Here is a 230,686-nt window from a genome sequence, read left to right as displayed (position 1 = left end):
ACGGTCGGCTTGGTCGACGTCCCAGGCATCCCATTGGTGCGGCGTGTCCTGGTACACCGTCAAGACGCCAGCCGGTTCGTTCTCCGGCACTAACTCGCGACCCGTGTCACGATCCACGATCGACACAATCAGGCCGGCGTCGTCGATCGTTGTAGTGATCGATCCGGTATCGATTCTCCAACCGTCCGCAAAATTCACAGGCTCAACGTTCGGCGTTGCTGTCCCGATGCCGACTCCCATCGGTGGAATTCCGTCGGCGGTGACCGGCGCGGCATTGAATCGGATCATTGCGATATCGCCGGAGGGATAGACCGTCGAGCACTCCCCCACGTGCTCTCCGTTATCCGAGAGAATCGTCTCGCTGAGCGCGGTAGTCGATTCATGGACGAGCTGACGAAGCGTTGCGATGACGTCGGCGTAATTCTTCTCGGCGACCTCGTATACCCACGCGATCGATGAGCCCGGCAAGATGTCGTGGAACTGTTGCAGGAGGACGACCTCCCATGCCTTGCGGAGCTCGTCGTACGGGTACGGTTTGCCGAGCCGCACCGCTGCCATCGTCGCCCACAGTTCCGCTTCTCGCAGAAGGTGTTCGCAACGTCGATTTCCGCGCTTCGTCCGCGCCTGCGAGGTGTACGTGCCGCGGTGCAGTTCCAGGTACATCTCGCCACGCCAAACGGGCGGTTGCGGCAGCGTCGCCTCGATCTGTTCGAACGCGGCTTTCGGCGTTCCGAGTTCGACGCGGGGCGAGCCCTCGAGGTCGTGCGTTCTATGAGCAGCGGCGAGCATCTCGCGGGTTGGCCCTCCCCCGCCGTCCCCATAGCCGTACAGCAGCATCGATACGTCAGATACGCCGCTCTCCTTGTGCTGGCGCTCGGCGCGCGCGAGATCCGCGCCGGAAACGTCGGAGTTGTAGGTGTCTGCCGGCGGGAAATGCGTCAGCACACGGGTACCGTCGATCCCTTCCCACAGGAACGAGTTGTGCGGCATGACGTTGGTTTCGTTCCACGAGGGCTTCTGCGTCAAGAACCACTTGGATCCGCTCGCACGCACCAGCTGCGGCATGGCCGCGGTGTACCCGAACGAGTCCGGCAGCCACACTTCGGGCGTATCGCAACCGAATTCGTCAAGAAAAAACTGCTTGCCCATCAGTAACTGGCGGGCCAAGGCCTCGCCACCTGGAAGGTTCGTATCGGACTCGACCCACATTCCTCCGACCGGAATCCATCTACCTTCCGCCACACGAGACTTGATCCGTGCATACAGTTCGGGGTAGTAGTCGCGGATCCAAGCGTATTGCTGTGCGCTGGAGCAGGCGAAGACGAAGTCAGGATCGTCGTCCATGAGTTGAAGCACGTTGGTGAAGGTCCGTGCGCATTTGCGAATCGTCTCCCGGACGGGCCAAAGCCACGCGGAGTCGATGTGCGCATGACCGACTGCGATCATCCGGTGCGCAGACGCATGGGACGGGCGATCGAGCGCTTGCCGAAGGAGTGCGCGTGCTTGCGGGGCACTGCCGGCGACGTTGTCCGGGTCGACCGCGTCCAAAGCGCGTTCGAGATTGCGAAGCAAAGACGAAGAACGCGTCGAGTTCTCGGGCAGTTCGTCGCGGAGGCCCCGCAGCGTCCAAAGATCGCGCTGAAGCTCCCAGACAGTGTTGTCTCGTTCCGCGATGTCGATGTGACGAAGCACGTAAATCGGTTCATTGCCGGCGGTTGTCTTCGAGCCGACCCACGTCTCGTCGTAGTTGTAGTGTCCGCCGGCGTCGGGGTTGGCTGCCGCCTCGAGGTAATAGTCGAGACTCGCGCCCGGGCCGGCGGTAAGTGGCATGTAGTTGTTCAGCGGTTCGATCGCTTTGACGGTGTCGCCGTCCACCGACCAGACCAGGCCCTCGGCTTGGAAGCCCGGCTGGCGCGTGGAGAATCCCAGGTCGACAAGTAGTTCGACACTGGTTCCCGGCTGGGTGCCGTAGTCCGGCGGGATCTTGCCCGTGATGCGGAACCACGTGGTCCCCCATGGCTTCCCGCCCCAGGGTGAGCCGACCTGGAACGGCTCGTAGTGTTGCCGTCGCGCAGTCGCGAACGGCACCGGTTCGTCGGGGACCTGCCAGGCCGCGACCGTCGCGGGCGTGGAGCGCCGGTAGACGGCGGGGTCGATGTAGTCGTGGATGAGTCGGTCGATGCGGGCCTCGACAATTCGGTCGCCATCGTGCATCAGCGCTTTGCTCCCCGCTGCTTGTCGTGTCGTTCGCTCACGGCATCGATGCGGTGTTTCCAGTCGGCGATGCGCTCGCGGCCGTCGCGGAGTATCTCGGGTGCGGCATCCCGCAGGTTTTGGGTCTCGTGCGGGTCGGCCTCGAGGTCGAAAACGCCCTCGCGCACGGCGACGGGCGCCTTCATGCTCTCGGTAACGTCGAGGACGACTTTCCAGCGCCCGTGCCGCATGGCCGTCTGCCCCTCGTACTCCCAGAAGATCCGGCGGTCAGGGCCAGTCTCGCCGTCAATGAGACTGTTCAGCACGGATTGTCCGCTGAAGCCCTCCAGAATCTCCGACTCGTCGCCGTCCACAGCGTGGAGGATCGTGGGCAGCAAGTCCATCATCGAACCGACGACCGAGGAGTCTTGCCCGGCGGGGATTCGCGCGGGCCAGGAGAGCATCGCGGGCACGCGGATGCCGCCTTCGAACAGCGAGCCCTTGTGTCCGCGCAGCCCGCCAGCCGATCCGCCAGTGTATGAGACTTCTTCACCGTTCAGCCAGTTACGCTCTTCGATCGACGGTCCGTTGTCCGAGGACATGAAAACGAGGGTGTCGTCCCTGAGCCCGAGCCGTTCGAGGGTCTCGACGATTTGGCCGACGCCGTCGTCCATCGCGGCGATCATCGCAGCCATCATGCGTCGGCCTTCCGGCAGGTGCGCGAACCGTTCGACGTACTCGTCGGGCGCGTGCAGGGGGTAGTGCGGGGCATTGAACGGCACGTACGCGAAGAACGGTTTGGCAGCATGTTCCTCGATGTAGTCGCTGGCGCGGCGAGCGATCGCGCTCGTGAGGTACTCGCCATTCATCCAGACTTCGTCGTCGTCCTGCCACAAATCGTGCAGCGGATTTTCGTCGCCCCAGTAGTAGATGTGCGAGTAGTAGTCGACGCAGCCGGCGCGGAAGCCGAAATGGGTGTCGAAGCCGCGATGCGTCGGCGAATAGGACGGTTCCACGCCGAGGTGCCATTTGCCGAAAATAGCCGTCGACCAGCCTCGCCGCTTCAGTTCGCTGGCGATGGTCGGCTGATCCGGCAACCCCGCAGTCCGGCGTGACCCTCCCAGGATTGCTTCGACGCCGGCCTCCGCCGGGTAACGACCGGTGAGAAGCGCCGCGCGCGATGGTGAGCACACCGGTGAGTTTGCGTACCAGTTCGGCAGCCGCACTCCGGACGCGCTCAACGCGTCGAGGTGGGGGGTGTGCAGATCGTCCGCGCCGAAACATCCGAGATCACCCCACCCGAGATCGTCAGCATAAATGATGACGACGTTCGGTCGCCGGCGTTCATTAGTCACTCTTTAACGCTTCCCGCTGCCATTCCGGCAACCAGTCGTTTTTGGACGATGGAGAACAACAAGATCGTCGGAATCGCCGCGACCGTTGCCGCGGCCATGATGACGCCCCAGTCGGTCGAATACTCCCCGAAGTAGCCGGCGAGTCCGACTTGTACCGTTTTCACCTGGTCTTGTGTCAGCAATACTGTCGCGAACAGGAACTCTTCCCACGTCGCAATGAACGCCGTAACGGCCACGGTAACGATTCCGGGCAATGACAGCGGCACGATGATCCGAAAGATCACGCCGAGGGTCGTACAGCCGTCAATTCGGGCCGCCTCATCAACCACGCGCGGGATCGTGTCGAAATATCCGAGCGTGAGGAAAATCGACAATGGCAGTGTCATCGCGGTGTAGACGATGATAATTCCGACGTATGAGTTGAGGAGTCCGATCACCGAGAAAAACGTGTACACAGGCGTGATCAGGACGACGAACGGAAGCAGCTGCGTGCCCATGATGATGAAAAGCATGAATCCGCGCAGCCGGAACCGGAATCGGGACAGGCCGTAGCCCGCGATGCTCGCCAAGATGATCGTGCAGACTGTGCTGGCGCAGGAGATGACGACGCTGTTCAAGATGTACCGAGCGAACGTCGTCCCGTCGAACAATCGGCGGTAAGCGTCGAAACCGAGCCCGGAGAAGTACTGGCTCCACGGCACGTTGCCGGCGAGCGCGGTAGCCGGTCGTAGCGAGGTGAAGACCATCCACAGGACGGGGAAGACGATCACCAACAGCAGCACGAACGTCGGGATGATCACCAGCAGGTCTCGAGGGCGTCGGCTGTTGCTGAGCCGCCGCTTGGCCGGCCGGCGGTTGTTTTGTTTGGAGTCCGCCTCTTTGGGCTGCGTCGTCGAAGAGGTCGTGGTGGTCATACGTCACGCACCTCATCGCGGTTGGCAACGCGGAAGTAGACCAGAGCGAATATCGCCATGATGGCGGACATCACGATGCCGATTGCCGCCCCATGTCCGAGGTCGTTCTTGACGAATGCGGCGGAATAAAGCTGTGTGGCGAGCACCTGCGTGTAGGTGCCCGGTCCCCCACCGGTCGTCAGCCAGACGTAGACGAAATTGTTGAATGTTTGGATCACGGTCATGATGACGACGACGGTGATGACCGGCCGCAAACTCGGAACCGTGACGTGCAGGAACGATTTCCACGGCCCGGCGGAGTCCAGCGCGGCCGCCTCGTATTGTTCTTGCGGTATGGACTGAAGACCCGCCATCAACACGATGACGACGAACGGAAGTTCGCGCCACACGACGATGGCAACGATCGACCACCACACTGTGGAGGTGTCCGCGAGAAATGGGACTCCCCGTGGCACCAAGCCGAGGGAGACGAGCACCTGGTTCAACACGCCGGTGTTGGCGTCGAGGATCCACTTCCAGCACGCGACGGCCACTACCGGCGGTACCATCCACGGGATGAGGACCGCCGTGCGGCACACTCCGCGGAGCTTCCACCGTGCAAGCACTCTGCTTTGCAGCAAAAGCGCTATCGCCATGCCGACTACGAGGCGGATGGCGACGGTCAACGCGGTCAGCCAGAACGCCGTGTTCCAGGCGGACGACGCCGTCTCACCGTTGGTGAATATCTCTGTGAAATTCGACAGCCCCACCCAGATAGCGTCCCCGGGAGATTGGTACGGGCTGAGCTTTTGCAGCGAGAGGATGATGTTGTACACCATCGGGAATAGAAACAGGAGCGCAATGACAAGTAATGCAGGTCCTGTAAGCAGGGGGGGTTGACTCCTCCCCCGACGCGTGGCGGTACTCATCCTTTACCCTTGATTCCCGACTTCAGGTTCGCCAAGATCGCGGCTGCTGCTGCAGAACTACTCGACTGACCAGAGTAGACGGCGGAGAATTTTTGGTTGATCAGTTGTTGCATCGACGCGACCGACATGTCCGATCCGATGTATCGGGCGAACGAACGGGCGTGTGGCAGCTGCTTGATGAATCCCTGCTGGTTCTTGGGCACGTCGAGGCTCTTCAACGTCGACTTCGCCGCGGGGTATTGCTCGTACGTCTTGAATGTCTTCTTGCTTGCCAGGTATTTGATGAACTTCCATGCCTCGGCCGGATGCTCAGTGTTGCGGTTGATGCCAAGCGACCGCCCGCCGAGGTGCGTCGCTCCGTCCGTGAGTCCGCCGGGCATTGGTGCCGTCGTTACCGTGGCGTCCGCCGTCTTCTCGAGCGTCCGGAACGTCTGCGGCGGCGCGTAGGTCATCGCACACGACCCATTGGCCAAGCCGTTCGCGATCGCGGGGTCCGTGTAACTTTCAACCGACTGGAACGATTTCGGCGTCGCGCCGGACTTGAACAAGCCGTTGAAGTAGTTGATCGCCGACGTCAGCTGGGGCTTATCGATCCCCGTCGTCCACGCGTCGCCCGCGCCCTTTTTCACGAGGGAATGACCGTTTTTCCAAATGTAGTAGTTGATCGCGAACCACTGCGTTGCTGAGGCCGATCCCGTAGCGCCGAAGCAGAAGCCCGCGGTCTTGCCATTGGAATGGCGACTGATCTTCGCCGCGTCGCTGGCGAGTTCGTCCCATGTGGTCGGCGGAGATGAGATGCCCGCTGCTTTCAGCGAGGACGGCCGATAGACGAGCGCCATCGTGTCAGCGGTCCACGGCAAGGCCCACATTTTGCCGTCGAACTTGACCATGTCCTTGGCGAGCAGGTCGTCTGTGCCGTGCGCCATTGGCGCCTTCTTGATCAGCCCATCGAGCGGCTTGAGGATCTTCGGCTTGGCGAGGAACGCGACGTTGGCGTTCGCGAGCTGGACGACGTCCGGCCCCGACCCCGTATTTGCTTCGCGTGCCAGCTGCTGCGGATTGGCCGGGCTCTGCGTTTGCATCTTGACTTGGATCTTCGGGTGGGAATCGTTCCAATTGTCCACAGCGGTCTGAAGTCCTTTGACTTCGCCGGCTGGGTCGAACTGTTGGAATACGAGGTTCGTTGTTGCTGAATCACCGCTGCCCGAGCAGGCTGTGAGCCCACCCACCAGGGCTGCCACTGCAAGCACTGCTACGGCTGTGCGTATCTTTCGCATCGTCCTTCTCCCTTGAGGCGCTCAGTAAAGCTCGCGACCGTGATGTGCTCACAACGTATGCCAATCAAATTGTTTTGTCTATAGTTCGTGCATATAATTTAGGCTCAACCATGTGATCGAACAACGACATTGGCGGGAGTGAAGTTGAGAAACCGGGGATCGAATCTGCCGCGCGTCAGCGACTACAACCAGGTACTGATCGTCGATCTCATCCGCCGACAACCGGGCATTAGCCGGGTCGAACTCACCGATCAGACAGGTCTGGCTGGCCAGACCGTCACGAACATTTGCCGACGTCTCACGGCGGAAGGCCTCATCCGCGAATCCGGACGCGTGACGGGGGACCTCGGCAAGCGCAGGACCGTGTACGAGATCATCCCGAACAGCAAGTGCGCCATCGGTCTGCACATCGATCCGGCGCGCACCGTTCTCGCGCTTGTCGATCTCGGTGGGTGCATCGTCGATCGACTCTCCCTTGTCAATCCGATGACCAATGATCCCGCCGATGTCATCGACGCGCTCGTCGAGCACGTCCGCACGCTGATCGAACGCAACAACGTGTCATCGACCAGCCTGAGCGGGCTCGGGGTTGCCGCACCAGGGCCAATTGGGATGGCTGCCGGAGCTCTCATCGGACCGCCGAACCTCCGCGGATGGACGATAGTCCGGCTTCGCGACGAGCTGAGCGCACGGCTGAACATTCCTGTCGTTCTGGAAAAGGACACCGTCGCCGCCATCACTGGAGAGGTGTGGGCAGATTCCGACGCGTCGAACAATTTTGGATTCATTTATCTCGGTACGGGCGCCGGGGTCGGCGTCGTACTCGGCGGCGAGATCATGCACGGATCATCGGGAAATCTCGGCAACTTCGGACACCTGACCGGCGATCCGGACGGACCGCGCTGCTACTGCGGCGACCGTGGGTGTCTCGCCGTGACGGCGATGCCCCTCGATCTCGTCAAACAAGCTGAACGCGACGGTCTCATTGATTCCGTCGACCACGACGACGCTGCCGAGGTCGAGAAAGCGGTAGCGGAATTATGTCGTCGTGCGGATGATGGCCACGAGGGAGCGCGCATAATCGTCGAGCGGGCCGCTCGCGGCTTCGCACGGGCCGCCGCCAACCTCATTAACACACTCGATCTCGACACGGTCGTGTTCGGAGGGCCGAACTGGCAATCCTTTGCACCGATCTTCATGCGCGTGGTGCCGCCCATCGTGGAAAAGCTCCACATTTTCAGTGACGTCCACGGTGTCGAAATTCGCGGTACGACGCTGGGCGAAGACGTGGGCCCTATCGGAGCAGCTTCGCTGGTCCTCGCAAATGCCGTTTCCGCGCGCCCGTCACACCTGTTTTTGCCGGCGTGAGGGAGCAGCCTTGACGATATATCGGCGGTAAAAGTGGAGATGTTCAGCCCAGAGGCAAACACATTGGGACTTCCACGGCAATCAATTGATGCGACCGTCCCGAAGACCACATCGCTGTATCAGACATCTCCGCCGGCCCTACTCGGAACTATCGTATTCGGCCATCTGAGCTGCCCGCCAAGCCCGAATCTACGCGCTCGAACCTCTCAGACCCAACGACCCGATTTCCGCCCTAATTCAATTCAAGAACAGATTCGACCAGCGTACCGCCCCCGCGTGAAGCCACCCGTCCTAAGAGGCTCGGCTGTCCGGAGCCAATTGAACGTGTCGCGCGAGTGGTTTCCGAGACCGAAATGTCTTACACGAAACCGACTCAGTCCAGTTGGGAATATCGCTTACGAGATGCTTCAAACACGCCGAATAGCCTATATATCCACCAGCCGTCTGTGAGCCGTCTCCCGCATGAAGATCGTCGGAACCAGTGATATAAGCGCTGCGGTCATCAAGATATAAGCTGGCATGAGGTAATTCCCAGACGCCGACGTAAGCGATTCAGTGACGTATGGCGTGGTTCCGCCGAAAATCGCGGACAGCAATGCATACCCCACCCCGTACCCCGTGTACCGGATGGGCGACGAGAATCGCTCGAGCGACGTGACCAACAAAACCGCTTGGAAGCCCGAGGTCGGGATAGCGAGCAACAATCCTGCAACGACAGCAAGAACAACGTTTCCGGGCTTGAGCAACAAGATGGCAGGGTAGGCAAGTACGAAAAACCCTATACACGACGCAAGCGAAACGGGTTTCCTGCCGACTATGTCCGAAAGCAAGCCGGCCACAGGAATCGCGACCACGCTACCGACACAAAACGCCCCAACGACAAGGATGCCGAAATTCGAATTGTAATTAAGCGTGGTGCTCACAAATGTAGGCAAATATGTCAGGATAAAATAGAATCCAACAAACGTCGCCGCGCCATAGAATACGATAAATGTTAGATCTTTATAAGTTGCAGTATTTGTAAACGTGCTTTTTAGCGGTGCCCGAGTTCGCGACCCGGCGGCAACAATATTCTCAAATACAGGCGACTCCTCCAATCGTCGGCGCATGTATTGGCCGATGAATGCCAACGGGCCCGCCACGAGAAACGGGATTCGCCAACCCCAACTGTCCATCGCAGAGTCAGAGAGCACACTCTCGAGAATCGCGACGATTGCCAAGCCGGGAAGGAAAGCAACGGTATTCGCCACTTGTAACCAACTCGTCATCAGACCACGGCGGTTCTGCGGCGCGCTCTCGGCCACGTAGATAGAGGCTCCGGACAGCTCACCGCCTGCTGAAAGTCCTTGCACAAGTCTCGCGGCGACAAGCAAAATCGGCGCAAATATACCGGCCTGAGAATACGTCGGCAAGAAACCAATAATGAACGTGCCTAGCCCCATACATATTATGACAATGATCAGCGTTTTTTTTCGACCTAAGCGATCACCCATCGGACCGAATATGAATGCTCCGACCGGGCGAAGGACAAATGCTAGCCCGAACACTGCAAAGGTTGCGAGTAATCCCGCCGTGGGATCGCTAGAGGGAAAGAACAGCGACGCAATGATCGGTGCCACCGCACCGAAGACCGCATAATCATAATATTCGATGAATGTGCCGATAGACGACGCGAGTACTACCCGTGCAAGCGGGCGACGTCGTAGCTCGGCTGGCTGGTCTCGAGTATTACCCTTCATGATCGCTCCTTTGCGTCGTTGGAAGAAGGAAGGATTCGTAATTTGATAGCCATGCACGTCATTACCCGAAATTTGGGCCGCGCCAGTACCTTGACCGTGACAGCCCAGTCGCCGCTGAGCACACGCGCACTGGCGCGGCCGTAACTACTCATGCCAAACTCGTCTACTCATTCGATCGGACGTCTGCGGCCATTGCCCGAATGTCGGCCGTTGCCTGATGAGCAGCCATGCCTTCGTAGTGCGCGATGGCAGCCGTGTTCGGAGCCAGTGCGGCGATCGATTGTTGCGTTGCTCGTTGAAAAGTCAAAGGCTTCAGGAAACGCGCGACAGAAAGGCCGGCCGATGAGGCCGCACCGCGGCCAGTCGGTAGCGTGTGATTCGTACCCGACTGGCCCTTGTCAGAAAACGCCACCGTCGACCATGGCCCGATAAAAATTGATCCATAGTTGGTCAGACGCTCGTAGAACCAATTGTCATCCTCTGTTTGTAGCTCGAGATGTTCAGGAGCCAACAAGTTCATCAGTTCGACGGCCGCCTCGTTACCGTCGGCTACGTAGACGGTACCGAAGTCCCGCCACGCGGGACCAGCGATGTGAGCTGTCGTCAGCGTGTGCAGCTGCTTGTCGATATTTTCGATGACCGCTTCCCCAAACGCTTGTGAAGTTGTCACAAGCGAGGCTGGGGACTGCACCCCATGCTCGGCTTGCCCGAGCAAATCTGCTGCGACCCATGCCGGATCGGCACTGTCGTCGGCGATCACGGCGATTTCAGACGGCCCGGCAAGCAGGTCAATGCCCACCTTTCCGAAGAGCTGTCGCTTTGCTTCAGTGACGAACGCGTTCCCCGCGCCCACCATCATCGACGCGGGTGGTTGACCAAGGAGACCGTAGGCCATTCCTGCCAGCGCTTGGACTCCACCGAGGACGAATACATGATCGGCACCGGCAAGGTACGCTGCGTACAAAACGGCCGGATTGGCGCTTCCATCACTCGCTGGAGGCGTGCAGGCGATCGTATTCGAGACGCCAGCAACCTTTGCCACATTGATTGACATGAATGCACTTGAAAGGATCGGAAACTGACCGGCTGGGAGATACGCGCCCACACTTGCGACGGGAACATAACGATGACCGACCTGGAGCCCAGGCAACAATTCAAAATCGAGGTCGTTCAAATGCTCACGCTGCGCTCGGGCGAACGCCCTGGTCCGCTCGGCGCTAGCTCGCATCGCCTCACGCAACGTCGTGTCCAAGGCGTCGCCAGCGTGCGCCAGCTGTTCTCCCGAAACCTCAAAATCTGGTGATTCCCACTTGTCGAGAGACTTGGCGTAGCGCCGCACAGCTTCGATCCCGTTGGCTTCGATGTCGTCTAACATCGTCGTGACCGTTTCAACGACGCTCGATGAGCCGCCATCCCGAGCGTATTTCTCAGCGTAGTCCTTCAACGTCGTAAACCTGCCGGTTATCCGGTGCATATCGCTGTCTTGAATTCGCATGTGACGACCCTAAAACCAATAATGCCCATGCACAACCTTATGTATTACGATAGAATCTATAGGGATTCCTTGTATATTCGTGTTGGTCGCGGAGGAAGCGATGACTTTAACCCAGTTGCAGGCGTTCTTGTCGACCCTCGACGAGGGCACATTCACTGCTGCGTCGAGGACCTTGCGTACTTCTCAAGCGTCCGTATCTGAACTGGTCGCCCGGTTGGAAGCGGAACTCGGAACACGACTTTTCGTTCGCGGCGGCCGGCGATTAGTCGCCACGGAGGCCGCCAACGAACTTCGTCAACATGCGCGCCAGGCACTGACCGCCATGAGCAACGGAGTCGACGCCGTGCATGCATTAAATGCACTCGAGTCAGGAACATGCACGTTCGGTGTGCCACGTAACGCGGCATACTACGGGTTGTCGGACCTTGCAGAACGCTTCCATCAAAGCTACCCCGGCGTGCGCGTTCGACTGCTCGGCGTGAACTCAGCACTAGTCGCCCACTCGATTGCCGAAGGGGAATTCGAGGCCGGGTTGGTCGTTCTTCCTACTGACGATCAGCGCTTGGACATCAAGCCGCTTGCCAGAGACGAAGTCTTATACGCATCGGCCACGCGAGATCCGGGAAACGGACCGATCACGATGGAGGAGGCCGCGGCTTCCGTCCTGGTGCTCTACGACGCGTATACAGGGTGGGACGACCCCACTCGCAAGCAGTTGCTGAACCGCGCTGCGCTCCGCGGGCTCACGCTGGACCCGCACCTCGAAGTCGAGCACGTTGAAACAGCCATGCTGATTGCCGCTAGCGGACAAGCGGACACGATTGTCAACTCCGCGATCGAGCGTTCAGGCGCGATTCCGGAAAGCATGAACACGGTGCCATTCGCTGAACCTCTTTACGACACGCTCGCTCTCGTTTCACGCAAAGGAGAGAGCCTTTCCCCGGCAGCTCGCCGCATGGCCGAGCTCGCTGTACGAAGAGTACGCCAGACCGGAGGCACCTTAGATGAGCCGTGACCGCGGCCTGAGTCGTCCATACCGTCCACGTCCTGCTGGCTGGGACGGTAGCGGCAGAATTGAGGAATCACGACGAGCCGGAAAATTCGGCGGTATGAGCAACGAGTTCTACGCAATGCCCGGAGACACCGAGGCCGCCACGGACAAAGAACAAGTCGAGCAGGTTGTTCAACCGCATCTTAAATTTTCGGCACGTAGGTGGCCCAGCTTTGACCATCGCAAACAATAGTGCCACTCGCAATGCCTGACGGCGCTATCCAATTCAACCGGGCAAACCGTCGACCACGGCGCGGTACTCTGAAACGATCGAGCTCACGATTGTTGCAGCATCCTCGACAGACCCGATCAGACCGGCCGACTGGCCCGCCTCGACTTTCCCCTGCGCAACATCGCCGTCGGCCGCGGCCTGACGTAACACCGATGAACCGAATCGCAGCTTGCGCGCGTCTTTCGATGCCCCGCCGACCTCGAGCTCTTCCATCTCGGCAGTGAAATCATTGGCGATGGCGCGGATGACGCCGAGGTCACGGCCCACCGTCCTCGTGTCGTCGACGTCCGCGTCCAGCACCATCTGCTTGTACGCCGGGTGCACCGATGCCTCGGTCGATGCCAAGAAGCGCGTGCCGAACTGAGCCGCGCTTGCTCCCACGGCCAGCGCCGCGACCAACCCGGCGCCGTCAACGAAACCGCCCGACGCGATGATCGGCAGCTCCGGAACCGCCAGCGCGATCCGCCGCGCCAGCACCGTCGTCGACACCATCTCCTTAGGCGGGTGCCCTCCGGCCTCGCCACCAACAACTATCAAACCGTCAACTCCGGCTTCCGCGGCCTTCAGCGCATGCGTCACGCTCCCCACGACGTGCAAGCACTTGGTGCCGACATCGTGGAATTCGCTCAAGTACGCCTTGGGGCCGCCTTGCGAAGCCACCAGCACGGGCGGCGCCGCGTTGGCGATAACCTGCTTCGCCTCATCGACCCCCTTGCGGTACAACGGCAGATTCGCAGCCCACGGCCGATCCGTCCGTCCTTGAATCTCATCGATCGTCTGTTTGATGTCGGGGATCCGCATCGGCCCGGCCGCCAGAACGCCAAGTCCGCCCGCGTTGCTCACCGCAACCGGGAGTTCCCAGCATGACGATGCCCAGGACATTCCCGCTTGCACGATCGGGTATTTCACCCCGACCAACTCGGTAAATCGCGTGCTAATTGCGTCGTTCACTTCGCGCCTTCCAACAGTGACGACGCGTGCTCGCGCAGCTTGTTCTTCTGAATCTTCGAACTCGCGGTCATGCCGATATCCTCAAATCCATCGACGATCCGGAAATACCGGGGCAATTTAAACCCCGCGATCCGATCCTTCATCCACTGTTCCAATTCGGACTCGATGGCCGACGCCCCCTCGTTGAGGATGACGAACGCGAACGGGGTTTCGCCCAACCGTGCATCCGGCACGCCGACGACCACCGCTTGTTTCACCAACGGATGGCGATGCAACATGTTCTCGATTTCGGCCGGTGCGACGTTCTCGCCGCCGACCCGGATGAGGTCCTTCGTCCGTCCAACGAACGTGATCCGCCGGGTGTCATCCATGACGCCGATGTCGCCGGTTTTCAGCCACCCGTCTTCTGTAAATGCCTTCGCGGTCTGCTCTGGCTGGTTGAAGTAGCCTTGCATGACGCTCCAGCCGCGCACCTGGATCTCGCCGCGTTCACCCACACCGCATTCGCCGGCGCCGACGAGGCTCCAGATTCGGACTTCGACGCCGGGTTCGGGCAGCATGGCCGCGGAAATCCGCAATTCCCGGTCTTCGTGCCACGACGACTGCGCGACGTTCGGCGCGGCCTCCGACAACCCGTATCCGACGACGACTTCGGTGGCTCCCAGGTCATCAATCACCCTGCGGATCACCGCCGGCGCGGCGGCCACCCAACCGCCCCGCAGGCTCAGGTTCCGGCTGGCACGATCCGGGTGATTGAGCAGCATCAGCGCGATCGTGTCGTTGCCGGAAAAGTGCGTGCACCGTTCGCGCTCCATGATTTCCAACGCCGGGCCCGGCTCGAATCGCGGCATCGTGACGAGCGTGTTCACGCATTGGCCGCTCGTCAGCACGGACAACGTGCTCCCCGCCACGTGAAAGAACGGGCGAACGGAATGGAATCGATCCGCCAGCCGAAGGCCCATGCGAGTGCCGGAGAAATACGCGTCCATGCACATGCTTCGATGCGTCAACAGCACGCCTTTGGGTCGCGACGTCGTCCCCGACGTGTACTGGATCAATGCCACGTCGTCGGGGCTGGCCGTGTACCCGCCGGAAGCGTCGACCTCGTCCGCGGCCTTGAGAAACTCGGTCCAGCCGGTCGCGCCGTCCGGAACGTCGTCGTCGCAAGTGAAAACCACCTGTTCAAGGTCCGGAAGCGCCGGCCCCGGCAATGCCGTACCGATCTCCGGGCAGATGTCGCGGAGCATGCTCGCGAAATCGGAGCTCAGCACCCGTGGCTCCGTGACAAGGAATCGGGACTTCGACTGTTCGAGCGTGTAACGGACCTCGTCGGCCTTGAACCTCGTGTTGACTGGAACGACGACGGCGCCGATCGAGCTGATCGCATAAAATAGCTCGACCCAACGCGGACCGTTACCGGCGCACACCGCCACGTGATCGCGTGGCTCGACGCCGCTACTGCAAAGCGCTCGCGCGATCACCGCGACTCGGCGGCCCAATTCCGCGTAGGTCACTCGCTCGTCCCCGCACACGACAGCTTCCACGTCGGGAGCAATGAACGCCGCTCGCTGCAGCACGTCCACCGTCGTCACCGGGCATACTTCACTGGTCACTGGTGGTCGCTCTCCTGCCGTGACTCGTGAGCGGCGGCGAACCGGTCGACGCCGTCCTTCCAGCCGGGATCGGCCAGATTGCGTTCGATTGCGTTCATCTCTACCCGGATGCCTTGTTCCAATGTCAGTTCGGCGCCCAGGTCGATGGCTTGTTTCGTCAATTCGACCGACAGCGGCGGCGCGGCTGCCATCGTGCGAGCCGTTTCGATCCCCACCGTCTCCAGCTCGTCGGGGTCGATGACGCGCAGGACGAGTCCGAAGGCGAGCGCTTCACCGGCCGATAACGTGCCGTTGGTCAACAGTAGTTCTTTGGCCTTCCGTTTGCCGATGACGCGTTGCAGCCGTTGCGTGGCGCCGACGGTCCCCCAGTGCACCTCGGGAAATTTGAAGACCGTGTTGCTCGCGGCGTACACGAAGTCACCGGCCATCGCTATTTCGCCGCCCGACCCGACAACGCTCCCGTGTACCAAGGTCAGCACCGGCTTGCGGCAGCTCTCAATCGTCCGGTACGCCTCGAACGAGGCCTGTCGGCGACCCCGCACCCACGCGGCGTCCCGGCCCTTGCGTTCTTTCAGGTCAGCCCCGGCGCAAAACGACGGGCCGGCGCCTTGGACGACTACCGCCTTGACGCCGTCATCGGCGTTCAATGTGCGGAATGTGTCCGTCAACGCCAAGCACATCGGAAGGTTCAGCGCGTTCCGGGCACTCGGCCGGTTCAACGTGACGACCGCGACGCCGTCCGAGATCTCCGCCGTGACTTCACTGTGCAAATCTGCCGTGACATCACTGCGCGTGTCGGTCGTCATCAGCCGTCTCCTTCCAATGACGCCCGCGAACCGCGCCGCAGCACGTCGTCCGTGTCGGCGCCGAGTACCGGCGGAGCAACGATCTCCGGGTCGTCGTAGTTGTTGAATTTGATGGGGCTGCGCAAAGCGCGGAATGTCCCGGCCGAGGGGTGGTCGAATTGCCCCACCATTCCGCGGGCTCGGGTTTGTGGTGCGTCGAGCGCTTCACGAACGCTGCGGACCTCACCGACCGGGACGCCGACGCCTTGCAGGCTCGCTACGACGTCCGCGCGTTCCTGTCCGCGAATGGCTTCGCGAAGTGACTTCATGACGAGTTGCCGGTTCTGTAATCGCCCGGCATTTGTGTGGAGCTCGTCGTCACGCGCCAGCTCGAACAGCCCGAGCGATTCGCACAGCGGAATCCAGTGCTGGTCGCTTCCGCTGATATGGATCCAGCCGTCGAGGCATTCGAATGCCGCCGACGGGACACGGCCCGGGTGCTGAGTCCCCGTGCGGGTCGGGTCCTCGTCGAGTGCGAAGACGCGGGCGGCGGCGAGCGCCAGCAAACTGGTCTGTACGTCCATCATGGCCAGGTCGACGTAGGTGCCGATGCCGTGCCGGCCGCGTCCCACAAGCCCCGTCAAGATGCCAATGGCTATCCAGAGTCCGCTCGTCATGTCGGCGATCGGCACACCCACCTTCGCCGGGCCGGAGCCCGGATGGCCTGTGAGCGACATGACGCCGGAGAGCGCCTGAAAGATCGTGTCGTACCCTTTGCGCGTTCTCTCCGGCCCGGTCTGGCCGAATCCCGTGGCCGAGACGTACACGAGCTTGTCGTTGACGGCCGTCAGATCGTCGTAACCCAGCCCAAGCCGCTCCATTGCGCCGGGCAAGAAGTTCTCGACAACCACGTCGACGTCCCGGACCAGCGACAGCACCGCGTCGCGGCCCTCAGCGCTACGCAAGTCGAGCGTGACCGATTTTTTGCCGCGATTGAACGCGAAAAAGTATGCGCTTTCGCCGTCGCCTATTTGCGGTTCGAACGACCGCGTCTCGTCGCCGATGCCCGGCCGTTCGATCTTGATCACGGACGCGCCCAAATCGGCCAGGATCTGTGTGGCCATGGGCGCTGCGAGCACGCGAGAGAAATCCAGGACCGTCAGGCCCTCCAGTGGCTTCGTCACAATCTCAACTCCTAAAGGAACGCATCATCGCGTTCACGTCCTGACCGACGCGCATGGCAGCGTCGTAAGGCAGATCCGATACGCGGTAGAAAAGTGATTTGATCGCCTGCATGGCTTTCGGTGTTGCTTGCGCCCATCGGCTTGCCACGTCGTATGCGGCTGGCAGCAGATCCTCCCGCGGAACGACGCGATTGACGATGCCCAGGTCGAACAATTCGTGCGCCGTCAGCATGCGCCCGGTCGAGATCAGTTCGAACGCCATCTTGCGGCCGAAGTGGCGCTGCAATCCCGTCATGACCAGCGCCGGCACAATTGAGTGCCGGATCTCCGGATAGCCCAGTTTCACGTCGTCCGCCGCGAAGACCATGTCACTTCCCAACGCCAGGCCGGCGCCGCCGCCCACCGCGTGCCCGGCGACCGCAGCGATCACGGGAACTCGAATTTTCTGTTGCAGAGCTTGAGTTTCGCAGGTGAGCGCCGCGCGCGCGGCGACGCGGTCTTCGTGATCCGGCGTGAGGTCTTTGAATTCGGCCAAATCGGCGCCGGCGCAAAATCCTCGGCCATTGCCTGTCAAGACGACCGCTCGAACGTCGGGATTGGCATCGGCATCCAGTAGTGCATCGCGGATCGCGGTCGTCAGTTCGGTATTCAGCGCGTTGAGCTTGTCGGGCCGGTTCAGAGTCAGTGTTTGCACGCCGTCCGATAATTCGGCCAAAAGGTGATCACTCATGCAGCGGCACTTCCTTTCAATGAATCCACCGTCAGTCCGGCGCGGCTGACTTTGCTGGTGAGCCGTCGCGCCAAGGCGCGTTCGCAGGCCGCGGACATGCTCATCAGTTCGTCGAGGTCCAGGCCGGTGTCGACACCCATGGATTCAAAGAGGTTGACGGCGTCTTCCGTAGCAATATTGCCGGTTTCGCCGGATCCGTATTCGATTTGCGCCGGGTGCCCGCCGACACCGCCCATAGCGGTGTCGAATCGACGGCAGCCGGCCTCGTATGCCGCAAGTGCATTGGCCAGGCCGGCACCGCGGGTGTCGTGGAAATGGGCGACGATCGGAAAGTCGCCGTGTTCGGCGGAGAGGTTCACGAACAGCGACTTCGCGGACGCCGGGTCGGCGAGTCCCGTCGTGTCGCCGATCGTGACGATGTCGGCCCCGAACTCACGAAACCGGCGGACGTCGTCTAGCACGATGCGCTGGTCGATTTTCCCTTCGAACGGGCAGCCGAATGCGACGGACACAACGCCGACGATGCGGAATTTTCCTTGAGCTAGCTCGGCCATGGTGCGCGTCTTTTGCCATTGTTCATCGCGTGTGGCGCGCAGGTTTTTGAGCGAATGCGAGTTGCTGGCGGAGGTGAGCAGGCTGATCTCTTCGGCGCCGTATCCCGCGTCGTAATCGGCGAGTGCGCGCTCGACGCCCTTGACGTTCGGACAGGTGGCCTTGAAATAAACGCCCGGATGCCGCGTCAGCTGCCGGAGCAGCGCGCCGGCGTCACTGAAGGCCGGGACCTGGCGGGGATTGCTATAGCTCGTTGCCTCAATCCGGGCGAACCCTGTCCGGGCAAACCCGTCGAGGAGCGCGAGCTTGGTATCCGTGTCGATAAACGTTGATTCATGCTGCAGCCCGTCGCGTGCAAAGCATTCGTTGATGTCGACGTCAGCCATGTGAGCCCCCTTCGTGCGTTGGCTTCACACTACAGGTCACTGTTGACTTTATCAACAGTGCCTTATTTGGTGTCTTCTTCGGCTTCCATTTGCCGGGCAAAAACATCGAGGGCATCGAGGACCTCTTCGAAGACCCGCATCTTGGCCGGGGATGCCAGCGATTCAAGTCGCTGATCGCGTTGATTGGCCGCCCCGATCAAGCCGTCATACACGCCGAGGCCGGCCTCGGTAAGCGTCAACATGGTCGACCGACGGGCGCCGGCGCTGCGCGTGACATAGCCGCGCTCTTCGAGCCGGGCCACGACGCGGCTCATCTGCGACTTGTCAAGCGCCGCCCGGCGCGCCAGGCGATTGAGCGTCGTCCCCGGCTTTTCACCGAGCAGTGCGATCACCCGCCATTCGCCGAGACTCACGTCGAATTCGCGCCGGTATCGCACCGATGCACTGCGAGAGAGCGTTCCGGCGACCCTCGACAAACGGTATGAGAGCAGCTCGGAAATCGGCTTTTGGTGGATTCTCCCCATCGCTTCGCTGTCTCTCGGCTTTCTTCTGGTTACCCTGGGCATCGTTGTAGCCCAGGGTATCCGGGCGGTGATCCCTGTTCGTGCGCGAGGGCGAGGCCGGACAAGACTATTCAGCGGAGTCCCGGAGGGCCTGATTCGGCTTTTCCCGCAAGGACTTCGCCGAAATCCCGATGAGAACGACAAGGACGCCGAGGAAGATGATTGCGGCACTGAGCACGAGCCCGAGAGAAATGTTCCCGGTGACGTTATGGATCCAGCCGAGCATTGCCGGGGCGAGCGCGGCTGCCACCGAACCCATCGCCGTGACGAAGGCGATGCCCGTTGCCGCGGACTTCGCTCCGAGATAAATGGACGGAATCGAATAGTACACGGTGAGACCGGAATAGTGTGCGGCCGCCATGACGCACAGGAGCACGACCACCAAGTACGGGCTGTGCAGGAAGAACGACAGCACAACCATTGCGACAATTGCACAAAGCCAGCAAACGGCTGTGTGCCATCGGCGTTCGAGTCGCTTGTCCGAGCTACGGCCGACAAGTTGCATGGCAACAATTCCGAAGACGGGAGGAATGGCGGAGAGCAGGCCGAGCAACATTGGATCGTCGATACCTGCTTCATTGATGATTCGCGGCGTCCAGAAAGACACGGCGTTTGCGAGTGTGTACGCCGCGCAGGCACCCAAGCCGAGGATCCAAACGCGCGGATCACTTAAGGCTTGACGCAATCCGCCCTTGCGGGAGGGTTTCATTGCCTTACGGCGTTGGTCGTCGGCGAGGTCATTTTCAACTATCGCTTTTTCCCGGTCAGACAACCACGGGGCCTGCGCGGGCCGGTCCGAGAGCATGACGAAGACGACGAAGGCGAGCAGCACCGCCGGAATTCCTTCGAGCAGGAACAGCCACTGCCAGCTCGACAGGTCCCAGATGCCGCCGAATACAGACATAATCCATCCGGACACGAGGGAACCGATGATCCCGGAGACCGGTATGGACATAAAGAAGATGGCAGTCATCCGGGTCCGCCGGGATGACGGGAACCAGTAGGACAAGAGGAGAAGACAACCCGGGAAGAAGCCTGCTTCGGCAACGCCGAGCAGAAAACGGGCGACGTAGAACATCACCGCGTTGTGGACGAACATCGTCGCGATCGTGACGAGCCCCCACGCGATCATGATACGTAGCAGCGTTTTGCGGGCGCCGATGCGGGCCATCAAGGCGTTACTGGGCACCTCGAATAGGATGAACCCGACGAAATACAAGCTGACGCCGAACGCGTACACGCCCTCGCTGAACCCGAGGTCCTGATGAAGGCCGACCTGCGCGATGCCGATATTGGTGCGATCGATATAGCTGACCAGATAGCACACCACCAGCAAGGGCATGAGCCGGAAGGCGATCTTGCGGTAGAGCGCGTTCTTCTCGGTGGCCGATGCCGACGGCTCGGCGCGACCCTCGAGGCTTGTCTTCACTGGATCAGTCATTGCAGGTCTCCGTTGATCGTACGCAAAATCACAACGATGAGTTGTTACTGCAAGTGTTGGCTTCACTGTTGTATTTGTCAACAGTAAATTTGACCTGAGTAAATTGGTTGCAGGCTGTTCGACCTCGTGTAATACCAATCTTTGGTATTACTTCAGCATGGTCGCGGACACGCCGATCGGTCTCGATGATCAGTTTGCAGCGTTGCTCTCCGACCAGGTGAAGGTGGGACGATACAGGTCAGCAAGCGAAGTGATTCGCGCCGGCCTGAGACTGTTGGAGGAGCACGAACCCCAGTTAGCCGCACTTCGGCTGTGCCGGAAACTGGCGAGGCCAGCTGCGCAGCAGAGGAATTTGGCTACAACGCCTTCGTCGCCGGCTACAACGCCTTCGTCGCCGCAAAAAGGTCTGAGAAAGTATCGACTCACTCGCGCCGCGCAGCGGGATCTCTGTACAACCGGTCGCCCAGACATCAGCTCAGCACTCGGGTTCGGAGCTGCTGCTTGTCGTCGCTCGTGAGAAATGAGGCGTCGACGGAGTTTTCGAGAAGCCATTCTTCATGTCCGTCGCCCAGAATTTGCGCGGCGATGTCCATTTCTCGACGGACAGTGGTGGGGAAAAGTGCGGGGTCATCGGAATTGATGGAAACACGCAGTCCGGATTCGACCATCTTCATGATCGACTCCTTCCGCCACGGGATGAGTGCTCGCCGTGAGGTTGTGAAGGCGACGTTGAAGATCGTTCCGCGTTCGGCGCATCGCGCGACGATCTCGGGATCGCGGAGAATCTGATACCCGTGGTCGAGCCTGTCGCATCCGAGTACATCGAGCGCGGTAGCCACGGTCTCGGCCGTGGGCGCGTGCTCGCCGGCATGCGCCGTCCTGAACAATCCATTGTCTCCCGCGAGCTGAAAAGCGTCGGCGAACTTTTCCGGCATCCCAGCCAGCTCGTAGAAGTCGAGGCCAATACCGGGGATGGCCTCGGACGGGCAGTCGAGCACGGCGCGCACCATGTCGAGGGCCACGTCCGCAGTGTCTTCGCGGTTGATCGCGGCGATCGCGCGGGCCTCGACACCGAGTTCGCGGCGCGCACGGGCGACGCCGTTTTCGATTCCCGCGACGATGTCGGCGTATTTCACGCCCGCCTGCATATGCACCGAGGGGCTGAAGGCTAGTTCCGCATAGCAAAGGTTGCTACTTGTTTTGCCGTCCTCGAGTGCTTCGAAGGTGACCCGAGAAAAATCATCCTTCGTGCGAAGGCTTGCGGAGATGAGTTCGTAGATTCGCAGCAGCGGGAACCACGGTCCGCGCGGTTTTTCCTCTTCGGTGGGGTCGGAGTTGATTCGCGCGTAGAGCTCGTTTGCCGGCAGCGGCAGGTCGATGTCGTGGCCGGCAGCAAGCTCGGCGAACGTTTCGGCGCGAACCGTGCCCGGGAGGTGCAGGTGAAGGTCGATCAGCGGGCGCATGTGCAGTTCCTTTCTTGGAGCTCAGGCGGCGGCGATGAAGAAGTAGACGAGGAACGGCGTCATGACCCACATGCCGGGGTGAATGTCCTTCCACTTTCCGGCGCACACCTTGATGAGGACATAACCGAGAAGACCGGCAGCGATGCCGGTGCCGAAATTACCCCACAGCAGCGTGCAGACGAGGACGATGACGGCAGGCAAGAGTTCCGTGAGGTCGGAGCTGTCGATTCGGCGGAAGCCTGCCACGATGGTCAGTCCAACGACTATGACGACCGGCGCTGTTGCGGCCGACGGAATCGCCCCGGCTAATGGAGTTGCGATGAGGAGAATGGCGAAACATGCAGCAGCCCAGAGCGACGAGAGGCCGGTACGGCCGCCGGCCTCCGCTCCGGCGGCCGATTCGGCATAGGTTGTGACTGAGGGCGATCCGAACAGCGAACCAGCCATGATCGACGACGAATCGACCAGGAAGGGGCGTTTGGGATCGATTTGCGTCGTGGTGCCGGCGGACTGCCCGATATGGTCGGTCACGGTCATGACCACCCCCGTTGTCGAGAAGAATTCCGACGCGAAGAACGCAAAGAGGTACGGCAGATAGTGCGGCGAAAGCGAGCCGATGAGGTCGATGTGGAAAAGGAGACCACTCGGCGACGCCGGCAGGCCAAACGGTGCCCCGTCAAGCTTGGTCAACCCCAACGGAATTCCGATGATCGTGATGGCGACGATCACGATGATGAAGCTGCCCGGTACTTTTCGCGCGTTGAGCGCAATCAGAACGACGACGCCGAGGAGTGTCATGAGGGCGGCGGGGGACGCGAGGTCGCCAAGTTCGAGTGAGCTCTTTCCAGCGACGGTGAGCCCTGCCGAACGGAAACCGACGAACGCGATGAAGATTCCAATCGCGGGCCCAATCGCCATTCTGATGGATGCTGGGATGATGCGCGCCACGAGGCTGCGGATACCAAAGATCGTCAACAGCAGGAAAGCAAGTCCGGACCAGAAGACCATTCCCATCGCCGTCGGATAATCGACATTACCGTCGAGAACGAGGGTGTACGCGACAAGCGATACTCCACCTAGCCCCGGGGCCAAGACCATGGGGAGGTTACCGAATAGGCCCATCGCCGCGGTTCCAAGCGCAACAACGACGATGACGCACGTTGTCACTGCCGCGTGCGGAAGTCCTGCGTCGCTGAGCATCCCCGGGATGACGACGACCGTGTACGCCGTGGCGAGAAACATGCTCAGCCCGGCGGTGAGTTCGCGGCCGCGAGTCGACCCTCGTTCCGCAATCCCGAATCGCCCGATTCTTCGTAGCCGACTTGGTGTGACAGAGGGTCGATCGGTCTGCTCTGTGCGCACAGAGGCCTCCTTGGCTCTGAAAACGATGCTTGAGAAACGCGCAAAATGCAAGCGCTTGCAAACATAGTATTGTTGTCGTTTGGCGGGGCGGTCAAGTGAACGGATGAACGAGGAGGCTGTTGGTGGCGACGCTCGACGAAGTGGCGATACGGGCCGGCGTCTCAGCATCCACGGTGTCGCGTGTCTTCAGTCGGCCGGACAAGGTCAGCGAGAAAACGCGCGAACGTGTGAGGACCGCCGCCGCATCTGTTGGATTTGCCCGCAATTCGGCGGCCCGGGCTTTGGCAAGGGGGCGGACTGACTTGGTTGGCCTCCTCGTGCCGGATCTACGCAGTCCCTACTTTGCGCCGATTATCTCTGCCGCGCATGCCGAAGCCGAAAGGGCCGGTGGCGAACTCGTGATTGCCGACAGTCACGGCGATGCAAATCGCGAAGCTGAAATACTGTGGCGATTGCGGGGACGAGTCGACGGGATGATTCTCGTCAGCCCGCGCAGCGATGCAACGGTCATCTCCGATGCGGCGAAGATGATCCCCATCGTCACGGTGAATCGCGCGGTGGACATGGTGGACTCGGTCGTTATCGATGTCGAGAGAGGGACGCACGAGCTCGCCGCACATATCCTCGGCGCCGGGCACCGGACGATCGCCTACATTGGCGGGCCGCCCGGTTCACTCACTGACGAAACCAGATTTGCTGCGCTCATGACAAGCGCAGACGAACGACATGCCGAATGTCGGCGGTTGGGCGTCGTCGAGCCAACTATTGCCGCAGGTGCGTCACTGCATGAATCGGTAGTCCATTCCGGAGCGACAGCGGTCGTCGCGTACAACGGCCTCGTCGCGTACGGCCTTCTATCCGCGCTCGGAGCATCCGGCCACCAGGTGCCTGACGATATTGCAATCGCAAGCACGGATGATCTCCTCGACGTCGGATTCGGAATCCCCAATATCACCGGAATTCACCAACCACTCGCCCAAGCCGGGCGCGAAGCTACCGAACGCCTCGGCGCGCGCATCGCGGGGAACTTCCGCGACAGCTCCGCGGACGGCACGCTTCAATTCACTCACTGGACCATCTCCACAACGCTTGCTCACGGCAGCAGCGTCTGACTCACAATCCGAACCCGGGACGTCATCGCGAGAAACACCGTCGCGTGATCACGACGATCGAGTCAGGTTGCGACTTCTTCCAGCTCTTGGCCGGGCTTGATATGCGGCAGGAAACACGTACTGATTCCCTGACAAACGCCTATCCCGACCGCGATGACGATCCAGGTGATCACAAGATTGGTCGTCGACGTCATCAGGATCCAGACCGCACTGCCGAGCATCTGCCCACCGACGTTCATCGCACCCATCCAGCCGACGGCGGTTCCTCGGACACGAGTTGGGAACACTTCGGCTTGATAGGAGTACCCGGCGCCGGACCACGTACCGTTCGTCACTTGATAGATGAGGAAGAACACGATGGCCAGCCACACGTTGTTCGTCAGGAGCAGCAACACGAGATTGAGCGGTCCGACAAGCAGAGCAGAGACGATCATTACGTTCCGTCTGCCGAATTTTTCACCCAGTATTCCGCCGATGATGTAAAAGAAGAATCCGATACCGCCGCTGACCAGCAGCAGTGTTGCAACCCCGTCGGCCGACCACCCTTTCACTTTGGTCAGCCAGAACGCGATGTAGACGTTCGTCGCCACAAACGACATCGAGTAAAGCAACCAGGTAATCGTCAATTTGATGAGCACTGACCGCACACGTCCGGCAGTACCGAAGATCTCGCGGATGGAGCCTTGCTTCATCTCCTCGGCCTTCACCGGCCGTTCAGCTTGGAGCCTGGCGATTTCGGCGGTGTCGTCCCTCTTGACCGCTTCGTGCATTGCTTTCATGTGCGTAAAGCGATCGGATTCACGAACCCAGATCCGGCCGACGGCGACAAGGACTAGCGGGATGATGCCGAAGAGGTAGACGACACGCCATCCAAACTGACCGACAAGCAGATACAGCAGCGACGCAAGGAAGACACCGACCGGCCAGCCGCCCTGGACTATCGAGTACAGAAAGCCGCGCCGTTTCGCCGGCACTTGCTCATTGACCAGCGTGACCGACACGGCAAGTTCGGCGAACGCGAATGCCGACGCGATCATACGCACGATTGCCAGCTGCCAGAAGTCCTGGACAAAAAACGTCAACCCTGTGAAGATCCCCGCGATCCCCAGGCAGATCATCCACATCCGCTTGCGGCCGAGGTGATCCATCCCCCACCCCACGAACAGGCAGACGACAACTTCCGCGCCGGACACCAAGAAGCCCAGGATGCCGAGCACGGTCGCGGACAGGTGCAGGTCGTCGGCGATCGCGGGCATCGTCAGCGTGAGCAGGTTTGAATCGTACGATGCGAGTGACCACCCGAGAAGGGCGATGATAATGAGGTAGACCATGTAGCGGACGTCTTTGGATTCAGACGTCGCCAGAGATTTTTCAGACACTTCTCTACGTTCCTTTCCGAGCTGAATTCTTCGGTGAATCCGTGGTCATCGCTTCACGGCATCGATCCTCAGCATCCGGGCAATCACGTCGTCGAGTTGACTGTCGTCGAAGATCTCTTTCCACGTGGGCTTGATGATCTTGTCCCTGCCGTAGTCCATCGCGATATGGCAGGCGTCGGAGAACGGATTCGAGCCGCGTAGGCCGTTCGTCAGCGCGATCCATGTGTGGCCGTACAAAATTGCTCGAGCCGCTTCGCGTGGCACGCCGGCGGTGTTCACGGTCTCGTCAAGCGCCTCGTTCAGGAACTCCCCGATCATGCACGCGATAGTCTCCACCAGCGTCGGTTCAAGCACGGCGAGCTGACGGACGGTGACCCAGTGCACGGCGATGACCGGTGCGTAAATCGTGCTGATGACGGCTTCGGCACGCTCGCGGACGGCGTCGTCGGCCCCTTCGAGCGCGGCAACGACCTCTTGCGGCGCAGCCACGCCACCGAAGGTGTCCTGCCACTGCTCGGTGGTCGTCCGTTCGAGGAACACCGACGGGTGGCACGGATGGGCGACGGCGAAGTGGATGTCGGATCGTTCGGCCAGCTGACCGGCGTATGCTGCGGCGGGGTCGAGCGTGAGCAGGATGGACCCGGGCGTCATCTTCGGCACGACGTCCTCGGACACCGTGCCGAGCACCACGTCGGGGACGGCCAGAATGACGACGTCGGCGACGCGGACGGCGTCGTCGGACGGCGTGACGTCGAGCCCGGCTGACTCGAGGCGCTCTTGACCCGCCGTCGAATTCTCGCTGTAGAGGACCGAATAGTCCGAGGCGGCAAGATTGTTGGACACGCGGGTGCCCATCTTCCCGCCGGCTCCGATCACGGCGATGGTGGTTCCTTCAGGCACTGTGTTTGCTCCTCAAGTAGTCGATGGTCGTGGCGGCCCAGTCCGCCTCGGTGCGAGCAGTGGTCTCCGGGTCGCCTTGCCAGGGCAGCCAGAACTCGACGATTTCGTTAATGCCGAGCTGATCCGGGCTAAGCGCTTCGTGGATCGCGTCGTAGCGCAGTTTGCCCGTTCCGATCGGCACACCGGTGTAGTGGAATCCGACCCACCCCGGGGAGCGGATGAAGTCGAAGTCCTTCACATGCCAGTTCCGCACGTACGGAGCCGTGCGTGCGACGACGTCGTCGGGATGTTCAAGCGCGGCAACCGTGTTAGCCGGATCCAGACAGATCCCCAGATGCGGGTCGTCGAGTCTCCGGACGACGTCGAGGAGCCGCGTCGTCGGCACCTGTTCGTAGGTTTCCAGGGCAAGAGTCACGCCCGCGCCGCGGTACGCCGGCAGCGCGGACGCCAATCGGCGTTCGGTCTCGGCGTTGTCAGGCTGGTCGTCGCCCGATGTCCACATCGATCGCACGAGGCGCGCACCGACGGCGCGGGCGATATGCAGGTACCGCGCGAGATGAACGGGATCGGTACCGCGGGTGCCGACCTCGATCTCGAGCCCCAAAGCGGCGGCGAGCCCGCCCCACTCGTTGAGCCGTTCGTCGTCCGCGTCGTCAAGTGGGGCGTGGTCGCAGATCTGGAAGACGTCGACCCCAAGGCTGGCGGCGTCCCGCAGAGCGTCGTCCAACGCCATTTGCCGGGGACTCGACGCCGACATACGCCAGAAATAGGCGTATGTGGAAAGGCCAACGCTCATGGATCATCCTCCTTTCGATGGGTGCGCGACACGGCCGGCTGTGGCGCCAATCACGATGATCCGCCCGAGAGGTCAACCTGTCAACCGGTTTGGCTGATTGCGTGCCGGTTCACGATTTTTTCACGCGGCCGGGGTGCACCACTGCGGGCACGTGCGAAGCAGGGTGCCGCTACCCTGGCGATATGCCCGCATTCAGCAACGATGATCCATTGGGAGTCCGCCTCGAACTCGAACCGGTCACTCCGGGGTCGCCCGCATCGGAAGTTGCCCGTCAGCTCTTGCAACTGCTCACGGACGGCGAACTAGCGCCGGGATCGCGCCTTCCTCCCGAGCGCTCACTGGCCGAATCACTCGGTGTAGGGCGGTCGGCCGTGCGCGAAGCGCTCGCTGCCTTGGAGATCCTCGGGGTCGTACAGGTACGGGCCGGATCAGGCACGTACCTGCAAGGCAGCGCCTCGGATCTGCTTCCGCGGACGTTGAGCTGGGGGCTGATCCTGGCAGCTCCCCGCACCGAAGAGCTGCTGGAAATCCGCTCGAGCCTGGAGCGAACTGTCGCACGAACATGCGCCGAGAACGCATCCCGAACGGACGTCGACGAACTTCAGCACTACGTCGACGGGATGAGCGCGACGCTGGACACACCGCGCGAATTCATCGAGGCTGACGTGCGATTCCACGCCTCGATCGCCAAGACTGCGGGCAACGAGGTTCTCGGCGATTTGCTGCAGACCATCCGATCGCTGATCGGGGTGTGGGCGGCACGGGCAGTCAGCACGCGTGCTCAAGCCGCCGAAGCTTGTCGTCAACACCAGGCCGTACTCGATGCGATCGCTGCCCATGACCCCGACCGAGCGGAGCGAGCCATGCAGGCTCACATGACGACGGCGACCCGTCGTGTCGTCGCTGCCGGAAGCGGAAATGACTAGTGAAAGCGAGCCGTGCGTGAATGCATCTGACTGGAGTGACTTCGAACCGGACGACCGCCTAGTTCGACTCGGCGAGTGGTCGGTGAGCCTGCGCGGCTGCGAACTGGCCGACGTCGCGTTCGAGGGCCGGCGGCTGCTGCGAGGCATCCGATTCGTCGTCCGCGATCATGACTGGCGGACGGCTCGCAACATCGCTGAGCGAGTCGATGTCGATGCCGCGGCAGGCGTGCTCGAACTCGAAGCTCGCTCGATGTACGGCGACCGCGGCGTCGTGGAATGGCGCATACGGCTGACCGCCGATGGCGGTACGATCACCGCGGATGTATCGGCTAAAGTCACTGTAGCGTTTCGACGGAATCGGGTGGGCCTGATCGTGCTCCAGTCGCCGGAGCTCGCCGGAAAAAAGCTCACCGTCGTTCATTCCGACGATTCCGTCGACGAGACACAATTTCCCACGACCATTGCGCCGCACCAGCCGGCGCTCGACGTCAGCGGATATGACTGGGACACCAACGGCGTGTCGGCACATCTGCGTTTCGCCGGCGACATTTTCGAGATGGAGGATCAACGCAATTGGACGGATGCTTCCTACAAGACGTATTCGACTCCGCTGAGCGATCCGTTCCCGGTGGACATGACTCCGGGCGACGTCATCGAGCAATCACTGACGCTGACTGCTGACCTCACGTCGTCGCAGGCCCCGTCTGCGATCGAGGGCGCGGACTCACCCATCGAGCTCGATGACCCGTTCGATATCGCACCGATCACCGCCGAGCCCCCGACTATCCAGTTCGGCGCGAGCACGGCGCCCGACGAGCCCGCTGCCGACGCGCGAGGACCGTCCACCACCATCCTGGTCGAAATCCCTGCGGACGAACCGTGCTGGCCGGCGGTATTCGATCGCGCTCTTGCCGACGCCTCGGGCGGTTCGATCGATGTGCGGATCATCTTCCGGGATCCTCACGAATTGGCGCCTGTCGTCGCAGCGCTCAGGGGCTTACCCGTCGTCCGGGTTGGTATCTTCGACCGGCGCACCCACCTATCGTCACCGGAGTTGCTGCCCGAATTGCGTCGAATCGCCACCGAAATCGGGTGCGAAGCGGTGGCCGGCACACGCGCGCATTTCACGGAACTGAACAGGTCAATCGATCTGCTGGGCGCGTGGGAGGGCCCGCTGACGTTCAGCATCACCCCGCAGATGCACGACACGAGCAAGGCACAGCTCGTGGAATCACTGGCCATGCAGCGGGTCGTCGCGGAGAATGCTGTCCGACTTGCTGCCAGGCGACCGCTCCACATTGGGCCGGTGACCTTACGACCGCGATTCAACGCAGTTGCCACATCCCCGTTTTACCCGTCGACGGCCGGCGATGTCCGGGCCGGTTACGGCGCGGAATTCGTGACCGATTCGACGGATCCCCGGCAACATTCGCCGACGACGGCCCGATGGCGCCAGGCGAGTATCGCAGCTCTGTCGGTTCCCGGAGTTCAGTCGGTGACGTATTTCGAGGCGTGGGGCCCACGCGGTGTCGTTGCCGACCGGATGTCCTGGCAGAAATGGGCGGGCCTCACCCCCGCATGACGAACGGGTCCGCGACCGGCCCTTCGTCCGTGTTGATCCACACGCTTTTCACGCGGGTGTACTCCTTGATGGCTTCGACGCCGTGTTCGACGCCCATGCCGGAGCTCTTGAACCCCTCACGTGGCGACATCGGCGACATCGCCCGGTACGTGTTCACCCAGATCGTGCCGGCCTCGAGCCGGGACGCTACGCGGTGGGCCCGGGACAAGTTGTTCGTCCACACCCCGGCCGCGAGTCCGTATTGCGTGTCGTTCGCGAGGCCGACGAGCTCGTCCTCCGTCTCGAACGGCATGATCGCGGCGACCGGACCGAAAATCTCCTCTTGCGCCACACGCATCGAATTCGACACACCCGTGAGCACCGTCGGACTGTAGAAATACCCGGGCAGATCGACATCTGGCCGCCGGCCGCCGGTGAGTACGTCGGCACCCTCGTCGACGCCGACCTTGACATAGTCCTTGACCTTGTCGCGCTGCGCTTCGAACGCCAACGGCCCGAGCTCGGTGTCGTCATCGACCGGGTTGCCGATCACTATCGACTCGGCACGTTCTTTCACCCGTTCGAGCAGCTCGTCGTAGACCGCTTTGTGCGCGAACACACGGCTACCGGCGATACATGTTTGCCCGGCGGCCGCAAAGACTCCGGCGATCACGCCCATCGCCGCGTTACTCACGTTCGCATCGTCGAACACGATGTTCGGGCTCTTGCCGCCGAGTTCGAGCGTGCATCCGATGAAGCGGGACGCGGCGGACGACGCTATTGCGGCACCGGTCTGCGTCGAACCGGTGAACGAGATCTTCGCGATACCGGGATGGTCGGCCAGCGCGGCGCCTGCTTCCGCCCCGTATCCCGTGACCACGTTGACGACGCCGTCCGGGAAACCCGCCTCGGATGCGAGCTCGGCGAGCCGCAAGATCGCCGCCGATGTGTGCTCTGACGGCTTCACGACTATCGTGTTGCCTGCCGCAAGTGCCGGCGCGAGCTTTGACACCGTCAGCGTCAGCGGCGAGTTCCACGGAGTAATCGCTCCCACCACGCCGAGCGGTTCGCGCGTCGTGTAGTTGAGAATAGCCGGCGAACTGGCTGGGATTTGATCGCCTTGGATCTTGTCCGACAGGCCGGCGTAGTAATACAGGTATTCGGGCAGCCCTGCCATCTGCCCACGCATTTCCCGCAACAGTTTGCCGTTGTCGAGACTCTCCGACCGGGCGAGAGTCTCAGCATTCTCGCCGATCAAGTCAGCAAGTCGACGCAGCAGATGTCCGCGTTTCGTCTGGCTGAGATCTCGCCACGACGGATTCCGGAATGCGTCGCTGGCAGCGTCGATCGCCTTGTCCACGTCGTTCTGTGTCCCTCGAGCGGCCGAGTAGAGGACGTCGAGCGTGGCGGGGTTGACGCTGTCGAAATATCGTCCCTCAGCCGGTTTCGTCCATCGTCCGCCGATGAAATGGTCGAATTGTTCAGTCATAGTTCGTCCTCCAAGTCATGAATGAACTCCGCGATGATGCCGGCGAGTTCGTCTGGTTTTTCGCACGGGAGCATGTGCCGAGCTCCCGGGACGACGACCGCGCGGCCGCGCGGGATCGCAGCGGCAAGCTCACGTGTCATCGCCGGTGTTGAGCCGGGGTCGTCTTCCCCCGTCACTGCAAGCACGGGAATGTCGAGTCCATCCAGAGCTGCCGACAGCTCCGAGTCGGCCGTGGCGAACACTTTGTATGCATACAAATAGGAATCGACGTCATTAGCCTTCAGCATCCGGCGGATATCGTCGATGCGGGCGGCCGATACCGCGGTGTCCGCCGGGAACCAGCGGGCTATCGAGGCGTCGGCCGACGCTTCGAAATTTTCCCGCGCGGCGGCGAGGCGGCCCGCTACAGCCTGCTGCTGGTCAGGCGATCTGTTGTACACCGACGATACGCAGACCATGCTCGCCAGCCGATCCGGCGTTTCCAGAGCGAGTTGTTGCGCAACCAGGGCGCCCAACGAAAAGCCGATCACGTGACACCTCTCGGGCAAACGCCCGCGTACGTCCGCCGCAAAGTCGGCGACGGCGACGTCCCGCGTAATTGCCTTGTTCGTGCCGTGCCCAAGTATGTCGAGGGACAGGACGTTGCCGACCCCGCGACGCCGCATGGAGCCGGCGAACTCGGACCACATGCCCGAGTCCAGTCCGACTCCGTGCAGCAGGACGATCGGTAGCGTCACTGCTACTACTTTTCCGTCGTCAGCGCGGCTAGGCGCTGCTGCGGGCGGCCTTGTGCAGAAGCGGCGAGCGCCACGATGATCTCGTCGGCGTGCGGAGCGTCCGCGATACGCACTTCGATGGTCTGATGGTGCGAGCGGACCGTGGCATCGGTCTTGTGCTTCAGCGGGATGTCGAAGATGATGCCGGCAGGCCCGCGCTTTTCAACCGCCGGCAGCAGCGTCGTCGCGTCGGCGGCTTTGCGGAAATGATCACCGAATTTCAAGGTGTGGATCAGTCCGGACCCATGCTCGATTTCCCCGTTGAGCCCGACGATCGCGCCTTTGCCGTATGCTTCGACATCGGCTCCGAGCAGTTCGACCACACGCGGTGCCAGCAACTCGCCGAGCGGCGACGCGACATCGTCGATGCCGGTGCTCAGGTCTTCGACGAACCCTTGGCCCTTCCACGGGTTCTCGAAGACGGCAGCTACGACCGCGACGCGCGCGGCAGGCTCGACCGGGCGGCCTCCTTCTGTGAGTACCTCTTCGACCTGGCTAACAATTTTGCGGACGTTCATGATTTGTCTCCTTGTAATATCGCGGCCGTGACCGCGCCGTCTGTTGTTCGGTCTCCGATGCGGGCACGCGGCCTTGGGCCCGTCGACGCGCCGGCGACGATCACGATCTCATCCGGTCGCGGCCCGTCCGCCACCCGCACGGTGGCGGTCTGGTAGAAGTCGCGGGTTGCGGCTTTCGTCTTGTGCCACAGCGGCACCGTCAGCGCTGTCCCGGCGCCGGCCCGCTCGTCCGCGAAGCAGATTATCGACGATCCCTCCAGGAATTCGCGGACAAGGTTTCCGAAATACGGCGTGTGGATGAGGGCGGAGCCGTGCTCGATCTCTCCGTCCACGCCGACAATCGCGGCTTTACCGAAGGCCTGGATCGCTTCCCTGCCGCCGAGGCCGTCGATCAATCGGCTCGTCAAGGCCCGCGCCAGGGTCGGGGCGATCGCTTCCGTCGCCTCGGCCAAGGAGTCGCCGGCATCCTTGCTTACGTCGCGGTGCCGCCACGGGTTCACGATAACCGCGGCCGCCGTGGCTTTCCGGGCGGCTTGGGCGGCCGGAAGCCCGCATTCGGCGATGATCTCTTCTTGCTGAAAGACGATCTTCCGGATACCGACTCGGCGTTCGGCTCCGCTGACTAGAATGGGAATATCGTCGAAATTTGTCCCATGCTTCACCAAGTTTAAACCTCCAGCGTTATAAAAAAGACGGCAACAAACGTCCACGGCTGCTGCTCTATTAAAACTGCACTGATTAAGCGATACGTTCAATCCACAATCATGACTGGCTTAATTTCTTCCTGATCACGCATACGTCGCATAACCACGTCAACATCATCAAGCTGGTATCGACCAGATATTATTCTGTCGAATGGAATTTCCTCTTGATGCATCCTTAAGAATTCAAGTGCCGTCTTGTAATGTCTGACTGAACCTGAAAACGCGCCACGAATCTCGAGATTTTTCATCGTAATCCGTCCCGGACGCGACATCACTTGATTACCTGAGACCTGTCCCATGATGATGTATTGTCCTCCTCGAGCGAGCAACTCAAGACCTTCAGAAAACGCCGTCGGAGCTCCGGACATCTCAAACATACGATTCGGGGACGAGCCTCCCGTGAGCTCCAGAATTGCCTGTCTACGCGACTCTGCGTCGGGATACTCAGCAATACTGACAGTAGCGTCGGCACCAAAATCGCTCGCAACCCGCAATCGATCGTCCGGCCCCCCAACGACAATCAATTGCGCACGTGGCATCTTCGATAGCATCGCTGTAGCAAACAGGCCGACCGGCCCGCTACCCTGCACTACTACGACGTCATCCACGGACGTCGTCCCCATCGCGTCAATCCCATTTGCTGCAGATCGAACAGCGCACGCAGCGACACTGGCGAGCTCGTCCGATACTTCGTCGGGCACACGAACCCGGCCCGAACCAGGTAGAACGTATGCATGGTCGCTGAAGCCACCGACAATATAGGGATATTCATGAATCGACCAGTAGCCGTACATCCCTGGCGAACTACACATCGCGGAATCACGGCCAGCTGAACAGCCATCGCAATGCCCGCAAGATGCGTGCGTCCAAATTACGCGATCCCCAACAGAGAGCCGGGAGCCATACGAATCGGTCTCGGCCCCACGCCCGAAGCTCAATATTTCGCCAACCATCTCGTGGCCGGGAATCGCAGGGAGATCCGCATCAATCGTCAGCTCCCCCTGCCACCCATGCACATCAGTCCCGCACACGGAACACGCCCGAACCTTTACAAGGAGCGCGTTGTCTTCAATCGTTTCAGGTATGCGGACATGTTCTAAGCGGACCGGACCCCCATACTCCCGCACGACCGCCGCTCGTGCCCGGGGAAGGTTTACATCAATGTGGGAGGTAGTCATTTGTGAACGTTTTCTTAGGCTTCAGGTTTGTGTAACCTTCAGCGATTTTAAGAAGTTGTACATTACCCTTGTAACCGTTTTTCGGCATAGCGCCGTCCTTAGTAAAGATCGGCAGGGTATCGTGCAGCACCCTTACGTAGGCGGCGCTGTCTTTACCCTTCAGATCCGCGGGGATCTTGGACGCAATTTGCTTTGCCGAATGCGACGCCATCCACTTCAATGCACGAACTATTGCCACATTGACCTTTTTCGCTTGCGCACCATGCGCGTCAAGCCACTCGGTCTTCGAATACAACGTCTCGGCCGCGTATCCTCCGGATCCAAACAGATCCTGCATACCCTTCGCGGTACGCGTGTCGATGATCGTCTTAGTCCCTGGGTTCCGCGCCGCGAACTGGCTGAACGCCGGCTCAAACATCCACGCGGCATAGACCTTTCCCTTTTCGAGGGCTGCGACAGCGCTAGAACCCGTGCCGATAGATATCTTTCCGATGTCTGCCTCACTCATTCCCGCGCGATTCAATGCCACCGCCATGTACTGATCCTCGGCGGACCCGGGCGCCGACACTCCAATTGGGTGACCCTTCAGATCCTTGACGGAATCGATCTCTCGAGCATGCTTGGGCGGCACTACTAGTACCGCGCCGGGGCTCGTACTGAGCGTGACCCAGGAGGTCACGTTCTTCCCGTCGTGCTGCATATCTAATGTGTGATCGTAAAACGACGCCGCAGCCTGCGCGCTTCCAGACATCATTGCTTGAAGCGCACGCGAACCTGCCTGCAGATCCTGAAGCTGAACATTGACACCTTCGTCTTTGTAATAGCCCAAGCTGCGCGCCACGACAAGTGGGACGTTATGCAGGTTAGAAAGCCCGGCGACGGCGATGATTACGTCGTCTCCGCCTGAATCGGATCCCGCGGCGTCACCGTGCCCCTTTGCCGCCGGATTGCACGCAGTAATGCCAAGCAACCCGACGACCGTAACTGCGACGGCTATTCCCTTGACCAAAGTTCGAAATCCATGCACAGTCCATCACCCCTCAATTATTGATATGAACGACTTAACTAATCGCTTTGAATTACTCAGTCCTTCTCGGCCTGCCGATATGCTAGGAGACGTTTTTCCGCAATAGTAACGAAAAACTCGATTACTAACACGAAAACCATTAACACTATCAGTCCTGCCATTACTGTATCCGTTTGGAAAGTACCTTGTGCTTGCGCGATTAGATACCCCATACCGCGAACGGCCCCTAAATATTCGCCAACTACTGCGCCGATAATTGCGAAGCCCACGCTGGTATGCAGAGAGGAAAAAATCGATCCAAATGCACTCGGAATGTACACACTTCGCAGTAATTGCGTTTCACTTGCACCAAGCATGCGGGAATTTCGTACGTGGACCTTTGACACACTCCGTACGCCCTCGAACGTGTTGAAGAATACAATAAATCCGACAAGCGTGACACCGAGCGCGACTTTCGACCAAATCCCGATCCCAAACCAGAGAAGAAAAATTGGCGCAAGCACAAGTCGTGGTAACGCATTCAGCATCTTTATATATGGATCCGCAAGCTCGGCCAGAATCCTGACCCGTCCAAGCAACACTCCGAAAACGAGCCCGACGATGACGCCGATCACGAAAGCCAGGAGTGAAGCCAACGCAGTTGCTTCAAGATGAGGAAAGATGCTTCCGGTGGCGAACCATTCCCAGATCTTCTTTCCCACGCTCCACGGATCACTAAAGAAGAACGGATCCAGCAGCCCGATCTTGACCAGGAATTCCCAGGCTCCTACTAGTAGGATGCCGATTGCAATTTGCGCGGAAATCATGCGGACGCGTCGACTCGTTCCGCGAGCAGCCGCCGCATTATTGCTAGCAGTCACTGATTTAGCTCGATCCGTCTCTACGATTGCCATCTCTCTGTCTCCTGCACTCACGCCGAAGCGTTCTTTTCCTGGGTTTTGATTACCTCGGCTTTGAGACACTCCCAAACCTGGTCGTACGTCTCTCGGTACGCCTCTGTCTGCTTTACATCCAACAGGTTTCGAGGCCGATCTATTGAGACGTGAAATCGACCCGCAACGTGACTTGCCGGGCCCGCGGAAAGAACAACAATTTCGTCGGACATCGCAACGGCCTCATCAAGGTCGTGCGTAACAAACAAGACGCTGCCTCCGATTGTTGACCACAGGCCAAGTAGCTCGCTTTGCATGATCAAACGAGTCTGAGCGTCAAGCGCCGAGAACGGTTCATCCATCAGAATCAGTTGTGGCTGCTTGATCCACATTTGTGCCATCGCAACACGACGGCGTTGACCCCCACTAAGCTGAGCCGGATACCGATCCGCAAAGTGCTTGAGCCCCACACGATCCAGCCAGTCGATTGCTTTGTTCCGGGCGGCTCTTCTAGGCGTACCGCTGTAGCGGAGGGCCAAAGCGACATTATCTAGCGCGCTCTTCCACGGAAGCAACGCGTCCTGCTGGAATAAATAGCCAGCGGTTGTATTGATGCCGCGAAGACGTTGCCCATTGACGTCGACCGCTCCGGATGCCGGTTTCAACAGACCCGCGGCCATATTGAGGATCGTTGATTTTCCGCACCCGGTTGGTCCGACGACGCTTGTAAACGTACCTACGTCGGCAGCGAGATCAATCCCGCGCACTGCAACGTACGGTTCCTGACCTGGTTGTTCGAAACGAGCCTCACAGTCCTTCATTGTGAGGACCGATCCACCCGGTTCCCTCGCAGCACTGCCCTCGCCCATGATCGGCGCCGATACGTTCATTAGGTCGTTCCTCATCGATCTCACCAGCTCTGCATCTTCGCACTCTGACCTGTTACAGCACCGTGCGATCTTGTAATCACTACCATGCCAACTTGCATGGTACAGGAGCATATTTGTGAGCTTTACCACTTGTCAAGAGCCGTATTAATTGAGTTAAACCGTTCTTCGTTTTAGGCTGTACCATACAAGAACCGTTATGGGAGACTTTTAGCATGGCAACTTCGGAACAAGCCGCATCGACAGGACTTCTCGGCGCAAGACGACACAGCCTAGTTGCGCAAATTCGCGCCGCGATTGTGAACGGCCAGTATGCCTCGGGCGATCTATTGTCAGAAGTTTCGCTATCGACGCTTTACAACGTGAGCCGGACGCCGGTACGCGAGGCGCTCAAACAACTCCAAACCGAAGGACTCGTTGAGGTCCGCCCGCGGGTCGGCACGTTCGTCAGGCGACCTACACACCGCGAAGTTGCCGAGTTGTTCGAGCTAAAAGAGGCACTAGAAGGTCTTGCCGCAAAGCTTCTCGCTCGGCGTGGCCATGTTGTCGAGATCGACGCGTTGATGAAAAATCTTTCGCAAACCGAGGAAGCTGTTGAAGCGGACGATGAGGAATCGCAGGCACGGTTGATCAGCGAGTTTCACAACCTGTTGGTCGACGGCGCAGACAATACGAAGCTCAGGGAACACTATCGACGACTAATGAATCAGCTCACGTATATGCCTCTGGTGCGTACAACGCTTTCACATCAGGGCCGTCCAACCGCTTCGCTAAACGAGCACAGAGCAGTGTTGGAATTCATCGTGGCCAAAGACTCCCACGGAGCAGAATGGGCGATGCGGAACCACGTCGCAGCGAGTGCCGCCGAAGTGTTATCAGCCGAACGCCCGACACGCGAATCTTAAGCTCTGCGGCTGTCCATATTTCCTGGTGCGGCTCGCCAGCGCGCCAAGCTGGAGAACCACGTTCATAGTGGGACGGTACCCGAAATTGCACACCGACAGGTCGCGCAAGTATCGGCTCACAGCAGATCGCTGGAGTGTGGCAATGACGTGTGTACGGCTCGCTTCGAGCTACGCCTCACGTGTCGCATCTGCTTGGCCCTTTCTGATCGGTGTCCGATCGGTAGCTTCGAAAACTGCCACCACGAACGAGCTGAATGTGATGAGTGTGTACATGGCAGTCGACGCAGTGTGCGAGAGTTCCCCCAGAAAGTGTCCATAAATCGAGTCGCGCTGCACGAAGTTCGACTTGGCAGGAACACACAGTTCACTCGAAATGACCGTGAAATCAATAGAACGACAGTCGCCGAAGGTTGGCCGTTTTCGTGACCTCCATTCATGCAAGTGTTAACAAGAAGGTCTCAGTGTGGCGGTCATTTCCGTCGTTGCATCTCAAACCCCGCAGTTGGTGACACCGGACCGACTGCGATGCGCAACCTCAGAGTGATTTTCGATTCATTATTTCCTGCCAATCAACAATTGGGCGAAGTTGAGAGCGGTCAGTACACGATTACGAGCTGCGAGGATTGCATCCGCACGACGCTCCTACACGCAGCTGTGGTTCGAGGACCCGATGCTCGACGGCCCCGCCATCGGAGATCCTGTGGAGCAGCACCTCGACTGCCTGCCGGGCGATCTCGGGTACATCCTGGTTGACGGCCGTCAGACGCGGATTGTTGAAATAGCCGGCTCCTGTGCCGTCAAAGGAAACCACCGAGATATCGGAGCCGACCCGTATATCGCTCTCCTCACACGCCAGGATGGCCCCCATCGCCTGCGCATCACTGGTGGCAAAGACGGCATCCGGGCGAATGTCGTCCCCGAGGACGTCGAGCATTGCCTCATATCCGTTGATCCGCGAGAAGCTGCCGTGCGTGGGCTCTCGTAACGGCTCGACGTTCGCGGCAGCCAGTGCGTCCGCCCAGCCGGATTCCCGCTCCTGCACGGCGATAATTTCCGGCAATCCGGAAATACAAATGGGCCGAGTTCGCCCGTGTCCAAGGAGATGCTCGACGGCGACGCGGGCGCCCAACCGATTGTCGGTCGTGACGCTGGAGAAGCCCGAGCCGTGCAACGGATTCAGCAGCACTACCGGGATCTGCTCGTCATTGATGATGCTGACATCCGGTGGCGACATCGCCGAGATCAGCAACAAGCCGTCGACGTGACGATCGACGAATGCCCGCAGGAAATCGCGCGCACGTTCTCGATTGTTGTTGTCGGTTCCGATCATGAGCATGTAATCCCGAGCGAACGCCTCCGATTCCACGGCCTCGGCCAGCTCGGCATAATACGGGTTCACGTGATCCGGCATCAGCATCGCGATCGAATTCGTTCGTGCCGCACGAAGAGAACGGGCAATCCGGTTCGGCCGATATCCGAGATCCTTGATGGCCTGGAGCACGCGAGCGCGCTTTTGCGCCGACACGGGCCGTGGGCCGTCGTTCAGCACATAGCTCACCAACGCGGGCGATACACCCGCTGCCCGTGCCACATCAGCTCTTGTCGCCGGCACCGAATACCTCCTGGCCTTGACCGTCAGCCCTGATTCGATACGATATCACCATTGGTCAACACGTGTTGCGACCGTGATACGCCACCCGCGACGATGGGAGGACCATGCGACGCATACACCGGACTTCGCCGGTTCTGTCGCGACGGGGCGTCATGATGGCCGGCGCGGTCGGGCTACTGACAGGCTGCTCGAAGACGCCGTCCCATGAAGCTTCGTCGGGCGCATCGAAAGCGCCGGACCCGACGACCTCGCCTCCACCGTCCGGTCTCTCGGCCCTCGGATCCCCTGTCGCTTTCGCCTCAATCCCCGTCACCGGCGGTGACCGGCAGCCCGCCATGGTCAAACTGTTGAAACCCGACGACTTCTTCGCGGCTCGCCCCGACCCCATATGGACGTTCACTGGAGACGACGACTGGAACTCCTTCAATGGGTTCAAGTTCCGCACAATGGGCTCGCGCACCGTGGCACTTTTGGTCGGCTCACGCGGTCACCTCGCCATCGTCCCGGTCGAGCCATCCGACAAAGCCGCAGTAACGACCAACGACATCATCTGGCAATCGTCTACACAACACACGGACAATCCGCACGCCGCAGAACTTGTCCCGGCCGGAAAGCACGCCTGGCCGGATGGAAGGGGAACAGCGCCCGACCTGTTCATCGTCGCCGCCCCCGGTGAGGGCGGTAGCTTGGCGGTTTACGACATCGACGCCGACACCGCGTGGCGCACGCCTTTTGCGGGCGGACACGGCGTTTTGTGGGATCCCACCGCGAAACGGCTGTGGGCATTGGGCAATTCGTCTCTGAGTTCTTATCGCATCCAGAAGTATGCGAAAACCGAACAGGGCGCGGGCGAGGTCGACCACACGGGTTCGGGTTGGGACCTGGGCGACGCTCGGCACGAGATCGACACACCTCTGATGGGGCACGATCTGCAGCCTGACTACAACAGTCATGGCACGCACCTGCTGATCACTACACCCAGTCAAGTCTTCCGCGTGCCCAAGCGGCATCCGGGCAAGAGGACAAGCCTCACGCTCCCCGTGGGCAAGCCTGGCGTCCCGTCCTACAAGGGATCACAAAAAGTGAAATCACTCGTGCGCACGTCGTCCGGCCTGTACGTCTGGGTCCGGTTACAAGGTCACGGGTTCAATCCGGACGCCGTCTGGACGGATAACGCCATCTCGGTCGGCAAGGCGACCGATGACGGAAAGATCGCACAAGTTGCGACGCTGAAGCTGCCGAAGGGCGATTGGACTTACAAAGCCCGCGTGTTCTCGACCGACTACAGCTGACGCCGCTATCTCTCTCCACTCGTCGCGATCGAGATGGAGAAGTGGCGCTGAAGTACGAACAGCACAACTGCGGGCACTATCGAAATCACCAGTGCGGCGGCGAACAATTGGCCGAAATCGAACAGGCTGGAGGTGTAGGTGCGAGCAAGGGCGACGGCCGCTATCTGTTTGCTGTCCGAGGAAACGATCAGCAGCGGCCAGAGGTAGGCCGTCCATTGCCCCATGAAGATCAGTAGACCGGAGTTGATCATCGTCGTCCCGTTCAAGGGTATGTAGATCCGGGAGAGAATACGGAAATCCGAGGCGCCATCGATCACCGCTGCTTCACGGAGGGAAGCAGGTACCCCGAGGAACGACTGCCGCATGTTGAAAATCGCCAGGCCGTTCCCGATCCCCGGAAGGATCAGAGCAACATAGGTGTTGTCCAGGTTCCAGTCGGTGAAGACGTGCGCCAGCGGAATGGCAATGGCCTCGAAAGGAATCATGAAGCCGATGACGAGGAGACTGAAGATCACCTCGCGGCCGCGGAATCGCACCACGGCGAGCGCGTACGCTGCCGGAGCCGAAAGCGCCAGTCCAATCGCGACCGACGCGAAAGTCACGAACAGGGAGTTGAACATGGGGCGCAGGAACCCCAGCGCCCCGAACAACTCACGATAGTTCGACAGTGTCCATTTCCTGGGGATGAGCGTGTGCCAACTGAGTGGCGACACATTCGAGATGACCGAGTTCCCCGGAGCGAGGGAGCCGAACAGCATCCAGACCGCCGGAAGCACGAACAACACCGATACCGCGACGGCCAAGATCGTGAGCAGAACCGTCATGAGAATTCGCTGTCGCCGGCGCGAGCCGCTCCGTCGCTGCGGCAACGCAGTGGTCCGGTCGTGCGAAGTCATTGTCATTTGTCACGTTCTCCCAGCAGTCGAAACTGGATCGACACGATGATGATCATGATCACCGTCAGTACCACTGTCGCGGCCGCACCGATATGCGGCTCGGAGAACGTATAGGTGCGCTGGTAGACGTCGAACATCAACACCGTCGTGGAATTCTCGGGACCGCCGTTGGTCAGCATCTGCATCGGCACGAACAAGACGAAATTGGCCACGGTGTCCGCCACCAGGACGAATAGCAGGGGTCGACGCATCAGCGGCACCGTCAACGACCAAAACGTCCGCCAGCCGTTCGCGCCGTCGATCGAGGCTGCTTCGTACAATTCCTGATTGACGGAGTTGAGACCACCGATCAAGAAAATCATCCAGTGCCCGATTCCGATCCACGAAGCGACGAGGATGATGCTGGCGAGCGCTTGGTGCGACGACGTGAAGAACGGCTGTGAGCCGATTCCGAACAATCCCAATAACGCGTTGACCGGTCCGTCCGGCCGCAGCGCAATTCCCCACGCCACCGACGACCCGACCAACGGGATGGTCGACGGCAAAAACACGGCAGTGCGCCACAATCCGCGACCGAACATCTTGCGCGTCATCAGAACGGAAACGGCCATGGCCAAGGCAATCTGGAGCGGATTGATGATCAAATTGAATACGACAGTCCGGCCGAGCGTCTGAAGGAACGACACGTCAGTGAAAAGGGTGACGTAGTTCTCCAACCCGGCGAACTTTTCCTCCGCCAAGACCCCGAAACCTTCCGACTTGAACAGCGTGTCCCACACCGCCTCGCCGAACGGCAGAAGACGCAGTAAGGCTATTGCGAGCACGGCCGGTGCCAAGAAGATCACTGCGGTGCGCAATTGACTGCGCGCCATTCTGGAACCGCGCGTGCGCTTCGACGGCGACGCGCCCGGGGCCGCCTCGCCGGCGCGATTCGTCTTTACTGGTACTTTTTCCACGCCGACGTAATCTTCTGTTGCGCCGTATCCAGCGCCTTTTTCGCGTCAGTGCCGTTCGAGATGTCCGAGAACGCCTCCTCGATGAGCGTCTCGAACTCGACGTAGCCCACTGTGGCGACTCGCGCCTGGGCAGTGTTCTTCGACTCGTAATCGATGATCTTTGCCGCCGCCTTGCCCCCGGCCGAGCCGGTGTAAGGCTCGCTGGCGAGGTATTTCTCAACGCCTTTCTTGTTGGCCGGCATGATTGACCATTCCATGCTCTTGCCGAAGCCGCCCACGCCGTCAATTGCGAGCCACTTCATGAAGATCGCGGCAGCCTCCTTGTTCTTGGAGTATGGGTTAAGCCCGATGCCCCACGAGCCGGTGGGCGTGTATGGCGTGCCGCCCTCCCACACCGGCGTCAATCCACCGCCCCACTCGAATTTCGCCTGCTCGGTGATCCACGTCACCCAGTTCTGAGTGTGCCAGAAGTAGCCGGTATGCCCGGCGATGAAGGTCGGGCCCGTCTGTTCCGGTGTGATGCTCTTGGGCGAGATTTTCTTATCGAACAGCGAACCGTAGAAGTTCATCGTCTCGACCCACTGGGGATTGTTGACGTCCACTGTCAGATTGTGCTTTCCCTTGGCTCCGATGCCACCCCCGTCAGAGGCGGGTAGCGGTTCGAGTTGGTAGTAGCGGTTGGGTTGGCCGAACAGCATGCCGTACTTCGCCCCGCCCTTGTCCTGAACCCGCTTGGCGTCCTTCGCCAACTGCTGCCAGGTGATCCGCTTGGCTGGATCCGCCGACGGCGGCTTCACGCCGGCCTTTTCCAGCAGTGCCGGGTTGTAGTAGAGGACTTGTGATGAGTTGCCCAATGGCAGCGACCACAGCTTGCCCTGGAACTTACACGCGTCGACAGTTGTCGGCACCAGCGCCGACGTGAGATCTCCGAACTGATCGGTGAGATCGGCAAGATAGCCTTTGGTGGCGTACGCCGCCACGCGCGGCTGGTCAGTCCAAAAGACGTCGGGGTTCCCGGTCTTGTCAGTGATCCTCGAAGCCAGGACGCTGTTGAGGTTCTTGAAAGGGATCTGCTGGTATTTGACGGTAATCGTTGGATGAGCCTTGTGGAAGGCCTTGAGCACCGGGTCCATACCCGAGGTGCCGGACTTCGCCCGCTGGCCGACGACGGTGATCGTCGCGGTGGGGTCCTTCTGTGGGATCTCCCAGTTGTCGGACTTGCCGGAACTCTTATTTCCGGAGCCCTCGCTGCTGCAGCTCGAAACTGTCGCGGCTGCTGCCATTGCGGCGGCACCGCGGAGGAATGTTGCGCGCTTCATTACATCTCCTTCAATCGGGTTTGGAAGAAGTTCGAGACTGATGCGGCATTCACCTCCCGCGCGACGTGGGCATTTATGGCGCGGTCTGCCTGATCGATGTTGTAGTCGGCGAGCATCGCGCCTTGCATCCGGTCGCCTGTTTCAACTTGAACGTAGGCATCTGTCCAGGCCAGCAACTCCGGATGAGTGACGGAGGCGACCGCTACCGGGTCGTGCATGGCACACGAAGCGTCGGTTTCCAGACCCAGCTTCATTCGGTGGTCGATCCAGGCAACCGTGTAACGGCCGGCAAAGGACTCGAACGGGCTCGCGCTCTCTTGCATCTCCAGTGCCCGTCGCCTCGTCAGTCGCACGAGCACTGTGACGTCAAGACCGACCCACCACGCAGCGATACCGCTAGTCAGCACCACGTGTGCGGCCTCCGGATCGTTCCACACGTTGAACTCGCCAGGCCGATCCGCCTTGTTCGTCGACCGGTCGAACACGCCGCCCATGATCACCAGACGCTTCAAGGCTCGAGCAAACGACGGGTTCAGGCGCATGGCGAGGGCGACGTTGGTCAGCGGGCCGACTGCGACGAGTGTGATCTCGCCCGGGTGCGCGAGCACGTGGTCGACCATAGCGACGGCTGCCGGAGTCGGCTGCGGATCGCGCACCTCCACGTCGTCCGGAATCGTGCCGAAACGCGCCTGCGGACGGATGAGCGGAACCTGCGCACCACGATGCACCGGAATGTCGCTGCGCCGCAGTCGATGCAGTAGTTCAAGCGTCAAAACCGTGACGGTTTCCACGTCGGTGTTGCCGTTGACCGTCGTCACCAAGTCGACGGTGATATCGGGATCGGCCAGCGCGAGCGCTAATGCAAACCCGTCGTCGATATCGCTGCCCGGCGCACCCATAGCCAGATCAACATCCAGGATGATTCGCTCCACGACAACCCCTACAACACGTGTTGACTAATCGTTGTCCCATGATCACACGCCCTAATCGTCGAGACAACCCCTCTGCCGGAATACTGAGTCGAACGGCCCAGCCGCGCTCTCACAAAATTCGCATCATGTGACTCCGCGTACGGCTCGGACCGGTCTCAGATCATCGCCAAGCAGTTCGATGGTGACAACCTCTAGCCGGCCGGCAAACGGAAACTCGCCCTCGTCGCCTTGATGCACCGGCGAGAGGCGATCGCCGCCGACATCGAGGCCTTGAAAGGCAATGAAGTACTCGAAGGTCTCGGCCAGCCGCATTTGCCCGACCGGCTCATCGTCGATCATCAAGACAGCGAGCCCGCCGGTACCGGCGTCATCGTGATCGAATCTGACCGCGACACGGCAAGTTCCCGTCGGCAGCGTCGAGGTAGATCGCACCAACGTGTGGCGGTTGTAATGGTTCAGGTCGTACACGAGATGGCCATCCTTGACCAAGAACGCATACCCGCTATTGCGGCTGCCGTGGGCAATGAGCACGCCGTCCTCGGTTCCTACCGGACGGTCGATCACCGCGCTGATTATGAAGGATCGGCCGGGCAGCGGCGGGGCGGAACCGGTGCCGATGTGCTGCATCCCGTTGTAGTAATCCCAGCGTGTTCGATCCCGCGGGGAGTGCGGCCGGAATTTGACGTTGGCCCGCTCAGCGAATCCCCTGTCGTCCAACGGCAACACGTCGTTTGCGCGGGCTTCTTCCCACCAGGCCGCCACCAGCTCCGCGAGGCGCTCGGGCTCGGACCCGGCCAGGTCATGAGCCTCGGACACATCATCGTCCAAGTGATACAGCTCCCACTTGTCCGCAGCGAAATCCGTCCCGCGGCGGTGGAATGCGACGGCCTTCCACCCGTCCTTCCATACCGCTCGATTTCCGTCGGTTTCAAAGTACTGAGTACGTGCCGGCGACGGCAGCGCAGAGTCAGCGAGAACGGGCCGCATGCTTTGCCCCTGGATCGGGCGCAACCGCAGTCCCGCGCGCTCAACCGGCGCAGTAACGCCGGCCAGGTCCAGAATCGTCGGCACGATGTCGGTCACGTGCTGGAACTGGTGTCGCTTACTTCCGGGCTTCAATGCCAAACCGAGGCGGTCGGGCACGTCCACAATCATCGCCGTGCGAATCCCGCCGGCATGCGTATTTTGCTTGTATCGCTTCAGCGGCGTATTTGCCGCCTGCGCCCAGCCAAGCGGGTAGTTCACGTCGGTGGAGACGCCGTCGATCTCGTCCATTCGCGCCACCACCTCCGCAGCCTCGGGGAAGTGCCCGTTCTCGTAGTGGGTGGTGTTCAGCACACCGTGTGGGCCGCCCTCTTGACTCGCCCCGTTGTCCGCCACGACGACAACTATCGTGTCCTTGCGGCGTCCGAGTACCTCGAGTTCCGCAAGTAGACGCCCAATTTCGTGGTCGGTGTGTTCCAAGAATCCCGCGTACACCTCCTGGAACCGGGCCGAAGCGGCCCGTTCGTCGGCCGATAGGGAATCCCACGCCGTTACGTCGTCATTGCGCGGCGGCAGATCCGTTCGGGGCGGGATCACTCCCAGCTCGATCTGGCGCCGATAGCGTCGCTCGCGGATGACGTCCCAGCCGTCGTCATATCGCCCCCGGTAGCGCTCGACGAATTCCCGCGGAGCATGGAAGGGCGTGTGAGTCGCGCCCAGCGCGAGGTAGCTAAAGAACGGAGTCTGCGGCGCCACCGACGTCTGGTCACGCAGATACTGCACCGTGTTATCCACAAGATCCGTCGTCAGGTGATATCCCTGCTCCGGCGTGGCGGGCGGTTCTACCGACTGGTTGTCGCGGAACAACTCGGGATGGAAATGATCGCTCAGTGCCTCCAGGAAGCCGTAATAGTGCTCGAAACCGCGGCCGAGCGGCCACTGGTCGAACGGCCCCGCCACGGTTGTCTGATCCATAGGGGCCAGATGCCATTTTCCCACCGCCCATGTGTTGTAGCCGGCGTCCACCAAGACCTCGGCGAGCGTCGCCGAATCGTGTCCGATGGCGCCACGATAACCGGGAAATCCGTCGTCCACGTGCGACAGATAGGCCATTCCGACGGCGTGGCTGTTCCGTCCGGTCAGAAGGCTCGCACGCGTGGGCGAACACAGCGCAGTTGCGTGGAAATTCGTGAATTGGACTCCCCCGGCGGCAAGCGCGTCCAGGTTCGGCGTCGCGATCTCGGAGCCGTAGCAACCCAGACTGGCAAAGCCTAGATCGTCCAAGACGACCATCAGCACGTTCGGCCGTCCCGCCGCGATTTCCTCGGGCGGCCACCATGGCGTCGAGTCCCGGTACGTCTCACCGATCACTCCACCGAAGGCCGCATGTTCGGCGGATTTCCCGACATCGACGGCGCTCACGCGTTCTCGCTTTCGCTTAGGGTGACACCGGCACGCTCGGCGAGCAGCGCGAGGCCGATTCGCGGGTCGTCGAGCGTGGTGCCGGCCCATCCCTCATCCATGGCCCGGAGGACGTCGTCGGATGTCGTGCACTGCCAAATCGTCGCGCATTTCTTCTTCCGGAATTGTTCAGCGGCGTCGAGATCGCTGAGCGCCCAGTTCACCATAAGCTGGTCCATCCCGAGGTCGACGTTTTCCTCGAGTTTGTCGCGTTCGTTCGCGCCGCAAATGAGCCCGACGCGCCACTCGGCGTCGTCCCGCCGGCCAGCCAGAACCGCCTGCGCACACTCGACGGAAAAGGTGGAAATCGTGATGTCGCGCCGATCCGGGCAAACCGTCCGGAGAAGGGACATGACTGACTCCGTGGCTCCGGGAGTCTTGATCTCAATCTGCAGGCCGGTTTGCCGGATTTCGCGGCAGATCGCCTCCAGCTCGGGTACATGCTCGCCCTGGCCGGCGTCGAGCGCCTGGATCGTATTCCACGAGGCATCCGCTATGTCGCCGGCGCCGTTCGTCGTCCGGTCCAGGGTCGGATCGTGCATCACCACGAGGCGGCCGTCGCGGCTGAGCCAGACATCCAACTCCACCGCATCCACACCCATGCTTTCGGCCCGTCGGAACGATCGCATCGTATTTTCCGGTTCCAGGGCCATCGCACCACGATGACCCACTATCCGGAACGGCATCGGCGGCATTGTCCAACTCCTCCTCGCTGATTTCGTGACCTCAAGACGGCTGGCCGTATCGAGGAGTTTACACGTGTTGAGTGAGTCGAACAAGGAATTTTTTACAAACGGACGAAGACCGTTATCGCCGATGAGAAGTCGATGCGGATAAGCGGACGCGCTCGGAGGGCTTGGACTGAAGCATCCTGCGCCGCTTCAAGCAGCTGTCACACTGCCTACTCGCCGAAGCGCGGCAACGTGCCGTCCATGTGATGATTGATTCATCATGATCAGCCCGTTGCCGCTAGGCCGCGGGCTGATTTTCCGTATAAGGGAGACTCATCGGCTACTACCGTCTCACCGGCTACCTATACCCGTTCCGCGAATCGGAGCAGTATGTCGACGAGAAAAGTCGCACACGAACACGGATTCTAAGCCACTACCGGCCCGCGACAACACTCCAGCAAGCCGAGGCAATCATCGATTTTGATCGCCGGCCGCGCAAGCTGGTCCTGTCGATCAAGCCGCATCGATGTCGAGATCTTAGTGCTCAATCTCGACTTTCAAGTATGCGCGCGACCGAGCCGGAAATCGGTCTGCTTATCGGAATTAGCGTGGCTTCGCGCCCGAACAAGCTTCTCACTCACCCGCCGGAATTGGCACCAGCCGAACCGAGCGACCGGTTCAACAACTCGAGGAACCACCGGCTGGCCTTTGACTCCGACGTGGCATCGTTCCAGTACAGGCTGACGTCGAACGTCGGAATGTCGATCGGCAGTTCCCGGATGACGACGGGCCACGACTGGGTGAACTGCTCGGCAACCTGCAACGGCACGATCGCCGCGATGTCGCTGTTCGCCATCAGCCCGGGCAACACCGCGAAATGCCGTAGCTTCAGCACCGTCCGCCGCTCAAGCCGCGCCGCCTCGATCGCCTCGTCCACTTGGTGATGACCCGACTCCTGATCGATCACCACGTGCCGCAGCGACTGGAACTCGTCCACACTCAACGGCTCATGCGAGCCGGCTCCGGCCCAGCTTTCCGGGACCATGCACACATACCTGTCACTTGTCAGGATCTTGCGCTGCCGCAGCCCAGGCAGCGGGATGCTGGCAATGGCGGCGTCGATACTGCCGTGCCGCAGCCAGCCGCGCACCTGGTCGATCTCCATCGGCACCACGTCGATTGCGACGTCCGGTGCCTCCCGGCGCAACCGCGACAAGATGGCCGGCAGAAACGAAAACTCTCCCAAATCCGACAGGCACAGCCGGAACATCCGCCGCGACGTCGCCGGGTCGAACTGCTCGTCGCCGCCGACCGCGGCATCGATCGCCGACACCGCCCGGCTCAACGTCGGATACAGTTCGACCGCCCGATCCGTCGGTGCCATCGTCGTCCCGCTTCGCACGAATAACGGATCCGCAAGCTGCTTACGCAGCCGCGCCAACCCATAACTGACCGACGGCTGCGTCACCGACAACATCGTCGATGCCTCCGTGACGCTGCCCGTCTCGTAAATGGCAGTAAACGTGCGGATGAGATTGAGCTCCAATGCGGACATGTCTTCCAGCATAGATAAAGAACGTCTATTCGTATTAACAAAACTATTGATTGGATCAATTGATACTTCGTTCTTACTGTGGAGTGACGGGAGTCACACGCCAGTCACACCCCCGTCTCCCCCGATCCACTCCACTGCAAGGACACAATGACGACCGTTAAAGAAGCCACGTTCGAACTGCTGCGGCGCCACGGGCTCACCACCCTCTTCGGCAACCCGGGCTCGAACGAGCTGCCCTTCCTCGCCGGTCTTCCGAGCGACTTCCGCTACGTGCTCGGGCTGCACGAGGGCGCCGTCGCCGGCATGGCCGACGGGTACGCGCAAGCTACCGGCCGCCCCGCGTTCGTCAACTTGCACGCCGCCGCCGGTACCGGCAACGCCATGGGCGCTCTGACCAACGCCTGGTACTCCCACACTCCGCTGGTCATCACCGCCGGCCAGCAGGTCCGGTCCACCATTGGCCAAGAAGTGATGCTCTCCAACGTCGACGCGCCGACGCTCCCCCGCCCACTGGTCAAATGGAGCAGCGAACCCGCCGACCCCTCCGACGTCGTCCGCACGCTGAGCCAGGCCGTCTTCACGGCGTCCGCCGATCCGCAAGGGCCCGTCTACGTCTCGGTGCCGTACGACGACTGGGCCACCGACGCCGGCATCGCCGCCGAACATCTCGCCGCCCGCACCGTCAGCCGGGCCGGCGCCTTCACAACCGACCAGCTCGCCGACCTCACCGCGACGCTGACCGCCGCCAACAACCCGGTCCTCGTACTCGGCCCCGACGTCGACTCCGCCCGCGCCAACGACTCCGCCGTCCGGCTGGCCGAAGCTCTCAGCGCCCCCGTCTGGGTCGCGCCGTCCGCACCGCGCTGCCCGTTCCCGAATCGGCACCCCTGCTTCCGCGGCGTCCTGCCCGCCGCCGTCGACGGCATTACCCGCAAACTCGACGGCCACGACCTGATCATCGTTATCGGCGCCCCGGTGTTCCGCTACCACGAATACGATCCCGGCCGGTACCTCCCCGACGGCGCGGAACTGCTCCACCTCACCTGCGATCCCGGCGAAGCCGCCCGCGCGCCGATGGGCAGCGCCGTCGTCGTCGACATCCGGTCGGCACTCGAGTCGCTGGCCGCCGCCGTCCCGGCGTCCGGCCGGCCGATGCCCGCCCCGCGCGAGCGGCCCGCACCGGCACCGGCCGTCGACGGCGTCCTCACTCCCGGCGCCGTGTTCGACGCGATCAACGCCCACGCCCCGGCCGACGCCGTCTACGTCAACGAGGCCACGTCCACGGTCTCCGAAGTGTGGGACCGGATCGAATTCGACAGCCCCGGCAGCTACTATTTTCCCGCCTCGGGCGGCCTCGGCTTCGGGCTGCCGGCCGCTGTCGGCGTGCAATTGGCCGACCCCGGACGCCGCGTCATCGGACTTGTCGGCGACGGCTCGGCCAACTACGGACTCAGCGCGCTCTGGACGGCCGCCCAATGGAACCTGCCCGTCGTCATCATCGTGCTGAACAACGGCACTTACGGCGCACTGCGGGCCTTCGCCGGCAAACTGGACGCCACCGACGCCCCCGGACTCGACGTTCCCGATATCGACTTCTGCTCCCTGGCCGCGGGCTACGGCGTCGACGCGCACCGGACGCCGACAGCCGACGAATTCATCGACCGCTTCACCGCCGCTCTGGCCGGCACCTCGCCCGTGCTGCTGGACGTGCCGATCGCCACCGTGTCGCCGTTTGAAGACTGACTTTTTCGCTTTGCTAAAGGAGACCGCATGACATTCCTCGATCCGGCAACCTGGACCGGCAATATCTTCTCCGGCGGCTGGCATGTCGGCAGCGGGCCGGCCCAGCCCGTCATCGAACCGGCCACCGGCAATGAACTCGGCCGGATCGGCACGGCAACGCCGGACGACGTCCGGAAGGCCGCATCCGAGGCTGCCCGGGCGCAAATCGTCTGGGCCGCGACATCGCCGGAAGAGCGGGCCGCCGTGCTGCGACGCGCCGGCGATCTGTGGGAGCAGCACGCCGACGAGATCCAGGACTGGATCATCCGCGAGTCCGGCGGCATCCGCGCCAAAGCCGCGATGGAAACCCACATCGCCGCGCAGGAATGCTACGAAGCCGCCGCTCTGCCCTCGCACCCGGCGGGCGACGTGCTGACCTCGAACGAGAACCGGTGGTCGTTCGCCCGGCGCCGGCCCTCCGGAGTGGTCTCGGTGATCGCGCCGTTCAACTTTCCGCTCATCCTGTCCATCCGGTCGGTCGCGCCCGCGCTTGCGCTGGGCAACGCCGTGTTGCTCAAGCCGGATCCTCGGACGGCCGTGTGCGGCGGCGTCACGCTGATGCGCGTGTTTGAAGAAGCCGGGCTGCCGGAGGGCCTGCTCTCCCTGCTGCCGGGCGGCCGCGAGACCGGCACCGCCGTCACGGCCGCCGACGAGGTGCGCGTCATCTCATTCACCGGATCCACGGCAGCCGGCCGGGCCGTCGGCGAAGCAGCCGGGCGCAGCCTCAAACGCGCCCATCTGGAGCTGGGCGGCAATAACGCGCTCGTCGTGCTGCCCGGCGCGGAGGTGGCAGCCGCGGCGTCCGCCGGTGCTTTCGGATCGTTCATGCACCAAGGACAGATCTGCATGACGTCCGGCCGGCACCTCGTGCACGAATCCGTCTACGACGACTACGTGGCCGCGCTGGCCGAGAAGGCGCGCAACCTGCCGGTCGGCGACCCGGCGTCCGGCGATGTCGCGCTTGGCCCCATCATCGACGCGGGACAGCTCGCAAAGATCGACGAAATTGTCGCGGACGCCCTCCAAGGCGGCGCCCGGGTGGCCGCAGGTGGCAGCGCCGAGGGCCCGTACTACAAGCCGACGGTGTTGGCCGACGTCGCGCCGTCCAACCGGGCGTGGACGGACGAGATTTTTGGCCCGGTCGCGCCCGTCATGAAGTTCTCGACCGTCGACGAGGCCGTGAAGATCGTCAACGACAACGAATACGGCCTGTCCGTCGGCGTGCTCGGCGATGTCGGCGCCGCGATGGAGGTCGCCGACCGGGTCGAGTCCGGCAAGGTGCACATCAACGAGCAAACGGTGTCGGACGAGGCAAATGCCCCGTTCGGCGGGGTGGGCGCGTCCGGAACCGGCTCCCGATTCGGCGGCGCAGCGGCCAATATCGACGCGTTCACCGAAATCCAGTGGCTGACGGTGCGCCCGACCATCGCCGAGTATCCGTTCTAACCGACCGATCCCGACTTGATCACGCTAAACCGACATAAGTGTAATCCATAACGAAAACAATACGAAATATATATCCAACAACATCGGCGAGGATGTCCAAACAATGTCTGACACCAATAAGAATTCAGACGATACTCGACTGGTTTACGATCAACTAACTACAGCCGTTGACGGTATACGCTTTCAACGAAACCACGTTTTAATATTATTGCTCGTCGGATTCGGCATGCTTTTCGACGCTATCGAGCAGTATAACGTCGGATACGCCGGCCCATTTCTGATGGACAATTGGGATATCAGTACCGCCCAAGTTGGGCTGTTGACGACAGCGACGTTCGGCGGACTCGCGGTCGGGTCCATCATCGCGGGTATTTCGAGCGATCTGTATGGGCGACGCATCACATACATGTACAACCTATTGTTGTTCACGGTCGGCGGGTTGGTTTCGGCGTTCGCCCCCAATTACGATTTTCTTCTCGTCGCGCGAGTGGCGGTCGGGCTCGGTCTTGGCGGCGAAATGAGCGCGGCGTTAACGTTGGTCTCAGAAGTCACGCCAACGCGTGCAAGGGGGACGGCGCTTGGGTGGGTGAACATCTCGGCCGGCGGAATCGGGATCTTTGTCGCCGGAGGATTGGCCACGCTGATCCTCGGTCCACTCAGCCCATTCTTGGGGGGCGATTCGACTGCCTGGCGATATCTCCTCGGGATACTGATTATCCCGGCTCTTTTCGTATTCTATTTCCGTCGGTATCTGCCGGAGACTCCGCGATTCTTGGTCAGTACCGGTCAAATAGGTCGCGCCAACCGGGTTTTATCCCAGCTTGCGACCGGAAAACTGCATCCCGTCAAAAATCTGAATATCACGAGGTACATTTCCGGCGAGGAAGGAAAGACGCTCACTCGCGAAAAGGTACGAATTTCGGAGATGTTTAAAGGCGGGCTTCTTCGCCGCACGGTTGTCCTGTGGATTCTCGAAATAACGACATTCCCCGCTCAGGTCGCCGTTACAAGCCTTATGCCATCAATTCTCGTCAGTCGGGGCATCAGCAAGGACTTCAGCCTCACCTTTGCTTCGCTTATCAACGTCGGCAGCCTGGCTGGCGCCATATTGGCGGCCACATTTGCGTTCTATTTCCCGCGGCGACTTGTCTTCGTGGGCTGTGCGATCGTCGCCATCATCACATCCGTTGGGTTTGGCTTCAGTGCCTCCTCGATAGCCATGATCGTATTCGGCATGCTCGCATCGCTCGCGTACATGATCTTGAATACCTCGGTCTGGCTGTACAACCCGGAGATCTACCCGACCCGTCTGCGCGGTATAGGAACCGGAGTCGGCACCGCAATAGGTCTTGCGGCGGCTTCGATCTTTCCAGCGTTCGCCGGTCGTCTCATCGATAAGGATCTGAGCTCGACGCTCTTTGTCATCATCGCCGTCATGTACGCCGTCTTCGCGATCGCAGCGATCTTTGGCCCGGAGACGCACAAAAAGTCACTCGAACAAATCGCGAGCGATGCTTAAACGGATCGTCGCAACGCGGGGTTACCGCGAGAGGAGCAATCAATATGACTACTGACCGCGACCTCGTCGGCTACGGCGGTAATCCGCCGACCGCCGAATGGCCGGATGGCAAAAAGCTGGCACTTTCGATTGTCGTGAACTACGAGGAAGGTTCCGAGCGCAGCCACTGGTACGGCGACGACGCGCAGGAGTCAGACACCGAGTGGGGTAAGTCGCCCGTTCCATCGACGGTGCGTGATCTCGCGATGGAGTCCATGTACGAGTATGGTTCACGAGTCGGCATCTGGAGGATCCTTCGCGTCCTTGACGAGCTCGGCGTCCGCGCGACTCTCTTCACCTGCGCGGAGGCACTGAGACTCAATCCGCCGCTGGTACGGAAGGTAGCGACGTCCGACCATGAAGTGTGCAGTCATGGCCTTCGGTGGGAGGAGATCTTTCGACTGGACGAAGAAACCGAGCGACAACACATGCGCGAAGCGATCGACCTGTTCGAAGATCTAATTGGCGCTCGACCACGCGGATGGTATTGCCGCTTCGGTCCGAGCGTGAACACCCGAAACCTTGTCGTTGAAGACGGTGGGTTTTCGTACGACTCGGATAGTTACAACGACGATGTCCCCTTTTTCGTCGATGTTGACAGACAAGAGCACCTGGTCGTTCCGTACACCGCGGATGTGAATGACTTGCAATGGTGGACCGGAAACGCGTCAACGTCTGATGACTTCCTTGCGTACATGAAAGACAGTTTCAACGAATTGCACAGCGAATCCCAGACCACGCCTCGAATGATGTCGATCGGATTACATTGCCGCGTCATCGGACGCCCCGGCCGCATCGGTGCGCTACGGGAATTCATCCAGTATGCGCAACAATTTTCCGATGTCTGGATCACGACTCGCTCCGAGATCGCTGACTGGTGGCACAAATTGCACAGCGAAGGGGTGGTCTGAATGAGTCCCGACGAGCTTCCGGAAGGCGTGATAAAACGTCGGCTACCGCCGCAAGCAGAATCACCGACCGGTGGCATGCTGCTCGATCACGAGGTGCAAGCGAATATTGACTGCTGTCTCGGAGTCGCCCGTATTGCGGCGGGGTCACCGGACACTCTCACCGAGATGTCCCACGAGACAGCCGAGGTCATGTACGTCGGCTCCGGGTCCGGCGAATTGCGAAGCGGTTCCGCGGCGATGCCGTTTACCACAGGCGAGGCACTGTACATACCAAGTGGCATATGGCATCGGATCGTCAACACCGGTTCCGAGGAAATCATCTCGGTCTTTTCCTTTCCGCATTCGAACCGGCCACCGAGCCGAACGCGCACATTAACGAACACCGAAGCCAGAAAGGACGAGGACGATGGAGAAATATGATCTCGTAATACACGGCGGGGTCGTTGTCAATTCCGACAAGACCGTCGCCATGAACATTGCCATATCCAATGGGATCATCAGAGAACTTTTGCACCCGGAAGTTCTCCTTCCGCCCAGTGACCGTTCAATCGACGCCGCTGGGAGAATGATATTTCCCGGCGGCGTTGATCCGCATTGCCACGTGGGTCAACGCTTGGGTACCTATGCCGGCTTGGACGATTATCAAAGCGCGAGTACTGCCGCGCTTTTTGGTGGAACCACCACTATCGTCGACTTTGCGATTCCGCAGCCAGATGAAAACCCCGTTGCCGTGCTACGCGACCGTCAAGCCCTGGCGGCGAATGCCCGCAGCAGCGTGGCTTTTCACGGCTGCATCGTCGAACCCGAGTCGCCGGTTTCCAAGCTGGTCGCACAAATGGTCGAACTCGGTGTACGGACGGTCAAACTCTTCACGACGTATCGTGGCGAAGTTATGGCTAGCAAGCAGACCATACTCGACGTGATGCGTAGTTTGAAGCAATACGGCGGAATGCCGTATGTGCATGCTGAAGCGAATCATTTTGTCGAAGACTCACAGCACAAAATGCGGGAGCTGTCGAAGCTCGACGCTGCCAGCATGCCGCAGACACGGCCGGCCATTGCAGAACTGGCAGCCGTGAGTGAAACTATCGACCTTGCACGCTATGCGGACTCCCCGGTCTACTTCGTTCACCAAACGACGGGAGAAGCGGTCGATCTCGTGTCTGCTGCCCGCGATCATGGCGTCGCGGCCCATTCAGAAGTCTGTCCGCACTATCTTTCGTTGACTGATGAGAAGTATTCGGACGTCCACCCCGAACGCTTCGTCTGCTGCCCGCCGTTACGAGACTCCGCAACCGTCGAGGAACTCAATGCCCGTGCGGTTATCGGAAAAATCGACACGATCGGCTCCGACCATTGTTGCTTTTCCACCGGCCAAAAGGCCGAAAGCGCGCACGACGTTACGCAAATGCCGAATGGCTTGCCCGGCGTCGAAACGAGACTACCCGTCGCCTTCACGACCTTGGTCGTCGACCACGGCATGTCCATCAACGATTTTGTCGGCGCATTCTCAACCGCTCCTGCCCGGTTGAACGGTCTTGAGAACAAGGGTCATATCGGCGTCGGATTCGATGCGGACTTGGTCATCCTGGATGATTCATCGACCAGGACAGCGACTTCGGAGGCCTTGCACATGGCAACTGATTACACGCCATATGAGGGACGAAACTTTCACGGATGGCCCGAAGTGGTCATCTGCCACGGGAAAGTCGTCATCGAGGGCGATGAATTCATCGATCCAGGACCCGTCGGTAGCACCCTGCAAGCGCAGGCAATCCACGTCACGTCGCGGTCTCATTCCTGACAATTTTCACATAAAATGCGGGCGGGGATCGGCCAGTTTATGATATCCGGGCCAGTTCCAGGGATGTCCGCAAGACGTTTTCGATGTCTGCCGGGAGCCGGGGCGAATTCGCCGAACGACCGATTCACCCGCGCAGCAGGTGGTCGTTCCACGCATCCAGCCGGGCACGAAGCCGCTCACCAGTGAGATCGGGACGCGCAACTCCCTCGTAGTTCGGTGCCCATTCTTCGACTCGATCCTCGGCCCTGGCGCCGGCGTGCAGATCCCACAGACGCATGCGTCGGATCTTCACGCCTGCGGCGTCGTCGTATGCTGCCAGGAAGACGTCCGGCGCATCACCGCGGCCGTGCAGCAGTGCCAGATCCTGACGGCACCATGCAAGATCAATCCCGCGCGGAGCGCGGTGGGCGCCGGACCAATCGACAACACCGGTCAATCGCACGCCGTCCCACACCGTATTGCCCGACCAGAAGTCACCGTGCGTAAACACAAGTTCACTCATGTCGAGGTCGGACCATCGCCTCTTAATCTCGCGAGCGCAAGGGCCCGCACCTATCGGGGGAAACGGAACGCCACTCGGTAATCCGCCGGCGTCCTGCTCATGCACTCGCGCAAGCGTACGGCCCAACTCCGCAGCCAGCACTGCCGGATCGAGGCCCGGATCCGGAGGGGCGCCGGGCACGTACGACGTGAGTATTCGTGGCGATGACGCAGACGTATCGGCGGCTACAAGTTGCGGACAGCTGCCGCCGAGAGACGCTAATTTGCTTAGCACGGTTCTCTCCCGCAGGACCGCGTCATCGCCTGCCGGAAAACGACGGAAGACGAGGCGCTCGGAGCCGGCGGCAACCTCAAAGGTTTCGGCATGTTGGCCGCCGCCCAGTCGTCGGACGACGCGCACCGAGGAAACGCCGAAGGCCCGGCGTATCCATTCGGTCTCGCACTCGCTCAGCACCAGAACCACAGTACCTTGGATCTTTCATCCCCTACACGTCAGTGCAGGACGCATAGGGGGCAGAGTTATCGAGTAGCTCGAAGGCGCGTCGCACGAGCTAGAGAGTGGGAACGCGTTCGAAATCCAACCGCCGAAGGTCCATAGCGGCTGCGTCGAAACGTTCCACCGAGATGAACCGCGCCAGCCAGCGCTTGCGCAATACCGCCGCTGTCTCAACGTCAACCAGATCCGGCGCGGCAAGGTCGCGCGCGGGCACGTTCGTCGCCGAAGAATGACGATGGCCGAGCACTACCACGATCCGAGCGATCGTCAGACCAATTGTCGGGACGACACTGAATCAAGCTCTGATTGCAGGGAGACCAACACCGGATAGAGCTTCTTTCTCGGTCGGCGCGCCGACGAAGATTTCGGTACCCACCGCTCAATTGTCCAAGGCTCACGGCCTCCACTACGCGGCAGGGCGGCCCACGAGCCCGTCGAGGGACATTGGAGATTTATCGTAACGGAGCGAGCCGCGTGGCCGCTGTTGTCGTTCGTCTCTAGCACGGGTCACTCACTACCGGGCACCCGAAGAATCACGCCGGCCCCTACCAATACCGACTCTCACCGGTCTGAGAATAATCGGGCCAGGGCAGATCGATCGGCGCTTCGAAATCCGCAGGCAGCAGGGCCGGTATCGGCTCGGCCGCAACACGCGAATCGAACTCCTGCTTGGCAGCGGTGAGCAGTTCGGGGCTCGTGAACAGGTCGAGGAACGTGCCGGCGATCGTCTTACCGGTTGTCACGATTGTCGGGGCGATAGTGGCGGGGATTCCACCGAGAGCGTTCATCACCCATGCCGGATACGGCCCGGCGCCGGCGACGGGCTCGAGCGCCGGGCGCGCAACGTAGAACCGCACGAGGGGCGCGTAGTGCGACATCTCGACGTAATCGTCGCTCGTCCAGTTTCGCTGCCAAGCCGGCATATGCTCGCGCAGTTTCCGCTCGGCTTGCTGCGGCGAAATCAGCTGCTCGGTTTGCCGTAAAAACGGTCGATCCGACGACTCGTGGCCAAGCGATTCCTGGATCCCGCGGGCGACATCGACGGCTTCGGGCCCGTACACGGGAGCGCCGACTTGTTCGAGATTCGCATACAGCGCGTCGGCGAGGACGTGGTTGGCTCGTCCGGGGCGGCTGCGCGCGACCCAGCGGTCGTCGCTCTCGCAATGCGCCATCATCGCCGCCGCCTCGGCATTTCGATCGAGCACCGCGCAAATATGTTCCGCCATCTCGATATCGGGGGTGCGCCAGGAAAACTGGATGCGCGCGACCCGCTGCGGCAGATTGTCCGCCGTGGCCTGGCCATCGGTCAGAATCGCATCGGAAAAGCTCCAACCGCCGGTCGCCGGCAACATCGAGTCGAGCATCGTGCGCGACGCCGTGTACATCTGCATCAGCGCCACGTTGGCGCCCGGGGCCCTGGCGGCCGAGTGTGATGCGGGAATCGGCGAGTTGGGATCGGTGCTCGACATCTGCCACGTCTCCGGCCGGTCGCACGTGAACGTGTACACCTTGCTGAAATACGCCCCGCAGTGGGTGTCCCAGCGGGCGGTATTGCACAACGGGAGCATGTAGAACGGGTGGAAGGACACGATTGCATCGGCGTCGTCGTAATAGCCGCGTAGCCCGTGCACCACTTTGGACCCGTGCATCTTCTCGGCAGGCTCACCCGTGTATTTCAGCGTGCCGGTGACGCCATGTTGTTCCATGGCGTGCTTGGTGGCCAGGAGCCCGGCGAGAGTCGAAATGCCGAGAGCCGAATGTGGATCGGTGTGTCCCGGGGCGAATCGGCTGAGCCCCTGCCGGGGCTCTTCCGCCGTGGAGGCCGCTTGATTATTGCCCGGCACCGCGTCATATTCGGCGTACGTCAGCAGCGTGGGGCCATCACCATTGCTCCAAATCGCGCAGAAGGCAGTCGGCATGCCCGCCGAACCGTCCTCGACGTCGAACCCTTCGCCCCGTAGCGTCTCCACGTACCAACGTTGCGATTTGTACTCACGCCATGCCGGTTCGGCAAGTTCCCAGATGTGCGTGTGCCACTGCACGAGTTGCTCAAGGTGGTCATCGATCCACTTCCGGGCAGTCTGCTTCACTTCATCCGTTAATGACGCCACGATCATGCCCTTCCCTCATCGGAGTCCATCGGCCGGTTCACCGGGGTGTCCGGCACGCCGTCCGCAATCAACGTGATGGCGTTCTGCGCTTGGATCCGCACATATTCAACCTCGGTGCGCTCTGAGAAATAGGCGATGTGCGGCGTCAGCACCACGTCGTCGCGCCCCACAAGCGGGTGGCCCGGCGGCGGCGGTTCTTCATCGAGGACATCGAGGGCCGCTCCGGCCAGGTGTCCGGAATCAAGCGCCGCGGCGAGCGCAGCGGAGTCCACGAGGGCGCCTCGCGACACATTCACGAGCACGGAGCCCGCCGGCATGTCGGCGACAAATGCGTCGTCGATCATGTGCTCGGTTTCCTCGGTGAGCGGCAAGTGCAGCGACAACACGTTCGCGCCGCTACGCACCTCCTCGAGGCTCGTCCGCGTCACTCCGGCACGCTCGAGGTCCGCCCGTACGTCCGGAGTCTCCGGAAGAAGCGGATCATATCCGAGTATCCGGCCGAAAAGCGGGCCGGCGACTCTGGCAAGTTCACGCCCGATCCGGCCAAGGCCGACGATGCCAAGCGTGATTTCACTCAAGCGCGGCGGCGCCTGCGGAGCACGCCCGTTCCAGTCCGTCGGATTGGCCGAAGTCGTGTAAAACCTCAATTGCCGCACGCTGTGCAGCAGTAGCGCGAGCGCATGTGCCGCGACCTCTTCGGTCGCGGCGCCGGGAACGTTCGTCACCCACACGCCGTGTTCGCCGGCGGCGTCGAGGTCGACGTAGTCAAAACCCATGGACATCAGGGCCACGACCTTCAGCCGCGGCAGCGCCTCGATGATCTCCCGGGTGATCGGCGCATATCCGGGCAGGAGCGCATCGGCCTCGCGAGCGCCGGCGATGATTTCCCGCGGATCACGAGTGCCGAGTACGCGTACTTCGAAGCCGTGCTTTTCCAGAAGGTCGATCCCGGGCGCGGGGTCTGTGTCGTCGACGTCGGTGTAGACCGCAATTGGCCGCGTTGCTGTGCTATGTGACATGTTCTCTCCCCTATTCGGCCTCGCGCTCGCGCACGATTGCCTGCGCCATGGCCGTCATGAGCTCATAGGCGACGTGGCTCGCAGCGATCCCCGTCATCTGCGCGTGGTCGTACGCAGGTGCCACCTCGACCACGTCGGCTCCGACGATACGGAGATCGGTGAGCCCACGGATGAGTCTGAGCAGCTCGCGGCTCGTCAAGCCTCCTGCTTCGGGGGTTCCGGTTCCGGGCGCGTGGGCCGGGTCGAGCACGTCAATGTCGACGGAAATGTACAGCGGTTTGTCGCCGACCCGCTTCCGGATCCTCGCCAGTGCCGAGGGGATCCCGTGTTCTTCGACGTACTCGCTGGTGACGAGCGAGAAACCGAGCCGCTCGTCGTCCTCGAGGTCCTGTTTGCCGTACAACGGACCGCGGGTGCCGACATGCATGGACGCCGTCCGGTCGATGAGTCCCTCCTCCGACGCGCGGCGAAACGGCGTACCGTGCGTGACGGGCTCCTCGAAATAGGTGTCCCAAGTGTCAAGGTGCGCGTCAAAATGCAGGACGGCGACGGGTCCGCATTTCGCGTTGATCGCCTGGAGAAGCGGGTAGGCGATCGTATGGTCGCCGCCGAGGGTGAGGATCCGGCTCACGGAGCTTCCCAGTTCGGCTGCGGCGTCGGCGACCTGACGTACCGCTTTGTCGATGTGGTACGGGTTCGCGGCGATGTCGCCGGCGTCCGCGACCTGCACTGCTTCCCACCCGGAGAAGTCCTGCGCCGGGTTGTAGGGGCGCAGTAAACGGCTCGACGCCCGCACATGTTCGGGGCCGAACCGCGCGCCCGGCCGGTAGCTGACGCCGGTATCGAACGGAATGCCGACTACCGCGATGTCGGTTCCGTCGACGTCCTCAATGCGGGGCAGCCTGGCGAACGTGGAAAGCCCGGCAAACCTCGGAGTCTTTGACGCGTCCAGCGGTCCAACTGGTGTGCGGTTCATGGAGTGTCCTACCTAAAGTTCGACTGATCGATGTGGATAAGTTGCAAGCCGCCGCCCGCGACCGCCGCGTCGATAGCGTCGGCCAGCTCGTGCCCGGAGACGGCCCGGCGCCCGGTGCCGCCGAATGCCGTGGCGACCGCGGCCCAGTCCGGCTGCGCCAGGTCGACGGCGACCGGCGCGATGCCGACGTCCGCTTCGTTCTGCTTGATTTCGGCGTACCCGCCGTTGTCGATCACGATCACCGTCACGTCGAGGTGCTGTTCGACGATCGTCATGAGTTCCTGAATCGAGAACATGAGCGCGCCGTCGCCGGTGACGACGAAGGTGGGTCGGTTCGGAGCGGCTATGCGGGCGCCGAGCCCGGCAGGGAGGCCGTAGCCGAGTGTGGCGTACGTCGACATGTACGGCGTCGAGTTCGGCGCAGTGACCCGCAATGTGTTGAGCAGCCCCCAATAGGCGATCTGCGAGGAGTCCGTCGCGACGATGGCATTCTCCGGCAGCACTGCGGCGAGGTGGTCGGCAAGCCGAGCATTGTCATGCGACAGCTCGGCCACCTCGGAACGCACCGCCGCTCGCGTTTCTTCCGCGCGATGATTGGTGCCGGGCTCGCCGCTGCCGAGCGCGTCGGCGAGTGCGGCGAGCGCCACCCGCGCATCGGCGACGATCCCGACGTCAGCGGTTTGATTTTTGTCCAGCTGGGATTCAAGCACGTCGATGCGAATCACCCGGCCGCGAGCGCCCAGCCGGTCGACCCACAGTTCGGCGTCGCCGAGCTTGGACCCGACGACGAGCAGCACGTCGGCATCTCGGGCGCGGTTCCGCGCGGCGGCCAGTCGCAAATTCGATCCCAGGGACAGCGGATGGTGTTCATCGAGCACCCCTTTCGCGTTCAGCGTCGTCACGACGGGGGCGCCGAGCCGTTCGGCGACGGCCTGCAACTCGGCGCTCGCATGCCGTGAGCCGCCTCCGGCTAGGATGACGGGGTCGGCGGCGGCGTCCAGCAGCTTGGCCGCTTCGCTGATCGCGTTCGCATCCGGGCCGGGCGTCGGCTCGGCCGACCGGGCGGCAAGCACCTCGCCGGCGAGCGCTGTTTCCTCTTCGAGCAGGTCGAGCGGGATCTCGATATAGACGGGCCGCGGACGCCCCGCCCGGAACAACTCGAACGCTCCGTGGACGGCGTCGACCGCCTCCTGCGCCGACTGCACGCGATGCGCTCGTTCGACAATCGCCGAAGCGGCGCCGAACTGGTCTTTGGTTTCATGCAGCGTTCCGGCGTCGGCGAACTCGCTTCCCCGCGACGGGCCCGGCGCGAGCAGGATCATCGGGCGGGATTCGCAATACGCGGTGCCGGCCGCCGATAGCGCGTTCAGCAGACCGGGCCCGCTCGTGGTCAGGACGACGCCCGGCTTGCCGGTCTGCAATGACCACCCGTCGGCAGCGTATCCCGCGCCTTGTTCGTGGCGGGTGGTGACCGGACGGATCCCGAGGGGCGTCAGCGGGCGGTACAGCTCGAGGTTGTGGGTGCCCGGGATGCCGAACACGGTGTCAATACCGTAATTGCGCAGCGTCTCGATGACTGCCCATCCGGTCGTGCGCTTGGGTGTAGTTTCCATCTGTCATTCGCTCTCTTCGCGTGGTGCTCGTTTGGGTCAAGACGGCCGGGGTGAGGAGCTGGGATTAGGCGTTCGCTTGGAACCGCGCGCTCCCGTCGACCCAGGTCTCCACGACCGGTATTGCCGCAATTGACTCCGGGGACGCCTCCAATGGGTTGTCACCGAGCACGACAAAGTCGGCTCGTTTACCGGGGGTGAGCGACCCGAATTCGTTGTCGCGTCCGAGCGACACGGCGCCTTCGAGCGTGTGGGCGCGCAAAGCGGCTTCCGCAGAGATGCACAAGTCATCCGGCCCCAGCTTGTGGCCCCGGCGGGTCACCCGTGTGACGGCGGCCTGGATAGCTTCGAGCGGCAGCGGTTCGGCGACCGGCGCGTCCGACGAAAGCGTCGCCGGTACCCCGGCGTCCCGGAACTCCCCCAACGGGTTGAACCGTTCACCGGGTGTGCCGATGGCCTGTTCGACGCCCTCGCCCCAGTTGTAATAATGCTGGGTCTGATTGACCGGGCGGATGCCGAGTTCGGCCATTCGCTTGATGTCCACGGGGTCGGGCAGGCCGCAATGCTCGATGCGGTGGCGCGCATCGGCGTCGGGCCGGTCTTTCAGTGCTTGCTCGATAGCGTCGACAACCATGGTGATCGCGGTCGGTGACTGTGCGTGCGTCGCGGTCTGCAGCCCCGCGGCGTGGGCTGTGCGCACGAGTTCGGTGTACTCGCCCGGTTGATGGTAAAGCTGCCCGGTGCGACACGGGTCTCCGACGTACCCTTCGGGAAAGTACGCCGTCCAGCCGCCGAGCGTTCCGTCGGCGTACAGCTTGATGCCCGCGATCGAAAGGAAGGCGTTGCCGAACGGCCCGGTGAGGCCAAGCTCGATGACCTGTTCCAGCAAATGGGAAAGGAAGTACATCGATACGCGCACCTGGAGCGCCCCGCGGTCGGCCATCTCCAGATAGGCGGCGAGTTCACGCTTCGACACTTGCGCGTCGCCGAGGGCCGTGACGCCGCCGGCGAGGAATTCTTTCTGGACCAGGTCGAGCTGACGTTGGTGTTCAGCCGGCTCGTCGGAGAGGTGAAAGTTCGGTCCGTGGTGGCCGATCTTGACGCCGTGTAGTCCGGTGAGCATGTTGCAGGCGGCATCCGAAAGCTCGCCGGTGAGTTCACCCGACGCATCGCGGAAGTACTCGCCGCCTTCGGGATTTGCCGTGTCCCGGGTGACGCCGTACTTGTCGAAGGTGAAGCTGTTCACCACCCCGCCGTGTCCGGAGGCGTTCATGATGTACACCTCACGGTCGGTGGCGATCTCGTCGAGTTCCTCCTTGGTCGGATGCCGGCGTTCGGCGAGGTTGCGCTGTTCATAGCCGTATCCGCGTACCGGCACGCCGGCGGGCAACTTTGTCGCCTTCTCGCGCATGAGTTCGACGATCTCCGGGATGGACCCGGCGCGCCCTGGGCCCACGTCGACCCAGGTGAGCATTTGCCCGTACATCAGCGGGTGGGCGTGCGCATCGACGAAGCCGGGGACGACGGTCGCGCCGGGAAAGTCCTCTCGCATCGGGGTCAGACCGGAGTTTCGTGCCGCGGTCTCGACTTCGTCAAGGCTGCCGATCGCCACGATTTTTCCGCGCTCGATGAGCATGGCTTCGACGGTCGGGCTGTTGTCGTCGACCGTCAGGATTGTTCCGGCCGTGATGATCGTCGGTGCCGAATCGCGATCATCGTATGTTGCAAGGTGCCGCACTTATGCCTCTCTTGGGGTGTCGAAGGTGGTGGGGTCCGCACGTGGCGTCAAGGATCCGGTAACCGGCTCGGCGTCCGAGTGTTGCGGAGCGAAGAGCGCACCGAAGAATGCGACTGCCGCAAGCAGCCCGAAGAACGCGACCACCGACCAGAAGTTGCCGGTCGCGGCCATGAGTCCGGAGGCGATCGCCGGCGACAGCCCGCCCCACACGGCTGCGCCGACGCCGTACGACAGCGACATCGACGTGTAGCGCGCCTGCGGCCGGAACATTTGCGTCATGACCGTCGACAAGGAAGCCCACGCGCCGCTGAGCGTGAGTCGGATGAGGGACACGAGCACGTAGATCATCGCCACGTTGTGGTTTTGGATCACCAGCACCAGCGGGATCACCACGATGAAGGACAGCACGGTGCCCAGGTAAATGATCGTCTTGCCGCCCCACTTGTCGCCGAGCAGGGCAAGAGGCAGCGTGACGAGGGTTTCGATGAACGATGCGACGGTCATCGCGCCCAAGATGATCGCGGCCGAGAGTCCCACTTGCGGGCTCGTCGCATAGTTTTGCACGAAGGTCGTGGCGATGACGTACCCGCCGGACGACATCGCGATGATCCCGAACCCGCACAGCATCGGCCACCAGTTGTTCTTCAGGGCGAACAGGATCGGCGTCGATTGTTTGTGGCCTTCGATCTTGGCCTCGAAGACGGGGGTTTCCTCGACCCGGTAGCGAACCCAGATGCCGACGGCGATCAGCACAATGCTGAACAGGAACGGCACGCGCCAGCCCCAGTCGATGAGCACGTCGTCCCCCATGGAGGAGAGAATCCAGAATGCTCCCGAGGAGATGAGGGCGCCGAGCGGGTTGCCGAGCTGCGTGAAACCGCCGTAGAAGGTTTTGAACTTCGGCGGCGCGCTTTCGACCGACATCAGACTGGCGCCGCCCCACTCGCCGCCGACCGCGAGGCCCTGCACGGCACGCAGCACGATGAGCAGAATGGGTCCTATGATGCCGATGGAGCCGTAGCTGGGCAGGCAGCCGACTAAGACCGTGGCGACGCCCATGGCCAGTAGCGTCACGGTGAGGGCCGGTTTGCGGCCGAGTTTGTCGCCGATATGCCCGAAGATGATGCCGCCGAGCGGGCGCATGAAAAACGCCACCGCGTACGTGCCGAAGGACGCCAGGGTGCCCAAGGCGGGCGTCATCTCCGGGAAGAACACGTGCGGGAACACGATGGCCGCGGCGGTGGCGTAGACGTAGAAGTCGTACCACTCGATCGTCGTTCCGACCACTGCGGCTAGGCCGCCCTTCAACGCCCGTCGATGGGAATTCGTCGATGGCTGGTGGGCCTGTGTAGACATGCAAAGCTCCTTTGCCCGTATGTTGCCGCTCCGGCTGCGTCGACACTACGGGAGCCCGGAATGATGCGGAAGAGGTTAGGGTACTGCGTGGCGATTGTTCGCCGACGATGTGTCTCGTGTGACCACAACTTCGCCCGGCAGACGACGTCGTCACCGGATTTCACGATCGTTTTGCAGTCCGTGCAGGGCAAATTCGCGTGAATCGACTATTTTTGAGACAAGGTCGCCTCAGGCTCACGAATCATCTTCAGGAAGTGGCAGCATGGACACCGACGACGCGTTGGACGCCGGCCTGATCCGAGCACTGCAAGAGGACGGCCGAGCGAGTATCAGCGATCTGGCCGACGAGTTCGGCATCTCCCGGGATCTCGTCTCGCAGCGGCTGCACCATCTCACCAGTCACGAGGGGCTGCGGATCGTTGCCGCGGTCGATCCGGTGTTCGCCGGGCACCGCCTGCTCACGCATGTGCGGGTGAGCGTTGATGGGCCGGCCGATCCGATCGCCCGCAAACTCGCCGAGCTTCCGGACCCTGTTTTCGTCTCGATGGTCAGCGGAAGTCATCCGCTCGTCTTCGAGTCGCGGCACGCGAACGCCGACGAGCTTCACGATTTACTGGCGCGCGTGCGAGCCATGCCGACGGTACAAAAACTGCAGGTGACGACCTACGTGAAAGTGCTCAAAGGCTTCTTCGTGGCAGGCCGCCGGGGCGAAGTTGTCTTGGACGAACTGGATCACGAACTCATCGCGATGCTGCAGGACGACGGTCGGGCAAGCTTTCGCTCGCTATCGGATGCCGTGCATCTTTCGGCCTCATCAGTCCGGGCGCGGGTACGAAAGCTGATCGATGCGGGCGTCATTCGCATTTCCGCGCTCAAGTCCGGCGGATTGTCGAGGAACCGCGTGGCAATCGGCATCGGAATCACGGCTCGCGGCGATGTCGAACCAATCACAAGACTGATCATGGACTCGCCCGCCATCGACTTCGCGGCCCGCTCGCACGGCGACTACGATTTCGTGGCGACGATTATCGGTACGTCCTCGGCAAACGCGCTGGACATGCTTGAAAAACTGCGGACGCTGCCGGAGATCAGTTCGCTTGAGTCGTGGGCCCATCTGAACATCATCAAGGAGGATTACGCCCGAGCGATCGGGCAAGTCATGGGCTGACACGCCCCCGGAGGAGCGCGCGCTACCGCGAGCAGATCTCACTCGGGTTCCCACTCGAACGCGCCCCGACGAATCGCTGGTACCCGATATTCAAAGTGCGCTGAGGAAGACCACATCGTCGACGCGGAAATCCAGGATGACGCTGCGATTGACGCGAGTCTCGGCGGCAAGCGATGTCGGTGCTGCGATATATCGTTCGGGCATGAATAACGCAGAGATGGCACAACTGACAGCTTGGCACGATCAGGAAGACCGGCACGTTTCGTTGACTATCAGAAAACACGGCTGTTTCGTGCAAAGTGTTCTCGGGGAAGCTACGAGGCCACCATTCGCTTATACCGTTGGTCTGTTCGGAATGGGGCATCCGGAGCTGATCATATTCGGCCTCGACCACGAGTCCGCCTGTCACACGCTCAACTGGTTCTTCGAACGGATCCGCGGGGGTACGAATCTGAGCCCGGGCGAGATAGTCAAGCCCGCCGATGAGGCACCACGATTCCTCGTCGAGACGTTTCCCGATCCTGCCGACTTCCTCTTCGCCGCTAATCGTCACTATCGCCGGTCGGACGACGCTTCGGTGCCCGCCTACCAGCTCACCTGGGACGTCGACGGAAAATTCTCGTGGGACCCCGGCTACCCGTATCCCGACTGGTTGCAGCCGCGCCCGGGAGAAGCCCAGGCATGACAACACCGACGCTCAGGTAGGCGAACTGCTTGACGAGATGCGCGGGGATCACTGACTGGTGGCCGCAACGTTGTACTTCGGCGCTAAGCCGAGGCGTCATCGACGCCGGGGCCACGCTCGACGGAATCATCGGCGAGGTGATCCAGGATCCGCTCGTTGAGAGTTGTAAGCGTGTCGAGTTCGGCCGGGGTGAATAGGTCGACGAAGTCCCGTCGGACGTTGCGTACGTGCTGCGGCGCTGCCTCCTCGATGGCGTGGCGTCCGGCGGGCAGCAGACGAATCACGACGCTGCGGGCATCGGCGGGGTTGGCCTCGCGAATAACCAGCCCTTGCTTTTGCATACCGCGAATCTGATGGGAAAGCCGGCTCTTCTCCCATGTCAGCAGGGAGCACAGTTCTTGCGCGGGGAGGCGATCCGTCGAGTCTCCCGACAGCACCGCGAGGACCTCGTAATCGGCCTGCGTGAGCTGCGAGTCCTGAAATAGACGCCGACCCAGGTGCACGTCGAGCCGGTGGCCGGCATGCTTGAACGTACGCCAGGCGCGGTCTTCGCGGGAGTCGAGCCATTTCGGTTCTTTCGGCATGCCTCCAGAATACCTCATGGTTGACAACTCAACCAATCAGGATTTATTGTTGAGTCGTCAACCAATTGGTTGATTCGCGACCGTGATATCGGTATCGATCTCAACTCCGAAAAGCAGGCACACATCATGAGCACCATCAGCATCATCGGTCTAGGAAACATGGCTCGAGCACTGGGTGCCCGCGCGATAACCGGCGGCAATACCGTTGAGGTCATTGGCCGAGACGCGGCCAAAACCGCAAAATTGGCCCGCGAACTCGGTGGCGGCACCACGGCGGGAGCATTCGGCGCAGTACCGGCCGGCGACATAGTCATTCTCGCCGTTCTCTACGAAAGCACCGTCCCCGTCGTCGAACAATACGGGGATCGACTTGCTGGCAAGACCATCATCGAGATCAGCAACTCGTTCGGACCAGATCTTGCCAGTCTGTTGACTCCCGAAGGCACTTCTGCCGCCGAACAAGTGGCAGCCGCCGCCCCCGCGGATGCGCACGTCGTCAAGGCATTCAACACCATCTTCGGACACGTCCTGGCCGCCGATTCCAAATCCAAGCGACGGCTGGATGTATTTCTTGCCGGCGACGACGCCGCAGCCAAAGCGCGCGTGTCGGCATTCATCGACAGTCTTGCCCTGCACGCCCTGGATACCGGCCCGTTGTCGGCGGCGCGGCGCCTCGAGCAGGCCGGCTTATTGGTGATGGGTCTGGCGCAGAATGGCGTCGGGCACTACAACTTCGCACTTGGCGTCACCAATCTGGACTCGGCAGCTGCGTAGGCTCGGCCGATTCAGCCCCGATCAGGCCTGCCGCGGCCAAGGCCCCGAAGCGGGTCCGCTAGCCGCGACAGGCCAGCAACGCGGTTTCGACTAACCGCTGCGTGTCGGTGTCCGGGTCCAGCGGCGCTCCGAGTTGGGCCCAGAAATACGCCGGAGCATTGATAATCTCCACCAGCCGCATGCCGTCGATCCGCGTGACTCCCGCCGCATCGAGCATGCCCTGGAACTGCACGACGCGGGGTTCCACGACCGCGGACACCTCGGCAACCGAGTCGGCCTGCCGCGCCGCCGATTGCAATGCCTGCAAGAAGGTCAATTCGCCAGTCGCGCGGACACTCGCAAGAAGCTGTCGCACGTACGCCATCAGGTCACGTTCGAGGTCCCCGGTGATGGGCACCGGCGCTCGCACATTGAGGTCTTCCACTGCGACGTCGAGCAGGAGCGATTCGATCGTGTGCCACCGGCGATAAATCGTCGTCGCGTGAACGCCGGAACGCGCCGACACGTCGGCGACAGTCACGTCGGCGGATTCGCCGGCGAGCTCGCGGACCGCATCATGCACGGCGCGACGGGTCCGGGCCGTGCGGCCGCCGGGACGCTCGACTCCAGTGTGTTCGGGCATACCATCAACTTTATTGCATTAATAGTTGCATTAGCAATCCAATAGATCTACGCTTAATGCAGTTTTAGTTGCAAAAGGAGATTGCATGGCACACGCACTCATCGTCGGGGCCGGCATTGCCGGCGATACTCTCGCCGTCTTGCTCGAACGAAGCGGGTGGCGGGTCACTGTCGTCGAGATCGCTCCGGCGCTTCGAAGCGGCGGGCAGACCGTCGACCTCAGGGGCGATTCCCGCGAGGTTCTGGAGCGCATGGGGTTACTCGACGACGCCCTCGCCGCGCTCGTGCCGCAGCGAGGCATGGCGTGGATCACTGCTCGCGGCCGGCGCCTGGCCTCGATGCCGGTCGAAGCGCTCGGCGGTCGGGGTTTCGTCTCACGGGAGGAACTGCTGCGTACCGATCTTGCCCGCATCCTCCATGACGCCACGGGCGAGCACGTCGAGCATCGATTCGGTGATACCGTCGAGGCTCTTACCGAGAGTCCGGACGGCGTGACGGTGCGGTTCCGCTCGGGCAAGGATGAGACTTTCGACCTCGTGGTGGGCGCGGACGGCGCTCACTCGAAGGTTCGCGCCCTTCATTTCGGTGACGAAGAGCAGTACCGCAAACCGCTCGGACTGGCCCACGCATGGTTCACGCTGCGCGAGCAGCCCGCTACGCCGCCGCTGGGCGGCTGGGCGCTCGTGCACAACGCCGCAGGGCGTCGCGCGGTCGCGTCACGTCCCGGTCATTCGGGCGAGCAAGAGATCGGCCTGACGTTCGAAGCCGATTCGATCCCTCGCGGCGACCGCGAAGCGCAATTCGCCTTGCTCGATCGGGAGTTCGACGGCGTGGGCTGGCGAGCTGCCGAATTCCTCGCTGCAGCCCGTACCGCACCGGACTTCGCGCTCGACACCTACGAGCAAATACATATGCCGACCTGGTCAAGCGGTCGCGTGGTACTCGTCGGTGACAGCGCCTGGTGCACCAGCCCGCTCAGCGGGCTCGGCACGGCGCTCGGACTGCACGGCGCCGAGCAACTCGCCGCCGCGCTTGATCGCACGGGCGCGAAGGACGACACCGCCGCGATTTCGGTGGCGTTCAAGGAATTCGAGGCCGCCATGCGCCCGCGTGCCGAGTCGGCTGGGCAGCTGATCCCAGGGCGCGTCGACATGGTCGCGCCGAAGAGCCGGCTCGCCATCATCGGCAATGCGCTGTTGATGCGCCTCATTCAGCTTCGCATCATGCGCGGCGTGGTCGCCAAAGCCACGGCCGGAAGCGGCCACTCTGTCGATTGACGTCTACTTCTCCCGCCGGTCGTGGTGGCCGGACGAGACAAAACCTACCCGCAAGAATTCTTCGCGGCCGATCCGCGCTCCGGTGATCTCGCGTTTCCCCATCGGCGAGCAACCCTAGCACCGACGCTTCGTGGCATTCATGCTGCTATGAGTTTGCCGTATTTCTGCCGGGCCGCCTCACCGCTGATACCGAGCATTTCGCCGTTCCGTCCCCACGTCATGCCGTTCTTTCGGGCGCTAATGACGGCGTCGAGAATCTCTAGTTCGGCAATTACGCGATGAAGTGCTGCAGCATAGGTCGGCGATCTCATCTTCCGACGAATGGAGTTCGTCGTGCGGGCCCTGTCGAAGCCAGTTTGGGAGCGGATTCCGTCTCGACGATTCGGGATGCACCTGGATGCCCATCGCCAATATTCTAAGTAGTTTTCTACCTATTTATCAGACGTGAAGTGGCCGGATGCCTTCTTGCGCTAATGTCACCCCATGGACACCGAATTCAGCGGCGACCTGTTCGAATGGCGCGGCCCTGCGCCGTTTTATTGGGTGGCATTGTCTGAGGAAGCCTGCGATGATGTGCGCGAAGTCGCCGACATGGCGTCGTACGGCTGGGGCGCGATCCCGGTGCAAGCGCGCATCGGCGGGGCGAAATGGGAGACCTCGCTGCTACCGAAAGACGGCGGATACGTACTGCCAGTCAAGCAGGCAGTACGCACAAGAGAAGACATCGGCGAGGGAGACGTTGTCGGGGTCGCCATGACAATCGCCCCGCGGCACGGGCGCCATGTCGAGACCGATGCTCCCCCGGAATAGCGCCCGGAATCGCCCCGGCCCTAATCGCCGGAATAGTCCCGGCGCAGATCCGACTTCCTGATCTTGCCGCTGGCAGTGCGTGGCAGCTCCTCGACGATGACGAGAGACTTCGGGATCTTGTACCGGGCGAGCCGGCCGTCCAAGTGACCGCGCAGTTCCTCCTCGGTCAGCGAAGCGCCGTCGCGGACAGTGACCACCGCCCGCGGCACTTCGCCCCATTTTTCGTCGGGTACCCCGATCACCGCCACATCGGCGACGGCCTCCAGCTCGATGATGACCATCTCTACTTCGGCCGGGTAGATATTCTCTCCGCCGGAAATGATCATGTCCTTCAGCCGGTCGGACACGAACAGGAACCCGTCGTCGTCCACGTACCCCATGTCCCCGGAACGGAACCACTCGCCGTCCGCGATCGCCGCCGCCGACGCGTCCGGCCGGTTCCAATATTCGCGAATCACATTCGGGCCTTGGATCTGAATCTCCCCGACTTCCCCTGCGGGCAGCACCTCGCCCATCGGGTCCGCGATCCGGATGTCGGTGAAGAACTGCGGCAGCCCCGCCGAACCGGCCTTTTCGCGCGAGCGCCAGGGCGGCAACGTGGTGGCCCCCGGCGCGGTCTCGGTCATCCCGTAACCGTTCGAGAACCCCAAGCCGCGCGCCTCGTACGCCTCCAACACGTACATGGGCACCGCCGATCCCCCGCAAGTGAGCTTGTTCAGCGAGCTAATGTCAGTCGTGGCCCAGTCGGGGTGCTCGCATAACAGCTGATACGTCGTGGGCACCCCGTTGAGTGACGTGACCTTGTACCGTTCGATGTGCTCGAGGACCCGCTCCGGCACGAATTTCGATTCCAGCACGACCGTCGCGCCCTTGAGCAGCATCGGCAACAGCCCCATGTCCAGCGAAGCCACATGGAACAGCGGCGAAATCATCAGAGCGACATCGTGACGGTTGACGTCCATGTCGACAATCACGTTCATGCAGTTCCACGTGATGTTCCCGTGCGTCAGCAGCGCGCCCTTGGGCCGTCCCGTGGTCCCCGACGTGTACAGGATCATCGCCCCGTCGTCCAGACCCACCGCCACGTCTCGGGCCGTCAGTTCACCGCCGGCGAGCGTCTCCTCGTAGTCCTCTTCCGACAGCTCGGCTTCGGATCGCCGCGTTTCCTCGCCGTCTGATTCCGGACGTCGCGTGACGCCGGACGCCGGCTCGTCGTCTCCCACCGCCAGTCGCCGTTCGACCTCGGTCTCCTTGGCGCTGCTAATCGCCAGCTCTCGCAGGGCGCGCGAATGCACCAGCAGTCGCACGTCGGCGTCCTGCAATTGGAAGCGAATCTCCGGGGGCGCCAGCCGGGTATTGAGCGGCACGAAGATCGCGCCCAGGACGCCGCAGGCGAAGAACGTCTCCACGAATGCCGGGTCGTTCTCGCCGAGGTACGCCACCCGGTCGCCTTTGCCGATGCCGCGCGTCGCCATGGCGTCGGCCAGCCGATCGCCCCGGTCGGACAGCTGCGCATACGTGAGTGTTGCCTCGTCGGTGACGAGCGCGGCGCTGTCGCCGGTCTTGGGCCGGCGCCGACGAAGCCACGATCCGACTCCGAAATTCTTCATGACCAACCCTCTCTGTTTAAACCGTCGTCAGGTCGTTGTGCCTGGACTCACGGGTGAGAACGATGAAGATGATGGATACGGCCGCCAGCCCGGCCAAGTACCATGCCACCGGCCCGATGCTGTGGCCCGCGCTTTGGTAGATCCCCGCCACGATTCCCGGCGTGAACCCGGCCCCGAGCAGGGTCGCCAACTGGTATCCGAGAGAGGCGCCGGTGTAGCGGGACGTCGTTCCGAATTGCTCTGACACGAAAGCCGCCAGCGGTCCGTAGAGGCACGAGTGCAACAGCAATCCGACAGTGAATGCGACGAAAATCAGCCAAGGGTTCCCGGACGCAAACATCGCGAACATCGGCAGCAGATAGATGATGAACAGTCCCAACCCGGCGACCATGACGGGACGTCGTCCGAACTTGTCGGAGAGGCGGCCGCCGATGAGGACGAAGCCGATCGACAGTAACGATGCGCCGGCGAACCCGTAAAGCACTTGTTGTTGGTCGGCACCCTTCGACACGGCGTAGGTCACGGCGAACGTGGCAAGCACGACTTGCAGCCCGAATCCCGCGGCGCCGGCCAACATGGTGAAGATCAGCGCCTTCGGCCGACGGAGCACCCGCAGCAGCGGAAGCTTCGGCGTCCCGTTTTCTTTCGCTTCCTTGGCTAAGGCTTCGGCGAAGATGGGGCTCTCGTGCACGCGGAGCCGGATGAACATTCCCACTATCAACAGTGCGAACGACAGCAGAAACGGCACGCGCCAGCCCCAGGCCAGGAACTGATCAGGTGGCAGCGCGGAAAATACGCCCATCATGAGCGTGCCGAGCACGGCTCCGGTGGGTGCTCCGGCGTTGACGAAGGACGCCGAGAAGCCCCGTTTGCGCGGATCGGAGTGTTCCAGCGCCATCAGGGCTGCGCCGCCCCACTCGCCGCCCACGGCGATGCCCTGACACACCCGCAACAGGATGAGGATGACCGCGCCCCAGGCGCCGATGGTGGTGCCGCCTGGCACGGCACCGATCAACGTCGAGGCGATGCCCATCACCATCATGGAGATGATCAGCATCTTCTTGCGGCCGACCCGGTCGCCGAAGTGACCGAAGATGATCCCGCCGAGCGGCCGAGCGAGGTACCCGGCTGCGAAGGTGCCGTAGGAAGCGACGACGCCGACCCAGTGGTCCATTCCGGCAAAGAACACCTGCGGGAACGCGACAGCCGACGCCGTCGCGTACAGCAGGAAGTCGTAGTACTCGATGGTGCTGCCGAGATAACTCGACGCGAGCACCGTGCGCACTTCCCTTGTGCGGACCCGACCGGTCTGGGCTTCGGTGGTTTGGGCTTCGGTGGTTTGATCGCGCCTTTGCGATGGGGCTGTCATGCCGGTCTCCTGTCTGGGACAGTGCTATTGATTCAAGCGGCTACTGGTAGAAACGCACTATTTGTAAAAACGTGCCAGGAACTCGGCGACGACCGCCGGACGCTGCTGGCCTTCGATTTCGATCGTGTTGCCCGTTTTGATCTGCACGCCGCCCTTGACCTCGGCGACTTCGTCGATGCTCGAGTGCATGCGGATCTTCGCGCCGACGGGGACGGGGCTGGTGAAGCGAACCCTGTCGAGCCCGTAGTTGACCTTGGTGGTGACGCCCTCGACGTCGAAGAGTTCGCCCCACAACGGGATGATGAGCGACAGCGTCAAGAATCCGTGGGCGATCGTGGCGCCGAACGGCCCGTCCTTTGCCCGTTCGGGGTCGACGTGAATCCACTGGTGATCATTTGTCGCGTCGGCGAACGTGTTGACCTGTTCCTGCGTGATTTCCAGGTAGTCCGTGTAGCCGAGATCCTTGCCGGCCAGTCCGGGAAGGTCGTCGAAACTGACGGTTGTGGTGCTCATGATGCTCCTTCGTGTGGGTATTGCTCTTTGGCTGCGCTCAGACGAACGCGCCGGTGCCGGTGATGCTGCGCCCGACGATCAGGCTGTTGATTTCGTGAGTGCCTTCATAGGAATAGACGGCTTCGGCGTCGGCGTGGAACCTGCCGACGTCCGCGGCGAGGGTGATGCCGTTGCCGCCCGCCACTTCGCGGGCGAGCGCGACTGTTTCACGCATCGCGCGGCAGCACTGCATCTTCGCCAGCGAGGAGTCCTGGTCGCGGTAGACGCCTGCGGCTTGCTGCTCGGTCAGCCGCACCACCATCGACAGGGACGACGTGACGTTGCCGAGCATCCTGGCCAGCTTCTCCTGGACCAGTTGGAAGGATGCCAGCGGCTTGCCGAATTGCTGCCGGCCGGCAACGTAGCGGCGCGCGGCCTCGAAGGCGCCGGCTTGGATTCCGGTGGCGATCCACGCGACGTCCGAGCGCATTGCCCGCAGCATCGCGGCGACGGCGCGGAAGGATTCGACGGCGTGCAACCGCTCCGCCTCCGATACCCGGACGCCGTCCAACCCGATATCGAAGTTCTGCATCATCCGCAGCGCGGTCTTGCCGCCAATCTTCTCCAGCGTGACGCCCGGGGCGTGCCTGTCGACGAGGAAGCTCTTCACGTTGCCGTCGTCGACGTCGCGGGCGAAGACTGCCAGCACGTCGGCCTCCGACGCTCCGCCGATCCACCGTTTGGTGCCGTCAAGCACCCATTCGTCGCCGTCGCGTCGCGCCGTGGTCGCCAGTCCCCCAGCGATATCGGACCCGTGCTCCGGCTCGGTCAGGCAAAACACTCCGCGCAGGCTGAAGTCGATTATCCGCGGCATCCACTCGGCCTTTTGCTCATCCGAAGCGCCGACGCTCACCGCCGTGCGGAACAGGCCTGCCTGCGCAGTGTAGTACGTCGCCAACGAGGCGTCGGTGCGGGCGAGTTCAAAGGTACGGAACGCGTGGTAAATGCCGCGGGCCGGCCCGTCGACGGTCAGCTCCGCCGGTTCCATCAGGTCCAAGTCGATGAGCGCAGGGCCCAGGTCCGGAGGGAATTCTCCGCGTTCCCAGTACTCGGCGAGCACTGGCCGCGCGCGTTCGTCCAGAAAGGCCCGGAGCCTGCCGAGCACGTGACGCTCAGCGTCCGTCAGCAGCGATTCGGCGTCATAATAGTCGCACGATTCGTAGAGACGCTCGGCCTTCGGCATCGCGCGAGATTCCGTCATCTCAGGCTCCGTCATCTCAGGTTCCCAAGCCGAGCAGCGCCGCGGCGTTGTGTTTGAGAATTTTGGGCCGGACGTCGTCCGGAATCGACAGATTCTCGAAGGCACCAAGCCATTTCGCGGGCGTGATCAACGGAAAATCGGTACCAAAGAGCACCTTGTCCGCCAGCCGTTTACTCGCTGCGCGCACCAGAGCCTCGGGGAAGTACTTCGGTGACCATCCGGACAGGTCGATCCAGGTATTGGACTTGTGCGTAGCGATCGAGATGGCCTCGTCCTGCCACGGGACGGACGGGTGGGCCATGATGATCGGCAAGTCCGGGAAGTCCGCGGCGACCGCATCGAGCAACAGCGGATTCGAATACCGCAGCTTGATGCCGAAACCGCCGGGAAGTCCGGCGCCGATGCCGTTTTGCCCGGTGTGGAACACCAGCGGCAGCCCAATCTGCTCAAGCGCCTCCCATAAGGGGTAGAACCGCTCGTCGGAGGGGTCGAACCCTTGCACGCTCGGGTGAAATTTGAAGCCGTGCACGCCGTAGTCGCCGGCGAGCCGGCGGGCCCGCTCGATGGCGTCGGCACCGGTGAGCGGATCCACCGAGCCGAACGGGATGAGCACGTCGTTGTTCCGGGCGGCTCCTTCGGCGATCTCTTCGATGCTATTGGGCGCTTGCCCGAGGTTGGTGCGCGCGTCGACGGTGAAGACGACTGCTGCCATGTTCAAGCCGCGATAGGTCTCCGCGATCGTGTCCAGTGACGGCGATCGATCCTCGGCCTTGAAGTATTTACTGGACGCGTCGGTCAGCGCCTGCGGCAGTGATGCGTGGCCGTGGCTGTCGACTTCCACGTGCACGTGCATGTCGATCGCTTGGAGCGCGCCGACGTCGAGGTTCGGTTCGTACCTGACGGGTTCGCGGCGTGTGGCGGTCATGTCAGCGTCCTTCGGCGTCGGGGGCCAGATCGGCGGGGAGCTCGGGCATTTCTTCGCCGACGCTCTGCAGCTTGCCGCCGAACATGCCGTCGAAGCCGCGGGCCAATGCCGCAAAGTCCCAGCCGCCGTCGTGATATCCGGTAGCGACCGGCTCGGGGTGCGACCAGAGCTGCAGGCGGTCACCGCCGATGCCGACCGCCTGCCCGGTCACGCCTGCTGCGGCGTCCGAGGCAAGAAACGCGATCAGCGGCGCGACGTCCGCTGCCGGCCCGAACCCGAGTTCCTTGCGGAAGAAGTCCGGCATCGCCTCACCGCGTTCGTCGGCTTCCACGGCTTTCGCGAAGAACGGGACGGTCTTCGTCATGGCGGTTGCCGCGACAGGGATGACTGCGTTGGCGGTCACTCCGGCCTTCTTCATTTCGATGGCCCAGGTGCGGACCATGCCGACGATGCCGGCCTTGGCCGCCGCGTAGTTGGTTTGTCCGAAGTTGCCGCGCTGGCCCGTCGGCGAGCCTATCGCGATGATCCGGCCGGCGATCTTGTTTTCCTTGAAGTACCCGTATGCCGCCCGCACGCACGTGAACGTTCCGCGCACGTGCACGTTGAGAACTACGTCGAAATCGTCGTCGCTCATCTTCAGCAACGACTTGTCGCGCAGGACTCCGGCGTTGGTCACCAAGATGTCGAGCCTGCCGAACGTATTCACCGCCGCATCGACCAGGGCCGTGGCCGTCTCCGTGCTGCCGACCGGGGCAACGACCGCGGTGGCCCTGCCGCCGGCGCCCGTGATGGCCGCGACTGCGTCGCCGGCGACCTGCTCGTTGACGTCGTTGACGACGACTGCGGCGCCCTGGGAGGCCAGTTCCTTGGCGTAGGCAAGGCCGAGACCCTGGCCGCTGCCGGTGACGATGGCGACCTTTCCGGCCAGGGGTGTTACGGCGCTGGTTCCTTCAGACATTTCTCTCCTACTGCGTCGGGTACTGCATCGAGACCATTTGCCGTGCGGCTCGTGGTGATGAAAACTGGACTTGAAACCAATGACAACTTATATTCTTGAATAAATCAATGGTTGTCTTCTTCATCTAATTGAACGAACGAGGATCCGTGCATACATCCCAGTCATCGCCCCCGCTCAACCAGGAATCCGATCGGGCCGAGCAGATCGCTGCCGCCGACGGCACGTTTCGCCTCCTGGCCACGGACCTGGCGTCGGAGATCGAATTCCTCACCGCACGGGCGCGCTCGGTCGGCACGGCACGGGCAAACGCAATGTTGGCCCCGCTGGACCTGCGCGTGAGCTCGTATTGCGTGTTGGCCTTGGCGTGCAGCGACGAAGGGCCGTCTCAGCGTGAACTGGCCGAGTTCCTGCATTTGGATCCCAGCCAGATCGTGTCCTTGGTGGACCGCTTGGAGAAGCGGGACGCCGTGCGGCGCGAACCCGACGCCCGCGACCGCCGCTCGAAGGTCGTCGCCGCGACGACGTCCGGCAGGGAGCTCTACGATCACGCCCGCGCCGCGGTGCGCGAAGCCGAGGATCAGTCGATGGCGCCTCTCACACACGAAGAGAGGCTGCATTTGAAGGCCCTGCTCCGCCGCGTCGCGTTCGTGTCGGAGGAATAACCGTGCGGCCCGAACTAGCCGAGGTTGACCTTGACTCCTTCGGGAGTGGCCCGCACGGCAAGCAGTCCGGCAAGCAAGACCGCCATCCAGAATACCGCCACCAGCCACGGTGATCCTCCACCGACAATCACGAGGCCACTGGCGATCATCGGCGTGAACCCGGCACCGATCATCGACGCCCCCTGATACGACAAGGACGCGCCACTGTAACGCAGGCGAGTGGGGAACTGTTCGGCGATATATGCCCCGATCGGCCCGTAGAGGAAGCCCTGCACGACACCGTTGCCGACGATGTCCGCGATTGCAAAGCCCCACAGGGTGCCGTTGTCGAGCAGCCAGATCGTCGGGAAGGCGAGCACGATCCCGGCGACACCCGCGGACATTAGCACCGGACGACGTCCGACCTTGTCGCTGAGCCGCGCGGCGATGAAGGTTACGACCAGCGTGACCGCGGCACCGAGGGCCTTGAAGTCGAGCACGCCGGACTGATCCACACCCTGCGACACGGCGTGGGCGACGCCCCAGACCGTGAGAATGCCTTGGCAGCAATAGAAGCTGATGGTCGCCATCAGGGCGATGAGCACGGCGCGAGGGTGATTCCGGACGACGTCCAAAATCGGCATCTTGCGCTTCTCTCCCTTCTCGACCAGTCTTTGAAAGAGCGGCGATTCAGCGATTTTTAGCCGGATGATGAGCCCGACGATGATCAGCACCGCGCTGATAAGGAATGGCACCCGCCACCCCCACACCAGGAACTTATCGCCTGCGGCCATCGTGAACGCCGAGACGACGAGGGTGGCCAGGATGGCGCCGGCCGGGCCGCCGGCATTGGCGAAGGAGGCTGCGAATCCGCGACGCTTTGCCGGGGCGTGCTCCAGCGCCATCAGGGCGGCACCGCCCCACTCACCGCCGACGGCGAAGCCTTGGATGAGGCGCAACACGATGAGCGCAATCGGGCCGATCAGCCCCGCTTGCGCAGTCGTCGGCAGCAACCCGATCGCCGTCGTCGCCCCGCCCATCAACAGCATGGAGAGGACCAGCATCTTCTTGCGACCAATCCGGTCGCCGAAATGCCCGAAGACGATGCCGCCGACGGGTCGAACCACGTATCCGATCGCCAGCGTCGCGAACGAGGCGAAAAGCGCGAACCCCGGGCCCAGTCCGGAGAAGAACGTTTGGTTGAAAACCAGTGCGGCGGCGACGGAATAGAGGATGAAGTCGTAATATTCGACGGCGCTGCCGATGAAGCTCGAGGCCAGGATTCGCCGCATGTCCTTGGTGTTCAGCCTTGCGGAGTCATTGACGTCAGCGTTGCTCGGCGAAGCCGCGTCGGTGGCCGTCTCGGCGGCCGTCTCACTGGCTGTCTCCGTGGCCCCGGCGACGTCCGGACTGTCCTGGAATTTCGGTCTGTTGCGCATGGTTGGTCTCCTTGACGGTGAACGGCCGGAGGTTACGGACGAAGTCGAATGCTGTCGAGGTCGTTCGGAACATGGAAGGGGCCAGCAAAGAGATCGGCGTCCTGCTGCCACGTGGCATCGGGGGCGCTGCCGGGCACCAGATGGTGCAGTGCCAATTGGCCGGCTCCCGCCTCCGAGGCGAGCTTCGCGGCGTCCCGGACGCTGGTGTGCGATTTGTAATGGTGATCCCGCGATGCGCGGGAGGCCGCGTCGGCCTTGTTCGCGTAGACGGCTTCGACCCAGTCGAAGTCGATCGCCTCGTGGAACAGCAGATCGGTGCCGCGGGCCAGCGTCGCCATGTTCGGCGTATACGTCGTGTCACCGGAAAAGGTGACGGATCCGCCCTCGGTTTCGAAACGGAAGCCGAACGCCGGCGCAATGGGCGGGTGTTCGACGAGAATGGCCGAGACCGTGACGAGGTCGTCCTCGTAGATGTCGAACGGCTCCATCGTGGGAGTCGGGCAGTCGTTGGGGTGGTAGCCGATGCCGCCGGGGATCTCGATATCGGAAGCGTTGAACAGCTCGAGCGGCGATGGCCGCAGGCTGTCGATGATGCGGTCGTTGAGGTCCGTGGCATGAGCCGCCATCAACAACTCGAACATTTCGCGTGTACCGGGCGTCGGCGAGTTCGGTGCGAGCGGCGTCGGCGGTATGGCGGCGCGCGGGGAAGCGATTGGCAGCATTCCGCGGTTGCCCGGGCCGATGATAGGGACCGGGTCGTCCGTACGCTCAAGCATTTCGTAGAGGCCGAAGATGGCGAGGCCGGCCAAATCCACCGTGTGATCCGAATGCAGATGTGTGAGGAAGATTCCGCGCATGTTCGCCAGGTCGAGGCCGGCATGGCTGAGCTGCCCGCCAACCCCGCGTCCGCAGTCCACAAGGTAGAACTTTTCGCCGACCACGACGGCGGTGGCAATTCCCGCCCGGCGTACTCCGGCCCGCGACTTCCACCACTTCGGTCCGCCCGCCGTACCCAGGGCAACGACTCTGGGCCGGAGCTGCTTGCTTAAGGTCATTGTTTCTCCCAACGATTGATTAGCTCAATTGTGACCGCGGGCACATACTTTGCATAGACAATGTTGCTGACCGCGACCATCAGGAGAATTGATGTCGGACATTACACTGCGACAGCTCGAGTACTTCGTGACGGTTGTCGACACCGGATCGGTCACTGCCGCCGCACGCGAGGCCAATATCTCGCAGGCAGCGGCTTCGATGGCGATGGGGCAATTGGAGCACGTGCTCGGCGTCGAACTCTTGATTCGCAAGCGGTCCAAAGGAATCGCCCCGACTTCGGCGGGGCGGGAGCTGGCGGACCGAGCCCGGCGCATTCTGTCGTTGACCGGCGAAATCGATGCGGCGGTCAGCGGGAATTGGGCCGAAATGCGCGGCGAACTGCGGCTCGATATCACGTTCCTGTATTCGCTGCAGCGAATAGACGGGATCGACCGTCAAACTATCGCTCCGGTGCGACTGCACTTGATGCTGGCGGCCGATCACCGGTTCGCCGCCCGCGAGTCGGTATCCTTTCGCGAGCTGGCTGACGAACATGCAATTCTGCTTGATGTGCCGCCCACCATCGAGCGCGTGACGGCAATGATCCGGCACGCCGGCGTCGATCCCAAGCTCCGCTGGCCGAGCACCAACATGGAAACCATTCGGTCGTTGGTAGCGCGCGGCTTAGGTTATTCCGTGGTCAATTCCCGGCCCAAGACCGGCGTCGCGTTTGATGGCAATTCGGTGGTTTATGTGCCGGTCTCCGACGAGTTGCCGGTGAACACGATCATGGCGGCGCTTCCGCCCGGCGTCCGCCCGCCGCGCCGCGTCGACGAAGCCATCCGGATCTGCCGAGACCACTACGCCCCGTGAACCGTACTCGGTGGCCATCTCCGGAGCCGGACAGCCCGCATTGCCGGTATGCGCGCAACATATGCGTCGACTCCGATTGACGTCATGCCGACTGTCGGCAAGGAACAGTCTGGACGTCGGCCACTCGTCGTAGTGTCGTCGTAGGTTTACAACTCGCCGGCCGCTGACCTTCGCCGGCGTCACCGCTCGGGTTGGAACTCCTGCGTGCCGATCACGCGCAACAACTCGAGCTTTTCCGCGGCGTCCGTGCCGGGGAGAGGGAAGAACGCGAGCAATTGGATGCCCGCGTCCGGCGACAAGAGGATCTCGCAGCGTAGCTGCACGTCACCGACTTCCGGATGGATCATGGTCTTGACGTCTTCATGGTGAACGGCGACGTCGTGCCGCTCCCACAGCTCACGGAACTCGGCGCTTGTCTCCAGCAGATCGGCCACGAGCGACGCGACGTCCGCATCGCCGGAGCGGCGGGCATACACCGCCCGGAGGTCACTGACATGGGCGGCCGAGATCCGCGGCCACTCCGGCTCGGCGATCGGCCTGGCCGACGGCTCGGTGAACCACCGCCAGACCACGTTCCGGCTTCGCGGACGAGCGCCCGCGTCGCCGGCAGCATCCCAGCCCGCCGACCCGGCGTCCGCGTGCTCCGGCCAGCTGCCGAGGAAGCTGCGGCCGAGCACATTCGACCAGACGACATCGCCCACATCCGTCGTGATCAGCACCGGGATGTCGACGAGCCGGTCGGCCATCGCAATCAGCCCGGGACGCACATACACACCCGCCCGGCGCGCCGGTGGCGGCAAGCCGGCGAGATAGAACAAATGGTCACGCTGGTCCAAATCGCATTGCAGCGCACCGGCGATGGCACCGACGACGGACGCGGACGGCGACGACCCGCGAGCCTGCTCGAGCCGTGTGTAATGGTCGACCGACACACCGGCGAGCATTGCCACCTCCTCGCGGCGCAATCCCGGAGTTCGCCGACGCGGACCCGCCGGGAGCCCCGCATCGGCCGGACGGAGAAGTTCACGCCGCCGGCGCAGAAAGTCGGCAAGTTCCGCACGGTTGGTCACACTCCCATCGTGCGGGCTGGGCCGGCATTTATCCAGGGAGGACCTCTCCCCGGATAATCTCGGCCTGCACACGACAGCATTTGCGGGTCAGGCTGGAGTCATGACGAATTCCACAGAAGACCAGATCAGCAACCACACACTCACCATTCGGACTCTCGGCGCCGCGGGGCCGGCGGTCACATCGCCCGGACTGGGCGGCATGAGCCTGTCCGGCGCGTACGGTCACGTTGACGAGGACGAGTCCGTCGCCGTGGTGCACGCCTACCTCGACGCCGGCGGCACGCTCATCGACACGGCCGACTTCTACGCCGCCGGCCACAACGAGATGCTCATCGCACGGGCGCTGCGCGAGCGCAGCCGCGACGACGTCGTGCTCTCGGTGAAGTTCGGCGCGCAGCTGACGCCGTCCGGTCTTCCGCAGGGGTTCAACGGCTCGCCGGCGAATGTCAAGACGTCCCTCGCCTACTCACTGCAGCGCCTGGGCACCGATCACGTCGACATCTACCGACCGGCCAGGCTTGATCCGGACGTGCCGATCGAGGACACGGTCGGGGCCGTGAAGGATTTGGTCGACGACGGCTACGTTCGGCACATCGGGCTCAGCGAGGTCGGGGCCGACACGATCCGGCGAGCAGCAGCGGTGGCTCCGATCAGCGACGTCCAGATCGAATATTCGCTGCTCAGCCGCGGCATCGAAAGCAACGGGATTCTCGAGACGTGCCGCGAGCTCGGTATCGGCATCACGGCGTACGGCGTGCTGGGCAAGGGGCTCCTCGGCGGAGGGACGACGGGCGGCGCCCGCAGCGTGTTCCCGCGTTTCCAGGGCGAGAACCTTGCTCACAATCAAGCCCTCGTCGAACCGCTGCGTACCATCGCAGAGGCCAAGGGTGCGACGCTCGCGCAACTGGCAATCGCGTGGGTCGCCGCACAGGACAAGCACGTCGTGCCGATCGTCGGTTCGCGCCGCACGTCCCAGGTGCAGTCGCTCGTCGACAGCAACCGGGTGACCTTGACCAGCGACGACCTGGCCGAAATCACGAAGTTGGTACCGCCCGGCGCCGTGCACGGCGAACGCTATCCCGACGCCGCCATGTCGGAGCTGGACAGCGAGCGCTGACCGGCTACGAATGGCCGTAACCCTCCGCCGAGTGGTGAATGGATGCCCGGTTACTGGCGAGTAACCGGGCATCCATTCACCTTTCGGCGACGGTGCCGCCGTGAAAGTCCCGCTCGATTTCCTCCAGGCTGCGCCCGCGGGTCTCGGGAATGAACTTCAGCGTGAAGATCACCAAGACGGCGCACAGTGCGGCATACAGCCAGAACGTTCCGGCGGTCCCCAGCGCCTGCAACAACGTCAGGAAGGTCAAGGAGACGACGAAATTCATCCCCCAGTTGGAGAACAATGTGACACTCATAGCGGTACCGCGCACTCGCAGCGGGTAGATTTCCGACGGGATGATGAACACCACGACGTCCAGGCTCGCTGCAACTGCCGCGATGTACACGGCGATACAGATGAACGCGACAAGCCCGGTCGTATCGGAAAGCCCGGCGATCGACAGAGTCAGGGCGAGCACGACGAGAGCGACGGTCATAATGGTGACGCCCGAGATCAAGAGCCGCCTGCGGCCGATGCGATCGACAAGCATCATCCCGACGACGGTCATGACCAGATTGACGATTCCAATACCGACGGTGGCCAATATCGCCGTCGAGGCTCCGAGTCCCGCATGGCCGAAAATCGTCGGCGCATAATAAATGACCGTGTTGACGCCCGTGGCCTGCCCGAGGACCTGAAGCCCGATTCCGGCAATGAGCGCCGGTGCCATCCACCGTTTGGCGAGATCTTTCAAACGTGTTCCATGATCGGGTCGGACCTGCCCGATCTCCGCTAGCTCGGCTTCGACTGCCGCGGCGCTCGGCCGCAGCTTGGTCAGGACGGCGCGAGCGCGACCCTCTCGGCCGCGGGCCAGCAACCAGCGGGGGCTCTCCGGCATGAAGAACATACCGATCCCCAAGCCAAGCGCCGGTATTGCCCCGACCCCGAACATGGCACGCCAGTTATGAGAGTCCGTGAACGCGTATCCGACCACGTAAGCGGCAACAATCCCAATGGTGATGAGAAGTTGATTGACGGCTACGAGTCGTCCACGGGTGGCCGGCGGGGCGACCTCGGCGATGAATACCGGCACCAAGGCCGATGCGGCGCCAATCCCAAGACCCAAAATAACGCGTGCTGCCAGGAGTATCGCAACGGATGGCGCCAGGGCGGCAAGGACGGCGCCGACCACGAACGCGAGGGCAGCCACGATGATGATTGTGCGCCGTCCGTAACGGTCGGAGAGCCGGCCCGAGCTCAGAGAACCGACCATGGCACCGACCAGGATGGAGCTGACAACGAGCCCGGACACGCCGGCAGAGAGATGGAAGTCTTGGGTGATGAACTTCAGCGCTCCCGAGATCACGCCGCTGTCGTAGCCGAAGAGGAAGCCGCCAAGTCCAACGATGATCGTGATGCCCAGGACAACTCCGGCACGGCTGGGCCCGTTACCCGTCTGAGTGTCCGACCCGGGTGCCGGAGCACCGGGCGAATGCTGTTCGGCGGACATGGATTTCTCCCTCTAAAAGCAATATTGGTGTTAACCAATATTGCACCCAGTTCGGGCCGATGGCAAGAGTTTCGCCCTCAATATCGGACCTAATCCGCCCTATCAGCTAACATTGGTAGATACCGTTATCTCGACGATTGGCGAGGAGGGGCAGTGGTCGAACACACAGCGTCGGAGAAACCCGCCACTCGGGCCACTACCGACGGATCCGTGTACGAAGGGCTTCGTCGACGCCTTCAGGCTGTTGTCGCGAACCTAGCAGCCCACGAGGCGCTTCCTACCGAGCGCGAACTCGCCGAACAATACGGCGTCAGCAGAACGACAGTGCGCCGAGCGCTGCGATCGCTGGAGGACAAGAGGCTCGTCTACCGCGTACAGGGCGCGGGGACGTTCGTCTCAAACACCACCGTGTCCAAGTCGCTATCGCTGACGTCATTTAGCGAAGATATGCGCGAGCGTGGGTGGCGACCCGGCTCACGTATCGTGACTGCCGACGAAGTCCCCGCGGGGGCCGAAATCGGCGCCGACTTGCAGATTGCTGCCGATGAACCAGTCGTGCGACTGATCCGGGTGCGATTGGCCAACGACTCCCCGATGTGCTTGGAGTCGGTGTACCTGCCGGCGGCCGGCGTACCCGGCTTGTTGGAAGGCGGTTTGGAAGGGTCCCTCTACGAAAAGCTGGCCCGCTATGGCGAGCGGCCGGCTCGGGCGGAACAAGTCGTTACCGCTACGTCCGTCGACGGAGCAGATGCTGCGCTGTTGGACATTGCGCCGGGCAGTCCTGCTCTGCGGATACGGCGCATCGGCCTGAATCGCCGCGACCATCCCATCGAGCGAACCGTCAGCATCTATCGCGCCGACCGCTACGATGTCTCGTTCGCCGTCCTGAGAGACGAATAACTCCCGGCTGCTTCCGGCATCCACTCGATTGACAGCCGGCCTACTTTCCGTAAACTGAATTTACTTCTACGATTCGTAGAAGTTTGCTAGTGGCCAACCTGCCGGCGATTGGAGCGAGCAAATATCGAGTTGCTTTCATCGTTGCGCGCCGACCACAGCCAGGAGTTTCATCGGCCGCGGGCTTTCTACCCGACGCGCGAGAACTTATTGCCGAAACGCCATCCCGATTTTTAGGGCCGGGCGCCGGCGCTGTACCACCTCAAGCGGCCATCGCGAACTTGTGTGCAGTTAAAGGATGACGAAAATGAATGGCAACAAAACTATTGTTCTAGGTTTTGACGGCTCGCCAAACGCCCAGTTGGCGCTCGACAGGGCCATCAATGAAGCAAAAACGCGTGACGGACTTCTACGCATTGTCGGCGCGTATCCCGATTCGGAAATATCGGGAACCGGTCTGGTGCGAATAGGCGCAGTGCCCGGGTTCTCCGAGGCGGCTCGCGCCGCGATGACCAAAACCATCGACGATGCTTCCACTACCGCTCGCGATCAAGAGGTCAAGGTCGAATCGGTCGTCTGCCCCGGCAACCCCATCGATGTGCTGGTCGAACAGTCGAAATCGGCCGAACTCGCCGTCGTCGGGGCGCGTGGTACCGGTGGATTTTTCGGCCGGTTGATCGGCAGCGTAGCGGCTAGTCTTCCGGCCCACGCGGAGTGCCCGGTGATGGTCGTGCCATCGGAACAAGCGGTCGCAAAGGGCAGAACCTCAACGACGACGGATGCGGATTCGGACTTCTCGGGCAATGTCGTTGTCGCCGTCGATGAGTCGGGGTCGGGGATCCGCGCGCCGTCCGAGGCAGCCCGCTTGGCCGCCGCGCACGGACTGCCCCTCACCATCGTCGGCGTCGTACACGTCAGCTACGGCGCCTACGGATGGTCCACCGTGTCTGTCGATTTGGACGTGATCACGTCCGAAGCACGCGCCACCTTGGACGAGTGCGAAAAGACGGTGAAAACGGACTATCCCGACTTGCAGGTGTCCAAGCGCATCATCGCCTCGCACGTGTACGCCCGCCCGCCCGCCGTCATCCTGGCAGAGATTTCCGCAACGGCGGAAACCCTCGTCGTAGGGTCGCGGGGCCGCGGGGGCTTCACCGGACTGCTGCTCGGTTCGACGTCGCAAGCGCTATTGAACCACGCCGCCGGACCAGTGATGGTCGTCCGCAATTAGAGGTGGGTGCCGTTCGCTTGGCACCTTGACGGCGCGCCGTGGAGTTCACGGCGCGCCGACCTCTCGGTGTCCGGTCGTCATGAAATTTTTACCGTACTGCCCCAAACTGGGCGATCATCTCGGTCGGATGCGGCCTACCCGGTGGGCGTCCCCGAGCTTTCGAACGGTCAGGAGCGAGTCGCCGTGAACGGCGTCGGCCTCGACCTGGCCCGTTTCACCGAAGCCGAGCTTGTCCAGAACGCGGCGTGAGGCGGCGTTCCAATCACGAACGGTCGCCCACACTCGCTCGTAACCCGCCTCCGCCGCCCAGTCGAGAACAGCGCCGCCGGCCTCGGTTGCATAGCCGTACCCGTGAGTGCTGCGCAACAGTTCGTAAGCCAGTTCGGGCTCGTCGGGAGCGCCGTTCCCGTGGAAGACCAGCCCGCAATATCCGATGACATCGCCGTCGATCTTCCGCTCCACCGCCAGGAGTCCCGGACGCGTCAATTGGCGTTCCCGGTGTATTTCGGCGCGGATGTCCTCCAGGGTCGGCCGTCCCTCGGTGTCTATTCGTCGATGCGCCGGAACCCTGGGGTCTCTCTCGGTCCACAGGCGACGATAGATGCCCGCCTCACGCTCGTTTCGACGGCGAAGCACGAGGCGATCGGTCTCCAACGAGTCCAGTGCGAAATGCCGGGACATAACGACGCCATCCTATCGTTGCGATACGCCTCCCGACGGGAGGTCACGACGCTCAGGCCGCGCGACGCTTGAACAAGAACGCCACGATGACGGCCCCGACACCGATACCCGCGGCCACCCAGAACGCCACGCTGATGCCGTGCGCATCCGGGATCCCCGACGGGCCGGTGCTGCCGACGGCGGCGATCATCACGAGCACCGCGCTGCCCAAGGCACCGGCAACCTGCTGCAAAGTCGCCAGCAGCGCGCTGCCGTGCGAGTACAGGTCGTCCGGCAAAGAATCCAACGAATCGGTCATCAGCGGCGTCATCATGAACCCGAGCGATGCCATCAAGAGAATGTCGCAGACGATGACCGCCCACAACGGCGCCGAGGCGCCGAGCGCAGCGAACGCTGCAAGCGCAACAGTCATGCCGATGGCGCCCGGAATGACAAGCGGCCGGGCGCCGAACTTGTCGTACATTCTGCCGACCGGGCGTGAGACGGCGGCCATCACGAGGCCGCCCGGGAGAAGGGCAAGACCCGCGACGAGCGTGCCGTGGCCGAGCACGTTCTGTAGATAGATCGGCAACAGGACGGCTCCGGCCCCGAGCAATGCCATGAAAACGAACAACGCCAAGATGAGTGCCAGGAAGAACCGGCGGTATGTCAACGTCCGCAGATCGAGCAACGGCTTGTCTTGCAGTTGAAGGCGCTTTTGCCGCCAGGTGAACAGCGCCAAAGCGACGACTCCGACCAGGACGGCGGCCCACGACGGGATGAACCCGCCGGATTCACCGATGGACGACAAGCCGTAGACGAGCCCGGCGAAACCGACGGCCGAGAGCAAAACAGAGAGAACATCGAGCGGCACCGGTTTGAGCTCTGCCGGCACGTGGAGTCGCGCGATGGCGAAAACGAGCACGATGATGGCGAGGATCAGCACCAGCCAGAACATCCAACGCCACCCGAGGCCGGCGAGGATCGCCCCGCCGACGGTCGGTCCGATCGCGGGCGCGACACCGATCACGATGGAGATCGTGCCCATCGTGGTCCCGCGGCGACTAGCCGGCACTAACCGCATCACGGTGGTCATGACCAGCGGAATCATGACCGCCGTCCCGCACGCTTGAACGATTCTGCCAATGAGCAGAGCCGGGAAGTTCAGCGCGATGGCACACAGGAGCGTGCCGGCGACAAACGATCCGACAGCTGCCAGGTAGATCGCGCGCGGCGTGAACCGTTCGATCAGGAAACCGGTGGTCGGAATGACCACGGCCATGGTGACCAGGAAGCCGCTGATGAGCCATTGCACGGTAGCCGTGCTCACCGCCATCGCTTCGGCGAGGTGCGGAAGGGCGATCGAGACGGTCGTCTCGTTCAAGATCATCACGAATGCCGTGACAACCATGATTCCGATGATGAGCATCGGATTGGCGGCGGGGCGCGCGGGCTCGGCCATAGGCGGCATCGCGTCGCTCGTGGTTTTGGACATGCACTCTCTCTTTTCTGCCGGATCGTGCGGCGCATCGAGGCACTGCGCCGATCAGACGATCCGGGGATTGAATTCGGCAAAGAATGTAACGCTCGGACACTGCCCATTTATTCGGGACGAGAGTCAACGATGCGTCGGCAACCGAACTCGACTCAGACTATCAACACAGTCGCCGGTCGCGCCTTCCAATTAATTCACGCGTTCGCCGGGCCAATTCGACTAGCCGCGCCGACTGATGGCGCGCTCGCGGCGGCTTGCCACGGCCGATCCGGATTCGCGCCGGGCCATCCGCCGCAGCACGATGGGGGCCAGCACCAACCCGAGCACCGCCCATGCGCCCAGTACCCCGAACGTTTCCAGGTGCCGCCATGACTGGCCGATTTCCACCGACGCGAGCGAGTCCGGGAGCATGGACGAGCGCATGCCCAGGCCGAGCCAGTAGATCGGAAAGACCTCGGCGATCCCTTGCAGCCATTCCGGGAACTTACCGATCGGATAAAAAATGCCGGAAATACCGATCAGCCCCATCATCGGCAACATCACAAATCCCATGCTCGTCGGGTTGGAAAACAGCGACCCGATTACGGCGCCGATGGGCATCGTCGCAGCCATCCCGAGCACGAATACCCACACCAGCGTCACCGCGCCGGCGATGCCCATCTGCACGCCGTCGAAAATGATCATCCCGGGGATCAGCAACAGCAGCAGACTGACCACGCTCATCCCGATGGTCAGCACGATTTTGCCGATCATATAGCCGGTCATGCCGTGCGGAATCGCCTTGTTGCGCAGCAGCGTGCCGTCCTCGCGCTCGGTGATCAGCTGGGCCGCGACCGACATCAGGCCGGAAAACGCAATGCTCATCCCGATAGCCCCGGGAAGCGTGGTCGCTCCGAGCGAGAACCCGGTGGGGCCAACCGTCGCGCCGCGTTGCAGAAGCATCACCACGAGCAAAATCCCCGCCGGGAACACGTACCCCCAGAGGTCCTGGAAGTTCGTGAACGTATGCCGCAGTTCGCTGCGTCCGCGCACAAGACCGGCCTTGGCCACGCTGACGGCAATCGACACGTCTCTCACCTTCCTCTTTCCGCGCCGGCGGCTCCGGTGACGCCGGACGACGTCAGGTCAAGTCCGCTCGTATCGGTCTCGCTGCCCGTTTCAAACGCGTGCACGAACGCCAGATAGGTTTCCTCGAGGCTGGCCCGGCGCACCTCGAGGTCGTCAACCTCGTCGCCGTACCTGTCGAACAGCTCGCGGACGAATTTGGTGGCCTGCGCCGTCGATTCGGTAAACAACCGACCGCCAACGCTCCAGGTCACTTGCGCGTCGATCGACACCTGACGGGACAGCTCGGCCGATGTGCCATTGGCGACGATTCGGCCGCCGGCCAGGATGAGAATCCTGTCGGCGAGTTTCTCCGCTTCCGCCAGGTCATGGGTGGTCAGCAGAATACCGGTGTCTTCGGTAGCCGCCAGCCGTCGGACGACTTCGTGGAATTCCTGCCGGGCCTCCGGATCGAAACCCGCCGTCGGCTCGTCGAGAAAAAGCACTTCGGGGGATCCGACGATGCCGATTGCCACGTCGAGACGTCGCCGCTGGCCGCCGGAGAGCTCTTTGACCTTCTTGCCGGCATGGTCACTCAGGCCAACTGTCGCGATCAGTTCGTCCACATCGCGCGGGCGGGGTCTGGCGGGGGTTGCGTACGGCGGGTAGTACGCGGCGATATGTGACAGCAGTTCGCGTACGCCCCATTTACCGTGGTCGCGCCACGATTGCAGCACGATGCCGAGGCGCGCCCGCCACCTTTCGTCACCGTGACCGGGGTCGACGCCGAGCACCGACACGTGCCCGTCCGAGCGCATTCGGAAGCCTTCGAGCACCTCGATGGTCGTGGTCTTCCCCGCGCCGTTCGGGCCGAGCAAAGCGACGACCTCTCCCGACGAAACAGTGAACGACTCACCGAGCAGCACATCTTTGGAGCCGTAACGCATCCGCAGATCCGCCACGTCGATGACGGGTGTCGCCGGGGGCGTCGGTGTCCCGTCGTGGTTGTCGGCGATCGGAGCCATGTAGGTAGCTTATGGGCTTTCTGCCGGCCTAACGATGTTTTTTCACTGGGCGTAATCGGCCGGGAGCCATTGGCGGTCGCCGCTCGCCATTCGACGTCCGCCGGCTGCACACTGGGATGGTGGCTCCTCCCGCGTCGTCCGAACCTTCCCGCTCCAAGGACCCGACGCGCGGACTCGGCCTGGTCGGGCTCGTCCTGCTTTCCGCGATCGGGCCGATGGCCACGGACGTCTACCTGCCCTCGCTCCCGGACGTCGTCGGCGATCTGAACACCAGCGCATCGGCCGTACAGCTGACGCTTTCGGGGTTCATGCTCGGGCTGGCGTTCGGCCAGTTACTCATCGGCGCGATCTCGGATGCGTTGGGCCGGCGGAAGCTGATCATCATCGGCGAAGTCATTTGCCTCCTCTCGACGATCGGGTGCGCGCTGGCGCCGACCATCTCGCTTTTCATTGCGGCACGGGTCGTGCAGGGCTTTTCGGGCGCGGCAGGCGTGGTGCTGGCGCGCGCGATCATTACGGACGTCACCACCGGTGCGCGCACCACAAAGCTCATCGCCGCGCTGATGGCGATCGTCGGCATCGCGCCGGTCGTGGCACCGCTCATCGGCGCCTTGCTCAATTCGCTCGGCGGCTGGCGCAGCGTGTTTTGGGCCCTGGCCGCCGTCATGGCCGTGACGCTGATCATCATCGTGGGGCGTATCCGCGAAACGCTGCCGGCCGACCGGAGACGACCGAGCGGGGCGACCACGATGGTCAAGGGGCTCGGGACGGCGCTGGGCCGGCGGCTCTACCTCGGTTACCTCTTGTCTTTTGCCTTGGCGTTCGGCGCCTTCTTCTCCTACATCTCAGCGTCGTCGTTCATCTTGCAAGCCCAGCACGGGTTCTCGCCGCTGGCCTACGGAGTCACGTTCGCGTTGGGATCGTTGGTGTTGACGGCATCGGTGACCACGACGGGGCGGCTGGCCGGGAAAGTGCCGCAACAGCGATTGATGACTTTTGGCATGGGCGGACTGCTGGCGGCCGGCGTAATCATGCTGACGGCGTCGTTGACGGGGATGCCGCTCTGGCTGTTCCTGGTCGGTATCGCCGTACTCACGATGTCGATGGGGCAAATCATGCCGAACGCCACCACGCTGGCGCTGGCGCAAACCCGCGACATGGGCGGCACCGGGTCGGCGTTGATCGGCTTCTCCCAGTTCATCCTGGCCGCGGCCGTGTCGCCGCTGGTCGGCCTGGCAGGCGAGCACGACCCACACCCGTTCGGCGCAACTTTTGCCGTGTGCGTCGGCCTTTCCGCGTGCGCCTGCGTGTTCATCGCCTTCCGCGGGGAACGACGGTAGACGACCCGACTCCGCCCGCACCCGTTCGTGATGCGGATTGTTCCCCGCGATGCTGGTTGCACCCGCATCGCGGGGAACAATCCGCATCATGCGGTCTTTGGGGGGGGGGATGTCACGACGCTGGCCAACCGGCTGAAGCCGCTGCGGGACTTGTTCGCCCGGTACGGAAGTCTCCGGGTGATCGCGGCGGTCGCCGAACAGTTGGGTCTCGTCCACCGTCCGAGTCTCCCGCCTCCGATCCGCGGGCTCGACGATGCAGCATACGCCAGGGTCGGCGACGTCATTGACGCCCTCGAGATCCGCGCCGCCCCGAACCGATAGAGCAGGAAGCGACCCGGAATGTCGCTTCCGGCACGATGCGCTGGCCCGGGTCGCTTCACTAGGGTTGCGGTCATGACTCCGTCACGGCGAGACGTGTTGAAAGGCAGCGCACTGGCTGCGGGCTCGTTGATTCTGCCGACGAGTTTGGCCGGCTGCGGGTGGCCGGTCAATCAGAGCCAGTCCAGCGCCGGCGCCGTCCTGTCCAGCACCGCACGGCTTCCCGACCCGTTCACCTCGACGTTGCCGATTCCGCCCGTGCTGAAGCCGTCGAAATCCGACGAGGACGGTGACCATTACGAGATCACCCAGCGATCCGCGCGTGCACACATCCTGCCCGGCCCCTCCACGCCGATTTGGGGCTACAACGGCATATTCCCCGGGCCTACGATCCACGCCCGCCGCGGCCGGCCCGTGCTGATCCACCAACGCAACCAACTCCGAGTCCCCACTGTCGTGCACCTGCACGGTGGGCGGACGCCGCCGGAAAGCGACGGCTACCCCACCGATTACGTCCTTCCTACGGGCGGCTGGCCGGCGTCCGACCTTCATCACCCCGGCCGCGTCCACCACGGATCATTCACGTACGAATATCCGTTGGACCAGCGCGCCGCCACATTGTGGTACCACGACCACCGGATGGACTTCACCGGCCCGTCCGTGTGGCGCGGCCTGGCCGGATTCTTTCTGATCGGCGACGGCGTCGAGGATGAGCTGCCGCTCCCGCGTGGCGATCGCGATATTCCGCTGATGATTGTCGACCGGTCGTTCGCCAAGGACAGCGCCATGCACTACCCGTCGGTCGACCCGTCGCTGCGTCACACACCCGGTGTCACCGACGACTTCATGAGCGGCGTGCTCGGCGACTGCATCCTCGTCAACGGTGCCGCCTGGCCGACGCTGAACGTCAGCAACACCCGCTACCGGTTCCGATTTCTCAACGCCTCCAATGCCCGCCGCTACAAACTCGCGCTCGATCCAAAGCCGGACGACGGGCCGTCCTTCGTGCAGGTCGGCTCCGGTCAAGGTCTTTTACGCTCCCCGCACGAACTGGATGCCATCGACATCGCACAAGCGGAACGGTTCGACGTCATCGTGGACTTCTCGGCGTACAAGGTCGGGCAAAGCATCACGCTGCGCAATGAGCACGGCAGCGGAAACACCGGGCTCGTCATGCGTTTCACGGTGACCGAATCGGCGAACGACACCACCCGGATCCCGGCCAAGCTCAGCGATCTGGAGCCCGTCCCCGACACGAATATCGCCGCGCACCGCACATTCGTGTTTGCCCGCGGCGGCGCCAAGGCGGATGACCGCGTGTTGTGGACCGTCAACGGCAAGAAGTTCGACCCGGCTCGAATCGATGCCCGGGTCAGGCGCGGCACGACCGAGAAGTGGACCATCCGGGCACAAAACGTGCCACACCCGTTCCACATCCACGAAGACGGCTTCCAAATCGTCACGTCCAACAACAACTCCGATCGGCCCGGGCCGTACGATGCGGGACTCAAGGACGTCGTCAATCTCGACAACGGCGCAACCGGCGAACTGCTCATCCACTTCTCCGGATACCCGGGCAAATACGTGTTCCACTGCCACAACCTCGAACACGAAGACATGATGATGATGGCGAACTTCGAAATCCGCGACTGACGCTGTCGTCGGCTCTAGTCGGCGCCGCCGGCCGCCGCCCGGGCAAGCTGTTCCGCGAGCGCGGCACACCGTTCGCGAAGTTCGGGCGGCTCCAGCGGAGTGAACGGGATGTCGAGAAGCGCCACATGGAGGGCGATGGCGTCCAGCGAGTCCGACCCGGCCACGAGGAGGCAATGTGCGGCATTCACGGCTTCAACGACACCGACGGTGGCGGGCACGAACTCCGTCACGGCCTCGGCCGGGGCATCGAGCAGAACGCGAGCCTGCCATCGGTACGGCCGGCTCGAGATGCCTTCGCTGACGAACCGGGCGGGGTCCGGCGGATCGACGGGCGCGAAACGACGGCCGGTCGGCTGCGGATCGCGGAGTCGGTCGACGCGGAAACTGCGCCAGTCGTCGCGGTCCAAATCGCGGGCGACGAGGTACCAGCGGCGGGCAGTCGACACCAGTCGATGCGGTTCGACGTGGCGGCAGCTGGCATTGCCGTCCCGGTCGGCGTAGCCAAATCGAAGTCGCTCGTGGTCGCGGCAGGCCAATGCCAGCACCGTGAGAATATCCGGGTCGACGGCACTGCCGCCGGCGGCCAGCGGCACCGTCGCGGCTTGCACTGCTTCGACGCGGCGTCGCAACCGGCTCGGCATGACCTGTTCCAACGCAGCGGATGCGCGGGCCGCGGCTTCGTCCATGCCGGCGATGGTTCCCGACGTGGCAGTACGCAGTCCGACGGCCACGGCGACAGCGGAATCCTCGTCGAACACCAGCGGGGGCAAGCCGGTTCCGGAGCCGCTGCCGGCTCCGAGTGAGTATCCGCCGGACGGGCCGGGAAGAGCATCGACCCGGTACTCGAGATCGCGGAGTCGCTCGATATCACGACGTACGGTGCGTGTGGTCACAGCCAACCGCTCGGCGAGCTGCTCGCCGGCCCACACGCGGCGAGTCGTGAGAAGGGTCAGCAGGTGCAGCAGGCGTGATGCACTGCCGATCACCGAATTATCGATCCCGGAGTTGTCGAGCCCTGACCTGTCGACCATAAAGTCAAGAATGCCAGAAAATGCGGACGCAAACTGTCCGCATTACTCCGTAGAGTCGGCGCCATGATGAACACACAAGAGACGCAAATCAATTGGAATGCCGAACTACGCAGCCAACTCGAATGGCACTGGACCAATCAGCTGCGGCCCCGATTGACGGAGATGACCGACGAGGAATATTTCTGGGAGCCGGTTGCCGGGTGTTGGAACGTACGTCCACGTGGGCACGGCACTGCCCCGGTGGCCGCCGGAGGCGGTGCTTACACTATCGATTTCGCTATTCCCGAGCCCGAACCGGCGCCCGTCACGACAATCGCGTGGCGTCTCGGTCACCTGATCGTCGGCGTGTTCGGCGCGCGCAACGCTTCGCATTTCGACGGGCCGGCCGTGGATTACGAGACTCACGACTATGCGGCAACGGCCGCCGAAGCACTCGACCAGCTGGACGCCGGGTACAACTGCTGGATCGACGGCGTCACGCGTCTGGGACACGACGGGCTGACTGAGAAGTGCGGACCGGCCGAGGGGCAGTTCGCCGACTGGTCGATGGCGGCGCTCGTCCTGCACATTCATCGGGAGGTCATTCACCACGGTGCGGAGATCGCGCTACTGCGCGACCTCTACGCTTGGCGTCATGCTTGATGGTTACTCCGACGCCGTGGCGCACGTTGCCGCATGGAGCTATGGCGATGCGCTCGATCGCTCACTGCGGCTCACCGTGAATTTCCATCCCGACTTCCGAGGGCCGCAGATCGTTGCCCTGGGCGCTGAGATCTCATCCGGAAGGCCCACCACATAACTGGTTCAACGCTCGACGTCGCCCTCGCCCACTCTGGGCGGCGGACGATCAGCCCCGGAGCTTTGTCAGTGCGTCGTTGAGTCGGGCAACCGTGCCGTCGACGTCTGTCAGCTTGTCGAGACCGAAGAGGCCCATACGGAACGTCGAGAAGTCCTCGGGCTCGCCGCATTGCAGCGGTACGCCGGCAGCGACCTGCAGGCCGACCTTCTTGAACGCCGCCCCACTGTGCAGGTCCGGGTCGTCGGTATGGACGACGACCACTGTCGGCGATGCGTAGTCATCGACGGCGACCGACGGCAGCCCGGAGTCGGCCAGCGCCGCGCGGACCCGCGTACCCAGCTCGATCTGGGCTGCACGCAGCTTTTCGAACCCGACGTCGCGAGCCTCACGCATCAACTCGACATTGTGCGCGAGCGAATCGGTGGGCATTGTCGCGTGATAAGGAGTCTTGCCGTCGATGTAGGCCTCGGTGATCGACAGCCACTTGGCCAGATCCATGGAGAAACTGGTCGACGTTCCGGCCTGCACCGCGTTCCGTCCGGCTTCGCTGAGCATGACGTAGGCCGCGCACGGAGTTCCGCTCCAGCCCTTTTGCGGAGCCGTGAGCAGCACATCGACTCCGATGTCGCCCATGTCGACCCACAGCGCGCCGGAGGCCACGCAGTCGAGCACGAAAGTCCCGCCGACCTCGTGCACGGCTTCGGCGAGTCCGCGCAAGTAGTCGTCAGGGAGCTGGATTCCCGAGGCGGTTTCGACGTGCGGGGCAAACACGACGTCCGGCTTCTGCTCGCGAATCCGCTCGCATACGTCGTCCAGCGGAGCGGGCGCCCACGGCGCCTGATGCGTATCGCTAGTGGGGCGCGCCTTGCAGAGCGTTACGTCGTCCGCGATCGTGCCTGCGTCCAGAATCTGCGACCAGCGGAAGGAGAACAGGCCGTTGCGCACGATCAGGCAGCGGCGCCCGGTGGCGAGCTGGCGTGCAATCGACTCCATTCCGTATGTGCCGCCGCCCGGGACGACGGCGACGGTGTGCGCGTTGTAGGCCTCGCGCAGGATGCCGATCAAGTCCTGCATGACACCGACGAACCGCTGCGACATGTGGTTCAAAGATCGATCGGTGAAAACCACCGAGTATTCGAGGAGGCCGTCGGGATCGATGTCGTCATGTGGCAGTGTCATGTCTGCAGATTGCCACAAAAATTCACACTTTGAAAGCGCAAGTCCGCCCTGTGAAATTCAGGCAGCGTGAACACCCTTGCCGACAACAGAGTCCCACCGAACGCCGGCTGCAACGACCCCAAGTCGGGCAATGCTCTCTGTTGCCTTCTTCGATGAGTGACTGTATAGTCACTCATATGGCAACGTAAAACCCAGCGCTTTCCACCAACGCGGACGACGCCAAGGCGCAGTCCCCGACGGAGATCTTGCGCACGATGGGCGGAGCCTACGCAAAAGAGTGAGTGACCATACATTTATTTAAGGAAGGAGGAATGATGTCGAACGAAATCACCATGCGCTGGATCGCCCTGATCCCGCTTGCACTGCTCGCCATCGCCATGTTCACGCAGTGGCAGTAACTATCGACCCAATTCGAGCCCAGGAGAAACATCATGGAACCCCAAAACCACACAATCCCGAATTACTCGCCGCAGAGCGACTCAACTCGAAGTCACGAACCGGCGCAGAGCACGAGACGGCCGCCGGCCCGGTGGACCGGAGAAAAGACCGCCTGGTGGATCGCTTTCGGAATTCTCGTGCTCAGCATCTTCTTCATGCTCGGGCTCTGGAACTAAAGCCGGCGTGCTTCGTCGGGGCGCGGCATCCCTGACGAAGCACGGCGCCGGCAAGGCACACCACCGAGGTCCACCAGCGCGACCTTCCGAAAGCGGTAGCGACCTTCGTCAGCCATAAACGGATTAATATGTCCGTAATTACCCCCCATGTCAGGCGCGATTCCACGAATTTTTGTATTTGGTCGGTATTTTCTGGAATATTTCGTCCGCATAGGGTCTTCTACTGACTGATAGTCGCGGAACCAGCGACGGAACAGAGCGATTGGAGACCAACACCATGGACATCTACGACAACACGACGACGCGCGGCCCGCTTGCTGTCGTCGGAGCCACCGGCCAGCAAGGCAGAGCCGTAGTCTCGGCACTTCTGGAAAAAGGAGCGCCGGTCCGGGCTCTCGTCCGAGACCCGAACTCGCCCCGAGCGCGACAGTTGGCTCGTAGCGGGGCCGACGTGGTCACCGCTGACCTCGACAGCTCGGACACGCTTGTCAAGGCGTTCCGCGGAGCCGGTGCAGTGTTCGCGATGACGACGTTCACCGGCCCGGGAGGAACCGAAGGCGAAGTGGCCCATGGTCGGGCGATCGGGGATGCCGCTCAAGCAGCGGGCGTGGCCCGGGTGGTCTACAGCTCCGTCGGCGGCGCCGAGCGTGCTACCGGAATCCCTCACTTTGAAAGCAAACGGCGCGTTGAAGAATACCTCGGGACGTTAGGGCTGCGGACAACGTTTGTTCGGCCCACGTTCTTCATGGACAATTTCGCGTCGTTCTCCCGCCCCGTGATGGAAGACAAGTTAGTGATTCGGCTCCCGATGCCCGGCGATGTGCCATTGCAGATGGTCGCGACTCGCGACATCGGGCGGGTAGCTGCCGCGGCCCTCTTGTACCCCGAGCGAATTCCGGGCGGCGCGGTCGAGCTTGCCGGGGACGAGCTGACGGGAGAAGAGATGGCGGCAGCATTTGCACGAGCCCGCGGAATCCCGGCGCGTTACGAGCCGGTGCCCGTCGACGTCTTGCCCGACGCGGATCAGAAAGCGATGTTCACCTGGTTTGCGACGCTTCCGGCATATCGAGCCGACGTCGGTCTCGGCCGAGAACTCGTCCCTGACTTATACGACCTGCGCACCTGGATCGAGGCCGGGAAATGACGACGAATAACGCAGCAGACGACAAGCCCGAACGGGAACAATACCGAGTCCGTCGGGACGCGATAGCGAATCAGGAACGGGTCCTCGCAGCAGCCGTGACGTCGATGTTGCGCGAGGGACGCCAGGTGCCAATGGCCACGATTGCGAGTGAGGCCGGCGTTGGCGTCGGCACTCTTTACCGCAATTACCCCACCCGAGATGCACTGCTGATGGCCCTGACCGAGCGCTCATTTCGGCTGGTGAAAGACGCCGTCGACAAGGCAGCCGCAACCGGCCATTCGGCGATCGATGCGCTTGAAGCGTTCCTCGAAGACACCATCTCCCACCGTGATCAACTCGTTCTACCTCTGCACGGCGGACCGGCGGAGCTCACGGAATTGTCGCGGAACCTTGAATCCGAGGTTTACGCCGGCATCGACAAGGTTCTCGAGCGCGGGCGCTCCGATCGCACCGTACGTGCCGACGTCGCGGCGGCGGACATCGTGTTTTTCGGCGCCTTGCTCGCGCAACCTCTTTCCAGCGATCCCGATCAAATCGCTCGTGAATTGCACCGCCAGCTGCAGATCTTCCTCGCGGGCCTGACCCCGGGACCACCCGAATTGGAGAATTCCTGATGTCTATGACAAGGCGCGTCGTACTCATCACCGGCGCCGGCGGCGGCATCGGCACGGAAGTCGTCAAACGGTTCCTCGCCAACGGCGACACCGTGATCGGCACCGACGCCTCGGCTGTGGCATTGAGCAATCTTGAACGCGAAGTCGGCGCAGACCCGGCCATGATTACCTCGACCGCGAACATCACCGACGAGGACGACGTCGGCGAGCTGGCCGCGCTCGCACGTGCGCACGGAGGGCTGGACATCCTGATCAACTGCGCCGGATCCTTCCCCTTCACCACGTTCACCGACATGACATTGGATCAGTGGCGAAACGTGATCGACATCAACCTGACGGGCAACTACGTGGTCACCCACGCGCTCCTGCCTCTCATGAAAGCTCGCGGCTGGGGACGAATCGTCAACATCGGCTCCGCCTCGATGTTCCCCGGCGTCGCCGGACAAGTCCACTACGTCTCCGCCAAAGCCGGGCTCGTCGGGCTCACCAGGAGCCTGGCCCGTGAAGTGGGCGACGAGGGCATCACCGTCAACCTCATCACCCCCGGATTGACCCTGACGAAACCGGTGGCCGAGAACTTCGACCCCGCGCTCATCGAGTCGCAACGCGCTGGCCGCGCCATCGCCCGCGACCAACGCGCCGAGGACCTCGCCGGCCCGGTCTTTTTCCTCGCGTCGCCGGATGCCGCCTTCATTACCGGCCAGACGTTGAACGTCGACGGAGGAATGTTCATGAACTAGCCCGAGGTCACTCCCAACGAAGCCCCCGAAATATTCAACGCCACGGAAGGACAACCCATGACTGAATTCAACGACCGCATCATCGAAGAGTTTCGCGCCCGCAATGGCCGAGTCGACTCCGCCGGCTTCGGCTCGAACTTGATACTCCTCCACACCCGTGGATCCCGTACCGGCCTGGAACGAGTCAACCCGGCTCTGTCACTGAAAGACGGCGATGGCTGGCTCGTCGTCGCCTCGGCCAAGGGCGCGGCGCGAGACCCGGCTTGGGCAGTCAACCTCCGCGCGCACCCGCAGGCCACGATCGAAGCCCCGATCGATGGGGAGATCCACACAATCTCGGTCCGCGCAGAAGAACTCGCCGGCGAGGAATATGAACCCGCGTTCTCTCGGTTCGTCAAGCGATCGGCAGCGTTCACGACTTATCGGCAACGCGCCGGACGCCGACTGCCCGTCATCAGGCTGACGCCGCACACGCACACCGAACGATCGGCCCAGCTGCCGGCGCCGGGCGGCATCGCCGCCGAGGATCCGCAACGCGACATCACCGTCCGGCGCCCGGGCACCGACGAAAGTCTGCCGCACTACGGGGTTGTGGGCGATAACTACACCATGCTGCTCGGCAGGGAAGACACTGACGGGCGCTATGCACTGATCGACATGCACGTGCCGCCCGGCGGGGGCCCGCCTCCACACCGGCACGACTTCGAGGAGATGTTCTTCGTACTCGAGGGCCGCATCGACGTCACTTTTCGCGGCGAAACAACCACCATCTCAGCGGGCGAAGTCGTCAACATCCCGGCGCGTTCACCCCACTTCTTCCACAACTCGTCGCAGGCCGATGCGCGCATGCTGTGCATGGTTTCCCCGCCGGGACTCGACGAATACTTCAGCCAGTGGGGACAACCGCTCCCCTCCCGCACTTCCGTCCCCACCCTGAGCCCCGCCGAAATGGAGGCGACGCTCGACTCAGCCATCCAGCTGGGCCCCCGGTACGCCATCGAAAACCTCCCGACCGACTGACCCGACCGTGTGTCATACCCGCACACCATCACCAACAGCAGGTCGACCCCAAAGAAGGGTAATGAACGTGACCGACGATTACATCGACGAAAAAATACCCACCGGATTCGTGCGCCGTCGCGCCGAAGTGAATGATGTTGAGCTCAGCTACCTGATCGGCGGCGACGGTCCGCCGGTGGTGTTGCTGCACGGCTGGCCCCAGACAGCTCTCGCGTGGCGCTTCCTGCTGAGCCCGCTCGCTCACGCGGGATACACGGTGGTCGCCCCGGACCTGCGAGGGGCGGGGAACTCGCAACGTGCCGCGCACGGATACGACAAAGACAATCAGAGTGACGACATTCGTAGTCTGATGCGTCACTTGGGAATACGGGACAAGGTTCGCGTGGTCGGCCACGACATCGGCGGCATGATCGCTTTCTCGTGGGCGCGGCGCCACTAGGAAGAGATCGAACGCCTGGCTCTCCTCGAGCTTGCGGTGCCCGGCTTCGGACTGGAAGAAGCCATGGACGTGGCCCGGGGCGGGCGTTGGCATTTCGGGCTTTTCATGACCCGTGAGGTGCCTGAATTGCTACTCGACGGACATGAACGGGAGTTCTTCGGCTGGTGGTTCGATCACCTTGCCGCCAATCACGAGCCGTTTACGGCCGACGTCCTCGACGAGATCGCCGCCGCCTACACCGGACGGGAGGCGCTGCGCTGCGGTTTCGAGCATTACCGCACGCTGCTCGAGGACGGTCGCGCCAACCGCAGCTGGACTGAGGCTGGGGGAAACCTGACGGTACCGACCATGACCATCGGGGGTGAACTCGCTGTCGGTAGGCGCCTTGGCGACAACCTACGTGCCGTCACGCACGACCTCACCACTGTGACACTGAAGGCCAGTGGCCATTTCGTTTCGGAGGAACAGCCCGAGCAACTGTTGCACGAACTGGTGCCGTTCATGTCAACGACGACGCCCGCCCCGATCACCGAGGCAGAAGCGAAGCAACGCTGCACCGGCGGCAACCGTGATCAGCACGAGCCATGTGGCGGACAAGTCCTTTGACAGGCTTTGCACCGACGCGTACTGCTGTTGTGGATTGGTCATGTCTTCTCCTCTTCAAACGACCGACACAAAGTGATTGTTCACTCACTAACGTCGACAAGGAACACGGGCTTCTATTCCCTCAGGCGAGCTGCGCAATCAGCCCGGGTGCCGAATACCGTGCCCCAGAACTTCGGCCCACCGGTCGGAGATGCCATCGACGCCGGCGGTGACGATCAAATGACAGAGCTGACCATAGGCCATGAACTGCTGAACCTCGTCGTCATTGCCGCCGGAGCGTTCCTGAGCGAACGTCGTCACGTGAGCAATTCCGCTCCGCAACACCTGCCCGATCTCGGGAACATCGGCGACGGACTGCGCATGCACCTGCATCATCAGCAATCGCCGATCACCGATCAACTCGGCGTACGCACCGCCCATAGCATCAAGGATCGCCGCGGGGCTCTGGTCGGCGATCTCCGCACTCTGCCCCAACGTCTGGACGATTTCCTCGTAACACGCCTCCAACGCCGCAGCGAACAGACTCGCCTTACCGGGAAATAACTTGAACACGTACGCCGGAGAAATCTTCGCCTCCCGCGCAACATCGGCGATAGTCGTTCCGTGGAATCCACCGTCCGCGAACTTGGTCAGCGCCGCCGCAATCACAACGGGACGCCGAGATTCGGCAGTAGAGAGAGTTGAACCAGTCGATGCCATAAGAGTGACTATACAATCACCTCTGAGTGAGCACAACTCGACACCGGTGGACGACCGTCGAGATCACCGACCGCGCAAAGTTGATCTCATCAATGAGTGGGTGTACAGTCACTCATAGAAATTCCTTCTACACACGAAGGGGCTTTTTTTCAAACTTATCAATGAGTGAATAATCACTTTCTAGACATTGGGAGTAAGGAACTCATGGTAGAAGTCGCCGTCCCTCGCCGCGTCAGTCCTGCGGCGACCGCAGTTCTGCTGGCAGCATCGACCCTCACGATCATGGCAGCGGCGATCGTTTCGCCGAGTCTGCCGGCCATTCAGTCAGCCTTTCCCGGCGCTTCTCCCCTGGTCGTACGTCAGGTCGTCACGCTCACCTCCGCCGCGATCGCAGTGACGGCACCGTTCGCCGGCGCCCTCATACAACGCATCGGATCCGGCCCGGTACTGGCGGCCGGAATGGCGGCCTATACCCTCGCCGGGACCGCCGGACTCTGGGTAGCCGGAATCGTCGCGCTTCTCGCCTCCCGCATCATTCTTGGCATCGCAGGCGGCATGATCATGACCTCCGTCACCACGACCATCGCCGGTCTGTGGAACGGCCCCGCTCGCGCTCGGATGATGGCCGCGCAGCAAGCATTCGCCAGCCTCGGAGGAGTCGTGTTCCTCCCGCTCGCCGGAATCCTGGCTCCGCTCGGATGGCGCATACCGTTCGCGCTCTATGCAGTCGCCGTCGTCATCCTGCCGTTTGCCCTCGCGGTTCCTCTGCTGCCGCGCCGCCGTATCGCTCCCGCGCCACCGGATTCCGCTCCCCCGCCACCGGATTCCGCTCGCCGCGCGCAGGCTCCGGTCGTCGCCTTGGTGCTGGGCGTTGCGGTGATCGGCACGGCCGTGTTCTTTATGGCCCCCACTCAGATACCGTTCCTTCTCGCCCACGCCGGGCTGCCCCCGGTGCTCTCAGGCGTTGCCGTCGCGGCCAGCACCGCGACCGGGATCGTCGGCGCACTGCTCTTCCCGGCGCTGCGACGTCGCTTCGACTTCGGCGCCATCGCGGCCGGCAGTCTGCTGATGCTCGGGATCGGCTGGATCGTGATCGGCTCCAGCGGATCCGAGACGCCAATAGGCGTCATCGCGGGAGCGCTGGTGGGCGGCATCGGCGTCGGCGCCATTGTGCCCGACCTCAACGTGTGGATGAGCGACGTCGTGTCAGGCCCGCGACGCGCCACCGCGCTCGGAGGCCTGGTCGCCGCCATTTTCGGCGGGCAGTTCCTCTCACCCATGCTCCTCGCACCCATCATCGGTGCGATCGGAATCCGCGGCGCCTTCTTCGCGGCCGCGGCCATATTGGCCATCCTCGCGACGACCGTCGCCACTGTCGGTCGCCGCACTCACCAGAAAAACGAAAGGACAGAACGATGATCTACCACGGCAACCGTTTCACCATGAAGAAGGACGTCACGCCGGAGCAGCGCGAGGAGGCTCTCGACAGCCTCCGCAACCAAGGAGCGTCCATCGATGCGGTGAAAAGCTACGTCGTCGGGCCCGACTTCGGCGGCGACTTCGAGTTTGGCGCAGTCTTCGCGATCGAAGATCTCGAAGGCTACTGGGAGTACCTGATGGCCCCGTCTCACGCACACACGGACCGAATAGGCCTTCCGCTGCTTGAAAAGTTCCACTCCTTCGACATCACGGACGATCCAGACCCCGAGATCGAGAAGAAAATCGCGGACCTGCACCGCCGACGCTACGCCCAGAACGCCGAACTCACGCAACTCGTGCGCGATCTTCCGCTGTACGAGGGGAGTGCCTCACCCGAGTAAAACCTGCCGAAGAAAGATCCCCATTGCGGGAAGTGCCGTCAACCCTGACGAACGCATATCCAATGAAGTTTTCAAGGAGAACCGCCATGCACATCAACAACGCCGTCGTCCTCGTCACCGGCGCCAACCGCGGTATCGGCCGCGCATTCGTCGCCGAGCTGCTCGCCCGCGGTGCCGCAAAGATCTACGCCGCCGCCCGCGACGCTTCCTCGATCGTTGACGACCCGCGCGTCGTACCCGTCGCCCTCGACATCACGAACGCGGACGCCGTCGCCGATGCCGCCTCGTTCGCTGCTGACGTCAACGTGCTCATCAACAACGCCGGCATCACCACGTTCGCTCCTCTTGTGGGCGGAAACCTCGACGATATACGCCGGGAAATGGAAACCAACTACTTCGGGACGCTAGCGATGGTCCGCGCGTTTGCACCCGCGCTGGCCACGAACGGCGGCGGCAGTATTCTCAATGTCTCCTCCGCAGCAGCCTGGCTCGGCCTGGAGCACTCCAACGGCTACGGCGCCTCGAAGGCGGCCGTTTGGGCCATGACGAATGCACTCCGAGTCGAGCTCAGTGGTCAAAATACACAGGTCACGGGGCTATATATGGCGAGCACCGACACCGACATGATTGCCGCCTTCGATATGTCGAAAAATACCCCGCAAGCCGTTGTCATTGCGGCGCTCGACGGGCTCGAAGCAGGCGAGTTGGAGGTTCTGGCCGATGACGAAACCCGCACGGTCAAGGCAACGTTGTCAGCCGACCCGGTGACGACCTACCCGCAGGCTGTGCGCCACATTCACACCCAAGCCGGCTGAAACGGTCCGCTGCCGTGGCCCCGCCCGGCGGGGTCACGGCAGCGCCGGGCGAGCTAAGTAGACGGCTCCTTCAACGTGGTCGCCGATGCCGGCGGGCGGTTCGCAGAGCTGATAGCCGGCTCGTTGGTAGATGCGGATATTGCGCTCGCTTTTCGCCCCGGTGAACAAGACGAACCGGGTTGTCGACTCGGGCGCTAGGTCTTCGCCGGCCTTCAGAAGCCAACGGCCAAGCCCCTGGCCTGCCAGATCGGGTGCCACCATCAGGCGGCCGATCTCCCACGAATTATCAGCCGTGGATTGCCCTCGCACGGCACCGACAAGTCGATTTCCGCGCCGTAGGCAGAGCGTTGCCCATGATTCGGGCCATCGCAACACGTCGTCGACCGTCTCGTGAAGCGCGGGGATATTCAGGGTGTTATTCACGATTGCTTCGGGCACCCAACAGCACTGCTGGAGTACCGTCACTTCTGCTGCATCGCTCGCCTCAAAGGGGGTTAACGTGTATTCAGAAGCTCGACCCATGCGACGTTCGCCTTTCTCGGTATCAATGGTTGGAGCGGATCGTCTGCGCGGCTCTCAACGTATCGCCCCGACCGCGCGGAACACCGCGTGCGGATCAAAACGGTCCTTGACGTCGAGTAGGCGCGGAGCGTTGGGCCCAAAGGCAGCGGCTGTCTGCTCCTCGTCGTCGGGGCCCAGGAGGTTCGGGTATCCGCCGGGCAACGCATGTGTGGCAAGCATTGTGGAGGCGGTCATGGTCCAGTCGGACACAACCCCCGCGGTTTCGATCATTTCAACCATCAGGTGATTGTCCCGCCGTCCGAATGCCGTGCTCTCCACGGCCCGGTGCGCGGCCTCGCCGTGGAAGTGATGAACGTTGAGGAACGATCCGACTTCTCTCCTGGCCGAATACGCCTCAAGCAGCCCTGACGCCACCACCGGGGTGAGAGCCGCGATGTTGCGGGTACGGATCGCGTAATTGGCGCCGTCGGGAAGCATGCCGTCCAACCGGCGCAGCTTGGTCAACGGCGATATCACCGAAACATCGGTGGCCAGCGGCGGCGCAAGTGCGGCGAATTCGTCCATGAACGAGTAACCGTCAGCGATGGGCCCCGACCATGTTGGTGAGACGACAATGGCCGGATCGCCATCGTCGCCCGGCACGATCGAAAGTACTGCGGTGAGATCGTCGGGCGCTCTGTCGACCAGTTCACCATACCCGGCCAGCACCGTCCGTGCGTCCTCGAACGGGAAAGTAAACGAACCCGACAGGATTTCGGCGAGTGGGTGCAACGCCACGTCGATGGAGGTGACGACGCCGAAGTTTCCGCCGCCGCCGCGGAGCGCCCAGAGAAGATCACGGTTGTTTTCCCGACCGGCATGCACGATCTGCCCGTCCGCAAGGACAACCTCCGCGCCGACCAAGTTGTCGGCGGCCAGCCCGAATCGACCGCAGAACGGCCCGTACCCGCCCGCTAAGGTCAGGCCGGTCATTCCCACCGAGCCGACGGTGCCAGTGGCCACCGCGAGGCCGAGGCGGTCGGCGGCAGCGGCCACGTCCTCCGCAGTGGCTCCGCCCTCGACGGTAGCGATCCGGCCGTGCGTCGAGACGTCTCGCATGTTCGTGAGGTCGATGACGAGGCCGTCCGCACGGATGGCCCGCCCGGCCCAGTCGTGCCCGCCGCCACGGACCGACAGGGGTAGGTTGAATTTCCCGGCCGTTCGCACGGCGTGTTGTACGTCGGCGGTCGTCTTACATTGCACCACCATTGCCGGGCGATTATTCACCGCTCCGTTCCATATCGCAGCCGCCTTCGTGAGCCCGGCGGCTTTAGTCACGATTCGGCCCGGGTCGATCCGGCTCGTCAATTCGGTCCGTGCGGCGCCGATCCTCGTGTCCTTTCCGGCGTGTGTCGTCTCCGCGGTGGTCATCGTTGTTGGTCCACCGAGCGAAGAAGGACTTCGTTGACTGCAACGTGCGGAGGTTGGGTGACCGCGTACAAAGTAGCCGCCGCGACGTCGTCCGGCGTCAGCGGCTGCAAAGCCGCGGCAAACTCTTCAACCGCGTCTCGGGTGGGGGAATGGGTGATGTGTGAGCTGATCTCGGTTGCCGTTGCTCCCGGCTCGACCACGACGACCCGCACTCCCCGGGCGGTCACCTCCTGGCGTAGCGACTCCGAGAACGCGTTGACCGCCCATTTGCTGGCGTTGTAAACACCCGTCAGGTACCCCGCGGTCCGGCCGTCGACCCCGGAAATCTGCACGATGGTGCCTTTGTCGCGCAGCAGGTGCGGCAAGGCGGCGTGGGTCATGTACATCACCCCGAGAACGTCGGTGTCGATCATGCGTCGCCAATCATCCACATCGGCGTTCTCGATGGGACCGAGCAACATCACTCCGGCATTGTTCACCAGAACATCGATGCCGCCGAGCCGATCCACACACTGCTCGACGGCGGCTCGGCAAGCCTTCTCATCGGTGACGTCCAGTTCTATCGCGACCGCGGATCCACCCGCGGATTCGATGTCGACGACGAGTTGCTCGAGTAGCCGGCTGCGACGCGCCGCCACCGCGACGACGGCTCCGTTGGAGGCAAGCGTGTGAGCAATGGCCGCCCCGATCCCCGACGAAGCGCCGGTGACGAGAGCGACCTTGCCTTGCAGGGACGGCGGGCTGTCGGCAGAGGAAATTTCAGATGTCATGTCGTCAGCTTCTCGTGTTCGCGCCATCCCGGGCAGACCCCGCTGCAGGGGGACCTCGCAGGGCCAGGCTCATCGGCTGAACACGCGGTATCGTTCACAGCGTGCATACAGAGAACCGACTCGGCGAATTTCTTTTCGCCCGTCGCGGGCGCATCGGCCCCGAGGAAGCGGGGTTCCCGGCGCGGACTCCCGGACGTCGCGTCCCCGGGCTCCGCCGAGAAGAAGTGGCTTCACTTGCCGGGATAAGCGTCGAGTACCTGACGCGTCTGGAGCGCGGCAAAGACCGCTCACCCTCACGTCAAGTGCTTGACACCCTTGCCGCGGCGCTACGCCTCGACTCCGAAGGCGTGCGCTACTTGCATTCGCTGGTGTGGCCGATCGGACACACGCCGGACGCCGACGAAGTTGCGAAGCCGGCCCCGGGACTGGCCCGAGCGCTGGCCCGTTTCGACAACGAGATCGCCTACATCCTCGGCCCGTACTTCGAGATCGTCGCACATAGCCGGGCGGCAGAGGCATTCCTCGGTGAGGCGGCACACGGCAACCAACTCGAATACGTATTCCTGCATCCGGATGCCCCGCGCACATATCCGAACTGGGATGCCGTGGCGCTCGAGGCGGTGGCGGCATTCCGCAGCATGGTCAAGGGACGAGAAGACGACGCGGTGTTGCACGCCACGCTCGGTCGGCTTTCCGCCGGCAGCAACCACTTCCGAAGCCTTTGGGCCCGACACGACGTACATGGACACTCGTCGGGCACCAAGCAAATATTCAATCCGCAATTCGGCACAATGACCGTCTCCTGGGACGCGTTCATGACTGCCTACCCAACCGGGCAAACTCTCGTGCTCTACACCGCTGAGCCCGGCACACAATCGGCGCGCATCCTCGAATCGGTTCGCCAATCGCTCGACTCCTCGACCTCTGGTGCGACGCGCTAGCCGTTGTCGACGCCCCGGCACATTACGCAAACAAGGAGCCACAATGCCCACAGTCAACGACAACAATTATGATTCTTTTGTCGAGCCCAACCACGACCTGCACCAGCTTGTCAGCGCCGAATTGTTCTCGCCCACAGTCGACGAGACACTGTGGTTCTTCAAGGAACTTCTCGGAATGACCGAAGTTCGTCGTGAGGGCGAATCGGTCTACCTGCGTGCCTTTGAAGACTGGTACAGCTATTCCCTCAAGGTCACGTATCGCCAGTCGTGCGGCACCGGACGAACCGTCTGGCGTACGAGCGCACCGGCTGCCCTGGACCGTCGTGTCGATGCCATCGAACGATACGGGATCAAGGGCTCCTGGGACGACGGCGACTTTGCTCAGGGCCCTACCTACAGCTTCACGGACACGGCGGGCCACCACCATTCGCTGCTGTGGGACTTGGACTATTATCGGCCGCCGGAAAGCCAGAAGAGCGACCTGCTCAGCCGTCCGCAAAAGCGTCCAACCCGAGGTATCCCGGTGCGCCGCCTGGACCACGTGAACCACCTCGTCGACGATGTGACCACGAATCGCGAATTTCTCCGCGACACACTGGGGTTCCGGCTGCGCGAGAATATCGTTGACCGGAACGGCCGGGAGGGTGCGGCGTGGATGAGCGTCAGTCCGCTTGTGCACGAGATCGCGAACCTCGGAGATCAGTCCGGCCAGTCCGCGAACGGCAATGGTCGTCTGCATCACCTCGCGTTCTGGTACGGCTACCCGCAGCACCTGGACGACCTGGCGGACCTGTGTGTGGAGAACGGGGTCGAGATCGAAGCCGGGCCAGGCAAACACGGAGTCAGCCAGGCGAAGTTCCTGTACGTGTTCGAGCCCGGCGGCAACCGCATCGAGCTGTTCGGCGACGCGGGATATCTCATCTTCGACCCGAATTGGAAGCCCGTGACCTGGACCGAGGAGAACGTCGACACGGCCGTCATCTGGTACGGTTCACCGCTGCCTACGGAGTACTTCCTCTACGGCACACCGAACAATGGCCCTACCAACTACCGGACGCCGAACGACCTCATGGCGATATCGCGCCCTCGATGAGTCACCGAGCCGTCTTGTGAATCGGCTATTCGAGCCCGACAAGCGCTTCCGGGTTGTCCACCGTGACGACCAGTCGATCGAAGTGTTCGCCTTTGAGATCGAACACCACCGCCGGGTTTGCACCGTGACAGACCGCGAACGTCCGCCGATCGGGCTCGCGGAAAGTTCCGACAAGGATCATTCCGGGCAGTCCGGTGCCGGGTAAGCGCACACCGTGCACTTCGGCCAGCCCATCGGGCACTTCGTGTATCCCGACGATCGCCGACCGGGCAACACTGACATCTCCGTGCAGAGCCTCGACTTTCTCCAGCGCCGACAAGGAAACGGTGACGGTGTCGTCGTCCATGAGTATGTTCGCCATGCCCCGATATTAATCCGAGACGGCACGGGCTCCGTGCGGCGATAATGGAGCAATGCTGCGTCCGTTCCGCGAAATCCTTTCCCTTCCCGGAGCTCTCGCATTTTCTGCCGCCGGCTTGCTGGCCCGATTGCCGATTTCGATGATCAGCCTGGGCGCGATCGTGCTGGTGTCGTACACCAGCGGTTCGTACAGCTTGGCCGGCGCCGTCGCGGCAGCGTTCATGATCGCCCGAGCCGTGTGCTCGCCGTCCCTTGCCCGGTTCGTCGACCGACACGGACAGCGGAAGGTCATGGTGCCGGCCGCCGTCGTGCATTCCCTGGCGCTCGCCGGGCTGATCGCTGCTGCGATAGTCGAACTCGACGCTTGGGTGCTCATCCTGGCGGCCGTGATCGCCGGTGCTGCCGTCGGATCCGTCGGTTCGCTCGTTCGCGCCCGGTGGGTGCACGTGACGGCAAACCCGGCGCAGCGGCACACCGCGTTCTCGTGGGAGGCCATGGTCGACGAGATGGTCTTCATGATCGGCCCGATCCTTGTCACAACCCTGGCCGCCCGGATCCATCCAGCGGCAGGCATGGTCACCGCCCTGCTGGCCGTGGCCGTCGGCAGCACGATCTTGTATTCGCAGCGCAGTACCGAGCCGGCGCCTACCGGGTCGAAGTCCGGGACCGGCGGATCGGTCCTGCGCATCCCCGCCGTGCTCGTCGTGATTTTCGCGTTCATCTTCGCCGGCTCGGGCCTTGGAGCCGTGGACGTCGTAGTCGTCGCCTATACGCGTGAGCTGGGGATCGCCGGGTACTCCGGCCTCCTACTCGCCGTGCTGGCACTCGGCTCTCTGCTCGCCGGGTTCGTCTATGGCTCGGTGCAGTGGAAGTCGAAGGACGGCGTCCGCCTCATCGTCACGCTTGCACTCTTGGCCGTCATGTCGGCCGGGCTGCCGCTATCGGGCAACGTGTTCTTCGTGACGGCCACACTCTTCGGCATCGGCATCTCGGTCGCCCCGACCATCATCGGCGGAAACGCAGTAGTGCAGGCGTACGCCCGGCCCGAGCAGTTGACCGAAGCCCTCGCCTGGATCAGCACGGCGCTGGGCATCGGTATCTCGGCCGGGTCGGCCGTCGCCGGTCAAGCCGTCGACGCCTTTGACGCGCACACGGCGTTCCTCGTCGTGCCGGGCTTCTCGGTCGTCGCCATGCTCACGGGTTTTGTCGGCGCGAGGCCGCTGCTGCAGCGTCCGGAGGCTTCCTGACGGAGAGCGGGAGGCAAGACGCTCAGCCCGGCTGCACGGCGTCGTACCATCGTGAAACGCGCCGTGGCGTCGGGAACGCGTCGTCATGACGGCGCGTTCCCGACGCCACGGCGCGTTTTGCCTGGCGTTTCCCGGTGAGTCAGGCGCTTTCGATGAATTCCGTCGATTTGGCGATGGCGAATCCCCACGCCTCCGCCGGCGTGACCTTCGGAGGCAAGGACACTTCGTCCGGATTGGTCACGACGTCCAGCAATACCGGCCCGTCGGTGTCCAAGGCTTCGCGGACTGCGTCGTCAAGGCTGTCCGGGTCCGTCACGCGCGTCGACTTCACTCCCATGGCGGTAGCGACCTCGGCGATGTTCGGGTTGTCCAGTTCGGTTCCGAACTCGGGCAGCCCGCCTTCCTCCTGCTCGAGTTTCACCATGCCGAGTCGTCCGTTGTTGTGCACGACGAACTTCACCGGCAGCCCGTAGGTGACAGCTGTACGTAAATCGCCCAACAACATCATCAGGCCACCATCGCCGCAACACGCGATCACCTGACGATGGCGATCGAGCGCCTGCGCTCCCAGGGCTTGCGGCATCGCGTTCGCCATTGAGCCCAAGTTGTACGAACCGAGCAGGCGACGGTCGCCCGTCATCGTAACGAAGCGGGAAAGCCACACGGTGGACATGCCGGTGTCGGTGGTGAAAATGGCGTCGGACGCGGCGTGCTCATGCAGTGCTGCAGCGACGATCTCCGGTCGGATCCGTTCGTCCGGGTTGTCGCCGATGCTGCGAATCTTACCGAGAATCGAGTCGTCATGATCCGGATCGGCGAGCTTGTTCTGATGCTTCTGCCAAGTGGCAAACGATTTGCGCGCCTTCTCCAGATGTTTGGCCGACCTATCGCCGGCGAGACGCTTCAGCAGCTCCTTCACGGTCGGTTGCACATGGCCGACGAGCGAGTGTTGCACCCCGACGCGGCGTCCTATGTGCTCGATACGATTGTCGAGTTGAATAACCGTCTTATCCTTCGGATACCAGTTCCGATACGGGAAATCGGTGCCCAGCATCACGAGCACATCCGCGTCGTCGAGTGCCTTCGCGGCCGCGGGGTTACCGATCAGGCCGGTCTGGCCGACCTGATAGGGGTTGTCCTTTTCCAGCCCTTCCTTCGCCTTCAACGTGACAACCATTGGCGATTGCAGCCGCTCTGCGAGCTCCAGCACTTCACCGCGAGCATCGCGAGCGCCCATCCCCACCAGCAACGTCACGTTCTCGGCCTCATTCAGGACGTCCGCCGCCGCGGATACCTGCACGTCGGGGGCGGCGGCCGGTGCCGCATACGGGGCGAACTGCGGACGACGGGCATTTTCCACGTCGAGGCTGCCCACATCTCCGGGGACCGTCAGCACCGCAACCCCTTCCTCCGCCATTGCCGCGTTGACCGCCTGCTCAAGCAGATACGGCATCTGACTCGCCGCAGTGACGGTATGGGCGAACACCGCGACGTCGCTGAACAACACGTCATTGTTCACTTCCTGGAAGAAGTCGCTGCCGATGTCCGGCGTGGGTACTTGACCGCAAATGGCCAGCACGGGGGCATGCGACTTCTTCGCGTCGTACAACCCGTTCAACAAGTGCACCGATCCCGGCCCGACGGTTCCCATGCACACTCCGAGCCTGCCCGTCAGCTGTGCTTGCGCGCCGGCCGCAAAAGCAGCGGCCTCCTCGTGCCGGACGCCGATCCATTCGATCTCGTCGTTCCTGCGGATGGCGTCGGTTATCGGATTCAGAGCGTCGCCTACCACGCCCCAAGCGGTTGTCACCTTGTGCTGGCTCAGTGCGTCGACGATTTGCTCGGCAACTGTTGTCATGACGTCTTCTCCTCAATGCTTCGGCGATTGTCACGCAAAGGTGTCACAGCTGGCGGATTCCCAATCCGACCGCCACGATTTCGGTGCATCGGTCAGGAGCTGACCGAACTCGAGCCATTCGTAGAGCTCGGCGTATGAGAGGTTCTGGGTCGGAGAGACGTTTCTGCGCAGTTGGTGCGGCGTCAACGTGCCCGGATCATACGTACCCATCGACGCCATGATCTTGGCGGCTTGCTGCACTGTCGCTTCCTGGTATTGCTTCACCCGGACGCTCTTATCGGGAACCACGAGGGCACGGGCGCGCCGCGGATCCTGAGTCGCCACCCCGACCGGACACTTACCGGTATGACACAACTGTGCCTGAATACAGCCAACGGCCATCATCATGCTTCGCGCCGAATTCGTATAGTCGGCCCCCTGAATGAGTCGCTTGACGATGTCGTTGCCGGCCGCCACCTTTCCGCTGGCGCCCACCCGCACCTTGTCGCGCAGTCCAGCTCCGACGAGCGCGTTGTGCACAATCATCAGGCCGTCGGTCAACGGCGTCCCGACGTGATCCTCGTATTCCAGCGGCGCTGCCCCGGTACCACCCTCGGAACCGTCGACGATGATGAAATCGGGCGCCGTACCTACCTCAATCATCGCCTTGCACATGGCCAATACGTGTCGACGCGAGCTGACGCACAGCTTGAATCCGGCGGGCTTTCCACCGGACATCTCACGCATTCGCGCGATGAATTCGATCAACTCGGTCGGCGTATGAAAGACCTTGTGTCCGGGTGGGCTCACGCATTTTTGCCCCTCGGGGATGCCGCGCGTTCGAGCGATCTCAGCGTTGACCTTCGCGGCCGGCAGCACACCGCCGATGCCCGGCTTGGCTCCTTGACTCAATTTCAGCGACACACATTTCACCTGGTCGTGAGCCGCATTCTCCTTGAATTGTTCCGGGTCGAAATCGCCGTCCTTCGTGCGCGTACTGAAATAGCCCGATCCGATCTCCCAGACCAGGTCCCCGCCGTTTTCAAGGTGATACGGGGACAGTCCGCCCTCGCCGGTGTCGTGGGCGAACCCACCCATTTTCGCACCGGCATTCAGGGCGCGGATGGCATTTGCGGACAGCGACCCGAAACTCATGGCCGACACGTTCATCAACGCCATGTTGTAGGGCCTGCTGCAATCCGGTCCGCCAACGTTCACCCGCGGCACTTCTTTTGGCTCGTCCAGCGGCACCGGCGAATGGACGAGGTACTCGTATCCGGTCGCATTGACGTCGCGTTCAGTGCCGAAGGCCTGTTCCCCGTGAATGCCTTTGGCGCGCTGATACACGACCGAGCGAATATCGCGGTCGAACGGGCGACCGTCCCAGTTTCGTTCGATGAAGTATTGCTGCAGTTCCGGGCGGACACTCTCCAGCAGGTAGCGCATATGGCCGATGATGGGATAGTTGCGCAGTACCGAATGCTTCTTTTGGAGCAGGTCATAGATTCCGACGCCCAAGAACGCCAACAGGACGACCACGACGACCAGCCAGGCCCATGAGCCGATGATCGCCGCCCAGCCGACTATGACTATTACTACGGCGAGAATCGTGATGATGAGAAATCTACCCATTGCGTGTCCTCCACCTCGTGGCCTGCTACTCGCCGTGTTTGTCGATCCTACGTCCAAGAGCTCGGTCGAACCGGTCGAGGGCACCTCCCACGTGCGGTTTGGCGTCCTCCGGCAATTTCAGGCAGGCCGCGCGGCGTCGTACCAGCGTAGGACGCGCTTCGCCCGCAACGTGTTCCACCGGCTCGGCTTACCATCGCCGTCTTCAAGTTCGAAGTGCACGAGACCCGGGTGCGTATTCTCCAGCGCCCAGGTGCCATCGGGCCGGCGCTTGGAGCGCACGTGCTCAACTGCTTCGGCGAGCCGTGGATCGGGCGTACCGCCAACTGTCCGGAAGTAGTCGAGCCCACGCAAAACGTCGTAATGCCAATGCGTGGGGAACGAGAACTGCAACCAGTCTCCGTCGACGACCTCTCCGGTGCTTGCTCGGCGGAACAGGCCGCGCGTCAGCAGATATTCCTCACCACGCCGCCGCGCATCGGCAACGGGCACCTGTCCGCCGGCGCGCTCGTATTCCAGCAGGCCATCCAACACGCAGATCGTGGAATGGAACGACGATCTGATCGACCCGTTCTCGGCCTCGCAGTTCCAGCCGCCGTCCTCGAGCTGCTCCCCGATCAGCCGCTGGGCGACACCGTCGACGTTTTCCCCGAAGTACGCACCGACCGCGACAGTGTCGCCGTTGATGCACGGTTCCACCTCGCCGTCAAAGAATCGCTGACCGGCATGCTCCCACGTCGATTGTTCCCGGACGCCGTTCACCGCCTCGCGCACCGCGCGGTCCGCCGGGTCGATGCCGAATTCTCGCAACAGGCGCAACGTGGGCATCGTGGCGACCCACGGTTGACCGTCCGGGTCGCCAACGGCCGGGCCGGTCGGTCGCCAGCCCCGGCCGGGGAAGCAGGCGCCGCCCGCCCACTGGCCGTCGTCCTGCAGGTCGAGCAGCCGCCTGCCCCACCCGGTCTCCGCCACGCGGGCGCGTTCGGCCGTGACGGCGGCGGCCGATGCGTCGGTCAGGTCGCGAAGCGCTTGCCACGTGATCGCCGGATCGGCGTCCAGCAGCCATGTCGTCACGTTGTCTTGTGAAGCTGTGTCAGTATTCATGCTCGCGACACTAACCCCAATTCCGGACGGAATACTTCCGGTACTTCAGCCACCGCGTGAGAGATTCGGTACGGGCACCTCATGTCTCGCACAAGCTTCCCCATGCCGTGCCGGCGGTGTCCACACCGTGGGATCGCCGGCGCGCCCCTCGCGCTCGCTGCCAAGATGGACGCGCAACTTTCCCCAATGCAGTCAGGTAGTTCCGACAATGCCCCTCGTCATCGTCGCGGCAGCGATAGTCGTATTGCTGCTCCTCATCATCAAATTCAAGGTTCACACGTTCATAGCCCTGGTGATCGTCTCGTTCCTCACGGCTATCGCTCTCGGGATGCCCGTGTCGAAAATCGTCGAATCGATCGAAGGAGGATTCGGCGACACCCTCGCCTCCGTCGGGCTCATCTTCGGGTTCGGCGCGATCCTCGGCAAGCTGATCGCCGATTCCGGAGGCGCCCAACGCATCGCCGAAACTCTTGTCGGCAAGTTCGGACAGCGCTACATCCAGTGGGCCGTCGTCCTCGTGGCCCTCATTCTCGGCGTCGCGCTCTTCTTCGAGGTCGGCATCGTGCTGCTAGTGCCCATCGTGTACCAGATGGCCAAGCAGGTGAAGCTGCCGCTGATGTACCTCGGCCTGCCCATGGCCACCGGCCTGTCCGTCATGCATGGGTTCCTCCCGCCGCACCCCGGGCCGACGGTGATCGCTGCCCAATACCACGCCAATCTCGGCATGGTCCTGCTCTACGGCGTCATCATCGCCATTCCCACGGTCGTCATCGCCGGACCGTTGTTCACCGCGGTGGCCCGCAAATACGCGCCCGGCGCCTTCGCCATGAACAAAAAGGCCGGCGTCCTGGCCACCATCGGCGACGCCGAACAACGCGACCTGGAGGACACTCCCGGATTCGGCATCAGTGCCCTGACCGCCCTCTTCCCGGTCATCCTCATGATGATCGCCACCATCACCGACCTCGTCCGACAGGCCGCCGGCGTCGACGACAATCTCGCCTTCCGCATCGTCGCCATGATCGGCAAACCCAGCACCGTCATGCTCATTTCGGTGCTCTTCGCCGTCTACACCATGGGTATCCACCGCAAGATCCCCATGTCCAAGCTGATGGAATCGGCCGAATCGTCAGTCAAGGCCGTCGGCATGCTGCTGCTGATCATCGGCGTCAGCGGCTCGCTCAAGGAAGTACTGATCAACGGCGGCGTCGGCGATTACGTTGCCGACATGTTCGCCGGGAGCACTCTCTCCCCGCTGCTACTTGCGTGGATCATCGCCTCGGTCGTGCGCATCGCCCAAGGGTCGGCGACAGTTGCCGCGCTCACCACTGCCGGCCTGGTGATTCCGCTCGTCCAGGACTCCGACGTGAATCTCGCTCTCATCACCTTGGCCACCGGCGCCGGCAGCCTCATTGCCTCACACGTCAACGACACCGGGTTCTGGATCGTCAAGGAAAGCTTCGGCCTCTCGGTCAAGGAAACCCTTGCCACCTGGACGGTACTTGAAACCGTCATCGCCGTTTGCGGTCTCGGCTTCGTGCTCCTGCTCGGACTCTTCGTCTGACTGCCGTCGATGACAGCGCCGGCTGACGCTACGACAGCTGGAGCATCACCTTGCTGCTGCCCGTACTCCGGTCCCCCGCGACGGCGAACGCCTCGGCAGCGTCGTCGATCGGGAACGAATGCGTCAGCAACGGCTCGACGTCGAGACCGCCGGCCAACAGGTCGAGCGCGTCGGAGATCTCGTCAACGAACCGGTACGTCCCGCGGTATTCAATCTCCCGCGTCACGATCGCGGCCAGCTCGGCCGACACCGCTCCGCTCGGCACGTTGCCCACCTGCACCACCACGCCGCCGCGCCCCGTCGCATTGAACACCGCACCGAGCGACGCCGGTGCCCCGGACGCCTCAAATGTCACGTCGACGTCCTCCGGCAGGGCTTCCCCCGCAGCCACGTTCACGGTTCGATCGACGCCCAGTGTGCGCGCGACGTCCAGCGACGCCTCGGCCAAGTCTGCAACGATCACCGACGCCGCATCCATCCGGCGCGCGGCGGCCGCCACGAGCGCGCCGATCGGCCCGCTCCCGTTGACGAGCACACGCCGCCGCGCCACGCCGCCGGCCCTGTTGATCGCATGCACGGCCACGCCCAGCGGTTCGGCCACCGCGCCCTGACGGGTGTTCACGCCGTCCGGAAGCGCACGGATCTGCCCGGCCGCCACGGCACGGTATTCGGCGAACCCGCCCTGCTCGTGCGGGGAAAATGCGGCCGAGCCGAAATACCGGACCTCGGGATACAGATTGTCGCGGCCGGCCAGCCGCTCCGGCAACTGCTGCCCGGGCACGATCGTGGCCGGATGCACCGTGACCGGCTGTCCGACCTCAAGGCCGGCGACATCGCCGGCGACCTCGGCAATCCGTCCGGCAACTTCGTGCCCGAGCACCATGGGCTCGGTCAACGTCGCGGTCCCCGTCGAGCCGTGCTTCCAATACGAGAGGTCGGACCCGCAAATGCCGCCCCACTCCATCCGCACGATGACCTCGCCCGGCCGGAGCGTCGGATACGGCACGTCTTCAACGCGCAAATCGCCCGCGGCATGGATCCTGACGGCTTTCACGTGGTACCTCCCGAACAGCGACAACTATCTCGAACCCGACCTTCCCACGCTATACGGCCGCCGGGTTGGTCAGTCGGTCACGTAGCCTCGAGAGCATGCTGCGCATCGCCACCGCGAACGTCAATGGAATCCGGGCCGCGCATCGCCGGGGGTTCGGCGACTGGCTCGCCGCACGCGATTGCGACGTCGTCGCGCTTCAAGAGGTCCGAGCACAAGCCGACAAGCTCCCCGCGGGCGCGTTCGGGGACTACCACGTTGCCCTCGATACCGGCACCATTCCCGGCCGCAACGGCGTCGCCGTGCTCACGCGGCACGTGCCCGACGCCGTCCGGACGTGGGCCGGAGCCGCGCTGGTCGGCGCCCGTCAGCCCGACCGCGTGCCGGCGCCCGACCGCGTGCCGCTTGCGCGCGGACTCGGCCCCTTCGCGGCTCAGGGCCGCTACCTCGAGGTGGACCTCTCGGACGCTCCGCTCACCATCGCGTGCTTGTACCTGCCCAAGGGCGGTCTGCCCGCCGAGCTGCAGCTGACCGAGCGGATGCGCGAGGCGCCCGACGGCGGTGCGCGCTACGCCCGGAAGATGGGGTTCATGTCGGCATTCGCCCGCTACCTCGTCCGGACCCGGCGCGCCGCCGCCGCGGCCGGGCGTGAGTTCCTGCTCATGGGCGACCTCAACATTGCGCACACCAGGCAGGACCTCGCGGCGTGGCGGCGCAACCAGCGCCATGACGGCTTCCTCCCGGAGGAGCGGGACTGGTTTGGCCGCCAGCTCTCCCCGCGCACGCTCGTCGACGTCGTGCGTCGTCTCCACCCGAACGACGACGGCCCCTACTCGTGGTGGTCGTGGCTCGGGCAGTCGTTCGCGAACGACTCGGGCTGGCGCCTCGATTACCACCTCGCGACGCCCCGTCTCGCGCGCGCCGCGGTCCGTTCCGCTGTCGACCGGGAGTTCCGCGGACGCCGACTTTCGGACCATTCGCCGGTGGTCGTCGACTACGACCTGCCGTGACGCCTGCCCGCACAGCCGCAGGGCAATGCCGCCTACTCTTTGGGAGCGGCCAACCCCAGGCGGGCGGCCGACGTCCACACGGCGGCGGAAGCCACCAGCGCGACCGGCGCGGGCAGCAACAACAGCAGGGACGCCGTCCACGCCGTTGCCGCCCAAATTCCCATCCCGGCCAGGCACGCGACCGCGATGAACGACAGCGGGCGTTTGGCGACCAGGAAGAGCGCGGAGAGCCATAACGCCGTCCCACGCAATCCGGGCCGCTCGAGCGCCAAGGGCAGTGCCGCCGTCAAGCCGAGCACGCCGATCGCGCTGACGGTGGCGGCCACCCCGAGCGGCACGAGTACCCACGACTGACCGCTGATCCGCCACACCTCCACCGCCGTCAGCAACAGCGCGAGCGCCACGACCGGCGGGACTGCCACCGTGACAGCGCGCCACCCCGACCGGATCAGACTGCCGCCCCATTGCCGAACCGTCGCGTCGCCGCGGACGACGATGCCGTTGGCCACGGCGATCAGCGCGGCGAACGGCGGTATCACGAGCAGAGCGATCACGAGGACCGACACGGGGGTGAGCCCGGGCGCGATGAGCGTCGCGATCGCAGCGCCGGCGCACACGGCGATGCTGCCGATGAGCAGCACCGGCAGGTGCGGCCAGACGCCGCGCACGGCCCGCCGCATGATGAGATTTTCACCCGCGGTATCACCCGCCTCCTCGCCGACACGTGCGCCTCGCAACTCGCGCATCTCAGCCCCGAATCCCCGCCGTCGCGATGCTCTCGACGATGCTGCGCTGGAAGATCAAGAACACGATGAGCACGGGCAGCACGACGAGCGTGATGGCTGCAAACACGACGACGGCCGCGCCGCCTTGGCCGGCTTGCAGCGTCACGAGCCCGAGCGGGAGCGTCATGTTCGCCGGGCTCGAGAGGAAGATCAGCGGGCCGAAGTAGTTGTTCCACGACACTTCGAAACTCAAGATGGCCAGTGCCGCCAGCGCCGGCCCGGACAGCGGAACTATCACGCGGAACAAGATCCACAAGTGCCCGGCGCCGTCAATGATCGCCGCCTCGTCGAGCTCTTTCGGAATCGTGTTGAAGTACTGCCGAAGGAAGAAGATGGCGAACACGTTGATCAGCGCCGGCACCCACAGCGCCATCAGATTGTCGATCAGCCCCAGATACCGCATCAGGATGAACACCGGGATGACGATCAGCTGCGGCGGCACCATCAACGCCGAGAGCATCACGACGAAAAGACCGCTCCGACCGCGGAACCGCAGGCGCGAAAATGCGTACGCGGCAAGAACGCTGACGAACAGCGACCCGACGGTCGAAATCACGCCGACCTCGAGGCTGTTGATCGCCATCCGCCCGAACGGGATGAGCCCGGACACGCCCGCGAAGTTGTCGAGCGTGAACGGATGCGGGATCCAGCTGGGCGGAATGCCGAACGCGTCGCTTTCGGCCGTGAGGCTCTGCACGATCAGCCAGATCAGCGGCGCGACCATGAGAATGCCGACCACGAGCATCACGAGGTCGAGGACGAGAGACCCCGTGCTCAGTTTGCGCCGGCGCCTGCCGGTCAAAGCGCCGGACGGCGTGGCGTCCAGTTTCGGGGCGGGCAGCTTCAAGTCGGCCATCAGTCATGCACCCACTTCTTCGCGCCCCAAAATTGCAGCAACGTCACGAGCATCATGATGATGAACACCAAAAGCGCCACGGCGGAGGCGTACCCGATATGGAACGCCTCGAACCCCTTTTCGTACAAGTACATGATGACCGTCATCGTCGAGTTGTCCGGCCCGCCCTGGGTGATGATCTGGACCGGGTCAAAGATCTGAAAAGCGCCGAGAAACGTGATCACCGACGCAAAGAACAGCGTCGGGGACATCAGCGGGATCGTGACGTTGAAGAACACCTGCCGGTTGTTCGCACCATCCGTGCGAGCGGCCTCCACGAGCTGCTTCGGCACCGTTTGCAAGCCGGCCAGCATGATGATGAACGTGAATCCGATGGTGTGCCAGAAGTCGATGCCGATGATCGAGGCCAGCGCCCAGTCGGGATCGGTGAACCAGCCGGGGGCGCTGATGCCGAGCTTGTCCAGATAGTACGTGAAGGGCCCGAACGTCGGGTCGAGCACGTACCGCCACAGCAGCGAAACGGCCGCCCACGAGATCAAGAACGGGAAGAAGATGGCGGTGCGCACGAAATAGTTCAGCACCCGGTTCATGGCGCGATTGACTGCCAACGCCAACAGCAGGCCGCCCACCAAGTGCGTGACGACCGACGCCAGCGCAAACACGAACGTGTTACCGAGCACCCTGAGCATCAGCGGGTCGGAGAACATCGCCCGGAAGTTCTCCAGCCCCACGAACTTCGGCGGTGTCAGCAGATCCCAGCTGAACAAGCTCAACACTATGGCCGCGACGAACGGGCCGCCGATGAACGCGATGAACAAGATCATGGCGGGGCTAAGAAATACGTATCCCTGCCACGACCCCTTGGCAGGACGATTCGTGGTGCGGGGAGTGCCGGACGGCGGACCGGTGGCGTTGGTGCCCGCCGCGAGGCGTGCGGACGTCGTCACAGCAGTTTGCTTAGCTCTTCATTGGCTTTGTCGAGGGCGGACTTGGCCGAGGAATGTCCCAAGATGGCCTTTTGCCAAGCTTCGGTGATGGGCTTGTCCATCTCGCCGCCGCGGGGCGGGGACGGGATCGGAGTGCCGAACGAGACTGCCTCCGGAAGCAACTCGCTGCCCTCCGGGGCGTCCTTCAAGAAGTCTTGACTGTGGGCCACGTCGTCGCGGGCCGGCACGTTGGTGCCGCCGACCGTCGCGAAATACTTCGACGCGTCGGTCGACATCAGGTATTTGATGAGCTTCCACACGTCGTCCTTGTTCTTCGACTCCTTGAACATGGGCCACGCGTCCCAGCCGATGGGCGAGCCTTTGCGCTTCTTGTGCGGCCAGTTGACGATCTTGACCTTGTCGACGATGCCGAGCCGGCGCATGTCGAGGGTCGGCCAGCGGCCTCCGCCCAGCGTGGCCAGCTTGCCCTTCTTCATTTGATCGGCCGCATCGAATTCGCCGCCGGGCTTGGGCGAAAGTTTCGCCTCGACGATGCCGCGAATGAACTCCGCGGCCTCGACGGCTTCGGGACTGTTGTAGACGGCCTTGGTCCAGTCGTCGTTCAGCGTGCTGGCTCCGTTGGTGAGCAGCCAAGGCATGATGTCGACGAACGAAAAGGCGTACCCGGCGGCCATGATGTATGCCCCGGTCTTCTTCTTGATCTTCTTGCCGGCGTCAAGGAACTCGTCCCACGTCCAGTCTTTGTCGGGGATCGTCGCTCCGGCCTTTTTGAACACGTCGGTATTGAGGTACATGACTACCGGGTTGTAGCCGCCCGGCATGTAATACGTGTGGTCGTCGGTCGACCCGAACTTATCGGTCCACTTCTTCAAATTGGAGTCGATGGCGCCGTAATAGTCGTCGACGTACTTCTTGTCCTTCTTCATATAGGAGTCCAGCGGCTCCAAGAGGTCCTTCGAGGCAAAGAGCGCTTGGCCTTCGGTGGCCACCTGCATGCTGTCGGGGATCTTGCCGCCGGCGATCTGCGTGGACACCGTGCTGGCGAATTTCGCCCACGTGCCGCTGGCCAGGCCGGTCGGCTTGAGCGTGATCGTGGGATGACTCTTTTCAAAACTCTTGAAGAGCTTGTTGAAGGCCTTCTGTTGGGTGGCGTCTCCGAGGTAGAGGAATCGCAGCGCGGTGTCGTCGCCCCCGCTGGAGCCGCCCGGGTTGCCGCCGCATGCGGCCATTGACGAGACCAGCGGAACGGCGGCCGCCGCGCCGAGAACTTGGAGCACACGCCGCCGCGACAATGCCGAAGCGACCTGGTCTTGCAGCCGTGTACCGTTCGATTCCACGATGGATCCTTCCGATCTCATGCACGCAATGCAGTAAACGATTACCGTCATCATACGCAGGGTGATGCGAGTCACGTCAATAGCTGCGATTTTGTTTGTTTGCACAACCAAATAGGAACCAATTAGTTCAATTGATCTAGTCCGGTGGGCTCAAGTCTGACTACACTTCGAGACACCGCCCGAATCCGCAGGCCGACTATCCAGACCGGTTCTGCACGCCGTCCAGCACTGCCGCCGTCATTCGATTCGAGGACGAAATGCCTCAACCGCAACGCAGTCCGAAGAAGCAGAAGTTCGATTTCGAAGTTGATCCGCGCTATCGACAGGCCAATAAGGAAGCACTCGTCGCGTTCCTCTACTGGGTGCTCTACCTGATAGTCATCTCGGTCGTGGCGCTGTCGATCGGCCTGAACAAGCCGGCCAAGGACATCCATTTCATCTTCGGATTCCCGGACTGGTTCTTCTGGTCGGCCGGTGTCGCGACCGCTGTTCTGTGCATAATCCCGTATTTCATCGTCCGCTTCTTCTATCGCGACTATTCGCTTGACGCGGATGAGCATGCGACAGCCGACAGTGAGGACGCCGACCGATGAATATCAATTACGCACAGCTCATCCCGATCATCGTGTACTTGTTGCTGATCGCCGGAATCGGCATCTGGGCGGCACTCGACCAAAAGCGATCGGCGACCGGAAAGAAGACCGAGAACTACTACGTGGGCGGACGGCGTCTTGGCCCGTTCGTGCTCATCTTCACGATCCTGGCGTCGGCCGCAAGCGCGGGCACGTTCATCGGCGGACCCGGACTCGGCTACCAGAGCGGCCTCGGCTGGGTGCTGATGGGACTGTTCCAAACACCGACGGCGTTTTTGACGGTGGGCCTGCTCGGCAAGAAATACGCCATCCTCGCCCGGAAACTACACCTCTACACGTACACCGACTTCTTCAAAGAGCGCTACAACAGCAAGATCGTCGTCGGAATTGCCGCGGCCGGAATCATCATCTTCCTCACTGCCTACATGGTCGCCCAATACGCCGGCGGATCTCATATTCTGCACTCGGTGACCGGCGTGCCGTATTCAACGCTCGTCTGGATATTCGCCGGAATCGTGGCGCTCTATACGGCGTTCGGCGGGTTCATGGGCGCATCGATCAACGACACCGCGCAAGGCGTCATCATGTTTGTCGGCAGCATCGTGTTGTGGTTCGGCGTCTTCGCTTACCTGGGAACACCGACGCCCATGGACCACAAGTTCGCGCTCAATTTTCCCGACCTCGTCACACTGCCGGGCGGCATTGACGCGACTCCGGTCAATTTCCTGTCCTACTCGGTCATCTTCGGGCTGATGATCGTGGCCATGCCGCACACTGCGGTTCGGGCAATGTCGTACCGGAATTCCCAAACGGCGCATCGGGCCATGGTGTGGAGCCCGGTCGTGATGGCCGTGTTCTCGCTCGGGTTCGCGATCATGGGCGTGGTGGCACGGCTCGTCGACTCGCACCTGTCCAATCCCGACCTGGCCATTCCGACGCTCATCGAAAAGTCGCTCTCCGGCCCGATCGGCGGGGCTCTCTTTGCAGCCCCGTTGGCCGCGATCATGTCAACAGTGTCGTCCATGCTGCTGATCGTCAGCGGCGCCGTCGTCCGCGATATTTACAACAATTTCATCAACAAGAATCTGGCCGATTCGCGTCGGGCCGGACTGAGTATGGTCGTCAGCCTGGTCATCGGGTTCGTCGTATTGCTCATTGCCCTGAAGCCGCCACCCGCGCTCGAATTGATAGTCATCTTCGCGATTTCGGGACTGGGTGCGACATTCTTCGTACCGCTCCTCGGCGGGCTCTACTGGCCGCGCGGAAACCGGCCCGGTGCTATTTCCGCCATGATCGGCGGGCTCGTCTGGTACATCGTCGGCCAACAATGGGTTCCGGCCCTCGGACTCGGATTCATGCCCGTTGTCACGGCAGTGGTGTTTGCCATCATCTTGTACGTCGGCGTCAGCCTGCTCACGCCGCCCCCGCCGCGCGAGGTTCTCGTCAAGTTCTGGGGAACGAACCGCGAGATCCAAAAGCTCGAACTGGATCGAACTCCGTAGGGCGCGGCTCTAGACTGTCCACCATGTCGCCCGTTCACGAATCATTGAATGCCAACCTGCTCATTCGGCACGCCACGGTGCTCGACCCGGTCACCGGCAAGTACTCGGAGCACGACGTCCGGATCAGTGACGGCGTCGTTGTCGAAACCGGCGCAAAACTAACGGCACCGGACGACGTCCGCACGCTTGATGCCGGAGGTCGATACGTACTGCCGGGCCTCATCGACGCCCACGTGCACGTCACGGCGGCGACCGCCGATCTCGGAAGCCTCACCAGCTGGTCGCCGTCCTACGTGGCGTTCCAAGCAGGTCGACTCATGAGCGACATGCTGGACCGCGGTTTCACCACCGTGCGGGATTGCTCGGGCGCGGATTTCGGCCTTCACGACGCGCAGGCCGAGGGACTGCTTCGCGGGCCGCGGCTGTTCTTTTGCGGGAAGGCTCTTAGCCAGACCGGCGGACACGGCGATTCCCGTCCTCGCGGCGCCTCGGTCTCCGACTCGCACCAATGCTGCGCCGGCTTGGGCAGGGTGGCGGACGGCGTCGATGCGGTACGCGCCGCTGCACGCGATGAATTGCGCAAAGGCGCGCATCACATCAAGGTAATGGGGTCCGGCGGCGTGGCATCACCCACCGATCGGGTCGATTCCACGCAATATTCGATGGACGAATTACGCGCGATAGTCGACGAGGCCGAAGCCGCGAACCGGTATGTGACGGCGCACGCGTATACGGCGCGGGCGGTCAACCGAGCACTGCGAGCCGGCATTCGCGGCATCGAGCACGGCAACCTCATCGACGATGAAAGCATCAGCTTGCTCACCGAGCACGAGGCGTTTCTGGTGCCCACTCTCGTCACCTATTGGTCGCTGCAGCGCGAAGGCCGCGAATTCGGTTTGCCGCAAGACAGTTGGGAGAAGGTCTCGGAAGTTCTGGACGCCGGGCTTCGCGGACTCGAACTCGCTGCGCGCGGCACGGTGAACATCGCTTACGGCACCGACCTGCTGGGAGGTATGCAAAGGCACCAGTCCCGCGAGTTCCAGATTCGCGCCGACGTTCAGCCGGCTATCGACGTAATCCGCAGCGCCACGGTGAACGCCGCCGACCTGCTGCAACGTACCGGCGAACTTGGAGTCCTCCGGCCCGGCGCGCACGGTGATGCACTCATCGTCGACGACGATCCGCTCGACAACATCTCGGTACTGGCCGAGGGACGCATCGATACGGTGATTCAGGGCGGTTCGGTCGTCGCGGAACGGCGCTAGAGCCTCCTCCCGGCCGCCGAGTGGTGGCGAATGGCTGCTCCCCCTCCCCGAGTGGTGGCGAATGGCTGCGAAATCGCCGATTTCGCAGCCATTCGCCACCACTCGATGGGCGCAGAGGACACAGCAACACCAGGCTGGCGACGTAAGGTGAAAAGAAGTTCTCACCAACACCGAAGGACACACCATGGCCGCCGATCCGATCCGCGACGTCATCGAGTCTCAGCACTTCGTCACGCTTGCGACAATCCGCCGAAATGGCAGGCCGCAGATGTCCGTCGTCACCTACGCGTACGACCGCGACACCGATCTGGTTCGCGTGTCCATCACTGCCGATCGCGCCAAGACGGCTAATCTACGACGAGATCCGCGCGCCACACTTCTCGTGCACGGCGAAGGGCCCTGGATCTACGCCGTAGCGGAGGCGGACGCCGGTCTGCTCCCCGAGTGCAAGAATCCGGACGACGCGAGCACCGACGATCTGGTCGACATTTACCGCCGCGTGCAAGGCGAGCATCCCGACTGGACCGAGTTCCGCCAAGCGATGGTGGCCGAGCGACGGCTGCCCTTGCATCTACGGCTCACTCACACGTACGGCACCGCCGGTTAGCCCCGCCGCGGGTGGCGACGACGACGGGCTCGCCGCCGCTTAGCGCTCGTGGACGACGGTTCCCCCGACGTACGTCGCCTCCACGTCGATGTCGGCGATCCCCATCGGATCGGCCTCGAGCGGGTTCTCGCCCAGCACCGTGAAATCCGCCAGATATCCCGGCGCCAACCGGCCCTTGACGGCAGCGTCGCCGCTGGCATCGGCCGATCCGATCGTGAACACTTTGAGCGCCTCGGCAGCGCTGATCCGCTGATTGCCGCCGACGACCGCGCCATCGTCCATGCCGGTGCGGGTGACCATCGACTGCATGCCGACCAGCGGCTGGAACGGCCCGCACGGGTAGTCCGACGACGCGGCCACCGTCAGCCCGGCGTCCAGCAGGGTCCGGTGCGCGAACATGCGGCTCGTCCGCTCCTCGCCGTACCATCCGTTCAATGCGCCGCCGTGATACGCCGCGTATCCCGCGAACGGCACGGCAATGGCGTCCAGGGCCTTCATCCGTGCCACTATCTCGTCGTCGATCACGCTGCAATGCTCGATCCGATGCCGCAGCCCGGGTCTGGGCATTTCCCGCTGCGCGGTCTCGAACGCATCCAGTACCAGCCGGATCGCCTCGTCGCCGTTGGCGTGTACTCCTATCCGATTGCCGTCGGCGTGCACGCGGGCGACATTCCGGTTCAAGTCATCGGTCGACGTCGTCTGCAGGCCGCGGTAGTCGGTACCCGTGAACGGCTCGGAGAGCAGGCAGGTCCGTCCGCCGATCGCGCCGTCCAAGAACGCCTTCACCCCGACAAGCCGCAGATAGTCGTCACCGAAGCCGCTTCCGACGCCCAGCTGCACGGCCTTGTCGTAATGATCGATCGACAGCAGCATTCCAATCCGCATGGTCAGGTTGCCGGCATGCCGCGCAGCCGAGAACATCCGGACGTCGTCCGGCCCCACCAGCGCGTCGCACACCGACGTCAGCCCTGCCGCGTTCCATCTGCGGATCACCTTGGCCACGCCGCGTTGCAAGTCGGCGAAGCTGCTGGCCGGCACGCCCGGCCCTTCGTGAGCGGTCGCCGGCAGCGAGACGTTCATCAGCGCCCGCTCGACGAGCCTGCCGTTCAGGCGGCCGTCCGGATACCTGTCGTACTGACCGCCCGGCGGATCCTCGGAGGACTCGTCGATTCCCAGCAGTTCGAGGGCCTTCGAGTTCACGACGCCCCAGTGCCCGGCCACGTGAGTGACTAAGACCGGGTGCCCCGGCACGACCCGGTCCAGATCGTCGCGCGTGAACATACCCGTCTTTTGGTCATCGAACCTGCTGCCGCGCACCCACTCGCCGTCCGGCGTTTCCCGCGCTGCTTCGGTAACTGCCGTCAGCAGTTCGTCCATTGTTTTCACGGCGTCGTACGACAGATCGCTGTGCAAGATGTCCTCGGCAGTCATGGCGATATGCGCATGGCCGTCGTTGAACCCCGGCACTATCGTCGCTTCCCCGAAATCGACCACTGGAGCGTCCGGGAAACGGTCCGTCAACTCGGGTACCGTGCCGATGGCCACGACCAATTCGTCCGCCACGGCCATCGCTTCCGGTTCGGGACCGCTACCGGCCTGCGCCACGATCGATGCTGCTCGGAAAATCGTCGGGATGGTGTCGATCACGAGTGTTGTCCTCTCGGTCGCTCGGCTCGGGCGGGGCGCTTGGAACTGATGATAGTCACGGCAGCAGCTCGGTCAACGTCCGCTCGACGTGTGGATTTTCGCAAACCGGCCCCCGCGCCACCGCGAAGGTGCGGTCATCAAGATCCATCACCACGCTGTAGACGGTTTTGTCGCCGGGCGCCACCCTCGGATCGGCTCCGGCGTGCCGGCAGATGCGGTCGATGCCGCCGTCATGATCGGTGAACACCGCCCGCAGGTCGCCGGCCGTGATCGCGCCGCGCTTGCCGTCGAGGATGTGCTGCGCCCTCGACTGCCGGGCTGTCGTCGAGGGCATCGTGAGCGGCCCGACGTCGTCCGCGGCCGACTCGATCACGCAATGGTTGGTATGCACCAGGAGCCCGCCGTCCGGGTCGATCGCGTGCACGCCGTCCGGCGTCACCTCGAGATCCACGGCCCGCCCGCCGTGCGCGACCATCATATTGATGCTTGCCGCGCACGGCCCGGCCTCGGCCGCTCTCCGAGCACCGTCGAAGTCGCGCTGTTCGAGCACGGCCCGGAGCCGCACATGGTAGGGGACGCCGGCGGCGGGGGCGTCCGCGCCGGTGCGCAGAATGTTCACGGTCAGCCCGACGCCGGCATCGTTCAGTCCGGTCTTGGCCAACATGCCCGGCTCGGCCAGCGTGACGACGCCATGGCCGCGTTCATCGCGCGTGGCCAGCAGCACTGTCGTATCGGGGACGTCGACGCCCCAGTCCCAGTTCTGCCCAAGCAGCAGATGTCTCTTCGCGCCGGCGCCCTCCGTCACTGCCGCGGCAGTGCATCCGTCCACCGGCGGCAGCGGACTTGCCGACATCAGCTCGGTGCGCGCATTGATGGCGTACACGTCGGCGACGTCGACCCCGGCGCCGTCCGCGAGCGCGTCGAGTGCCGCGGCGATCCGCGGATGCCAGGCCGCGGTCTGCTCACGGAACCCGCCGCCGAGCCGAGCCAGGTCGGCGGAACTCAGCCCGCCGGCGTCCTGAAATTGGCGCCGATACCAGGCGATCGACTCGGCCACCGCGCCCGACGTCCGTTCGCCCAGCCGGCCGCCGATCTCGGCGGGAGTGCCGGTCAGTTGAATGAGCGGCAACGGCAGCTCAGCCATCTCAGTTCACCTCCGCCGTCGCCCGCGCGGACGCTGCACGGGAGCGCGGATCGGGCTTGGCCGCGGTCACCGCAATGACGACTATCAAGTTCAGAGCCAGCGCGATCAGCCCGCCGTTGATGCCCCAGAGCGGGTCGTGCCCCGTGTAATGCAAAACGACCATGGCGATGGAGCCGACGATGAGTCCGGACGCTCCGGCCACCTTGCTCATGCGCGGCCAGTAGAGGCTGAGCAGCACGACCGGGACCAGCTGCGCCAGGCCCTCGTACGACAGCACGGACAAGTTGACGAGCGCGCCGGGCAAGAACAGGCTTCCGGCCAATGCCAGGACGCCGACCAGCAGGCACACGAGCTGCGCGATCTGCTTTTGCCGCGCATCCTGAGCCTCAGTCTTTGCCGGCCCGCGCATCCCGCCGCCGAGGATGGTCCGACCCCACATCGTGCCGATCGACAGCATGAACACGCTCATCGGCACGATCGCGGACAACGCGCCGGCCACTCCGATGACCGCCACGATCGGCGCCGGCAGGGAATCGACGACGACGCTGTACAGCGCCAAATCGGAATCCTTCAACGCCGGAACGACGAACAGCGCCACACAACCGATCACCATGGGCACGATGAGCAGCAGCTGGTACCACGGCAGGATGATCGAGTTGCGGCGCAGCGTGTTCGGCGACTTCGAACTCAAGTATCCGGCGACGGTCGTCGGGAAGATGACGATGGTGACGGCGTTCAGCACGATCGTCGAAATGAACCAAGTCGACCCGAAGGTGCCGGGGCCGTGGCCGGGGAATGTGAGCCATTCGGGCTTCTCGGCGACCATTTTCGTGACGAATTCGCCAATGCCGTCGAAGTAGTGCAGCGGCACGTAGACCGCCAGGAACACGACCGACAAGATCACGAGGCCGTCCTTGAGCACGCTGACCCAGGCAGACCCGCGCAGGCCCGACACCAAGATGAACGCTTCGGCCACGATGAACGAAATGATTGCTGCCGCGTTCAGGTCGATCGCTCCGTACGACATGGCGTTGACGACCGCGCCCATGCCTTGGATCTGCACCTGGATGTACGGGATCAGGAAGATCGTGGCCAGCACGGCGACCAGGATGCCCAGCGGGCGGGATTTGAATCGGTGTTCGGCGAAGTCGGAGATGCATACGAGGTCGTGCCGGGAGGCGTATGTCCACAAGAGCGGTGCCACCAGGTACGCCACGACCAGTCCGACGCTCAAATAGGCGATCAGGTAGAGGATCGGGACGCCGTATTCGTACGACCAGCCGGCCGTGCCCAGGAAGGAAAAACTCGTATACGTTTCGCCGGCCATCAGCAGCAGGATGAAGATCACGCCGAGGCCGCGCCCGGAAATCGACCATTCCGTCATCGATTTCTCGCGTCCGCGTCCGGACCAGAGCCCGACGCCGACTGTTGCGACCATGGCCGCTGCAAAGATGATTATGGCAATTATTGCGTCGCCGCTCATCGACCGGCCTCCTTGTCCTCGGCCGGCGCTTCACCGAAGGCGATGTCCGCGGGGACCGGTTCGACGGCGCCGGCCCGGTAAATCGGGTCGATTCGCGCGGTCAGCCAAATGATCGCCCAGGTCAACACCGTGACGACGACCGTGTAGAACACGATGAACGGCATGCCCAACAGAATCGGGTGAATGCTATTGGCCACGACCGGCGTGAGCAGGTAGAGGATCGTGGGGATCACCAAGAGCCAGAGTGCCGGACGCTTCGGGCGGATGTGGGCGAAGGCGTGCTCGAGCTTGCCGGAAGCTGGTTCGCCGGGAGCGCCGCCGTTCTCGGCCGGGCGCGCCGGCTCGCCCGGCTTTGGCGACTGGTCGTCGTTGATCATGTGTCTTTCCGTTCGTGCGTGAACTGCCGAGGCTGTGCGTGGAACGCCGCATCGGGCAAGTTCGGACTACAGGATATTCGGCAGTCTACGCGAGCAGGCCCGAGTGGTGACGAATGGCGGTCCGGCCGCGCCGAGTGGTGGCGAATGGCTGCGAAATCGCCGATTTCGCAGCCATTCGCCACCACTCGGCGCGGGAGGGTCGGAGAAAGGCGGGCGGAGGAGAAAACGGGTACGAGGGCGGAGGAGAAAAGCGGGTACGAGAGCGGTAAGAGAGCGGGAGCAGCTGGTCGGTGAGGGCCGGCAAAGCTCCATCCACGAAGTGCGGCAGTCATTCGGAAAATTTATCTATCGGATATAGGATGCATCGAGAGCTTTTGATGCGAACCGCGCACGCGTCCGCGCGTTCAACCCCTAACGCGCAGACGGCAAGCCCACGGGCGATCCCCAGGCCGCTACGGTTCCCATCGCGCTCGCGACATCCGCGGCATGTCCGCGTGCCGCCGTCCCCAATACAACGTCGTATAAGAACGCGAGGAATTCTCCGTGGACCTGAACAGAAGAAGCCTTTTTGCAGTGGGTGGCGTCGCCACCGCCACAACCCTCTTGGCCGGATGCCGCGGAACACGCGACTCAAGCAGCTCCAGCGAAGAGGGTTTCCCCAAACACGGTTTGACGATGATCGCGGCCGGCTCACCGGGCGGAGGTTTGGACACGGCAACCCGAACTCTCCAGTCGGGATTCAAAGCCACGGACATCGACGCGAATTTCAAGGTTGAGAACATCGGCGGGGGCGGAGGAAACCCGGCCCGGGCCGCATTGCTGAAGCGCCCGAACGACGGCTATTCGGTCGTCGTCGAATCGGACCGGATCTATTTGTCGCCGCTGATGAATACGACGAAGATGCAGGTCAAGGATTTCACGCCGCTCGCGAGCCTGACCAGTGACTACGAAGTGTGGGTGGTCAAGTCCGGCTCGAAGTTCAAAACCGCGAAAGATGTCCTCAAAGCAGCCAAGAAGAACCCAAAGTCGGTGTCATTCGGCGTTGGCACGACACCGTCCGACGATCAATTCAATATCCTGTTGCCGGCCATGCATTCGGGTATCAAGGACATTTCGGCGTTAAACGTCGTCGCTTTCAAGGAGGGCGGCGATTTGAATACCGAGCTGCTGGGCGGACACGTCGAAGTCGCCTCGACCGGTCTGTCCGAGGCGATCACTCTTGCCGAATCCGGCAAGTTCAAGATCCTCGCTGTTGCAGCCCCGAAACGCGTCGGGAGCGCAAAAAACGTGCCCACCTGGAAAGAGCAGGGGCTCGACGTCGTCATTCCGCATTGGCGCGGGGTTTTCGGGCCGGCGAATATGCCAAAAGAAGCAGTCACCTGGTGGAAAGATTCCATCAAGAAAGCCACCGCAACCGATGAGTTCGCCAAGAAGACCAAGAACCTCGACCTCACGGTGGATTTCGTGCCCGGCGACAAATTCTTGAAGAATGTGATCGAGCCCGGACGCAAAGATGCCAAACAAATCATTAAGAAGCTCGGCATTGGAAAATAAGCGTCAAGCCCTCGGAGGCCTCATTGCCTGCGGACTGCTGGCCGTCGTCACGGTCGGCTACCTCGTCATGGCATTGGGCCTGCCGAGCGGCCCGGAAAACAGTACGGACCTCGGGGCGGGCACGTACCCCGTCTGGGTCGGCATTCTGCTGGCCGCTTTGACGTTGACGATGGCCGTCCAATCCATCCTGCAGCTGAAGCGGGCCGCCCCGGGCCGGGTCGCGACGAAGCGACAAAGCAGTGACGGACGACGAACACTTGTCACGCTCGTTGGTTCGGTCCTGCTCACGGCCGCGTACGTTGCGGCATTCGAACCGGTCGGATTCATCATTGCGACGACGCTCTATCTCGCAGTGTTCGCAATGATCTTCCGCGGACGTAAGCCCGCCGGCGCCCGCGACTTCCTGATGCCTCTCGTATTCGGCATTGTCACGTCGTTCGCGCTCAACGCCCTCTTCGTTTATCTGCTCGGTGTCTTGCTGCCTCTTGGACTCTTCGGGTTCTGAGCACCGCCGCGCCCCGTATGCTCCTCAACGACTGAAAGCACCATGGAATCCCTCACACAGCTCGGAATCGGGTTCGCCAACCTCTTCACCGACCCCATCAACCTCGTATTCATAGTGGTCGGCGTGTTTCTCGGGACTGTTGCCGGGCTCTTGCCCGGACTCGGCCCGTCGACCGCAATCGCGCTGCTCCTGCCGGTGGCGATGTCTCTCGATCCCACTCACGCCCTCGTGATGATGGTCTCCTTGTATTTGGGCGCGGAATACGGCGGCCGTATCGCAGCCATCTTGCTCAACATTCCCGGCGACCCGGGCGCGCTGATGACAACCCTTGACGGCTATCCGATGGCCCAGCAAGGCCGGGCCAGTACGGCATTGGCGATCTCGGCAGTCGCCTCATTCATTGGAAGCATCCTGGCCGTCATCGGACTGGTATTTCTCGCCACGCCCATGGCCAGCGTCGGACTCGCTTTTGGTCCCAACGTCTACTTCGCCGTCGTCGTCATGGCGCTGCTGCTCAGCGGAACGCTCGTCGGCGGTTCGGTCGTCAAAGGCTGCATCGCCATCATCCTGGGGCTCATCGTTGCGACGGTCGGCACCGATCTGCAGACCGGCACCCCGCGGTTCACGTTCGGCCTGTCCGGATTCCTCGAAGGCATCGACCCGATCATCCCGATCATCGGCGTGTTCGGTATCGGCGAAGTGTTTTGGAATCTTCGAAGCCGAGGCTCCGAGAAGACCCACAGTGTGTCGGTCAAGAAATTCGTGCCGCCGCGCTGGTCGGAACTACGCGAAATCTCGTGGACGTCGCTGCGCGGTTCCATTCTCGGTTTTATTGCCGGCGTGCTTCCGGGCTCGGGATCCACCCTCGCTTCGTTTTTTTCCTATTCTCTGGAAAAGCGCATCTCGAAAACGCCGGAGAAGTTCGGTACCGGCACACCGAAGGGGCTCGCCGCCCCCGAATCGGCGAACAATGCATCGGTCGGCGGCTCACTCGTCCCCATGCTGACCCTAGGAATTCCGGGTTCGGGGACCACAGCCGTTCTCTTGGCGTATCTCACCATGTATGGCCTCGATCCGGGACCGGGGTTCTTCACCAAACATGCCAGCATGGCGTGGGCCATCATCGCGTCGCTCTTCATCAGCGCCGCCGTCGGGCTTGTCCTCAACCTGCCGTTGGCGCCCGTCTTCGCACGAATACTCGAGATTCCGCGCATTTACCTCTTCCCCGCGATCATGGTGCTGGCATTCATCGCGGCATTCAGCTTGAACAACTCCGTCTTCGACGTCGGACTGGTCCTGGTGTTCGGACTCGTCGGCTACTTGATGCGGATGGTCAATATGTCGCCGGCACTTCTGGTCATCGGCGTCGTCCTCGGCACGATGCTCGAACGAAACCTGCGCCAAGGTTGGGTGCTCGCCAACGGAAGCATCACCGACATGCTGTTCCAGCCACTCGTGCTCGTCTTCCTCGCCATCGGCGTGCTGGCCGTCGTCCTCGACCTGATCGCCAAGGGCCGCCGAAAGAAGAAGGCAGTCGTGACGTCGCCCGCTGACGAAGAAGCTCCGCGTCATTAGAGATGGCCGACCCAAGCGGACGACGGATGAGCCGGCGTTGACGTCTGCCACCTCCTTGACTACGGCACGCTGGGCACTGCTTTTGGCCGCAACGGCCATGATCTGCGGCGTACTGATTCCGCTCCATGTCCCGGCGCCGGAGCTCTTCGGCGGTCTTGTGGCGGCGGGCGCGTTAGCGCTATTCGGCCGGGCGCCGGAGAGGTTTCCGAGACCACTCCTCATCGGCGCGCAAGCGACCCTCGGCGTGTTGATCGGCAACATCCTGAAAGCATCCACGCTTCGGGCCGCCGCGGCCGACTGGTTTCCCATCGTCGTCATCAGCGTGATCACCCTCGGGGCAACCATGGCGGCCGGCGTTTTGTTGGGATTCCGCAACGGCGTCACTCATTTGACCGGAATCTTGGCGCTCGCTGCGGGTGGCGCGTCGGCAGTCACCTCGATCAGCCGCGAACTCGGTGCCGATGAACGCGTGGTCGCTGTCGTCCAGTTCCTCCGGCTGGCGATCGTCACCATCAGCATGCCGATCGTCGTTCTCGGAATCTTTCGCAATACCGAGACCGCGGTGGGGGCCGGCGCCAACCAGGTGCCCTGGTATCTTGCAATTGTCTTCCTCGTCATTTGCGCCGCGGCGGGGATTCCATTGGGGCGGCTGGCACGGCTTCCCGCAGGTGCACTTCTCGGGCCGATGGTCATTTCCGCGGTGCTATCGATCGCCGGTTTGTCGTTTGCCGGTCGGCCGCCGGGCCTGGTGGTTGCCGTGGCGTTCGGCATCATCGGCTGCCAGGCCGGTCTCCGATTTACCGGCAAGGCACTGCGGGAATTATCGCGGATCCTTCCGCTGGCTCTTACCTTGATCCTGGGAGTCATAGTGCTGTGCGCAGTACTCGGAGTCGTGTTGTCGCGCTTGACCGGGGTCTCGATGCTGGAGGGATATCTGGCGACCACCCCGGGCGGAATCTATGCGGTATTGGCGTTCGCGGCGTCAACGCATTCGGATGTCACGTTCGTAGCTGCAGTTCAGGTCCTCCGCGTGTGCATCATGCTGGTGGCGCTGCCGGCGCTGGCCAAAGTACTCTCACGTCGGCGACCACCAGGCTCCTCTCCCGGTTGAACGGGCCCGGTCGGCGATTAGTCGGCCTCCGTGTCGAGACCGGCTTGCCGGAGCTAACGGCAATCGCCCACATGCCCCGCCAACTCGCGTAATGCCTCGGTGCCGGTCAGATCCTTGGTCACGAGCGGGAGTTCCGTGATCGGCACGTCGTCCAAATTCTCGACGAGCCGCCGTATATATCCCGCTTCACGCTGCCGTTGATCAGCCAGGACCTGTCCGGCATCGGCCGGCGAGCGCCGATTGACCACGACCGATCCCACGTCGATACCCAACTCTTGAAGCCGACCGGTGATGTCGATCGTCTCGGCAACGGACAAGTTCTCCGCCAGCGTCACGACGGCGAACGCCGTCGCCGAGTGATCGGCGATGACCGTGCTCATCATCGCGAACCGCTCACGCCGGGCATGCAGCGTGCGGCGCAGCCGCCCATCCGCGTCCGACGTCTCATCCGTTGTGCCGGCGATACCGCGAGCGGCCGCGGCAAAACTCTCCGAGCGCTTTCGGCTGGCCAGCAAAGATTCGGTCCAGCCGAAGAGCCGTTCCGGCAATGCCAACAAGCGCAGCGTGTGCCCGCTCGGCGCAGTGTCGAAAACCACCAGATCGTAATTGCCGGCCTGCTCGATGACCTCGGCGATGCGTTCGAGCATTGCGGCTTCATGGCTGCCCGGAGCCGTTTTCGCGACATCCAGATGCCGGGTCGCAGCGCCTTGTAGTCGTTCGGGAAGAATTTGCAGCATTGTCCGACGTACGGCGTCGAAATGGCGTTCGATGGTGGCGTCCGGGTCGACCTCGATGGCGTCGACGGACCCGGACTCGTCAAACACGCGCACGACGGTATCGGTCAGCTTCCGGTCCCAGACATACCCCAAGCTGTGCGCCGGATCGGTTGACACCAGCAGGACCCGGGCGCCTTCGGCCGCACGGGCCAATGCCAATGCCGAGGACACCGATGTCTTGCCGCTGCCGCCCTTACCACCGACAAACAAGAATTTTCGGCGGCGCGCAAGAGTCAACAGCATGCAATGTGGTCCAACGGCGAGCGCGGAATGCCGATCCGCCGGTGCCAGTCGTGGAAGTCCTCCCACACGGCAGGCATCAATTCCGCCGTGTAATAGGCCGCCGGGTCCGGCACGCCGAGCGCCTCCCCCAACACCGCGATCATGAACATATCGTCCTCATCGCGTTTTTCCCGCAAGAAGGTCTGCCGATACGGACCGATGTAGAACTCGTGCAGTCCCTTGCTGAACGCTTTCCACCGACGGCGCATCGTGTCCCGGCGCCGACGTGCTGCCGCCATCACAGCTCCTCCCGAACGGCGACGATCTTCGCATCCTCGTCATCGGGTTCCGGCGGCGCGAGCTTTGCCCGCCGCATCGCCAGCACTGCTTCGATCGCCACCCACACGCTGGCGACAATGATGATCACGTCGAGGCTGAACAACAGCCAGTCCGCCTGCCCCGGCTTGGTGAAGTCGAGAAGTTGACTGATCGCAGCCCAGAACGAAAGCACGAACACTATTGTCAATGGGATGAGCGCCGGGAGCGGATTGCGGCGTTTGCGGATCAGCATGACGGCAATGATGGACAGCGTCAGCGATGCCATCAGCTGGTTTGTCGTGCCGAACAACGGCCAGATCCGCAATCCTCCTTCGCCGCCGAGCCCCTGCGAGAACGTCAGACCGATGCCGACCGCTACCACGACCAGCGTGGCCGGGAATTTCGTGATCTTCGTGCCCACCGTCTGACCGATCTCTTGGACGACAAAACGCAACAGCCGCATGCCCGTGTCCATGGTGGTCGCGGCAAAGAGCACCGCCATCGTGGCCAGCACGGTGGCACTCAACGATGCGGGAAGCCCCAGTCCGTTCTCCATCAGCGCGCCGCCGCCCTGGACGAACGCTTCGACACCGCCTTCGCCGAACGCCTTGTACACCGACTGCCAGTCCGCTGCGGTTTTGAATCCTCCGATGACTGCCAAGATGGTGCCGAGGGAGAGCATTCCCTCGCCGACGGCGCCAAAGTAGCCGACAAAGCGCGAGTCCTTTTCCTTGTCGAGCTGCTTCGAACTCGTCCCCGAGGAGACCATGCCGTGAAAGCCCGAGATCGCCCCGCATGCAATCGTGACGAACAATAGCGGCACCAGGCTTGGCGTGCCGTCCGGGAGATTCGTGTTGAAGGCCGGTGCCACGATGTCCGGCTTGTTCGCGGCGAACAGCACGCCCGTCAACACCGAACCGAAGAGCAGGATGAGTCCGACGAAAAGCTGGACGCCGTTGATGTAATCGCGCGGCTGCAACAGTACCCAGACCGGCAGCAGTGACGCCATCGCTCCGTACACGAACAACACGATGATCCAGAACGTTGCCGGGCTCATTCCCAAGAATGATTCGGGTATGACTACCGGAACGGCGTTGCCGAGAACGATCAGCGCGTAGAGCGCGACGACACCGACGATGGTGACGGGGACGAGCGGCCACCGCAGCCGGTAGACGGCCAGACCCACCAATAGTGCGACGCCGATGGCTCCCCAGGTCGGAATGACCGCGGCCGGGGTGCTGATGAGCAGGTTCTTGATGACGACGGCAAACGCCGCGATCACCATCAGCATCAGCAGGAAGATGACGACGAGGAACAGGTTCGCACCGCGTTTGCCGATGTACCGCGCCGATAGCGCCCCGATCGACAGTCCCTTATTGCGAACCGACGCCCACAAAGCGCCGAAGTCGTGCATCCCGGCAAAGAACACGGTGCCGACCGTGACCCAGAGGAATGCCGGCAACCATCCCCAGATCACGGCGATGGCCGGGCCGACGATGGGCGCAGCTCCGGCTACCGAGGTGAAGTGATGGCCCCACAAAATAAATTTATTCGTCGGAACATAATCCACGCCGTCGTACAATTCGTGAGCGGGACTTTTGAAATCGTCACTGAGTTTAAAAACCCGCCTGGAAAGGTATTTCGAATAGACTAAAAAGCCTAAAGCGAACATTCCAAGGCCGATGATCATCAGAACGAGGGACCCCATGAGAGTTCCTTCCGTCAATTAAGCGTCTCATGCGGCGCACACGTTGCCACTGGTTTTTCATCGCGCGCGCGCCATATTTTCTGGCGGATCAAATTTGAAAATGGGGGATTATTTCAGCCTGTCGTCATCGGCACCTTTTATTGTCGCGGCAGCAAGTGTATTCCTTGTTTAGACGGTTTACCCGGCGCTGTCAAGCGTGCGTGCTTTATGTACCGCACGTAAAAATATGAAAGTATCGTCGCGTTCACCGACGATCGGACAAACGCCGCCCTGGAGGAACCGATGACGACCCCGACCACTCGCGACGAATGCGTTGCCGCCGACCGGGACGATCCGCTGGCAGCTTTCCGCGACGAGTTCGACCTGCCGGACGGCGTCATCTACCTCGACGGCAACTCTCTCGGCGCCCGGCCCCGCTCCTCGGCCGACCGCGCCCGCGAGGTCATCGTCGATGAATGGGGATCCGGCCTGATTCGCAGCTGGGACACGGCCGGCTGGTTCAACCTGCCCATGACGCTCGGCGACAAGCTCGCCGGCATCATCGGCGCCGGCGACGGACAGGTCGTCGTCACCGACACGACGTCCGTGAACCTCTTCAAGGCCCTCGCCTCGGCACTGCGCATCCAGCAGGACAATGCTCCGCGCCGCAGGGTGTTAGTCACCGAACGCGACAACTTCCCCACCGACGTGTATATCGCCGAAGGCATGATCGACTTCGTGCAGCAGGGCTACGAGCTGCGGCTGATCGATGATGATCTGACGCTGGACGACGCGCTGTCGGACGATGTCGCTGTCGTCATCCTCTCGCACGTCAACTACCGCACCGGCGCGATGTTCGACATGGACGCCGTCACGGCAACGGCGCACGACCGCGGCATCCTCACTATCTGGGATCTCGCCCATTCGGCCGGTGCCGTGCGTGTCGATCTCACGGCCGCCGGCGCCGACTTCGCCGTCGGCTGCACCTATAAATATCTCAACGGCGGGCCGGGTTCACCGGCCTACATTTGGGTCAATCCGCGCCACCAGGATCGGTTCATCCAGCCATTATCCGGATGGTGGAGCCATGCCGATCCGTTCGAGATGGAAACCTCGTACCGCCCGTCCGCGGACATTCGCCGGTACTTGTGCGGCACGCAGGCCATGGTGTCGCTCTCCCTTGTCGACTGCGGACTGGACATCGCCGCGCGCGCCGATATCGACGCCGTCCGGACCAAGTCGCTGGCACTGACCGATCTCTTCATCGCCCTTGTCGAACAGCGGTGTTCGGCCCACCCGCTCACGCTCATCACGCCACGCGACCATGCCGCCCGCGGCAGCCACGTGAGCATTCGCCACCCCGAAGGCGGCGCCGTCATGAAAGCGCTCATCGCCCGCGGCGTGATCGGCGATTACCGCGAACCGGAGGTGCTGCGCTTTGGCATCACGCCGCTCTATCTCGGCTATGCCGACGTGTGGGACGCGGTCGACACCCTCGTCGATATTCTCGACAACAAGCTGTGGGCCGAATCGGCGTAGCGCGGGCTGCGTCAGTGCCGTGTAAGTCGTTCGTCAGATTCGGCTGCGAGTGTGTACGGCATGAAGATTTTATTTTGCGCAGCTCCCGCGCACGGCCTCATGCTTCCGATCATTCCGCTCGTCTGGGCGGCCCGCGCGGCAGGACACGAAGTCTTGCTGGCGACGACGTCCGACATGGCCGACCTCGGCGCCCGGACCGGGCTCCCGGTCGTCGACGTGTTTCCCGACCACAACATCTGGAATGACCAGATGCGTCGCTTGAGCGGCGGCGGGGACGAGTCCGATCAGGATCTGTCCCCCGCATATCGGCAGGCGCTCGAGGCGCACAATCCGTTCGGCATGTTCGCGTTGACGATGACCGAAGGGTCGATTCGCGCCGGCCGCGATTTCGGCGCCGACCTGGTCGTCTATACCTCCGATCACGTCGCCGGCGCGCTCACCGCGTCGGCGTTGGGAGTGCCCGCACTCGAAGCAGGCAATCGGGTGTCCTGGTCGATGCGGGACGCGGATTTCAAGGCCCGGTCGTCATTCGTCGGCGACGAAATTCTCGCTGCGCTGCACGAGACGAACGACATTCCGGACGGCGGGCCCAAATTGGTCGCGCGCATCGACCCGCGTCCGCCGAGCATGGGCGGTCTGCCCGCCGGCGTTCCCGAGGAACCCGATAGCGAGGACGGCGTGCCGTGGTGGCCCATGAGCTTCGTGCCGTACAACGGCGGAGCGGTTCTCCCGCAGTGGGCTCGCACCACGCCGAGCCGACCGCGCGTGTGCGTCACGCTTGGCACCGTCGTGCCGGTGCTGGCCGGAACCGACAGCCTCACCGCGGTCATCGACGCGCTCGGCGGCATGGACGTCGAGGTGGTGCTGGCGACGGGCGAGGCAGACCTGGATTCGCTGGGCGACTTGCCGGACAACGTCACACCTGTCGGTTTCGTCCCGTTGTCGGCGATCTTGCCTACCTGTTCGCTCATCGTGCATCACGGCGGCTCCGGCACCACCGCTGCGCCCATGTTCTACGGCGTCCCGCAACTTGTGCTCCCATCGTTCGCCGATAACCCGATGTCGGCGCAGCGGGTCGCCGATCGCGGCATCGGCGTGCAGCACGATCCATCAACAGTGGACGCCGCGACGTTGCGAGACTCGATCGCTCGGCTGCTCACCGAACCCTCATTCTCGGTTGCGGCCCAGGAAGTCGCCGCCGAAATGTCCGGACAACCAAGTCCGGCCGACGTGATGGCACGGACCATACGCAGCTTGGGTGGCGAAGCCTAGCGACGCCGGGCCGCCACGGTGAAAGTGGCACACTTCAGCATGAACGATCCGCCGCGTGCATCGATCGCTGCTCCGACGGCGTCCAGAATGGGAGCGCGAGCGTCCGGAGCCAGCTGTGTCAAGAGTCCCTGGGTCGGCAACTGGTCAAGCCATTCGTCCCGCGTCAGCGTCACCGCCCAGTCGTCACGCCATTCCTCCACAACGCCGAACGCTTCCGAACCCCGGATCCCGGCAGCGGGCTTGGCGCAAATGGCACGATACGCGTCGCGGGTCATCGTTTCGGTGGTGACGGCGACCGGCGCGTCCGGCACGGCACGCCGAAAGGCCGAGACGAATGCCGATGCCACGTCCCGCGGCGGCTCGAACGCATGCCAGAACACTGCCAATATCCCGCCCGGCCGAAGCACGCCGCTTGCTTTCGTCGCGCCGGCGGCCGGGTCGACCCAATGCCTAGCCTGGCCGGCCACGACAGCGTCGACGATGCGGCCGGCGGGGTCCCAATTCTCGAATGTGCATTCCTCGACATCGATCCCGCTGTGCCGTGCGAATGCCGCCATCCGAGAATCCGGTTCGACGCCAAGTACACGGCATCCGGCCGCCGCGAATTGCCGTGCCGCGATGCCCGTGCCGCAGCCGACGTCCACGAATGTCGGCCCGGGAGAGCGCTCGACGATCCGTTCGATCAATTCCGAGGGGTACGAAAACCGGGCACGGTCGTACCGCGCGGCGTCGGTTCCAAACGATTCAGCCATGCTTCGAGCCTCATGAGGCTCCGGACGGCGTGCATTCGACATATGCCAACTATGCGCCTTCGCCGGCGGCTTCGAAAAAGGCGCACCTCAGTCGGCCCGAGTAGCCTGCGGCACGCCGCAGGCAAATAAAAATGGAGTCTTATTGTTTCGTGATTTTGGGTATCGATGGACCGGATCGCCGAGAATATGAGCCCGTTCGGGTCCGACGAGATCGCCCCGATCCTCGATGTGGAGCGCGGCGACGGCGCGGAGGAAAGCGTCAGCCGCGACCCTTGAACTCGACCTCAACGAACGCGCATTCCTGATCGCCGAGGTTCTTCACGTTGTGTTCCGCACCAACCGACCGCGTGTACGACGCCCCGGGATGTAACACGTTGTCGAATTCTTCGTCCGGCGTCACGACGCGCAAAGTTCCGGTGGTCGTCGGTACGACGACGTAGTCGAGTTCGTGGACGTGCATACCGGTTTCGGTTCCGGGCGGGAACCTCCACTCGGTGACACGCGTGAATTCATTGTCGATTTGCACTGTCGCAATAGCAGTCGTATCAGTCATGAGACGAGTGTAGCCATCGGTCGGTCGACTAGTATGCGATGTCATAGTGTGCCGACGCTGTGCCACCGAGCCGAAACTTCGAAAGAGGCGTTCCTATGGTTGACCATCAGACAAAACTGCGAATCCTGCAAGCCGTGGACGACCGGTTCGACGCCCAGCTCGCCTTCACACAACGGCTCGTCCGCGAGCCGTCGGTACGCGGCGAAGAGACGTCAATCCAAGAACTGATGGCCGAGGAATTCACCGAGCGCGGTTTCGACACCGACTCGTGGACGATCAACGTCGACGACATTTCCGCTCACCCGGGCTTTGGCCCGGTCACCGTCTCGTACGACAACGCCGTGAACGTGGTCGGCACCTACCGGCCGGATTCGGAAGACGGCAGATCCCTCATTTTGAACGGGCACGTCGACGTCGTGCCGACCGGCCCCGAGCAGACCTGGGCCAGGTCGCCGTGGGAACCGGCCATCAGTGACGGCTGGATGTACGGGCGCGGCGCCGGAGACATGAAAGCCGGGCTGGCGGCGAACCTCTTCGCCTACGATGCCGTCCGCGCTGCCGGTCTCGCACCGACCGGCCGGATCTGCTTCCAATCCGTTGTCGAAGAAGAATGCACCGGAAACGGTGCGCTGGCGGCTTTCCTCCGCGGGTACGAGGCGGACGCCGTGCTGATCCCCGAACCCGAAGAGAACATGCTGGTGCGGGCCAACGTCGGGGTCATCTGGTTCAAGGTCCGCGTCGAGGGCCGCCCATCACATCCGCGCGAGATGACGGCCGGATTCAACGCTATCGATGCCGCGTACGCTGCCATGGGCGAACTGCGATCACTGGAAGAACGTTGGAACGCCGAACGCGGCAATCATCCGGGATTTGAAGATCTCGATCACCCGATCAACTTCAATATCGGCGGCATCGCCGGCGGCGACTGGCCCTCCAGCGTGCCGGCCTGGTGCGAGTTCGACGCCCGCGCTTCGTTCTATCCGGGCACGTCCGCCGACGACGCGTGGGCCGAGATCGAAAAGTGTCTCCGCGATTCGACGTCCAATCCGGGCCTCGGCGGTGCAACGCCCACCGCGGAACGCACCGGTTTTTACGCCGAAGGGTATCGCTTGGATGAAGGCTCGGAGGCGGAGAGCACGTTGTCGGCAGCACACGAGACGGTGTTCGGCTCCGGGCTCGAGTCGTTCACCACGCCCGGCTACCTCGACGCGCGCGTTTTTACCCTGTACGCAGACACGCCGACCCTCGTCTACGGCCCCCGTACGGAGAACATTCACGCCTTCGATGAACGCGTGCATCTCGAATCGACCCGCCAAATCACCAAGTCGATTGCCTTGTTCATCGCCGACTGGTGCGGAGTGCGTCAAGCCGGCTGGTTGTCTGCCTCGAACTGAGGCGGAGCCTGCCGGAAGAATCGAGTCTTCCACAGTACGTAAATGAGGCCGACGGCCGCCCAGCCGAACCCGACGACCTTTGCCGTCGGCTCAAGAGTGAACCAGAGGAGGACGTTGATGATGACACCGACAGCGGGCACGATGACGAAGCCAAATGCGGAGGTCCTCGACTTGTCCTTGAGCATCCGGAAGTAATAGACGATTACCGAAAGGTTCACGAAGGCGAACGCGACGAATGCGCCGAAGTTGATGAGCGACGCCGCCTGGTTCAGGTCGAGGAACACCGCAGACGACGCCAGCAGCGCAATGAGCAGAATATTGAAGACCGGGATGCCGGTTTTGGGGTGCACATATCCGAATAGTTTCTTCGGCAAGACCCCGTCACGTCCCATGGCAAAAAGCAGACGCCCCGCACTCATCTGCTGAGTGAGCCCACAAGCCAGTACGGCAACCAGATACCCGCCGAGGAAGACCGCTTGGAATCCAGCACCGCCGATGTATTTAGCCATAGCCGGCGACGCACCGGCGATGTTTGCAATCACCGACACATCGGGGAAGAGGACCTGCATGACATAGGTGACTCCGACGAAGAATACGCCTGCCAATGCCACGATGATGAAGATCGCCTTCGGTATGTCACGCTTCGGCGCTACCGCCTCCTCTGACAAAGTGGTCACGGCATCAAAACCTAAGAATGACAATGCCAAGATCGATGCGCCGGCCGCTACGGCCGACATCGACATGTCACTTGTCGCAAATGGCGCGAACGATGCAGCCGCGCCATTCATGCCGGCCAGTATGTTCTTGACGGTGAATCCCACGAAGGCAAGTGCGACAACCACCTCAACGACAACGAGGGCGTAGTTCACTTTCACGGCGAGCTTGACCCCGACGAGGTTTAAGAAGGTGCAGATGATGATCGTCGAGATGATCCAGACCCATGCGGGCACGTTCGGAAACGCAGCTCCCATATAAATGCTGGACAACAGGGCGTTGATCATCGGCAGGAAGAGGTAGTCCAGCAATGCTGCCCAGCCGACCATGAATCCGAGGATCGGATGAATTGTCTGCCGTGTGTATGTGTACGCGGATCCGGCCGATGGAAACACTCGGACCATCCGCGTGTAGCTAAAAGCGGTGAATAAGACGGCGATCAAAATCACGACATACGACATCGGCACGTGACCGTCGGTCATGTCGGAGACGATCCCGAACGTGTCAAAGACTGCAAGGGGTGACATATAGGCGAGCCCGATGAAGACTATGTGCCGAAGTTTGAGTGTTCGTTTCAGCTGACCGCCTCCTTCGGCGGACGTCATCGTCTCGGTTGGTTCCGTAGTTGTCATCTTTCGAGCCCCATCGCTTCGCTAACGGATATTTGATGATCGGAGGGTGCTATGCGGCCCCGACCGCGCCGCTTTCGGATGTTGCGTCATGGACTATTTCGCCGCCGACGACGGTGAGATCGGCACGTTGGTCAAGCAGTTCGCCCGCCTGGAGGTCGTACAAGTTTTCCGACCAAACGACGAGATCCGCCCGAGCGCCGATTTGGAGCGATCCCAGTTCATTCTCGGCATGCCAGGCCCATGCTCCGGCCTGCGTATACGCTCGGAGTGCTTGGTCAAGTCCGACCCGCTCGTCCGGCGTCCACGCGGCGTCGCCGTTCAGACCGGCTCTGGTCATAGCGCTGTAGACCCCCACCAGCGGGTCCATTTCACCGACCTGCCAGTCACTGGAAAAAGCAACATGAGCACCCGATTTGATAAGCGAGTTGTACCGCCACGCACGATCCCACCGATCTTCACCGACATTCTCCATCCACGTTCCGGCAACAAGATCGGGCGAACAGTGACGCGGTTGCATAGCGGCGACGATCCCCGAGCGACGAAAACGCGGGAGATCCTCCGGATCAAGACATTCCACATGGACAATGCCGTGGCGACGATCGACGGTCTTGTTCCGGGCCGCTGCGGCCTCAATAGCGTCAAGCGCCACTCGCACGCCCCAGTCCCCTGTCGCATGCGTGTGTGTCTTGAAGCCCATGCGATCAAGTTCCGTCACCAGCGCGGAGAATTCCGTCGGAGGCAACGTCGGCCGTCCCCGTTTACCGGGTCGGTTCGAGTAATCGTCCAACATGGCTGCCGTATGCGGTTCGATGACGTCGTCCGCATATAGCTTGACCGGTCCGAGACGTAGCTTTCCCGTTTTCGGTCCATCGTCAACGGCCTCGCGGATATCACGCCGAAACTCGGCGTCCGCCCCGACTGGATGATAGATCGCTGATATCACTCGCGATCTCATTCGTTTTTCCGCTTCCGCCCGGTACATCAGGTCCAGCTCTGCCAGAGGTACTTGCGGCTCCACGACCGTCGTGATGCCAAACCGAGCCGCCATATCGAGGCTGGAGACAAGCCTCCGATACCGCCGTTCCGGGGAGTACAGCGGGATGGATCCCTGCAACCCCTCAAGCCCGTGTCTCGTCATCGCAGACGTATAGAAATCAGTCACCCAGCCGGTGGCCCGTCCGCCGGAACGGTCCCGTTCCGGGTTTCCCCATGCGATATCGCCGCCGCGATCAATGCCCAAAGCGGACATCGCAGCGTGGTTCAGCCACACCGAATGCTGATCGTACGTAGTGATGAAAATGGGCCTGTCGGTCAAACCGGCGAGATCGTCGGAATTCGGACGGCGACCATCGACCACGGAATACACGGCATTTTCCGCGCAGATCCACTTCAAATCCGGGCGAGCAACCGCATGCTCACTAATTCGTCGTCGAACTTCGGCGAGAGTTGACGCTCCCTCCAGACTGACCGCGTCGTCATCGAATCCCAACAGCAAGTGATTATGCGAATCAATGATGCCCGGGGTAACCAGCCGGCCGTCCAAGTGAACCGTGGACCGCGCAGCGGGCGCATCGGCGGCCGTTCCCAGATAGCTGATGACGCCATCGGTGACTCCGACGGCCTCAGCCCACGGTGCGCCGACGGAAAAAGTCCGAACCGCCCCACCGGTGAACAGCGTGTCGAGCATCATCACGAGCTGCACTCCTTCAATCACCTCACGAGTTATTTGACGTTAGTGTCAAATAACTCTTGGAGTGTGACACTCGCCATACGATACTGTCAAGAGATGGCTCGCCCTCGTACACAAGAACGCCGGCGTGAGGATCTCATTCAAGCCGCACTCACTGCCGCTGCCGGACGCGGACTGAGACAGTTGTCGATGACCGATGTCGCCAACGAAGCGGGACTCACGCGCGGCGCATTGCTCTATTACTACGACGACCTGAACTCTCTCCTGGTCGAAGCGCACGCCGCCGGTATTCAGCGCGTCGGCGACGAGCGTGAAGCACTCGTGTCGGGTGCCGACGGCCCGAGCCAGAAACTCGGGATCGCGATAGAGTCCGGCCTGCCAAGTGGACCGGACGACGCATTGATGCGTCTCCTATACGAGTTCGACGTGCTCGCCGGCACCTCGGAGTTACACGACCGGCTCGTCCGCAAACTCTATCGACGTCAACTCGCGGTTTTCACGGAGATCCTCGAGGCGGGAGCAGCGGCGGATTCATTCAATCCGGTCGGCGAGATTCCGGATATCGCAATGAACTTTGTCGCCCTCGAAGATGCCTATGGGCTGCATATTGTCGCGGGAAATAGCTTGATCACAGTCGATGCGGCGCGCCGCGCAATCCGCCTGTACGCTTCCCAAGCCGGCTGCCCGGCGATCATGCCACGGAAGCCCACCGGCTAATTGCCGCGATCCAGATCGACGAGCGACGCGGCCAACAGGTGAACGCCCCGGGCAATGTCGGCGACATCGGTGAACTCCTCCGGCACGTGACTGCGCCCGCCGGCCGACGGCACGAAGATCATGCCCATCGGTGCGATCGCCGCGATGTGGGCCGCATCATGGCCGGCGCCGCTGGGCATGGCTTCCCAGCAAAACCCGAGGTCGTCGGCCGCTCCGGCGATGCGGTCCTGCACGGACGTCGTCGCGCTCACGGTTTCCGAGTCGTTCAGCCACTCGAGCACTGCATCTACGCCTCGGTCCGACGCTTCGGCGGCAATCCGCTCGGCCACGCGGCGCTTTGCCCCTTGCAGCCAGGACGCATCGATGCTGCGCATTTCCGCCCAGATCCGCGCCTCGTCCGGCACAATGTTGAATGATCCGGGCGACGACTCGATTCGTCCGGTGGTCGAAACCCCGTGGATCGGGGCGCCGCACGCCTCCCGCTCGATCGTCAAGACTGCGGACGCCGCTGCCACCAACGCGTCCTGTCTGCCCGCCATCGGCATCGTGCCGGCATGATCGGCACGTCCGCTGAACGACGCAAGTAGCCGCTCGATGCCGGCGATGGCAGTGACCACGCCAATCTGCTTGCTTCCCCGCTCCAGAACCGGACCTTGCTCGATGTGCAATTCGACATACCCCTGCAGGGACCCGGGTGACCACGCCATTTCCAAGGCATGCTCCGGCGCAACACCGAATCGACTCATCGCGTCGCCAAGGCGCAACCCTGTCTCATCCTGCCGATCAAGGTGGTCCCGGCTCAAGCTGCCCGCGATCGCCCGTGACCCCATGCACGAGAGCCCGAACGGGTTCGCTTCCTCACCCAGAAAATCAACGACGTACAGGTCCCGCTCCAACTCGGTACCGGTTTCGCGCAGGCGCCTGGCCACCTCGATAGCCCCGAGCACGCCCACCATGCCGTCGAACCGGCCGCCGGCGTGCACGGTATCCGTGTGCGACCCGGTCATCAGCGCCGGCAGTGTCTGACGGCGTCCGGCCAGCCGGCCGACGATATTGCCCGCCGCATCCACGTGGGTGTCGAGCCCGGCGCCGCGCATTCGCTGCTCGACGAAGCCGCGCGCGGCGCGATACGGCTCCGAGAACACGCGCCTACTCCATCCCGGTTCGGCGCTTTCGGTAAATGACGACAACTCGCGCAGGTCCGCAGCAATCCGCTCGGAGTCCGGCATCAGTGCCTCGCGTCTCGTCGTGCCGCTCATATCCTCACCCTTTCCATTCGGCCGGGTCGGCAATCAGTGCACGAAATGCAAGCTCCGCCGCGCCGATCATCAGCAACTCGGTCCCCAACTCGGCCGGCGCGATCCGCACCGACTCGGCAGACACCGACAGTGCCTCGGCCACCACGAGCTCGTCCAACCGTCCGGGCGCCGCGGAAACCAAAGCCCGCAAGAATCCACCCAACACGATCAGCTGGGGATTGAACACATTTGTCGCGTTCCGCAACGCCACGGCCAGGGACGCCAACTGCCGATCCACCTCGCGGCGAACCGCTCCGTTAGCCTTGCCTCCGGTCAACGCCTCTTCCAATTCGCCGGCGTCCGCAGCCTTCCATCCGAGCACGTCCAGCAGTGCCCGTTGGCTCACTTCCGTTTCCAGACACCCCACCGCGCCGCAGTGACACCGGCGTCCGCCGCTGTTCACCAGCGTGTGCCCGAGCTCGCCGGCGTACCCGGATATCCCCGTCAAGGGGCTGGCAGCCGATATGACTCCGGCGCCGATACCGCTGGCGCCGCCGTTGACATACACCATTTCGGTCACGCCCCGGCCCGCGCCAAAGAGATGTTCGGCGTTTGCGCCAAGGTTCGCGTCATTAGCCGCCCACACGGACAACCCGGTCGCTTCGGCCAGTTCGGCGGCAAATCGCTCGTCAGTCCATTTCAAATGCGGGGCAAGGCGCACGACGCCGTCCGATTCCCGCACCAAGCCCGGAACGGCCACGCCCACGCCCACCACGCGGCGCGCACCCTGCTTGGGTCCCGCGCGACGAAACGCCAGCCGGGCGATCATGTCGGCGGCGATCGACACCGCGTCGCGCGCCGCGGGGATGGCTGCGGTCTCATGCCGCTCCACCTCGTGCACTGTGCCGTCGAGCCCGACCACGCCGACCGTCACGGCGTCGACCTCCGGGTTCACGGCTAGCGCCACGACGTCCGGATTCGCAGCGACCAGCGGGCTCGGCCTGCCCACGCGCGCGTTTGCGTCCGGGGCAGACGTTTCGACCAGCCGGCGACCGGCGAGTTCATTGACCAAGGCTGCGGTCGTCGACCGGTTCAGTCCCGTCGCGCGAGTGAGTTCCGCCCGGGACGACGCGTCGCGCCGGTGCACGAGCGAGAGCACGGTGGACAGATTATGACGCTTGACGGCATCGAGATTGTTCCCGCGTCGCCCCTCTGCCACAGCCGTCCCTCATTCTTTCGGCATCCACCGGGCGCGCCGGCGCCCGTCACACCGACTTTATCGCGGACGGCGCGTCGGCCAACGGGACCGGGGACGGCCGGGCACAACTACTTTCCACTGTGACCGATGCGCCCCGCTTTGCCGACGCCAACAGTGACTCCATCACGTCGAGCGCGTGATAGGCCAGCACGCCGCCGGCCCGCGGCTCCTCCCCGGCCGCCGTCACTGCCATATCACCGAGCCCGAACCCGCGCGCCGCTTCCCGGTATCCAGCCGATATCGGCAGTGTGCGCCAGTCGTCGTCACCGATGGCGCGCAGTCGCACGTCGCCGCCGAACTCGTTCGGGTCCGGGACCACGAGCGACGCCTTTTCGCCGTGCACCTCGATATTCGCCGACCGGGTCGCCGCCGCATCGAAGCTCATCACCAGCGTCGACAGGACGCCCGATTCGTGCACCAGCACCCCCGTGACGTGGGTGTCGACGGAAACAGGGATACGTTCTCCTTGTCGCGGCCCCGACCCGATGGTCCGCTCGATCCGCGTGTGATTAGCCGCGCCGATCACCGAGGCGACCGGGCCCAGCAGCGTCACCAGCGCCGTCACGTAGTACGGCCCCATGTCCAGCAGCGGCCCACCTCCGGGCACATAGTAGAAGTCCGGGTTCGGATGCCACCGCTCATGCCCGGGCGTGACCATCGTGGCCGTCGCCGCCACCGGGCGACCCAGCAGCCCGTCGTCGATGGCCCGGCGCGCCGTTTGCACGCCGGTCCCCAATACCGTGTCGGGGGCGCTGCCGATATGAATCCCGGCGTCCGCCGCGGCGTCGAGGACCTTGCGTGCCTCATCCGTCGTGGCGGCAAGCGGCTTCTCGCCATACACGTTCTTACCGGATTCGATGGCTTGCACTGCCACCGACGCGTGCGCGGCAGGGGTCGTCAAGTTCAGAACGACGTCGATCTGCCGGTCATTCAACAACTCCGCAACTGTCAGCGCCCGCACGCCGGGGACGCCGGCGTCCCGGGCACTGTCGGCAGCATCGCGTGCGCGGTCGGCGTCGAGGTCTGCCACGGCGCACAGTCGCAACGATGCAAGGCGCGGGATGGTTTGCAGATATTGGGTGATGATGGCGCCGCACCCGATGATTCCGACATTCACCGGCTCGCCCACAACAGTCCCCTTTCGATGATGGTGCGGACGTTCGGGACGGTGAGCGTGTCCACGTGATGCCCGGGTGTGCTCACGAAGATGCGGCCGTTGCCCCATTGCCTGGTCCAGACGGCCGGCGACGTGACGGGTCGATGCCAGGGGTCCCATTCCCGCACGGCCTGCGTGGTGGTGGCCAGCACATCGATGTAGTCGTCGGTGAGCACCCAGTATTGTTCGGTCACCAACTCGAAGTCGGAAATGCCTTCCGTGATGGGATGCCGAGCGGCCGCCGGGAGCATGTTCACCGTGTAGGGCACATAGTTGTCGGACTGCTCACCGATCCGTTCGTCGGGGTGTTTGCCCGGATGGCACGCGAATTGTCCACCGATCAGGTGCAGGTAGTCGGCGTGGTTGCGGTACGAGTCCGCGATGCCGCCATGCCAGCCGGCCAGCCCCGTGCCGGCTTCGATCGCCGCCCGCAGCCCGTTGAATTCGTCCGCTTCGATGGTGTTCATGGTGTTGCACTGCATCACGAGGTCCACCCCGGCCATGTATCCGGCGTCCGCGTAGATCTTCGGCGATTCTTCGACGCGGACCTCGTAGCCGTTGTCGGCCAGGAACGGGATGAACAGTTCGGTCGCCTCGACCGGTTGGTGGCCTTCCCAGCCGCCGCGCACCACGAGTGCGGTTTTCGGCGTCGCTGCATGCGTCATAGCGTGTCTCTTTCTTTTATCCGGTACGGGGCCGGCTCAGTTGGTCGTGGAGAATGCGGAGTCGAACGAGGCGCCGGACGGCGTGATCGACGCGAGGCGGCGCACGTGCGCCACGCCCTCGGCCCCGCCTTGGAGCCGGTCCATGCCGGCGTCCTCCCACTCGACGCTCGTCGGCCCGTCGTAGCCAATGGAATTGAGCATCCGGAAGATCGGCTCCCACGGGACGTCGCCGTGTCCGGCCGTGACGAAATCCCAACCGCGCCGCGGGTCGCCCCACGGCAAGTGCGATCCCAGCCGCGAATTGCGCCCGTCCAGCTGTTTCACTGATTCCTTGACGTGCACGTGGTAGATCCGGTCGCGGAAGTCGGACAGGAACATGACCGGGTTGAGGTCTTGCCATACGAAATGTGACGGATCGAAGTTCAGCCCGAAGTTCTCCCGATGACCGATTGCGTCCAGCGCTCGCCGCGACGTCCAATAGTCGTAGGCAATCTCGCTGGGATGCGGTTCGAGGGCGAACCGGACTCCTACCTCGTCGAAGACGTCGATGATCGGGTTCCACCGGTCCGCGAAATCGCGGTAGCCGCGTTCGATCAACTCGTCCGGTGTGGGCGGAAACATCGCCACATATTTCCAAATGGACGACCCCGTGAATCCGGTGACGGTACGCACGCCGAGCCTCGCGGCCGCGCGGGCCGTCACCTTCATCTCCTCGGCGGCGCGCTGGCGGATCCCTTCGGCGTCGCCGTCACCCCAGATCCGGTCCGGAAGGATCGCGCGATGACGCTCGTCGATCGGGTCGTCGCAGACCGCCTGTCCCTTCAGATGGTTGGAAACGGCGTAGACGCCGAGGTTGTTCTTTTCCATAATGTCGAGCCGATCGCGCACATATCCGTCGTCCTCGGCGGCCCGCCACGGGTCGAGATGATCGCCCCAGCATGCTATTTCGAGCCCGTCGTAGCCCCATTCTCCGGCGCGCCGAGCGACCTCCTCGAACGGCATATCCGCCCATTGCCCGGTGAACAGCGTAATCGGCCTGGTCATTGCTCTTCTCCTGTCTGGCGGGTATCGCCCCGCGTGCCGGACGCCGTGACGGGCACCCACCTGCTGTGGTCGGCAGCACTGGCTTCAACGGCAGCCAAAACGCGCTGCACTCCTGCCGCTTCGGCAAACGACGGCGTCGGCTGCACGCCGGCTCCGATATCCGTGAGCAGATCGACGACTTGATGGGTGAAGTTGTGCTCGTAGCCGAGACCGTGCCCGGTCGGCCACCAGTGCCCGACGTAGGGATGTTCCGGTTCGGTCACGATGATCCGCCGGAAGCCGGACGCATCGGCGTCATCGGTGCCGTCGTAGAAGCGCAGGATGTTGGATTCTTCGAAATCGAATGCGACTGAACCGCGGGACCCGTTGACCTCGAGGCGCATGGCGTTCTTCCGCCCCAACGCGTAGCGGGTGGCTTCGAACACGCCGATCGGTCCGCCGTCGAACCGGGCGCTGAAGATCGCCGCATCGTCGACGGTCACCGGTCCGCGTACCGCGTCGTCGCCGGTTTCGCCGTGCCCGCCGAGGCCGACGCGGTCACCGCCTACCGGCCGCTTGCGCACAAAGGTCTCCAGCAGCGCGGACACTCCGCTGATCCGTTGGCCTGTCACGAATTGCGCCGCATCGATACTGTGCGCGCCGATATCACCCAGGGCGCCCGAGCCGGACGCGTCCTTGTCGAGACGCCACGTCAACGGGGCGTCGGCGTCCGAGAGCCAATCCTGCAAATACTGCGCCCGCACCTGGCGGATCTCGCCGAGCCGGCCATCCGACACCATCCGCTTGGCCAGCGATAGCGCCGGCGTCCGGCGATAGGCGAAGCCGCACATGGCGTACACCCCGCGCGCCGCAGCGTCGGCTGCCGCCGCGGCCATCGATTCTGCCTGCTGGACCGAATTGGCCAACGGTTTTTCACACAGCACATGTTTACCGGCCTCCAGCGCGGCGATCGCGATCTCCGCATGCGTGTCGCCCGGCGAGCAAATATCGACAAGATCGATATCGTCGCGGTCGACAAGCGCGCGCCAATCGGTCTCCACGGAAGACCAGCCCATCGTCGCGGCCGCGGCGCGAACCGCCTCCTCGTTGCGACCGGCGACGGCGGTCAGCTGCGGACTCATCGGCAGGTCGAAGAAACGGCCCGCCGTCCGCCACGCGTGCGAATGCGCGGCGCCCATGAATCCGTAACCGACCATGCCGACCCGCAGCGGCGTGCTGCCCGTCATTGATGCCTCCTTCATTACCGAACTCGCCTATTTACTGAACCCCGCGGTGAGACCGCTGAGCATTTGCCGGCGTCCGAGGATGTACAGCACCAGCAGCGGCAACGTCGAGAGCACGACTGCGGCCAGGATCGCCGGAATGTTCACACTGAATTCGCCCTGATAGGTCCACAACGACAACGGCAGCACCCGTACCTCGGGGCTTTGCGTGAGGATCAGCGGGAACAGGAATCCGTTCCACACCTGCAGCCCGTTGTAGATGCCGACCGTGACGAGGGCCGGCCGCGTCATCGGCAGCGCCAGCCGCCAAAGCATCGACCACTCGGAGCATCCGTCCAAGCGCATCGATTCGAAGAGATCGCGGGGGATGTCGCGCATGAAGTTGTTCAAGATCAGCACCGTGATCGGGATGGCGAACGCGATGGACGGCAGGATCAACGCCAGCAGCGTGTCGTAGAGGTGCATCTTCGTGATCATGTAATAGATCGGGATGATCGTTGCTTGGATCGGCAGCGCCAGCCCGAGCAGGAACAGCGAATTCGTCCACGACAAGAACCGTCCGCGCCCGCGGACCAGCGCGTACGACGCCATGAACGACACCAGCAGCGCCGGAATCACGCTGCCGATCGTGATGACGACGCTGTTGAAGAAGTACCGGACGAACTGGTTGTGCAAGACCAACTCGTAGTTGGCGAGAGTCGGATCGGCCGGCGGCAGCAGCGCATTGGCCGAGAAGAACCCGGCTTGTTCTTTCACGCTGGTGATCACCACGTAATAGATCGGCAGGATGATGACGACCAGCCAGACCCAACCGCCCAGCCCGCCGAGGATGTTGCGCCGGCGCCGCGTGGGGGCCGCCGCGGCGGACGTCTCGCGGACGTTTTCCTGCGGGGGCGGTGCTGTGTCCCGGTCCGCTACCCGGCTCGGCATCGTCATCAGGCTCCCTCGAGTTGGCTGACGTTTCGGTCTTTACCGCCGAGCCGTTGCAGCATCAGCGCCAGGGCCAGTCCGATGACCACCAAGATGACGCCCAGCACGCTTGCCGCGCCCATCTCGTTGGACTGGAATCCGGTCAAGTACATGTCCAGCGGCAGCAGCCGGGTGGAAATGCCCGGGCCGCCTCCGGTGAGCACGAAGATCAGATCGAAGTAGGCGAGCGATCCGACGACCATCAACGTGGACGACGTGATGATCGTGTACTTGAGCTGCGGCAGGGTGATGTGCAGGAACTGCTGCACGCGGCCGGCGCCATCGATTTCCGCTGCCTCGTACAACGACGCCGGGATCTGCCGGACGCCGCCTTGATAGATCAGCGTGTGGAACGGCACGAATTGCCAAGCGATGACGAATACGACCACGAACAACACAAGATTCGGATCGCCCAGCCAGTCTTGGGCCAGAACCGGTAAGCCCAGTGCCGGGCCGACGCCGAAGTTGGGGTCCAGCAGCGCCTTGAACGCAATCGCCACTGCCGCCGACGACAACAGGAGCGGGACGAAATACAGCACTGCCAACACCGTCCGGTATTTTTGCCGGCCGGCAGTGAACACGCCGAGCAGGATACTGATCGGGGTCTGCACGATGTACGAGAAGAACATGATTTTCGCCGTGACCCACAGTGACGTCGCCGTGACCGAGGACGTCAAGACGTGGGTCCAGTTCGTCAGCCCTCCCCACGTGATGGCACCGAGGCCGTCCCAGTTCGTGAAGCTGAGCAGCACGACGCCGAGCATCGGCAGTACGGCAAAACCGAGGAAGAAGGCGAGAGCCGGCGCGGCCAGCCACGCCGACGGGCCGGCCCTGCCGACCTTCCCGGCCCGTCCGGCCCGCCGCGAACGGCTCAGGATCTCACTCATTTCTTGATGGTTTCGTTCATGGCTCGGGCAAACTGCTTCGGCGTGACCTTCCGCAGGAAGATCTGGTCGAGCTGCGTCAGCATCTTCTGTCCTTGTTTGGGACTGAGCGCTTGGTCCCATGACAGCTGGAAGTTGGGGGCGTTCTTGGCCATGGAGTAGGCGGTCATCAAGAATTTGCTGTCGTCGCTGGCTGCGATCTGCTTTTCGATGCCGGTGACCGGCGGCACGGCACCACTCTTGATGACGTCCTTGACATACGACTTGTCGAACAGGGCCGACTTCAGATAGTCCTTGGCCGTCTGCTTCTGCTCGGTCGACGCCTTGGAGGAGATCGACCAGAAATTCGACGGGTTGCCGACGATGTTCTTGGCATTGCCCTTGCCGCCGCTCACGGACGGGAACGTCGTGTACCCCAGCTTGCCGGCCTTCAGGAATTTGGGTGCGTCAGTCTTCATGGACTGGTAGATCCAATTGCCTTGCAGAATCATTGCGGCTTTGCCCGTGTAGAGCAGCGCCTGGTCGGCGTTGCTGTCGGCGGCGACGGAGGAGAAGCCTTCGGCGAATCCACCGGCCTTGACCAGTTTTTGAATCTTTGTCAACGATTCGATGATGGCCGGATCGGACCAGGCGCCGGGCTTATTGTCCTTGATGTCCTTGAACACCTGCGGGCCGCCGATCCTGTCGGCGAGATATTCCAGCCACATCAGGTCGGGCCATTTCGATTGGCCGCCGAGCGCGAGCGGCGCGATACCGGCTTTCTTGAATTTTGGCACCAGCGCCATCAGGTCATCCCACGTCGTGGGCGGTTCGGCGCCGATCTTTTTGAAAAGCTCCTTGTTGTAAAACAGCATCACCGGTTGGATCTTGTTGTTGGGCAGGGCGTACGTGGTGCCGTTGCTCTGCCCGTTCTTCAAGACGGACGGAATGTAGCGCTTCTTCACTTGCGGGTTCTTCTTCAGGAAATCGGTCAAGTCCATCACTTGGTCGGAATCGACATACGATTTCAGTACCCCGCCGCCCCAACCGTAAATGAACGACGGGCCCTTGCCGGCCCCGACAGCGGTGCGGACCTTGGTCTTATAGGCATCGTTGGCAAAGAAGTTCACGTTGATCTTTTGATCCGGGTGCTTCTTATTCCACGCGTCGACCGAGTTCTGCAGTATTGGCTGGTCCCCGCCGGTGAGGCCCCACATGCTGGCGGGGCTCCCGCTGCTTGTGTCTCCCGGGCCGCTGGATCCGCATCCCGCGGCCCCGAATGTCAGGGCGGCGGCTGCCGCCACGGCAATGAGTGTGTGCGTCTTCCGAAGTTTCATATCCCATCCGATCACTGTGACGGCCACCGTCGGCCGTGTTCATCGCGGCGAAACTTTTCGCAACTAATTGAGGATTTCCGAAACTGTATCGTGGGTCACACCGGCCGTCAAGGCTGCACTGAATGGGGGTTATGGGGCATACTGAAATTACGAAATTATTTCGACCCGTCGGAGGACCCATGACCAGACGTCCCACACTAATGAGCGTGGCCCAACTCGCCGGCGTTTCCACACCGACGGTGTCCAAGGTGCTCAACGGCCGCGACGACGTGGCACCCGGCACCCGCTCGCGCGTGCGACAGGCTCTCGACGAACTCGGATACGAGTCGCCCGTGCAACGCCGGATGCATCAAACCGGTCCGGCCCTCGTCGACCTGGTCTTCGACGGGTTGAAGACGCCGTACTCGATCGAGCTGCTGCGCGGCATCATTGGACACTCCGCCGGACAGGATGTCGAAATCGTGCTGTCTCAAGTGACGCCCGCCCAATTGCGCAGAATCGACACCGGCGAGTGGGCGGCCCGAGTGGCCGGCTCCGGACGCAAGGGTCTGATCCTCGTCACCTCCGAAGTCAGCGAATCCCAGTTGCGGGAATTCGACCGCCACGGCGTTCCGGTCGTCGTCATCGATCCGCTCAACCCGCCGCGAACCGGCCTGGTCAGTGTCGGCGCCACCAATTGGGCCGGCGGAAAAGCCGCCACCGAGCACCTGATCGGCCTCGGCCACACAAGGATCGCTCATATGGGTGGACCGGCTGCCGCCGAATGCTCGCAGGCGCGCTTGCACGGCTTTTTCGCGGCAATGATGGCCCATGGAATTCCGGTCGACAGCGACTACCTCACCGACGGCTCCTTCGACACCGCCACCGGCGTGCGGGCAATGGAACGCTTATTGGAACTCGATACTCCGCCGACCGCCGTTTTCGCCGGCAACGACGCCATCGCCCTCGGCGCACTCCAAGTCGCTCGCTCTCGCGGCGTCCGTGTACCTGCCGATATGAGCATCGTCGGATTCGACGGCACCCACCTGGCCGAACACGCCGTACCCCCATTGACCTCGGTGGCCCAACCACTCCAGGACATGGGGCGCACCGCCCTTCGGACCATCATACGCCTGGCCGGCGGGGAGAGTTTGGAGTCGTACCACGTCGAATTGGCCACCGAACTCGTCATCCGCGAGTCGACGGCGGCGCCACCGGACAAATAAACACGGACGCACGGGGTAGGCGTCGGACTGATCCTGGTATATGTTGTATGAAACAACATATTTCCGAGCACACCATTCGACAAAGGAGTCCCCCGTGGCACCGACCCCCACCCGTGACGACAAGTTCTCATTTGGTCTTTGGACCATCGGCTACAACGGGTCCGACCCGTTCGGCGGGCCGACCAGGCCACAGCTGGACGTCGTCGAAGCCGTCACCAAACTTGCCGAGCTCGGAGCCTACGGCCTGACGTTCCACGACAACGACCTGTTCGAGTTCGGGTCGACCGATACCGAACGGCAAAAGCAGATCGACCGGCTGAAACAGGCGATGGCCGACACGGGCATTGTCGTGCCGATGGTGACGACCAACCTGTTTTCCGCGCCGGTGTTCAAGGACGGCGGGTTCACATCGAACGATCGCGGCGTCCGACGTTATGCGCTGCGCAAGGTGATGCGCCAAATCGATCTGGGCGCCGAACTGGGAGCCGAGACTCTCGTGATGTGGGGCGGCCGCGAAGGCGCGGAATACGATTCGTCCAAGGACATCCAATCCGCGTTGGCCCGGTACCGCGAGTCAGTGAATCTTTTGGCCCAGTACGTCACGGACAAGGGATACGGGATCCGCTTCGCCATCGAGCCGAAGCCGAACGAGCCGCGCGGCGACATCTTGCTGCCGACGCTCGGCCATGCCCTGGCGTTCGTCGAAACTCTCGACAAGCCCGAACTCTTCGGGGTCAACCCCGAAGTCGGGCACGAGCAGATGGCAGGCCTGAACTTTGCCGCAGGCATCGCTCAAGCGCTGGACGCCGGCAAACTGTTCCACATCGATTTGAACGGCCAGCGCAGCATCAAATACGACCAGGACCTCGTCTTCGGCCACGGCGATCTGCAAAACGCGTTCGCCCTCGTCGATCTGCTCGAAAACGGTGGCCCCGGCGGCGGCCAGGCGTACACAGGTCCGCGACATTTCGATTACAAGCCGAGCCGTACCGAAGACATCTCCGGGGTCTGGGACTCGGCCGCGGCGAACATGCGCACCTACTTGCTGCTCAAGGAACGCGCCGCCGCATTCCGCGCCGACCCGGAAGTGCAAGAGGTGCTTCGGACCGCGCAGGTGGCCGAACTGTCGACACCGACATTGGGCGCCGGCGAATCGCACGACGACCTACTGGCCGACCGGAGCGCGTTCGAGGAGTTCGACACCGATGCCTACTTCGGCGGCAAGGGCTTCGGTTTCGTCCGCCTGCAGCAGCTGGCGCTCGAACATCTGCTCGGCGCCCGGTAACCGCGCGCCCGGTAACCGCGCGCCCGGCGACAGCCGGCCCTGGACGCCGCTCGCTATAGACAATTGCCGTGCCGCGCGGTTGGATAAGCACATGCCAATACGAACCTCGCAGTGGACGCCCGGAACGCCGTGCTGGACGGACCTGAGCGTGCCGGACGTCGATGCGGCGCGCGATTTCTATTCGCACGTTTTGGGCTGGGAGTTCGCACTGGCCGGCCCGCCGGAAGCCGGTTTCTTCATCGCCCACGTGCGCGGCCACGCCGTCGCCGGGCTCGGCCGGGTGCAAAACTCCGACCAGCCGAGCACGTGGGTGCTGTATTTCGCCACCGATGACGCCGACGCCGGATCCGCCGCGATCACGGCAAGCGGCGGCACCGTCGTCCGCGCGGTCGACGACATCGGCGACTTTGGCCGCATCATGACGGCGACCGACCCGACCGGCGCGCGCTTCGGGCTTTGGGAGGCGAAGAACCACATCGGCGTCGCGCTTGTCAACGAGCCCGGCGGCATCACATGGGAGGATTTGCGCTCGACCGACCCGGCCGCGGCGCAGAATTTCTACACCAGCCTCTTCGACTTCGACCTCAAACCCGTCGACATGGCGCCTGCCGACTACCTGACCTTCCACCTGCCCGGCGACGACGGCCCCCTCGGCGGAATCGGCGGTTTCATGGGTGCACCGGGACGCTCCCACTGGATTGTCTATTTCAGCGTGGCGGATGCGGCCGCGGCAGTCCGTGCCGCCGAACGGGCCGGCGGCTCCATTACCGCCCCGCCGTTCGAGACCCCGTTCGGCACGATGGCGCAGATCGCGGACCCGGGCGGCGCGGAATTCCAGATCGTGCAAGCAACGACGCCGAATCAACGTCCGGACGACCTCGGCTGACCTCCGGCCATCAACTGGCCGGGTCGTACCGGAACGCACGCAACTCCTGCGCGCACCGGCACGCGGTCGCGATTTTTGCGGCCCATTCCACGGCCGATTCACGCGTGGGCAGTTCCAGCACGGTATAGCCGCCCTCAATCGTCCTCGTCTGCGGATAGGTATCCTCGGTCGCGAGGCCGTCACCGTCGACCATGACCGGCGCGATGCTCTCGTCGATAGCACCACCGAAGACCCAGACGCCGGCGGCTTTCGCTTCCCGTACGACCGCATGCGCTGCGTCCGCAACTTCGTGCAGTTCTTCCGCAGAGACCTCCATGGCGGCGCTGGGGAAGGAAATCAGATACTTCGTCATGACAGTAGCCCTTTCATCGCGCTTCCGATTCGCGCCGTCACGTATCAACTGACGCACTAGCTGGGACGAACGGCGCCGGAGAAACTCATCGGGGTCGGTTCGGCCGAGCGATCGCTAGTGCGTGATTGTCGTCTGCTGGTACAGCGTCATCGTGATATTGCCGTCAACCAGGCAGTAATGGCTCGTCATGAGGGCGACGAACGGCTCCTCCTGTCCCTCGCGCACGGCAGTTGCCTGGTACACGAGCGCGGCTGAGGTCGCGCTCGTTGGTACTAGTCGGGCATCCGTGAGCGTGTAGGAGGACCAATTCGGCGATTCGTTCAGCGTCTGCGCGATTGTCGGCCGGTCGAGCACTGCTCCGTTGACGAGGATCATGACGGCATCCGGCGTCATCAGCTCGCCGTAGAAGGTTCCGCCTTCGGAGGCGCACAGAGAGTCCCATCCGCGACGTTCAACCTCAAGGAGCCTGTCGATTGTCAGGTCACTCATTGTTCGAGGGTAAACCCCGCGAGTGGACGTTCGACACTCGCGTGAGCGCCCGGCTTTAGCGCGCAGCGGCCGTTTCGGTCTGCGACGCCCCCTCGCCGGCCAGGTGTTCGGTGAGCACGGTTCCGATGGCGGCGATCCCGGTCTCGATCTGATCGGGCGTGGCCAGGCAGTACGACAAACGCATTTGCCGGTCCCCGCCGGCGCGGTAGAACGCCGTCCCCGGGACGAAGGTGACTCCGCGCGGTACGCAGTCGTAGGCCAACTGATCCGTGTTGACGCCCTCGGGCACCGTCACCCAAATGTAGAACCCGCCGTCCGGCTCGTTCCAGGTGGTGCCGGGCGGCATATGGCGCTCCAGCGACTCGAGCATGCACCGCGACTTGTGCCGGTAGAGCTCGCGCATCTGCCCCAGCTTGCCCTGCCAGTCGAAGTCGGACAGGTACCGGGCGATGAGCAACTGGTTGAACGTCGGCGCATTGAGCATCGTGATCTCATTGCCGACCACCAGCACATCCTGCAATTCGCGCGGCGCCACCATCCACCCAACTCGCAAGCCCGGGCCGAAGATCTTGGAAAACGATCCGAGGTACAGCACGCCGTCCGGGTTATCGGCCTTCATGGCGCGGTTCGCCACGCCGTCGAAGGACAGCAGCCCGTACGGGTTGTCCTCGACGATCAAGACGTCGTGGCGCCGACAGATCTCCACCAGCTCGGCGCGGCGTTCTTCGGTCAATGTCGTATTTGATGGATTTTGGAAGCTCGGAATCGTGTACACGAATTTGACCGGCTTGCCCTCGCCCTCGGCCGCCGTGATGAGTTCGTCGACCTCGGCCGGGATGACGCCGTCGGCGTCGCAGTTGGCAGTCCGGATGTCCGCCTGATAACTGGCAAGAACGCCGAGGCCCCCGGCGTAGGACGGCGCTTCGGCAATGATCACGTCGCCCGGGTCGACGAGCGTCTTGGTCACCAGGTCGAGGCCGAGCTGCGAACCGGCGGTGACGACGACATCGTCCGGTTCGGCTTCGATGCCTTCCATCCGCATCACCGACACGATGCTCTCGCGCAGCACCGGAAGTCCTTGCGCGGCACTGTACTGCAAGGCCAAGCCGCCTTGCCCGGTCAGGATGTCGCCGGCCCATTCGGCGAGTTCGTCGAACGGCAGCTCGCCCAGGTGCGGCGCCCCGCCGGCGAACGAAATAATGCCGGGGATGCCCGCGGATGCGAAAAGCTTGTGAATATCGGACGGGTAGTTCTCGGCCGTCCGCGCCGAGATCCGGTCGAAGAATCCCGAACCGTCGTGTGTCATCGAGGTACCTCTTTCTGCTGTGCTTTGTTGATTTTTCTTCACTGGGCTCCATTGCCCGAAGTCTGGTCATTCTCTTCGCAGTACACGCCTAATCGGCCGCGAGTTCAAGACGGCGAGCCGTCACTGAGCAGGACGACGGCGAGCGCCGCCTCGGTCGGCACCGTCACGTCGATCCCCGTGAGCTCGGCAAACCGGTGCAACCTCGCCAGCACCGTGTTCCGGTGACAGTAGGCCCGCGCAGCCGCCGCCGCGACCGTGCCGGTCTGCAAGTAAGCCTGCACGGTCTCGACAACCCGCGAGCGCTCATGCGGGGTGCACGTTGCAAGCTTTCCGACGGTCTCGGCTCGCAAATGGTCGATTGCGACGGCGTCCAGGCGATGCGCTGCGGCCCGCGGCCACAGCGCCCGGAGGCTTTGCGGCCCGTCGTCCTCCGGGCGAAGGATCGACACCAAGCCGGACGCGGTGGTGGCGGCGACCGGGACGGCGGCGAGTCCGTCCACGTCGTTGATCTCGACGCACGTGACGGCCTCCAGCCCCGACGGCGGCGCCGTCTTCGAGCCGACCTGCCAAAAAGCAATCGCGGTCATGCCTTCGTCGTGCACATAGCAGGCCCGCCCGGCGTCCGCGGACTCCCGCACGATCCGGCGTAGCTCGTCCGCGTCCGGCCCATCCGCCGCATACACGCGGAACCGGCCGTCGACGTCGACGCGCAACGACAGCCCAATCTGCCGGAGTTGTTCGGGCAGCCGCCCTTCCTGCCCGAACAATGTCGCCACGTACCGCTCTTGCAGGCTGCGTTCTTCGCGGGCCATCACTGCGCGTTCGGTGAGATAGCTGTACTGCACCTGCCGGGCGTACTCGTCGACCACCCGCCACAGCTGATCGACGTGCAAGGCCAGAGTGGCCATGTCGTCGGTGCCGGCGCGCTGCAGAATTGTCGACCAGATGACGTGGAAATCCTCGCGGACGGCGCTCACCAGGTTCTCGGCCGGTACGCCTTGGCGAGCGCGGCGCCGTCCGAGTTCGCCCGGCACGTCCGCGAACACCGCGCCGATGTCGTCGGCCAGCAGCGCCTCGAGCAGCATGCTGAACGATTCGATCCCGGATCTGCGGATATCGGCCTCGGGGACGAGCCCCGACGCATACGGCTTGTTCCGAGCCAGTGCCGCCACGAATGTCTCGAGCATCCCGTCGACGTCGCCGCGCAGCAGGCGGACGAGTTCGCTCCACCGGGGTCGGGTCCGCGCCCTCAACTCTTCACGATTATCCATTTCTCTATTGTGCAACTGCACAGTACACGTGGTCATTTCCGTTGACGGTTGTCATCGTATTGAGCGAGTTGCACTGATTGGATGGAATGGATCACACCAATCATCTCGCCTCACCGCGCCAGTCAATTCGGAGAACACATGTCTGAACACGTCAGCGAGGCCGAAGCCACCAAGGCCGTCGACCCGCAGACTGTCAAAAAGGTCGCCGTCGCCGCGCTCGTCGGCACGGCCCTCGAGTGGTACGACTTCTTCTTGTTCACCACGGCGTCCGCGCTCGTCTTCAACGTGCAGTACTTCGTCAGTGGCGACCCCGTCGTCTCCACGATGGAAGCGTTCGGCACCCTCGCGGTCGGATTCGTGGCCCGGCCGATCGGCGGCCTCATCTTCGGCCACCTCGGCGACAAATACGGCCGCCGCCTTTGCCTCATGGTGACGATCATCGGCATCGGCGCCGTGACCGCCCTGATCGGGCTGCTGCCCAACTACATGTCGATCGGCATGGCCGCGCCGATCTTCCTCATCGCGCTTCGCATCCTTCAAGGCCTCGCAGTCGGCGGCGAATGGAGCGGCGCCGTCACGATCGCCGTTGAACACGCGCCGATCAAGCAGCGCGCCCGGTTCGCCGCCATGCCGCAGCTCGGCTCCCCCATCGGCACGCTGTTGTCGTCCGGCGGGTTCTTCCTCGTCGTCTTCTTGAGCTCGCAGGCCAGTTTCGATGCGTGGGGCTGGCGCATTCCGTTCCTCCTGTCGATCCCGTTCCTGCTGATCTCGGTGCTGATTCGCCGCTCCTTGAGCGAATCGCCGGTGTTCAACGAACTCCTCGAAGCCGGTGAGAAGGAAAGCGCACCCATCAAGCAGGTGCTGATCAAGACGCCGATCCAGCTGGTCCTCGGAATCGCCGTGGCACTGCTGGGCATCGGCGGCTTCTACCTGGTCACCACGTTCGTCATCAGCTACGGCACGCAGACCCTCGGCCTGTCATCCCAGCTCATGTTGTTCGGCACCCTCATCGCCGCGGCGCTCGAGATCCCGGTACTGCTTTACGGCGGACGGCTGGGTGAACGTTTCGGAGCCAGCCGGGTCGCCATCTGGGGCGGCGTCGTCTCGGCGGCCGTGGCATATCCGGCGTTCCTCCTGGTGGAGACGAAGAACCCGGTTCTCGTCGTGGTCGGCATGACGGTGGCGGTTGCGGCGCTATCGTTCCCGTACGCGGCGTCCGGCACCATTCTCACCGGTCTTTTCCCGGCCCGTCTGCGCTACACCGGCGTGGCAATCTCGTCGAACATGGCCGGCGTCGTCAGCGGCTTCGTGCCCCTCATCGCCACGGCAGTCGTGGCCGCCGCCGGGCAGTCCTATTGGCCGGCGGCATTGATGCTTGTCATCATCTCGCTGATCACGGCGACCGGCGGTATGTTGGCACCGAGGATGAGTATCAACGAGAAGGGGCTCAAACACTGATGAGCGCAGCAACACAACGAACGATTCCGGCCGATGAACGCAGCGCGGGCCACCTCGTCGTTCGCCAGCTCGAGGCCGAGGGCGTCGAACGCATCTACTGCGTGCCGGGCGAGAGCTATCTCGACGTGCTCGACGGACTCTACGACTCATCCATCTCCACGGTGGTCTGCCGCCAGGAAGGCGGCGCCGGGTACATGGCCGTCGCCGAAGGCAGGCTGACCGGACGGGCCGGCGTCGTCGCCGTCACCCGGGGGCCCGGGGCGGCCAACGCGTTCATCTCGGTGCACACCGCGTGGCAGGACGCGACCCCGCTGGTGGTCCTGGTCGGGCTCATTCCGACGGCGGTGCGCGGCCGCGAGGCATTCCAGGAGTTCGACCTCAGCGGCTGGTTCGGCTCCACCGCCAAAAAAGTCGTGACGCTGGACGACGCCGACTCGGCCGCCCGCGTCATCTCGGGCGCCATGCACACTGCCGTATCGGGCCGCCCCGGCCCCGTCGTCGTCGGCTTGCCGGAAGACGTGCTGACCCAAGCGACGTCCTGCGACGTGGCTTCGCCGCTGTCCCGGGCGCGGCCCGCCCCGGAGCCCGTCGACCTGACCGAGCTCGACAACCTCATCGATGCGGCCGAGCGGCCGCTCCTGGTCGTCGGCGGCGAGGAGTGGACGCGGGATGCCTCCACAGCCGTGGCCGACTGGGCGCAGTCGCGCGGCATCGGCATTGCCGCGGTGTTCCGCGCCTATGACATGATCGACCACGATTGCCCGAATTATTTGGGCGCTTTGGGCTACGGCCGCAGCGACGCCGTCGCCGCCGTCCTCGACAATGCGGATTTGCAGATCTATGTGGGCTGCGTGCGCTCGGATGTGCCGAGCGACTCGTACACGCTCGGCGCGGACGCCCGCGTAGCAGTCATCGGCCCCGATCCGGATCTCGTCGGTCACTTCGGCAATCTCGACCTGCAGATCACGTCCACCGTCAACGCGTTCGCCGAATCGTTGGCAGGCGGCAAGCCGGCCCCCGCGACCACGCCGGTGCGCGCAGTACGCGATACGTCCTGGATCGAAAGCGCGCGCGCCGAGTTCCTGCAGTTCACCACCCCGCGGCGCGAGCTCACCGGCGCCGACGACTTCGTCGACCTCGAAGTGGCGATGTCCATCGTGCGCGAGACGTTGCCGGCCGACTACATCGTGACGTTCGGCGCCGGCAATCACGCGGTCTGGGCGCAACGATTCTTGCCGACGCACCGGTTCCCGTCGTCGCTGGGTCCGCGCAACGGTGCCATGGGGTTCGGGGTGCCGGCGGCCGTGGCCGCCGGGCTGGCGTGCCCCGATCGGCAAGTGCTGTCGGTGGCCGGCGACGGCTGCTTCATGATGAACGGACAAGAGCTCTCGACGGCGGTCCGGTACGGCGCGAACGCCATCTTCCTGGTCGTCGACAACGAGTGTTTCGGCACTATCCGCATGCATCAGGAGCGCGAATACGCCGGCAGGCCCAGCGGCACCGGCCTGACGAATCCCGACTTCGCTGCCCTTGCCGAGTCGTACGGCGCCTTCGGCGCCCGTGTGGAAACGACTGCCCAGTTCGCCGACGCTTTCGAGGCCGCGCTCAAGGCGGCCACCGATCCGGACGGCGGCCGGCCCGCCGTCCTGCATCTCTTCACCGACCCGGCCATCCGGCGGCCGTAAGAGTCGACGAGCGGCGAAAAGAAACGAGGAATCATGCTACTGGATTTGATTGTCGAGAACGCGCGGGTTGTCACGATGGACCCGGCGCGGCCGAGCGCGACGTCGCTGGGCGTGCTGGGCGGGCGGATTGTGGGGCTGGACGACGAGATCGCCGGCCTGGACGCCCGCCAACGCTTGGATGCTCGCGGGTCGACGATCGTGCCGGGGTTCAATGACGCGCACTGCCACACGACGTGGTTCGGGCTGACCCTTGCCGAGATCGACTTGGGCGATCTGCACACGTTGCCGGACGCGTACGCACGGCTGGAGGACGGCGCCCGGTCGGTCGGTGACGACGAGTGGATCCTCGGCACCGGGTTCAATCATCACGAGTACGGCGGCCGCTATCCCGATATCGCCGAACTCGACCGGATCGGCGCCGGACGGCCGCTGTTCATCCGGCAGACGTCGGGCCATTCAGCGCTGGCCAACACCGAGGCGCTGCGCCGGGCCGGCGTGTTCGAGCCGGGCTTCGAGACCCCCACGGGCGGCGTGATCCGGCGCGATGACGACGGCAACCCGACGGGCCTGGTCGAGGAAACCGCGCAAAGCTTGATCCAGGATCTGCTGCGCCCGTACAGCCAGGAGGAGATCGGGGCCGCGCTCGACCGGGGCACCCGGCAATACGCTGCCGAAGGGATCACGAGTTTCACCGAGGCCGGCATAGCCGGCGGCTGGATCGGCCACAGCCCCGTCGAGGTGGCCGCGTACCAGCGAGCCCGCGCGGCCGGGCAGCTGCACGCCCGTGCCCAGCTGATGCCTGCCATGGATGTGCTGCACGAGGTGCCGGCGCATGCGGACGACGGATTCGGCATCGGCCTCGATCTCGGCATGCGTAGCGGTTTCGGCGACGACTACTTGTCCCTCGGGCCCGTGAAGATCTTCCTGGACGGCGCGCTGTCGGGCGAAACGGCGGCCATGCGCGAGGTGTACTGCACGCACACCGACAAGCGCGGCTATTTCCAAGGCGATCCGGACGAGATGGCCGCGCTGATCCGGAACGCGTACCGGTCGGGCTGGGCGGTGGCGGTGCACGCCCTCGGCGACGCAGCCGTCGACTTGGCGGTTGACACGATCACCGAGTCACAGAAACTCTACGGACCTCCGGTGATGCCCAGCCGCATCGAACACGCCGCGGTCGTCCATCCCGAACTGCTGCCGCGCTTGCGGGACGCGCAAATCGCAGTCACGCCGCAGGCCGCGTTCTTCGACAACATCGGCGACGGCGTCGCCAAGTCGATAGGCCCGGAACGCGCGGCGATGACGTTCCGCGGGCGCTCGTTCGTCGACGGCGGCGTGCTGATGGCCGGCACGTCGGATCGCCCGTGCGCCGAAGGGTCGCCGTTGCGCGGCATGCAGGCCTTCGTCGACCGGAAGACGAAGTCGGGCGCCGTGTTCGGGTCGGCCGCCGAGTGCCTGACGCCGTACCAAGCGCTCAACGCGTATACGGTCGCCGCAGCCGAGACGACCGGCTGCGCCGACCGGAAGGGCACGCTGACCCCGGGCAAACTTGCCGATTTCGTGGTGCTTGCCGAGTCGCCGCTGGACGCCGGCGACATCGCCTCGATCGGCATTCTCGCTACCGCCGTCGGCGGCGAATTCACGTACAGCTCGGGCGCGTTGGACGCCTGATTTCGATTGACCCTGATTTCGATTCGAGGAGACGCATGACTTCGAACGCTGACGTCGATCAGGCACTGATTGACGACTTCCACACGCTGTCCCGGTTCGGCGCCACGGCCGGCGGCGGCGTCGACCGGCAGGCCGGCACGGCGGCGGACGGCGAGCAGCGGCGGTGGCTGACGAACTGGCTGACCGGGCGCGGCTTCACGGTGGAGTTCGACCGTGTCGGCAACCAATTCGGCATGCTGGAGCTGGTTCCGGGTGCGCCGTACGTGATTGTCGGTTCGCATTTGGACAGCCAGCCGTTCGGGGGCAAATACGACGGTGCCTATGGCGTACTGGCGGCCGCACACGCCGTGGGCAGGCTCGCGGAAAAATGGCGGAGTGCCGGGCATGCGCCGCTTTATAACCTGGCTGTCGTCAACTGGTTCAACGAAGAAGGATGCCGGTTCGAACCGAGCATGATGGGCAGTTCGGTGTACACCGGCAAGCTCGATCTCGATGCCGCCCTGAACACGAGGGATCTAGCCGGCACGACCGTCCGTGATGCGTTGGAGTCGATCGACTGTCTTGGGAGCGGAGTCGGGCCGACTGCGGCCTTCTATGCCGAGATCCATATCGAACAGGGCCGAGTACTCGAAGACACGCAGACGACAATCGGCCTGGTCGAGGCCACATGGGCGGCGCGCAAATACCATCTCGTGGTGCACGGCGAGCAGTCCCATACCGGCTCGACGGTGATGGCCGACCGGAAGGACGCCATCCTGGGAGCGTCGTATTTGGCTGTCGCGGCCAGGGAGATCGCCGACCGGTTCACCGACCCGGCACTGCACTCATCGGTGGGGCAGATGGTGATCGAGCCGAACTCACCGGTCGTGGTGGCGCGCGAGGTGCGGATGCATTTGGATCTTCGCTCGTCCGACGAGGGCGTGTTGGCCGAAGCGAACGAGATGCTGCTGAAGCGGATTCCGGAGATCGAACGGCTAGCAAACGTGCGTATCGAGCAGGCGACCGCGCATGGATGGGGCCTCCTCGCCTACCATCCGGACGGCGTGAAGATCGCTCAGACGGCTTCCGAAGGTCTGGGCCTTTCACACCGGCCCATGATGACCATCGCCGGCCACGATTCGACGAACATGAAGGACATCGTGCCCACCGTGATGCTGTTCGTGCCGAGCGTCGAAGGGATTTCACACAATGAGGGCGAGTTCACCGAGGACTCGGATATCAGCGCCGGCGTCGACTTGTTGACCGAAGTGGTCTCGCGTTTGGCGCACGGCGACGTGTCCGAGGGGCTTCCGGACGGACTGTCGACGCCGCATATCACCGTGGACTAGGCGATTGAGCGCTCTGCCCAGCCCCGTGATGCGGAATGTTCCCGAGGATGCAGGTTTAACCTGCATCCTCGGGAACATTCCGCATCACGAGCCGCTCATCACTCGCTGACATTAATCTAGCTGTCCCGTTAGGCGGCTACCATGGGATCATGGCAGTACCACCCGTCATCATCACCGCCGTACCGACGGCGTTCACCCGCACCGGCGAACTCAACATCGACGGAACGCGAGAGATCTTCCGGAAGTCCGCGACGTCCGGCGTCGATGGCGCATTCGTCCTCGGAACGACCGGCGAATTCCCGTCGCTGTCGTTCGACGAACGCGGACGGGTCGCCGAGGTCGCGGTCGAGGAGCTCGCCGGCAAACGGTGCATCATCCACGTCGGCGCCGCCAGCGCGTTCGAGGTCCTGCGACTGATCGATCAGGCTCGCGAGGCCGGAGCCACCGAGATCGCCGCCATCACGCCGTATTATCTTTCTGCCACCGACGCAGCCCTACTCGCTTATTACACGGCGATCTCCGAAGCCAGCGACGGACTGCGCGTGTACGTGTATGCGTTCCGAGCCCGCACCGGCAACTTCGTCTCTCCCGAGCTGATGGGCAAGCTCGCCGCGCTGCCGAATATCGTCGGGGCGAAAGTCAGCGGCGAATCATTGGATCAGATCGCCGCCTACCGGGCCGCCGTCCCGGACGAATTCATCATTTACACCGGCAGCGACCGCGACGTCGTCCACGCGGTCGAACGCGGCGCGCAGGGAATCGTCTCGGGAGTCGGTTCCGCATTGCCCGGGCCGTTCCTCGAAGCCGCATCGCGGATCGCTGCCGGTGCGAGCCGTGCCGAGTTAGACGCCGCGCAAGCAGCGGTCAATGACGCCGTCGACGTCATCGGCGGCAATTTCGCCAGCATCAAGACGGCGCTGACGCTCCAAGGCATTGACGCCGGCTACGTCCGAATGGCCATCGACGAGCCGGACGACGCCAAGCTCGCCGACATCAAAAGAACCGTGCAACGGTTCGGCGCGCTGGCCGGCTGACTCGGGCTGCAGGCCACGCACACGAGACGAGCGTGCCATGCCGATCAGCCCGATCAGAGCGAGTGCGATCACAACCGTGCCGAAGACGTCCACGCTGACTCGCAACCCCCACACGGTGTCCACGATGCCCGCTCCGATTGAGGGCAGGGCATTGGCCAGATAGCTGATGACATAGACGCCCGCAAGAAGGCCGGCGCGTTCAGCGGCGCCGGCCAGCGGAAGTACCGTACGCAGCGCACCTTGGAACCCTGCGCCAAATCCATATCCGCTGACAACGGCCCCGGCGTAGAGCATCCAGGTGCTGTCGACAAACGTCGCAGCGACCATCATGCCCAGTCCCGCAGCGAGCGCAGCCGAACCGGTAATGAACGCGAACATCGCCGGACGGCGCATCAATGCCAGGACCGTCACCGCTCCGGTACCGGCTACTGCGAATACGAGCCACCCTCCGAGCAGTGCCGAGTCGGAGCCGGTCAGCTCGCCGGCGAGGTTCGGGCCGAGCGACATGACGAATCCACCGACGGCCCAAACGGCAACGAGCACCGGTGCGACAGTCCACGTCGCGCCGCGCGCAGCACCGGGGATTCGTACTCGCGGCGCCAGCGACTGAAGCGCTCCCGGGCGCGGCGTCGTCGTCTCCGGCAAGAAGAACGACGTCGCCAACAGCACGCCGAAGACGACGAGCAGGATGGTGAACACCGACGTGGCAGGAACCGACGACGTCGCGACGACGATGCTGCTGCCAAGCGCTCCGAGTGCCATGCCTGCGATCGGCACGATGCTGTTGGTCACCGATCCCCGCGTCTCATGCAAATCCACCAGCGCCGCCCCGAACGCCGAGGTCGCCGCACCTGTTGCGAAGCCTTGCAGGGCACGGGCCGTCACCAGCAGCGTCGCGGAATCGGCGGACAAGAAGACGATGACCGCTACTATTTGCAGACCCAGCGCCCCGCTGACAACGGCCCGCCGTCCCCAATGGTTCGACAGTGACCCGCCAGTGAGCAGAGCGAGCATCAGGGCCACCGGATACGTTGCAAACACGACGGTCATCACGATCGGACTCGCGGCGAGTTCGTCCTGATAGATCGGATACAGGGGTGTTGGTGCGCTGGACGCCGCTAAGAAGGCGATCGCGATCAGCGCATACAGGCTCATCGCGGCACCCCGCGGCATGCGTAAACCGCCACGGCGTGGACGGTCGGCGGCATGGGTGGCCGCGGCAGCTTGCTGGTGCACTGGTGTCCTCAAATCAATTAAAGCAAATATTTTGCATTAATCACAATAGAGGGTTGTCGCTCTAAACGCAACAGCTTTGCGTTAGCATGGTGTCATGAGTCCGCGAACAGGCACCAGGCCCGGTGGTCGCAGTGCGCGAATTCAGCGTGCCGTCCACCAGGCAACTCAGGACTTGCTCGACGAAATCCCTCGCGCCAACCTGACAGTGCCGCTTATCGCTGAGCGCGCCGAGGTCGACGCCACGACGGTGTACCGCCGGTGGGGCACACTTGCGCAGTTGCTGTCCGACGTCGCGGCAAACCGTATCCGGGAGACGCCGCTTCCGGAGGCGACAGGGTCTCTGCGAGGGGACCTCACCGCGTGGTCGCAGCAATTCGCCGAAGAAATATCCTCCGGCCCCGGCCGCGGCTACGTCGCCGACGTTTTGGCCGGCGACGCCACGGGCGACAACGCCAAGCAGTGCGCCGATTATGCGGCTGAATCAATTGAGCAGATCCTCGACCGATTCGATGGCCAACCGCTTCCATCCGTTGACGATATTCTCGAACACGTCATCGCGCCCCTGATTTACCGCATCCTCTTCGCTGCCAATCGCCCGTTGACCGGCTACGCCGAGAAACTCGTCACCGAGTTCCTAGATGGTGACCACACGGCCGTGGCATGACCGGCCCGTGTCGCCGGACGGTTCAGTAGCCCTGGCCTGGGTACTGCTGTTGTGGCGGGGGCGGATAGTATCCCGCCATTGCCTGCCGGCCGCCGTCCTTGTCGAATCTGGCGCCACGAGGGTTGGTTGGCAGAAGTGCGAAAATCAGCAGGACGATTGCGCCAAGTGACAGTCCGAGAAGGAGCAAAAGCCACCAGGCGCTGAAGTCGATGTCGTGCAATCGCCGAACCATGAGAGCGATCGCCGGCACAATCATGCCCAGGATCACTGCGATCAGGAGGAATCCGCCGGCCATGGCGCCCTCGCCGGACGTGCTGGGATGGTCGGGATCCGTTGTGACCAGGCCACCAATGACGGCAACGATGATGACTGCGAACTCCGTCAGCCAGCCGAAGAGATACATCCACCAGAACTCGCTCCTGCTGGCCCGACCCGAGAACGTCGCGTATTTCTTGAAGAACCGCTTGATGGCTTGGCCGAATCCGGCGTCATACAAGGGTTGGTCGAGTGGCGGAGCCGGGTTCGACCATTGCTGACCGGAGGATACGGGATACTGCGGGGGTTGCATAGTGCTCATAGGCATTAGCCGATCTTTGTATTGTGAACTACTTTTAGGTCTGATACGTCATTGCGGGGCACGGCGTACGAGTACACGCCCGCATCATTCTTCCAAAGGCCCAGTGCCTCTGCAGCATCGGCGTTATGACCGCGGTAAAAGAGTCGGAAGATCTCTCGTCCTTGCTCCTCGGTAGAGCGCACGACGCGGAACGGTTGCCCCTGCCACGAACAGGTCACGAGCATCTCGTAGAACTCGGACACGTCGCTACGCGACGCGCCGCCACAGGCCGCGACCGGTCATACCGAACCCCGGATATTTAGCAGGCGGTTCCCCGGGCGACGCTAGCGCAATCCCGTCTTTTACTTCGTCCGCGCAGAACGTGACGCCTTGCCACACTGCTGTCCACCCCAGAAGACTCGACGGCACATCGCGGGTTGGCGCGGGCCCGCCGTCCAATCGAGCCCAACCCGCACCGACGTCTTGATACACGCCGATAAGATTCTGATCCCCGCTGCGCGCGATCCGCCACAGTTCCGCACCCGACGGCAGTCGGACTTCGTCGAGAAATGAAAGCGGCGCCATGCCGCCGCCCGGCCACGTCGCGAATCCGTTTCCGGAAAACGGCAGGCGTTCGATAAAGTCGCCACCCATTTTCGCGGCTGCCGCGGCATCATTGCCCCCGACAGCCCGGTGCAGATACAACGACGGCGGCGCTGCAAACCGCACGACGTCCAGGTACTCGGCGTCTGGTGACCACGGGGAGCCCGCGAACCCGAGCCCGTGAGCCTCAAACAACTTTGCCGGCGTATTCGCGCTCATCGCATCGGCAGCAGGCAGCACGAAGCCCGATACTCGGTCCGCATTCCCCTCAAGAAATGCGCGAGTGTGACTTTCATGAAGTGCCTTTTGAACGAGCAAGGCTCTCCTTTCATGACGGATGTCGTTCGTCACGGACTGTCACCTGTCGGTTAGGAAGACAGCCCCAGCGGGAGCTGTCTCACGGCCTCTTTCACGTTATAAATTTCTATTATTTCTACCCAGCCGTCCAATTCCAGCTTCCCGGACTGATTCATCTCGGGCTGTTTCGCAAACCAATCATAGGATTTGCCAACATCACACGTGTGGTCATAGGCAATGAAAACTTGCCCCGGCCGGGTATTCCATACTGCAAAACGCCCTCCGCGCCACCAACACGTCGTTGTCACGGCCTCGAACCAATCCAGGCTGGCTCGGTCAACGACACACACTTCTCCATCCGAGCGTCCTTTCGACGGCGAAGCTCCTCGCGAAATTTTAGGCGACGACGGGTCGACTCCAGCAGACCGCAACTGAACGCGCCCGTCCTCACGTTTCGCCGCTGCATACTCGACATGGTGATAGGACGCGTATTGTCCAACCGGACGCAACCTATGAGCCTTCGACACTGATCCAGGTCTTCCCCTGCAATACACCGACGAGCTCCTGTTGCCCTTCCGAATTAATGCGCCACATTTCTGCCCCACTCTTCATTCCAGTCTTGTTTGCATAAAATTCCGGAATTATTCTGTTCGAGTCAGCCGTACTGCTTGTGAATCCATCACCTGTAAACGGATCTCCATATCGCACATCGTTCGTGCCCCCGCCTGTCGGGTGCTGCTGGAAGCGAATGGCGTACACCGCGTCGTCATTCTCGCTAAACCTCCGTGGTTGACCTGCAGGGGGGTCCTCATCCAGACGTAACCCATCAACGATCTTCTTCACATCATCAAGATTCCGAGTATCGGCCGCATTTGAAACAAATCCGCCGGTCGTATTCGATGTGTGCGGCCCGGTTTGATTCGCAACAGCTCCCACGGTTTCTTCTTAATAAGCGAAATAAGCTCATGCTCACCAATGTGGCGCTTTTCCATTGCAGCTTCTAGCGCTTCATGTGACGACGGCATATCGCCCAGGTGTTGTGGGCTTGAGGTGACTTCATGAACCTGCTCGTTCGGCATCGTCACCTCGACAGGATGACCGTCGACGTCTCGTGCCGAGACCGTTGCCCTCGGCGATTCGCTGCCGTCCGAATGCTCATGGCCATAGGACGTGTCGCCGTCCGGAAGGCCATCGCCATGCGGCACGCCTGCGCAGTCGGGGACGCCGTCTCCGTGCGGCGCTCCGTCATCGCCGGGCACATGCCCTGTGGGAATGTCGTCGACGGTCGTGCCCAAATCATCCAACGGGTCAACCGACTGATTCATCGCCTTGAAATCGTCACCAAGTCGGACCTCAGTCGCGGACAACTTCTCGCTGACCGGAGCAACATCGATTTCATCGACACCCTTGGCAGCTGCGCCCTCACCGCCGAACGGAATCGTTATGAGAACGGTCCCAACATCAAAGACAGTGTTTCCGAACGCTCGCGCCGGATCTGTCTTCCACTCGCCGTAATGGATTAGTTCCTTACCAACCGCCTTCATCATCGGATTTGACTGGGAAATCTCCTGCGCGCCGAAGAGCGCTCGAGCCTGCTTCGGTTCTTTCAACGCCATATAGGAAACCATGGCGCTGTAGCCAAGCTTCACACTCCCACGCCAGTGCGCCCGCACCTGGGAGTTCCAACGGTGAACCCAATTTTCGCCGCCCGGCCCCAGCGCCGCCTCATAATCAGCCAACAAAACGTCAAGATCATGCAACAAGCCATGCTCCTTGTTGACCTTGTCCTCGTCCTTGTTCCAATCGTCATCACCCTCGATCGACGAATTGAAATCCGACACATCACCAGCAATCGACTGATACCGCGTCTTGATATCCCGCGCCTTGCCCGCAAACGCCGACAACGCCGACTCAGCCGTAGCCGTCGCCGTCGAGTGAATACTCGACCCAGCCGACTTCAACTTCGACGCATGCGACTCCAACAAATCCGGATCAGCAATCTTCGGAAACTTCGACAAATCAATAGACACTGCCTATTTGCACTCCTCGCAGTATCGGTAGCCGGCTTCCTCCAAACGGCACGGCTCCGAACGAGTCACTTTGTGCGCCTCTGGAACGCGCTTGCGTCTGCCCCAGCTTCCGGCTGAACGTATATTTCCGCGTCCACCCCGGCTGTAGCAGCGTCTCGAAAATATTCCGCCAACTCGTGGGGCGAAGCGAGCCAATTACCGTCATGATCGACCACATGGAATTCGTAGCGACGCAGCATATCGATCTGTTGCTGCAGCAATGCGCTCAAAGACGGTGCCACAACCTCCTGGACAATTCCGGCCGGATGCGTGACCTTCACAATCTGGCCGGCTTGACCCTGAGCGCTCGGATCCATATCTACTGCAAGCGTGTCGCTGCCCCGAGTGGAAAACGGGATCCAGCTCTTCGAATATCCTGGATTGGGTTTCAAAGCGTCAGCCTTCGAATCGATATCGTCCGACATCTCCCAAAGCCGCGCAGCCCGTTCATTCGACACGTTCACGCCCAATAGCCGAGAAGCCGGCACGAATACGAACGCATCCGAAAACACATAACTGAACGGCCGCGACGCCTCACCATCAGCGGCGTCATAAAGCTCAACAAGACAATCGGGAAAATCGTCACCGACTTGATGGCGCCATTCATCAAGCGTCTCGCGTGAAGCCGGCGGGTTCAGATGAACGACCTGACGGTCAAGGACGCCGTTACACAGGTCGGCATATTGCTGAAGCAGCTTTCCGGCATGCCTGCGCTTTTTCGGCCAAATACGCACTATTCGCCGGCTGACATAGCAGGCACTTCCAGCCCAGCAGCGCCAATACGGTCAACGACCCACTGTGGAATGTTCGCCCGCTGACGGGGAAACCGCGTCAAGTCCGCAGCAAGCGTCTCGGCCGACAACGTAGCTTCCGCCCCATTGGCAGCGAACGGATCGGAGTCGTAATTGAACGACGCCGACGGCGACAACTTCGGTTCGGGCCAACCCGAAGCGGAGATCGTAATGACCGCGGAAATCCACGCACCCGCGCCCTGCTCGTACGTCGCTTCCCGCAACGACATCACATCCTTCGACAGCTGCAAGTCACGGGCAAGCACGCCAGCGTTCGATACCACTTCGTCACCAGTGCGTTGACGGACCGTCGCCGAAATATCGTCCCCTACAGGGACAGCCTCCAACGACAACTCATCCCAGCCCGAACCAGTATTCAACTCCTGCAACAACTGTTGGGCGATCGAACTCGTCAACTGCTGCTGCCGAATCATCCTCGGCATGTCAGTCATTTCCCGCTCCTTCGATCAAAGCCACGTCGTAAAAACTCATGCCGGTCGACTCAAACCGTTCACGAGGATACACGGCAACACCTACAGGCCCGGCTCGGTGAATGGGTAGCGATTCTCGCCAATGATGATCTCACTCGTCTCGGAATCAAAAACCGGGACTTCCTCACCTGCCTCAGTAATCTTCTCCCGCATCCACGACGGGATGTTTTCCGCGGTTCTTGGATACGCTACAAGCTCGCGATATATGCTTCCAGCCTTAGCAGGATGATCCAGCACACCGCCGAACATGATCTCCTCATCACGAATAAACTCCGCATAAGGATCACGATCAGGAAACAGGTGGATCTTAAGCGAAATCCACGAACCAAGGCCTGGCTCAAAAGCAAGTCGTTTCAGTTCGTTATATTCGGACGAATCATTTTCGAAGAAATCGCTGCGCTTAAACCAGTCCCAAGTTTCCCCAACACGATAATCATAGGCAAGACGCTGAAACCCCGCGAAATCTCTAACTCGGATCAACGCTTCGTCCCAACTGGAAGACTTGGAACCCGGGTTAAATAGCTGATCCGCCAGCCCGCGCAAGGTGACAAGAACTCTTTCGTCGTGGCTCATCGTCCTCCTCAATTCGGAAAAGTGTAATACGCGGGGGGACCGTGTCCGACAGCCACTTCCAGCTGTATCGAAGATGGAACCTGGTTCGAACCTTCGTAGACCGGCCTCGCTTCCCAATCAACCTTGACGTCCGACCCCTGCGCGTTCAACTCCGAGCGCACATCGGTCTCGACCTTATGCCAAACTTCCAGATCTTCTCGCGGAACGTCCGGCACGTTGCTCGGCCCGGCACCTCGATTTTGAAACATGTGTTGGGGCACCAAGTTGACCTTCTCACCCGGTCCACCGAAGATCGACGCCAGCAGATGCCCACCCTCGTATCCTTCGCCACCACGATGCCCAACGATGCCTTGTTGATGTCCGCTGCGGTTGTCGTCACCCGGATGCAGTTGTATGTCTTCACCCTTGGCGAACACCGTCCGCGCATGGTCGTCTGTTTTGATGGTGATGTTGTCATCAATGTGATAAGTAACGTCCGGCAAAGGATGATTCAGCTCATCGTTCCATGCGCCCTTTACCCCCGAGTGAGCGACAACGTCGGTGACTCTGCCGTCGCCGTTCGTATAGAACGTTCCCCGACCCTCAACGTCGTAGCGCGTGTTTGGCTCCAGCGGGTGGTCGCCAAACGATTCCGTCTTAGAGGGGTAATCTGTCGACCCACGATCAATAGGTGTCGAGTGACCATCGTACTCCGGCGAGCCAGCCCTGACGTCAGGGTCGACGGGGCCATGATCATCGGGGACGCCTGCATCGTCCGGCACGCCATCGCCATTGGGTACACCAGCGTCGTCTGGAACGCCGTCCCCGTGTGGGGTCGGCCCGCCGTCCGGCAGGCCGTTGCCGTCCGGGAGGTCGCCCTCACCAGGCACATGCCCCGTCGGAATATCGTCGACAGTCTTTCCCAAATCATCAAGACCATCGAACTGCTTCGTCATATCGCCAAGTCCGTCACCGAACTTGAAACCTTTCGACGAGAAAATCTTCCCCAGATTCTCAACCTTCAACGTGTCGGCGAGCTTCTCGACGCCCTTCAACGTCGACCCGGCGACTTCGCCGGCGCGGCCCAGTTTGCCGGCGCCCTTCATCGCATCACCGGCCTTGCCGATAGCGCTCACACCCTTGGCCGCCGCCCCCTCACCGCCAAGCGGAATCGTGGCAATAACCGTCACAACGTCGAACACGGAATTTCCCGCTGCACGAGCCGGATCCGTCTTCCACTCGTCCAGGTGAATAATCGACTTTCCGACCATCGTCAGATCGGAAGTCGCCTGCTTCTCGCGCTTCGTTCCCACAAGATGTGCCAGCCCCGGCGACGAAACGATGGCCAGGTCGTATCCCAGCGTGCCGATACCCTTCCACGTCGCGGAGAATGTCTTCCAGTCGGTGAAATTCACCATGTCCCAAAGCCCCGTCGCCATACCCTTGGCGCCGTCCCAGACGCCTTTAGCGAACGAGCCGACCGCATCGATGGTGTCCCGATACCAGGGTTTATCCCAATCGGTCGGCTCACCCCACGGCGTCTTCCCCTGATCACTCAACGCATCCAACTGATCAGCCGTCATCGCATAATGACCCTTAGCCGACGTCGAATCATTCGAAAACGACGTCAACTTCGGCCCACCATAAATCGCCGAAATCTTATTCGCGCACTCCTGCTGCGCCGCCTCATAATCAGCCAACAAAACGTCAAGATCATGCAACAAGCCATGCTCCTTGTTGACCTTGTCCTCGTCCTTGTTCCAATCGTCATCACCCTCGATCGACGAATTGAAATCCGACACATCACCAGCAATCGACTGATACCGCGTCTTGATATCCCGCGCCTTGCCCGCAAACGCCGACAACGCCGACTCAGCCGTAGCCGTCGCCGACTTCACATCCGACGCCGACGACTCAATCGGCCCAAAAGCCCCAAACACCACCGACGCTTCCGGCGCCTCATACACCGCCGTCAGCCCATGCCACTTCGACTTCGAATCCGCCGCCGTCGAGTGAATACTCGACCCAGCCGACTTCAACTTCGACGCATGCGACTCCAACAAATCCGGATCAGCAATCTTCGGAAACTTCGACAAATCAATAGACACGTTGGAGACCTTTAACCATCATTCGTCGCGCGCTCGGCGGCACAGATTTACTTATGACCCGGCGGTTGGGGTGTCGGCGCCTTGCCCGCGTTTTGCTGGGCATTGGCCGCCATGTCGAGATCCCCCCGCACATACGCCTTCACAGCGTCCGACGTGCCCGTCAGCGCATTCTTCGTCCGCCCAGCCACATCTTTCACGGCCGGTACCAGCTCGTCCTCGGCCAGCCCCTGCAAACGTGCCGGCACGGGACCCCCCTTGCAGGCCACAGCCGCACCTTTCAAGTGCGTTTGCAGCTTCTTCACCTGCGATTCGTAATCCTCAGCGAGCCCGCTCACCTTTTTCAACACTCCGGACACACCGGGCACGTCAATATCCCACGACGTCACTGCAGAATCCTGCCGTTAACCAATATTCTGCACGGACGTGCGTGCCTTCTGCACCGCGGTGCCCGCCGATTCGTCGTTCAAACCAAGTGTGCTGCGCACGAGGGAAATGATCGACCGCACTTCCGTTGCCGCGCTCTTCCACCGCATCTCGACGGAGTGATATTCCTCGGACACACCGTCGGCTTGGAAATCCGCCATTGCCTGATTCACATCTTTCTCGCGCGAATCAATCAACGCTTCCAAGCGCCCGGTGATCGACGTGATATCCGACTGCACACTCGACGACACGCCAGTGTCGTAACTGAGCCGTCCACCTGTTGGCATTGTGTCTCCTCGGTCGTTAAAGAACTTGCTCTACTCGATGTTCGGGTCGGGCTCAGGCGCGCGAGGCGAACCGTGCTCCGTCGAAATTCGCCGTCGACTGCGCCCGCTGTGCGTTGTCCCCCATGTCTTGGTCGCCCATCTGGAACGACGTGTTCATTCCCTGCTGGCCGCCAAGAATTGCACCGAGCGAAGTATTCAGCTCACTCGTAATTTCATCCGACCGTGCCTTGAAAGCGTCGAATCGAGCCCGTCCCTGCCCGTTGAACTTGCCCTCGAGCGGCGTCACGGCGTCAACGAGTTGCTTGACGAGCGTGCCCAGGTCCTCATGCGACGTTCCCGTCTGCTTGGACAGCATGCTCAAAGTGCTTTGGCCCATATCGAACTTCATTCCGCGACCCCCGTACGGCTATAGCGTCAATTGCGCCCACGCACCCGTCCACGTCACACTGGAAACACCCAGACGAAGCGCGATAGACCGCACCCATAAAACCGCAAATACCACCCCGGCGTCAAAGGTTTGCGTCAAATAAGCCGATTGCAGCGCGGTAGATTAGATGCGGTCCCCGATGTCGATCCCCATCGTCATCCCCCACGCCACACGAGAATTCCGAGAAGGAGGCCGCTATGTCGAACGAGTACGACAACCAACTCATCGAGTCGGTGACGGTACGGCGCAGGCGCCTCGGTGCGGCACTTTTGTACGGCAGCAATCCTCAGCACCGGCGCTGGGTCGACGGCGTCCGCCGGTTCATCTTCAGCATCGTCGTCGCCGCCGTGATCGGCGCCGGATGCGTCGGATTTTCATTCGTGTCGAACCTCATCAAATCGCAACCGCAGTTGGGGTCGCGGTCGGCGCCTGCCGCCACGCCTACCAATCCGGATACTGCTTCTCCACACGCCACGGGACCGGTCGGGGACTGAAAATGGCCAATTCCTTCACTCGAGTCACGCTTTTGGGCGCCAAGCGCCACACCGACGTACTGTTGCCTTCGTCCGAACCCGTCGGCTCGCTAATGCCGCAGATCCTTGATCTGCTCGCCGACGAACCGAGCGATCGCGTCGCCGTCAAGACTCTGGTCACCGTCACCGGCGACGTTGTGCCGTCCGATGAGTCGCTGGCGTCCGCCGCAATACCGGACGGCGCTTCGCTCCAATTGCTCGAGTCTTCCGAGACGCCGCCCCCTCCAGTGATTTACGATGTCGCGGATGCCGCAGTTGACGAGTCCGACACGATCACCGGACGGTGGACTCCGCTGGCCGGGCGGGTGGCGTGCGCAACCATTTCCGCGGTTTTCGTCGTCTTTGCCGCCTATTTGCTCATCGAGGCGTTCGCGCCGGCGCATCGCGGCATGGAAATGGTCATATGCGCACCGGTCCTTTTTGGCGTAGGAGTCGCAGTCGCGGCCGCGCGACAACGCGTCGCCAGCATCGCCGCCATCGTCGCCGGCTGGGTAATAGGAGTACTCGGACTATGGCAGCTGGCCGAACATCCGGACATGCACATTCATCTCGTTCAAGAAATGTGGCTACTTGCGGCCGCCACGGCCCTCGGGCTGATCGCGTTGGCGTTTGCAATCCGCAGTGCGATGATCGCGTTTTTCCAAGGCGCCGGAACGATTATCGGGTTGACGGTGGTGTGGATAGTTGCCGCAGTCATCACTCGTGACACGGCCCGCACCGCAGCGATCGCCGGCGTCATCAGCTTGCTGATACTGGGCCTCGCTCCCCGCCTCGCATTGACGGCGTCCGGCCTTGCACGGCTTGACGACAACCATTCCAGCGGGCGGATCGTGCGGCGCCGGGACGCCGTCGCCGCCGTCCAAGTCGCACATCACGGCCTGGCGCTCGGAGTCGTCGTCTGCGCCGTGTCGTTGGCGATCTCCGTGTGGATTCTCTCCGCCGACACCGCTTATCGGGTGTGGACGCTGCCGCTGGCGGGCGTCATCGCACTTGCGGCAGGGCTGCGGTCGCGATCGTTTCCGCTTGTCACCGAGCGCGGCACGTTACTCGGCGCAATGACTTTAGGTCTCATCGGACTCGCACTGGCCGGTATCGATGCAGGCGGCTCCGTGAGCATCCTCGCGGCGTTCGGCGTGCTCATCATGGCTATCGCCGTCGCGCTGATCGGCGCCGGAACGTTTCCCGCCCACATCGCCGCGCGTCTTCGCGTGGCCGGTAACCGTTTTGAAACCGTCCTGATCCTCGCATCGGTTCCGTTGACTGTCGGAATGTTCGGCGTATTCGGCGACCTCTTGCACAGTTTCAATTGAGGAAGATGACGATGAGCGAAACAGGCTGGCACCGCGCCTCCAAGAAATTCACGGCCCAAGCACCGGACACTCGATCGGACGCTGAAGATTCCGGACCGGCCACGCCTTCGCGCAGCTTGTCCGGCTTTCCCGGACAACACGCGGCACGCCCCGCTGTTTCTCCGAAAGCCGTTCCGCCGAAACCGCAAACGCCGCCGACGCAGGCCGTACCCGAGCCAGCCGTCGCTGCGCCGCTGGACGCCGTGAAAGGCTCGAGCCCGGCCGGCCGCCTTGCCAAAACGATGGGGGCCCGCGAGCGCGTAATCGACCGCTCCGTCTTCTCGGCTGCACGCGGCGACCGCTGGGCTCCGCGGATAGCACGCCGATTCGGCAGGTTGTTCACGTCCGACTCGTACCCCGAGAAGCTGATGCGCGCGGCAGTCGAAACGCAGAAGGCCGTGACGACGGGGCGCCGCATCGTCGTCCTCAGCCCACGCGGGGGTTCCGGCAAGACGACCATGGCCGCCCTGGCCGGACGGATCTTCAGTGCCGTCAGGGGCGACCCGATCGCCGCGATCGACAGCGATCCGGGCATCGGCACTCTACACGCCCGCCTCGGTGTCACCGAGATACCGTCGGTGCGCAATCTTCTCGCCGAATTCGAAAACGACTGGCCGGATACGTTCGCCGACCTGACCGCGCACTTGCAGCCGGCGCGCTCCGATCTTTACGCGTGCGCGTGCGACACGGCCGACCGAACCAAAACGGCCCGGCTCTTCACAGTGCTTTCCCGCTATTTCCCCATCACCGTCATCGACGCCGGCCCGATCACCGACTTCGACTCCTCGCACGCCGGGGCTGGATCGAGCCACACGGCGGCCGCGATCGGAAACAGCCACGCCGCAATCGTCACGGTTCCGCCGAGCACGCCGGGCATCGACGCGGCGCTCGCCACCGAAGCCGCATGGACGACGGATACCGAGGCGGACGCCGTCCCGCGTCTGTACGTGCCCGTCGAGACGGATGCCCGTTCCGAAGTGTCGGCGGCTGCCGCCGCCGCGCAGCTGCGCGCTCACGACCTCGCCGCCTTGCCGCTGCCCTATGACAGGCATTTGAGCGGCGGTCGCGGGATTCAACTCGGCAACCTCGCCGAATCCACGCGTCTTGCCGCGACGTCCATCACGTCACGGGCGCTCAGTCTGGCTCGAGGCGTGCAATGAGCGTCCGCCTACTCCACCGGCCGGCCCGTACGGCGCTGCCCACGCGGTCCGGTGAACCGATAATTGTGGAAAACCCGCCCGCCACGCCGGACGGTTCGGGCGGCATGAACATGCTCTCGATGATCCCAATGCTCGGCGCGGCCATGTCGATGACGCTCATGATGCTCTTCCGCGGCTCAAGCCTCGCTGCCGTCGGCGCGCTCATGATGGTCGTGACGGTCGTCGGGTCGATCGTCATGCTGTTCAGCCAGCGCGGCAAGGCCACGCGCAAACGGCAGCAGCAGCGCGAACAATATCTGGAATACCTCGAAACGACCCGCGCTCAACTTCGGTCCGACGAGCAAACGGCGCGAAACGTCGCACGTATCGGCAATCCGCCTCCCACGGCGTTGTTCGACATCGTCCGCAATCCGGAACGGGTCTGGGAGCGCCGACGCGGCGACGAGGATTTTCTGGACGCGCGACTCGGTCTCGGCTCGTTGCCAAGCCGGCGGGTCGACGTCCGCGCTCACAGCAGTCCATTGCAGCAGCGCGACCGATTCATGGATGCCGAACTCGAACTACTCAGATCTCGTTACCAGAATTCACCCGGGTTGCCGCTGCTGATCCCGCTGGACTCCGTCGGCCCGGTCAGCGTGGTCGGCGACCGCGAGTTCGCCTTGGCGGTCTGCCGGAACCTCCTCATTTCGGCTGTAGCATTCCAGTCGCCCGAAGACCTTCAAGTCGGGCTCGCGGTGCCGACGGACAGGTTCGACGACTGGGAATGGGCGACGTGGCTGCCCCACCTGGCCGATCAAGAACGCACGCACCGAACCGGCCCGATACGGCGGATCGCCCCGTCGCTGGATGAGCTGTTCGACCTGATGTCCGGCGATTTGCGCAGCAGATCGACGATGGCCGCCGAATCGCGCCGAAACTATCTGGGGAGCGGCACTGCCGAACGCCTCTCGCGGATCTTGCTGTTCATCGACTCGATGGGCGACGTCCCCGAACCCCTCCGGCTGCCGGACAGAGCAGCGACGCCGGCGGACATCGCGTTGACCGGCGTCTACCTGGTAGCCGATCGGCGCTGGGAGCCGAGCGACGTGGCGATCCGGATCAGCCAAACCCCCGGCGGCGTCCGGTTCGAGGATCTTCGTGAGGACCCGTTCCGTCCGATAGTGGAGGATGGCGAACTCGACGCGCTGACGCTTGCGACCGCGCGGGGGTTGGCCCGTGAATTGGCGCCGCTGAGGCTTTCACCGGACTCGCTCGAACACGACGCCGCTATGGAGACCCTCGGCTTTGCCCGGATGCTCGGACTCGGCGAGATCACGACTGCCGAGATCGAGCACATGTGGCAGCCGCGAAGCGAAGTGGACTTCTTGCGAGTGCCGCTCGGCTTGGATGACCGAGGCAAGCCGGTCCTTCTCGATCTGAAGGAATCTGCGCAGTTCGGGATGGGCCCGCACGGGCTCTGCGTCGGTGCGACAGGGTCGGGCAAGAGCGAATTGCTACGCACCTTGGTCTCGAGCCTGCTCGTGACGCATTCGCCCGAGCAGCTCAGCATGGTGCTTGTCGACTACAAGGGCGGCGCCACTTTCGCTCCATTCGATGACGTGCCGCACGTCGCGGGCATCATTACCAATTTGTCGGACGACGTCAGTTTGATCGAACGGGTCAACTCGAGCTTGGCCGGGGAGATCCAGCGCCGGCAAGAGGTGCTCAAATCGGCCGGCAACATGGCGAACATCACCGACTACGAGCTGCACCGCGCCGAACAGGCTCGGCACGGCGTCAACCTCGACCCGTTGCCGCACCTGGTTGTCATCATCGACGAGTTCGGCGAGCTCTTGACGGCCCGACCGGACTTCATCGATTTGTTCTTGTCCATTGGCCGCATCGGCCGCTCGATCGGCGTCCACCTGCTGCTGTCGAGCCAGCGAATCGAGGGCGGCAAGCTGCGCGGCCTCGACACCTACTTGTCGTATCGGCTCGGATTGCGCACCCTGTCGGAGTCGGAAAGCCGCACGGTCCTCGATACTCCTGACGCGTTTCACCTGCCGCCCGTTCCGGGGTTCGGTTATCTCAAGGTCGACACGACCACGTACACCCGCTTCAAGGCCGGATATGTGTCCGGACCGATGCCGGAACCGGAGGACGAGCAAAGCGCCGACGACGTCCCGCCCGAGGTACTGCCCCTTCCCCGCTATGCGGCGACACTGTCCGACCCGGAACCCGGCGACGAGGACGGCGACACTCAGCAGCCCAGCATGGCGTCGGCCCGCACGACCGGTCCAACAGTCATGTCGACGATCGTCGAGCGGCTGCGGGAATTTCCGCGCGCCGCGCCACCCATCTGGTTGCCGCCGCTCCCGCGTGCCATCGCGCTGGATCAGGTGGCGGGCAACGCGACGATGACCAGCGCCGGCGTCCGGCTTCACACCGGCGGCGGACTCACCGTGCCGATCGGGCTGCTCGACAATCCCGCCAAACAATGGCAAGCCGCCTGGAACCTGGACCTGACGCATGCCGGCGGCAATCTGGTGCTGATCGGCGGCCCCCAGTCGGGCAAGTCGACGGCGCTGCGCACCATCATCGCAAGCCTCGCACTCACTCACGGCCCGGCCGAGGTCGCCGTGTACGGGCTCGACCTGCTCGGTAGCGGCCTCGTGCCGCTGGAGGCCCTGCCGCAGGTGGGAGGCATTGCGTCGCGGACGAACCGCGAAATGGTCCGCCGCACGATTGAGGAAGTCGCCGGAATGCTCGATGAGCGCGAAGAGATCTTCATGCGTCACGGAATCGATTCGCCGGCCACGCTCCGCCACCTGCATGCGGCGGACAAGGTTCCCGAGCTTGCGAGCGCGGACGTCGTGCTGGTCGTGGACGGATACGGCCAGCTCGGCGATGCGTACGAGGACATCGAACACCTGGTGCACGGCGTCCTGGCGCGCGGCAGCGGATACGGCGTCCACGTGATAGCCACTGCGACGCGGTGGAACGAGGTACGCATGTCACAGCAATCGTTCTTCGGCAATCGCATCGAATTCCGCCTGGGTGATCCGGGCGAGTCGTCATTTGGCCGCAAGCTCGCCGAGAACATCCGCACCGACCGGCCCGGGCGCGCGTTGATGGACAAGAAACTGATGGGACACTTCGCGCTGCCGCGTATCGACGGCGAAGCTGACGCCGACACGGCAACCCAGGGCATGCGCGACATGGTCACGGCGATCACCGAATCCGCAACCGAAGCACCGGCACGGACTGTGCGAGTGTTGCCCGCGGCCGTGACGCCGGGCGACGTGTCGTCGGCCTGTGTCGAGCTCGCGCCCGGGGCAGTGCCGCTCGGCTTGCGGGAGAGCGACCTGGGCGTGGAAACCCTCGACCTCTTCGGCCGTGACGGCAGCCTGGTAGTTCTCGGCGACGACGCGTGCGGCAAGACGAATCTGCTGAAGCACGTCGCATCGTCGTTGATGGCCGGCCAGACGGCCGACGAACTCGTGTTCGCGGTGTTCGACCCGCGGCGCACTCTCGGTGCCGTCATCCCCGACGACTACCTCGGCGGCTACGCGCCGAGCAGTGCGCTGGCCGCCCAGCTGAGCGCGTCCGTCGCCAAAGAGCTGGCCGGCCGCGTGCCCGATTCGACCACTGCCGGCGCAGTCGTGGAAACCCCGCTGCCGCGCATCGTGCTTCTCATCGACGATTACGATGTGCTCACGGCCGGTGGAAACTCCCCACTGCAGGAGTTCGTGCCGTATCTGGCCATGGGCGGAGAGATCGGCCTACACGTCGTCCTGACCAGACGAGTCACGGGTGCCAGCCGCGGCATGTACGAGTCGTTCTTCATGGGCCTTCGCGACTCCGGCGCCAGCTCGATGATCATGTCGGGCGACCGCACCGAAGGGCCGCTGATCAACAATGTGCGCGCATCGCATCTGCCCGCCGGACGTGGCCGGCTGGTTCAGGCGTCCCGGCCGCCCAAGACCGTGCAGACTGTGCTGGCGGAGAGTCCTGTCACTGCTGAGACGGACGGCAACGAGGGAAGCGGTGACCGATGAGCAACGATTTTGTGGCAGTGTGCCGAGACGAACCCACCCAAGACCTGATCGGCGCGGCACTTCAGGACACCGGCGGGGGCCACGCCATCCGAACAAGCTCGGGCGGCACGGTTCTTCATGTCGGTCCGGGCGGCCGGGTGGTATTGGAGCTGCCGCGACGCATCCGCGTCCCGAATGAATCGATCCGTCTGTTCGGCGCCCCCGATCCAAACACTCCGGCGCCCTCGTGGTGGATCGATGCCCACGCACGCGACGGAGATCCGACGGCTCGCGACTACGCGGCAACGCTGATCCGATCGATCGCGGCGCATGCCACCGGGTTCACTGTGGGCGTCACGGATGACGGATTGCGGCCACTCAATAGTTCACCGGTGGACGACGAAAACTCGCCCGTCGTCGTCCGGCAGGCCAAGCCCACCGTGTACCTCTCCGAACAGCTCGCTCGAGAATTTACCGGCGCCGTCGAGTCCGGCCGGCAGGTCGTGGTGTTGACCGAGCCCGACTGCGCATTGACTCTGCCGGCCGGCGCGCGGTTGGCCGCCGTCGAGGGGTCGTGGGTGGTCGACAACGGCAGCGAGTATTACGACGGCTATTCGGGGCAGACCCTCAAGTGGGACGGCGCTTCGTTCACGTCACGCGACGATGTCAGCGACGCGTTCACGGACAACGTCAATGCGGCCCGCGGAGCCCTCCACGTGCAGGCCGAAGTGCTGCATCCGGCGAGCGCGCAAACGCGGATCGGCGATTTCACCGCCGCGGTGTTTCGGGCGGCGACCGGCAGCGACCCCGAAGGGTGGGGCGTCATCGAGCCGGCGAGCGAACCGTGGCACGTGCCGGCAGTCACGGAACTCGCCCGGAGCAGGGCGCCGTCGCCGACCACGCTGGCCGTGGTCGGGTCTTCCGCCGGCGACGGTACGGCGGTAGCGGTCCTCACGGTGGCGCGCAGCAAGGCCGGCGTGCACGAGTCCGTCGAGCTGCTCGCCGAGGTGTCTGACCCGTTGGATCATGCGCAGCGGGACGATTTCGCCGCCGCCGTGCATGCCGCCCGGGCGCGGACCGCCGTGGCGGGCCACCACATGGGACTGCGCGGCACCGCGCGGTCCCCGCACTTCAGCGGCATCACGGTACCGGCCGTTGCGGTGTTCGGTCCCGAATCGCTGGCGGACACCGGCGCCGACCACGCCCTCGAACTCGCCGGGGACACCGGCCGGCTGATCGGCACCAAACCGGTACGTTCGCTCGTCGTCCGCTATGCCGACGAACCGGTGGTCGGCCGCGACCACCCGCTGAAAGAGTACGCAAACCTCGTCGACGCCCTGGCCGGAGGACGAACCTCGTAGGTTGAACCCACCGAGTGCCGGCAACAGCGGCTGATACTCTGCTGTTTCACTGACACCGGCAGATGCCCCAAAGGAGTCTTATGTCCGACGCCGCACAGCACGACGCCACGACACCCGGAGCGCTCGTCTTCGACCTCGACGACACGCTGGCTCCCTCCAAGTCGCCGCTGGATCCAGCCATGGCATCGCTGCTCGGGCGCCTTCTGGACGTCGTCGAAGTCGCCGTGATCTCCGGCGGCCAGTTCGAGCAGTTCCGCAAGCAGGTGATCACGCCGCTGACGGACTCCGGCGCCGGCGGGCTCAACCGGTTGCATCTGCTTCCGGCCTGCGGCACGCAGCACTACGAATTCGACGGACGCGGCGGTTGGAACCGTACCTACTTGGAAGCGCTGACCGACGACGAAAAGGAGCGAACCTTCGCCGCTCTCGAGGAAAGCGCCCGCGCCCTCAATCTATGGGAAGACGACACGTGGGGCCCGATTCTTGAAGACCGTGAATCGCAAGTGACGTTCTCGGCGCTCGGCCAATCCGCACCGGTCGAGCAGAAAAAGAGCTGGGATCCGACCGGAGACAAAAAGCGACGGCTGCGGGAAGCCGTCGATGCGCGGCTTCCCGACCTCGAAGTGCGTGCCGGCGGGTCGACTTCGATCGACGTCACCCGCAAGGGCCGCGACAAGGGATACGGCATCAACCAGCTTCTCGCACTGACCAACTTCACGATGGACGACCTATTATTCTACGGCGACCAGCTCGAACCGGGCGGCAACGACTACGCCGTCAAGGCACTCGGCGTCCGGTGCATCGCCGTGACGGATTGGCATGAGACCGCCCGCCACCTCGAAAAATTCCTCGCCGGCCGATAGCAACCGTCGGTCGATAGCATCGGCAGCCGGCTTCTGCCGCCTATTGCTCAGCGGAACTTCCGCGCCCGCCACAACACTACGACCGCGGCCAGCCCAGGTACCGATGGAAGCAATGCCAAGGTGCCGAATTGCACGGGGACGATGGTGTCGTAAGCGCCACCGGATGATGACGCCGTGACGAGTGCCAATACGGTTCCGACGACAAACAGCGTGACACTCACGGGGAATGCGATGCGGGTTCGTAACGCCCACAGCGCGCCGACCCATCCGACGATTCCCAGGATGCCGATCACCACGAGGTAGCCGGTGATGGCGTTCCGGTCCATCGCGACGGTGCCGGCCGACCAGCCTTCGTACGCGCTGCGTACATGTGACTCGATCGACGCGGTGACGAACAGGTCAAAGACCGGCGCAGCCGCGGCAATCACTCCGAGAGCCAGCCCAATTTGCAAAGCTCGCCGCGCGAGAACTCTCTCGCCACGGATGCGCGGCTCAGTTGTTGATGTCATTGATCTCCTAAATCTCCTCTCATGTCCTTACGTTGTAAGGCACGTAGTACAGTAGCCTTACATAGTAAGTTTCGTCAAGGAGAATTGATGCCTCACCACGACGGCAGCCGGGTAAAGCTCACGCGATCGGACATCTGTAGTGCCGCACTCCGCATCGTCGACCGCGACGGATTAGGCCACCTGACGATGCGCCGCGTTGCCGCGGAGCTCGGCGTCGAAGCCATGAGTCTGTACCATCATGTGCCGAACAAGGCCGCCTTGCTGGACGGCATCGTCGAGCAGGTGATCGCCCTGACGCCTCACCCGTTCGGTCACGCGAACGATTGGCGTACTGCCCTTCGTGATTTCGCCGGATTGCTCCGTCAATCCCTCATCGCCCACCGCAGCGTAGTCCCCTTGATCGCCTCGCGGCCCGCCATCACGCCACGGAATCTCTCCTCGATCGAATCGGCGCTGACGATGCTCGTCGCCGAAGGCTTCACGCCGGGAGCCGGGCTACGCATCATCCGGTCGACGGTCAGCCTGGTGCTCGGGCACGTCGTCGTCGAGACGGCCCCGCTGAACTCGACGGAAAAGACCGACGATTCACACAGCACCGGCGACCCCACGGCGTCCATCGATCCCGGTCATTTTCCGCTACTCGTCGCCGGCACGAACGAGATCGAACCAGACAGCCCGGAAGACCGATTTGCTCTCGGCATCGATGCCATGCTCGCGGGGTTCGAGCGCGAAAAGACAGGGTAAACCCGAAGCGTGTCGCACGTCGTTTCGCCGACCGGGCTGCGCCGTTACCGCCGCGCCAACGCCCTGACGCCGAAGAAGATGAACGGCACCAAGATGCACACTGCCATCACGTTGACCGCCAAGAATCCGCCAAGCGCCAAAACCGGTCCGGCGAGTGCGGCAAGGATTGCGGCGCCGAAGTTCATCAAGGAGTCGACGCCGCCTTGCAGCGGAATCTTGATGTCGTCGTCCACCGAACGATTGAGCAGTGCAGAGCCGCCGATGAGGCTAGCCGACCAGCCGAACCCGAGCAAGAACAGCGCGATCAGCAGGCGCGGCATTTCGGAGTGCGTCGAAAATGCGTCGAGGCCGCCGAGAACGAGCGAGACCGCAAAGATGCCGGTGCTCAACAACGAGATATTGCGGGGGCCGAATTTGTCGGCCAAGAATCCGAAAAGCGGGCTGGCCCCATACATTCCAAGCGTATGAACACTTATGACAACGCCGATCAAGGTCAATGACATGCCGCCGTGACTCATGTGAATCGGCGTCATGACCATCACCGACGTCATCATCATCTGGCCGGCGACGATCGAGACCATGGCAAATATCGCGTCCGGGTTGTGGCAAGCGATTCGAATGGCCGCGACCGAGCCGATCGGTTTCCGAGACGGGTCTGGAGCGTTTGTCGCGTCGTCCATTTGGCCGGTCCTGCCGGACGGCGCCGGACGGACTCGCAGCGTTGCGACCACGAGCGCCGCGCACGTGAACGCGACAACTGAAAACAAGAACGGCCCGGAGAGCGGATCGATGCCGACGACTCGTCCCACGACACTTCCCGGCTCGGACAGGTTCGGGCCGAGGATCGATCCCACAGTCGTCGCCCACATGATGATGGACATTGCGCGGGCCTGCGCCTTGGGGTCGACGAGTTCGGTGGCGGCATACCGTGCTTGGAGATTTGCCGCGCGGCCGGAGCCGACAAAAAGCATTCCGAGCAGCAGCATCCAGAACTGTGTGGTGACGGCGGACGCGATCACCAGTGCCGCACCCGCCCCGCCGAGACCGAAGCCGATGGCGAGCGCCCAATTCCTGCCACGTTTTGCGGCGAGCCTGGCCAGTGGGATCGCCAGGAACCCGGCACCGAGCACCGAGGCCGTTTGTACGAATCCGGCAGCGGAGGGCGTGCCGGAGATTTGCTCGGCGAGCAAACCACCGACCGCCACGCCCGACGCGATGCCGATCCCGCCGAGGAGTTGCGCAATGACGAGCCGCACTTGGTTCGCGCGCATATGAACGGCGCCGTGATCGGTCACGGTGCCGCTCTCTTCCGTAAATTTACTCATTCGCAGGATTCGCCTGAGCATCGAAATGTTTAGCCATTAAGAGGAATCCTTTCATAAAACCATGGGAGGATTTCACTCAATGAGTCTCGACTTCACGGCCGAAGGACGAACTCGACCTAGCCGAACGGAATCACGGCCAGCCCGATTCCGACGGCCAGCATGACGAACGCAACGACGAGCGCCCGCCACAACACCTTCTTGTGATGGTCACCCAAATCGACACCGGCCAGCGACACCAGCAACAAGATGGCCGGCACCAGCGGGCTTTGCAGGTGCACCGGTTGGCCGATGACCGAGGCACGGGCCATCTCGACCGGCGCCACGCCGAAGTGCGCCGCCGTGTTGCTGAGTACCGGCAGCACGCCGAAGTAGAAGGCGTCGTTGCTCATGAAGAACGTCATTGGGATGCTCAGCAGCGCCGTGATCACTGCCATGTGCGGCCCCAGCGAATCCGGAATGATGCCAACCAGCCACGACGACATGGCGTCCACCATTCCGGTGCCGCTGAGCACGCCGGTGAGAACGCCGGCGGCCAGCACCATGGCGACGACGGCAATCACGCTCGTGGCATGCGAGGCAAGCTGCTTTGCCTGGTCGCCGATGTGCGGAAAGTTCACCACGAGTGCCACGGCGCATCCGACCATGAACACGAACGGCAGCGGGACGACGTTCACGACCAGCATCACCATGATCGCCACCGTCAGCGCCAGATTGAACCAGATCAGCTTCGGCCGCAGCGACTCGCGGTCGGGGTCCAACGCCGTGTCCGCCATTGAGCCGGCAGCCGGATCGGCGCCGCCCGCAGAGCCACCGGACGATGCGCCGCCGACCGAGCCGACCGAGGCTCCGGACGACGCGACTCCGGCCATTGCGGGCTCGCGCGACCACCGGATCGGGTCGGCCGCACGCAGCCGGTTGCGCTCACGCACGCCCAGCATCCACGCAAATCCAAGCGATACGACGAGCCCCGCCACGAGCGACGGGACGAGCGGCACGAAAATGTCGCTGGCAGGCACTTTGAGAGCAGCCGCGGCACGTGCCGTAGGACCGCCCCACGGCACGATGTTGAGCGTGCCGTTGGTCAGCCCGGCCACACACGTCAAGACGACCGGGCTCAGGCCGAGCCGCTGGTAAACCGGCAACAGCGCGGCCGTGACCACAATGAACGTCGTGGACCCGTCGCCGTCCAGCGATACCGCGCCCGATAGCAGCGCCGTGCCCAGCACGATCTTCGCCGGGTCGTTGCCAAGCTTGCGCAGGATCAGGCGCACGAGCGGATCAAACAGTCCGACATTGATCATCAGCCCGAAGTAAACGATGGCGAACATCAAGAGCGCCGCCGTCGATGACATGTCCTTGATGGAATCCATCACCATGTCGCCAATGCCGAACCCCGCGCCCGCGAACAGGCCGAAAGCGGTCGGCACAATGATGAGCGCGAGTATGGGGGTCAGCTTCTTGGTCATGATCAGCACCATGAAAGTGGCGATCATCAAAAACCCGAGGATTACCAGCATGATCCGGCCTCCCCTGCCGTTGCGGCGTTCATTCGTTCTCCTTTGACCGAGTGGGTGACGCACTGTGACGTGCGTTACGTGAAACTCCCTCGACGCTAGGGCCGCGGAGTCAAGCGCCGGAGGTTTTGTGCACTTACGGCGAGAAGTTCGTCTTCTGTGGGTTTTGCGCATTATGCTCAGCACTGTGAATTCCGAGTCCCGCGTCCGGCCGCGACGGCTGAGCTTTACCTCGCAGACGCTTGCGCTGCTGCTCGTCGTGATGGCCATAGTCGTGGCTCTCACTGCCGGCGTCTACACGTGGATCGTGTACCAGCGCGTCACCGACGAGGTGCAGGAGCGCGCGCTCAGCAGCGCTCAATCGGTAGCCGCGGCTCCCGTCGTCCGGCGCAACGTCACCCGCATCAGTGCCGGACGGCGGGTGCCCTCCGATGTCCGGCTTCGCGCCGGCACGCTGCAGCATTACGCGCAGGACACGACCAAACGCACCGGAGCGCTGTTCGTGGTGATCACGGACGACGCCGGTATCCGGCTGGCGCATCCGAACCCCGCGCTCCTGGGCAAGCCGGTGTCGACGAGCCCTGCGGCGGCGTTGCACGGCCACGAAGTCACCACCATCCAACGCGGTACTCTCGGTGATTCCGCCCGCGCGAAGGTACCGGTGTACGACAAGACCCACCGCGTGGTCGGCGAGGTCAGCGTCGGCTTCTCGACCAAACAATTGAGCGCAACGTGGAAGGAGAACATCCCCGAGATCGCGGCCACTGCCGTTGCTGCGCTCTTGTTGGGGGCGCTCGCATCGTGGCTGCTGACGAGGCGGTTGCACCGTCTCACCCTCGGCCTGCAGCCCGAGGAGTTGTCGGCTCTCGTCGGCGACCAGGAGGCGGTGCTGTACGGCGTGGATAACGGCGTGATCGGCGTCAGCTCGTCACGCGTGATCACCGTGTGCAATGCCGAAGCCGCGCGGCTGCTCGATCTCGGCGATCCGGTCGGCCTCCCGCTTGCCGAAGCCGGCCTCCCGCCGGCGCTTGCGGAGCTACCGGGCGACGTCGACGCCGCACCCGTCCAGGTGTCCGCCGGGTCGCGGATCCTGATCGCGGCGGCGCAGCGGGTGCGCCGCGATGGCCGCGAGCTCGGCTGGGTACTGACGGTACGCGACCGCACCGACATCGAATCGTTGACCCGCCAATTGGACGCCGTCGGAACGCTGACCGACGCGCTGCGGGCGCAGCGGCACGAATTCGCCGGACGACTGCACGCCGTGGCCGGACTCTTGCACACCGGAAGTGCCGACAAGGCCACCGAATATCTCGACTCGATCATTGCGGCCGGCCCGTTGGAATACCCGGCGGAAGATCTCGAACTGATCGACGAGACGTTCCTCGCCTCGTTCGTGGGCGCCAAGTCCGCCCTGGCCGCCGAACGCGGCGTCACGGCGCGGATCGGACCGAATTCGGCGGTGCACGGCGAACTGGCCCGCGTGCACGATGTCACGACCGTGCTGGGCAATCTGATCGACAACGCCGTTACGGCCGCTGTGCACGGCACCGAGCCCCGGTGGATCGAGGTCGATCTGCTCAGCGACGGTGCCGATCTGCACGTGGCGGTGTCCGATTCGGGTAACGGAATCCCGCCCGAAGCCGTCGCCGACGTGTTTGCCGACGGATACAGCACCCGCGACTCGAACGACGATTCGGCACACGGGCACGGCGTCGGGCTACCGCTGTGCCGACGGATCGCGCGGCAACGCGGCGGCGATCTGTGGCTCGCCTCGCCCGGCGACGCCGCCGGAAGCGGTGCCACGTTTTGCGCACGGCTGCCGGGAGTCTTGACAAACGACAACGACTATGAGGATGCGACATGAGCGACGACTTGAGCGTGCTGGTCGTGGACGACGACTTCTTCGTCGCCGGGCTGCACGCTGACATAGTGAACTCAACTCCCGGATTCGCGGCTTTGGCCCCGGCACGAGACGGGCGCACGGCACTACGACAGATCACGGCGTCCGAGCCTGATTTGCTGCTCGTCGACACGTATCTGCCCGACGGATCCGGCATCGACCTATTGAAAACCACCGAGATCGACGCGTTCGTGCTCAGCGCTGCAACGGACCCGCGGAACGTCCGCACGGCGTTCCGACGCGGCGCGTTTGCCTACTTGATCAAGCCGTTCCCGGCCGAAGAACTCGAGGGCCGGCTCAAAGCGTATGCGCGGTATCGTCGCGTGTTCGAGTCCGGGCGAGCGCTCGACCAAGCCGCGATCGACAGGGCACAGACGATGATCCGCCCGGCCGACAAAGCGAAGCCGGCCCGGTCGGCCACTGAGGATGCTGTTGTCGACGCCATCGATTCGATCGGGCCGGACGCCTCGGTGCTCGAGATCGCCAAAGCCGTCGGCGTATCCCGCGCCACCGCCGCCCGGTACCTGGCCGGCTTGGCCCGCAGCGGCGCCGTGACCTTGCGACTGCAATACGGTGCAACCGGCCGTCCCGAACACCGATATTCGCTCGGCGCGGACTGAGCCGCCCGTCGGGCGCGGCCCCCGCCGATTGAGCGTGTCGAAATCTCCGGGATAGGTTGGCTCCATGACTACCTACAAATCAGTGAACCCGGCCACCGGCGAGACATTGGAGGAGTTCCCCGAGACGACATCTGCGGATATCGAAGCTGCGCTTGCCAAGTCCGACAAGGCGTACCACACCTGGAAGACGACGTCCCTGGACGAACGCGCCGCCGTGCTGAACCGGGTTGCCGAGATCTTCCAAGAACGCAAGGACGATCTGGCCCGCCTCATCGGCAGCGAAATGGGCAAGCCGTTCGCGCAGGCAAAAGGCGAAGTCGACATCGTGTCGAGCATCTTCCGCTACTACGCCGAGAACGGCGCAAGCTTCATGGCCGACGAGAAGCTCAGCGTTGCGGGCGGCGGAAGCGCCGTCGTCCGCAAGGCCCCCGTCGGGTCTCTCCTGGGGATCATGCCGTGGAACTACCCGTACTATCAGGTCGCGCGTTTCGCTGCGCCGAATCTGATGCTGGGCAACACCGTGCTGCTCAAGCACGCCCCGAACTGCCCGCAGTCGGCGCTGGCGATCGAGCAGATCTTTGCGGACGCCGGGCTCCTGGACGGGGCTTATATCAACATCTTCGCGACAAACGACCAGGTCGCCGACATCCTCGCCGATCAGCGCAATCAAGGCGTGTCGCTGACCGGTAGCGAGCGCGCCGGTTCGGCCGTTGCCGAAACCGCCGGCCGCAATTTGAAGAAGTGCGTGCTCGAATTGGGCGGTTCCGATGCGTTCATCCTTCTCGACACCGCCGACTTGACGAAGACTGCCAAAATGGCTGCCGCCGGCCGACTGGGCAACGCGGGCCAAGCGTGCAATTCGCCCAAGCGCTTCATCGTGAAGGACGACTTGTACGACGACTTCGTCTCGGAACTCACTGCCCGGATCTCCAAGGTCACTCCCGGTGATCCGGCCGATCCGTCGACGACGTTCGGTCCGCTGTCGTCGCAGGCAGCTGCCGACAACCTGATGGCCCAGATCAAGGACGCCATCGACAAGGGGGCCACCGTGCATGCCGGCGGCAAGGCCGTCGACGGCCCCGGCGCGTACGTCGAGCCGACGGTGCTGACCGACATCACGCCGGAGATGCGCGCGTATCAAGAAGAGCTGTTCGGCCCGGCTGCCGTCGTTTACAAGGTCTCCACCGAAGATGAGGCGGTCGACCTGGCCAACAGTTCGCCGTACGGATTGGGCGGAGCCGTGTGGAGCGAGGACACCGACAAGGCCCGCGCCGTCGCCGACCGGCTCGATACCGGCATGGTGTGGATCAACGGACTGGCCGGCACGCAGGCCGATCTGCCCTTCGGCGGCGTCAAGCGTTCGGGCATCGGGCGCGAACTCGGCAAATACGGCATGGACGAGTTCGTCAACAAGAAGCTCATTCGCGAAGAGGCATAAGAGTCCTCACCGCCTCTTCCAACACGGGTCGCCGACGTCTGGGCCCAGCACAGTCTCCGGGCTAGGCCGAGATGTCGGCGACCACGGCTCCATACGCGGCGATGAGCGCATCGGCATCGACGAACGCGCTGTACCCGTGGGCGCCGGCGCCCATCGCGATCCGCCGGCCCACGATATGCTCATCGGCGTAAATCGGCCATGCCCGGGAGCTGCCGATCGGCGTGATGGTGCCGTGTTCGTATCCGGTGGCTTCAAACGCCTCGTCGGCCGGAGGCATCGACAATTTGTTGGCGCCGACGATCGCGCGGAGCTTGGGCCACGCGATATGCCGATCACCGGGGATCAAGGCAAACAAGTAATCATGCTTGTTCCGCACGATCAGTGATTTGACGATCTCGCGCGGTTCGATATCCAAGAGCGCCGCAGCTTCTTCGAGGCTGCTCGCGTCCGGGCGCTGCCGAAACTCGACTGCCAGTCCGTGAGCCTGCGCGTCAGCCTGTGCGCCGTCGATCCCTGCCATTGGTTCAGTCTACGGAGGCGTCCGGCAGCCCCGTCGGCCCGTTGAGGAACGACGCGACCGCGGCAAGATCGTCGCCCAGCGGCCGGTCGGCCATTTCAGCGTCGACGAGATCCCGAGCGCGCTGAAAATAGTCTCCCAGCGGCGTCCCCGCTTCGACCCGGCGTCCGGCCTGCGTCAGCGCGCGAATCGCCGTGAGCAGTTCACATGCCGACACGAACGTCGCGTCGCGGATGCACTCGTCCAGCTGGTCGCCGGCTTGCGCGGCGAAGCCGGCGTGGTCTTCGGCTCCCCGGGATACGACGGTCGTCCCGAGCGTCGCGGGACTCGCGGACGCGCGCAGCCGGGCCAGGGCTGCCGCGGCGTTGTACTCCAGCAACATGGTGCCGCTGCTTCCGGCCGGGCCCGCCGCAAGAAACGGCTCGAGCCCCGTCATCTCCGGTTCGGACATATCCGTCAGCCGGCACGACGCCAGGTGTGCCGCACTGGAAACGGCCAACTTCGTCGAATCGAAGGCAAGCGCGATCGGAAGCGAATGGAAATTGCCATTGTGGAACACGTCGTCGCCGGCGACGTCGACGAGCGGATTCTCGCTTGCCGCGTTCATTTCGATATTCAGGACGTCGTGCTGGTCGTCGAGCGCATGACGGACTGCGCCTTGCACCTGCGCCATGGCGCGAAACCCGTACGAATCCTGGATCCGCGCAGGTGCCGGCGCATGCCCGTTCAGCAGCATGCGCAAACGTGCTGCGGTCTCTTCCGAGCCGGCATGCGGACGCGCCGCCTGCACGGCCGGCGCTAAAGCTTCGACCGCTCCGCGCACGGAGACGAGTGAGAGGCAGCCGATCGCCAGACAATGGTCGTGCCATCGCTCCGCGGCGACAGTGGCAAGGCAACCGGCCGCAACGCTCATGGCGTTCGTCGACATGAAGGCGAGGGCATCACCGGCCCGCGGCCGCCAATACGCGCGCAACCGCCCGCTTTCCACGGGTACCAGCCCGGCCAAACCGAGGCCTATTTCCGCGAAACTGGTGAGGTCGCCCGTACCGATAGGACCGAACGCACGTACCCGCGGCAGATCGTCGTCGTGCAGGGCCTGCGAAAGAGCGTCGATGATTGCCGGATGCATGCCGGAGCCGCCGACCAGCAGCTGATTCAACCTGACCATCATCGCGGCGCGCACTTGGCCGTGCGGCAACTCGTCGCCCGACCCGGTCGCGTGCGATTTCAGCAGCCGGAGGTCTTGCTCGCGGCCCGCGGCTACCTCGACCGAGCGATTGGCGCCGACTCCGGTCGTCCGGCCGTAGACGGGGCGACGCTCGGCGACCCGCACAGCCGTTTCCCGGGATGCCGCCACGCGCCGGCGCGCGTCGTCGTCGATGTCGAAGCCGACTGCCGAATTCACGGCGTGGCCGGCGATAGCGTACGCGTCGAGGCTGCTACCGGTCAGCGTTGTGCGCAATTCGTATGGCATGGGGGTTCACTCCTGCCGCCATACTATTCATATGACGAGCGAGACCTTTGACGCCGTGTGGCATCGCGCAGTCCGCGACCACGGCGATCGACAGTTTCTGGTGTTCGGCGACGGTGAGACCGCTCCCGAGACGTGGACGTACGGCGAATTCGACGACATCGTGGCACGCGTGTCGGCCCGCTTGCTCGAAGCCGGCGTGATGCCGGGCAGCTCAATCCATCTGGCGCTGAAGAACTGTCCGGCGTTCATCGCACTGTGGCTTGCCGCAGCCAAAATCGGCGCGTGGATCGTACCGGTCGACCCGTCGTCCGCGGCTCGCGAGATCGCGTCACAGATCGAGCGGACGTCGCCTCGTATCGGCATCTATGCGGCTGCGCGCGGCGACGTGTACCGCGACGGCGCGCGGGGGCGGCTCGAGTCGCTCATCGAATTGTCCGAGACCGCGGACGACGTCGGGCCGTCGGCGCCACTGCTGTCGTCCGCGGGGCCGACCGACGACGGCCGGCACGTGTCGCCGGCCGAAACCGATCGCCTTGCCGTGATGTTCACGTCGGGCACGACATCGGCCCCGAAAGGCGTGGAGTTGACCCAGGCGAATTATGCGAACGTCGCTCGTGCCATGTCGGCGGTCATCGGCCTGCGCCCGGAGCACCGGTGGCTTGTCACCTTGCCGCTGTTCCACGCGAACGCACAGTATTACTGCTTTGCCTCAGCCATTGCGGTCGGCGCCGGAGTCGCGCTGACGCCGACGTTCTCGGCATCCCGCTGGTGTCGGCAAGCCGATGCGCTGGAAGCAACGCACGCCAGCTTGTTCGCCGCGCCGATTCGGATGATCCTGGCCCGCCGACCGTCCGACGCCCCCGAGCTCCACCTCGAGCACGTCTGGTTCGCGCAGAACCTGTCTTCCGCGCAATTCCGCGAATTCGCCGGCATCATCGGCACCGAACCCCGGCAGCTGTACGGCATGACCGAGACTGTCGCCATCGTCACGGCGGATCTCAGCACGACGCCGTCGTCCACCGTCATCGGCACTCCCATCCTTGATCGGACTGTCGCGGTGGTCGACCCTGCGACCTACGACCCCGTCGACCCGGGAGAGGTCGGGCTGCTCCTCGTGGAAGGCGTCCCCGGCCAGGATCTGTTCGCCGGGTATCTCGACGCACCGGAGATCACCGCGCGAGCCTTCCACACCGACTCCGACGGACGCACCTGGTTCGCCACCGGCGACCTCGTGACGGTTCGACGGGACGGCGCGTACCGGTTCGTCGGACGCATTGACGACGTCATCAAGGTCTCCGGCGAAAACGTGAGCCTCACCGAGGTGGAGGCGGCAATTGCGGACGCCCCCGGAGTGCTTGAAGTGGCGGTTGTTGCCCGCCCCGACGATGTGCGCGACCAGGTGCCCGTTGCCTACGTCGTGGCGCGCCATCCGGACGACCCGCCACGGATTGCCGACCTCGCGGCCTGGGCCGAGCGGAATCTCGCCTCGGCTGCCAGACCTGTCGAGTGGCAGCTCATCGACGAGCTACCGCGAACGAGCGTCGGCAAAATTCGTCGATTCAAGCTCACGTCGGGCGAGGGCCGACGAAACAAATAAGGCATAACTGTTATTGTTTCGTAATCTTGATTATCGTTCCATCGGGCTTTCGACGCGTCTAGTTGTCAGTGCTCACCAATAGAGTTGTGTCATGAAGAAAGCGGCGGGCCCTTCGGAAAGCGCAGCGGACGACGCCGCGCCGGGAGCGCCGTCGTTCGATGAACTTGCTCAGATCGACGAATCAACCCTCGACGCCGGCGAGCTGCTGCGAGCCGTGGGCGACTGCGCAAAGGCAATGGCATTCTTCCAAGCACGGCAAACCGAGTTCCTTGCCGCATTCGGCGGTCAACGCACCGACCCGGACAAGCAATTTCCCGGCGGCAAGGCCGCCAGTGCATCGTCACCCGCTGAGGCCAGTGAGCCCGCCGATGACGATGCCGGCGTCATCGCAGACGCGGCGGCACCCGATGGTACTGCGGCGCCCGATGCGTCCGGAGAGTCCTCCACCGGCCGACGACGAGCGTTCCGAGCAAGCCTTGCCGATCTGCTTCTCCGGTGGGCCGGGGACGAGGTGGCGTGCGAACTGGACATCGCCGGAGTGACGGGCACAACCCGACTATTGGACGGGATGCTCGTCGTGTCCTGCCTACCGCAAGTGCTGGCGGCGCTGAAAGCCGGGAGGCTGTCCGCCAGGCGGTTCCGAAAAATCGTCGACGCCGCCCGCAACCTCCCTGCCGGCCTGGCCGGGGAGCTCGACGACGCGGTCGCAGACTGGGACGAGGGAATCACCTTCGACACGTTCGGTCGGCGAACCCGCCGGTGGTTGATCACAAAACAAGCCCTGCTGGCCGAAGAAAACAGGCAGCGCACCACCCGAGATCGGTCCGTCCAGTTCTCGCCCGATCGGGACGGGTCCGCCTGGCTCACCCTGTTCGGGCCTGCAGACCGTCTGCGGTCATTGTTCAACCGGGTCGATACTGCCGCTCGAGCACACGACGGCAGCCAGGAGATCGACTGGGGCGAGCCCGACGCGCGCACCTTGGATCAACTCCGATTCGACCTCCTGACCGGAGTACAGGTCCGTACACAGGGTGGCCGGGAGGTCGACCCGGCCCGATATCGCATCACCGTGACAGTCCCCTTCGCGACACTCTTGGGCGCAGAGCTGCCGGGTGACATGGCTGGATACGGCCCCATCCCGGCACCGATGGCCCGGCAGATCGCCGCCGGATCCGACTGGATCGAGCGCCTCCTCACCGACCCGGCTACCGGCCGGCCGCTGGATGCCGACCGGAACCGCTATCGGCTCTCCAGCCGAATGAAAGACTTCATCCGCACTCGCGACCGCGAATGCACTCTCCCAAGCTGCAGCAAACCGGCCGGGGCCTGCGAAATCGACCACCTGATCCCCTGGATTGACGGTCAGACCGGCGGACTCTCCGAAAAGGCAAACCTCCACCCGGTCTGCAAATCGCATCACCAGGCGAAAACCGCCAAACGATTCACGGTCGAAGTCCGCCCACGACCATCCGCCCCCTCCAGCCGATGGCACACCGGACCCCGGATTCTCCGATGGACGCTGCCCACCGGACGACATTACGACGTCATGGACGACCACGACCCCACCGCCGCCGGGCTCGAACTCGATGCACTCCACCGTGCGGCTCGACGGGGTACCATCGGCCAGATCAAACGCCAACGACACCGACGTCGTCGCAAACACTGCTAGCAGTTCGTATTCGCGGTAGATTGCCGCAAAATGTGTGCATCTTACGAATATATTATTTATTGATGTAATTTTTGCGCTTTCGCATTCGCCCGGCCGACATGCCTGCGGTTGCTATCATCAATCCCGGAATTTCACCATTTGAGATCAGACGCGTATAAATGATGGGAGTTTCATTATGACTCACCCCACAAACCAAGGAGGACTCATGACGAGCAGACGTCACAAGACGCTGCTCGCTGGAGCTGCCATCACCGCGTCCCTCAGTCTCGCACTGAGCGGCTGCGGCAGCGGAAGCGGTAGCGACAGCGCAGAAGGCAACAACATCATTTCGGTGAACAACGGCGAACCGCAGAACCCGTTGATTCCGACGTCGACGAACGAGGTCAACGGCGGCAAGGTCATCGATGCGCTCTTTGCCGGCCTCGTCAGTTACGAGCCGGACGGCAGCACGAAAAACGAAGTTGCCAAATCCATCAAGAGCAAGGACTCCAAGACCTTCCACATCACCTTGAAGAAGGGGTGGAAGTTCACCAACGGTGAGAAGGTCACGGCCCATTCGTTCGTCGACGCCTGGAACTACGGCGCGCTGGCCAGCAATGCGCAGTTGGCTGCGAACTTCTTTTCGCCGATCAAGGGCTACGAAGACGTCAACCCGAGCGGTAAGGGCAAGAAGCCTACCGCCAAGAAAATGTCCGGACTCAAGGTCCAAGACGATTACCACTTCACGGTGACCCTGAGCTCGCCTCAGTCGGACTTCCCGATGCGTCTTGGCTACTCGGCGTTCTTCCCGCTGCCGCAAAAGGCCTACAAGGATATGAAGGCCTTCGGCAACCATCCGATCGGCGACGGTCCGTACAAACTGGACGGCAAGGACGCCTGGCAGCACAACAAGCAGATCAGCGTCGTGAAGAACGATCAGTACGACGGCAACCGTGAGCCGAAGAACGAAGGCATCGACTTCCGGATCTACACGAACATCGACGCCGCGTACGCCGACGTACAGGACGGCGCGCTCGATCTCGTGGACATGATCCCGGAATCGGCGCTGAAGACGTTCAAGGACAACAGCAGCACGAAGGCGTACAGCAAGCCGGGCTCGGTTTTCCAAAGCTTCACGATTCCGGGCCGGTTGAAGCATTTCAGCGGTAAGGAAGGCAGGCTGCGCCGCCAGGCCATCTCGATGGCAATCAACCGCAAGCAGATCACCAAGGCCATCTTCCAAGGCACACGTACGCCGGCCACGGACTTCACCGCTCCACCGCTTGAGGGCTACAGCAAGAACCTCAAGGGTGCGGACGTGCTGAAGTACCAGCCGGCCAAGGCCAAGAAATTGTGGAAGAAGGCCAACCAGATCAGCAAATGGACCGGCCAGTTCAAGCTCGGCTACAACAGTGACGATCCGCACAAGCAGTGGGTCGACGCGGTCAGCCACCAGCTGACCAACACGCTCGGAATCAAGGCATCCGGTGCGCCGGTTGCCACGTTCAGCCAGTTCCGTAGCGAGATCACGTCGCGCAAGATCGATCACCCGTTCCGCTCCGGCTGGCAGGGCGATTACCCGTCCATCGGCAATTACCTGGTTGCGCTGTACTCCTCGGGAGCCGCGGACGGTAACGGCTCGAACGACGGCGATTACAAGAACAAGGCCTTCGACCAAAAGGTCAAGGAAGCCGCCTCGGCCAAGACGCCCGAACAAGGCATCAAGGATTATCAGGCGGCGGAAGAGATTCTGCTGAAGGATCTACCGGCAATTCCGCTTTGGTACGAAAACGTCTCCGGCGCAAGCACGAAGACGCTCAAGCATGTGCAGTTCGACTGGAAGAACGTTCCGGTCTACTACAACATCACCAAGAGCTAGAACCGCCCGCTCAGAGAAGGGCGCGCCGCCGACGCACGGTGCCGCGCCCTTCTCAGCGGCCGCGAGCGTTCGCCGACGTCCATGACGGCCAGCGTTCTTTTTTGAAAGGCCCACCCAGTTGCTTCGCTACACCCTGCGCAGACTGTTGCAGATGATCCCGGTGCTCATCGGCGCCACACTATTGATTTACATCATGGTGTTCGCGTTGCCGGGCGACCCGGTTCAAGCGCTCTTCGGCCAACGGGCTCCGAACCCGAACGTCGTGGCTCAGATCCGCGCCAATTACCACCTCGACAAGCCCTTTCTCGTGCAGTACCTGTACTTCTTGAAAGGTTTGGCCACCGGCGATTTCGGGATGACCTTCTCCGGCCAGCCGGTGCTCGATATCATCGCCCGCGTGTTCCCGACGACAATCAAATTGGCGTTCATCGCAGTCGTCTTTGAAATGGTCCTCGGCATCTTCGTCGGCGTCATCGCGGGCATCCGGAAGGGCAAGATCTTCGACTCGACGGTGCTGATGCTCTCGCTCGTCGTCATTGCGATCCCGACATTCGTGCTCGGGTTCATCGGCCAGTTCGTCTTCGGACTGCAACTTTCGTGGCTTCCTGCGACTGCGCGGGATGCATCGCTGTACTCCTTGTTGATGCCGGGGATGGTCCTCGGCGGTGTGTCACTGGCCTACGTCATCCGGCTGACCCGAACCTCGGTCGTCGAGAATCTGACGGCCGACCACGTGCGCACCGCGCGCGCCAAGGGCCTTTCCGGCGTTCGCGTGACAACGTTCCACGTTCTGCGCAATTCGCTGGTCCCGGTGGTCACTTTTCTCGGTGCCGACCTCGGCACCCTGATGGGCGGGGCGATCGTCACCGAGAACATCTTTTCCGTCGACGGCGTCGGCCATACCTTGTACGACGCGATTATTCGCCAGGAAGGCACGACCGTCGTCTCGATCGTGACATTGCTCGTGATCGTGTACATCTTCGCGAACCTGGCTGTCGACCTGCTCTACGCCGTCCTCGATCCAAGGATCCGATATGCCTAACAAATCAACTCGTGTGCGGCCGGGTCAGGAACGTTTCGTCGCGCCGCTCGATGAGACGCCATTGCAGGACGTCGACGCCGTCACTTCCGAATCCGCCGGCGCAAGCCTGTGGAAGGACGCCGGCCAGTCCCTCATCCGGAACCCGGTCTTCATCATTTCGGCCGTCCTGATCCTGCTGATCCTGCTGGCCATCGTGTGGCCGAAGCTCTTCACCTCGGCCGATCCGACGTATTGCACGCTGGACAACACTCTTGGTGCCCCACGCTCCGGTCACCCATTGGGATTCAACCAGCAAGGCTGCGACATATTCGCCCGGGTCATTTACGGCACTCGCGCGTCCGTTGCGGTCGGGATCCTCACAACGCTGGCAGTGGTCATTATCGGCGGAGTCGTCGGCGCTGTCTCCGGGTTCCTCGGCGGCTGGGTGGACGCCGTCCTGTCCCGGCTGATCGACATTTTCTTTGCCGTGCCGTTCATCTTGGGCGCCATCGTCTTGATGCAGCTCTTCCGCGACCATGCCGGCATCTGGAGCATGGCCGCGGTCCTCGCGGCGTTTGCCTGGACCCAGATCGCACGCATCATGCGCGGCGCAGTGATCTCAATGAAAAACTCCGATTTCGTGACGGCCTCGACCGCGATCGGCACCTCGTCGATGAAGAACCTGGTCAGACACGTCGTCCCGAATGCCATTGCGCCGGTCATCGTGACGGCGACGGTATCGCTCGGCATCTACATTGTGGCCGAAGCGACGCTGTCGTACCTCGGTCTCGGGCTACCCACCTCCATCGTGTCGTGGGGGGCTGATATCGCCGCGGCGCAAGACCTGATCCGCACCAATCCGGAAGCATTGTTCTATCCGGCGGCTGCCCTCGCCATCACCGTGCTCAGCTTCATCATGCTGGGCGACGCGGTGCGCGACACCCTCGATCCGAAGACGAGAAAACGATGAGCAATACCGAAACTCCGCTGCTGAAGATCACCGACCTCGAGGTCGGATTCAAGGCGCGCGACGGCGTAGTCCACGCCGTCCGGAAGGCCGGCTTGACGGTGTATCCGGGCCAGACCGTCGCCATCGTGGGCGAATCCGGGTCCGGCAAATCCACGCTGGCGCACAGCATCATGCGGCTGCTGCCCGGCAACGGATCAGTGCTCGGCGGGTCCATCGAATTCGACGGCCAAGAACTCACCACGATGTCCGATCGACGTGTCGCGGCCCTGCGCGGATCATCGATCGGGCTGGTACCGCAGGACCCGATGTCGAACCTCAATCCGCTGTGGCGGATCGGGTTCCAGGTCAAGGAGACCCTGAAAGCCAACCGCATCGCCAAGGGTTCGGCCGCCGACCAACGCGTGGCCGAGGTCCTGTCCGAGGCCGGCCTGCCCGACGCCAGGCGCCGCGCTCGGCAGTTCCCGCACGAGTTTTCAGGCGGCATGCGCCAGCGCGCGCTCATCGCCATCGGCCTGGCTGCGCGGCCGAAGCTTCTGGTGGCGGACGAGCCGACGTCGGCGCTCGACGTCACGGTCCAGCACCAGATACTGGGTCACCTCGACGGGCTGACGTCGGAGCTCGGCGTCGCGGTTCTGCTCATCACTCACGATCTGGGCCTAGCCGCTGAACGCGCCGAGCACCTTGTCGTCATGTACAAGGGGCAGGTGGTCGAATCCGGGTCCGCGCGCGAAATCCTGCAGGACCCCCAGCATCCGTACACGCGCCGGCTTGTCCACTCGGCGCCGTCGCTGGCATCCCGGCGACTCGAAACAGAGCATCGGGCCGCGGCCGCCACGTCTTCCGCCGAGGCGCCGGCCGCGGCTTCGTCGGCGCCGGACGATGTCGTTTTCGAAGCCGATCACCTCACCAAGGAATTCACGGTGCGCGGTGAATTCGCCAAGAAGGCGACGGTTTTCAAGGCCGTGGACGACGTGTCGTTCCGCTTGAAGCGCGGCACGACAATGGCACTGGTCGGCGAGTCCGGCTCCGGCAAGTCGACGGTGGCGCAGATGGCGTTGCGGCTGTTACGCCCGACGTCCGGGCGAATATTGTTCGAGGGCCGCGATATCGCGCCGCTGACCGGGTCCAAGCTGCTCGACGTGCGGCGCAAGGTGCAGCCCATCTTCCAGAACCCGTACGGCACGCTCGACCCGATGTACTCGATTTATCGCACCATCGAAGAGCCGCTGCGCGTACACGGCATCGGCAGCCAGCGCGAACGCAGCAAGAAGATCCACGATTTGCTCGAGAAAGTAGCGCTTCCGGCGTCGACGGTAAAGCGGTACCCGAATGAGCTCTCGGGCGGGCAACGCCAGCGCGTCGCCATCGCCCGCGCCTTGGCGCTCGATCCTGAAGTCGTCATTTGCGACGAGGCCGTGTCGGCGCTCGACGTGCTCGTACAAGATCAGATTCTGCGTCTATTGGACGGGCTGCAGAGCGAATTCGGGCTGACCTATTTGTTCATCACCCACGATTTGGCGGTCGTCCGCCAGATCGCGGACGACGTGCTGGTCATGAAGAGCGGCAAACTCATCGAGGCGGCGTCGACCGATGAGATCTTCGACAACCCGAAAGAGGAATACACGCGCGGGCTGCTCGCGGCTATCCCGGGCGCGGACATCCCGCTCAGTATCGCCGAGTAGCCCGGCCGGCGGCCATTCGGCGCGCAGCCCGCTCCTCGCAAAACGCGGCGCGTCGTCAGGAACGCGAAGTCATGACTTCGCGTTCCTGACGACGCGCCGCGTTTTGGAAGTCGCCAAAGCGTGCCGGACGATGTGGTTCGCCCGGCACGCTTTGATCTCATTTCTTCATTGCGCGACGCCGAGCCATGAGTTCGGCGGCAATTCCTAACGCAAGGAGAAGCAGAGCGAAATCAACGAAAACAGACACAGTCATGCCGGTCCGCGGCAATTGCGTCTGCGAGTGTGATGATGACGCTCCAACGTACGGCATTTGAGCGGTCGGCTGCGGAACAGTCGTTGACTCATTGACGGTAGCCGCGTTGCCGCTACCGGCCGTACCGGGCTGTGCCGAGCTCCTGGCACCACCGGGAATCCCGGCGTTACCCGAGTTCCCGGCGTTACCCGAGTTCCCGGCATTACCCGAGTTCCCGGCATTGCCCGAGTTCCCGGCATTGCCCGAGTTCCCGGCATTGCCCGAGTTCCCGGCATTGCCCGAGTTCCCGGCATTGCCCGAGTTCCCGGCGTTACCCGAGTTCCCAGCATTGCCCGAGTTCCCAGCATTGCCCGAGTTCCCGGCGTTACCCGAGTTCCCCACGATCGGTAGGTCACCGACCGTCGGCAGATCGCCCACGATCGGCAAGTCGCCCACGATCGGCAGATCCCCGGAGTTCCCGGAATTGCCGGAGTTCCCGGAATTGCCCGAGTCCCCTCCGATCGGCAGGTCGCCCACGATCGGCAGGTCCCCGGCATTACCCGGAGTACCCGGGGTATCCGAATCACCAGAACCACCAACAACCGGCAGGTCGCCTACCGTTGGCAGGCTGCCGACGATCGGCAGATCCCCGGCATCACCCGGAGTACCCGGGGTATCCGAATCACCAGAACCACCAACAACCGGCAGGTCGCCTACCGTTGGCAGGCTGCCGACGATCGGCAGATCCCCGGCATTACCCGGAGTGCCCGGGTTATCCGAATTACCGGAATCACCCACGACCGGCAGATCACCCAACGTCGGCAGGTCTCCTACCGTCGGGAGGTTTCCTACCGTTGGCAGGTTTCCTACCGTTGGCAGGTTTCCTACCGTTGGCAGGTCGCCCACGATCGGCAGATCCCCGGCATTACCCGGAGTGCCCGGGTTATCCGAATTACCGGAATCACCCACGACCGGCAGATCACCCAACGTCGGCAGGTCTCCTACCGTCGGGAGGTTTCCTACCGTCGGGAGGTTTCCTACCGTTGGCAGGTTTCCTACCGTTGGCAGGTTTCCTACCGTTGGCAGGTTTCCTACCGTTGGCAGGTCGCCCACGATCGGCAGATCCCCGGCATTACCCGGAGTGCCCGGGTTATCCGAATTACCGGAATCACCCACGACCGGCAGATCACCCAACGTCGGCAGGTCTCCTACCGTCGGGAGGTTTCCTACCGTCGGGAGGTTTCCTACCGTTGGCAGGTTTCCTACCGTTGGCAGGTTTCCTACCGTTGGCAGGTTTCCTACCGTTGGCAGGTCGCCCACGATCGGCAGATCCCCGGCATTACCCGGAGTGCCCGGGTTATCCGAATTACCGGAATCACCCACGACCGGCAGATCACCAACCGTCGGCAGGTCTCCTACCGTCGGGAGGTTTCCTACCGTCGGGAGGTTTCCTACCGTTGGCAGGTTTCCTACCGTTGGCAGGTTTCCTACCGTTGGCAGGTTTCCTACCGTTGGCAGGTCGCCCACGATCGGCAGATCCCCGGCATTACCCGGAGTGCCCGGGTTATCCGAATTACCGGAATCACCCACGACCGGCAGATCACCAACCGTCGGCAGGTTTCCTACCGTTGGCAGGTTTCCTACCGTTGGCAGGTTTCCTACCGTTGGCAGGTCGCCCACGATCGGCAGATCCCCGGCATTACCCGGAGTGCCCGGGTTATCCGAATCACCGGAACCACCCACGACCGGCAGATCACCAACCGTTGGCAGGTTTCCTACCGTTGGCAGGTTTCCTACCGTTGGCAGGTTTCCTACCGTCGGGAGATTTCCGACCGTCGGCAGGTCGCCCACGATCGGCAGATCCCCGGCATTACCCGGGTTATCCGAATCACCAGAACCACCAACAACCGGCAGGTCGCCCAACGTTGGCAGGTCTCCCACCGTCGGGAGGTTTCCTACGTTCGGCAGGTCGCCCACGATCGGCAGATCCCCGGCATTACCCGGAGTGCCCGGGGTATCCGAATCACCAGAACCACCAACAACCGGCAGGTCGCCCAACGTTGGCAGGTTTCCTACCGTCGGCAGGCTGCCCACGATCGGCAGATCCCCGGCATTACCCGGGTTACCGGCATTACCGGAATCACCCACGACCGGCAGATCACCCAGCGTCGGCAGATCGCCCAGCGTCGGGAGGTTTCCTACCGTCGGCAGGTCGCCAACCGTCGGCAGGCTGCCCACGACCGGCAGATCCCCGGCATTACCCGGAGTACCCGGGTTATCCGAATCACCAGAACCACCAACAACCGGCAGGTCGCCTACCGTTGGCAGGTCACCTACCGTCGGGAGGTTTCCTACCGTCGGGAGGTTTCCTACCGTCGGGAGATTTCCGACCGTCGGCAGGTCACCCACGATCGGCAGGTCCCCGGCATTACCCGGGTTACCGGCATTACCGGAACCACCCACGACCGGCAGGTCACCCAGCGTCGGGAGGTTTCCTACGTTCGGCAGGTCACCAACCGTCGGCAAGTCACCCACGATCGGCAGATCCCCGGCATTACCCGAGTTACCGGCATTACCGGAACCACCCACAACAGGCAGATCACCAACCGTCGGCAAGTCACCCACGACCGGCAGATCCCCGGCATTACCCGAGTTACCGGCATTACCGGAACCACCCACAACAGGCAGATCACCAACCGTCGGAAGATCACCAACCGTCGGCAAGTCACCCACGACCGGCAGATCCCCGGCATTACCCGAGTTACCGGCATTACCGGAACCACCCACAACGGGCAGATCACCAACCGTCGGCAAGTCACCCACGACCGGCAGATCCCCGGCATTACCCGGGTTACCGGCATTACCGGAACCACCCACGACCGGCAGGTCACCAACCGTCGGGAGGTTTCCTACGTTCGGCAGGTCACCGACAATCGGCAATTCCCCGGCATTGCCTGAGTTTCCGACAGCCGGCGAATTGCCCAAGCCACATGCGCCCTGCGCATTTACGCGGAGACCATCCGATCTAGACGCCGAAACGCCAACTGTCACACCAGAACGACCACCACGACTCGAATGACCATCCCCGTCCGAACCAGACGACCGATCACTACGACCATCCCGAGCCGAACCAGCCGACTGCGAACCCGACGCCGAAACGCCAACCGTCACACCAGAACGACCACCACGACTCGAATGACCATCCCCGTCCGAACCAGACGACCGATCACTACGACCATCCCGAGCCGAACCAGCCGACTGCGAACCCGACGCCGAAACGCCAACCGTCACACCAGAACGACCACCACGACTCGAATGACCATCCCCGTCCGAACCAGACGACCGATCACTACGACCATCCCGAGCCGAACCAGCCGACTGCGAACCCGACGCCGAAACGCCAACCGTCACACCAGAACGACCACCACGACTCGAATGACCATCCCCGTCCGAACCAGACGACCGATCACTACGACCATCCCGAGCCGAACCAGCCGACTGCGAACCCGACGCCGAAACGCCAACCGTCACACCAGAACGACCACCACGACTCGAATGACCATCCCCGTCCGAACCAGACGACCGATCACTACGACCATCCCGAGCCGAACCAGCCGACTGCGAACCCGACGCCGAAACGCCAACCGTCACACCAGAACGACCACCACGACTCGAATGACCATCCCCGTCCGAACCAGACGACCGATCACTACGACCAGACGAGGAAGCACGGCTTCCCGAATTGCTTGCCGACGTAGTACTCGTTCGACTGTTTCCGGATGCCTCCGGGCCGCTGGTTGAGCTGCCCGAGGATTCCGCCTGCGAAGCCGACACGCCGACTGACACATGAATGCCAGTACCGCCTCCGTCGTCTCCGTGCGGCACAGTCGCGCTTGCGGCTGTGGTGCCGAGGAAGCACGCTCCCCCCGCAAACAGAGTCCCCAACAGGGCTCTGCGCACTATTCGATTCATAACTCTTGCCCTTCATGAGTATTCATCGCTCTCGGATTTAGGAGAGCGAATTGCCTAGCCCCTTAGATGGGACCGGCACACTCAATCAGGGGTGCAGTCAGATTCGAACGTCGGAGTAAGCGGAAGCTCCTCGTCGCGACTGAGAATGCGCGACGTATGTTGTGCTGTCGGCGTATGCGGACCGTCGGATGCGAACCCCAATATCGAACCGGCGCTGCCGCCGCTAGCAGACCCAGTGCTCGATCCAGCGGCGGATGCGGGCCCGTGCGGAGCTCCAGCAGGCGCGCTCGGTGACGGCGCAGCAGGATCGGGTTGGGCTGCGGACTGTTCCTGACCGGCAGCGGGAACGGCGGGAAGCGCGGTTCCGAAACGCTGCGCACCAGACGTTGCTAACGTCGATGGCGGCTCCACCATCGACTGTGTCTCAACGCGCCCCGTTTCATCCGATGCAGGCACGGTCTTAACGCCTTCCAACGCGTCGACCGCTGGGCCGGCAACCGATTCGCTCAACGCCGCGGCAGTCAGCGGCGAACTCGTAGTCGAACTGCCGGCGAGTTCGGTGGGTGTGGACCCAACAGCTGCTACCGATTGAGCAATGGTGCCGACTGGCTCAACCACTGGAGCCAAGGGCTTCGTGATCGGCTCAACCACCGGGGCCAACGATTTGGACACCGGCTTCACCACACTGGAGACCGGTTCAACCACCGGGGCCAACGACTTCGTGATCGGCTTCACCACACTGGAAACCGGTTCAACCACCGGCTCAGTCACCTTCGACACCGGCTCAGTCACCCGTGTCAACGACTTCGACACCGGCTCAGTCACCTTCGACACCGGCTCAGTCACCCGTGTCAACGACTTCGACACCGGCTCAGTCACCTTCGACACCGGCTCAGTCACCCGTGTCAACGACTTCGACACCGGCTCAGTCACCTTCGACACCGGCTCAGTCACCCGTGTCAACGACTTCGACACCGGCTCAGTCACCTTCGACACCGGCTCAGTCACCGAGTCAATTCGGCGCGAAGCCTTGTCACGTACATCGTCACTCCGGCGAGCAGGCCCATCCGAAGTCTTATGCGAATCGCGCGCTTGCGGCACGGCCACTGAAATGTGAACTCCTTGAGCGTTCACATTCAGCAAGTCCGACGACTTTTTCGAGTCCGCGGGGTCGGACTCGCCGGCCTTCGTCGCGGGCGACTTCGTGGATGAACTCTCTGCCGGAGTGCGCGCTGAACCGTCAGTTGTGCGTTGCGGAGAAGTCGCATGCCGCCGGCTGTGCTTCTCAGCGGCAGAACCAGCACTGCGACTGGCTTGGGGGGACGTCCGATTGGCCGAACGCTTCACTGCTGACGGAGCGGGATCGGACGCCGCACTCGATTCCGACGGCGACGGCTTCGTCGCTTTGGACGCTGAGGTGGCTTTCGGGACCGGAGTGGCCGAGGGGGCGGATTGATCACGCGTTCCCTCTGCCGCAGCGGCGGAGTCACTATGCCTTGGTTCACGAGGTGAAGACTTAGCTTCCGGATCTCCCGCATTTGCTGTGCTGTCTTGGTGATCTCGCGCGGGCTTCTGCGAATGAGTCACTTTGTGAGCGACACTCGACGCCGTGGACTCTACCGTTTTGCCGACGTCGTGCACGGTCTTGCCGATCACGGAACCATGGTTGGCTTGCGTATCGTTCGATGACGTTTCACCGCTCTGGTGGTTCGACTCCGCTGCTGAAGCAGAAGAAGCACCGAATACCAGGCTCAGAAGAAGACCGCCACTCATGACGAGAAGGCTGAGCAACGCTAGGCGCAGAATGCGCGCGCGAATCGTCTGCGCGACGGCACCGCAATCGTCCACGATGTCAACCCTCCCCCCGAAAGGTATAACCAACGCTCTTATTCAAAATCGCGTTACGTGACACGAAACCACTCATAGACCGCTATGTCCATACTTTGCATAAAAAAACGTTCGAATAATTCGACGCTCTCATGCGAACCGCGTTGCTCAGTGTGCTGTCGGGACTTGGCTTAGCGGTTCGTACCGGATGGGCGTGGTCGATGCAGCGACGATGCTGCGCAAGTCCTCCAGCCCTCCGGACACAACGCCCTGCGAACGTGCCTGCACGAGCACGTTACCGAGCGCCGTGGCCTCCACCGGCCCGGCCAAAACCGGCAGCCGGACGGCGTCCGCAGTCAGCTGGCACAAGAGCCGATTTTGCGACCCGCCTCCGACCACGCGGACCTCTTCGACAGGCATCCCCGACAGCTCGGCCGCTCGCCGAACGGTTGCTGCATACGCAGCCGCCAAAGACTCAAGAATGCATCGTGTGATCTGTCCGGGTGTTTCCGGCCGTTCTTGCCCGGCCGCCGCACATGCTGCGCGGATCCGATTCGGCATGTTTCCCGGGGCAACGAACTCCTCAGAGTCCGGATTGATAGTCGGACCGCCAGCGAGAACCGAAGCGGCATCGGCGAGCGCGACGGCCAGGGTGATATCGAGACCTTCCAGTTCCCACTGCCGAAGAGACTCCTGCAGCAGCCATAACCCGCCGAGGTTACGCAGGTAGCGGATGCGGCCGTCGACCCCTCGTTCGTTCGTGAAGTTCGCCGCGCGGCTTGCCTCCGTGAGCACCGGACGATCGAGTTCGACACCGACAAGCGACCATGTGCCCGATGAAATGTACGCAAAGTTTCGGCCAGGTCCAGGTAAGCCGACGACGGCGGACGCCGTGTCGTGCGTTCCGACGGCAATTACCGGCGTGCTCTCGGGGAGTCCAGTCGCAGCGGCTACCGCGGGCGTCAGCGTGCCGATCGTCTCGCCCGGCTGGATGAGCGTCGGGAATATGGACGGCGTCCGGCCCACGGCGGCGAACAACTCCGGTGACCAATCGCCGCGCGTTGCGTCGAACAATCCCGTAGTCGACGCGTTCGTCGCTTCGGTCGCCCGCCGTCCGGTCAGTCGGTACGCGAGCAGATCGGGCATGAGCATGGCCTGGTCCTCGTCGCCGAGCCCGGTCTCGACCGCGAGCTGGTAGATCGTAGTGAACGGCAGGTGCTGTAGACCGGTGCGGGCATAGAACTCAGCCTCAGGCACCGCGGCGCGCACGGCGTCGACACCACGCACGGATCTGTCGTCGCGGTAGCTGAACGGCGGCCCGGTCAGTTTGCCGGTCGGGTCCACCACACCGTAGTCGATTGCCCATGTGTCGATACCGATACCCGCCACCGGCCCGTACCGGCCGGCAACAGCATGCAGACCGCGCAACATCTCGTCGGCAATGCGCTCGGCATCCCAGCGAAGCGTGCCGTGCATCTCGATCGGCCCGTTGTCGAAGCGGTGCACGACATCCAAAGTGACCGAGTCGCTCGACACTTGCCCGGCAATGACGCGGCCCCCCGACGCTCCGATATCGATTGCCGCGAACACGTCGCCCACGGTCACCGCAAGAACGCCGCGGCGACGCCCGAGTCGACCGGAATGTGCACGCCGGTGGTGTGGCTGAGGTTCGGCCCGGTCAGCACCGCGACCGCGTTGGCCACGTTCTCCGGCACCACCTCTCGCTTCAGCAGCGTCCGGCCGGCGTAATAGGCACCGAGTTCTTCTTCCGGGACGCCGTACACAGCGGCGCGTTTTGCTCCCCATCCGCCGGCGAAAATCCCCGAGCCGCGCACCACGCCGTCCGGATTGATCCCGTTGACGCGCACGCCGTAGTCACCGAGTTCGGCCGCAAGCAGGCGAACTTGGTGCGCCTGGTCGGCTTTAGTCGCGGAGTACGCGATGTTGTTTGGACCGGCAAACACGGAATTCTTGGACGAAATGTACACGATGTCACCGCCGAGATCCTGGTCGATGAGCACCTTCGCTGCTGCCTTGGAGACGAGGAAGGACCCCTTCGCCATCACATCGTGTTGGAGGTCCCAGTCGCGTTCGGTGGTCTCGAGCAGGGGTTTGGAAATGGACAGGCCCGCGTTGTTCACCACCAGATCGAGGCCGCCGAAAGCAAGCACACAGGCATCGACCGCGGCTGCTACCTGGGCTTCGTCGGTGACGTCCGCTGCCACCCCGATGGCAACGTCCGGTCCGCCGAGCTCCGCGGCAGTCGCCTGCGCGGAGTCCGGATTCAAGTCGGCGATCACGACGCATGAACCGTCGGCAGCCAGTCGCGTGGCTGTCGCCTTGCCGATGCCGGACGCCGCCCCGGTCACCAACGCGATCCGACCCGCGTGCGATTTGGGCTTCGGACGGCGCGCCAGCTTGGCCTCTTCGAGAGCCCAGTACTCGATACGGAACTTCTCCGACTCGTCGATCGGCTGATACGTCGACAGCGCCTCGGCGCCGCGCATGACGCCAATGGCGTTGAGGTAGAACTCGCCGGCGACGCGTGCCGTTTGTTTGTCGGCACCGAACGAGAACATGCCGACACCGGGGACCAGCACGATCGCCGGATCGGCGCCGCGCATTGCGGGCGAGTCGGCATCCGCGTGCCGGTCGTAATAGGCACGGTATGCGTCGCGGTATTCGGCATGGAGTTCCCGCAGACGGTGGACGCAGTCATCGGTGCCGGCAGCTGCGGGCAGGTCGAGGACGAGCGGCTTGACCTTCGTGCGCAGGAAATGATCCGGGCACGACGTGCCGAGTGCGGCGAGTCGCTGATGCTCGCTTCCGGCCAGGAATTCCAGCACGGCCGGGTCGTCGGTGTAATGACCGATCTGAACTTTGTCGGTCGATGCCAGTCCACGAATGACCGGAGCAAGTGCTGCTGCTTTCGCGCGCCGTTCGGCTTCCGGGAGCGGCTCGTAAGCGGGAACGGCGCGGCCGAACGGTTCGGGCTTGCCGTGCGCGTCGATGTACCGGGCGGCCGTTTCGATGATCCACAGCGAGTTCCGTTCGGCTTCATCACTGGTCGCGCCCCACGCCGTGATGCCGTGTCCGCCGAGGATCGTGCCGACGGTTTCCGGGTTCTCCGACTGGATGGCGGCAATATCGAGTCCGAGTTGGAACCCCGGACGTCGCCACGGCACCCAGGCGACTTTGCCGCCGAAGATCGCCCGGGTCAACTCTTCGCCGTCGGCGGCAGTCGCTACGGCGATACCGCTGTCGGGGTGCAGGTGGTCAACGTGGGCGGCGTCGACCAGCGCGTGCATCGCCGTGTCGATCGACGGTGCCGCGCCGCCTTTACCGTGCAGGCAGTAATCGAATGCCGCCACCATCTCGTCCTCCCGGTCGACCCCCGGGTAGACGTTCATCAAACCGCGGACCCGGTTAAGGTTCAACACGGCCAAACCGTCCTCGGTGAGGGTTCCGAGGTCGCCGCCCGACCCCTTGACCCACAACACGTCGGTATCGGCTCCCGTGACCGGGTCGAGGGTGGAGCCCTTTGCCGAGGTGTTGCCGCCGGCATAATTGGTGTTCTTCGGGTCGCTGCCCAGCCGGTTCGACCTGGCGAGCAGCTCCGATACTTGCTGGTTCGTCGATTTCGGCTGCGACGTCACGATTATGCACCCCACCCTGCTTGCTGGCCGCCGACGCGATCGGCGGTGATCTGTTCACGGTAACCGCTTGCGTTGTAGGCAGCGATCGGATCCGCCGGGAGTCCGCGGGACGCGCGCCAGTCCGCGAGGTCGGAACGAACATCCGTATAGAAGGCGTCCATCATCAGCTGGTTGGCGGCAAGAACGTCGCCGGATGTCTGAGCATCGGCAAGCGCATCGGCATCGACGAGCAGGGCGCGAGCGGTCATCTCCTGCACGTTGAGCACCGAGCGTATCTGGCCGGGGATCTTTTCTTCGATGTTGTGGCACTGGTCCAGCATGAACGCCACGTCGCTGTTCGCGCCGTATCCGCCGGAGCGGATCACTTCGTACAAGATGCGGAACAGCTGGAACGGATCGGCGGCGCCGACGATCAAATCGTCATCGGCGTAAAACCTCGAGTTGAAGTCGAACGAGCCAAGTTTGCCAAGTCGCAAAAGCTGCATGACGATGAATTCGATATTTGTCCCGGGTGCGTGATGGCCCGTATCCAGACAAACCTTTGCGCGGTCACCGAGGGCTGCGCAGTGCGCGTACGACGTGCCCCAGTCCGGAACGTCGGTGTGATAAAAGGCAGGCTCGAAGAACTTGTACTCAAGCACGAGCCGCTGCTCGGCGGACAGCCGGTCGTAAACGACACGCAGCGATTCGGCGAGCCGATCCTGCCTGGACCGGGTGTCGTCCTGACCCGGATAATTGGTGCCGTCGGCCAACCAGATCTTCAAGTCCCGGGAACCGGTGCTGTCCATGATGTCCACGCACCGAAGCATGTGGTCGATCGCCTTCCGGCGCACTGCGGCGTCCGGATGCGTCAGGCTGCCGAGCTTGTAGTCGTCGTCCTGAAACGTGTTCGTATTGATCGTGCCGAGGCGGACGCCGTGATCGGCAGCGAACGCACCCAGCTTGTCGAAGTCGTCGACCAAATCCCATGGGATATGCAATGCGACTTTCGGAGCCAGCCCGGTCAATTCGTGCACCTTTGCGGCGTCCGCGATCTTCTCTTCGGGAGTTCGTGGAACTCCGGCCTGGGCGAACACCTTGAATCTGGTGCCCGAATTGCCGAAGGCCCACGAAGGCAATTCGATTTCCTGGTGGGTCAATTGAGGAGCGATGTCGCTAAAAGTGGTCATGGTATGCCGCCTTTCGATCAATGAGTCGTACCGAAATTGTCATGCCCGATGCCGAGCAGGCTTGCCGCTGCAGCGAAATCCCGCGCGCGGTGGCCGGAGCACAGCGCCCAGTGATGGTCGACGCCCGAAGCGCTCCAGCCGTCGACCCATTCGCCCGGGTGCCGGCCGAAATCGACGCGGGATGTCGTGGCGACGTCGGTCATGTCGCGCTGCCGGCCAGCTCGGCGAGCCGGTCTTCCAGGTGGAACACCAACGGGATGGGTCGCATATTTTCGTCGGCCTTGTCAGATACGGAGTCGCCGGGATGTTCGAAGTAATCGGTCATTGATTCTTGCCAGCGGGAATTCACCTCCGTTTTCGCCATGGCCTCGAGCGCGGCGTCGAAGTCGTCGGTTTCGAGGTAGCCGATCATGAGTCCGGATTCGCTCAGAAACAACGAATAATTGTGCCACCCCGATTCCTTCAGCGCGCGTGCCATTTCCGGCCAGACCTCGCGGTGACGCGCCTTGTAGTCGTCGATACGTTCAGGTTTGACGTGCAGTGTGAAGCACACCCGGCGCGGCCTTGCGTCGTCCGTCTCACACATGGGCGTTCTCCTTTGCGCCGTAGCGGTCATGTTCGATCTCTTCGAGCGTCTTGCCGGAGGTACTCGGAGCCCAGACGAACCCGATGATTCCGCTGGCCAGCAGTACTGCCGTCAAGATGATGGCAAGCGGCCGGAAGCCGGTCGCCGTGACGATCGGCACGAAGAAGCTCCAGAATCCGAGTGCGATTCGCACTATTGCAAAGATCAGCCCTTGTGCTGTCCCGCGCAGCCGGGTGGGGAAGACTTCGCCGGACCACAGTTGGAAGAACGCCTGCTGGCCGAATCCGATGGCCAGCCCGGTGGACAAGAGGTAGGCAAATGCGATGGGTGTCGTCAGCGGGAAGAAGATCAAGAGCGACATGCCCGCAATCTGGACGGCAGCACTCAGGCCGAACAAGAATCGCCTGTTGATCTTGTCGATCAGCCAACCGAATACAAACACGGTAGTGAGCACCGTTGCTCCGAAGTACATGCATTGCAGCCCAACGCTCGCCGCGTTGGTTTCGTTGCCGATCGACTTCAACAGGTACGGCTGATAAAAGCCGTTCGTACCGGCGAAGATGTTCCAGAGCCCATACATTCCGATGAGCATCACAAACATACCGAGCGCCGGTTTGGTCAACAGGGCCTTGATGTCACGGCCAAACGACCGAGCCGGCTTGGTGAGGTCCCCCGTCAAATTTTTCGCGTCATTGGCTCTCTGCCACCGCTCGGACTCGCCGACACCGTGCCGCATGATCCAAGTCACGAGTCCGACCACGAAGAGGAATCCGAAGATGAACCGGATTCCCAACATCCCCAGCGGTTGCAGCAACAGACCGAGGCTGAGCATCACCACCGGCCCTAAGTTCCACAGCACTTGCACGAGTGAACCGAGGCGGCCACGACGGCGGGCCGGAGCAAATTCGGTGATGAGAGACCAGGAAGCTGGAATGTCGGCGCCGACCGCCAGGCCGACGATGATGTATCCCACGAACAACATCCACGGCGCCATCGTAAAGATCAGGAACAGCAGCCCGAACATGTACAGCACCAGGTCGTAGGCATAGATCTTCTTGCGACCGTATTTATCGCAGATCCATCCGCCCAGCAGCGCTCCGACGCCTGCGGAAATGGCGTTCGAGCTGATTGCCCCCAGCAGGCCGACCATCGAGTTGGTGAGGCCGAAGTGCGGCACCCAAATATTGAGTCCGACCGAGCCGGCCACAATCGATCCGGCATCGATGAACCCGGCCATTGCCGCCACGAAAGTCCACCGCCAATGCGGCGGAGTTGCAGTGGTGATTGTCTCGAATGCGTTCCCGTCACTCGCTAAAGCCATGACGTTCTCCGTTGGACGAATAGAATCTACGGTTTGATGAATCGTTTCAATTTATCGTGCGGTCAACGGTAACACAGATCACATCGCGGCGGAAGACGCGTGCCAATTAGCCGGTGAGCAGCCCGCCAGGGCTCCGTGAGGTAGAAATGAACCGTGACTACACCACGCCGCGCGCATATCGGAGTGAAGGACGTCGCCGCCGCGGCGGGCGTGTCCGTCGGCACCGTGTCGAACGTCCTGAACAACCCCGCCAAGGTTGCACCGGCCACCGTTGACAGAGTGCACCTCGCCATCGAGGAGCTCGGCTTCGTCCGCAACGACGCGGCGCGCCAGCTGCGTGCCGGCCAGAGCAGGACCATCGGCCTCGTGGTACTCGACGTGGGCAATCCGTTCTTCACCGATCTCGCGCGAGGAGCGGAACAGCGTGCCGCCGAGGAGGGCCTGTCCGTTCTCCTGGGCAACAGCTCCGAGTCAACCGAACGCGAGTCGGCCTATATCGACCTCTTCGAAGAGCAGCAAGTGCAAGGACTGCTCATCGCACCCATCGGCGACTCACTGGCCCGGCTCAGGCGGTTGCGTGAACGCGGCACGCCGACGGTTCTGGTCGATCGGCAGGTCGACCTCCCGGACTTCTCGAGCGTGTCGGTCGACGATGTCGCCGGCGGCGCCATGGCCGCGACGCATTTGATCAGTCGAGGGCGACGGCGCATTGTCCTCGTTGGCGGTCCACTCGGTCTGCGACAGGTAGATGACCGAATCGCCGGGGCTCAGAAAGCGGTCGGCGATGCTCCCGACGTCACGCTCGAAGTGATGGATATCGACGCTCTGACGATTGCGCACGGGCGATCCGCCGGCGAAGCGCTGCTCCGGCGGCCCGCAGGCGACATGCCCGATGCCGTGTTTGCCGCGAACGATTTGGTTGCCATCGGGATCGTCCAAGCGTTCGGCATGAACGGCACAGTCTCTATCCCCGGCGATGTCGCAGTCATCGGATACGACGACATCGACTTCGCTCAAGCGACCGTCGTTCCGCTGACCTCGGTTCGCCAGCCCCGCGAACTCCTCGGGCGTACCGCCGTCGACCTCTTGCGCCGAGAATCCGCCGCACTTGCCGCGGGCACCCGCCCGGAACGCGAACACGTCGTTTTCCAACCCGAGTTGACTGTTCGGACGTCGACCGCTTGACAGTAACCCGAATCAACGCTGTGGCTGCTCGGAATGGCCGCCCCGCGCGCCGCGCATACCGGAAAGCGCGCCGCGCCGTATAGGGCGCCCCGTCATGACTACGCGTTCCATACGCGGCGGGGCGTTTTACAGGTAGCATTTACCTGTATGACGGTTCGACAAGCGGAGCCAACGACGGCCGAACCCGCCGATCCCGAGATTTTCCGGCGCGAGTTGACCGGGTACTGCTACCGCATGCTCGGCTCCGGCGCCGACGCCGAAGACGCCGTGCAGGAAGTCATGCTGAAGGCATGGCGAGCAGCCGGAAAATTCGAAGGCCGGTCAAGCCTGCGTTCATGGCTCTATCGGATCGCCACCAACACGTGCATCGATGCCATTCGCGCCGGTTCGCGCCGCGCCATGCCCGTGCAACTCGGCCCGGCCCGCCCGCCGGTTGAGGAGTCGCTTGCGGACGTCCTGCCGGATGGGTCGTGGGTCTCGCCCATCGCCGACGACCGCGTCCTCCCGCCCGAGGCCGATGCGGCCGACCATGCCGAATACCGGGAAAGTATCCGGCTGGCGTTCGTGGCCGCCCTCCAGCTCCTGCCGGCCCGGCAGCGCGCCGTCCTGATTCTCCGTGAGGTATTGCGCTGGCGCGCCGACGAAGTCGCTGCTCTCCTCGACGTTTCCGCCGCGGCAGTCAACTCGGCGCTGCAACGTGCCCGGTCGACGCTTGCCGCGACGCGCACCGAGTCGGCAAGGCCGCTCGATGCGCCGTCCGCCGAACTTGTCGACAGGTACGTGGACGCGTTCGAGCGCTACGACATCGCCGAATTCACGCGGCTGCTGCACGCGGACGCCGTGCAAACCATGCCGCCGTTGGCCATGTGGCTGCGCGGTTCGGACGACATCGGCCGTTGGATGCTCGGCGTCGGCGCGGAATGCCGCGGCTCGCGCATCCTGCCCACGTCGGCAAACGGCTGTCCGACGTTCGCCCAGTACCGGATCGACCCCGCCGGCGGGCACGCGCCGTGGGCGCTGCACGTACTGGCGGTCCGCGGCGGCAAGGTCGCTGGAATCCACTCGTTCCTCGACGCCGCGAACCTGTTCGAGGCTTTCGGCCTGCCGGCCCACTTGGACTGACCGGGCTCGACTTACACAGGGCAGCCCTCGTCCTGGACCGAGACGACCGAGAACCTGACGCCTGCCGGATCGGCAACTTCGGCAACCCGGCCGAACGGCGAATCCTTGGCCTCCCCGGTCACCGATCCCCCGAGGGAAGGCACGCGGCCCAACACCTCGTCGGTGTCGGCCACGCCGAAGTAGACGTTCCACCCGTCACGAAGCGGGCCTCCCAT

At 63.0% G+C, this 230,686-nt stretch carries 204 protein-coding genes and 1 pseudogene (2 of these 205 only partly in view); 83 read left to right on the top strand and 122 right to left on the bottom strand.

The genetic code is table 11. The annotated features are described in order from the left end of the window. The 5 genes from BJY26_RS06395 to BJY26_RS06375 all read right to left on the bottom strand — a co-directional run. Positions 1-2,214, bottom strand: the 5' portion of a protein-coding gene (locus BJY26_RS06395; protein WP_179426671.1) for an alpha-mannosidase. 936 nt of this gene lie to the left of the window's left edge; only the first 2,214 of its 3,150 coding nucleotides appear in the window; the start codon lies at positions 2,212-2,214; its stop codon lies off the left edge, out of view. Beyond that, positions 2,214-3,548 carry a sulfatase-like hydrolase/transferase gene (locus BJY26_RS06390; RefSeq protein ID WP_179426669.1) on the bottom strand — a complete coding sequence of 445 codons (1,335 nt, stop codon included), beginning with the start codon at positions 3,546-3,548 and terminating at the stop codon, positions 2,214-2,216. Before BJY26_RS06390 ends, BJY26_RS06395 begins: the two co-directional genes overlap by 1 nt. Beyond that, positions 3,545-4,462, bottom strand: a complete 918-nt coding sequence (locus BJY26_RS06385; protein WP_179426667.1) for a carbohydrate ABC transporter permease — start codon at positions 4,460-4,462, stop codon at positions 3,545-3,547. Before BJY26_RS06385 ends, BJY26_RS06390 begins: the two co-directional genes overlap by 4 nt. Continuing rightward, the gene (locus tag BJY26_RS06380; RefSeq protein ID WP_179426666.1) at positions 4,459-5,280 is read right to left on the bottom strand and encodes a carbohydrate ABC transporter permease; all 822 of its coding nucleotides are present in this window, start codon (positions 5,278-5,280) and stop codon (positions 4,459-4,461) included. Before BJY26_RS06380 ends, BJY26_RS06385 begins: the two co-directional genes overlap by 4 nt. A gap of 86 nt (positions 5,281-5,366) precedes the next feature. After that, complete coding sequence (locus tag BJY26_RS06375) at positions 5,367-6,647, bottom strand: ABC transporter substrate-binding protein (RefSeq protein ID WP_179426665.1); 1,281 nt, start codon at positions 6,645-6,647, stop codon at positions 5,367-5,369. 138 nt (positions 6,648-6,785) lie between these two features. Between BJY26_RS06375 and BJY26_RS06370 the strand changes: the two genes are divergently transcribed. Then, positions 6,786-8,015 (top strand): ROK family transcriptional regulator, encoded by a 1,230-nt coding sequence (locus BJY26_RS06370; RefSeq protein ID WP_179426664.1) that lies wholly within the window; start codon positions 6,786-6,788, stop codon positions 8,013-8,015. Between the two features lie 425 nt (positions 8,016-8,440). On the opposite strand, the gene BJY26_RS06365 is transcribed toward BJY26_RS06370, so the two are convergent. Together BJY26_RS06365 and hisD are read right to left on the bottom strand one after the other, a co-directional pair. Next, positions 8,441-9,754, bottom strand: a complete 1,314-nt coding sequence (locus BJY26_RS06365; protein ID WP_179426663.1) for an MFS transporter — start codon at positions 9,752-9,754, stop codon at positions 8,441-8,443. A gap of 163 nt (positions 9,755-9,917) precedes the next feature. After that, positions 9,918-11,249, bottom strand: coding sequence for a histidinol dehydrogenase (gene hisD, locus BJY26_RS06360; protein ID WP_179426662.1), 1,332 nt, complete (start codon positions 11,247-11,249; stop codon positions 9,918-9,920). Positions 11,250-11,328: 79 nt separating this feature from the next. On the opposite strand from hisD, the gene BJY26_RS06355 reads away from it, so the two are divergent. Next, positions 11,329-12,264, top strand: coding sequence for a LysR family transcriptional regulator (locus BJY26_RS06355; RefSeq protein ID WP_218852287.1), 936 nt, complete (start codon positions 11,329-11,331; stop codon positions 12,262-12,264). 262 nt (positions 12,265-12,526) lie between these two features. On the opposite strand, the gene BJY26_RS06350 is transcribed toward BJY26_RS06355, so the two are convergent. The 8 genes from BJY26_RS06350 to BJY26_RS06315 all read right to left on the bottom strand — a co-directional run bounded on the left by BJY26_RS06350 (position 12,527) and on the right by BJY26_RS06315 (position 20,737). Then, positions 12,527-13,483, bottom strand: a complete 957-nt coding sequence (locus BJY26_RS06350) for an NAD(P)H-dependent flavin oxidoreductase (RefSeq protein WP_237248931.1) — start codon at positions 13,481-13,483, stop codon at positions 12,527-12,529. Further along, positions 13,480-15,096: an AMP-binding protein gene (locus BJY26_RS06345; RefSeq protein ID WP_179426661.1), complete on the bottom strand. Its 1,617-nt coding sequence runs from the start codon at positions 15,094-15,096 to the stop codon at positions 13,480-13,482. Before BJY26_RS06345 ends, BJY26_RS06350 begins: the two co-directional genes overlap by 4 nt. Further along, on the bottom strand, positions 15,093-15,902 hold the full coding sequence (locus BJY26_RS06340) for an enoyl-CoA hydratase/isomerase family protein (protein WP_179426660.1): 810 nt from the start codon (positions 15,900-15,902) through the stop codon (positions 15,093-15,095). The genes BJY26_RS06345 and BJY26_RS06340 overlap by 4 nt, the downstream gene beginning before the upstream one ends. Continuing rightward, positions 15,902-17,065, bottom strand: a complete 1,164-nt coding sequence (locus BJY26_RS06335) for a CaiB/BaiF CoA transferase family protein (protein WP_179426658.1) — start codon at positions 17,063-17,065, stop codon at positions 15,902-15,904. Before BJY26_RS06335 ends, BJY26_RS06340 begins: the two co-directional genes overlap by 1 nt. Before the next feature lie 4 nt (positions 17,066-17,069). Then, positions 17,070-17,795 carry an enoyl-CoA hydratase/isomerase family protein gene (locus BJY26_RS06330; RefSeq protein WP_179426656.1) on the bottom strand — a complete coding sequence of 242 codons (726 nt, stop codon included), beginning with the start codon at positions 17,793-17,795 and terminating at the stop codon, positions 17,070-17,072. After that, a complete protein-coding gene (locus BJY26_RS06325; RefSeq protein WP_179426654.1) occupies positions 17,792-18,733 on the bottom strand; it encodes a hydroxymethylglutaryl-CoA lyase in 942 nt (313 codons plus the stop codon). Before BJY26_RS06325 ends, BJY26_RS06330 begins: the two co-directional genes overlap by 4 nt. A gap of 62 nt (positions 18,734-18,795) precedes the next feature. After that, entirely contained in the window at positions 18,796-19,257 is a 462-nt protein-coding gene (locus tag BJY26_RS06320; RefSeq protein ID WP_179426652.1) for a MarR family winged helix-turn-helix transcriptional regulator, read from the bottom strand. A 106-nt stretch (positions 19,258-19,363) separates the two neighbouring features. Beyond that, entirely contained in the window at positions 19,364-20,737 is a 1,374-nt protein-coding gene (locus BJY26_RS06315; RefSeq protein ID WP_179426650.1) for an MFS transporter, read from the bottom strand. A gap of 157 nt (positions 20,738-20,894) precedes the next feature. On the opposite strand from BJY26_RS06315, the gene BJY26_RS19020 reads away from it, so the two are divergent. After that, the gene (locus BJY26_RS19020) at positions 20,895-21,254 is read left to right on the top strand and encodes a type II toxin-antitoxin system ParD family antitoxin (protein ID WP_237248930.1); all 360 of its coding nucleotides are present in this window, start codon (positions 20,895-20,897) and stop codon (positions 21,252-21,254) included. On the opposite strand, the gene add is transcribed toward BJY26_RS19020, so the two are convergent. Beyond that, positions 21,208-22,200, bottom strand: a complete 993-nt coding sequence (gene add / locus BJY26_RS06305; RefSeq protein WP_179426648.1) for an adenosine deaminase — start codon at positions 22,198-22,200, stop codon at positions 21,208-21,210. The genes BJY26_RS19020 and add overlap by 47 nt on opposite strands. 21 nt (positions 22,201-22,221) lie before the next feature. Continuing rightward, the gene (locus BJY26_RS06300) at positions 22,222-23,730 is read right to left on the bottom strand and encodes an NCS2 family permease (protein ID WP_269151148.1); all 1,509 of its coding nucleotides are present in this window, start codon (positions 23,728-23,730) and stop codon (positions 22,222-22,224) included. Between BJY26_RS06300 and BJY26_RS06295 the strand changes: the two genes are divergently transcribed. After that, entirely contained in the window at positions 23,685-24,674 is a 990-nt protein-coding gene (locus BJY26_RS06295; RefSeq protein ID WP_179426644.1) for a LacI family DNA-binding transcriptional regulator, read from the top strand. The genes BJY26_RS06300 and BJY26_RS06295 overlap by 46 nt on opposite strands. Positions 24,675-24,736: 62 nt before the next feature. Here the strand turns inward: BJY26_RS06295 and BJY26_RS06290 are convergent, their stop codons facing one another. Genes BJY26_RS06290 through BJY26_RS06280 form a run of 3 tightly spaced genes read right to left on the bottom strand, consistent with a single transcriptional unit; the run spans position 24,737 to position 27,749 of the window. Then, positions 24,737-26,053, bottom strand: coding sequence for an MFS transporter (locus BJY26_RS06290; protein WP_179426642.1), 1,317 nt, complete (start codon positions 26,051-26,053; stop codon positions 24,737-24,739). A 45-nt stretch (positions 26,054-26,098) separates the two neighbouring features. After that, positions 26,099-26,953 carry a phosphogluconate dehydrogenase C-terminal domain-containing protein gene (locus BJY26_RS06285; protein WP_308191240.1) on the bottom strand — a complete coding sequence of 285 codons (855 nt, stop codon included), beginning with the start codon at positions 26,951-26,953 and terminating at the stop codon, positions 26,099-26,101. Continuing rightward, the gene (locus BJY26_RS06280; RefSeq protein ID WP_179426640.1) at positions 26,946-27,749 is read right to left on the bottom strand and encodes a sugar phosphate isomerase/epimerase family protein; all 804 of its coding nucleotides are present in this window, start codon (positions 27,747-27,749) and stop codon (positions 26,946-26,948) included. The genes BJY26_RS06285 and BJY26_RS06280 overlap by 8 nt, the downstream gene beginning before the upstream one ends. Before the next feature lie 182 nt (positions 27,750-27,931). Between BJY26_RS06280 and BJY26_RS06275 the strand changes: the two genes are divergently transcribed. Both BJY26_RS06275 and BJY26_RS06270 read left to right on the top strand, forming a co-directional pair. Beyond that, on the top strand, positions 27,932-28,675 hold the full coding sequence (locus BJY26_RS06275) for a FadR/GntR family transcriptional regulator (RefSeq protein ID WP_179426638.1): 744 nt from the start codon (positions 27,932-27,934) through the stop codon (positions 28,673-28,675). Between the two features lie 16 nt (positions 28,676-28,691). Beyond that, positions 28,692-30,257, top strand: coding sequence for a D-apionate lactonase family protein (locus BJY26_RS06270; RefSeq protein WP_179426636.1), 1,566 nt, complete (start codon positions 28,692-28,694; stop codon positions 30,255-30,257). On the opposite strand, the gene BJY26_RS06265 is transcribed toward BJY26_RS06270, so the two are convergent. The 8 genes from BJY26_RS06265 to BJY26_RS06230 all read right to left on the bottom strand — a co-directional run bounded on the left by BJY26_RS06265 (position 30,244) and on the right by BJY26_RS06230 (position 37,690). Further along, entirely contained in the window at positions 30,244-31,725 is a 1,482-nt protein-coding gene (locus BJY26_RS06265; protein ID WP_179426634.1) for an aldehyde dehydrogenase, read from the bottom strand. The two genes, BJY26_RS06270 and BJY26_RS06265, sit on opposite strands and share 14 nt — an antisense overlap. Then, positions 31,722-32,462 (bottom strand): alpha/beta fold hydrolase, encoded by a 741-nt coding sequence (locus BJY26_RS06260; RefSeq protein WP_237248929.1) that lies wholly within the window; start codon positions 32,460-32,462, stop codon positions 31,722-31,724. Before BJY26_RS06260 ends, BJY26_RS06265 begins: the two co-directional genes overlap by 4 nt. Before the next feature lie 5 nt (positions 32,463-32,467). Further along, positions 32,468-33,019: an amino acid synthesis family protein gene (locus BJY26_RS06255; protein WP_179426632.1), complete on the bottom strand. Its 552-nt coding sequence runs from the start codon at positions 33,017-33,019 to the stop codon at positions 32,468-32,470. Then, positions 33,016-33,681 carry an amino acid synthesis family protein gene (locus BJY26_RS06250; protein WP_237248928.1) on the bottom strand — a complete coding sequence of 222 codons (666 nt, stop codon included), beginning with the start codon at positions 33,679-33,681 and terminating at the stop codon, positions 33,016-33,018. The genes BJY26_RS06255 and BJY26_RS06250 overlap by 4 nt, the downstream gene beginning before the upstream one ends. An 89-nt stretch (positions 33,682-33,770) precedes the next feature. Then, a complete protein-coding gene (locus BJY26_RS19765) occupies positions 33,771-34,901 on the bottom strand; it encodes a zinc-binding dehydrogenase (protein ID WP_179426630.1) in 1,131 nt (376 codons plus the stop codon). Beyond that, positions 34,882-35,910 (bottom strand): ABC transporter substrate-binding protein, encoded by a 1,029-nt coding sequence (locus tag BJY26_RS06240; RefSeq protein ID WP_179426628.1) that lies wholly within the window; start codon positions 35,908-35,910, stop codon positions 34,882-34,884. The genes BJY26_RS19765 and BJY26_RS06240 overlap by 20 nt, the downstream gene beginning before the upstream one ends. Positions 35,911-35,984: 74 nt before the next feature. Then, a complete protein-coding gene (locus BJY26_RS06235) occupies positions 35,985-36,842 on the bottom strand; it encodes an ABC transporter permease (protein ID WP_218852283.1) in 858 nt (285 codons plus the stop codon). Beyond that, positions 36,839-37,690, bottom strand: coding sequence for an ABC transporter ATP-binding protein (locus BJY26_RS06230; protein ID WP_179426626.1), 852 nt, complete (start codon positions 37,688-37,690; stop codon positions 36,839-36,841). The genes BJY26_RS06235 and BJY26_RS06230 overlap by 4 nt, the downstream gene beginning before the upstream one ends. A gap of 212 nt (positions 37,691-37,902) precedes the next feature. Here BJY26_RS06230 and BJY26_RS06225 point away from each other — a divergent pair, with 212 nt between their 5' ends. Continuing rightward, a complete protein-coding gene (locus tag BJY26_RS06225) occupies positions 37,903-38,592 on the top strand; it encodes a GntR family transcriptional regulator (RefSeq protein ID WP_179426624.1) in 690 nt (229 codons plus the stop codon). 607 nt (positions 38,593-39,199) lie between these two features. Here BJY26_RS06225 and BJY26_RS06220 read toward each other — a convergent pair. Beyond that, positions 39,200-40,204 (bottom strand): substrate-binding domain-containing protein, encoded by a 1,005-nt coding sequence (locus BJY26_RS06220; RefSeq protein WP_179426622.1) that lies wholly within the window; start codon positions 40,202-40,204, stop codon positions 39,200-39,202. Between the two features lie 347 nt (positions 40,205-40,551). Between BJY26_RS06220 and BJY26_RS06215 the strand changes: the two genes are divergently transcribed. Then, entirely contained in the window at positions 40,552-41,496 is a 945-nt protein-coding gene (locus tag BJY26_RS06215) for a hypothetical protein (RefSeq protein ID WP_179426620.1), read from the top strand. A gap of 5 nt (positions 41,497-41,501) precedes the next feature. Here BJY26_RS06215 and BJY26_RS06210 read toward each other — a convergent pair whose 3' ends face one another. The 7 genes from BJY26_RS06210 to BJY26_RS06175 form a co-directional block, all read right to left on the bottom strand. Next, a complete protein-coding gene (locus BJY26_RS06210; protein ID WP_218852282.1) occupies positions 41,502-42,320 on the bottom strand; it encodes a carbohydrate ABC transporter permease in 819 nt (272 codons plus the stop codon). Between the two features lie 74 nt (positions 42,321-42,394). Beyond that, positions 42,395-43,348: a carbohydrate ABC transporter permease gene (locus tag BJY26_RS19525; protein WP_218852281.1), complete on the bottom strand. Its 954-nt coding sequence runs from the start codon at positions 43,346-43,348 to the stop codon at positions 42,395-42,397. After that, positions 43,330-44,667 (bottom strand): ABC transporter substrate-binding protein, encoded by a 1,338-nt coding sequence (locus BJY26_RS06200; RefSeq protein ID WP_179426616.1) that lies wholly within the window; start codon positions 44,665-44,667, stop codon positions 43,330-43,332. The genes BJY26_RS19525 and BJY26_RS06200 overlap by 19 nt, the downstream gene beginning before the upstream one ends. Continuing rightward, complete coding sequence (locus BJY26_RS06195) at positions 44,667-45,599, bottom strand: nucleoside hydrolase (RefSeq protein WP_179426614.1); 933 nt, start codon at positions 45,597-45,599, stop codon at positions 44,667-44,669. The genes BJY26_RS06200 and BJY26_RS06195 overlap by 1 nt, the downstream gene beginning before the upstream one ends. Positions 45,600-45,722: 123 nt before the next feature. Then, positions 45,723-48,005, bottom strand: a complete 2,283-nt coding sequence (locus BJY26_RS06190; protein ID WP_218852280.1) for an arylsulfatase — start codon at positions 48,003-48,005, stop codon at positions 45,723-45,725. Continuing rightward, on the bottom strand, positions 48,002-48,697 hold the full coding sequence (locus BJY26_RS06185) for a glycerophosphodiester phosphodiesterase (protein WP_218852279.1): 696 nt from the start codon (positions 48,695-48,697) through the stop codon (positions 48,002-48,004). Before BJY26_RS06185 ends, BJY26_RS06190 begins: the two co-directional genes overlap by 4 nt. Positions 48,698-49,352: 655 nt before the next feature. Continuing rightward, on the bottom strand, positions 49,353-50,270 hold the full coding sequence (locus BJY26_RS06175) for a LysR family transcriptional regulator (protein ID WP_179426610.1): 918 nt from the start codon (positions 50,268-50,270) through the stop codon (positions 49,353-49,355). Between the two features lie 147 nt (positions 50,271-50,417). Here BJY26_RS06175 and mdlC point away from each other — a divergent pair, with 147 nt between their 5' ends. The 6 genes from mdlC to BJY26_RS06145 all read left to right on the top strand — a co-directional run bounded on the left by mdlC (position 50,418) and on the right by BJY26_RS06145 (position 57,771). Next, complete coding sequence (gene mdlC, locus BJY26_RS06170; protein WP_179426608.1) at positions 50,418-52,013, top strand: benzoylformate decarboxylase; 1,596 nt, start codon at positions 50,418-50,420, stop codon at positions 52,011-52,013. A gap of 27 nt (positions 52,014-52,040) precedes the next feature. After that, complete coding sequence (locus BJY26_RS06165; RefSeq protein ID WP_179426606.1) at positions 52,041-53,498, top strand: benzaldehyde dehydrogenase; 1,458 nt, start codon at positions 52,041-52,043, stop codon at positions 53,496-53,498. A 103-nt stretch (positions 53,499-53,601) separates the two neighbouring features. After that, the gene (locus BJY26_RS06160; RefSeq protein ID WP_179426604.1) at positions 53,602-55,017 is read left to right on the top strand and encodes an MFS transporter; all 1,416 of its coding nucleotides are present in this window, start codon (positions 53,602-53,604) and stop codon (positions 55,015-55,017) included. Between the two features lie 44 nt (positions 55,018-55,061). Then, positions 55,062-55,967, top strand: a complete 906-nt coding sequence (locus BJY26_RS06155) for a polysaccharide deacetylase family protein (RefSeq protein WP_179426602.1) — start codon at positions 55,062-55,064, stop codon at positions 55,965-55,967. After that, positions 55,968-56,387, top strand: a complete 420-nt coding sequence (locus BJY26_RS06150; protein WP_179426600.1) for a cupin domain-containing protein — start codon at positions 55,968-55,970, stop codon at positions 56,385-56,387. Beyond that, positions 56,374-57,771 (top strand): amidohydrolase family protein, encoded by a 1,398-nt coding sequence (locus BJY26_RS06145; protein WP_179426598.1) that lies wholly within the window; start codon positions 56,374-56,376, stop codon positions 57,769-57,771. Before BJY26_RS06150 ends, BJY26_RS06145 begins: the two co-directional genes overlap by 14 nt. A 124-nt stretch (positions 57,772-57,895) precedes the next feature. Here the strand turns inward: BJY26_RS06145 and BJY26_RS06140 are convergent, their stop codons facing one another. The 7 genes from BJY26_RS06140 to BJY26_RS06110 form a co-directional block, all read right to left on the bottom strand. After that, positions 57,896-58,672, bottom strand: coding sequence for a phosphotransferase family protein (locus tag BJY26_RS06140; RefSeq protein WP_237248942.1), 777 nt, complete (start codon positions 58,670-58,672; stop codon positions 57,896-57,898). Between the two features lie 641 nt (positions 58,673-59,313). Continuing rightward, the gene (locus BJY26_RS06135) at positions 59,314-60,885 is read right to left on the bottom strand and encodes a zinc-binding metallopeptidase family protein (RefSeq protein WP_179426594.1); all 1,572 of its coding nucleotides are present in this window, start codon (positions 60,883-60,885) and stop codon (positions 59,314-59,316) included. After that, positions 60,882-61,898, bottom strand: coding sequence for a C-terminal binding protein (locus BJY26_RS06130; protein WP_179426592.1), 1,017 nt, complete (start codon positions 61,896-61,898; stop codon positions 60,882-60,884). Before BJY26_RS06130 ends, BJY26_RS06135 begins: the two co-directional genes overlap by 4 nt. Before the next feature lie 10 nt (positions 61,899-61,908). Then, positions 61,909-62,874 carry an agmatinase gene (speB, locus tag BJY26_RS06125; RefSeq protein ID WP_179426590.1) on the bottom strand — a complete coding sequence of 322 codons (966 nt, stop codon included), beginning with the start codon at positions 62,872-62,874 and terminating at the stop codon, positions 61,909-61,911. 8 nt (positions 62,875-62,882) lie between these two features. Then, on the bottom strand, positions 62,883-64,487 hold the full coding sequence (locus tag BJY26_RS06120; protein ID WP_179426588.1) for a thiamine pyrophosphate-binding protein: 1,605 nt from the start codon (positions 64,485-64,487) through the stop codon (positions 62,883-62,885). 64 nt (positions 64,488-64,551) lie between these two features. Beyond that, complete coding sequence (locus BJY26_RS06115; RefSeq protein WP_179426586.1) at positions 64,552-66,222, bottom strand: amidohydrolase; 1,671 nt, start codon at positions 66,220-66,222, stop codon at positions 64,552-64,554. Next, a complete protein-coding gene (locus BJY26_RS06110) occupies positions 66,223-67,578 on the bottom strand; it encodes an MFS transporter (RefSeq protein ID WP_179426584.1) in 1,356 nt (451 codons plus the stop codon). A 262-nt stretch (positions 67,579-67,840) separates the two neighbouring features. Here BJY26_RS06110 and BJY26_RS06105 point away from each other — a divergent pair, with 262 nt between their 5' ends. Together BJY26_RS06105 and BJY26_RS06100 are read left to right on the top strand one after the other, a co-directional pair. Next, positions 67,841-68,746 carry an Lrp/AsnC family transcriptional regulator gene (locus tag BJY26_RS06105; RefSeq protein WP_179426582.1) on the top strand — a complete coding sequence of 302 codons (906 nt, stop codon included), beginning with the start codon at positions 67,841-67,843 and terminating at the stop codon, positions 68,744-68,746. Between the two features lie 202 nt (positions 68,747-68,948). Further along, entirely contained in the window at positions 68,949-69,431 is a 483-nt protein-coding gene (locus tag BJY26_RS06100; protein WP_218852278.1) for a DUF4262 domain-containing protein, read from the top strand. A gap of 83 nt (positions 69,432-69,514) precedes the next feature. Here BJY26_RS06100 and BJY26_RS06095 read toward each other — a convergent pair whose 3' ends face one another. Further along, a complete protein-coding gene (locus BJY26_RS06095; RefSeq protein WP_179426580.1) occupies positions 69,515-70,015 on the bottom strand; it encodes a MarR family winged helix-turn-helix transcriptional regulator in 501 nt (166 codons plus the stop codon). A gap of 126 nt (positions 70,016-70,141) precedes the next feature. Between BJY26_RS06095 and BJY26_RS06090 the strand changes: the two genes are divergently transcribed. After that, entirely contained in the window at positions 70,142-70,789 is a 648-nt protein-coding gene (locus BJY26_RS06090; RefSeq protein ID WP_179426578.1) for an NADPH-dependent F420 reductase, read from the top strand. Positions 70,790-70,847: 58 nt separating this feature from the next. Here BJY26_RS06090 and BJY26_RS06085 read toward each other — a convergent pair whose 3' ends face one another. Next, positions 70,848-71,411: a TetR/AcrR family transcriptional regulator gene (locus BJY26_RS06085; protein ID WP_179426576.1), complete on the bottom strand. Its 564-nt coding sequence runs from the start codon at positions 71,409-71,411 to the stop codon at positions 70,848-70,850. Between the two features lie 85 nt (positions 71,412-71,496). Here BJY26_RS06085 and BJY26_RS06080 point away from each other — a divergent pair, with 85 nt between their 5' ends. Then, positions 71,497-72,687, top strand: a complete 1,191-nt coding sequence (locus tag BJY26_RS06080; protein ID WP_179426574.1) for an FAD-dependent monooxygenase — start codon at positions 71,497-71,499, stop codon at positions 72,685-72,687. A 483-nt stretch (positions 72,688-73,170) separates the two neighbouring features. Continuing rightward, on the top strand, positions 73,171-73,497 hold the full coding sequence (locus BJY26_RS06075) for a DUF1905 domain-containing protein (protein ID WP_179426572.1): 327 nt from the start codon (positions 73,171-73,173) through the stop codon (positions 73,495-73,497). Between the two features lie 20 nt (positions 73,498-73,517). Here the strand turns inward: BJY26_RS06075 and BJY26_RS06070 are convergent, their stop codons facing one another. Genes BJY26_RS06070 through BJY26_RS06045 form a run of 6 tightly spaced genes read right to left on the bottom strand, consistent with a single transcriptional unit; the run spans position 73,518 to position 80,112 of the window. After that, positions 73,518-75,107 (bottom strand): acyl-CoA synthetase, encoded by a 1,590-nt coding sequence (locus BJY26_RS06070; RefSeq protein ID WP_179426570.1) that lies wholly within the window; start codon positions 75,105-75,107, stop codon positions 73,518-73,520. Positions 75,108-75,123: 16 nt separating this feature from the next. Then, positions 75,124-76,476 carry an MFS transporter gene (locus BJY26_RS06065; protein WP_179426569.1) on the bottom strand — a complete coding sequence of 451 codons (1,353 nt, stop codon included), beginning with the start codon at positions 76,474-76,476 and terminating at the stop codon, positions 75,124-75,126. Between the two features lie 57 nt (positions 76,477-76,533). Further along, the gene (locus tag BJY26_RS06060; RefSeq protein WP_179426568.1) at positions 76,534-76,989 is read right to left on the bottom strand and encodes a MaoC family dehydratase; all 456 of its coding nucleotides are present in this window, start codon (positions 76,987-76,989) and stop codon (positions 76,534-76,536) included. A gap of 37 nt (positions 76,990-77,026) precedes the next feature. Beyond that, entirely contained in the window at positions 77,027-78,229 is a 1,203-nt protein-coding gene (locus BJY26_RS06055) for an acyl-CoA dehydrogenase family protein (protein ID WP_179426567.1), read from the bottom strand. A gap of 16 nt (positions 78,230-78,245) precedes the next feature. Further along, entirely contained in the window at positions 78,246-79,154 is a 909-nt protein-coding gene (locus BJY26_RS06050; protein WP_179426566.1) for an amidohydrolase family protein, read from the bottom strand. Between the two features lies 1 nt (position 79,155). Then, positions 79,156-80,112 (bottom strand): SDR family NAD(P)-dependent oxidoreductase, encoded by a 957-nt coding sequence (locus BJY26_RS06045; protein WP_179426565.1) that lies wholly within the window; start codon positions 80,110-80,112, stop codon positions 79,156-79,158. Between the two features lie 146 nt (positions 80,113-80,258). Between BJY26_RS06045 and BJY26_RS06040 the strand changes: the two genes are divergently transcribed. After that, entirely contained in the window at positions 80,259-80,774 is a 516-nt protein-coding gene (locus BJY26_RS06040) for a MarR family winged helix-turn-helix transcriptional regulator (RefSeq protein ID WP_237248922.1), read from the top strand. Between the two features lie 14 nt (positions 80,775-80,788). On the opposite strand, the gene BJY26_RS06035 is transcribed toward BJY26_RS06040, so the two are convergent. Together BJY26_RS06035 and BJY26_RS06030 are read right to left on the bottom strand one after the other, a co-directional pair. Next, the gene (locus tag BJY26_RS06035) at positions 80,789-82,192 is read right to left on the bottom strand and encodes an MFS transporter (protein ID WP_179426564.1); all 1,404 of its coding nucleotides are present in this window, start codon (positions 82,190-82,192) and stop codon (positions 80,789-80,791) included. 32 nt (positions 82,193-82,224) lie between these two features. Continuing rightward, positions 82,225-83,247, bottom strand: a complete 1,023-nt coding sequence (locus BJY26_RS06030) for an MBL fold metallo-hydrolase (protein ID WP_179426563.1) — start codon at positions 83,245-83,247, stop codon at positions 82,225-82,227. 91 nt (positions 83,248-83,338) lie between these two features. Here BJY26_RS06030 and BJY26_RS06025 point away from each other — a divergent pair, with 91 nt between their 5' ends. Further along, positions 83,339-84,100: a LysR family transcriptional regulator gene (locus BJY26_RS06025; RefSeq protein WP_179426561.1), complete on the top strand. Its 762-nt coding sequence runs from the start codon at positions 83,339-83,341 to the stop codon at positions 84,098-84,100. 179 nt (positions 84,101-84,279) lie between these two features. On the opposite strand, the gene BJY26_RS06020 is transcribed toward BJY26_RS06025, so the two are convergent. After that, positions 84,280-85,170: a helix-turn-helix domain-containing protein gene (locus tag BJY26_RS06020; protein WP_179426559.1), complete on the bottom strand. Its 891-nt coding sequence runs from the start codon at positions 85,168-85,170 to the stop codon at positions 84,280-84,282. Between the two features lie 100 nt (positions 85,171-85,270). On the opposite strand from BJY26_RS06020, the gene BJY26_RS06015 reads away from it, so the two are divergent. Continuing rightward, a complete protein-coding gene (locus tag BJY26_RS06015) occupies positions 85,271-86,287 on the top strand; it encodes an aldo/keto reductase (RefSeq protein WP_218852277.1) in 1,017 nt (338 codons plus the stop codon). Between the two features lie 76 nt (positions 86,288-86,363). On the opposite strand, the gene BJY26_RS06010 is transcribed toward BJY26_RS06015, so the two are convergent. Then, complete coding sequence (locus tag BJY26_RS06010; RefSeq protein WP_179426557.1) at positions 86,364-87,779, bottom strand: sugar porter family MFS transporter; 1,416 nt, start codon at positions 87,777-87,779, stop codon at positions 86,364-86,366. Between the two features lie 153 nt (positions 87,780-87,932). Here BJY26_RS06010 and BJY26_RS19520 point away from each other — a divergent pair, with 153 nt between their 5' ends. Both BJY26_RS19520 and BJY26_RS06000 read left to right on the top strand, forming a co-directional pair. Then, positions 87,933-88,679: a GntR family transcriptional regulator gene (locus tag BJY26_RS19520; protein WP_179426555.1), complete on the top strand. Its 747-nt coding sequence runs from the start codon at positions 87,933-87,935 to the stop codon at positions 88,677-88,679. Between the two features lie 304 nt (positions 88,680-88,983). Continuing rightward, positions 88,984-89,907: a universal stress protein gene (locus tag BJY26_RS06000; RefSeq protein ID WP_179426553.1), complete on the top strand. Its 924-nt coding sequence runs from the start codon at positions 88,984-88,986 to the stop codon at positions 89,905-89,907. Positions 89,908-90,021: 114 nt separating this feature from the next. Here BJY26_RS06000 and BJY26_RS05995 read toward each other — a convergent pair whose 3' ends face one another. From BJY26_RS05995 to BJY26_RS05980, 4 genes are all read right to left on the bottom strand, one after another. Then, entirely contained in the window at positions 90,022-90,588 is a 567-nt protein-coding gene (locus BJY26_RS05995) for a GNAT family N-acetyltransferase (RefSeq protein WP_179426551.1), read from the bottom strand. Between the two features lie 52 nt (positions 90,589-90,640). Further along, positions 90,641-92,062 carry an MDR family MFS transporter gene (locus BJY26_RS05990; protein WP_179426549.1) on the bottom strand — a complete coding sequence of 474 codons (1,422 nt, stop codon included), beginning with the start codon at positions 92,060-92,062 and terminating at the stop codon, positions 90,641-90,643. A 219-nt stretch (positions 92,063-92,281) separates the two neighbouring features. Beyond that, positions 92,282-93,130: an ABC transporter permease gene (locus tag BJY26_RS05985; RefSeq protein ID WP_237248921.1), complete on the bottom strand. Its 849-nt coding sequence runs from the start codon at positions 93,128-93,130 to the stop codon at positions 92,282-92,284. 5 nt (positions 93,131-93,135) lie between these two features. After that, positions 93,136-94,131: an ABC transporter ATP-binding protein gene (locus BJY26_RS05980; protein WP_218852276.1), complete on the bottom strand. Its 996-nt coding sequence runs from the start codon at positions 94,129-94,131 to the stop codon at positions 93,136-93,138. 119 nt (positions 94,132-94,250) lie between these two features. On the opposite strand from BJY26_RS05980, the gene BJY26_RS05975 reads away from it, so the two are divergent. From BJY26_RS05975 to BJY26_RS05965, 3 genes are all read left to right on the top strand, one after another. Then, on the top strand, positions 94,251-95,471 hold the full coding sequence (locus tag BJY26_RS05975) for a multidrug effflux MFS transporter (protein ID WP_179426547.1): 1,221 nt from the start codon (positions 94,251-94,253) through the stop codon (positions 95,469-95,471). A 177-nt stretch (positions 95,472-95,648) separates the two neighbouring features. After that, on the top strand, positions 95,649-95,792 hold the full coding sequence (locus BJY26_RS05970) for a hypothetical protein (protein WP_179426545.1): 144 nt from the start codon (positions 95,649-95,651) through the stop codon (positions 95,790-95,792). A 72-nt stretch (positions 95,793-95,864) separates the two neighbouring features. Continuing rightward, entirely contained in the window at positions 95,865-97,442 is a 1,578-nt protein-coding gene (locus BJY26_RS05965) for a multicopper oxidase family protein (protein WP_179426543.1), read from the top strand. A gap of 14 nt (positions 97,443-97,456) precedes the next feature. On the opposite strand, the gene BJY26_RS05960 is transcribed toward BJY26_RS05965, so the two are convergent. After that, the gene (locus BJY26_RS05960) at positions 97,457-98,473 is read right to left on the bottom strand and encodes a helix-turn-helix transcriptional regulator (protein ID WP_218852275.1); all 1,017 of its coding nucleotides are present in this window, start codon (positions 98,471-98,473) and stop codon (positions 97,457-97,459) included. Positions 98,474-98,536: 63 nt separating this feature from the next. Between BJY26_RS05960 and BJY26_RS05955 the strand changes: the two genes are divergently transcribed. Both BJY26_RS05955 and BJY26_RS05950 read left to right on the top strand, forming a co-directional pair. Continuing rightward, the gene (locus BJY26_RS05955; protein ID WP_237248920.1) at positions 98,537-99,115 is read left to right on the top strand and encodes a DinB family protein; all 579 of its coding nucleotides are present in this window, start codon (positions 98,537-98,539) and stop codon (positions 99,113-99,115) included. After that, positions 99,108-99,272: a hypothetical protein gene (locus BJY26_RS05950; protein ID WP_179426541.1), complete on the top strand. Its 165-nt coding sequence runs from the start codon at positions 99,108-99,110 to the stop codon at positions 99,270-99,272. The genes BJY26_RS05955 and BJY26_RS05950 overlap by 8 nt, the downstream gene beginning before the upstream one ends. A 48-nt stretch (positions 99,273-99,320) precedes the next feature. On the opposite strand, the gene BJY26_RS05945 is transcribed toward BJY26_RS05950, so the two are convergent. Then, on the bottom strand, positions 99,321-100,451 hold the full coding sequence (locus tag BJY26_RS05945; protein ID WP_179426539.1) for an alanine--glyoxylate aminotransferase family protein: 1,131 nt from the start codon (positions 100,449-100,451) through the stop codon (positions 99,321-99,323). A gap of 876 nt (positions 100,452-101,327) precedes the next feature. Here BJY26_RS05945 and BJY26_RS05940 point away from each other — a divergent pair. From BJY26_RS05940 to BJY26_RS05910, 6 genes are all read left to right on the top strand, one after another. Next, on the top strand, positions 101,328-102,209 hold the full coding sequence (locus BJY26_RS05940; protein WP_179426537.1) for an NmrA/HSCARG family protein: 882 nt from the start codon (positions 101,328-101,330) through the stop codon (positions 102,207-102,209). After that, on the top strand, positions 102,206-102,823 hold the full coding sequence (locus BJY26_RS05935; protein ID WP_179426535.1) for a TetR/AcrR family transcriptional regulator: 618 nt from the start codon (positions 102,206-102,208) through the stop codon (positions 102,821-102,823). The genes BJY26_RS05940 and BJY26_RS05935 overlap by 4 nt, the downstream gene beginning before the upstream one ends. Further along, positions 102,823-103,563, top strand: coding sequence for an SDR family NAD(P)-dependent oxidoreductase (locus BJY26_RS05930; protein WP_179426533.1), 741 nt, complete (start codon positions 102,823-102,825; stop codon positions 103,561-103,563). Before BJY26_RS05935 ends, BJY26_RS05930 begins: the two co-directional genes overlap by 1 nt. A 57-nt stretch (positions 103,564-103,620) precedes the next feature. Continuing rightward, positions 103,621-104,583 (top strand): nitroreductase/quinone reductase family protein, encoded by a 963-nt coding sequence (locus BJY26_RS18775; protein ID WP_218852273.1) that lies wholly within the window; start codon positions 103,621-103,623, stop codon positions 104,581-104,583. 61 nt (positions 104,584-104,644) lie between these two features. After that, the gene (locus tag BJY26_RS05915; protein WP_179426531.1) at positions 104,645-105,022 is read left to right on the top strand and encodes an alpha/beta fold hydrolase; all 378 of its coding nucleotides are present in this window, start codon (positions 104,645-104,647) and stop codon (positions 105,020-105,022) included. A gap of 63 nt (positions 105,023-105,085) precedes the next feature. Then, the gene (locus BJY26_RS05910; protein ID WP_179426529.1) at positions 105,086-105,628 is read left to right on the top strand and encodes an alpha/beta fold hydrolase; all 543 of its coding nucleotides are present in this window, start codon (positions 105,086-105,088) and stop codon (positions 105,626-105,628) included. Positions 105,629-105,766: 138 nt separating this feature from the next. Here the strand turns inward: BJY26_RS05910 and BJY26_RS05905 are convergent, their stop codons facing one another. Next, a complete protein-coding gene (locus tag BJY26_RS05905) occupies positions 105,767-106,327 on the bottom strand; it encodes a TetR/AcrR family transcriptional regulator (protein WP_179426527.1) in 561 nt (186 codons plus the stop codon). Between the two features lie 204 nt (positions 106,328-106,531). Between BJY26_RS05905 and BJY26_RS05900 the strand changes: the two genes are divergently transcribed. The 3 genes from BJY26_RS05900 (at position 106,532) to BJY26_RS05890 (ending at position 108,962) form a co-directional block, all read left to right on the top strand. Then, a complete protein-coding gene (locus tag BJY26_RS05900; RefSeq protein ID WP_179426525.1) occupies positions 106,532-107,746 on the top strand; it encodes an MFS transporter in 1,215 nt (404 codons plus the stop codon). Beyond that, positions 107,743-108,147: a Dabb family protein gene (locus BJY26_RS05895; protein ID WP_179426523.1), complete on the top strand. Its 405-nt coding sequence runs from the start codon at positions 107,743-107,745 to the stop codon at positions 108,145-108,147. Before BJY26_RS05900 ends, BJY26_RS05895 begins: the two co-directional genes overlap by 4 nt. Before the next feature lie 86 nt (positions 108,148-108,233). After that, positions 108,234-108,962, top strand: a complete 729-nt coding sequence (locus BJY26_RS05890) for an SDR family oxidoreductase (RefSeq protein ID WP_179426521.1) — start codon at positions 108,234-108,236, stop codon at positions 108,960-108,962. A gap of 33 nt (positions 108,963-108,995) precedes the next feature. On the opposite strand, the gene BJY26_RS05885 is transcribed toward BJY26_RS05890, so the two are convergent. From BJY26_RS05885 to BJY26_RS05875, 3 genes are all read right to left on the bottom strand, one after another. Then, a complete protein-coding gene (locus BJY26_RS05885; RefSeq protein ID WP_237248917.1) occupies positions 108,996-109,385 on the bottom strand; it encodes a GNAT family N-acetyltransferase in 390 nt (129 codons plus the stop codon). Between the two features lie 153 nt (positions 109,386-109,538). Then, positions 109,539-110,894 carry an FAD-binding oxidoreductase gene (locus tag BJY26_RS05880; RefSeq protein ID WP_179426517.1) on the bottom strand — a complete coding sequence of 452 codons (1,356 nt, stop codon included), beginning with the start codon at positions 110,892-110,894 and terminating at the stop codon, positions 109,539-109,541. Then, a complete protein-coding gene (locus BJY26_RS05875; RefSeq protein WP_179426515.1) occupies positions 110,891-111,664 on the bottom strand; it encodes an SDR family NAD(P)-dependent oxidoreductase in 774 nt (257 codons plus the stop codon). Before BJY26_RS05875 ends, BJY26_RS05880 begins: the two co-directional genes overlap by 4 nt. A gap of 101 nt (positions 111,665-111,765) precedes the next feature. On the opposite strand from BJY26_RS05875, the gene BJY26_RS05870 reads away from it, so the two are divergent. Both BJY26_RS05870 and BJY26_RS05865 read left to right on the top strand, forming a co-directional pair. Beyond that, entirely contained in the window at positions 111,766-112,605 is an 840-nt protein-coding gene (locus BJY26_RS05870) for a helix-turn-helix domain-containing protein (RefSeq protein WP_179426513.1), read from the top strand. Between the two features lie 43 nt (positions 112,606-112,648). Beyond that, positions 112,649-113,698, top strand: coding sequence for a VOC family protein (locus tag BJY26_RS05865; protein ID WP_179426511.1), 1,050 nt, complete (start codon positions 112,649-112,651; stop codon positions 113,696-113,698). 25 nt (positions 113,699-113,723) lie between these two features. Here the strand turns inward: BJY26_RS05865 and BJY26_RS05860 are convergent, their stop codons facing one another. After that, positions 113,724-114,059 carry a hypothetical protein gene (locus BJY26_RS05860; RefSeq protein WP_179426509.1) on the bottom strand — a complete coding sequence of 112 codons (336 nt, stop codon included), beginning with the start codon at positions 114,057-114,059 and terminating at the stop codon, positions 113,724-113,726. 52 nt (positions 114,060-114,111) lie between these two features. Between BJY26_RS05860 and BJY26_RS05855 the strand changes: the two genes are divergently transcribed. Continuing rightward, on the top strand, positions 114,112-115,305 hold the full coding sequence (locus tag BJY26_RS05855) for an MFS transporter (protein WP_179426507.1): 1,194 nt from the start codon (positions 114,112-114,114) through the stop codon (positions 115,303-115,305). 139 nt (positions 115,306-115,444) lie between these two features. Here BJY26_RS05855 and BJY26_RS05850 read toward each other — a convergent pair whose 3' ends face one another. From BJY26_RS05850 to BJY26_RS05840, 3 genes are all read right to left on the bottom strand, one after another. Next, positions 115,445-117,163, bottom strand: coding sequence for a thiamine pyrophosphate-dependent enzyme (locus BJY26_RS05850; RefSeq protein ID WP_179426506.1), 1,719 nt, complete (start codon positions 117,161-117,163; stop codon positions 115,445-115,447). 30 nt (positions 117,164-117,193) lie between these two features. Continuing rightward, on the bottom strand, positions 117,194-118,774 hold the full coding sequence (locus tag BJY26_RS05845) for an FMN-binding glutamate synthase family protein (RefSeq protein ID WP_179426505.1): 1,581 nt from the start codon (positions 118,772-118,774) through the stop codon (positions 117,194-117,196). Positions 118,775-118,891: 117 nt separating this feature from the next. After that, positions 118,892-119,875 carry a hypothetical protein gene (locus BJY26_RS05840; protein ID WP_179426504.1) on the bottom strand — a complete coding sequence of 328 codons (984 nt, stop codon included), beginning with the start codon at positions 119,873-119,875 and terminating at the stop codon, positions 118,892-118,894. A 208-nt stretch (positions 119,876-120,083) separates the two neighbouring features. Here BJY26_RS05840 and BJY26_RS05835 point away from each other — a divergent pair, with 208 nt between their 5' ends. Continuing rightward, on the top strand, positions 120,084-121,439 hold the full coding sequence (locus BJY26_RS05835; RefSeq protein ID WP_179426503.1) for a gluconate:H+ symporter: 1,356 nt from the start codon (positions 120,084-120,086) through the stop codon (positions 121,437-121,439). A gap of 28 nt (positions 121,440-121,467) precedes the next feature. Here BJY26_RS05835 and BJY26_RS05830 read toward each other — a convergent pair whose 3' ends face one another. After that, positions 121,468-122,493 carry an L-idonate 5-dehydrogenase gene (locus BJY26_RS05830; RefSeq protein WP_179426502.1) on the bottom strand — a complete coding sequence of 342 codons (1,026 nt, stop codon included), beginning with the start codon at positions 122,491-122,493 and terminating at the stop codon, positions 121,468-121,470. Positions 122,494-122,588: 95 nt separating this feature from the next. Between BJY26_RS05830 and BJY26_RS05825 the strand changes: the two genes are divergently transcribed. Further along, a complete protein-coding gene (locus tag BJY26_RS05825; protein ID WP_179426501.1) occupies positions 122,589-123,500 on the top strand; it encodes an exodeoxyribonuclease III in 912 nt (303 codons plus the stop codon). Between the two features lie 32 nt (positions 123,501-123,532). On the opposite strand, the gene BJY26_RS05820 is transcribed toward BJY26_RS05825, so the two are convergent. The 4 genes from BJY26_RS05820 to BJY26_RS05805 all read right to left on the bottom strand — a co-directional run bounded on the left by BJY26_RS05820 (position 123,533) and on the right by BJY26_RS05805 (position 127,425). Beyond that, positions 123,533-124,180 (bottom strand): hypothetical protein, encoded by a 648-nt coding sequence (locus BJY26_RS05820; protein WP_179426500.1) that lies wholly within the window; start codon positions 124,178-124,180, stop codon positions 123,533-123,535. Positions 124,181-124,247: 67 nt separating this feature from the next. Beyond that, the gene (locus BJY26_RS05815) at positions 124,248-125,141 is read right to left on the bottom strand and encodes a carbohydrate ABC transporter permease (protein ID WP_179426498.1); all 894 of its coding nucleotides are present in this window, start codon (positions 125,139-125,141) and stop codon (positions 124,248-124,250) included. Next, the gene (locus BJY26_RS18990) at positions 125,141-126,088 is read right to left on the bottom strand and encodes a carbohydrate ABC transporter permease (RefSeq protein WP_218852271.1); all 948 of its coding nucleotides are present in this window, start codon (positions 126,086-126,088) and stop codon (positions 125,141-125,143) included. The genes BJY26_RS05815 and BJY26_RS18990 overlap by 1 nt, the downstream gene beginning before the upstream one ends. Beyond that, positions 126,085-127,425, bottom strand: a complete 1,341-nt coding sequence (locus tag BJY26_RS05805) for an ABC transporter substrate-binding protein (protein ID WP_218852270.1) — start codon at positions 127,423-127,425, stop codon at positions 126,085-126,087. The genes BJY26_RS18990 and BJY26_RS05805 overlap by 4 nt, the downstream gene beginning before the upstream one ends. Positions 127,426-127,682: 257 nt before the next feature. Here BJY26_RS05805 and BJY26_RS05800 point away from each other — a divergent pair, with 257 nt between their 5' ends. The 4 genes from BJY26_RS05800 (at position 127,683) to BJY26_RS05785 (ending at position 131,392) form a co-directional block, all read left to right on the top strand. Then, on the top strand, positions 127,683-128,018 hold the full coding sequence (locus BJY26_RS05800) for a DUF997 family protein (RefSeq protein WP_179426494.1): 336 nt from the start codon (positions 127,683-127,685) through the stop codon (positions 128,016-128,018). Next, entirely contained in the window at positions 128,015-129,520 is a 1,506-nt protein-coding gene (gene panF / locus BJY26_RS05795; RefSeq protein ID WP_179426492.1) for a sodium/pantothenate symporter, read from the top strand. Before BJY26_RS05800 ends, panF begins: the two co-directional genes overlap by 4 nt. Positions 129,521-129,543: 23 nt before the next feature. Next, a complete protein-coding gene (locus tag BJY26_RS05790; protein WP_218852268.1) occupies positions 129,544-130,785 on the top strand; it encodes a metal-dependent hydrolase family protein in 1,242 nt (413 codons plus the stop codon). 184 nt (positions 130,786-130,969) lie between these two features. Next, positions 130,970-131,392 (top strand): PPOX class F420-dependent oxidoreductase, encoded by a 423-nt coding sequence (locus tag BJY26_RS05785; RefSeq protein WP_179426490.1) that lies wholly within the window; start codon positions 130,970-130,972, stop codon positions 131,390-131,392. 39 nt (positions 131,393-131,431) lie between these two features. On the opposite strand, the gene BJY26_RS05780 is transcribed toward BJY26_RS05785, so the two are convergent. Genes BJY26_RS05780 through BJY26_RS05765 form a run of 4 tightly spaced genes read right to left on the bottom strand, consistent with a single transcriptional unit; the run spans position 131,432 to position 136,043 of the window. Beyond that, positions 131,432-133,039 carry an amidohydrolase gene (locus BJY26_RS05780; RefSeq protein WP_179426488.1) on the bottom strand — a complete coding sequence of 536 codons (1,608 nt, stop codon included), beginning with the start codon at positions 133,037-133,039 and terminating at the stop codon, positions 131,432-131,434. A gap of 55 nt (positions 133,040-133,094) precedes the next feature. After that, entirely contained in the window at positions 133,095-134,183 is a 1,089-nt protein-coding gene (locus BJY26_RS05775) for a C45 family autoproteolytic acyltransferase/hydrolase (RefSeq protein ID WP_179426486.1), read from the bottom strand. Between the two features lies 1 nt (position 134,184). After that, positions 134,185-135,666, bottom strand: a complete 1,482-nt coding sequence (locus BJY26_RS05770; RefSeq protein WP_179426484.1) for a sodium:solute symporter family protein — start codon at positions 135,664-135,666, stop codon at positions 134,185-134,187. Then, positions 135,663-136,043 carry a DUF3311 domain-containing protein gene (locus BJY26_RS05765; protein WP_179426482.1) on the bottom strand — a complete coding sequence of 127 codons (381 nt, stop codon included), beginning with the start codon at positions 136,041-136,043 and terminating at the stop codon, positions 135,663-135,665. The genes BJY26_RS05770 and BJY26_RS05765 overlap by 4 nt, the downstream gene beginning before the upstream one ends. Before the next feature lie 675 nt (positions 136,044-136,718). Between BJY26_RS05765 and BJY26_RS05760 the strand changes: the two genes are divergently transcribed. The 4 genes from BJY26_RS05760 to BJY26_RS05745 are packed head-to-tail and all read left to right on the top strand — an operon-like array spanning position 136,719 to position 140,788. Continuing rightward, on the top strand, positions 136,719-137,597 hold the full coding sequence (locus BJY26_RS05760; protein WP_179426480.1) for a tripartite tricarboxylate transporter substrate binding protein: 879 nt from the start codon (positions 136,719-136,721) through the stop codon (positions 137,595-137,597). After that, entirely contained in the window at positions 137,587-138,102 is a 516-nt protein-coding gene (locus BJY26_RS05755) for a tripartite tricarboxylate transporter TctB family protein (protein WP_179426478.1), read from the top strand. Before BJY26_RS05760 ends, BJY26_RS05755 begins: the two co-directional genes overlap by 11 nt. 42 nt (positions 138,103-138,144) lie before the next feature. Then, the gene (locus tag BJY26_RS05750) at positions 138,145-139,677 is read left to right on the top strand and encodes a tripartite tricarboxylate transporter permease (protein ID WP_179426476.1); all 1,533 of its coding nucleotides are present in this window, start codon (positions 138,145-138,147) and stop codon (positions 139,675-139,677) included. Between the two features lie 37 nt (positions 139,678-139,714). After that, the gene (locus BJY26_RS05745) at positions 139,715-140,788 is read left to right on the top strand and encodes an AbrB family transcriptional regulator (protein ID WP_179426474.1); all 1,074 of its coding nucleotides are present in this window, start codon (positions 139,715-139,717) and stop codon (positions 140,786-140,788) included. Positions 140,789-140,841: 53 nt separating this feature from the next. Here BJY26_RS05745 and BJY26_RS05740 read toward each other — a convergent pair whose 3' ends face one another. From BJY26_RS05740 to BJY26_RS05730, 3 genes are read right to left on the bottom strand one after another with little or no spacing between them, the layout of a single operon-like run. Then, entirely contained in the window at positions 140,842-141,807 is a 966-nt protein-coding gene (locus BJY26_RS05740) for an ArsA family ATPase (protein ID WP_179426472.1), read from the bottom strand. Continuing rightward, on the bottom strand, positions 141,798-142,085 hold the full coding sequence (locus BJY26_RS05735) for a cory-CC-star protein (RefSeq protein WP_237248916.1): 288 nt from the start codon (positions 142,083-142,085) through the stop codon (positions 141,798-141,800). The genes BJY26_RS05740 and BJY26_RS05735 overlap by 10 nt, the downstream gene beginning before the upstream one ends. After that, on the bottom strand, positions 142,085-143,812 hold the full coding sequence (locus BJY26_RS05730; protein WP_179426470.1) for a carbon starvation CstA family protein: 1,728 nt from the start codon (positions 143,810-143,812) through the stop codon (positions 142,085-142,087). The genes BJY26_RS05735 and BJY26_RS05730 overlap by 1 nt, the downstream gene beginning before the upstream one ends. A 282-nt stretch (positions 143,813-144,094) precedes the next feature. Between BJY26_RS05730 and kynU the strand changes: the two genes are divergently transcribed. Both kynU and BJY26_RS05720 read left to right on the top strand, forming a co-directional pair. Next, complete coding sequence (gene kynU / locus BJY26_RS05725) at positions 144,095-145,330, top strand: kynureninase (RefSeq protein WP_179426468.1); 1,236 nt, start codon at positions 144,095-144,097, stop codon at positions 145,328-145,330. A gap of 60 nt (positions 145,331-145,390) precedes the next feature. Further along, positions 145,391-146,602: a nucleotide disphospho-sugar-binding domain-containing protein gene (locus tag BJY26_RS05720; RefSeq protein ID WP_179426466.1), complete on the top strand. Its 1,212-nt coding sequence runs from the start codon at positions 145,391-145,393 to the stop codon at positions 146,600-146,602. Here the strand turns inward: BJY26_RS05720 and BJY26_RS05715 are convergent. Both BJY26_RS05715 and BJY26_RS05710 read right to left on the bottom strand, forming a co-directional pair. Further along, positions 146,599-147,354 (bottom strand): class I SAM-dependent methyltransferase, encoded by a 756-nt coding sequence (locus tag BJY26_RS05715; protein WP_179426464.1) that lies wholly within the window; start codon positions 147,352-147,354, stop codon positions 146,599-146,601. The two genes, BJY26_RS05720 and BJY26_RS05715, sit on opposite strands and share 4 nt — an antisense overlap. 259 nt (positions 147,355-147,613) lie before the next feature. Further along, entirely contained in the window at positions 147,614-147,907 is a 294-nt protein-coding gene (locus BJY26_RS05710) for a cupin domain-containing protein (RefSeq protein ID WP_218852266.1), read from the bottom strand. 95 nt (positions 147,908-148,002) lie between these two features. On the opposite strand from BJY26_RS05710, the gene BJY26_RS05705 reads away from it, so the two are divergent. Beyond that, a complete protein-coding gene (locus BJY26_RS05705) occupies positions 148,003-149,301 on the top strand; it encodes an ArgE/DapE family deacylase (protein WP_179426460.1) in 1,299 nt (432 codons plus the stop codon). Here BJY26_RS05705 and BJY26_RS05700 read toward each other — a convergent pair. Then, the gene (locus BJY26_RS05700; RefSeq protein WP_179426458.1) at positions 149,271-150,647 is read right to left on the bottom strand and encodes an APC family permease; all 1,377 of its coding nucleotides are present in this window, start codon (positions 150,645-150,647) and stop codon (positions 149,271-149,273) included. The two genes, BJY26_RS05705 and BJY26_RS05700, sit on opposite strands and share 31 nt — an antisense overlap. A gap of 49 nt (positions 150,648-150,696) precedes the next feature. Continuing rightward, positions 150,697-152,361 carry an amidohydrolase gene (locus tag BJY26_RS05695; protein WP_237248915.1) on the bottom strand — a complete coding sequence of 555 codons (1,665 nt, stop codon included), beginning with the start codon at positions 152,359-152,361 and terminating at the stop codon, positions 150,697-150,699. A 72-nt stretch (positions 152,362-152,433) separates the two neighbouring features. Between BJY26_RS05695 and BJY26_RS05690 the strand changes: the two genes are divergently transcribed. Beyond that, a complete protein-coding gene (locus tag BJY26_RS05690; protein WP_179426456.1) occupies positions 152,434-153,054 on the top strand; it encodes a TetR/AcrR family transcriptional regulator in 621 nt (206 codons plus the stop codon). Here BJY26_RS05690 and BJY26_RS05685 read toward each other — a convergent pair. From BJY26_RS05685 to BJY26_RS05645, 9 genes are read right to left on the bottom strand one after another with little or no spacing between them, the layout of a single operon-like run. After that, entirely contained in the window at positions 153,051-154,313 is a 1,263-nt protein-coding gene (locus BJY26_RS05685) for a M20 family metallo-hydrolase (protein WP_179426454.1), read from the bottom strand. The two genes, BJY26_RS05690 and BJY26_RS05685, sit on opposite strands and share 4 nt — an antisense overlap. Before the next feature lie 4 nt (positions 154,314-154,317). Continuing rightward, entirely contained in the window at positions 154,318-155,511 is a 1,194-nt protein-coding gene (locus tag BJY26_RS05680) for an ROK family transcriptional regulator (RefSeq protein WP_179426452.1), read from the bottom strand. A 46-nt stretch (positions 155,512-155,557) separates the two neighbouring features. Then, positions 155,558-156,679 carry a Gfo/Idh/MocA family protein gene (locus BJY26_RS05675; protein WP_179426450.1) on the bottom strand — a complete coding sequence of 374 codons (1,122 nt, stop codon included), beginning with the start codon at positions 156,677-156,679 and terminating at the stop codon, positions 155,558-155,560. After that, positions 156,664-157,371, bottom strand: a complete 708-nt coding sequence (locus tag BJY26_RS05670; RefSeq protein WP_179426448.1) for a ThuA domain-containing protein — start codon at positions 157,369-157,371, stop codon at positions 156,664-156,666. Before BJY26_RS05670 ends, BJY26_RS05675 begins: the two co-directional genes overlap by 16 nt. Before the next feature lie 36 nt (positions 157,372-157,407). Beyond that, positions 157,408-158,415, bottom strand: coding sequence for a sugar phosphate isomerase/epimerase family protein (locus BJY26_RS05665; protein WP_179426446.1), 1,008 nt, complete (start codon positions 158,413-158,415; stop codon positions 157,408-157,410). After that, positions 158,412-159,641 carry a Gfo/Idh/MocA family protein gene (locus BJY26_RS05660; RefSeq protein ID WP_179426444.1) on the bottom strand — a complete coding sequence of 410 codons (1,230 nt, stop codon included), beginning with the start codon at positions 159,639-159,641 and terminating at the stop codon, positions 158,412-158,414. Before BJY26_RS05660 ends, BJY26_RS05665 begins: the two co-directional genes overlap by 4 nt. A 27-nt stretch (positions 159,642-159,668) precedes the next feature. Next, the gene (locus BJY26_RS05655; protein WP_179429799.1) at positions 159,669-160,568 is read right to left on the bottom strand and encodes a carbohydrate ABC transporter permease; all 900 of its coding nucleotides are present in this window, start codon (positions 160,566-160,568) and stop codon (positions 159,669-159,671) included. Between the two features lie 5 nt (positions 160,569-160,573). Then, positions 160,574-161,494, bottom strand: coding sequence for a carbohydrate ABC transporter permease (locus BJY26_RS05650; protein ID WP_179426442.1), 921 nt, complete (start codon positions 161,492-161,494; stop codon positions 160,574-160,576). After that, positions 161,491-162,807, bottom strand: a complete 1,317-nt coding sequence (locus BJY26_RS05645; RefSeq protein ID WP_179426440.1) for an ABC transporter substrate-binding protein — start codon at positions 162,805-162,807, stop codon at positions 161,491-161,493. The genes BJY26_RS05650 and BJY26_RS05645 overlap by 4 nt, the downstream gene beginning before the upstream one ends. A gap of 179 nt (positions 162,808-162,986) precedes the next feature. Between BJY26_RS05645 and BJY26_RS05640 the strand changes: the two genes are divergently transcribed. From BJY26_RS05640 to BJY26_RS05630, 3 genes are all read left to right on the top strand, one after another. Further along, positions 162,987-164,012 carry a LacI family DNA-binding transcriptional regulator gene (locus BJY26_RS05640; protein WP_179426438.1) on the top strand — a complete coding sequence of 342 codons (1,026 nt, stop codon included), beginning with the start codon at positions 162,987-162,989 and terminating at the stop codon, positions 164,010-164,012. Between the two features lie 94 nt (positions 164,013-164,106). Beyond that, positions 164,107-165,297: a xylose isomerase gene (gene xylA / locus BJY26_RS05635; RefSeq protein WP_237248913.1), complete on the top strand. Its 1,191-nt coding sequence runs from the start codon at positions 164,107-164,109 to the stop codon at positions 165,295-165,297. Between the two features lie 91 nt (positions 165,298-165,388). Continuing rightward, positions 165,389-166,183: a VOC family protein gene (locus BJY26_RS05630; RefSeq protein WP_179426434.1), complete on the top strand. Its 795-nt coding sequence runs from the start codon at positions 165,389-165,391 to the stop codon at positions 166,181-166,183. A 10-nt stretch (positions 166,184-166,193) separates the two neighbouring features. On the opposite strand, the gene BJY26_RS05625 is transcribed toward BJY26_RS05630, so the two are convergent. From BJY26_RS05625 to BJY26_RS05610, 4 genes are all read right to left on the bottom strand, one after another. Further along, positions 166,194-166,535 (bottom strand): YciI family protein, encoded by a 342-nt coding sequence (locus tag BJY26_RS05625; protein WP_179426432.1) that lies wholly within the window; start codon positions 166,533-166,535, stop codon positions 166,194-166,196. A 114-nt stretch (positions 166,536-166,649) separates the two neighbouring features. Beyond that, positions 166,650-167,024 carry a nuclear transport factor 2 family protein gene (locus tag BJY26_RS05620; protein ID WP_179426430.1) on the bottom strand — a complete coding sequence of 125 codons (375 nt, stop codon included), beginning with the start codon at positions 167,022-167,024 and terminating at the stop codon, positions 166,650-166,652. Between the two features lie 55 nt (positions 167,025-167,079). Then, a complete protein-coding gene (locus BJY26_RS05615) occupies positions 167,080-168,330 on the bottom strand; it encodes an aminotransferase-like domain-containing protein (RefSeq protein WP_179426428.1) in 1,251 nt (416 codons plus the stop codon). Between the two features lie 104 nt (positions 168,331-168,434). Continuing rightward, positions 168,435-169,601 (bottom strand): RsbRD N-terminal domain-containing protein, encoded by a 1,167-nt coding sequence (locus BJY26_RS05610; RefSeq protein WP_179426426.1) that lies wholly within the window; start codon positions 169,599-169,601, stop codon positions 168,435-168,437. A 138-nt stretch (positions 169,602-169,739) separates the two neighbouring features. On the opposite strand from BJY26_RS05610, the gene BJY26_RS05605 reads away from it, so the two are divergent. From BJY26_RS05605 to BJY26_RS05585, 5 genes are all read left to right on the top strand, one after another. Continuing rightward, positions 169,740-171,059 carry an MFS transporter gene (locus BJY26_RS05605; RefSeq protein WP_179426424.1) on the top strand — a complete coding sequence of 440 codons (1,320 nt, stop codon included), beginning with the start codon at positions 169,740-169,742 and terminating at the stop codon, positions 171,057-171,059. Continuing rightward, the gene (locus BJY26_RS05600) at positions 171,059-172,744 is read left to right on the top strand and encodes a thiamine pyrophosphate-dependent enzyme (RefSeq protein ID WP_179426422.1); all 1,686 of its coding nucleotides are present in this window, start codon (positions 171,059-171,061) and stop codon (positions 172,742-172,744) included. The genes BJY26_RS05605 and BJY26_RS05600 overlap by 1 nt, the downstream gene beginning before the upstream one ends. A gap of 33 nt (positions 172,745-172,777) precedes the next feature. Further along, the gene (locus tag BJY26_RS05595) at positions 172,778-174,415 is read left to right on the top strand and encodes an amidohydrolase (RefSeq protein ID WP_179426420.1); all 1,638 of its coding nucleotides are present in this window, start codon (positions 172,778-172,780) and stop codon (positions 174,413-174,415) included. A 35-nt stretch (positions 174,416-174,450) separates the two neighbouring features. Continuing rightward, positions 174,451-175,743, top strand: coding sequence for a M20 family metallo-hydrolase (locus BJY26_RS05590; RefSeq protein WP_179426419.1), 1,293 nt, complete (start codon positions 174,451-174,453; stop codon positions 175,741-175,743). Positions 175,744-175,892: 149 nt separating this feature from the next. Beyond that, positions 175,893-176,777: a dihydrodipicolinate synthase family protein gene (locus tag BJY26_RS05585; RefSeq protein ID WP_179426418.1), complete on the top strand. Its 885-nt coding sequence runs from the start codon at positions 175,893-175,895 to the stop codon at positions 176,775-176,777. 174 nt (positions 176,778-176,951) lie between these two features. Here the strand turns inward: BJY26_RS05585 and BJY26_RS18985 are convergent. Beyond that, positions 176,952-177,932: pseudogene (locus tag BJY26_RS18985) on the bottom strand (MFS transporter); the annotation flags it as partial. Positions 177,933-178,107: 175 nt separating this feature from the next. Between BJY26_RS18985 and BJY26_RS05580 the strand changes: the two are divergent. Continuing rightward, complete coding sequence (locus tag BJY26_RS05580; RefSeq protein WP_179426417.1) at positions 178,108-178,677, top strand: TetR-like C-terminal domain-containing protein; 570 nt, start codon at positions 178,108-178,110, stop codon at positions 178,675-178,677. Positions 178,678-178,699: 22 nt separating this feature from the next. Here BJY26_RS05580 and BJY26_RS05575 read toward each other — a convergent pair whose 3' ends face one another. The 10 genes from BJY26_RS05575 to BJY26_RS05530 form a co-directional block, all read right to left on the bottom strand. Continuing rightward, positions 178,700-179,254, bottom strand: a complete 555-nt coding sequence (locus BJY26_RS05575; protein WP_237248912.1) for a DUF805 domain-containing protein — start codon at positions 179,252-179,254, stop codon at positions 178,700-178,702. 246 nt (positions 179,255-179,500) lie between these two features. Then, positions 179,501-180,187 (bottom strand): hypothetical protein, encoded by a 687-nt coding sequence (locus BJY26_RS05570; protein WP_179426416.1) that lies wholly within the window; start codon positions 180,185-180,187, stop codon positions 179,501-179,503. A 785-nt stretch (positions 180,188-180,972) separates the two neighbouring features. Continuing rightward, positions 180,973-182,163, bottom strand: coding sequence for a hypothetical protein (locus BJY26_RS05565; protein ID WP_179426415.1), 1,191 nt, complete (start codon positions 182,161-182,163; stop codon positions 180,973-180,975). A gap of 65 nt (positions 182,164-182,228) precedes the next feature. Next, positions 182,229-182,936, bottom strand: coding sequence for an SMI1/KNR4 family protein (locus BJY26_RS05560; protein WP_179426414.1), 708 nt, complete (start codon positions 182,934-182,936; stop codon positions 182,229-182,231). After that, positions 182,936-183,445, bottom strand: a complete 510-nt coding sequence (locus tag BJY26_RS05555; RefSeq protein ID WP_179426412.1) for a hypothetical protein — start codon at positions 183,443-183,445, stop codon at positions 182,936-182,938. Before BJY26_RS05555 ends, BJY26_RS05560 begins: the two co-directional genes overlap by 1 nt. Positions 183,446-183,526: 81 nt before the next feature. Beyond that, positions 183,527-184,057, bottom strand: a complete 531-nt coding sequence (locus tag BJY26_RS05550; protein ID WP_179426410.1) for a hypothetical protein — start codon at positions 184,055-184,057, stop codon at positions 183,527-183,529. Between the two features lie 8 nt (positions 184,058-184,065). Next, positions 184,066-186,144, bottom strand: a complete 2,079-nt coding sequence (locus tag BJY26_RS19515; RefSeq protein ID WP_179426408.1) for a DNA/RNA non-specific endonuclease — start codon at positions 186,142-186,144, stop codon at positions 184,066-184,068. A 47-nt stretch (positions 186,145-186,191) separates the two neighbouring features. Continuing rightward, positions 186,192-186,530, bottom strand: a complete 339-nt coding sequence (locus tag BJY26_RS05540; RefSeq protein ID WP_179426406.1) for a DUF6507 family protein — start codon at positions 186,528-186,530, stop codon at positions 186,192-186,194. Positions 186,531-186,545: 15 nt separating this feature from the next. Continuing rightward, positions 186,546-186,854, bottom strand: coding sequence for a pore-forming ESAT-6 family protein (locus tag BJY26_RS05535; RefSeq protein WP_179426404.1), 309 nt, complete (start codon positions 186,852-186,854; stop codon positions 186,546-186,548). A gap of 52 nt (positions 186,855-186,906) precedes the next feature. Then, positions 186,907-187,230 carry a hypothetical protein gene (locus tag BJY26_RS05530; protein ID WP_237248909.1) on the bottom strand — a complete coding sequence of 108 codons (324 nt, stop codon included), beginning with the start codon at positions 187,228-187,230 and terminating at the stop codon, positions 186,907-186,909. Between the two features lie 248 nt (positions 187,231-187,478). Between BJY26_RS05530 and BJY26_RS05525 the strand changes: the two genes are divergently transcribed. From BJY26_RS05525 to BJY26_RS05500, 6 genes are all read left to right on the top strand, one after another. Further along, on the top strand, positions 187,479-187,775 hold the full coding sequence (locus BJY26_RS05525; RefSeq protein ID WP_179426399.1) for a hypothetical protein: 297 nt from the start codon (positions 187,479-187,481) through the stop codon (positions 187,773-187,775). 2 nt (positions 187,776-187,777) lie between these two features. Beyond that, on the top strand, positions 187,778-189,124 hold the full coding sequence (gene eccD / locus BJY26_RS05520) for a type VII secretion integral membrane protein EccD (protein ID WP_179426397.1): 1,347 nt from the start codon (positions 187,778-187,780) through the stop codon (positions 189,122-189,124). An 11-nt stretch (positions 189,125-189,135) separates the two neighbouring features. Next, complete coding sequence (locus BJY26_RS05515; RefSeq protein WP_179426395.1) at positions 189,136-190,323, top strand: MinD/ParA family ATP-binding protein; 1,188 nt, start codon at positions 189,136-189,138, stop codon at positions 190,321-190,323. Further along, positions 190,320-194,360 carry a type VII secretion protein EccCa gene (gene eccCa, locus BJY26_RS05510; protein WP_179426393.1) on the top strand — a complete coding sequence of 1,347 codons (4,041 nt, stop codon included), beginning with the start codon at positions 190,320-190,322 and terminating at the stop codon, positions 194,358-194,360. The genes BJY26_RS05515 and eccCa overlap by 4 nt, the downstream gene beginning before the upstream one ends. Continuing rightward, positions 194,357-195,700, top strand: coding sequence for a DUF6177 family protein (locus tag BJY26_RS05505; protein ID WP_179426391.1), 1,344 nt, complete (start codon positions 194,357-194,359; stop codon positions 195,698-195,700). The genes eccCa and BJY26_RS05505 overlap by 4 nt, the downstream gene beginning before the upstream one ends. Before the next feature lie 80 nt (positions 195,701-195,780). Continuing rightward, a complete protein-coding gene (locus BJY26_RS05500; RefSeq protein ID WP_179426389.1) occupies positions 195,781-196,563 on the top strand; it encodes an HAD-IIB family hydrolase in 783 nt (260 codons plus the stop codon). Positions 196,564-196,610: 47 nt separating this feature from the next. Here BJY26_RS05500 and BJY26_RS05495 read toward each other — a convergent pair whose 3' ends face one another. Continuing rightward, entirely contained in the window at positions 196,611-197,072 is a 462-nt protein-coding gene (locus BJY26_RS05495) for a hypothetical protein (protein WP_179426387.1), read from the bottom strand. An 87-nt stretch (positions 197,073-197,159) separates the two neighbouring features. Here BJY26_RS05495 and BJY26_RS05490 point away from each other — a divergent pair, with 87 nt between their 5' ends. Beyond that, positions 197,160-197,816, top strand: coding sequence for a TetR/AcrR family transcriptional regulator C-terminal domain-containing protein (locus tag BJY26_RS05490; protein WP_179426385.1), 657 nt, complete (start codon positions 197,160-197,162; stop codon positions 197,814-197,816). 44 nt (positions 197,817-197,860) lie between these two features. Here the strand turns inward: BJY26_RS05490 and BJY26_RS05485 are convergent, their stop codons facing one another. Together BJY26_RS05485 and BJY26_RS05480 are read right to left on the bottom strand one after the other, a co-directional pair. Beyond that, positions 197,861-199,141: an MFS transporter gene (locus tag BJY26_RS05485; RefSeq protein ID WP_179426383.1), complete on the bottom strand. Its 1,281-nt coding sequence runs from the start codon at positions 199,139-199,141 to the stop codon at positions 197,861-197,863. 116 nt (positions 199,142-199,257) lie between these two features. Continuing rightward, positions 199,258-200,658 carry a CitMHS family transporter gene (locus BJY26_RS05480; protein ID WP_179426381.1) on the bottom strand — a complete coding sequence of 467 codons (1,401 nt, stop codon included), beginning with the start codon at positions 200,656-200,658 and terminating at the stop codon, positions 199,258-199,260. A 184-nt stretch (positions 200,659-200,842) separates the two neighbouring features. On the opposite strand from BJY26_RS05480, the gene BJY26_RS05475 reads away from it, so the two are divergent. The 3 genes from BJY26_RS05475 (at position 200,843) to BJY26_RS05465 (ending at position 204,613) form a co-directional block, all read left to right on the top strand. Next, positions 200,843-202,519 carry a sensor histidine kinase gene (locus tag BJY26_RS05475; protein WP_237248908.1) on the top strand — a complete coding sequence of 559 codons (1,677 nt, stop codon included), beginning with the start codon at positions 200,843-200,845 and terminating at the stop codon, positions 202,517-202,519. Beyond that, complete coding sequence (locus BJY26_RS05470; protein WP_179426377.1) at positions 202,516-203,175, top strand: response regulator; 660 nt, start codon at positions 202,516-202,518, stop codon at positions 203,173-203,175. The genes BJY26_RS05475 and BJY26_RS05470 overlap by 4 nt, the downstream gene beginning before the upstream one ends. A gap of 64 nt (positions 203,176-203,239) precedes the next feature. Beyond that, complete coding sequence (locus BJY26_RS05465) at positions 203,240-204,613, top strand: NAD-dependent succinate-semialdehyde dehydrogenase (RefSeq protein WP_179426375.1); 1,374 nt, start codon at positions 203,240-203,242, stop codon at positions 204,611-204,613. A 61-nt stretch (positions 204,614-204,674) separates the two neighbouring features. Here BJY26_RS05465 and BJY26_RS05460 read toward each other — a convergent pair whose 3' ends face one another. Together BJY26_RS05460 and BJY26_RS05455 are read right to left on the bottom strand one after the other, a co-directional pair. Continuing rightward, on the bottom strand, positions 204,675-205,133 hold the full coding sequence (locus tag BJY26_RS05460; protein ID WP_179426373.1) for an aminoacyl-tRNA deacylase: 459 nt from the start codon (positions 205,131-205,133) through the stop codon (positions 204,675-204,677). 4 nt (positions 205,134-205,137) lie between these two features. Next, entirely contained in the window at positions 205,138-206,604 is a 1,467-nt protein-coding gene (locus tag BJY26_RS05455) for an aromatic amino acid ammonia-lyase (protein WP_179426371.1), read from the bottom strand. Between the two features lie 31 nt (positions 206,605-206,635). Here BJY26_RS05455 and BJY26_RS05450 point away from each other — a divergent pair, with 31 nt between their 5' ends. The 6 genes from BJY26_RS05450 (at position 206,636) to BJY26_RS05425 (ending at position 215,401) form a co-directional block, all read left to right on the top strand. Continuing rightward, on the top strand, positions 206,636-208,201 hold the full coding sequence (locus BJY26_RS05450; protein ID WP_179426369.1) for a class I adenylate-forming enzyme family protein: 1,566 nt from the start codon (positions 206,636-206,638) through the stop codon (positions 208,199-208,201). Positions 208,202-208,292: 91 nt separating this feature from the next. Continuing rightward, positions 208,293-209,870 (top strand): HNH endonuclease signature motif containing protein, encoded by a 1,578-nt coding sequence (locus BJY26_RS05445; RefSeq protein ID WP_179426367.1) that lies wholly within the window; start codon positions 208,293-208,295, stop codon positions 209,868-209,870. A 205-nt stretch (positions 209,871-210,075) separates the two neighbouring features. Next, positions 210,076-211,728 carry a peptide ABC transporter substrate-binding protein gene (locus tag BJY26_RS05440; RefSeq protein ID WP_179426365.1) on the top strand — a complete coding sequence of 551 codons (1,653 nt, stop codon included), beginning with the start codon at positions 210,076-210,078 and terminating at the stop codon, positions 211,726-211,728. Between the two features lie 118 nt (positions 211,729-211,846). Next, positions 211,847-212,770 (top strand): ABC transporter permease, encoded by a 924-nt coding sequence (locus BJY26_RS05435; protein ID WP_179426363.1) that lies wholly within the window; start codon positions 211,847-211,849, stop codon positions 212,768-212,770. Continuing rightward, positions 212,763-213,719 (top strand): ABC transporter permease, encoded by a 957-nt coding sequence (locus BJY26_RS05430; RefSeq protein ID WP_179426361.1) that lies wholly within the window; start codon positions 212,763-212,765, stop codon positions 213,717-213,719. Before BJY26_RS05435 ends, BJY26_RS05430 begins: the two co-directional genes overlap by 8 nt. Further along, positions 213,716-215,401, top strand: a complete 1,686-nt coding sequence (locus BJY26_RS05425) for a dipeptide ABC transporter ATP-binding protein (RefSeq protein WP_179426359.1) — start codon at positions 213,716-213,718, stop codon at positions 215,399-215,401. The genes BJY26_RS05430 and BJY26_RS05425 overlap by 4 nt, the downstream gene beginning before the upstream one ends. Positions 215,402-215,558: 157 nt before the next feature. Here the strand turns inward: BJY26_RS05425 and BJY26_RS05420 are convergent, their stop codons facing one another. Then, the gene (locus BJY26_RS05420; RefSeq protein WP_179426357.1) at positions 215,559-218,618 is read right to left on the bottom strand and encodes a beta strand repeat-containing protein; all 3,060 of its coding nucleotides are present in this window, start codon (positions 218,616-218,618) and stop codon (positions 215,559-215,561) included. A gap of 1,582 nt (positions 218,619-220,200) precedes the next feature. Here BJY26_RS05420 and BJY26_RS18975 point away from each other — a divergent pair. Beyond that, positions 220,201-220,722 carry a hypothetical protein gene (locus BJY26_RS18975; protein ID WP_244953889.1) on the top strand — a complete coding sequence of 174 codons (522 nt, stop codon included), beginning with the start codon at positions 220,201-220,203 and terminating at the stop codon, positions 220,720-220,722. 878 nt (positions 220,723-221,600) lie between these two features. Here BJY26_RS18975 and BJY26_RS05410 read toward each other — a convergent pair. From BJY26_RS05410 to BJY26_RS05385, 6 genes are read right to left on the bottom strand one after another with little or no spacing between them, the layout of a single operon-like run. Further along, positions 221,601-223,037, bottom strand: coding sequence for a rhamnulokinase (locus BJY26_RS05410; RefSeq protein ID WP_179426353.1), 1,437 nt, complete (start codon positions 223,035-223,037; stop codon positions 221,601-221,603). Next, positions 223,034-225,088 (bottom strand): bifunctional aldolase/short-chain dehydrogenase, encoded by a 2,055-nt coding sequence (locus tag BJY26_RS05405; protein WP_179426351.1) that lies wholly within the window; start codon positions 225,086-225,088, stop codon positions 223,034-223,036. The genes BJY26_RS05410 and BJY26_RS05405 overlap by 4 nt, the downstream gene beginning before the upstream one ends. A 2-nt stretch (positions 225,089-225,090) precedes the next feature. Further along, entirely contained in the window at positions 225,091-226,257 is a 1,167-nt protein-coding gene (gene rhaI, locus BJY26_RS05400) for an L-rhamnose isomerase (protein ID WP_179426349.1), read from the bottom strand. A gap of 17 nt (positions 226,258-226,274) precedes the next feature. Then, positions 226,275-226,460 (bottom strand): hypothetical protein, encoded by a 186-nt coding sequence (locus tag BJY26_RS05395; protein WP_179424595.1) that lies wholly within the window; start codon positions 226,458-226,460, stop codon positions 226,275-226,277. Next, entirely contained in the window at positions 226,457-226,843 is a 387-nt protein-coding gene (locus BJY26_RS05390) for an L-rhamnose mutarotase (protein ID WP_179426347.1), read from the bottom strand. Before BJY26_RS05390 ends, BJY26_RS05395 begins: the two co-directional genes overlap by 4 nt. Beyond that, positions 226,836-228,164, bottom strand: coding sequence for an MFS transporter (locus BJY26_RS05385; protein ID WP_179426345.1), 1,329 nt, complete (start codon positions 228,162-228,164; stop codon positions 226,836-226,838). Before BJY26_RS05385 ends, BJY26_RS05390 begins: the two co-directional genes overlap by 8 nt. Before the next feature lie 153 nt (positions 228,165-228,317). Between BJY26_RS05385 and BJY26_RS05380 the strand changes: the two genes are divergently transcribed. Next, positions 228,318-229,349, top strand: a complete 1,032-nt coding sequence (locus BJY26_RS05380; protein ID WP_237249088.1) for a LacI family DNA-binding transcriptional regulator — start codon at positions 228,318-228,320, stop codon at positions 229,347-229,349. A gap of 147 nt (positions 229,350-229,496) precedes the next feature. Beyond that, positions 229,497-230,471: a sigma-70 family RNA polymerase sigma factor gene (locus tag BJY26_RS05375; protein ID WP_179426343.1), complete on the top strand. Its 975-nt coding sequence runs from the start codon at positions 229,497-229,499 to the stop codon at positions 230,469-230,471. Between the two features lie 11 nt (positions 230,472-230,482). On the opposite strand, the gene BJY26_RS05370 is transcribed toward BJY26_RS05375, so the two are convergent. Then, a protein-coding gene (locus BJY26_RS05370; protein WP_179426341.1) for a VOC family protein crosses the window boundary here: on the bottom strand, positions 230,483-230,686 show its final stretch. Its footprint extends 579 nt past the window's final position; 204 of the gene's 783 nt are visible here — the last part of the coding sequence; its start codon lies beyond the right edge, outside the window — the gene reads right to left on this strand; the stop codon is at positions 230,483-230,485.

It is taken from the genome of Spelaeicoccus albus (genome assembly GCF_013409065.1).
Taxonomy (GTDB): Bacteria; Actinomycetota; Actinomycetes; order Actinomycetales; family Brevibacteriaceae; genus Spelaeicoccus; species Spelaeicoccus albus.
Note: the sequence above shows the minus strand (reverse complement) of the source record. Positions and strands in the feature narration are given on the sequence as shown.

What these genes read in the sequence shown, in the direction of transcription:
- BJY26_RS06385 (WP_179426667.1), bottom strand. Translation starts at nt 4,462, where the DNA reads ATGACCACCACGACCTCTTCGACGACGCAGCCCAAAGAGGCGGACTCC.
- BJY26_RS06380 (WP_179426666.1), bottom strand. Translation starts at nt 5,280, where the DNA reads ATGGTGTACAACATCATCCTCTCGCTGCAAAAGCTCAGCCCGTACCAA.
- BJY26_RS06375 (WP_179426665.1), bottom strand. Translation starts at nt 6,647, where the DNA reads ATGCGAAAGATACGCACAGCCGTAGCAGTGCTTGCAGTGGCAGCCCTG.
- BJY26_RS06365 (WP_179426663.1), bottom strand. Translation starts at nt 9,754, where the DNA reads ATGAAGGGTAATACTCGAGACCAGCCAGCCGAGCTACGACGTCGCCCG.
- hisD (WP_179426662.1), bottom strand. Translation starts at nt 11,249, where the DNA reads ATGCGAATTCAAGACAGCGATATGCACCGGATAACCGGCAGGTTTACG.
- BJY26_RS06340 (WP_179426660.1), bottom strand. Translation starts at nt 15,902, where the DNA reads ATGACGACCGACACGCGCAGTGATGTCACGGCAGATTTGCACAGTGAA.
- BJY26_RS06330 (WP_179426656.1), bottom strand. Translation starts at nt 17,795, where the DNA reads ATGAGTGATCACCTTTTGGCCGAATTATCGGACGGCGTGCAAACACTG.
- BJY26_RS06325 (WP_179426654.1), bottom strand. Translation starts at nt 18,733, where the DNA reads ATGGCTGACGTCGACATCAACGAATGCTTTGCACGCGACGGGCTGCAG.
- BJY26_RS06320 (WP_179426652.1), bottom strand. Translation starts at nt 19,257, where the DNA reads ATGGGGAGAATCCACCAAAAGCCGATTTCCGAGCTGCTCTCATACCGT.
- BJY26_RS06315 (WP_179426650.1), bottom strand. Translation starts at nt 20,737, where the DNA reads ATGACTGATCCAGTGAAGACAAGCCTCGAGGGTCGCGCCGAGCCGTCG.
- BJY26_RS19020 (WP_237248930.1), top strand. Translation starts at nt 20,895, where the DNA reads ATGGTCGCGGACACGCCGATCGGTCTCGATGATCAGTTTGCAGCGTTG.
- add (WP_179426648.1), bottom strand. Translation starts at nt 22,200, where the DNA reads ATGCGCCCGCTGATCGACCTTCACCTGCACCTCCCGGGCACGGTTCGC.
- BJY26_RS06300 (WP_269151148.1), bottom strand. Translation starts at nt 23,730, where the DNA reads ATGCTGAGACGCCGGCCCGTATCGCCACTTCGTCGAGCGTCGCCACCA.
- BJY26_RS06280 (WP_179426640.1), bottom strand. Translation starts at nt 27,749, where the DNA reads ATGAGCGTTGGCCTTTCCACATACGCCTATTTCTGGCGTATGTCGGCG.
- BJY26_RS06275 (WP_179426638.1), top strand. Translation starts at nt 27,932, where the DNA reads ATGCCCGCATTCAGCAACGATGATCCATTGGGAGTCCGCCTCGAACTC.
- BJY26_RS06265 (WP_179426634.1), bottom strand. Translation starts at nt 31,725, where the DNA reads ATGACTGAACAATTCGACCATTTCATCGGCGGACGATGGACGAAACCG.
- BJY26_RS06255 (WP_179426632.1), bottom strand. Translation starts at nt 33,019, where the DNA reads ATGAACGTCCGCAAAATTGTTAGCCAGGTCGAAGAGGTACTCACAGAA.
- BJY26_RS19765 (WP_179426630.1), bottom strand. Translation starts at nt 34,901, where the DNA reads ATGACTACCTCCCACATTGATGTAAACCTTCCCCGGGCACGAGCGGCG.
- BJY26_RS06230 (WP_179426626.1), bottom strand. Translation starts at nt 37,690, where the DNA reads ATGAACGTATCGGCGCCGATCATGGGCGAGGGCAGTGCTGCGAGGGAA.
- BJY26_RS06225 (WP_179426624.1), top strand. Translation starts at nt 37,903, where the DNA reads ATGGCAACTTCGGAACAAGCCGCATCGACAGGACTTCTCGGCGCAAGA.
- BJY26_RS06210 (WP_218852282.1), bottom strand. Translation starts at nt 42,320, where the DNA reads ATGACGGTTCTGCTCACGATCTTGGCCGTCGCGGTATCGGTGTTGTTC.
- BJY26_RS06200 (WP_179426616.1), bottom strand. Translation starts at nt 44,667, where the DNA reads ATGAAGCGCGCAACATTCCTCCGCGGTGCCGCCGCAATGGCAGCAGCC.
- BJY26_RS06185 (WP_218852279.1), bottom strand. Translation starts at nt 48,697, where the DNA reads ATGGCCCTGGAACCGGAAAATACGATGCGATCGTTCCGACGGGCCGAA.
- BJY26_RS06175 (WP_179426610.1), bottom strand. Translation starts at nt 50,270, where the DNA reads ATGTCCGCATTGGAGCTCAATCTCATCCGCACGTTTACTGCCATTTAC.
- mdlC (WP_179426608.1), top strand. Translation starts at nt 50,418, where the DNA reads ATGACGACCGTTAAAGAAGCCACGTTCGAACTGCTGCGGCGCCACGGG.
- BJY26_RS06165 (WP_179426606.1), top strand. Translation starts at nt 52,041, where the DNA reads ATGACATTCCTCGATCCGGCAACCTGGACCGGCAATATCTTCTCCGGC.
- BJY26_RS06160 (WP_179426604.1), top strand. Translation starts at nt 53,602, where the DNA reads ATGTCTGACACCAATAAGAATTCAGACGATACTCGACTGGTTTACGAT.
- BJY26_RS06155 (WP_179426602.1), top strand. Translation starts at nt 55,062, where the DNA reads ATGACTACTGACCGCGACCTCGTCGGCTACGGCGGTAATCCGCCGACC.
- BJY26_RS06150 (WP_179426600.1), top strand. Translation starts at nt 55,968, where the DNA reads ATGAGTCCCGACGAGCTTCCGGAAGGCGTGATAAAACGTCGGCTACCG.
- BJY26_RS06145 (WP_179426598.1), top strand. Translation starts at nt 56,374, where the DNA reads ATGGAGAAATATGATCTCGTAATACACGGCGGGGTCGTTGTCAATTCC.
- BJY26_RS06135 (WP_179426594.1), bottom strand. Translation starts at nt 60,885, where the DNA reads ATGATCGTGGCGTCATTAACGGATGAAGTGAAGCAGACTGCCCGGAAG.
- BJY26_RS06130 (WP_179426592.1), bottom strand. Translation starts at nt 61,898, where the DNA reads ATGTCACATAGCACAGCAACGCGGCCAATTGCGGTCTACACCGACGTC.
- speB (WP_179426590.1), bottom strand. Translation starts at nt 62,874, where the DNA reads ATGAACCGCACACCAGTTGGACCGCTGGACGCGTCAAAGACTCCGAGG.
- BJY26_RS06120 (WP_179426588.1), bottom strand. Translation starts at nt 64,487, where the DNA reads ATGGAAACTACACCCAAGCGCACGACCGGATGGGCAGTCATCGAGACG.
- BJY26_RS06110 (WP_179426584.1), bottom strand. Translation starts at nt 67,578, where the DNA reads ATGTCTACACAGGCCCACCAGCCATCGACGAATTCCCATCGACGGGCG.
- BJY26_RS06105 (WP_179426582.1), top strand. Translation starts at nt 67,841, where the DNA reads ATGGACACCGACGACGCGTTGGACGCCGGCCTGATCCGAGCACTGCAA.
- BJY26_RS06100 (WP_218852278.1), top strand. Translation starts at nt 68,949, where the DNA reads ATGAATAACGCAGAGATGGCACAACTGACAGCTTGGCACGATCAGGAA.
- BJY26_RS06095 (WP_179426580.1), bottom strand. Translation starts at nt 70,015, where the DNA reads ATGCCGAAAGAACCGAAATGGCTCGACTCCCGCGAAGACCGCGCCTGG.
- BJY26_RS06090 (WP_179426578.1), top strand. Translation starts at nt 70,142, where the DNA reads ATGAGCACCATCAGCATCATCGGTCTAGGAAACATGGCTCGAGCACTG.
- BJY26_RS06085 (WP_179426576.1), bottom strand. Translation starts at nt 71,411, where the DNA reads ATGCCCGAACACACTGGAGTCGAGCGTCCCGGCGGCCGCACGGCCCGG.
- BJY26_RS06080 (WP_179426574.1), top strand. Translation starts at nt 71,497, where the DNA reads ATGGCACACGCACTCATCGTCGGGGCCGGCATTGCCGGCGATACTCTC.
- BJY26_RS06075 (WP_179426572.1), top strand. Translation starts at nt 73,171, where the DNA reads ATGGACACCGAATTCAGCGGCGACCTGTTCGAATGGCGCGGCCCTGCG.
- BJY26_RS06070 (WP_179426570.1), bottom strand. Translation starts at nt 75,107, where the DNA reads ATGAAGAATTTCGGAGTCGGATCGTGGCTTCGTCGGCGCCGGCCCAAG.
- BJY26_RS06065 (WP_179426569.1), bottom strand. Translation starts at nt 76,476, where the DNA reads ATGACAGCCCCATCGCAAAGGCGCGATCAAACCACCGAAGCCCAAACC.
- BJY26_RS06060 (WP_179426568.1), bottom strand. Translation starts at nt 76,989, where the DNA reads ATGAGCACCACAACCGTCAGTTTCGACGACCTTCCCGGACTGGCCGGC.
- BJY26_RS06055 (WP_179426567.1), bottom strand. Translation starts at nt 78,229, where the DNA reads ATGACGGAATCTCGCGCGATGCCGAAGGCCGAGCGTCTCTACGAATCG.
- BJY26_RS06050 (WP_179426566.1), bottom strand. Translation starts at nt 79,154, where the DNA reads ATGACCGCCACACGCCGCGAACCCGTCAGGTACGAACCGAACCTCGAC.
- BJY26_RS06045 (WP_179426565.1), bottom strand. Translation starts at nt 80,112, where the DNA reads ATGTCTGAAGGAACCAGCGCCGTAACACCCCTGGCCGGAAAGGTCGCC.
- BJY26_RS06035 (WP_179426564.1), bottom strand. Translation starts at nt 82,192, where the DNA reads ATGCGCAACAGACCGAAATTCCAGGACAGTCCGGACGTCGCCGGGGCC.
- BJY26_RS06030 (WP_179426563.1), bottom strand. Translation starts at nt 83,247, where the DNA reads ATGACCTTAAGCAAGCAGCTCCGGCCCAGAGTCGTTGCCCTGGGTACG.
- BJY26_RS06025 (WP_179426561.1), top strand. Translation starts at nt 83,339, where the DNA reads ATGTCGGACATTACACTGCGACAGCTCGAGTACTTCGTGACGGTTGTC.
- BJY26_RS06015 (WP_218852277.1), top strand. Translation starts at nt 85,271, where the DNA reads ATGACGAATTCCACAGAAGACCAGATCAGCAACCACACACTCACCATT.
- BJY26_RS06010 (WP_179426557.1), bottom strand. Translation starts at nt 87,779, where the DNA reads ATGTCCGCCGAACAGCATTCGCCCGGTGCTCCGGCACCCGGGTCGGAC.
- BJY26_RS06000 (WP_179426553.1), top strand. Translation starts at nt 88,984, where the DNA reads ATGAATGGCAACAAAACTATTGTTCTAGGTTTTGACGGCTCGCCAAAC.
- BJY26_RS05995 (WP_179426551.1), bottom strand. Translation starts at nt 90,588, where the DNA reads ATGTCCCGGCATTTCGCACTGGACTCGTTGGAGACCGATCGCCTCGTG.
- BJY26_RS05990 (WP_179426549.1), bottom strand. Translation starts at nt 92,062, where the DNA reads ATGTCCAAAACCACGAGCGACGCGATGCCGCCTATGGCCGAGCCCGCG.
- BJY26_RS05980 (WP_218852276.1), bottom strand. Translation starts at nt 94,131, where the DNA reads ATGGCTCCGATCGCCGACAACCACGACGGGACACCGACGCCCCCGGCG.
- BJY26_RS05965 (WP_179426543.1), top strand. Translation starts at nt 95,865, where the DNA reads ATGACTCCGTCACGGCGAGACGTGTTGAAAGGCAGCGCACTGGCTGCG.
- BJY26_RS05960 (WP_218852275.1), bottom strand. Translation starts at nt 98,473, where the DNA reads ATGGTCGACAGGTCAGGGCTCGACAACTCCGGGATCGATAATTCGGTG.
- BJY26_RS05955 (WP_237248920.1), top strand. Translation starts at nt 98,537, where the DNA reads ATGATGAACACACAAGAGACGCAAATCAATTGGAATGCCGAACTACGC.
- BJY26_RS05950 (WP_179426541.1), top strand. Translation starts at nt 99,108, where the DNA reads ATGCTTGATGGTTACTCCGACGCCGTGGCGCACGTTGCCGCATGGAGC.
- BJY26_RS05945 (WP_179426539.1), bottom strand. Translation starts at nt 100,451, where the DNA reads ATGACACTGCCACATGACGACATCGATCCCGACGGCCTCCTCGAATAC.
- BJY26_RS05935 (WP_179426535.1), top strand. Translation starts at nt 102,206, where the DNA reads ATGACGACGAATAACGCAGCAGACGACAAGCCCGAACGGGAACAATAC.
- BJY26_RS05930 (WP_179426533.1), top strand. Translation starts at nt 102,823, where the DNA reads ATGTCTATGACAAGGCGCGTCGTACTCATCACCGGCGCCGGCGGCGGC.
- BJY26_RS18775 (WP_218852273.1), top strand. Translation starts at nt 103,621, where the DNA reads ATGACTGAATTCAACGACCGCATCATCGAAGAGTTTCGCGCCCGCAAT.
- BJY26_RS05915 (WP_179426531.1), top strand. Translation starts at nt 104,645, where the DNA reads ATGAACGTGACCGACGATTACATCGACGAAAAAATACCCACCGGATTC.
- BJY26_RS05910 (WP_179426529.1), top strand. Translation starts at nt 105,086, where the DNA reads ATGGACGTGGCCCGGGGCGGGCGTTGGCATTTCGGGCTTTTCATGACC.
- BJY26_RS05905 (WP_179426527.1), bottom strand. Translation starts at nt 106,327, where the DNA reads ATGGCATCGACTGGTTCAACTCTCTCTACTGCCGAATCTCGGCGTCCC.
- BJY26_RS05900 (WP_179426525.1), top strand. Translation starts at nt 106,532, where the DNA reads ATGGTAGAAGTCGCCGTCCCTCGCCGCGTCAGTCCTGCGGCGACCGCA.
- BJY26_RS05895 (WP_179426523.1), top strand. Translation starts at nt 107,743, where the DNA reads ATGATCTACCACGGCAACCGTTTCACCATGAAGAAGGACGTCACGCCG.
- BJY26_RS05890 (WP_179426521.1), top strand. Translation starts at nt 108,234, where the DNA reads ATGCACATCAACAACGCCGTCGTCCTCGTCACCGGCGCCAACCGCGGT.
- BJY26_RS05880 (WP_179426517.1), bottom strand. Translation starts at nt 110,894, where the DNA reads ATGACCACCGCGGAGACGACACACGCCGGAAAGGACACGAGGATCGGC.
- BJY26_RS05875 (WP_179426515.1), bottom strand. Translation starts at nt 111,664, where the DNA reads ATGACATCTGAAATTTCCTCTGCCGACAGCCCGCCGTCCCTGCAAGGC.
- BJY26_RS05865 (WP_179426511.1), top strand. Translation starts at nt 112,649, where the DNA reads ATGCCCACAGTCAACGACAACAATTATGATTCTTTTGTCGAGCCCAAC.
- BJY26_RS05860 (WP_179426509.1), bottom strand. Translation starts at nt 114,059, where the DNA reads ATGGCGAACATACTCATGGACGACGACACCGTCACCGTTTCCTTGTCG.
- BJY26_RS05855 (WP_179426507.1), top strand. Translation starts at nt 114,112, where the DNA reads ATGCTGCGTCCGTTCCGCGAAATCCTTTCCCTTCCCGGAGCTCTCGCA.
- BJY26_RS05850 (WP_179426506.1), bottom strand. Translation starts at nt 117,163, where the DNA reads ATGACAACAGTTGCCGAGCAAATCGTCGACGCACTGAGCCAGCACAAG.
- BJY26_RS05845 (WP_179426505.1), bottom strand. Translation starts at nt 118,774, where the DNA reads ATGGGTAGATTTCTCATCATCACGATTCTCGCCGTAGTAATAGTCATA.
- BJY26_RS05840 (WP_179426504.1), bottom strand. Translation starts at nt 119,875, where the DNA reads ATGAATACTGACACAGCTTCACAAGACAACGTGACGACATGGCTGCTG.
- BJY26_RS05835 (WP_179426503.1), top strand. Translation starts at nt 120,084, where the DNA reads ATGCCCCTCGTCATCGTCGCGGCAGCGATAGTCGTATTGCTGCTCCTC.
- BJY26_RS05825 (WP_179426501.1), top strand. Translation starts at nt 122,589, where the DNA reads ATGCTGCGCATCGCCACCGCGAACGTCAATGGAATCCGGGCCGCGCAT.
- BJY26_RS05820 (WP_179426500.1), bottom strand. Translation starts at nt 124,180, where the DNA reads ATGCGGCGGGCCGTGCGCGGCGTCTGGCCGCACCTGCCGGTGCTGCTC.
- BJY26_RS05815 (WP_179426498.1), bottom strand. Translation starts at nt 125,141, where the DNA reads ATGGCCGACTTGAAGCTGCCCGCCCCGAAACTGGACGCCACGCCGTCC.
- BJY26_RS05800 (WP_179426494.1), top strand. Translation starts at nt 127,683, where the DNA reads ATGCCTCAACCGCAACGCAGTCCGAAGAAGCAGAAGTTCGATTTCGAA.
- panF (WP_179426492.1), top strand. Translation starts at nt 128,015, where the DNA reads ATGAATATCAATTACGCACAGCTCATCCCGATCATCGTGTACTTGTTG.
- BJY26_RS05790 (WP_218852268.1), top strand. Translation starts at nt 129,544, where the DNA reads ATGTCGCCCGTTCACGAATCATTGAATGCCAACCTGCTCATTCGGCAC.
- BJY26_RS05785 (WP_179426490.1), top strand. Translation starts at nt 130,970, where the DNA reads ATGGCCGCCGATCCGATCCGCGACGTCATCGAGTCTCAGCACTTCGTC.
- BJY26_RS05775 (WP_179426486.1), bottom strand. Translation starts at nt 134,183, where the DNA reads ATGGCTGAGCTGCCGTTGCCGCTCATTCAACTGACCGGCACTCCCGCC.
- BJY26_RS05770 (WP_179426484.1), bottom strand. Translation starts at nt 135,666, where the DNA reads ATGAGCGGCGACGCAATAATTGCCATAATCATCTTTGCAGCGGCCATG.
- BJY26_RS05765 (WP_179426482.1), bottom strand. Translation starts at nt 136,043, where the DNA reads ATGATCAACGACGACCAGTCGCCAAAGCCGGGCGAGCCGGCGCGCCCG.
- BJY26_RS05760 (WP_179426480.1), top strand. Translation starts at nt 136,719, where the DNA reads ATGATCGCGGCCGGCTCACCGGGCGGAGGTTTGGACACGGCAACCCGA.
- BJY26_RS05750 (WP_179426476.1), top strand. Translation starts at nt 138,145, where the DNA reads ATGGAATCCCTCACACAGCTCGGAATCGGGTTCGCCAACCTCTTCACC.
- BJY26_RS05740 (WP_179426472.1), bottom strand. Translation starts at nt 141,807, where the DNA reads ATGCTGTTGACTCTTGCGCGCCGCCGAAAATTCTTGTTTGTCGGTGGT.
- BJY26_RS05735 (WP_237248916.1), bottom strand. Translation starts at nt 142,085, where the DNA reads ATGGCGGCAGCACGTCGGCGCCGGGACACGATGCGCCGTCGGTGGAAA.
- BJY26_RS05730 (WP_179426470.1), bottom strand. Translation starts at nt 143,812, where the DNA reads ATGGGGTCCCTCGTTCTGATGATCATCGGCCTTGGAATGTTCGCTTTA.
- kynU (WP_179426468.1), top strand. Translation starts at nt 144,095, where the DNA reads ATGACGACCCCGACCACTCGCGACGAATGCGTTGCCGCCGACCGGGAC.
- BJY26_RS05720 (WP_179426466.1), top strand. Translation starts at nt 145,391, where the DNA reads ATGAAGATTTTATTTTGCGCAGCTCCCGCGCACGGCCTCATGCTTCCG.
- BJY26_RS05715 (WP_179426464.1), bottom strand. Translation starts at nt 147,354, where the DNA reads ATGGCTGAATCGTTTGGAACCGACGCCGCGCGGTACGACCGTGCCCGG.
- BJY26_RS05710 (WP_218852266.1), bottom strand. Translation starts at nt 147,907, where the DNA reads ATGACTGATACGACTGCTATTGCGACAGTGCAAATCGACAATGAATTC.
- BJY26_RS05705 (WP_179426460.1), top strand. Translation starts at nt 148,003, where the DNA reads ATGGTTGACCATCAGACAAAACTGCGAATCCTGCAAGCCGTGGACGAC.
- BJY26_RS05700 (WP_179426458.1), bottom strand. Translation starts at nt 150,647, where the DNA reads ATGACAACTACGGAACCAACCGAGACGATGACGTCCGCCGAAGGAGGC.
- BJY26_RS05690 (WP_179426456.1), top strand. Translation starts at nt 152,434, where the DNA reads ATGGCTCGCCCTCGTACACAAGAACGCCGGCGTGAGGATCTCATTCAA.
- BJY26_RS05685 (WP_179426454.1), bottom strand. Translation starts at nt 154,313, where the DNA reads ATGAGCGGCACGACGAGACGCGAGGCACTGATGCCGGACTCCGAGCGG.
- BJY26_RS05670 (WP_179426448.1), bottom strand. Translation starts at nt 157,371, where the DNA reads ATGACGCATGCAGCGACGCCGAAAACCGCACTCGTGGTGCGCGGCGGC.
- BJY26_RS05665 (WP_179426446.1), bottom strand. Translation starts at nt 158,415, where the DNA reads ATGACCAGGCCGATTACGCTGTTCACCGGGCAATGGGCGGATATGCCG.
- BJY26_RS05660 (WP_179426444.1), bottom strand. Translation starts at nt 159,641, where the DNA reads ATGACGGGCAGCACGCCGCTGCGGGTCGGCATGGTCGGTTACGGATTC.
- BJY26_RS05655 (WP_179429799.1), bottom strand. Translation starts at nt 160,568, where the DNA reads ATGCCGAGCCGGGTAGCGGACCGGGACACAGCACCGCCCCCGCAGGAA.
- BJY26_RS05650 (WP_179426442.1), bottom strand. Translation starts at nt 161,494, where the DNA reads ATGAGTGAGATCCTGAGCCGTTCGCGGCGGGCCGGACGGGCCGGGAAG.
- BJY26_RS05645 (WP_179426440.1), bottom strand. Translation starts at nt 162,807, where the DNA reads ATGAAACTTCGGAAGACGCACACACTCATTGCCGTGGCGGCAGCCGCC.
- BJY26_RS05640 (WP_179426438.1), top strand. Translation starts at nt 162,987, where the DNA reads ATGACCAGACGTCCCACACTAATGAGCGTGGCCCAACTCGCCGGCGTT.
- BJY26_RS05630 (WP_179426434.1), top strand. Translation starts at nt 165,389, where the DNA reads ATGCCAATACGAACCTCGCAGTGGACGCCCGGAACGCCGTGCTGGACG.
- BJY26_RS05625 (WP_179426432.1), bottom strand. Translation starts at nt 166,535, where the DNA reads ATGACGAAGTATCTGATTTCCTTCCCCAGCGCCGCCATGGAGGTCTCT.
- BJY26_RS05620 (WP_179426430.1), bottom strand. Translation starts at nt 167,024, where the DNA reads ATGAGTGACCTGACAATCGACAGGCTCCTTGAGGTTGAACGTCGCGGA.
- BJY26_RS05615 (WP_179426428.1), bottom strand. Translation starts at nt 168,330, where the DNA reads ATGACACACGACGGTTCGGGATTCTTCGACCGGATCTCGGCGCGGACG.
- BJY26_RS05610 (WP_179426426.1), bottom strand. Translation starts at nt 169,601, where the DNA reads ATGGATAATCGTGAAGAGTTGAGGGCGCGGACCCGACCCCGGTGGAGC.
- BJY26_RS05605 (WP_179426424.1), top strand. Translation starts at nt 169,740, where the DNA reads ATGTCTGAACACGTCAGCGAGGCCGAAGCCACCAAGGCCGTCGACCCG.
- BJY26_RS05600 (WP_179426422.1), top strand. Translation starts at nt 171,059, where the DNA reads ATGAGCGCAGCAACACAACGAACGATTCCGGCCGATGAACGCAGCGCG.
- BJY26_RS05595 (WP_179426420.1), top strand. Translation starts at nt 172,778, where the DNA reads ATGCTACTGGATTTGATTGTCGAGAACGCGCGGGTTGTCACGATGGAC.
- BJY26_RS05590 (WP_179426419.1), top strand. Translation starts at nt 174,451, where the DNA reads ATGACTTCGAACGCTGACGTCGATCAGGCACTGATTGACGACTTCCAC.
- BJY26_RS05585 (WP_179426418.1), top strand. Translation starts at nt 175,893, where the DNA reads ATGGCAGTACCACCCGTCATCATCACCGCCGTACCGACGGCGTTCACC.
- BJY26_RS05580 (WP_179426417.1), top strand. Translation starts at nt 178,108, where the DNA reads ATGAGTCCGCGAACAGGCACCAGGCCCGGTGGTCGCAGTGCGCGAATT.
- BJY26_RS05575 (WP_237248912.1), bottom strand. Translation starts at nt 179,254, where the DNA reads ATGAGCACTATGCAACCCCCGCAGTATCCCGTATCCTCCGGTCAGCAA.
- BJY26_RS05555 (WP_179426412.1), bottom strand. Translation starts at nt 183,445, where the DNA reads ATGACTGACATGCCGAGGATGATTCGGCAGCAGCAGTTGACGAGTTCG.
- BJY26_RS05550 (WP_179426410.1), bottom strand. Translation starts at nt 184,057, where the DNA reads ATGAGCCACGACGAAAGAGTTCTTGTCACCTTGCGCGGGCTGGCGGAT.
- BJY26_RS05535 (WP_179426404.1), bottom strand. Translation starts at nt 186,854, where the DNA reads ATGCCAACAGGTGGACGGCTCAGTTACGACACTGGCGTGTCGTCGAGT.
- BJY26_RS05530 (WP_237248909.1), bottom strand. Translation starts at nt 187,230, where the DNA reads ATGGGCCAAAGCACTTTGAGCATGCTGTCCAAGCAGACGGGAACGTCG.
- BJY26_RS05525 (WP_179426399.1), top strand. Translation starts at nt 187,479, where the DNA reads ATGTCGAACGAGTACGACAACCAACTCATCGAGTCGGTGACGGTACGG.
- eccD (WP_179426397.1), top strand. Translation starts at nt 187,778, where the DNA reads ATGGCCAATTCCTTCACTCGAGTCACGCTTTTGGGCGCCAAGCGCCAC.
- BJY26_RS05515 (WP_179426395.1), top strand. Translation starts at nt 189,136, where the DNA reads ATGAGCGAAACAGGCTGGCACCGCGCCTCCAAGAAATTCACGGCCCAA.
- eccCa (WP_179426393.1), top strand. Translation starts at nt 190,320, where the DNA reads ATGAGCGTCCGCCTACTCCACCGGCCGGCCCGTACGGCGCTGCCCACG.
- BJY26_RS05505 (WP_179426391.1), top strand. Translation starts at nt 194,357, where the DNA reads ATGAGCAACGATTTTGTGGCAGTGTGCCGAGACGAACCCACCCAAGAC.
- BJY26_RS05500 (WP_179426389.1), top strand. Translation starts at nt 195,781, where the DNA reads ATGTCCGACGCCGCACAGCACGACGCCACGACACCCGGAGCGCTCGTC.
- BJY26_RS05495 (WP_179426387.1), bottom strand. Translation starts at nt 197,072, where the DNA reads ATGACATCAACAACTGAGCCGCGCATCCGTGGCGAGAGAGTTCTCGCG.
- BJY26_RS05490 (WP_179426385.1), top strand. Translation starts at nt 197,160, where the DNA reads ATGCCTCACCACGACGGCAGCCGGGTAAAGCTCACGCGATCGGACATC.
- BJY26_RS05485 (WP_179426383.1), bottom strand. Translation starts at nt 199,141, where the DNA reads ATGAGTAAATTTACGGAAGAGAGCGGCACCGTGACCGATCACGGCGCC.
- BJY26_RS05480 (WP_179426381.1), bottom strand. Translation starts at nt 200,658, where the DNA reads ATGCTGGTAATCCTCGGGTTTTTGATGATCGCCACTTTCATGGTGCTG.
- BJY26_RS05470 (WP_179426377.1), top strand. Translation starts at nt 202,516, where the DNA reads ATGAGCGACGACTTGAGCGTGCTGGTCGTGGACGACGACTTCTTCGTC.
- BJY26_RS05465 (WP_179426375.1), top strand. Translation starts at nt 203,240, where the DNA reads ATGACTACCTACAAATCAGTGAACCCGGCCACCGGCGAGACATTGGAG.
- BJY26_RS05460 (WP_179426373.1), bottom strand. Translation starts at nt 205,133, where the DNA reads ATGGCAGGGATCGACGGCGCACAGGCTGACGCGCAGGCTCACGGACTG.
- BJY26_RS05455 (WP_179426371.1), bottom strand. Translation starts at nt 206,604, where the DNA reads ATGCCATACGAATTGCGCACAACGCTGACCGGTAGCAGCCTCGACGCG.
- BJY26_RS05450 (WP_179426369.1), top strand. Translation starts at nt 206,636, where the DNA reads ATGACGAGCGAGACCTTTGACGCCGTGTGGCATCGCGCAGTCCGCGAC.
- BJY26_RS05445 (WP_179426367.1), top strand. Translation starts at nt 208,293, where the DNA reads ATGAAGAAAGCGGCGGGCCCTTCGGAAAGCGCAGCGGACGACGCCGCG.
- BJY26_RS05440 (WP_179426365.1), top strand. Translation starts at nt 210,076, where the DNA reads ATGACGAGCAGACGTCACAAGACGCTGCTCGCTGGAGCTGCCATCACC.
- BJY26_RS05430 (WP_179426361.1), top strand. Translation starts at nt 212,763, where the DNA reads ATGCCTAACAAATCAACTCGTGTGCGGCCGGGTCAGGAACGTTTCGTC.
- BJY26_RS05425 (WP_179426359.1), top strand. Translation starts at nt 213,716, where the DNA reads ATGAGCAATACCGAAACTCCGCTGCTGAAGATCACCGACCTCGAGGTC.
- BJY26_RS18975 (WP_244953889.1), top strand. Translation starts at nt 220,201, where the DNA reads ATGGTGCCGACTGGCTCAACCACTGGAGCCAAGGGCTTCGTGATCGGC.
- rhaI (WP_179426349.1), bottom strand. Translation starts at nt 226,257, where the DNA reads ATGACCACTTTTAGCGACATCGCTCCTCAATTGACCCACCAGGAAATC.
- BJY26_RS05395 (WP_179424595.1), bottom strand. Translation starts at nt 226,460, where the DNA reads ATGACCGACGTCGCCACGACATCCCGCGTCGATTTCGGCCGGCACCCG.
- BJY26_RS05390 (WP_179426347.1), bottom strand. Translation starts at nt 226,843, where the DNA reads ATGTGTGAGACGGACGACGCAAGGCCGCGCCGGGTGTGCTTCACACTG.
- BJY26_RS05385 (WP_179426345.1), bottom strand. Translation starts at nt 228,164, where the DNA reads ATGGCTTTAGCGAGTGACGGGAACGCATTCGAGACAATCACCACTGCA.
- BJY26_RS05375 (WP_179426343.1), top strand. Translation starts at nt 229,497, where the DNA reads ATGACGGTTCGACAAGCGGAGCCAACGACGGCCGAACCCGCCGATCCC.